We start from the raw sequence: 230,686 nt of genomic DNA, 5'->3' as shown, positions 1-230,686 counted from the left end.
TCCACACCCCACGAGGCCGCCCCCATGCCCCTGCCCGCCCCCTTCAACGCCTTCCGCATCCACCAGGACGAGCACGGCCACCGCAGCGGCATCGAGGCGATCGGCCTGGATCAGCTCAACCCGGGCGAGGTGGTGATCCGCGCGCAGTGGTCGTCGGTGAACTACAAGGATGCCCTGGCCGGCACCGGCAAGGGCCGCATCCTGCGCCGCTTCCCGCTGGTGGGGGGCATCGACGTCGCCGGCACGGTGGTGGCCTCCACCGACCCGGCCTACCGCGAGGGCGATGCGGTGCTGGCCACCGGCTGCGGGCTCAGCGAGACCCGGGACGGCGGCTACAGCCAGTACGTGCGGCTGGCCGCGAGCGCGGTGATCGCCCAGCCGGCCGGGCTGACCCCGCGCGAGGCGATGGTGCTGGGCACCGCCGGCTTCACCGCCGCGCTGGCGCTGCTGCGCATGACCGACAACCGGCTGACCCCCTCGCATGGCCCGCTGGCGGTCACCGGGGCCACCGGCGGGGTCGGCTCGTTGGCGGTGGACATCTTCAGCCTCGCCGGCTTCGAGGTGCATGCCATCAGCGGCAAGGCCGACCAGGCCGACTACCTTCACGGGCTGGGCGCCAGCCAGGTGTTGCCGCGCGAGGCGCTGGCCACGGGCAAACCGATGGAATCGGCGCGCTTCGGCGGCGGCCTGGACAATGCCGGTGGCCCCATGCTGGCCAGCCTGCTGGCGCAGACGGTGCCTTACGGCAGCGTGGTCAGCGCCGGTCTGGCGGCCAGCCCGGCGCTGGACATGACGGTGATGCCCTTCATCATCCGCGGCGTGTCACTCCTGGGGGTGTCGTCGGCGGCTGCACCGCGCGCGCTGCGCGAACAGGTGTGGGAAAAACTCGCCGGCGATTGGAAGCCGCGCCACCTGGAGGCCATCTGTACGCGCGAAGTGGGCCTGGACGGATTGGCCGACGTGTTCGACGCGATGCTTGCGGGCGGCGCAGTGGGTCGCACGGTGGTGCGGATCGACTGAGCGTTGCAGGGGGGCGACGGACGGCATGCCGGACGCTTCCCGGCCATGCGCGCGCGGCACTACACTGCGGGCATAACCTGGGGAACAACATGGCACGCATTCTGATCGTCGACGATTCACCGTCGCAGCTGCTGGGGATACAGCGCATCGTCGAAAAGCTCGGGCACGAGATCCTGACCGCCACCGATGGCGCGGCCGGGGTGGAAGCGGCCCGGGCGCAACTACCCGATCTGGTGCTGATGGATGTGGTGATGCCCAACCTCAACGGTTTCCAGGCCACCCGCACGCTGGCCCGCGATGCGAGCACCAAGCACATTCCGGTGATCCTGGTGACCACCAAGGACCAGGACACCGACCGCATGTGGGGCATGCGCCAGGGGGCCAAGGCCTACATCACCAAGCCGTTCTCCGAGGACGAACTGTCTGAAGTGCTGGAGCGGGTCTTCAGCAACCAGGAACCGCCGACGGCGTGATGCCGACGGCCGGCCCGGTAGGTACCGACCGTTGGTCGGTACGCACTGACGGTCGGTAACAACGGTCGGTACGCCGATGCATCGGCGCACCGCCGGCATCACACCTTTTCGCCGAACGCCTTGGCCAGCGCCTTGTAGGCCTTCTTCTGGGCTTCTTCGGTCGGGGCCGGCGCCACGATCTCCAGCTCCACGATCTGGTCGCCGTCCGGGTTGCCCGGCAGGCCGCGACCGCGCAGGCGCAGCTTGCGCCCGGCATCGGATTCGGCCGGCACCTTCAATTCCACCGACCCGCCCAGGGTGGGCACGCTGATGCTGGTACCCAGCGCGGCCTGCCACGGCGTCACCTGCAGGGTGTACAGGATGTTGCGGCCGTCCACCTCGAACTGCGGGTGCTCGGCATATTCCACTTCCAGCAGCAGGTTGCCGCCGCCGGTACCCTGCCCGGTCAGCCGGATCACCTGGCCCGGGCGGATGCCCTTGGGCACGCGCACGTCCAGCTGCTTGCCGTTGACGTTGATGCGCAGGCTGTCGCCGGTATGGGCCGCTTCCAGCGGCACCGACAACTTGGCGCGGGTGTCGCGGGTGGGCTGCGGCCCCTGGCTGGCGCCGCCGAAGCCACTGGCACGGCCACCGCCACCGCCGCGCTGGCGCGCGAACAGGCTTTCGAAGAAGTCGCTGAAGCCGCCGCCGCCGGCGCCGCCCCCAAACACTTCCTCGTAATCGAAGCCCTGGCCGCCGCCGTAGTTCGGCGGTGCATGGAACTCCTCGCCCGGCCGGTAGCCCTGGGCCTTGAGCTGGTCGTAGGCGGCACGCTTCTGCGGGTCGCGCAGGGCTTCATAGGCCTCGTTCACGGCCTTGAACTTGTCTTCCGCGCCGGCCTCTTTGCTGACGTCGGGGTGGTACTTGCGTGCCAACCGGCGGTAGGCCGTCTTGATCTCGGCATCGCCCGCGGTCGGTTCCACCCCGAGCGTGGCGTAGTAATCCTTGAATTCCATCGATACACCTCGAATAAGTTCGGTCGCCCGCGCCGGCGGGCACCGTCCCGTCAATTCTAGCCGCTGGCAGCGCCGCTGCCGTGACGCGCGGGCTTGATCCGGCGCAATGCGTCGCGCATGGGCGGCGGCTACGCTGGCCCCGGCAGCGCTGCCCTGCCGTTGAAATGGGTGTCCACGCGATTTTTTCAACGTTTTGACGCCACCCTCCCACCCCGCTTACTACGCTGTCCGTGTCCAAGGAGTCCGCATGACCATCCACGTTGGCGACCGCATTCCCGAAGTCACCCTCAAACGCATCCGCGAGGGCATGGAGACCATCGACACCCATGCCCTGTTCGACGGACGCCGGGCGGTGTTGTTCGCCGTGCCCGGTGCGTTCACGCCGACCTGTTCGGCCCGCCACCTGCCCGGCTATGTGGAGCACTTCGCCGATTTCCGCCACCGCGGCATCGACGTGTTCTGCATGGCGGTCAACGACCCGTTCGTGATGAAGGCCTGGGGCGAAAGCCAGCACGTGCCCGACGGCCTGCAGCTGCTGTCCGACGGCAACGGCGAGTTCACCCGCGCGCTCGGGCTGGAGATGGATGCCAGCAGTTCGGGCATGGGCCTGCGGTCGCGCCGCTTCGCGCTCTACGTCGAAGACGGCGTGGTGCGCCAGACCTTCATCGAGGAACCCGGCCAGTTCGAGGTGTCCTCGGCAACGTACGTGCTGGAGCACCTGCCCAGCTGATCCCCCGCAACAAAGGAACCCGGCCAGCCATGTCAACGCCAGCCAAGCAATCCAGCCCCGCCCCCGCCACCCGCAGCACCGGCCCGGACGGCATCAGCGATACCGCCACCCTGCGTGCCCGCGCGCGCAAGGACATCGAGGACGGCGCGATCACGCCGACCTACAGCGCCGACCGCGAGGCGGTGATCAAGCTGCTCAACGATGCACTGGCCACCGAGTACGTGTGCGTGCTCCGCTACTACCGCCACTACTTCATGGCCAAGGGCATGCTCGCCGACGCGGTCAAGGGTGAGTTCCTGGAGCACGCCCAGCAGGAGCAGGCACACGCCGGCAAGCTGGCCGAGCGCATCGTGCAGCTGGGCGGCGAACCGGATCTCAACCCGGACACCCTGACCGCGCGTTCGCATGCCGAATACAAGGAAGGCAAGGACCTGCGCGACATGGTCCGCGAGAACCTCATCGCCGAGCGCATCGCCATCGACAGCTATCGCGAAATGATCAATTTCGTCGGCGACAAGGACACCACCACCAAGCGCATCCTCGAAGAGATCCTGGCCCAGGAAGAGGAACACGCCGACGAGTTCGCCGACCTGCTGGACGGCTGGATCGGGGAATAACCCCACACGCACCCGGAACAGGGCGTGCCGGCCGCTGGCCGGCTCTTCCGCTGTACTCCTGCTGGAACTGCTGCTGCCCCGGCCCCTGCTCGCGGATGATCAAACCGGTAGGGTCGCGCCCCAGCCGACTGCCGATACGCTCTCAACATGCGGTGGTGGCATGACCTGTGGCGAGGACGGTGCTGGTGCGCTTTTCCGACACAGGTCATGCCCTACCGGATGCGGAAGATGCATCGGCAGTCGGCTGGGGCGCGACCCTACCGGTGATATTGCCGCGTGCCGTTGGGATGGGTGGGCATTCCGTTGAATGGGTGTGGGTGACGTCGGGATGCCTGCGCGTGGTGTTGCCATGGCGGGACGTGCCACCGCGGGTTGCTATCGCAGGATGCGGAACCGGACCTGCGTCCACGCGCCATCGGAGGCCAGCGCGGTAAGGGTGTGCTCGCCGGTTTCGTCAAAATCGCGCTGGAACAGGCGCGCGCCCTCGGTGCGTGCGATCCAGCGTCCGTCCAGCAACCAGTCGATGCTGTTGTCGTTGCCCAGCGCGCGCAGCTGCAGGCGTACGCCATGCTCTGCATTGGGCGCGCGGGCCAGTGTGGCGCGGTCGTTGAGGCCTTCGATGTGCAGGCTGCCGCCGCTTTCGCGGCCATCGTCGCTGCAGTCCGGCGACAACGCCGGCAGCTGCGACGCATGCCGCTGTGCCAAGGGCAACCACGGGGACAACAGGGCCGGCCAGCGTGCGATCTCGCGCACCTCGGTCTCGTGCGGCAGGCGGCAATCCGGCGACACCCGCAGGCCGCTGCGCGCGTCCACGTTGAACCGTTGGCGCCCCGGCTGCCACAGCCGCGCGTCGCGCTCGGCGAAGGTGGGCGGCACCACGCCGTCCAGCACGAACGCATCCAGGCGGCGTTGGCACAACGCGTCCTCGGTGCGCTCGGCCAGCTCCCCGGTCGGCCAGCAGATCGCCTCGCGGGTCACGTTGGGCGGCATCGGCGCGCCACTGGCGTCGCCGGCCTGGCGCGGCAGGCTGTCCACCACCTCGAACATCAGCGGCAACGCGGTGACCGCGCCGTACTGCCCGGGCAACGGCGTGCCATCGGGCCGCCCCACCCACACCCCCACGGTGTAGTGGCGGGTACTGCCGATCGCCCAGGCATCGCGGTAGCCGTAGCTGGTGCCGGTCTTCCACGCCACCCGCGGGCGCCCGGTGACATCGAAGGTGCCGCTGCCGTACCCGGGCCGCGGGTTGGACTCGAGCACTTCGCGGGTGATCCACGCCGCACCCGGCGACATCAGGCGGCGTTCGATCACCGGATCGGCCGCGGTGTAGCGCACACGGCCGGCGATGCCGTTGCGGTTGAAGCCGGCAAATGCCCCAACCAGATCTTCCAGGCGCGCACCGGTGCCGCCGAGGATCAGCGACAGGTTGGGCGCGCTGCCATGCGGGAAGCGCAGCGTGATGCCGGCGTGCGACAGCCGCGCGGCGAAGCGCGCCGAGCCGACCCGGTCCAGCAGGTCCACCGCCGGCACGTTGAGCGACAGCCGCAGTGCCGTGGCCGAACTGACCGGTCCGTTGAACGCCGCGTCGAAATTGCCCGGGCGGTAACCACCGAACGCCTGCGGTGCGTCCACCATCAGGCTTTCCGAATGGATGAGCCCATCATCCAGCGCCATGCCGTACAGGAACGGCTTGAGCGTGGAACCCGGCGAGCGCCAGGCCTGCACCATGTCCACGTGGCCCAGCCGCTGCTTGTCGCCGAAAGCCACCGAACCGACATAGGCGCGGGCCTCCAGGGTGCGGTTGTCGACCACCAGCAACGCCGCCGACGTACGTTCGGGCAGCTGCGAGAAGTACGACGACACCCGTTCTTCCAGCGTGCGCTGCAGGCCGATGTCCAACGTGCTTTCGATCCGCGCCGCGCGCGGTTGCGCCGACCGCAGCCGTTGCGCCAGCAGCGCGGCATGCAGCGGCGGCTGCAGCGCGCGGGTGACCACCGGCTCGATGCGGGCATCGTCCACGTCGTCACGGCTCCACACGCCCAGCGCGACCATGCGCTCGAGCACCTTGTCGCGCGCACGCTGCGCCGCTTCGGGGTGGCGGTCCGGGCGCAGTCGGCTGGGCGCCTGCGGCAACACCGCCAGCAATGCGGCTTCGGCCTGCGACAGCCGCGCAGCCGGCTTGCCCAGATAGGCCCAGCTGGCCGCCTCCACGCCTTCGATGGTGCCGCCATACGGTGCGCGTTCCAGGTACAGCGCCAGGATCTGCGCCTTGCTCAGGTGCACTTCCAGCTGCACCGCGCGCAGCATCTGCTTGGCCTTGCCCCAGGGCGTGCGCGTATGCGGGTCGAGGATGCGCGCCACCTGCATGGTCAGGGTGGAACCACCGGACACGATCCGCCCCTGCAGCAGCCATTGCTTGCCGGCGCGCAGCAACCCCCACGGGTTGATTCCGGGGTGCCGCCAGAACCAGCGGTCTTCGTAATTGAGCAGGGCCTGCAGGTACAGCGGCGACACGCTGTCGATGGACGCCGGGTACCGCCACACACCGTCGGCATCGGCGAACGCGCGCAGCGGCGTGCCGTCGCGGGCGACCACCAAGGTGCTGGTGTCGCGCAGCTTCGGCAGCGGCGGCGGGAAGGACAGGTCCAGCACCAGCAGCAGGCTGAGCACGGCCACGGTGCCCCAGCGCAGCGTGGGCAACAGCCACTGCCGCGCCCGTAGTGCCAGGCGCTTGAAGGGGAATGACGTCATCGGCTGAACGACAGCGTGGTGCGGGCCATCGCGGCAGCGATGGCCCGCACCCGGCTCACGGTTGGACCACGGTCAACGTGGTCGGGTAGCTGCGGCCCACCCCACGCAGGTCGGGGCGGTACATGTCTTCCACCAGCGGCGGCGGCACCGTGTAGGTGCCCGGGGTGACCGCGCGCACCAGGTAGAACACCTTGGCGGTGCTGCCCCGCGACAGCTTCACTGCGGCCACATAGCGGTCGTCGCGGAACTCCTCGTGGCGCAGCGTGGCGGCATCGCCGCGGTCGTTGACGTTGAGCCCGTCCACCACCACGTCGGCCCACTGCTTGGCATCGCCCAGGTTGAAGTTCTCGATCTCAAGACCAGCGGGCAACAGGTCGGTGAGCAGCGCGTCGGGCATGTCCACGTTCGGGGTGATGCTGACCCGCACGATCAACGCCTCGCCTTCCTTCAACGCGCGCGGCGTCCACGGCTTGCCGTCGGTGGTGTACCAGGTGCGTTCCACGCCCAGGTGGCGGCTGTCCGGCTCCGGTGCGGTGCGCGGAATGCCGGCCACGTCCAGGCTGGCGAACATCGGCGGCTCCCCCTGCGGGGTGAAGCGCACGCCCTTGGCCAGCGCGGCGTAGTCGAAGCTGCGCCCGAACAGGCGACGCGCGGCGATGGCCTCCACCTCACCGCCCACAGCCAGTTCGCCGGACACCAGCTTCTTCTGGTTGGCCGACAGGGCCTTGCCCAGGCGCGCGATGGCGACCTGTTCCTGCGTGCTCAACCACAACCCGCTGCTGCTGCGGCGTGCATCCAGGGCCCGGCCCAGGTCGACCGCACGGGCGTCATAGCCCGGCTTGGACAGCTTGCGCTCGTGCAGCAGCGCGATCATCAGTGCGTCATCGCGCACCGCGCTGCCGTAGTCACCGAAGTACTGCGGGCGCTCGCTGCTCGGCTTGGCAAAGCCGGCGGCAATGGCCGCATCGCCACGCTTGTGGTCGCCCTGCAGCGACAACGCGATACCCAGGTGGACCAGCGGCAGGCCGGTCAGCGCCTTGCTGCGTTCGTTGTCATACAGCGCGCGCAGCGTACCCAGCGGCGCGCGGTTGACTCGCGCCAGCACGTAACCGGAGTACGCCTGGTTGGCGAACTTGAGGTTCTCGCGGCGGTCTTCACCGTAGAACTGGTTGCCACCGGACAGCAGGTCTTCGCTCAGGCGGTTGAGCGCCTTCTGCAGCACGCTGTCGGGCACCGCGAAACCTCCGTCCTTGGCATCCAGCAGGAACTCGGCGATGTACGGGGTGAGCCATGGGTTCACATAGCCGTCGTCGCCCCACATCGAGAAGTTGCCGTTGGCCACCTGCATCGAGGCCAGCCGGCCGAACGCGCCTTCCATGCGCTCACGGCGGGTCTTGGCATCCAGGCCGTCGGCACCGAGCATGGCCGAGGTCGCCTCGTCCAGCATCAGCGCCGCGTAGCCCTTGCTGGTGGTCTGCTCGGCGCAGCCATAGGGATACTTCAGTGCGTCGTTGAGCGCGCTGGCAAACGGAATCGGCGGCAGCGCGCTGACCAGCATGCGGGCGGTCACCGAATCGCTCATCAGGCCATCGGCCAGGCCGCTGCCCATCTCCACCGCACCCAGCGGGTCCAGCGTGCGGGTCTGCGAGCGCAGGATCTGCGGCCAGGCGGCGCGCACCGGCAGGTCGTAGCGGCGGTCCACCTTGAAGCCGTTGCCGTCCACCCGCACCCGCACCTTGGCCACCGTGTAGCCCTCGCGCGCGGTCAGCGGGAAGCTCAGGGTGGTCTTGGCGTCGGCCTTGAGCTGCAGCGTGCGGGTCGGTTCACCCAGGGCGAGCGGACCGATGCCGTCGACCTGCACCTTGAACTCGCCCGGCGTGCCGGTGAAGTTCTGCACGTCCAGGGTGACCGTGCTGCGGTCGCCCGGCGCCATCACCCGCGGCATGCTGGCTTCGGCCAGGATCGGCGCGCGCACCACCGTTTCCACATCGCGCTTGCCGTACTGGTCATCGGAATACACCACCGCCGACACCCGCAGGGTGCCGTTGAAGTCCGGCACCTTCAGCGCGATCCGGGCGATGCCCTTGGCATCGAGCTTCACCGGGCCGGAGAACAGGTCCACGGTCTGCACGCGCGCGGTGGGACGCTTGGCCTGGGGCATCGCCGCCAGCGCCATGTCGCCGCCGAACTTGAGCTTGCCGCTGCTGCCGTCAAAGCTCTCGATCACGCGGCTGTAGATGTCATAGGCATCCACGTCCAGGCGGCGCTGCGCGAAGAAGTGGCCGGCCGCGTCGGGCACCGGGAAGCGGGTGATGTTGAGGATGCCCACGTCCACCGCCGACACGGTCACGTGCGCGACCTTGCCCGCCAGCTGCGGCGCGCTCACCGTCACCGGCAGGGTCTGCTCGGGGCGCATCTGCTTGGGCGCCGACAGGCCGACCGCGATCTGGCGCGCCTTGCGGTCCATCGGCACGTGCACCACGCCCACCGCACGGGCCGGGGTGATCTTGCTCGGCGCACTGCCGCCACGGAACACCAGCGCGGTGATGTAGACGTCGTGGCGCTCCCACTCGGCGGTGACCGGGATGTCGAAGGTGCTGCCCGGCTTGGCGTCGATCTCCTGCACGTACAGCATCTTGTCGCTTTCCACCATCAGGATGCCCTTGCCGGCATGCGGCGGGGTAACGGTGACGCGGACCTTGTCGCCGGCCTTGTAGCCGGTCTTGTCCAGGCCCAGCTTGATCTTGTCCGGGCGTGCATCCAAGCCGCGGTTGTCGTCGTTCCAGCTCCAGCCGGCGCGGAACGGATAGCGGCTGGTCAGCCCGGTGGTCGGATCGAACACCTCCAGGCGGTACTCGCCCCACTCCACCGGCAGGTCGACCGTGGTGGCCGCGGTGCCGGCGTCGACGGTGCGGGTGTCCTTGTTCTCGAAGCGGCGGGTGAAGTCGTAATCCCAGCGGTTGTCGTTGAAGGTCCAGTGGTAGTCGCGCAGCTCGCGCACCAGGGTGATCTTCAGGCCCTTGGCCGGCTGCGGCTTGCCTGCGGCGTCCACACGCATCACTTCGAAGCGCGCGGCGCTGTTGGCATCGGCGCCGTCATCGGGATTGAACAGCGGACGCACGCCGACCAGCGCCGGCGCCGGCCACATCACCCGCTTCAGCGTGCGGGTGACGGTGCGCCCGCCGGTTTCGTACACGCTGCCGGACACCACCACCGCGATCGGGGCGGTCGGCTTGACCTCATCGGGCAGCGCCACGTCCTGGCGCAGCTTGCCGTCGGCCGGGAATTCGGTGTCGATGATGTCGCGTGCCTCACGCGGCAGTGCAAGGGTGGGGTCACCGAAGAAGTAGCCCGGCAACGCCTCCACCGGGGACTGCTCGGCCGCCACGGCCAGGCGCGCGGTGAAGCGGTTGCCGTCGGCGGGCGCGCCGTACAGGTAGGCCGCATCCGCGATCAGCTTGAGCGGCTCACCCGGCTTGAGGGTCTTCTGGGCACTGTCCAGGTCCAGCTTCATGCGCTCGGGCAGGAACTCCTCGATGCGCAAGGTCATGCCCTGGATGGCTTCCTTGCTGGCCGGGTTGGTGCGGAACTCCACCTGCCAGCGCCCGGTCGGGGCTTCGGCCGGAATGGTCTGTTCGAAGCTGAAATAGCCCTGCTCGCCCGGCTGCAGGCGGGTTTCGCGGAAGGTCTTGCCGTCCGGCTGCTTCAGGCGCAGGAAGACCGGCTGCGGCTTGGTGGGCTTGCCATCGTTGTCGCGCAGCAGCGCGGAGATGCGCACCGTTTCACCGGGGCGGTACAGGTCGCGGCCGGACCAGGCGAACACGTCGAACCAGGCGTTGTCGCGCCCGGCCACCGCGAACTCACTCAGGTCCAGCGCCGGCTGGTTGAACGGCAGCATCGAGGTGTCCGCACCGCTGCTGGCGATCAGCACGTGGCTGGCATCGAGCGTGTAGTTGAGCAGTGCATTGCCGTTGCCGTCGGTGCTGCCCTTGAGCACCACCTCGCCCTTGCCGTCGAGGATGCGCAGCTCGATCTTCTTCAGCGCCGCGCCGCTCTGCAGCGAGGCGGTATGCACGAACAGCTTGTCCTTGTAGGCGCGGGTGTGCAGCCCGATATCGCTGACGGTGAAGAAGGCGGTGTCGAACTCGCTTTCGAACGAGCCGCTGCGCTTCATCACCGCGAAGTACAGGCCGGGCTCCTGCAGCTGCTTGATCTCCTGGGTGGGCAGGTAGGTCAGCACGCGCTCGTTCTGCTTGCCGCCCAGTACGAACCGGTTGACGTACACCGGCTCGGCCAGCTTGGACATCGGCACGCGGTCGTCATAGTCGCTGTCCAGGTCCCAGCTGCCGCGACGCCCGCCGCGCTGGTACTGGCTGAAGAAGGTGGGCAGCTGGTTCTCGCGCACGCGCAGGAACTCCACGTCCACTTCCTGCACGTTCACCGACACCACCGGCAGGCCACGGCTGTCCTTGGCCGGCAGCACGCTGCCCTGCGAAGCGAAGCCGGCCACCGGCTTGAGCTCGCCGGTGAACACCTTCTGGCGCAGCTCCTTGCCGATCCGGCTGCCATCGGCGGCCAGCAGGTCGGGCGAGACGATCAGGTTGTATTCCTTGGCCGCCTCGACGAACGGGTAGCGCAGGGTCAGGCCGTCATCGGACAGGGTCCAGCTGCTGTCCTCGGTGCCCACCTTCTCGGCGAAGCGGACCAGCGCGTCGAAGTCCTGGGTGCCCACCAGCGGGCGCGAGAATTCCAGCGCCAGCGACACGCCGTCGCCCTTCTGGTCGGGGTAGGCCCGCACCAGGGTGAACTCGCTGACCTTCTCGGCCTTGGCCGCGATCGGTGCGCCGGACGGGGTGGGCAGCTGCCCGCTGTTGTTGCGGTTGCAACCCCCGATGCCCAGGGCCAGGCTGGCGACCAGCGCCAGGCCCGCGATTCCCTTCCAGCTCCACTGCCCGACCCGACTGCGGCTAGCCATGATGACGCTCCTTGATCAAGGCGGCCAGTATAGAGGTGACCCGCCTCGAGCGGAGGCGGGCGACGGTGGGGTTTGGGTGGGATCCGGGGCAGCCGACCAACGGTCGGCTCTACCGGGGATGGGGTGTGCCGACCGCGCATCGGGTGTGGCCCGCTGGGGATGTGGCAGCCGACCGACGGTCGGCGCTACCCGGCTACGTAGAGGTTTACGTAGTCGTGTACGGTCATCGCTTCCAGCACCACCGGGTCCAGTGAGGCATCGAGGATGCGGCGCTGCTGCTGGGTCGGGTAGGTGGCGGTGAGGTGGGCGCGGAACTTGTCCTCCAGCAGGGGGATGCCCTCGGCGCGGCGGCGGGCGTGGCCCAGCGGGTACTCCACCTCGGCCTCCAGGGTGCTGCCGTCGGTGAACGCCACCGCCAGCGCGTTGGCGATGCTGCGCTTGTCCGGGTCCAGGTAGTCGGCGGTGTAGCGCGGCTCCTCGACGCAGGTGATCTTCGCGCGCAGCGCATCGATGCGCGGGTCGGCGGCCACGTCGTCCTCGTAGTCCTCGGCCACCAGCCGGCCGAAGATCAGCGCGATGGCGACCATGTACTGCACGCAGTGGTCGCGGTCGGCCGGGTTATGCAGCGGGCCGGGCTTGTCGATGATGCGCAGGCAGGCCTGCTGGGTGCGCAGGGTGATGTGGGCGATGTCCTCGCTGCGCTTGCCGGCCGCGCGCATGCGCGCATGCAGCTGCATCGCCGCCTCCACGGCGGTCTGCCCGTGGAATTCGGCCGGGTAGCTGATCTTGAACAGCACGTTTTCCATCACGTAGCTGCCATACGGGCGCTGGAAGCGGAACGGCTGCCCGCCAAAGCTGACGTCGTAGAACCCCCAGGTGGGTGCGGTCAACGCACTCGGGTACCCCATCTCGCCCGCCGCGGCCATCAGTGCCAGCCGCACCGCGCGGCTGGTGGCATCGCCGGCCGCCCAGCTCTTGCGCGAGCCGGTATTGGGGGCGTGCCGGTAGGTGCGCAGCGACTGCCCGTCCACCCAGGCCAGCGACACCGCGTTGAGCATGCGCTCGCGGTCGAGCCCGAGCAGGTGCGCGACCACGGCGGTGGAGGCCACCTTGACCAGCACCACGTGGTCCAGCCCGACCCGGTTGAATGCGTTTTCCAACGCCAGGCAGCCCTGGATCTCATGCGCCTTGACCATCGCCACGAGCACGTCGCGCATGGTCAACGGCGGCCGCCGCAGTGCTTCGGCGTTGCGGCTGAGCCAGTCGGCCGTGGCCAGGATGCCGCCGAGGTTGTCGGACGGATGGCCCCATTCGGCGGCCAGCCAGGTGTCGTTGAAGTCCAGCCAGCGCACCATCGCGCCGATGTTGAAGGCCGCCTGCACCGGGTCCAGTTCGAAGCGCGTGCCCGGCACGCGCGCGCCGTTGACCACCCGGGTGCCAGGCACCAGCGGTCCGAGCAGCTTGCTGCAGGCGGGAAACGCCAGGGCCGCCAGGCCGCAGCCAAGCGTGTCGATCAGGCAATGGCGCGCGGTGCTGAAGGCCAGCGGCGACTCCACCCGGAAGTCGCGCACGTAGTCCACGATGTCGGTCATGACCGCATCCCATGGCGGTCGCTGGTTGCTGCTGTGGTCGTGACCGGACATCGTGATCTCCTGTTGAACCTACAAGGTGTCGGCGGGTACCCGCACCGCGCCTTCCATCAGCACGCGTGCACTGCGGCTCATGATGGCCTTGGTGACCGTCCACTGCCCGTCAACGAACGCCGCCTGTGCGCCCACCCGCAGCGTGCCGGACGGATGCCCGAAGGTGACCGCCTCACGCTCGCCGCCACCGGCGGCCCGGTTGACCAGCGTGCCGGGGATCGCAGCGGCGGTGCCGATCGCAACCGCCGCCGTGCCCATCATCGCGTGGTGCAGCTTGCCCATCGACAGCGCGCGCGCGTGCAGGTCGATGTCCCCCGCGGCGATCTGCTTGCCGCTGGAAGACACGTAGTCCTGCGCCGGGGCGACGAACGCCACCTTGGGCGTGTGCTGGCGGGTGGCGGCCTGGTCGATGCTGTCGATCAGGCCCATGCGCACCGCGCCGTGCGCACGGATCGCCTCGAAGCGGGCCAGTGCGGCCTTGTCCTCGTTGATCGCCGGCTGCAGTTCGGTACCGGTGTACCCCAGGTCGGCCGCGTTGAGGAAGATGGTGGGAATGCCGGCGGTGATCATCGTCACCTGGAAGCTGCCCACGCCGGGCACGTCCAGGGTGTCGACCAGGTTGCCGGTCGGGAACATCGACCCGCCCTCGCCGTCGCCGTCATCGGACGGGTCGAGGAACTCCAGCTGGATCTCGGCCGCCGGGAAGGTCACCCCGTCCAGCTCGAAATCGCCGATCTCCTGCACCTGGCCATCCACGACCGGCACGTGGGCCAGGATGGTCTTGCCGATATTGGCCTGCCAGATCCGCACGGTGCAGATGCCGTTGTGCGGGATGCGCGCCGGGTCGATGAAGCCGTTGCTGATCGCAAACGGGCCTACCGCGGTGCTGAGGTTGCCGCAGTTGCCGCTCCAATCCACGAACGCGGTATCGATGGCGACCTGGCCATACAGATAGTCCACGTCATGATCGGGCACCGACGCGGCGGCGATGATCACGCACTTGCTGGTGCTGGAGGTGGCACCGCCCATGCCGTCGGTGTGCTTGCCATACGGGTCGGGCGAGCCGATCACGCGCATCAGCAGCGCATCGCGGGCCGGGCCCGGCACCTGCGCCGCCACCGGCAGGTCGGTCAGCCGGAAGAACACACCCTTGCTGGTACCTCCACGCAGGTAGGTGGCCGGAATGCGGAGCTGGGGGAGGAAGGTCATAACGGATGCCTTGGAAGTCTCGGAAAAATCAGCGCTGGGCGACCAGCGCGGGAAGAGGATGACGTTTGTGCGCGGCCAGGGCGCTGCGCTGCTCCCAGCGGAACAGCCACAGGATGACCAGCTTGGTGCTGCCGCTGACCACGGCCAGCAGCAACAGCGGCCAGCCCAGGCGCAGCCCCATCGCGAAGGCGAAGACGACCGTGGAAACATCCATCAGCAGGATCAGCTGGCTCATCCGCAGCGATACCGCACCGGTGCGGCCGGAGCGCCAGATCAGCAGGATCTGGTGCGCATACCCCTGCGCCAGCAACGCGGTGATGGCCACGATCATCGCCGAGGCCAGTACCCGCCCTTCGTCGACGTGGCGCTGCCCCCAAACCAGCCCGGCCAGCGCACACAGCAGTGCCAGGCAGGCCAGCGCCAGCCCGGTGGTGGCCGCGCGGCTGCGACGGTCCGTCCAGATCTCGCGCAGGATCAGCAGCACCAGCACCGAAGCGAGCAGGCGCGGCCAGACAATGAAGTGGTTGAACGGCTGGATGGTGTAGCCGTAGACGAAGAACGACAGATAGGCCAGGAAACTGACCGTGAACTGGTTGAGCGACAGGATGTCGGTGGCGCCACCGTTGGCCGCGCCCGCGCTACGGCGCCGCCAGACCTTGCGCAGCTGCGCCCACACGCCGACCAGGCTGAGCAGGATGAACGCGGTGTTGATGATGCCCGCCACGGTGTAGAACATGTCGCCGACCGTCCTGTCTGGTATCGCTTGCCAGCGCATCGGTGGCCCCATGCCACCGACGCTGCGGGCGCGCACACCGGGTGCGCGCCCGTGTTGCCCTCACGCCACCTGCGACGCTTCCAGGAAGTCCTGGGCGAAGCGCTGCAGCACGCCACCGGCCTCGTAGATGGACACCTCCTCGGCAGTGTCCAGGCGGCAGGTGACCGGCACCTTCAGCTGTTCACCGTTGTGGCGGTGGATCACCAGGGTCAGCTCGGCACGCGGCACGCGTTCGCCGATCACATCGAAGGTTTCGGTGCCGTCGATGCCCAGCGTCTTGCGGTTCACGCCGTCCTTGAACTCCAGCGGCAGCACGCCCATGCCGATCAGGTTGGTGCGGTGGATGCGTTCGAAGCCTTCGGCGGCAATCGCCTCCACGCCGGCCAGGCGCACGCCCTTGGCGGCCCAGTCGCGCGAACTGCCCTGGCCGTAGTCGGCACCGGCAATGATGATCAGCGGCTGCTTGCGCGCCATGTAGGTTTCAATGGCTTCCCACATGCGCGTGACCTGCCCGTCCGGCTCCACGCGCGCCAGCGAGCCCTGCGTCACCTGGCCATCGACCACGGCCATTTCGTTGATCAGCTTCGGGTTGGCGAAGGTGGCGCGCTGCGCGGTGAGGTGGTCGCCGCGGTGGGTGGCGTAGGAATTGAAGTCCTCTTCCGGCAGGCCCATCTTGGCCAGGTATTCGCCGGCGGCGCTGCTGGCCATGATCGCGTTGGACGGCGACAGGTGGTCGGTGGTGATGTTGTCGCCGAGCACGGCAAGCGGACGCATGCCACTGAGCGAGCGCGCACCGGCCAGAGCGCCTTCCCAGTACGGCGGGCGGCGGATGTAGGTGCTCTGCTCGCGCCACGCATACAGCGGGCTGATCGGCGCGCCGTGCTCCACCTTGAAGGTGAACATCGGGTCGTAGACCTGGCGGAACTGCTCCGGCTTGACGCAGGCCTTGACCACCGCATCGATCTCGGCATCGCTGGGCCACAGGTCCTTCAGCGTGATCGGGTTGCCATCGGCGTCGTGGCCCAGGGCGTCCTTCTCGATATCGAACCGCACGGTACCGGCGATCGCGTAGGCCACCACCAGCGGCGGCGAGGCCAGGAACGCCTGCTTGGCGTACGGATGGATGCGCCCGTCGAAGTTGCGGTTGCCCGACAACACCGCCGTGGCGTACAGGTCGCGGTCGATCACTTCCTGCTGGATCTTCGGGTCCAGCGCGCCGCTCATGCCGTTGCAGGTGGTGCAGGCGAAGGCCACGATGCCAAAGCCCATCTGTTCCAGGTCGCCCAGCAGGCCGGCCTCTTCCAGGTACAGCTGCACGGCCTTGGAACCGGGTGCCAGCGAGCTCTTCACCCACGGCTTGCGGGCCAGCCCGGCGCGGTTGGCGTTGCGCGCCAGCAGGGCGGCGGAGATGACGTTGCGCGGGTTGCTGGTGTTGGTGCAGCTGGTGATGGCGGCGATGATCACCGCGCCATCGGGCATCAGCCCCTGCTCCTGCTCCAGCTTGCCCGAGGCCAGCTTGGCTTCATCGGCGATGCCGCGTGCGGCCAGCTCGCTGGTGGCCACGCGCTTGTGCGGGTTGGACGGGCCGGCCATGTTGCGTACCACGCTGGACAGGTCGAACTGCAGCACACGCTCGTACTGCACGTTGGCCAGGTCGTCCGACCACAGCCCGGTGGCCTTGGCGTAGGTTTCCACCAGCTGCACCTGGGCTTCCTCGCGGCCGGTCAGGCGCAGGTAGTCCAGGGTCTGCTGGTCAATGGAGAACATCGCGGCGGTGGCGCCGAACTCCGGGGTCATGTTGGAAATGGTGGCGCGGTCGCCGATGGTCAGCGCGGTGGCGCCTTCCCCGAAGAACTCGATCCACGCCCCCACCACGCGCTCCTTGCGCAGGTATTCGGTCAGCGCCAGCACGATGTCGGTGCAGGTGATGCCCGGCTGCGGGCGACCGGTGAGTTCCACGCCGATGATGTCGGGCAGGCGCATCCACGAGGCGCGGCCGAGCATCACGCTCTCGGCTTCCAGGCCGCCCACGCCGATCGCGATCACGCCCAGCGCGTCCACGTGCGGGGTGTGGCTGTCGGTACCCACGCAGGTATCGGGGAAGGCCACGCCGTCGCACACCTGCACCACCGGGGACATCTTCTCCAGGTTGATCTGGTGCATGATCCCGTTGCCCGGTGGAATCACGTCGACGTTCTTGAACGCCTTCTTGGTCCAGTTGATGAAGTGGAACCGGTCTTCGTTGCGACGGTCCTCGATGGCGCGGTTCTTCTCGAACGCAGCCTTGTCGAAGCCGGGGAATTCCACGGCCAGCGAGTGATCGACGATCAGCTGGGTCGGCACCACCGGGTTGATCTGGGCCGGGTCGCCACCGGCATCGGCGATGGCATCCCGCAGGCCGGCCAGGTCCACCAGCGCGGTCTGGCCCAGGATGTCATGGCACACCACGCGCGCGGGGAACCACGGGAAGTCCAGGTCCTGGCGGCGCTCGATCAGCTGCCGCAACGACGCGTCCAGGGTGGCCGGGTCGCAGCGGCGCACCAGGTTTTCAGCCAGCACGCGCGAGGTGTACGGCAGCGTGGCATAGGCACCTGGCTGGATCGCATCGACCGCGGCCCGGGTATCGAAATAGTCCAGCGCGGTGCCGGGGAGGTTCTTGCGGTACTGAGTATTCATGGCTGGCGATAGCTGCTTGTTGGCGGGCCGGGGCGTCGTGACACCGGCGAAGAAGGAGTAGCGACGCCGCAACGGAGTAGACCGGCATCACGCCGGCCTGCTCCGCAAGGCACCCGCGAACGGGTGCGGTACGTCTGTCTTACCTGCGCTGGTCGATCGGCACGAAGGCCTGGTCTTCCGGGCCGGTGTAGTTGGCGCTGGGGCGGATGATCTTGCCGTCGATGCGCTGCTCGATGATGTGCGCGCTCCAGCCGGAGGTGCGTGCGATGACGAACAGCGGGGTGAACATCGCCGTGGGCACGCCCATCATGTGGTAGCTGACCGCGCTGAACCAGTCCAGGTTCGGGAACATCTTCTTGATGTCCCACATCACCGTTTCCAGGCGCTCGGCGATGTCGAACATCTTCACGTTCTGCTGCTCGGCCGACAGGTCGCGCGCCACTTCCTTGATGATGTTGTTGCGCGGATCGCTCACGGTGTACACCGGATGGCCGAAGCCGATCACCACTTCCTTGCGCTCGACGCGGGCCTTGATGTCGGCCTCGGCGTCGTCCGGGCTGTCGTAGCGCTTCTGCACTTCGAAGGCCACTTCATTGGCGCCGCCGTGCTTGGGACCCCGCAGCGCGCCGATGCCGCCGGTGATGCAGCTGTACATGTCGCTGCCGGTGCCGGCGATGACGCGGCAGGCAAAGGTGGACGCATTGAATTCATGCTCGGCGTACAGGATCAGCGAGGTGTGCATCGCCTTCACCCACGAGTCCTGCGGCTTCTCGCCGTGCAGCAGGTGCAGGAAGTGGCCGCCGATGGAGTCATCGTCGGTTTCCACGTCGATGGCGCGGCCGTTATGGCTCCAGTGGTACCAGTACAGCAGCATCGAGCCCAGGCAGGCCATCAGCTTGTCGGCGATGTCGCGCGCGCCCGGATGATTGTGGTCATCCTTTTCCGGCGACACGCAGCCCAGCACGGACACGCCGGTACGCATCACGTCCATCGGGTGCGCCGACGGCGGCAGTTCTTCCAGCGCGGCCTTGACCGCGGCCGGGATGCCGCGCAGCGATTTCAGCTTGGACTTGTAGGCCACCAGCTCGGCGCGGGTGGGCAGCTTGCCATGCACCAGCAGGTGGGCGATTTCCTCGAACTCGCTGGTGTTGGCCAGGTCCAGGATGTCGTAGCCCCGGTAGTGCAGGTCGTTGCCGCTGCGGCCCACCGTGCACAGCGCGGTGTTGCCCGCAGCGGTGCCGGACAGGGCGACGGATTTCTTCGGCTTGAAGCCGGGCGCGGTGGTTGCTTCGCTCATGATCCCTCCAGAAAACAAGTGGTGCGACGTTACTTCTTGGCGGCGAACAGCGCATCGAGCTGCTGCTCGAAGGCGTGGTAGCCGATACGGTCGTACAGCTCTTCGCGCGTCTGCATCGCATCGACCACATTACGCTGGTGGCCGTCGCGGCGGATGGTCTCATATACGTTCTCGGCGGCCTTGTTGGCGGCGCGGAACGCGGACAGCGGGAACAGCTGGATGGCAACGCCGGCCGAGGCCAGTTCGTCGCGGGTGAACAGCGGGGTCTTGCCGAACTCGGTGATGTTGGCCAACACCGGCACCTTCACCGCGTCGACGAAGCGGCGGTAGGTGGCCAGGTCGTAGGCGGCCTCGGCGAAGATGCCGTCAGCGCCGGCCTCGACGCAGGCAATGGCACGTTCGATGGCCGCATCCACGCCGTCCACCTGGATGGCATCGGTGCGCGCGATCAGGAAGAAGTCCGGGTCGGTCTTGGCGTCGGCGGCCGCCTTCACCCGATCGACCATCTCGCCCTGGGTGACGATTTCCTTGCCCGGGCGGTGACCGCAGCGCTTGGCGCCGACCTGGTCTTCGATATGGCAGGCGGCGGCGCCGGCCTTGATCAGCGACTTCACGGTGCGCGCGATGTTGAACGCGCTGGGGCCGAAGCCGGTGTCGATGTCCACCATCAGCGGCAGGTCGCACACATCGGTGATGCGGCGCACGTCGATCAGCACGTCTTCCAGGGTGTTGATGCCCAGGTCCGGCAGGCCCAGCGAACCGGCCGCGACGCCGCCGCCGGACAGGTAGATGGCGCGGTAGCCGGCGCGCTGCGCCAGCAGGGCGTGGTTGGCGTTGATCGCGCCGATCACCTGCAGGGGCGATTCGGCAGCCAGTGCGGCGCGGAAACGGGCGCCAGCGGAAGAAACAGGGGTGCTCATCGGGCAGCATTCCAGGGTGGTTGACGGGAGTGAAGGCGCAAGGGCCGTGCCAAGTGCCAAGTGTCTGATTTGATTGAGACAGGGCGGTAACAGGCACGTTTCACCGTGCAACATTGAAACACCTGTAACATGGATGGAACTGAAACATTGAAACGCCGCCATGTCGATCAGCCTGCCCCGCCACCGTTCCCGCCTGCCCGACCCGGACGCCGGCAGCCTGCCAGTGATCTGGACCGTCAGCGTGTCGCGCCTGACCGGGCTGCTGGGCGATGTGATCCCCGAGTTCGACCGCCGCGCGCGGATCGTGCCGATCAACCTCGGCTTCGAGGAAGCGGTGGACGTGATCGGCCAACGCCTGCGCCGCGAGCACTGCGACGTGGTCATCGCCGGCGGCTCCAACGCGGCCTACCTGCGCAGCCGGCTGGAGGTGCCGCTGGTGCCGATCCAGGCCAACGGCTTCGACCTGATGGAGGCGCTGGCGCGGGCGCGCCGGATCGCGCCCCGGATCGGCCTGGTCACCCACGCCACCGACGTGCCCACCTTCGGCAGCTTCCAGCACAGCTTCGGGCTGGACATCGAGCACCGCCGCTTCGTGACCCGTGAAGACGCACGCGACTGCATCGCCGACCTGCGCGCCAACGGCATCGAAGTGATCGTCGGCACCGGCATGGCCATCGACCATGCCGAACAGGTGGGCCTGCCCGGGGTGCTGTTGTACTCGGCCGATTCGGTGCGCCAGGCGTTCGAGCACGCACTGGAACTCACCCAGACGCTGGCGCGGGTGGGCGCCCCCTCGCCGCGGCGTCGTCCGCCGGCCCGTCGCCGCGATGCCGACCACGCGCTGCTCGGCGACAGCGCCGCGATGCAGCAGGTCCGCGACCGCATCGCGCTGTATGCCCCGCACGACAGCACGGTACTGGTGACCGGCGCGACCGGCACCGGCAAGGAACTGGTCGCCCGGCAACTGCACGGCAGCAGTGGCCGGCGCGGGCGGTTTGTCGCGCTCAACTGCGGGGCCATCAGTGAATCGCTGCTGGAAGCGGAGCTGTTCGGCTACACCGAAGGCGCCTTCACCGGCGCGCGGCGCGGCGGCCGTGTCGGCCTGGTCGAGGCGGCCGACGGCGGCACCCTGTTCCTGGACGAGATCGGCGAGTTGCCGCTGCCGTTACAGACACGGCTGCTGCGGGTACTGGAGGAGCGCGAAGTGTTGCGCGTGGGTGCCACCGAACCTACCCCGGTGGACGTGCGCGTGGTTGCGGCCACGCTGCAGACGCTGGAATCGCTGGTGGATGCGCAGCGCTTCCGCCGCGACCTTTACTACCGCCTGGCTGCGTTGCGGATCGCGTTGCCGACCCTGCACGAACGCCGCGACGACGTGCCGCTGCTGCTGGAACACTTCTTCACCCTGCTGGCCGGTACGCCGTCACCGCTCGCCGCCGCGGCGCTGCAGCGGCTGTGCGATTACGCGTGGCCAGGCAACGTGCGCGAGCTGCGCAACATGGTCGACCGGCTGCGCATCCATTGGCCACATGGGCGGGGCGAGCTGTCGCTTGCGCAGATGCAGGCCTGGCTGCCGGAGCTGTCATCGGTCCCCACCGCGCCGCTCGCCTTGGCCGGCGCAGTGCCGGGTGGCGTGGCCCAGCGCGCGGCCGCGCGCCCCGGCAACGACACGCTGCAGCAGCTGCTCGACGACCACGGCGGTAACCGTGAGCAGGTCGCCCAGCGTCTGGGCGTGTCGCGTACCACGCTGTGGCGCTGGCTGCGCAGCACCACCGGCTAAGAACGCGGCTTACGCCACGCCGCGCAGGTTCACCGTGGGCCGCTGCGCTGCCGAGCCATCCCAGTCCACCGCCAGCCCCGCCGCACTGAAGGCATCCACGATCGTGCGCCCCACCTGTTCCATGGCGGCGCTGGCGCCCTCCGGCCCGGCCCAGAAGCCCAGGCTGAGATCGCTGCTGCGCTTGGCGCGGTTGAGATCCTGGCGGGTGTAGAAGCACAGACCCACCAGGCCGGCGTCCATACCGCCGCGTTCGATGAACTGCTGGGCGGTGTCGGCGAAGCCATCGTCCTGGGTCAGGCCAATGTCCTGCGCGGTGACGATGCCCTCGGCCTCAAGGCCGGCGAACACCGCCGTGATCTTCGCGTGGGCGGCGCGCCAGTCGGCGGCCCGCATCTTCTGCGGCGGCCGGGGCTCGGCCTGCACCGGAATGGGAAAGCCGGTCACCGCAGACAGCAGCGCCTGTACCTCCGGCATCATCGCGTTGACGACGATATGGTTGCCGCCGCCGTCGCGCACCGCCGGGTTCGCACCGGCGTCGAGCAGCATCTGCACCGGCGCGCACGCCAGCGCAAATTCAGCGGCCAGGTACAGCGCGGTCCGCCCACCGCCGCCAAGGTGTTCCAGCGGGCTTCCTGCATCGATGAGCAGGCGCAGTACCTGCAGGTGCTGGTCGGCCGGGGTGTCATGGGTCGCGCGTGCCGCACATTCCAGCGCAGTGAAGCCATGGGCGTTTTCTGCGCTGACGTCGGCGCCCGCCGCAAGGCCGGCCTGCACTGCCGCCACGTCGGCCGCAAGGGCGGCCGCGCAGAGATCGATGGCCGGCGAAGAAGCGGGTGCGATGGTCATGCGGCAGATCCGTGTGTGGGTGGATGTCTCCGCAAGTATGCAGGAGCCCGCATCGCGGGCGCTGCGCGCCACCGTTCATGCCATGGGCGAAGCGCCGCGTCCCGTCCACAGCGCATAACGCCCCGCGCCCAGCACGCACACCCACGCCAGGGCGACGCCCAGTGGCACCTCCGGCAGATACAGGAACCAGCTCAACCAATCCAGGGGTCCCAGGCCCGCCGGGATACGTCCGATACCGTCGGTGAAGGCCGCTACCGCGCAGATCATCATCAGCGCCGCGGCCGACAGGCGCGGCAGCACGCCAAGCACCAGGGTGGTGCCGAGCACCCATTCCACCATCGCCACTGCAGGGGCACTGGCCGCCGGCCACGGGATACCCGCCTCGGCGAGTGTGGCCAGCATGCGATCCCTGCCGTCATCGGTGAACAGCTTGTTCCATCCCGATACGGCAAACATCGTGCCCGCGACGATGCGCGACAGCAGCAACAACAGCGAGGCGGGGATTCGAGTCTCGACAGGCATGGCAGAAATGGGCATGACAGCGCGGTTCCAGGGCAGACAGTGTCGTCCGCCCCGATCCTAACCGGCGGTTTCCCACCCCCGCGTGCCGCGCGCAGTTTTCGATGGACGCGCCCTTACGGGAACAGCAACCGCTTGTTCCACTGCCCGTCGTGATCGACCTCGTAGCACCAGCGCTCGTGCAGCCGGAACTGCGCGCCGTACCAGAACTCGATCCGCTGCGGCACCACGCGCAGCCCGCTCCAGCCTTCCGGTCGCGGCACCTCGCGGTCGGCGAAGCTGGCTTCGGTGGTGGCTACCCGCGCGTCGAACTCCTCGCGCGATGCCAGCGTTTTGGATTGCAGCGAGGCCCATGCGCCGATCTGGCTCATGCGCGGGCGCGAGGCGAAGTAGGCGTCGGCTTCGGCATCGTCCACCTGCTCGACACGGCCTTCGATCCGCACCTGGATGCCCGCCTCGCGCAGGCTGCGCCACAGGAACAGCAGGGCCGCGCGCGGGTTGCTGCGCAACTCGCGGCCCTTGTGGCTGTCCAGATGGGTATAGAACACGAACCCACGCGCGTCGAAGGCCTTCAGCAGCACGGTGCGTGCCGACGGCTGGCCGCTGGTGTCGGCTGTCGCCACGGTCATCGCATTGGGTTCGATTTCCGCGCTGTGCTTGGCCTCCTCGAACAGCGCGGCAAAGGTGGACAACGCTTCGGTATACAGATCGGTCATGGTTGGTTTCTTGCCATTCGATTTGGGTTTATTGTCACCGCATGCCTGCTACCGCGTACATGCCCCGCAACAAAGGATTTCCCGATGCACTGGTCGCCCAGGCACTGGAGGATGCGCTGGCAGCTGGCACGGAGGTGCCAGTATTGGCGATCAGCGGGCTGCAGGGCAGCGGCAAATCGACGCTGGCAGCCCAGGTGGTGGCGCTGGCCGAACAGCGCGGGCTGCGCGCAGCGGCCCTGTCCATCGACGATTTCTACCTGACCCGCAGTCAACGCCAACGCCTGGCCCGCCAAGTCCATCCGCTGTTGCTTACCCGCGGCCCGCCGGGCACGCACGACCTGCCACTGGCGCATGCCACGCTGGACGCCATCGCGGCACGCCAGCCGGTGGCATTGCCACGGTTCGACAAGCTGGCCGACGAACGCGTGGCGCAGGCCGAATGGCCGCGCGTGAGCGGCCCGCTGGACCTGCTGGTGTTCGAAGGCTGGTTCCTGGGCACGCCTGCCCAGCCCGAAGCCGACCTGCAGCCGCCCTTGAACGCGTTGGAGCGCGACGCCGACGCCGACGGACGCTGGCGGCAGTGGTGCAACCAGGCGTTGGCCGCGCACTACCCCGCGCTGTGGCAGCGCTGCGACCGCCTCTGGTTCCTGCAGCCGCCGGACTTCGCGGTGGTGCCGCGCTGGCGCTGGCAACAGGAACAGAACCTGCAGGCTGCCCAGCCGGAACGCAGCAGCATGAGCCGCGCCCAGCTGGAGCGGTTCGTGCAGTACTACGAACGGGTCAGCCGCCAGGCGTTGCGCACCCTGCCGGGGCTGGCCGACCGGGTCATCGCGCTGGACGAGCAGCGGCAGGTCGTCACGGCGCCCGTGTAGGCGGCGCCGATCCCGGTCAAATCGACCGGGCGGCCACCGTTTTTCTCAGCCCACCACGAAGGTCACCCGCAGGTTGACCCGCCATTCGGTGATGTTGCCCTCCCCGTCGGTGACCACCTTGGTTTCGTTGATCCATGCGCCCTGGATGCCCTTGACCGTTTCGGACACCTTCTTCAGCCCGCTGCGCACCGCGTCTTCGACGCTGGTCTTGGAGGACGCATTGATCTCGATGATTTTGGCCACTGACATGGGCACGCTCCGGCTGCCTGCGGGACATTCCGCAGCCCCCACCATGGGGGCCGGCGCGTAAAGGCCACGGCACGGAAATGTTAGGATCGGGGGTAATGAACCCTGCTCCGAACCTGATCCTGATTGGCCCGATGGGCGCCGGCAAAACCTGCATCGGGCGCCGCCTGGCCGAGCGCTTCACGCTGGACTTCGTGGACGCCGACCAGGCCATCGTGGACGCCGCCGGGGCCAGCATCCCGGCGATCTTCGAGCACTCCGGCGAGGCCGGCTTCCGCCAGTACGAACGCCAGGCGCTGCAGACCCTGCTGCGCGGGCGCAACCAGCTGGTCTCCACCGGCGGCGGCGCCGTGCTGGACCCCGACAACCGCGCCATCATCGCCGAACGCGGTTTCGTGGTGTACCTGCGGGTCAGCGTGGCCGGGCAGCTGGAACGGCTGGCCCGCGACCGCACCCGGCCGCTGCTGCAGCGCCCGGACCGCGAGCAGGTGCTGCACGAGATGGCGGCGCTGCGCGACCCGCTGTACCGCGCGTTGGCCGACCTGGCCCTGGATACCGACCTCTACACCCCCGCCGAGGCCACCGCGCAGCTCGTACTGCGGTTGGCCGCCCAATGGCAGCGACAGGACCCACCCGCATGACCCCCGCCCCCCGTACCGTCGCCGTTGGCGGCGACACGCCCTACACCATCCATATCGGCCCCGGCCTGCTGGGCCAGGGTGACCTGCTTGCCCGCCACGTGCGCGGCCGTCACGTGCTGCTGCTCAGCGATTCCTCGGTGGCCCCGCTGTACCTCGCCGGCGTGAAAGCAGCGCTGCTGGCCGCACGCCCGGACCTGCGGGTCGGCGAGCTGGTGCTGCCGGCCGGTGAAGCGTCCAAGACTCTGGCCAACTTCGGCGCGGCCATCACCGCCTTGGCCGCGCTTGGCGCAACCCGCGATGCCTGCGTGCTGGCCCTGGGTGGCGGCGTTGCCGGCGACCTGGCCGGCTTCGCGGCCGCCTGCTGGATGCGCGGCGTCGACTGCGTGCAGCTGCCCACCTCGCTGCTGGCGATGGTCGACTCCTCGGTGGGCGGCAAAACGGCCGTGGACATCCCCGAAGGCAAGAACCTGGTCGGCGCGTTCCACCCGCCGCGCGCGGTGATCGCCGACACGGCCGCGCTGCGCACCCTGCCGCCGCGCGAACTGCGCGCCGGGCTGGCCGAGGTGATCAAGTACGGCGCCATCCGCGACCCGCTGTTCTTCCAGTGGCTGCAGGCCGAACACGCCGCGCTGCTGGCCGGCGACGATACCGCGCTGGCCCAGGCGATCGCGCGCAGCTGCGAGCACAAGGCCGAGATCGTGGCCCGCGACCCGCATGAAAAGGGCGAACGCGCCTTGCTCAATCTCGGCCATACCTTCGGCCATGCAATCGAAACCGAACAGGGCTATGGCGCGCCCGGCAACGACAACCTCAACCACGGCGAAGCGGTCGCGGTGGGCATGGTGCTGGCGGCGCGCCTGTCGGCCCAGCTGGGCATGAGCAGCGAGGCCGACACCGCGCAGCTGCGCGACCTGCTGCTGCGCTACGAACTGCCGGTGGAGATTCCCGCCGGGCTGGCCCCCGAGGCGCTGCTGGCGCGCATGCGCCTGGACAAGAAGAACATCGCCGGGCGCCTGCGCCTGGTGCTGTGGCGGGGCATCGGCCGCGCCGAAGTGGTGGCCGACGTCGACGAAGCCGACGTACTGCGCGTGCTGGCCGCCCGCTGACCTGCGACCGTTGGCCGCAGGTGGGGTGGGCCACCACGGCCTGCCCCGGCGTTCACGGCTACAATCGCGGCCATGCGCGTCTTCCTGCAGCACCACCCCGGCGGCACTGAACCGGCCCGCTACCTTCAGCTGACCCTGCAGCCGGACCTGTTCGGCAGTTGGGAACTGCTGCACGAATCGGGCGTGGTTGGCGGTCGCGCGCGGTTGCGGTGTGAGGTGTTCGCGGAGGCCGAGCCGGCCCAGCGCGCCTTCGAGAAGACGCGCGACATCCACCTGCAACGTGGCTACCAGATCACCTACACCAGCGGCACCGCGCCGCGCTGAGCGCCGGCCCAACCCCGCTCTTTCATCCCGGCCCCGTGCCACCAGAGTCCAAGGAAGCGTTACGTGACCAGCCCCTCCCGCCATGATCGCCTGCTGCGCGCCCTGCGCCGCGAACCGGTGGACTGCACCCCCGTCTGGCTGATGCGCCAGGCCGGCCGCTACCTGCCCGAGTACCGCGCCACCCGCGCCAAGGCCGGCAGCTTCCTGGCCATGGCCAAGAACCCCGACATCGCCTGCGAAGTGACCCTGCAGCCGCTGCGTCGCTTCGACCTGGATGCGGCGATCCTGTTCTCGGACATCCTCACCATTCCCGACGCGATGGGCCTGGAGCTGTACTTCGTCGATGGCGAAGGCCCCAAGTTCCGTCACCCGGTACGCGACACCGCCGCCATCGCCAAGCTGGCCGTGCCGGACATGGAAACCGAACTGCGCTACGTCATGGACGCGGTCCGCGTGATCCGCCGCGAACTGGACGGCAGCGTGCCGCTGATCGGCTTCTCCGGCAGCCCGTGGACCCTGGCCTGCTACATGGTTGAAGGCGGCGGCAGCAAGGACTTCGCCCGCATCAAGGCCATGGCCCTGAACGAACCGGCCGCCCTGCACCAGCTGCTGTCGGTGGTCACCGACGCGGTCATCGCCTACCTGGCCGCCCAGCGCGCCGCCGGCGCGCAGGTACTGCAGGTCTTTGACACCTGGGGCGGCGTGCTCAGCCCCGGCATGTACCGCGAATTCTCGCTGCGCTACCTGACCCGCATCGCCCAGGAACTCGAACGCGGCCAAGGCGACCAGCGCACCCCGCTGATCCTGTTCGGCAAGGGCACCGGCCTGCACCTGGGCGCACTGGCCGACACCGGCGCCGACGCCCTCGGCGTGGACTGGACCCTCGATCTGTCCGACGCACTCGCCCGCACCGGCGGCCGCGTCGCCCTGCAGGGCAACCTGGATCCCGCCACCCTGTACGGCAACCCCGCAGCCATCGAACGCGCCGCCGCCCGCGTGCTCGACAGCTACGCCGACGGCAACGGCGGCTCCCGCGAAGGCCACGTGTTCAACCTGGGGCACGGCATGTCCCCCGACATGAACCCCGAACACGTGGGCGTGCTGGTCGAGGCCGTGCACCGGTTGAGCAAGCGCTGATCCATCCGCGCGGAGGGCAGCCGACCAACGGTCGGCTCTACCCCCCAAACACCCCGTCGCCGGTCACACCCAACCACATCCGAACCGGCGGTCACGCCCAACCACACCGCAACCGGTAGAGCCACCCCATGGGTGGCTACACGTAAGGCCGGAAAGAACTGCAGCCACGCGAACCCGTGCATCGATTGACGTAAGCGTTGATCGATCGGCGTGGAGGGCAGCCGACCAACGGTCGGCTCTACCCCCAAACACCGGCGGTCACACCAACCACATCGCAACCGACGGTCACACCAACCATCCCGCAACCGGTAGGGCCACCCGGTATGTGGTTACGCAGCACCGGCAACAACAGCAGTCCCGCATGGCGTGGCTCTACCGCTGTCGCCATGCACACCGACAAAGTGTCGGGGGCTGGCGTGGGTGGGTTGGCGGGACCGTTGGGCGCCATGGATGGCGCCCACGAGCCCCCATGGATGGGTTTACGGCGTGTCCCGCCAACCCACCCACGCCAGCCCAGCCAGGTCGCCACCACACCAAGCGCTCCGGCTCCGGCTCCGGCTCCGGCTTCGGCTTCGGCTCGAGCTCTGGCTCTGGCTCCAGCTTCTGAAAAACTTTGCCAATCCAGTCCACAACCACATCTTGACCACACCCTGATCCCACATCGGCGATCATGTGCGCCTCGTTGATGAAGGCCCCCACGATGACGACCAGCAGCTACGCCTCGATCCGGCCCCTGTTGTGGCTCGTATCGCTGGCAATCTTCATGCAGATGCTGGATTCCACCATCGTCAACACCGCCCTCCCCGCCATGGCCCGCAGCCTCGGCGAAAGCCCCCTGCAGATGCAGTCGGTCGTCTTCAGCTACGCCCTCGCCGTCGCCACCTTCATCCCCGCCTCCGGCTGGATCGCCGACCGCTTCGGCACCCGGCGCACCTTCCTCGTCGCCATCATCCTGTTCACCCTCGGCTCGCTCGCCTGCGCCCTGGCCCAAACCCTCCACCAACTCGTCGGCGCCCGCGTCCTGCAGGGCATCGGCGGCGCCATGCTGCTCCCCGTCGGCCGCCTCGCCGTCATGCGTTCCGTCTCGCGCGAAGAATTCCTCCGCGCCATGAGCTTCATCGCCATCCCCGCCCTCATCGGCCCCCTCATCGGCCCCACCCTCGGCGGCTGGCTGGTCGAAGTGGCCTCCTGGCACTGGGTCTTCCTGATCAACCTGCCCATCGGCGTCATCGGCTACATCGCCGCCACGAAAGTCATGCCCGACCACTACGCCGAACACCGCACCCGCTTCGACATCGCCGGCTACCTCATGCTCGCCTTCGGCATGATCGTCCTGTCGCTCGCACTCGACGGCATCTCCGGCATGGCCACCCCGCACGCCCTGGTCATGCTCATGACCGTCGCCGGCCTGGCCGCCCTCGTCGGCTACTGGCTGCACGCCGCCAATTCCACCGCCCCGCTGTTCTCGCTCGCCCTCTTCCACGTGCCCAGCTACCGCATCGGCATCCTCGGCAACCTGTTCTCGCGCATCGGCAGCAGCGCCATGCCGCTGCTGATCCCCCTGCTGCTGCAGGTAGGCATGGGCATGAGCCCGATGAATGCCGGCCTGCTCATGATCCCCGTCGCCGCCGCCGGCATGCTGGCCAAGCGCTACGCGGTCAAACTGGTCGAGCGCTTCGGCTATCGCCGCGTGCTGATGGTCAACACCGTACTGGTCGGCCTGGCCATGGCCAGTTTCATCTTCATGACCCCCGGCCAGCCGCTGTGGGTACGCGTCATCCAGCTGGCGCTGTTCGGCGCCGTCAATTCCCTGCAGTTCACCGTCATGAACACTGTCACCCTGCGCGACCTCGACCGCGACTTCGCCAGTGCCGGCAACAGCCTGCTCTCCATGGTGATGATGCTCGCCACCGGCTTCGGCGCCGCCGCCGCCGGCAGCCTGCTGGCCGCCTTCGCGCACCTGGACCAGCTGCATGGCGCCACTGCCGCCCTGCACGCCACGTTCGTCTGCGTCGGCGCCATCACCCTGACCTCCACGCTCATCTTCTGGCAGCTGCCCGACACCCGCCCATCGCCGCGCGATGTGGAGGAGGTCGCCGAATAGGCGACCTCCGGGTAGCATCGGACCGTTGGTCCGATGACCTTTAAAAAACGCGTTTACCCACCGCGCCCGTTGGTCCGATGAAAGGCCAGCGCACCAACGGTGCGCTGCTACCCTGGTTCGTCCGATGACCCACCAGCGCACCAACGGTGCGCCGCTACCCTGGTTCGTCCGATGACCCCCCAGCGCAGCCACGGTGCGCTGCTACCCGCGCGGTTGCCGCAGCGCCCGCGCGATCGCCTCCACCAGCAGGTCGCCGGTCACCGGCTTGCGCAGGAAGCCGCTGAAACCGGCCTCGTGCACCTGCTGCTCGATCCCCGGGTCGGTACGCGCCGTCACCGCGATCATCGGCATCTCGTAGCCCTGGTTGTGCAGGTGCCCGGCCAACTCGATGCCGCCCAGACCCGGCAGGTCCAGGTCCAGCAGCGCCACGTCGAACGGCGTCCCGCTGACCTCGCGCAACGCAGCCAGCGCATGTTCGGCATGCACCATGTCATGCCCGCGCGCGCCCAGCAGACCGGTGATCACACTGGCCACCGTTGCATCGTCCTCCACCAGCAGAATGCGCAGCGGCGGCAGGCGCAGGCTCTCACTGCCCGGCTCGCCGCCAGCCGGCAGCGCGGCGATGTGCAGCGGCAACGGCAGGCTCACGCTGAAGCGCGTGCCCACGCCCAGCTGGCTCTCCACCCCGATCTGGCCCTGCATCGCCAACGCCAGCTCCCGGCAGATCGCCAGGCCCAGCCCGCTGCCGCCGTACTGCGCCGCCGTGCGCGCCCCGTCGGCCTGCTCGAAACGCCGGAACAGGCGCTGCTGCTGGTCGGCGCTGATGCCCGGCCCGGTGTCGGATACCTCGAAATGCAGGCCACGCTCGGACGACAGCGTGGTTGCCTTCAGCCGCACCTCGCCATGCGTGGTGAACTTCACCGCATTGCCCAGCAGGTTGAGCAGGATCTGCCGCACCCGCACCGCATCGCCCACGCTGGCCAGGCCCGGTGGCAACTGGTTGTCCACCACGAAACGCACGTGCTTCTGCTCGGCAAGCGCGGCCATCAGCGTGCAGACATCGCTCACCACGTTGTGGACGTCGAACGGCTGCGACTGCAGCTGCAGCCGCCCGGACTCGATGCGGGCCAGGTCCAGCGCATCGTTCACCAGATGCAGTAGATGCTCGCCGGCATGCCGGATGGACGCGGTCCAACTGCGCTGCTGCGGGTCCAGCGACGACCCCAGCAGCAGCTCGCTCATGCCCAGCACACCGGTCATCGGCGTGCGCACCTCATGCCCCAGGTTGGCCAGGAAGCGGGTCTTGGCCGCTGACGCCTGCTCGGCCAGTTCCTGCTTCTGCAAGGCCAGCTGGTAGGCATGCCGACGCTGCAACCGGCGCCGGTACAACCACGCAATGAGGCTCATCAACAGCAGCGTCATCGAGGTCAGTACCAGCAGCCCGGACATGCTCCGCCACCACGGCGGCATCACCCGGAATTCCAGCGACTGCACCCGCGACCACACCTGGTCGGCCGAACGCGCCTGCACCTCCAGCCGGTAGCGGCCCGGTGGCAACCGCGAGAACACGCGCTCGCCGGCCGGCCCCACTTCCACCCAGTCCGGGTCGTAGCCGGCCAGCCGGTAGCGGTAGCTGTTGGACGACGAATCGGCGAACGACAACAGACGCGCCACGATGCGCAGATCGCGGTCGGCGTCAGCGACCTCCAGCGGGGTCAGGTGGGTCAGGTCGGCGACGCGGTCGCCGCGACGCACCTCGACCCGTTCGATCACCAGCGGCGCACGCCGGTTGGACGGCCGCACTTGGCGCGGGTCGAACACCACCACGCCGGCCGGCGTGCCGCCAACGATGCGGCCACTGGCGGTGCGGCTCAGCGTGCTGCGACGGAACTCCTGGCTGGGCAGGCCATCGTGCACGCCATACAGGCGCACGTTGCCCATCTGCGGGTCGACCCGGATCAGGCCACGTGCGCTGGCCGCCCACACCACGCCCTGCGCATCGACCACCAGCCCGGTTGCCGACACTTCCGGATAGCCCGCGCCACCGCCGACGACCGCCTGCAGCAACAGCCGTCCATCCTGCCACCGGTACTGGCTCAACCGCCCTTCTTCGGACAGCCACACGCTGTCATCGTCGGCGCGCGCCAGCGCGTGGATCGCCGCCGCTGGACCACCCGGCACGGGTTCAAACCGTGAACGGCCCGGCATCCACTGCAGCAGGCCCTGGTTGGTGGCCACCCACAGCGTATCGTCCGGTCCGCACAGCAGGTCCAGGGCCAGTTGCCCGGCCGCGAGCCCGGCATGCCCGGCCGGCACCCGGTGCAGCACGCGACCGTCCAGGTCGCGCTGCTGCAACCCGGTCGACGCAGCGCTCCACAGGCGTTGGCCGTCGCAGACCGCCAACGATTCCAGCTGGCCCTCCATCGCCGCATCAACGGCAGCATCGTGCCCCCAGCGGCGGATCGATGCATCCTTGGGGTCATAGCGCAGCAAGGCCGACGCCGAGCCGATCCAGACCTGGCCGCGGGGATCTTCCTGTACCGATTGCAGCCACTGCGTCCCGTCCACACCCCTCCGATGCTGCGTCACACGGCCGCTGACCGGATCAAACTTGTCCAGCGCCCCGTGCGTTCCCACCGCCCATACCCCGCCATCGGCGGCGGCGGACGTGCCCAGCACGTAACCATTGCGCAGCGACCCCGGATCGTCCTCCAGGCGCGACAGCACCGAGAACTGCCACCAGCGCGGCAACAGGTGCCACAACCCGCCGTTGATGCTGGCCAGCCAGATCCCGCCTTCGCGGTCTTCATAGGCGCCGGTCCAGTTCGGGCGTACCTGGCCACGCGCCACCGCGCTGTACAGCGGCACCTGCTGGAACTGGTTGTCGTAGGCGCGCCCCAGCCCGGACCGGGTATCGAGCCAGTAGCCGCCCTGCTCGTCGCGCAGCATCATGCCCAGCACCTGGTCGCCGGCCGCCACCTTCCACGGTGCCGGTTCGAAGCGCCCGTCCGGCCGCCGCACCAACACGCCGGTATTGGTGCCGATCCAGAGGCTGCCATCGATCTCGGCGGTCAAGCCGTTGATCACCTGCGCCGGCACATCGCGGGTGGATACCCGTTCGAAATCCGTGCCGGTCCAACGTGCCAGGCCGGCCTGCGTGCCCACCCACAGGCTGCCATCGCGGGTGGTGGCCAGCTGGGTCACCGACGCGGCGGGCAGGCTGCGCGGATTGCCGCGCTCGGGCATGAAACGGGTGACCTTGCCGTCACGGTCCAGGCGGTGCAGGCCGCCTTCGTAAGTCCCGAACCACACGGTGCCATCGGCGGTGGAGGTGATCGACCAGATGGTGTTGCTGCCGATCTGCGGGTGGCTGGCGCGGTCGAAGAAGCGCAGCTCGCGGCGGTCGGCCGACATCATCGCCAGGCCGGCATTCTCGGTGCCGATCCACAGCTGGTTGCGGGCATCCACATGCACGCTCCACACGTGGTTGTCGCGCAGGCCATCCTCGGCGCGCCAGACCCGGTAGTTGCGCCCGTCGTAGCGGGCCAGGCCGTCGTTGGTGGCGATCCACAGGTAGCCGTAGCCATCTTCGGCCATGCGGTTGACCGTGTTGGACGGCAGTCCATCGAACACGGTCAGCTGGCGTGGCGTTGGCGGCACGGGCTGGGCCTGGCCGAAGGTCGGCCACAGCCATGCAATCCCGATCAGGAGCAGCCAACGCAATGACACCACTGGTGGATCTCCCCCATCGTCCATGGATGCACCCCAGAGGCTACGGGCGCGCGTTGCTGCCGGCGCGCCGATCCTGGGCCAGTCCGCATGGTAAACGGTTCGCTACGCGGCGACGATCCGCTCAGGCCTGCCGCGCCGCACGCACCGCCGCCAGCAACTGCTCGCCGCTGGCCGGCTTGTGCAGCCATCCTGCCGCGCCGGCCGCCGCCGACCGTCGGGCAAGGTCGGGGTCACGGCGCGCGGTCAGGACCACAACCGGCACCGCGCATCCCTGTGCGGCCAGCATGTCCAGCAGTTGCCACCCGTCCACGCCGGGCAGGTCCAGGTCCAGCAGCACCACATCGAATGGCGCCACCGCCAGTTCGCCCAACGCGGCCAGGGCATGCGCGGCGGTCACCACCTGCGCGCCGCCTGCCGCCAGCAGGCCGGCGTGCACGTCGGCCACCAGAGGCTCGTCTTCGACCAGCAGAACCCGCTCACCGTGGCGTATCGCCGCCGTGTCCGCGGCCACCCCGGACGGGGCCGGTATGCAGGTGGCGCATTCCGCGCCCGTCACCATCGGCAGGCTCAGCAGCACGCGCCCACCCGACCCGCCCCCGGCGCTGACCAGCCGCACGCATCCACCCAAGGCGTGCGCGCCGGCCTGTGCGGACTCCAACGCGTCGCTGGACAACGTCCCTGACGGCAGCGGCGCTGCTGACGTGGCGACCGCGTCGATATCCACCAGCAGGCCGCTGCGGCCTGGCAGCCAGCTGGCACGGAACGACATCCTGCACGCGCCCAGCGTCTGCACCATCACATCCACTACCCGTTGCAGCACCTGCTGCACGCGCGCCGGGTCGGTATGCACGGGCGCCGCGCCGGGCAGGTCCACGCACGCCGCCAGGCTGCTGCCACGCGCGCACAGGTCCAGCTGCGCGGACTGCCGCCAGCGCTGCAGCAGCGTCGCCAGATCAACGTCGCTGCACTGCAGTGGCAACCGGCCGGCATCCATGCGGGCGTCATCCAGTGCCTGGTTCACGATCGCCAGCAACTGCCGACCGCCCCGATCGATCCGTTGCAGTCGCTGCCGTTGCTGCGCGTCCAGCGGCGAGGCCAGCAGCAGCTCGGTCATCCCCAGTACGCCGGTCAATGGCGTGCGTACTTCGTGCCCGAACGTGGCCAGGTAATGCGCCTTGGCCTGCGCCGACTGCTGCGCCCACGCGTGCCGCTGCTCCGCGGCGCGGCGCGCGCGCGAACGCGCCAGACTCCGCCCGCCCAGCCAGACCAACAGCCCCAGCATCGCGACCACGCTGGCGGCATGCACAACCGACGGCTGCCGGTGCGGCCAGCCATCGGGCTGCACGTTGAGCACCAGGGTTTGCGCGGCCGACCAACGGCCCTCGCCGCTGCGCTCCTGGTAATCCAGCGCATGCCGACCCGGCGCCAGCGTCGGAAACTCCACCGTCCCACGGCTGCGGGTTCGGCGCCAACCACGTGTGCCATCGCGCAGCCGGAAGCGATACTGCTGGCCGGGGTCGAGCTGGGCCGACAGCACCCTGGCGGTGATCTGGATCTCACGATCCCCTTCATGCAGCTGCAGCGACGCCGCCGGGGGCAGCGTGAGCAGGCGCTGGTCGCGACGCAGCTGCACCCGCTCGATCACCAGCGCCGATGGCGTGGCCGGGCGCGCCAGCAGGGCGGGATCGAACGCGATCGCGCCGTCGGCATCAATGGCCAGCATCTGCCGACCCTGCGCCTGCAGGCGGGCCTTCAGCAGGGCGGGTGGGATGCCGTCGTCGCGCGTGTAGATGTGCACCTCACGCCAAGGGGCTGCAACCCGCAACAGGCCATGGTGGGACACCCCCCACAGCACGCCGTCGGCGTCGGTGGCCAGTGCATGCACCGCCTGTTCCGGCATGCCATCGCGGTCGTCCAGGCGCAGGTTGCGCAGCAGGCGTCCCTGCTGCCACTGGTAACGTTGCAGGGCGCCGGTGCTGGCCACCCACAAGTGCCCATCGGCGGCAACGTGCAATGCACTGATCGCTGCGGGTGCACCGGCGACCGGGTGCAGTTGCGCGCCGTTCCAACGCATCAGCCCATCGCGGCTGCCCAGCCACACGCCACCGTCGCCGGCGCAGTGCAGCGACACCGGCCCGCGCAGCGGTGCCTGCCCAGCCCCCTGAAGCGGCCAGCGCACCTGGCGGCGCCGCGCCGGTCCACGGCCCTCCAGCATGCCGTTGTGGATGCGCCAATAGCGTGCGTTGTCGCAGGCCAGTTCCTCACTTACCCGGGCCGATTCGGGCAAAAATCCGTCCAGCCCCAACCGACGCGCGGGCGCCTGCTGCCGCGTGAACCGGGACCAGCGCGGCAGCAGGCGCCACATGCCCAGGTGGCGTCCCAGCAGCCAGACGCCCCCATCCCGATCCTCGAAGACCGCCCGCAGGCTGGGCGGTGCGCCGCGCCCGGCCGCGGCGAGCGACACCGGCGTTGCAGCCGCGCCGTCCACTGGCTGGCGCCAGATCCGGTCGGCTTCGGCCAGCCAGTGCGCCCCGTCGGAACCGATGCCCAACAACCGGCGCGGTGCAGGCACCGGTGCGGCCTGCAACGTGCTGCACGCGGTGCCATGCCACTGGCCCACCGCCGTGCTGGCCCACACCACGCCTGCGGTGTCCTGGTGCAGTCCGGTGACCGACGCCTGGGCCAGGCGGGGATCGGGCGGCCGATGGAAGCGCCCGGCCTGCCAACAGGCCAACCCGTGCGATGTGCCTATCCACAGCACGCCACGGTCATCGGCCAACAAGTACCCGACATCGCCCGCCGGCACCCCGTCATCGCGCAGGGTCGGCAGGAACTGGCGGATGCGCTGCTGCGGGTCCAGTCGGAACAGTCCGGCGCCACGGCTACCGAACCACACCCCGCCTTCTGCGTCGGGCAGCACCGCGCTGATCGGCACCCCGGCCAAGGCCGGGTGGGTGTCGCCACCAAACCCGTCGATCCGGCTGCGATCGGCCGACATCCGCATCAGCGTGCCATAGCCGGTGCCCATCCAGAGCTGGTCCTGGGCGTCTACGGCCAGACTGAGCAGCGCGTTGTCGGCCAATCCCTGCTCGCGGCGCCAGAGGCGGAACTGGCGTCCATCGAAACGCGCGAGCCCATCGTCGGTGGCGAACCACAGGTACCCCTGCCGATCCTGGACAACCTGGTGCACGGCATTGGAAGGCAGGCCATCGGCGGTAGTGAAACGAGCGGCCTCGGGCAAGCGCGCCGCCGCGGCCGATGCGAACAATGCCAGCAGCAACAGGGCCATGCACCGGCATGCCAACCGGCACGTCATCGTCCTGCCCGGCACTGCAGCAGGGCCGCACGCAGGGCGGCATCGCCCAGGGGCAGCCGGACGAACGCAGCGTAGCCGGCCGCCATCGCATCGCGTTCTGCATCGGCGTCGGCACGCGCGGTGAACGCCAGTCGCGGCACCCCGGGCCAGCGCCGCGCCAGCCACGCGCCGGCCAACACATCGCCGATCCGCAGATCCGGATCGGTTGCCAGCAGCTGCCACGGTGCGTCCGGTACGCCGGGCACGGCCCTCGCATCATCACACCCCACGGCCACCCGACACCCCTGCGCGCGCAAGAGCGCCGCAACGACCTCGGCGATGTCCGGATCCGGCAACACCAACAGGACCGACATGCCAACCAGCACCGCCTCACCGGTCACCGCGTCCGTGGCAGGCGCGATTGTCGGGGGTGATGTGGTTGCCAGCGGCACCTGCACCTCGAACCGGGTGCCGAGCCCCGGCCGGCTGTCGACCGTGATATCGCCCCCCATCGCCTGGGCCAGTTCGCGGCTGATCGCCAACCCCAGGCCACTGCCGCCGTGGCGCGCCATCGTCGCGGCCCCATCGGCCTGTTCGAAGCGCTGGAACAACCGCTGCACCTGGGCTGCGGTCATGCCCGGTCCCGTGTCGGCCACCACCAGCTGCAGGCCCTGCCCTCCCGCACCCGGTTGCACCGATACCTCGACGCTTCCCTGCGCGGTGAACTTCAGCGCATTGCCGACCAGGTTGAGCAGTATCTGACGCAACCGCCGCGGGTCGCCCAGCAGCCATCGCTGCGGATCCAGGTGGCTGCTCCAGTGCAGCCGCACGCCCTTTGCATCGGCCACCGGCGCCATCAGCGCGTGCAGGTCGTGCAGCAGGGCGACCGGCGAAAACGCCACGTGGTCCAGCTGCAGGCGCCCGGCTTCGATGCTGGCCAGGTCCAGGGCGTCGTCCACCAGTTGCACCAGGTGCAGGCCTGCGCGGCGCAGGCTGTCGGCGCGTGCCTGCTGTGGCGGCGAGAGCGGTCCTTGCAGCAGCAGTTCGCTCCAGCCGGCGATGATCGTCATCGGGATGCGGATGCGCCTGCCAAGACGCCCCAGGAACCGCGTGCGGCGCGCCGACGCCTGCTCGGCCAGGCAGCGCTGCACGCGCGCCTCGCGCAGGGCGGCCCGCTGCCGCAACACGCATGTGACCAGCCGGCCCAGCAGGACCACCACCAGGGTCACCAACATCAGTACTACACCCTTGCCTGCGGCGGTCTCCCACCACCCCGGCGCGACCTGCAGCAGCCGTTCGGAAGGCGCCGACCACGTCCCTTCGCCATGCCGTGCCTGTATCTCCACGCGGTGCTCGCCCGGCGGTAGGCGCGCGAAAGTGCGCAGCGCAACCGGCCCGGTCTCCACCCAGTCCGGGTCGTGCCCGTCCAGTCGGAACCGATGCTGGATGCGATCGGCATCGCCCGCGCCCAGCAGATTGACCGCGATCTGAATGTTGCGGTCGCTGCTGGCCAATGCCACGTTCGCCGCATCGGCGCGCACGGTCACCGGGGTGCCATTGCGCTCGACGCGCACCGCGTTGACCACCAATACCGGCGGCGGGCCACGCTCGACCACGGCCGCCGGGTCGATCAGCAGCAGTCCGCCCTCGCGCACGGCGGCGGCCAGCGCCCCGGTGCCAAGCCGTACCAGCCGGTGCGCAAGAATCTCCTGCACCGGCAGGCCCTCGGCGCTGCCCAGCACGCGCACCCCACCGCGCGCCGGGTCCAGCCGCACCATGCCGCGCGCGGCACCGGCCCACACCACGCCCTGGCCATCCACCACCAGTGCCTCGGCGCGCAGCAGCGGGTAGCCCTGCGCGCCATCGAACCGGCGCAGCCGCTGCAGCGCGCGTCCATCCCAGCGATGCTGTTCCAGTGCATCCTGGCGGCTGAGCCAGAGGCTTCCATCGTCGGCCTCGGCAATGGCCGCCACTGCAGCGCCCGTGCGTTCGGCGGCCACGAAGCGGCCACGGGGCGCATCCCAGGTCTTGAGCCCGTCGCGGTCGGTCGCCCACAGCACACCGTCGCGCGCGCACAGCAGCTGCCGTCGCGACATTGCCCCGCTCAGGCCCAAGTCGCCCGGTGGCTGCGCCAGTTGTCGCTGGCCATGCGGCGACCATTGCTGGATCTGCCCGCTTCCGGCCAACCACACCGTGCCATCCGGGCAGACCTGCAGATGCAGCGCACCGTCGGCCGATGGCCAGTCCAGCGGCCACCGGCGTACCTCGCCCCGTGCAGGGTCGTAGCGGGTCAACTGCCCGGCACTGGCGATCCAGAGCCGCTGCTGCCGATCCTCGGCCATCCCCACCGGCTGCACGCTGAGCCCGGCGTGGGGAAGGTCAAGATGATCGCTGCTTGCACCGGTGCGCAGGTCCAGGCGTTGCAGCCGCCCCTGGCTGCCGGCCACCCACAGCCGACCATCCGCCGCCCCGGCCAGGGCCAGCGCGTAGTGGCTGCGAATACCCGGAAGCCCCTCGCCCGCCATGGGCAATGCGGTGAACTCACGCCACCGCGCCGGCAGCCGCCACACGCCATGCGTCCTGCTCAGGAACCAGATGTCGCCGTGCCGGTCCTGCACCGCCGCGTCCATCTCCACCGCGCGCGTTGACGGCCCCTGCAACGGCCGGAGGGGAACGCGCTGGGTGTGCGTTCCGCGCGACAGGTACAGGCCCGTGTCGCGCTGCGTCCACAAGGCGCCATCGGTACTGCGCAGCAGCGGTCGCCCGGTCCCCGGCGTGGTGCCGGACGTCCGGCCCTTGGCTTCCCGCCACGTGCGCACCCCGTTGCTGGCATGGATGCCGCCCTGGGGATCGGGCCACACGGCCTGTATCGGACCGTCGGCACCCGGGGGGGTACCGGCCCGCTGCAGGCGGCCGTCGGCGAAGCGACGCAGTCCCTGCGACGTTCCCACCCACAGACGCCCGGCGTGGTCGATGGCCAGGGCGGTGACGGTATCCGCCGCGGCATCCACCACCTGCCAGCGCGCATCCAGCGCCGGCAGCATGTAGAGACGATGATCCGACCCGATCACCCATAGCGTGCTGCCACCGCCGCCCGCAATGGCGTGGATGGTGCCGCTACGCACGGCCCACGGCATCTGTGTACCGGCGCGCTCGAAGCGGCGACGGTCACCTCCCAGCATCAACAGCCCCTGCGAGACGGTGCCAACCCATACCCTGTCGGCGGCATCGACATGCAGCGCGCGCAAGGTGGTGTCGTGCAACCCGTGTTCGTCCCCCCACACCCGCGACCGCCGCCCGTCGAAGCGCAGCAGTCCCTCGCTGCTGGCCATCCACAGATAGCCGGTGGCATCTTCGGCCATGGCGTGGATGCCGGTGGTGGGCAGGCCATCGATGACCCCCAGCTGCCGGGGCCATGGCAGATCGAGCACGGCCGCCAGCAGGGCCCATGGCCAGCACCCGAGCACCAGTGCTATCAGCCAGCGGCTGCCGATGCGCCGCCTTGTCCTGCTCAAACGCACCTGTCAATCGAACGGCAACCAAGTCATCGCGGGAACGATAGAGCGGCGACAGCAGGAACACAGCCCCCGCCTCGGCGCGGGATCACATTCTGGAGAATTCCAGATTGGATCGAATGCCGACTATCGACTGATGCGATGAATCACGAGCAGCGCTCAGCTCTCTCGCTGACGCAGTGCACGCGCCTTGGCAATGGCATCGATGAGCAGGTCACCGGTCACCGGCTTGCGCAGGAAGCCGTCGAAACCGCCCTCCAGCACCTGCTGTTCGGCGTAGGCATCCGACCGTGCCGTGACGGCGATCAGCGGCAACTCATAGCCCATGGCACGGAGCTGGCCCGCGATGGCGATGCCGTCCAGCGCCGGCAGGTCCAGATCAAGCAGCCCCGCATCGAAGCGGCCCGCAGCCACTTCCGACAACGCGGCCAATCCGTGCAGCACGTGCACCACCTCGTGGCCACGCGCCTGCAGCAGGCCGGCAATCACATCGGCCACGGTCGGGTCGTCTTCCACCAGCAGCAGTCGCAAGGGCGGCAACTGGATCCGCGCGGCGTCCGACGCGTGGCTGGCGACGTTGCCCTGCTGCTGCGTCCACGGCAGCGGCAGCTGCACGCTGAACCGTGCGCCATGGCCAAGCCGGCTGTCGATGTCGATACGCCCGCCCATCGCCACCGCCAGTTCCTGGCAGATCGCCAGGCCCAGCCCGCTTCCGCCATAGCGCGATGCGGTACGCGGGCCATCGGCCTGTTCGAAGCGATGGAACAGGCGCTGCTGCTGATCGGTGTTGATGCCCGGCCCGGTGTCGGCGACCTCGAAAATGATGCCCATGCCGCCATCGATCAGCTCGGCGCCCAGGCTTACGTGCCCGCGCTCGGTGAATTTGATCGCATTGCCCAGCAGGTTCATCAGGATCTGCCGCACGCGCATTTCGTCGCCACTGACCAGGATCGGGCCGGGCAGATTGAAACTGCGCTCGAACGCCAGGCCACGGTGGTGCGCCATCGGCTCCATCAGCGCCTGCACCTGGGCCAGCATCGACATCAGGTCGAACGGACGGATGTCCAGTTCCAGGCGACCGGCTTCGATACGGGCCAGGTCCAGCGCATCGTTGACCAGCCGCAGCAGGTGCGTGCCGGCATGCTGGATCGAGGCCGCATAGCCACGCTGCAGTTCATCCAGCGGCGTGGCCAGCAGCAGTTCGCTCATGCCCAGCACGCCGGTCATCGGCGTGCGCACTTCGTGGCCCAGCGTGGCCAGGAACTGGCTCTTGGCCTGCGATGCCTGCTCCGCGATCTGCTGCTTGTGCACGGTCAGCTGCCATTGCTGGCGACGGCGCAGGCGCACGCGTGCCACGTACACCACCACGGCCACCAGCAGCAGCCACAGCAGCAGATAGCCCAGAATCGCCCAGCTGCTGCGCCACCAGGGCGGCAGCACTTCCACGCTCAGCGTACGCGAGGGCGTCCACTGCCCCTGCGGCGTGGCCGCCTGCACGTCGATGGCATAGTGGCCGGAGGGCAGGCGCGACAGCAGGCGTTCGCCATCGGCTGCCTGCATCACCCAGTTCTGGTCGTAGCCGGACACGCGGTAGCGATAGCGGTTGCCCTGCGGATTGGCGAAGGACAACAGCCGTGCGGTGATGATCAGGTCGCGGTCCTGCGGCCCCAGCACGATCGGCGCATCCGGTGGCAGCGACTGCTGGCCTTCGGCGTCGTCGCGGCGTACCTGCACGTTGTCGATCACCAGCTGCGAGGGCGGCAGCGGCACATCGGCGGCATCCGGGTCGAAGCCGACCAGCCCCGTCGCGGTCACTGCCAGCATCCGCCCGTTGGCCGCACGCACCGGCGGCCGGCCACTGAATTCCACGTCGGGCAGCCCGTCGCGCTCACCGTAGACGCGCAACCGGCGCTGCGCGCCATCCCAGCGCACCAGCCCGCGCGGCGTGGTGGCCCAGACCTGGCCCTGACGGCCGGTGACCACCCCGCCCATCGATACCGCCGGCAAACCCTGCGCAGCACCCACGCGCTCGCGCAGGGTCATGCTCAGGCCGTCCCAGCTGTACCGCTCCAGCGCGCCGTTGCGCGCCAGCCAGACGTCGCCGGGACTGGTCCAGGTGATGTCGTAGATGCTGCCCCGGGAGATGCCCGGGACCTGCTCGAAGCGGTCCTCGTTCCAGCGCAGCAGGCCCATGTCGCCCATGATCCAGAGCTGCCCGCGCGGGTCGAACAGCATCTGCTCGACCGGGTTCTCGGTCAGCCCGCGGCCTTCTTCAATGCGGATGGTGTCCAGCAGGTTGCCCTGCGCATCGCGTCGCTGGATGCCCAGGCTCATGACCGACAGCCACAGCTCACCGTTGGGTGCCTGGCGGATCAGATCGATGCGCTGACGTACATCCGAACCGCCGCCGATCTTCCACTCGCGCAGCTGGCCGGTACGTGGCTGGTACAGGCCCAGCCGCCCGCCCCGACCGATCCACAGCGCGCCATCGGCGCGCGGCAGCACCGACCAGATGGCGCCCACGCCCACCTGCGTATCGTCGGCGATCTGGCGCAGCGTGCCCTGCGCGTCCAGCTGGTAGATGCCGTGCGCACCGCCGATGTAGAAATCATTGCCGGCCGCGGCGGCGCTCAGCAGGTAGACACTGTCCAGCGGCTTCCCATCCAGCTGGTACCAGGTGGAAAAGCGCTTCCATCCCGGTGGCAGGTAGGCCAGCCCCTGGGTCAGCATGGCCACCCACAGTCCGCCTTCGTGGTCCTGCAACATGTCCAGCACGCCACTGCGCGCGGTCAGGAAGCCGCTACCGGCGTCGCCGGCCAGCAGGTGCACGCCGGCCGCGTCGCCGCGGTACAGGCCATCGGCCGTTCCCAGCCAATAGCCGCCGTTGCGGTCATGGATGACGGTGGCCGCCCGCACATCGGCGCTGAGCGTCCACGGCGCCTTGCGCACGCTGCCATCGGCATCAATGCGGAACAGGCCGCCTTCGGTGCCGGCCCACACGGTGCCATCGGGTTCGCGGGTCAGGCGGAACACGCTCTTGCCGCCCAGCAATGCCGGTGCGATGCGATGGAAGCGCTGTCCGTCCCAGCGGGCCACGCCACTACCGGTGCCCACCCACACATGCCCCTTCGGGTCGGCCAGCATCGTGTAAATGGTGTCATCGGGCAGGCTGGTGGGATCGTTGGGATCGGCGTGGTACTGCACCAGGCTGCCGTCTTCGCCCCGCCGGCAGATGCCGTGCCGGTTGGTGCCGATCCACAGCGACTTGGCCGCATAGGCCAGCGACCAGAACTGGCCATCGCAGCGGGCATTGAGGTCGGTGAAATGCTGGAACGCCGCACGCCCGGGGGCCAACATGCTCAGGCCGACGCCGTTCACCCCCACCCACACGCGGTCCATGGGGTCCACCAGCAGGGTTTCCACCTCGTTGCCGGGAATCGAGCCGGGGTCGGCCGGGTCGTGCCGCCAGACCCGCAGGCCCACGCCATCCACGCGTGCCAGGCCGTCGTCGGTGGCTGCCCATATGTAGCCCTGGCGATCCTGTGCCAGCGCCAACACCATGCGCGACGGCATGCCGTCGGCAGCGCCGAGGCGACGCATGCGCGGCGTTTCTGCCGATGATCCAGCCGTTGTTTCTGCGGCCCATGCCGCCGCCGGCACCAGGCACAGTGCCAGTACCAGCAGCACGATGCCCGCGCAGCAGCCACGCGTTCCCATCGCCATCCAGATCTCCCTGTAGCCGCTGATTGTCCCACAGCCCCTGCGCCCGCGCGCGGGCGTCAACTGCCGCCGGGCCGCCCGAACCGGAAAGTTGCACCACGATCTGTTGCAGCCATGACACTGCTGCCGATAACGGTGCAGTGCGTATGATCGGCCCTGACCTTCCCGGAGCCCGGCCATGATCCAGCGCCTGACCCTTGCCCTGCTGCTGTGCACTGCCCCCTGGGCAGCGCATGCCGCGCCCGATACCTACCGCCTGGATCCGGTCCACACCCGCGTGCTGTTCGCGGTGGAACACGCCGGCTTCTCCCACGCGCTGGGCACGGTGTCCGGCAGCGAAGGCGTGCTGGTGTTCGATCCGCAGGACTGGCGGACCGCCACCCTCAGTGTGAGCGTTCCGATCCAGCGGCTGGACCTGGGCGATGAAAAATGGAACACGGCTACCCTGGCGCGCAACCTGCTGGATGCCGAGCGCTTCCCGCAGGCCCGGTTCGTCTCGACCCGGGTCGAGCCCATCGACGATACCCACGCCAACGTAACCGGCCAGCTGACCCTGCACGGCGTCACCGCCGAGGTCACCCTGGCGGTCACCCTCAACGCCCTCAAGCGTCACCCGCTGCCCCCGTTCCGCCGCACCGCGGGTTTCTCCGCCACCGCCACGCTCAGCCGCAGCGCGTTCGGCGTATCTGGCTGGCCGTCGATGATCGGCGACGCGGTGGACCTGCGGATCGAAGCGGAAGCCGTTCGCGACAGAAACGCCGCCGATCCGGCCGATACGCCGCCGGTCGATGCCACGGGAACTCCCGTGCCGCGCGACGACTCCCAGGTTCCATCCCCACCGCCGGTCGAGGAGACCACGCCATGACTGCCAAGAACACCGCGACCCGCTGGGGCGGCGTCAGCCAGACCCTGCACTGGGTGATCGCCCTGCTGATCCTGGCCATGGGCATCCTGGGCCTGACCATGGGCGAGTTCCCCAAGACGCCCAAGTACTTCTGGATCTACACGCTGCACAAGTCGGTGGGCATCACTGTGCTGGCGCTGGTGGTGGCCCGGCTGGGCTGGCGCCTGTACGCCGGCGCCCCGACCCCGGTGCCCGGCACGCCGACCTGGCAGGAACGCATCGCCTCGGCCACGCATTGGCTGCTGTACGTGCTGATGTTCGCCCTTCCGCTGTCGGGTTGGCTGTACGACTCGGCCAGCGGGCTGCGCCCGTTCCGCTGGTTCGGGCTGGTCAACGTGCCCAAGCTCAGCGGTCCGGATGAACGCACCACGCAGCTGTCCCATGCCATCCACGAATGGGGCTTCTGGCTGCTTATCGCGGTGGTGCTGGCCCACGCCGGCGCCGCGCTTTACCACCATTTTTACCAACGCGATGCCACCCTTGCGCGCATGCTGCCGCAGCGCTGGCTTGCCTCCCCCCAGAAGGACTGACCATGAACATCAAGCTCTCCACTCCCGCGGCCGTGGCCGCTGCCCTGGCCGGGCTGATGGCCACCGCGCCGGTGCTGGCCGCCGATTACGTGCAGGCGCCGGGTTCGGTGCTGGTGTTTGCCACCAAGTACGACGGTGAAGTGTTCACCGGCAGCTTCCCCGGTTTCGACACCAAGCTCAGCTTCGACCCGGCCAAGCTGGACGGATCGAAGCTGGAAGTGACCATCCCGCTGGCCGGCGCCAAGAGCGGCAACAACGACCGCGATTCCACGCTGCAGGGCGCGGACTTCTTCAACGTCGGCAAGTTCGCCCAGGCCAAGTACAGCGCCAGCAAGTTCCGCGCCTTGGGCAACAACCAGTACGCCGCCGACGGCACCCTGGAACTGCGCGGCGTCAGCAAGCCGGTCACCCTCACCTTCACCTGGACCCCGGGCGCGCAGCCGGTGCTGAGCGGCAAGGCCACGGTCAAGCGCCTGGACTTCGGCGTGGGCGGCGGCGACTGGGCCGACACCAAGACCATCCCGAACGAAACCGCGATCAGCACCAAGGTCGTACTGAAAGCAAAGTAACCCGCCCGGGTGCCGGCCGGCTCGCCCAGACCGGGTAGAGCCGACCGTTGGTCGGCTACCGCAGCAACCATGACACCCGAGGTAGAGCCGACCGTTGGTCGGCTACCGCAGCAACAACGACACCCCGGGGGTAGAGCCGACCGTTGGTCGGCTGCCGTAGTCCGCGCAGCCGACCAACGGTCGGCTCTACCGGATCCAGGCTTCCACCGCCGCCACATCAAACGGCCAGTCCAGTTCCCGTCCCCGCGCATCGCGCAGCACCGGCACGCGCAGGCCGTAACGGGCCTCCAGGGCCGCATCGTCGTCAACGAACACACTGTCCAGCCCAGGCACCCGGGCCTGGGCCAGGACCGCCAGGGCCTGGTCGCACAGATGGCAGTCATCACGCTGGAACAAGGTAAACACCGGCCCACCCGCCTTCGGAAATGTTGCGCCGCACTCAAGGCTGGCGCCTGCGACAGCATAGAATAGTGCTCCATCCGATACCCGCAGTTTGGCAATCATGGCTGTCAGCACGTTCGACGTTTTCAAGATCGGCATTGGCCCGAGCTCCTCGCACACCGTGGGACCGATGAAGGCCGCCGAACGCTTCGTGCACCGCTGGTTGCTGGACCCGGGCCGCCTGCAGGACGTGGTGCGCATCCGCGCCGACGTGTACGGCTCGCTGGCCCTGACCGGGCGCGGGCACGGCACCGACAAGGCGGTCCTGCTCGGGCTGGAAGGCCAGCGCCCGAACCTGATCGACCCGGACATCATCCCCGAGACCCTCGAACGCATCCGCAGCAGCAAGCGGATCCAGCTGATGGGCACCCACGAGATCGCCTTCGACGAGAAGCGCGACCTGGGCCTGAACAAGCGCCAGAAGCTGCCGTATCACACCAACGGCATGCGCTTTACCGCCTATGACGCCGACGAACAGGTCATCGCCACGCGCGATTACTACTCGGTCGGGGGCGGCTTCGTGGTCAACCAGGACGATGCCGCCGACGACCGCATCGTGCCCGATGAAACCCCGCTGCCCTACCCGTTCAAGAGCGGCGACGAACTGCTGGCGCAGACCGCGCGCAGCGGGCTGAGCATTGCCCAGATGATGTTCGAGAACGAGAAGTGCTGGCGCAGCGAAGACGAGATCCGCGAGCAGCTGCGCGAGATCTGGGGCGCGATGCAGGCCTGCGTGGCCCGTGGCATCCGCCAGGAAGGCACCCTGCCCGGCGGCCTGCACGTGTCCCGTCGCGCCCCGGCGCTGTACCGCGAGCTGTCGTCCAAGCCCGAAGCGGGCATGCGCGATCCGCTGACCACCCTGGACTGGGTGAATCTGTACGCGCTGGCGGTCAATGAAGAAAACGCCGCCGGTGGCCGCGTAGTCACCGCGCCGACCAACGGTGCGGCCGGCGTGCTGCCGGCGGTGCTGCATTACTTCGACCGTTTCTGCCCCGGCGCCAACGAACAACGCATCTTCGACTTCCTGCTGACCTCGGCGGCCATCGGCATCCTGTACAAGGAAAACGCCTCGATCTCCGGCGCCGAAGTGGGCTGCCAGGGCGAGGTGGGCGTGGCCTGCTCAATGGCGGCCGGCGGCCTGGTCGCCGCGCTCGGCGGCAACCCCAGCCAGATCGAGAACGCCGCCGAAATCGGCATGGAGCACAACCTCGGCCTGACCTGCGACCCGATCGGCGGGCTGGTGCAGATTCCCTGCATCGAGCGCAACGCGATGGGCGCGGTGAAGGCGATCAACGCCAGCCGCATGGCCATGCGCGGCGACGGCAAGCACAAGGTCTCGCTGGACAAGGTGATCAAGACCATGCGCGACACCGGCCGCGACATGCAGGACAAGTACAAGGAAACCAGCCGCGGCGGGCTGGCGGTCAACGTCATCGAGTGCTGATCGACCGCCCCCGGCGGTAGAGCCGACCGTTGGTCGGCTGCTCGCATGCGCATGATCGGCCCGCCTGCACGGCCGCTCCGGTACAGTCGGCACTCCCCTGTTCCGGAGACCGCCATGCGCATCCTGGCTGCCGCCCTGCTTGCCTGCCTGCCGCTGACCACGCTTGCCGCCGACACCTACGGCCCCCGCCTGGAGGGCTTCGACTACCCGTGGCCGGTCAAGACCTTCGACCTGGAATCGCAGCGGCAGCCGCTGCAGATGGCCTACCTGGATGTCCCCCCGGCCGGCACGGGTGTGGCGGGCACGGTGGTGCTGCTGCACGGCAAGAACTTCTGCGCGGCCACCTGGAAAGACACCATCACCGCGCTCAGCGCGGCCGGCTACCGGGTGATCGCGCCGGACCAGATCGGGTTCTGCAAATCCAGCAAGCCCGAGCGCTACCAGTACTCGTTCGGCCAACTGGCTGCCAACACGCATGCGCTGCTCGCCCACCTCGGCCTGGATGCGGCCCAGGTCGACCTGGTCGGCCATTCGATGGGCGGCATGCTGGCCGCGCGCTATGCGCTGATGTACCCGCAGCAGCTGCGCCGGCTGGCGCTGGTCAACCCGATCGGACTGGAAGACTGGAAAGCCAAGGGCGTGCCCTGGCGCAGCGTGGATGCATGGTATGCAGGCGAACTGAAGACCAGCTTCGAGAGCATCAAGAAGTACCAGCTGGACGTGTACTACAACGGCGACTGGACGCCGGCGTACGCGCAGTGGGCGCGCATGCAGTCAGGCATGTACGACGGCCCCGGAAAACAGGCGGTTGCCTGGAGCCAGGCTCTGACCTCGGACATGGTGTTCAACCAGCCGGTGGTCTACGAGCTGCCGGACATCCGCGTCCCCACCACGCTTTTCATCGGGCAGAAAGACCGCACCGCGATCGGCCGCGACCTGGCGCCGCCCGCCCTCAAGGCCACCCTCGGCGACTATCCCGCATTGGGCAAAGCCGCAGCAGCCGCCATCCCCGGTGCCACCTTGGTGACCTTCGACGACCTGGGCCATTCGCCTCAGGTGCAGGCGCCTGCACGGTTCAACACCGCGTTGCTGAAGGCGCTGTCCACCGCCCCCTGACCACCGGCGTAGAGATGCGCCAGCAATAGCACGCCCCGCTTCACCGCTGCACCCGCACCGGTAGAGCCGACCGTTGGTCGGCTGCCGCTCGCGCGATGCATGACGTCAAGAGCAGCCGACCAACGGTCGGCTCTACGAGCGGAGTGCGCCAGCGTTGCAATATCCCGTGTCACCGATGCGCCCGCACCGGTAGAGCCGACCGTTGGTCGGCTGCCGTTCGCGCGATGCTGAGATCAGGAGCAGCCGACCAACGGTCGGCTCTACGAGAAGAGAGGCGCCAGCAACAACATGCCCCGCTTCACCGCTGCACCCGAACCGGTAGAGCCGACCGTTGGTCGGCTGCCGTTCGCGCGAGGCATCAGATCAAGAGCAACCCACCAACGGTAGGCGTTACCGCCGCACGATCGCCAGTACGTCATCCAGCAACGCCGCCGCAGTGACGTCCGCGCCTGCACCCGGCCCCTGGATCAGCAGCGGCTGGGTGGGATAGCGATCGCTGTGGATGGCCACGCGGTTGTCGGTCTGGCCGCCACCGGCCAGCGGGTGGCCCAGCGGCAGGATGCGCAGGCCCACCGTTGCACCGTCATGGTCGAAGCCGCCCACGAACCGCAGGCAGCCGCCCTGCTCCTGCGCCTGCTGCCAGAACGCCTGCAGCGGTGCATCCAGCAACGACAACTGTGCCAACGCGGCGTCAGTCGGCAGCGCGGCGAGCGCGGCCGGGACCAGCGAGGTCACCGCCACCTGCTCACCGCGCAGTGCGATGCCACTGGCCCGCGCCAGGATCAGCAGCTTGCGGCGCACGTCCTCACCGGACAGGTCCACGCGCGGATCCGGCTCGGTATACCCGGCGCTGGCCGCCTCGCGCACCCATTCTGAAAATGCGCGCTGGCCGACGTAGTGATGGAACAGCCAGGCCAACGAACCGGACAGCACGCCTTCCACGCGGTGGATGCGGTCGCCGCCGGCCACCAGCGCGCGCAGGCTGCTGAGCAGGGGCAGCCCGGCACCGACCGTGGCGCTGTCGCCGTACTGCGCACCGCCGCCCAGCCGCCCTTCGGTGATCGCCTGCGCCCGCGCCAGCTGCGCACCCTGGCCCAGCTTGTTGGCGGTCACCACGTGCACGCCACGCGCCAGCCATTGTTCGTGCCAGTTGGCCACGTCGTCGCTGGCCGTGGCATCCACTACCACATCGCCACGTTGCAGGCCTTCCGCTTCCGCCCACGGTTGCAGCGCCGGCGCGCCGCGCACGGCCAGGTTGGCCTGCTGCAGTTCGTGGTCGGGTGCCTGCGCACAGGCACGGGCGGTACGCGAATTGGCCAGCCACGAGAACGCCGGCAAGGCCACGCCGCGCGCCTGCAGTGACTGGTAGCGCTGCACGAACGCAGTGCCCACGGTGCCGGTACCCAGCAGCGCCAGGCGGCGTGCGGGCGCGGCCACCAGGGACAGAACCGCGCTCATGCATCCACCTGTTTGCGCACCACGGCCTGCGCGTGCAGGTCGATCACCGCCTGCGCGCGCTCCAGCCCGGCCTGCAGGTCGGCCACCAGGTCTTCCGGCGACTCGATGCCCACCGACAGGCGCAGCAGGCCCTCGCTGATGCCGGCATGCGCGCGCGCTTCGGGCGTCATGGCCGCGTGGGTCATGGTGGCCGGGTGCGCCACCAGGCTTTCGACACCGCCCAGCGATTCGGCCAGGGTGAAACAGCGCAGGCCATCCACGAACGCGCGCACCGCCGCGTGCGGATCATCGCCCGGGCAGGAGGCCAGTTCGAAGGACAGCATCGCGCCGAAGCCGTCCTGCTGGCGGGCGGCAATGGCATGGCCGGGGTGGTCGGCCAGACCCGGGTAGTAGACCTTGGCCACCGCATCGCTGGCGGCCAGCAGGTTGACCACCTCGGTGGTGTTTTCCTGGTGCGCGCGCAGGCGTGCACCCAGCGTGCGCAGGCCACGCAGGGTCAGGAACGCGTCGAACGGGGAGCCGGTCAGGCCCAGCGCGTTGGCCCACCACACCAGCTGCTCGTGCACGGCCGGATCGCGCGCGATCACCGCGCCGCCGACCACGTCGCTGTGGCCGTTGATGTACTTGGTGGTGGAATGCAGCACCAGATCCGCGCCGAAGGCGATCGGCCGCTGCAGCGCCGGCGACAGGAACGTGTTGTCCACCACCACCTTGGCCCCGGCCTTGTGCGCGGCATCGATGACGAAGCGCAGGTCGGTGATGCGCAGCAGCGGGTTGGACGGGGTTTCCACCAGCACCAGCGTGGGCGACTGCGCCAGCGCATCGGCCAGCGAGCGCGGGTCGGTGAGGTCGGCGGTGATCAGGCCGAAGTGGCCTTTCTTCGCCAGTGCGTTGAACAGGCGCCAGCTGCCGCCGTAGGCATCGTGCGGCACCACCAGCGTGTCACCGGGCTGCAGCAGCGCGTTGAGTACCAGGTTGATCGCGCCCATGCCGGTGGAGGTGATCACGCCGCCCGCGCCGCCTTCCAGCTCGGCCAACGCTTCGCCCAGCAGGTCGCGGGTCGGGTTGCCGCTGCGGGTGTAGTCGTACTGGCGCTTGTTGCCAAAGCCATCGAAGCTGAAGTTCGACGACAGCACGATCGGCGGGGTCACCGCGCCGTGGGCGGTATCGCGGTCGATGCCGGCACGCACGGCGGCGGTGACGCGGCTACAGGACGGCGGGGTGCCAGTGGACAGACTCATGCGGTTTCTCCCGGGGAATGGATGGCGTTGGCGAGGATCGCGTCGATGCGATCGGTTTCTTTCAGGAAGGCGTCGTGGCCGTAGGGCGAGCGCAGCACGCGCAGGCTGCCGCGCGGGCCCAGTCCCTCGACCAGGCCGACGCAGTCGGCCAGCGGCACCAGGCGGTCGCCTTCCACGGCCACCACCACGGTGGGGACCTGGATGGCGGTGGGATCGACGCGGTGCAGGTCGATCGATTCGGACAGGCGCAGGTAGGCGTCCACCGGGGTGCGCGCCACGTACTGCGCGCCGGCGGCGTCCAGATAGTCCTCGGCAGCCACGCGCACGCGGCCATTGACCAGCTCCGGGGCGGTGTCGAAGCGGTCGCCGAACTCCTCCGGGGTACGGTAGCTGAGCATGGCGAACTGGCGGGCCAGCGCCAGCCCGTGGCTTTCGGCGCACTGCAGCTGGCCCAATGCGACCGCGCGGCGCTGCAGCGCGCGCCAGGCGGCGGCATAGGGATGCGGGCGGTGCGCGCCGCTGACCGCCACCAGCTTGCGCAGCCGCTGCCGATGGCGCACCGCGAACTGCTGGCCGACCAGCGCACCGTAGGAGTAACCGACCAGGCAGTGCAGCTGGCCGATGCCGAGCTGGTCGAGCAGCAACGCCAGCGCATCGGCCTGGTCGGCGGTATCGATCGGCAGGTCCAGCGCACCGTCGGCGCCGATGAAATCGAAGGCGAGAATGCGCAGGGCGGTGGGATCCAGGCTGCGCCCGGGCGCGACCAGGCCCTCGGCCCAACCCTTCTCGGGGAAGTCGGCATTGGCCGCCACGTGGCGGTGCGCGGAGATGCCGCCGGCCAGTACCACCACCGGCGCATCGCTGCGGCCCACCAGCTCATAGCGCAGGCGCACCGGCCGCGGCCCGCCATGGCGCATCGACAGCACCGCGGCGATATCGCCGCGCACGGCGTGCAAGCTGGTATCGAGCGGGACGCTGATCGGTGCGAAGGCGTCGGTGGCAACAGCGGCGGCAGTAGCGAAACCCATGGCGGTATCCAGAGAAGGAGTCGGCCATCGAGCTTTCGCGGAGCTCGCGTTCGAGGTGCACGCACGGCGCACGGTTCGAACCATCTTTCGGAAGACCACAACGGTCTCCGCAGGATTTGGCACCTACGCAGGTCGCTTGCGCGCCTGCGGGCTGCCCCGGCTTCAAAGGGCCTGTCCCTCTGCCGGTCTCGATGGTGAGGCTACGATGCCAGCCCTTTCCGGAGATGTCAATCCTTTCATCCGGATGAAGCGATATAGCTTTTTCTCATCAGCGGTCGATCGGCGGGGCGGGCTACCAGCGGTAGCGCACCCCCCAGCTCGCCCGAGTGCTGCCGGTAACCGTGGCCGCCACGCTCCAGCACCAGCAGGCCGGTCCCGCTCCAGCCCGAGGCCAAGGCCAGTTCGGCGCCCAGTTGCACCTGGTAACGGTCCTGCGGCTGGACCGAGGCAAACCGCGCTGAATACGCAATCAGATCAATGATCGCCCGGCCTGACGCTCCAGATACCCGGCCAGTGCCTGGAATCGCCGCCGCGTTTCATATTCGAATATCCGGATCGCCACGCCATTCAACAAAAACCCAAGCCAGGCAGGCCTCAGCCGCAGGTTGAAGGAGTACACCAACTGCGACGTGCCGCTGTCCAGATCACGGTGACGCATTGTCGCGCCCCAGAATTCAAATGGGCCGCTGGGCTCAACCAGTATGGCCGCAGCGAGCTCCGAGCGACGATAGTTGATAAAGCGCGTGCGCATCGACAGGTGCTTTTTCCAACCGCGCCCCTGGTTGTAGCTGACAGCGCCGATATATGGATGCGTGCCCCCGGTTTCGATCTGCGCGCACGACAGCAACGTATCCCATTCCAGGCGAACCTGATGGTTGTGGAAAGCCTCGAACGTATCGACCGCCGACGCAGGCATGGTCAGGACAATTCGTCTTCGTGCATTCATGTCGACTCCCCATCGTATTTTCCCACCCGCCTGCCACGTGCCATCCAATGCAGGGCGTCACATGGTATTCCGCCACACCCCGCTCCGCATTACCCAGCCCCGCGCAGGTCGGTTGAGCACCGGCCGTGCATGGTCCGCCCATCCGCCGGCCTGTCGCATCTGCCCCGCAAATGAGACTGAAGAGCGGCCAGGCGTCCACGTTCCGCCGCGGAAGTGGAGTGCCGGGGTGACCCTGCCGTGCCGGAACCGAAATCCTCAACAAGTTGCATGGCCCACCCGGGACGCCGCAGCCACACTGGCTGTACCCCATCCGGCACCTGACATGCACCCCGGCACCTTCCCCCGGTACCTTCCCCCGTCGCTGGACGAGGCTGCGCCGAGCAGCTGATACGCGGCAATATCCAGCGGCTTCAAATTGCGGGCGCTGACCACCATGAACGCATCTGATCTGCACACCCTTGGCGGGGCACCCAACCCTGATCGCGACAGTGGGTCAGCGCATCCGGAGCGTCGCGTCCTGCTGTTGGTCGCATTGGCATGCACTCTCCTCGGTGCCTGCAAACAGCCGGATGACCATGACAACGATCCATCCAGCCGCGTTGGTGGCAGCCTGACCTCGATGGACTATGAGCCTACCGATACCTTCGTGCGCCCGGTCTATGTCAATGGGCGTGGCGGCGACAGCGCCGGGGCTGGCGGCAGCACCGTGCTCAGCGCGATAAGTCTGCCGCAACGCTGGCACCCAGGGTTGACCGTGCATGTCAAATGGCGGCGCTGTGCGCGTGGCACTTACTACATCCCCGGCATACCTCAGGACGAAGGCTGTCGCTGGATTGAAAAGGACGTCCCCGTTCATCCTTACACGCATGTGGGCCACACTTGGCTGCACATCTTCGCCGACGACCACGTGCTGGTGGTTCCGGCCATGCTGGCCCCGAACCATCCTGAATATCCCGGCGCAGGATTCCCTCACAAAAACTTCAACGAAGAAATTGGAATTGGCCGCGATGAATGAACTCGCTCGGCTACCTGACGGCGCTCCCAACACGCATGTTCAACGAACCTGCCAATGCAAGCGCGGGCCTGCAACACGTGCCGCGCTGGTTCGCGGCCAGCCGGGGGCACAGCAATGGGGCGCGCCGCGTTCTGGCGTGCGGCAACGGGCAATGAAGCGCGGCACCCGCTCTGCACCTTCCTCCGCATTGCCGCCCGGCGCGCAATTTCAGGAATGACCATGAAAAGACAACCTGCCCTGCCCCTGCTGCTCATCGCGGCCGTGCTGACTGCCTGCGCACAAACCGAATTGACAGACCCGTCAGTGCCCGATATCTGGAGAACCTGGCCAACCGCACCCGAACCGCCGCAACCGCTGTTGAACACGGTATGGAAGCTGCGCGATCTGCCGGCCAGCGACGCGCATCCGGCCATCACCCTCTCGCCCGAATCCCACGCCGGCTTCATCATCCTGGAAGCCGATGGCCAGCACCTCACCGGTTACGCCGGCTGCCAGCCGATGACCGCGCTGTACCACCAACAGGGCGCGCGGCTGAAGATCGACGGCCTGGCCCGCATCGGCTCGCGCTGCCACAAGGAGAAGTTCAACAACGTGGGGGACCGCTTCGCCGCCGCCCTGAGCAATGCCACTGGCTACCGGCTGGCGAGCGACGATGCGCTGCTCCATATCCTCAACGGCGATCAGGTCACCGCCACCCTGATCTATCGCACGCCACCCAAGGGTCACTGGTGATCCTCCCGCCTCGGCACGGGTCGCCACGCAAAACAGCCGATCACTTTTTCGGTGCAGTAGACACGCTGCCAAACGGAGCGCAGGCAGCCCATCGATGGCTACCCGATTGCATAGGGTCTTCGCACAGCACTCGCACCTCGACAATGGAGCAATTTGAATGCGTCTGAAACCCATTGGACTACTGGGCCTGTTGCTCCTGGTGAGCCTGACGACAGCGGCTTGCAGACCAGGTTCCAAAATGAGCTCGGTGGGTGTGGTCGGCTATAACCATACCGATACCACGATCGTCCAGTTTGTCCTGGATGGGGGTGGAGGGGATGGTTTCATTCGCGCCCACCGGGGCGGTGGTAATACCAGTTGCTGTACGTCAATCCCACGCAGGTGGCACCCTGGCTACGAGGTCGCGATTGAGTGGACCAACGATCTGGAAAACTTCAAGCAAAAGGTTATAGCTGTTCCAGAATATGACGCGAAGGCTTCACGGATGGCAGTCCACTTTTTGCGCAACGGCGACGTGAAAATATTTGTGACATCACTTTCTCTTGGGCATCCGGATTATCCCTTAACTGGCCCGGAAGCAGGTTTGAACGAAGGTGAGGATCCCATCAGGGATGAGTGGCGATATCAGAAGAAGAAGCCATGAGCGGGACCATTGCCACTGGCATGTAACCGATGAAGATGGCCGCAGGGCGTTGAAGGAAGCTACGGTTCGATTCAGGGATTTTCCTCATCAGCCGCCAAGATTTTCCGGCCGGCAGCACATCCTGCGCTACCAGCGGTAGCGCAGCCCCAACTGGCCCGAGAGCTGCCGGAAGCCGTCGCGACCGCGCTACAGCGGATGCGACATTCGCCGGCAATTCGCAACTAATTGCATACCTTGCACTCGGCCAGGCTGTCACGCAACGCCGCCGCTAACGCACCCCATGCCCTCCCCTTCTCTTGCCCGCCCCCTCTTTCCACAACAGCGCCTCCGCGCATGGCCAGCCGCACTGCTCGCCGCCGCACTCCCGCTGGTGGCGACCTCCGCGCCATTGCCCTTGGCAGACCGGCCTCCGGCCCCCGGCAAGGACACCCACCACGCGCTGTGCCATGCCAATTACTGCGTGCTGGTTGACGGCACCGGCAATCGGCTGGGCGCCTACCAAACGAAGGCCATCTCCACGTTCACCAACGGACTGGCGGTATTCGACGACTACGACGGTGTCGGCAAAGGCATCATCGATGCCACGGGCAAGGTGGTTGTGCACGGGCAGTTCTACTCACTGAAAGTGCATGGCAACGGGCTGATCCAAGCCCGTGCCAGCGAGTACGGCGGCGACCTGTCCTACTACGACCGCACCGGGAAGCGGGTACGCCACTTCGAGGCCGGCGGCACGGGCCGACGCCACCACGCGCGCAGTTGGGCAGGCGCGCCCACCGTGGAACAGTGCAACAACGATGTTTGCACGACGTCGGTACTGGGTGCCGATGGCCGCACGCTGGCAGAATTTGCTTCGCTTAAGGAACTCGACGGCCATGACTTCGCCGCAGCCTCGCGGGATGGTCGTACCTTCGGCCTGATCGACACGCAACTGGCCTGGAAAGGGCGCGGCGATTACGCCGATATCCGGGCTGCCGGCAAGGTATTGCTGGCCGAGCGCGACGGCGGCCGAACGGTCCTGGACGCGCAAGGCCGCGAGCTGCTGCCGCTGGCCGATTACCAGGAAATGGGACGCCTGGACACGGGTATGTACATCGCGACCCTGCCCAACTCCCAAACCTGCCTGTACTTCACTGCAAAGGGGGAAGCGTTGTCGCCGAAGCGCGATGACTGTGTGCAGGGCGGTGGTGCTGCACTGGGCTATTACATCTTCGCAAACCAGCAGGGTTCCTATGTCGCGACGCTCGAAGGCGAGGCAATGTCGCCGATGATGGGCCCTGTGCTGATGCCGTTGAACCGGCGCGCCGTCCTCCAGGTGGACCACGAATGGCGTGCTGGCACGGCCACCCCGCAGGGCAAGCCACTGCTTCCGTGCAGCTACAAGGGCTTGAAGGCGTTTGTCGAGAACGGAACCACGACCGTCCTCCGAGACGATCTATTGGTCGCCCATGTCGAAGAAGGAGTCGGCCTGCTGGACCTGCGCGGCGACTGGCGAATTGCCCCGCGTTACGAGGAGATCGTCCCGCTCAGCACCACCTTGGTGGCGGCACGGGCCGATGACGAGCAGTGGCAGATACTGGACATCACTGGAACCGCCATCGACGCAGCATCCTCGACGTTACCCGCGCGCGTTCCATTGCCCGATGGCAGCAGCGGTTTCGTCGTTCAATCGGGCGAGTTCCATGGCTTGCTCGGCGAAGACGGTCGTTGGCGGGTGCCGCCTCGTTACGCGGAAGTGGCTTCCGTGGGAGGCGCCGTGCTGGTCTACCGACAAGCACCGGCGGCGGGCGAGGCGACGGCCCGGTTCTACGATCTGGCCAGCCACTCTGAACAGCCTGAGCCGCTGCTGGTGTCCGCGTCGGAACGGGCCGATGGCTTGATCGAAGGGATTGGCGTGGATGGCCTGATGCATCTGTTGACCGCCGAAGGGCGGATCCTGGCCAGCCTGCCCTCCGAACGGCCCACCTCCGCCACCGGGCCCTACGCTCCCCCCCTCACCTGCTCCTCCCTCCGAGCACCCGTGACACCCGTGCCCTCCCCCAACCCTCCACATCTGCCGGTCAATCAGCGTGCGCAGCAGGTCAAACGCGAATTCCAGGCCGAGCTGCGCACGGCACGACGCATCGTCATATTGATCGCGATGACCTTCATCCTGCCCGGGACTGTCGCAGGCCTGTATCTGCTGCTTACCGCCGCCAAACCGGTCCGCGCACCGGAGCTGGTCGCGCTCGCCGCTCCGGGAGTGCTGCTGGCCCTGATCGGCCTGCCGTTTGCCATCCCCCACCTGCTACGACTGCGGGCCGCCGAACGGCGGCGGCCGGCACGATCCATGACCCGGTGTGCCGCGCATCCACAGCGTCGGGTGGACAACCGGCTGGAAGCCACCGGTCTGGAGGCCGTCGCCGCAACCGGGACGCGTGACATCCTGCTGTTGACCGCCGAGGGCAGCCGCCAGGTTGAGCTGGACGTACCACGGTGGGCCCAGGATGCGCGGATCGATCTGTACGTGCCGGTGGTAACGGGGATGCCAGCCATGGCGACGCTGGTGGACGAACACTGGCTGGCGGCGCTGCGCTACCCGGAGATACCGGAAGTTGAAGTGCAGGAAGGCCCGATGACGGACGCGGATTGGGCGGAACTGCGCGGTTCTGCAGAGGCCGCAGTCCGAGGTATCTGCCTTATATTCGGCGCTAGTCTCGTGGTGCTCGTGGCGGTGCTGTTGTTGCTGGGCCTTCCCCTGCACCAACTGCCGTGGATGCTGGGCATCGTCGGCGGAAGCATGGTCGGATTGGGTCTACTGGCATTGCTGAGCAATCCGCAACTGCGTGCGCTCCGTTGGCGGCGTAGTCCCAACCTGTGCAAGCGCAGCTACCGCGGCATCGCCACGGAGGTGCTGCTGACCTCGCGGCGAATGGCATCACATCGCCGTTCGGAAACCCATGTCCGGGCGTGGGTGCGCTTCGGAGGCGGCAACCATCGTCAAGGTGACCAGTGGCACTGGGTGGGCAACTGGACCGACGGCAATGGCGCCGAGGCCGACCTGCTGCTGGACTGCGTTACCGTCGGTGAGCCGATGACTGTCACGTATCTCTACAAGAATGGGCGCAGGAAAATCAGATTGCAGCCACAGTAGGTGGCGGTGCGACGCATCACCGCGCAACGTCGCCCCACCATGTGGTGCGACGGGGAGAATAAGCGAAAAACTGACTCGACAGCTGCCCGAAGCGCTTCTTGAACATCGCGGCGAAGGTGCTAGGACTGGCATAGCCCAGCGAGCGCGCACAGGCGCTGGATGGTAGCGCCCGGCCCCGGCCTGCACCAACAGAACGACGGCGGCGCCTTTAGTGAGCGGGAAGACGAAACGCCGACGCCCGATGTTTCAAGGGCTCGCAGTGTCGGCATTAATCGTAGCCAACGTCGGGGCTGGGATCCACGACGCAGGCGACCATGACAGGGCCGCGCACGACACGCCCCTCCCCTTCATCGTCGCGCTCCATCACGGCGTCCACGTGCAGGGATATGTTCTGCATCCCGGCGTCTCCCTCAGCGGGTTCAAACTCCTTCGACCAGACCTCATCGGGCTCCCCAGGTTCGTGGGTGAGCCCCAGCTGGTGCGCGACCCTGGCCGGGGAGGTGCCATCGAGGTAAGCGACAGCACCGGTCATTGCACCGGCTGATTGAAAGGCGACGTGTCGCGTGCGGTGCCCGGCAACAGTGATCGATGTGGAAAGTTCGAGTTCAATGACATACGGCCCCACATCCCCTTTGCGAATGGTCCACACAGGCCCGGCACCGGGCATTGTCGGCGCATCTCCCGTAGCCATGGTGGCGATCAAGGCTGTCAATACACGCGTATAGACACCTGCGTCGCCCCTGCATTCGATCAGCGTCGCCAGGTCGTCAAGCACGGCATGCTGCGCCGGGAGACGCGCGCCACCTGCCCCGTCCAGCGAGGTGCAGCCCGTCGCCAGCGCGATGATCGCCACCACCGCAATGCGACGTGCATCCGCCCAGCAAAGGTGGCGCTGTGCTGCAGAACCTGCAGCGGATGCGGCGTGGTCAGTTGCCATTGGCATCTGCCTCGGGCTCACCTGCGAACTCCTCCACGTACTCGCAGCCGCGAAGTGCGCCGCCGCTGGCATGACCGCGTACAAACGGCGTCCGTGTTTCCCACCACCCGTCCTCCGCTAGGTGCGGGTCGAATTCACCGAGGAACATCGCCACACCGTGCTCGTCTTCGACCTCGTTCATGCCGAGCCGCCCGGCAAGGGTAGCCGGCACGTCACTTGGGTGAACCGCCGCCAGGTGGCCATTGGATTCGACGATGCGCGCCACCGCGCGGCCATCCACCCGGAAGCCTGCAGGCGCATCCCAGTACCCATTGCCATCGGCATCGCGCGCCGGCCGCCAGCCCTGTACCGGCGTCGCACCGGCCTGGGCCCGGTTCAGCGCGCCGCGTGCCTCCCTCGCCTCGGCGAAGCCCGCGCGACACACCAGCACGCGCTGGAGGACACTGCCTAGGTCCTTGTCCACCGCTACGCGCGCGGGCGACGACACGTCGTCAGCGACTGCGTCCCAGCGATTCGAGACGCGCACCTCGCAACCAGCCAGGACGCCACCAGGATCCCTGGCAACCCAGGCAGCCTCCAGCGACATACGCTCCACGTAACCGCTCCCCCGCCCTTCCATTGCGATCGTGCGGGCGACGATTCCCGGGCGTTCCACGTCCGGCGCCAACGCATGCGCCGCAGCGAACGCCGGCAGCGTCACCCCCTCCAGCACGGCCGCGTAGACGTTTCCCTGCAGGGCCACACGCGTCGTCGCATGCCCGAACACGGTAATGGGGGCCGACAGGCGATAGTCGGACTGGAATGCACTCCCCGAGTCGGCTTTCGTCCACGCCGGCATCCCGCCCGGGCCGAAGCCAGCGGGCGACCCCTGCGGGCCCAGTGCACGTACGAACGTGCCCATGCGCTCGTGCACGTCGGCATCTGCACGGCATTCGATGACGGCCACCAGGTCCGCGGCGAGCGCAGGTCCGGGCTCGGCTTCAGGCAGGTTGGCCAGGGCATTCGGCACGACCGTCAGCCACGGTAGGAGTAGAGCAGTGGCAAGGACGGAACGTACGGAGACGTGGGATTGCATCAGTACTCCAAGTGCAGCGTCCGGACGTGATTCCCTCAGGACAGAAGCACGCATGGTAGCGAGCACAGACGACGCACCAGAATACAAAAGGTTGCAAAACCTCTTGGCGACGGGTGCAACCTTTGTCGCATGTGACCCCGTGCTCCCCGTGGCAGACTGGCTTGCGTGCGCAGACCGTCGCACAGACCGCCTCCACCACGAATTTCAGAATTGTTGCATTCAAGTCGCCGCTGCTCGGCGCTAGGATTCGGCTTTCCTGCCGGACATCCGGTCTTCATAGAAGCGAGCCAGTGCCTTATGTCGCACGCCCCCCTTCCCGCTTCCGCGACTTCCGCAGCCGCCCCGTCCCGCCGCCATAAAATGACCGATTTCATTGCCTGGTGTAGTGCCTGCACCCTGCTCCCGCTCATCACCGAACTGCTGTTTTCTGTCACCGACGGCACCGCTGGCTACTACTATCTATCAGCATTTGCATTGGTCGTCGGTTACATCGCACTGACACTCGCGGCCATCATCACGGGCATCATACGCAAGACACTTCTAGCATCCCTGGTGGGTGTCTTGATCAGCTATCCCATCGCGGTGGTGATCCTGCTCATCGTGATGAGCCTGCACGCCTGGGGTACATGATGAAATGCGCTGACGTAACGTTGTCCTCCCGCCGAATCCACCAACGTGATCGCTATCTGGGCTACGCGCAGGACGGCTGGCGGCTCCCGCATGAATGACAGAGTCGCAGGGCCTCCGCCGTTACCACCCATCGCAACGTCACCGCAGCAGAGCGGCGGCGTCCCCCGGGCATGCCCAGGGTGCAGCTACCGCTGGGCACTCAACGCATTTCTGCTGGCCGCTGTCGCCAGTGGCCTGGCGCAGTTGCTGGCACACATCGCCCCGGACTCGGTGGCGGTGGCGCTCTACTTGCCCGTCATCATGACAGGCGCCGTCGTGCACGTCGTCATGTTGGTGGCCACGGCGTATCGCAGCCATGGCAGCCTTGGCAGCGTGGTTCTGTGGGGGCTGGCGGCGACGCTATGCCCCCCGTTCGGATCGATCCTTGCGCTGTTGCTGCTGCGGCCTCGCTGTCCCCACACGTGCTCAAACGCACAGGACGTTCCCCGCTGAACGACGCCATCCCCGACCGCATCATCGACGCAGATGCTCTCTCGCAAGCCATATCCACCCGCTAGACCAGCCACCGCGATATTTGAATTATGACCAACAGTTCAAGCTCGTCCCCGATGGCCCTGCCTGCCCCACGCCGCCGCGGTGGAATGGTTGATTTCTTTGCGTGGTGCAGCGCGTGCCCTCTGCTGATGATCATCGTCGCGCTGGCGTTCTCCGACCCGGGCCGAGGCATTGGCTACGCCTACTTGGCGTTGGCTACATTGGCAGGAGGCTACGTCGTTCTGCTAGTGGCGGCCCTGATCACGGGCATCACACGCAACACGCTCGGCGCCTCGCTTTCCGGTGTACTCGTGAGTCTCCCTGTCGCCGTGGTGGGCTACCGGATCGTGCTGTACGTATACACCCTCCTATCCGACTGGGCTGCGTGATGACGTGCAGTGGCGGAAGGTCTGCCTACAGCCCTGCCTCCCTGTGCACGCTGACCATCTGGGCCGGCGTCGGAATGGCCGCGTACGCCACGGTGGAGGTACTGACAATGGCTGACTTCATGTTCCACAACTATTGGGCATGGTGGACCGCCGCTGCAGCGGCAACGGTACTGCCTGTCACCGCGCTGGTCGCTGGTCACTTGTGTGGCACTCGAGGCGCCAGTATTGGCGGGCTCGCCTGCGGCGTGGCGTTGGCCGGAGCCACCGAGCTTGTACTCCTGCTTGTACTCACTCTCGCATGAGCGACCGACAACCTCCGCCGCTGCCGCCCCTGGCACCACCACAACAGCAGGCCCGGGCATGCCCGGGCTGCAGCTATCAATGGGCACTCAACGCGTACTTGCTGGCAGCCGCCGCCATCGGCCCGGCGCTGCTGATCTGGCAGCTCTACCCGTCCTCAATCGCGGTAGCGCTGCACCTGCCCGTCATCGTGGCAGGCGGCGCGGTGCACCTCGTCGCGTTGCTCGTCACGGCACATCGCAGCCATCGCAACGCACTTGCCTGGGGTTTGCTGGCCTTGGTGTGCCCTCCGCTCGGATCGATGCTTGCGCTGTTGCTGTTGCGGCCACGGGGCCACTGTTAACCCCGATCGCCGCTGCCGTCCTGAATCTTCCTTCAGGAATGGTCGTAGGTTGGGCGATGCAATCGACGATGCACGCCGACCTGGTGCTGCGAGCCTTGATGATGGCCGTATGGCGACGGAAGCCGCCCGCCGAGCTGCTAGTGCATTCCGGTCAAGGCACGCAGTTCACTGGACACGACTGGCAAGATTTCCTGAAAGCGCATGGACTCGTCAGTAGCATGAGCCGGCGACATACCTGTCACGACAACGCGGTCGCCGAGAGCTTCTTCCAACTTCTCAAACGCGAGCACATCAAGCGCCGGATCTACGTGGCTCGCGAGGAAGCAAAGTCCGACGTCTTCAACTACATCGAGACGTTCTACAACACCAGACGACAGCACGGGCACAACAACGGGCTATCTCCGGTAGAGCTCGAAAAGCAGCAATCAAAATGAGGCTTCGGTGTGTCTACAGAGAAGCCGGGGCGATTCAGTCCGGGCGCACCGACGGATCTGGGCCCGACTATCAACTGCAATCTATTGACCGGTTCGCAGGAGGCGCTGTCCTCGCCTTATCGAGCGGCCGTAGTAGCGCGGAAGGACTGGTCCAATTCGGCAGGAGTGTGAGATGGAGTCGTATCCCGTTTTGGAGGGGCAGTAGGCCATAGCCGTAGCGCGGACCTTTTCACATATGCAACTTGTGGCATGGCGCTTCGTTCCACCCTTTCCTAGGATGCAGGCACGCTTTGCGTGCGTCGGTCCACATACCGATGTGCCGCAGCGCATTCCTCCTCCTTTGGATTTACCTCTCAGATGAGTTCGATGTTTCTAGCGCTGAAGCGCTATGCCGATTTCCGGGGCCGTTCCGGCCGTAAGGAATATTGGATGTTCTACCTGATGCTGTGCTTGGTCGCGGCAAATGGATATGCGGCAATGTATGTCGGCTACGCCATTCAGAGCGAAATTCTGCTGGTACTGTACGCGACGCTGTTGACGGCACTCGGACTAGCGGTCCTTGTTCCGTCCATTGCGGTGACCGTTCGTCGTCTGCACGACAGCGACATTTCCGGGTGGTTTTGCCTCTTGGTGGTGATTCCGTACATCGGTGGATTGATCCTGCTGGCGCTTACCCTGATGCCCGGAACGACCGGCCCGAACCGCTACGGCGCTGAGCCCGCGTCGTTGTAGTTCCGCCAGTACCAGACAGCACCGTGACACGGGGCTCCTCCTTATCCATCCGCCTTAACGACAGCTGCAATGTGCTCAGCACTCGCACCGCGACAATGGAGTAATTTGAATGCGCCTGAAACCCATTGGACTACTGGGCCTTTTGCTCCTGGTGAGCCTGACGGCAGTGGCTTGCAGGCCAGGTTCAAAAATGAGTTCTGTGGGTGTGGTCGGCTATAACCATACCGATACCACGATCGTCCAGTTTGTTCTGGATGGGGGTGGAGGGGATGGTTTCATTGACGCCCACCGGGGCGGTGGCAAGACCAGTTGCTGTACGTCAATCCCCGGCAGGTGGCATCCTGGTTATGAGGTCGCAATTGAGTGGACCAACGATCTGGAAAACTTCAAGCAAAAGGTAGTGGCTGTTCCAGAATATGATGCGGAAGCTTCTCAAATGGCAGTCCATTTCTTGCGAAATGGCGACGTGAAAATTTTCGTTACATCGCTTTCTCTGGGGCATCCGGATTACCCTTTAACAGGCCCGGAAGCAGGTTTGAACGAAGGTGAGGATCCCATCAGGGATGAGTGGCGAAATCAGAAGAAGAAGCCATGAGCGGGACCATTGCCACTGCATATAACCGACGCCCGAAGATGGCCGTAGGGCGTTGAAGGAAGCTACGGTTCGATCCAGGGATTTCCCTCATCAGCCGCCAAGATTTTCCGGCCGGCAGCACATCCGGTGCTACCAGCGGTAGCGCAGCCCCAGCTCGCCCGAGTGCTGCCGGTAGCCGTGGCCGCCACGCTCCAACACCAGCAGGCCGGTCCCGCTCCAGCCCGAGGCCAGGGCCAGTTCGGCGCCCAGTTGCACCTGGTAACGGTCCTGCGGCTGGGCCGAGGCAAACCGCGCCTGGTCCAGCGCCAGCGTGGTGGGGCGGCTGTCGCGGACGGCGCTGACGCCGATGAACGGCTGCACCCGGACCGGGCCGGCCGTGTCCCGCCAGGCCAGCCGAACACCGGCTTGCCCGCGCCATACGCCCTGGTCCCATCCGGCCACCACGGTGCCGTTCGCTTCGCGGTGGTCGCCGCCACGCAGTTGGGTATAGGTGGCCTGCACACGCGGTTCCACCACCAGCGCGGCGACCGGCGAGATGGGCAGGTGCCAGCGGTAGCCGCCCTCCACCGACCCGGCCCAGCTGCGGGTGTCGTACCGCTCCGGCGCGATGGCCTGGCCATCGACCCGGTTGCGATAGCGCCCCGCCTGCAGCCACCCGCTGGCGAACGCACCACCGGGCTGCGCTGTCGCCTGTACCCAGCTGGCATAGACACCGACCGCGGCGCCCTGCACCCGCCCGCGGGCGTTGTAGCCGGTGAGCCGCGATGCCGCCTGCACCGTCGCCACGCCGTGGGCGGCCATCACCCCGACGGCCGCGCGCCCGTCATCGGAGGCCAGCAGATCCACGCCGGCGCGCAGCACCGCGGACTCCTGCGCGGTGGACAGTTGGCCGACTTCGCCCGGCAGCCTGCGCTGGCGGCCGTCGGCGCGTACCCACGCGCCGCGGTCCGGCACAGCGCCGGCCGGCCCCATCGCCATGCCGGCCTGCCCGTGCAGCGCGTACTGGAACAGGTCGATCGCCGCGCTGGTGTTGGCCAGGTAGGCGGCCAGTTCCGGGCGATAGATCGGCGTCGGCGGGCGGCACTCCGGCAGGTCCGGAGTGGCCGTGCACGGGTCCGGTGGCAGCGGGCAGCCCGGCAAGGACGCGTTGGCGGTGCAAGGATCCGGCGGCGGGGTGCAGCCGGGCCCATTCGGATCGGCGGTGCACGGATCCGGCGGCGGCACGTACACCGAACGCAGGTACCAGTGACCGTCGGCAACGGTCGGCCGGCCCTGGAACAGGAAATACTCGTACGCCCCGGCCACCGCGCGCCCGGCCAGGGTGAAGCCGCCGGTGGATGCGCCGTCCACCTGCACCAGGCGGATGCCCTCCACGGTCAACCCGCCGGCGCCGCCGGCATTGTCGACCTGGAGACCGAACTGGCCGCGGACATCGCCCCGCACATGCAGCAGGTCGCCGGGCGAACCATCGGCGCCGAGCCGGGCACGCAGTGCGAACGTGCCGCCACCACCGTCCAGGTCGCCGTCCACCCGCAGGGTGTGGAAACCCGCGGCGGCGGGATCGGAAAGAGCCACCGTGGCGTTGTCCACGCGCAGTGCCTGCACGTCCGAACCGGCGGTGAGCTGCCAGCGGCTGCCGCCGGCGATGGACAGCCCGGTGACGGTGGCGCTGGTCGCGCCGGTCCAGACCGCCCCGCTGTCCAGGGCCACCGTGGTCGCTGCGGCGAAGCTGCCCGATGGCGTCCCGGGAACGAAGCCGATATCCCCGCTGGCCTGCGTCGCACCGCGCATCGACAAGGTGGTGGGCGCGGCACTGGCCTGGTCGAACAGATGCCCGTTGCCGCCACTCACCTGCGCCCCTGCCGACAGCTCGACCACGCCGCCGTCGCTGCGCAGCGCCCCGTACTGCACGCTGTCCAGGCGACCACCGGCCATCTCGAACCGGCCGGCAATGTCGGCGCCCCAGCTGTCGGCACCGGACGCGCGCAGCTGGGTATCGGTCAACTGGAACGAACCGGCGGCATCGGTCAGGCGCAGCGTCGAGGCCGCATCGCCGGTGGAGGTCAATCGTGTGCCGGTGAACGTGGCGCTGTCGGCACCGGCGATCACCGCCGAGGCCACGCTGTCGATGCTGCCGCCGGTGACGGTCAGGGCAGTCGCGCCGTTGAGCTGGATGCCGGCGGAGCGGGCACCGAAGGTGGTGATCGCCACGCCGTCCAGGCCGATGGTGGCCGGAACCCCACCGAATACCTGCGACTGGATCCCCGCCGCATCGTCGCCACCGGTGGCTATCGTCCCGCCGCTGACCGCAAGCGTCCCGCCGCTGCGCACCAGCACGGCCGCGGCGTTACTGCCGGAGGTGGACAACGTGGTGCCGGCCATCTGCACCGTCACGCCCTGGCTCATCGCCAGGGCATTGGCAAAGTTCCCGATAGTGCGCACCACGCTGTCCTGCAGTTCGGTCGACACACCCGCAGCGCTGATGCCGATGCTTCCCGGTTCGCTGGTCAGCACGGTTGTCCGAACCAGCGTTAGTGCGCCCGAATTCAGCACCCCAAAGTTCGCACCGGCATGAATGATCGTGCTGTCGGTCAAGGTGCCGGTACTGTTGGTGCCGATAAGGACACCGAACCCCCGCTTCTGCATTTCGATGCGTGTGCCCGCAATGCGCACTTCTCCGCCCGAGGCCGCTTCCACCCCGACACCGGACTCGCCCGTCACCACGATCTCGCTGTTGTCCAACGTGACCAAACTGCCTGCGCCGAATGCCACCACGCCGCGCCCGGTGCCTCCTTCCGCCGTGGCGGTCAGCACCGAATCACGCCCGCTGATCGAGCCGCCATTGCCGGAGGCGCGGAACACCTCCCCGGTCGAGGAGGTATAGGTGCCCGGCGGTACATCCAGGTGGACGCCGTTGGCGACCTGCGGGTTGTCGGCCGCCGTGGCCGGCAGCGCACCGCACAGCAGCAGCGCGGCCACCAGGGGCCGCACACGCAGCCGCGGCGTGGCAGTGTTGATCATGGACGGGCCCTCCTCGCGGCCCCGGGCATCCACGTGAACCCATGCGGCAGCCTCATTCAGCGTCAGTGAGGTAACGGCGAATATCGCCGCACGTGCCCGGCGGCCCCCATGGCAGGCGTGCTTTCCTCAACGAGCGCGCTTGCGTACAGTCGCGCCCACCTGTCCCGGATCCCGCCCATGCGCCGTGCCCTGCTGGCCACCCTGCTGCTGTGCCCCCTGGCGATCCCGGCCGTGGCGGCGCCGAACGGGGCCGGCTGGCGCAGCGGCTGGGGCATCGCCCAGCCGCCAGCGGCCACGCCGCAGGGCGCCGACAGCGGCCCGATCGCCTCGGTCGCGCTGGAGGGCGCCGACCGCCGCTGGCAGGCGCGGGTGGACAACCACCTGGCCGGCCCGGTGCAGGTCGGCCTGCGCCAGCCCCCCGGCGCAGCCCCCCTGCCCGGCTTGCCGCTGCGCAGCGTGCTGCCCGGCGCGTCCAGCGTGGTGGTGACCCGCCTGCAGCTGCCCGACGGCGTGCCGCGGCTGGACCTGCTGCTGGACGCGGTGCCCGGCGACCCGGCCGCGCAGGCCCAGGACGTGGCCTACCGGCTGCCCTTCGACGCCGCCCACCTCCAGGTCAGCCAGGCCCCGCAGGGCCGCTTCAGCCATACCGATGCCGAGAACCGCGATGCCATCGACTTCGCCCTCCCCGAGGGCACCCCGGTGCTGGCCGCGCGGGCCGGCCGGGTGATGCAGGTGCAGGGCAACTTCGTTGACCACGGCCTGGATCCGCAGCGCGATCGCGACCGGGCCAACTTCATCCGGATCCTGCACGAGGACGGCAGCATGGCGGTCTACGCCCACCTGCAGGCCAATGGCGTGCTGGTGCGCAGCGGCCAGCGGGTGGAAGCCGGCCAGCGCATCGGGGTGTCGGGCAACACCGGCTACAGCACCGCCCCGCACCTTCACTTCGTGGTCCAGGCCAACAGCGGCATGCAACTGCGCTCGGTGCCGGTGCGTATCGTGACCCCGCAGGGCGAGCTGCACTTCGCCCGCGAGGCCGCCGCCGGCGGCGACGCCGGGCAACCCTGACCCCGGCCGCCCCCTACCCCCGCTATACTGGGCGGCTTATCTCCATGAAAAGCGCCCCGGGCGGGCGCGTCACGCCATGTCCGAAGTCGCTACCGAAGCTGCGCGCCGCCGTACCTTCGCCATCATTTCCCATCCTGACGCCGGCAAGACCACGCTGACCGAAAAGCTGCTGCTGTTCGGCGGTGCGATCCAGATGGCCGGCTCGGTGAAGGGCCGCAAGGCCGCCCGCCACGCCACGTCCGACTGGATGGCGCTGGAAAAGGAGCGCGGGATCTCGGTCACCTCCTCGGTGATGCAGTTCCCGTATGAAGGCAAGATCGTCAACCTGCTCGACACCCCCGGCCACGCCGACTTCGGCGAGGACACCTACCGGGTGCTGACCGCGGTGGATTCGGCGCTGATGGTGATCGACGTGGCCAAGGGCGTGGAAGAGCGCACCATCAAGCTGATGGAAGTGTGCCGCCTGCGCGACACCCCGATCATGACCTTCATCAACAAGCTCGACCGCGAAGGCAAGGAGCCGATCGACCTGCTCGATGAAGTGGAAAGCGTGCTCGGCATCCAGTGCGCGCCGGTGACCTGGCCGATCGGCATGGGCCAGCGCCTGAAGGGCGTGGTGCACCTGATCAGCGGTGAAGTGCACCTGTACGAGCAGGGCCGCAACTTCACCCGCCAGGATTCGACCATCTTCCCGTCGATCGATTCGCCGGGCCTGGCCGAGAAGATCGGCGAGCGCATGCTGGCCGACCTGCGCGACGAACTGGAACTGGTGCAGGGCGCCAGCCATCCGTTCGACCTGGAGGCTTACCTGGCCGGCAAGCAGACCCCGGTATTCTTCGGCTCGGGCGTGAACAACTTCGGCGTGCAGCCGCTGCTGGACTTCTTCGTCGAGCACGCGCCGTCGCCGCAGCCGCGCGCCACCACCGGCCGGGTGATCGCCCCGCAGGAAAACAAGCTGACCGGCTTCGTGTTCAAGATCCAGGCCAACATGGACCCGCAGCACCGCGACCGCGTGGCGTTCATGCGGGTGTGCTCGGGCCGTTTCGTGGCGGGCATGAAGACCTTCCATGTGCGCACCGGCAAGGAAATGAAGCTGGCCAACGCGCTGACCTTCATGGCCAGCGACCGCGAGATCGCCGCCGAGGCGTGGCCGGGTGATGTGATCGGTATCCACAACCACGGCACGATCTCCATCGGTGACACCTTCACCGAAGGCGAAGCGGTCAGCTTCACCGGCATCCCGAACTTCGCCCCGGAACTGTTCCGCCGCGCACGCCTGCGCGATCCGCTCAAGCTCAAGCAGCTGCAGAAGGGCCTGGCGCAGCTGTCCGAAGAGGGCGCCACCCAGTTCTTCCGACCGCTGATGAGCAACGACCTGATCCTGGGCGCGGTGGGTGTGCTGCAGTTCGACGTGGCGGCCTACCGCCTGAAGGACGAGTACGGCGTGGAAGCCACCTTCGAGCCGGTCAGCGTGACCACGGCGCGCTGGGTGACCTGCAGCAATGAAAAGAAGCTGGAGGAGTTCCGCGAGAAGAACGCGGGCAACCTGAGCATCGATGCCGCCGGCCAGCTGGTGTACCTGGCACCGACGCGGGTCAACCTGCAGTTGGCGCAGGAACGCGCACCGGACGTGCGGTTCGCGGCCACGCGCGAGGCGGCACACAGCATTTCGGTGTCCTGAGACAGCGGCTGAACAGGCACGCGTGCATGCGCGTGCCAACGCGGCGATGATAGGGGGGAGCGGGTCCCCCTCCCCGCACCGTCGATGGCCATGACTACAGTTGCTTCTGTTCGTGAAGAAATCGCCAGCGCCTTGACCCACGGGCTGGGCGCGGTTGCCGCGCTCGCCGCCAGTGCGGTGCTGATCACCCTTGCCGCCATCCATGGCGACGGCTGGCAGTTGGCCAGCGCGATCGTGTTCGGGGTGGCACTGTTGCTGCTGTACACGGCATCGACGCTTTACCACGCGATCCAGCACCCGGTGGCGAAGGGGCGGCTGAAGGTCTTCGACCATTGTGCGATCTATGTGTTGATCGCCGGTACGTACACGCCGTTCACGCTGATCGGCCTGCGCGGCGGTCCGTGGGGCTGGGGGATGTTCACGGCGATCTGGGCGCTGGCGCTGGCCGGGGTGATCTTCAAGCTGTTCTTTACGGGCCGCTTCAAGCTGCTGTCGACGATCATCTACATCGCGATGGGCTGGATGGTGATGGTGGCGATCAAGCCGATGTGGGCGTCGATCGACGGCTGGACGCTGGGCTGGCTGCTGGCCGGCGGGCTGTCCTATACGTTGGGCACGTACTTCTACCACCGCGAGTCGATCCGCTATTCGCACGCGATCTGGCATCTGTTCGTGATCGGCGGCAGCGTCTGCCATTTCGTCGCGGTTACTGCGCAGATTCTTTGAGGTTGTTGATTTTTTTCGGCAACTTTTTAACGTCAAGGTCAACTTCAACTTCAACTGCTGGAGCCGGTTGGCCGGTGCTGTCGGTCGGGTCGGGGCGGGTGGGTTGGCGGGACACGCCGTGAATCCATCCCTGGAGGCTCGTGGGCGCCATCCATGGCGCCCAACGGTCCCGCCAACCCACCCGCCCCGACCCCTGACAGTTTTTCGGGCCTCTTGGTGAAAGCGGTGGAGCGGAGCTGAGCTATTGCCGCTTTTGTGGGAGGGGTAAGGGCATGCCGACCGGAGGTCGGCACTGAGCGAGTGCAGGAGCGACGGCAAGGCAACAGCCAGCGCCTCTCCTCCAGCAAAACCCTCAGCCAAAGGCCGTTGAAGTTGCAGTTGCAGTTGCTGTGGCTGTTGCTCTTGCTGTTGCTCCAAAGCTTCTAAAAAAACCGCACCCTGACACCATCCTTACCAATGCTTCGCACCCCCTGCACGATGAACAGGGAAGGATGGAGCATGTGAACACTGTCGACTCCCCTGCCCCATCCCCCGTGTCGCGCCGTTGGCGCTGGCGTCGTCCCGGCAAACGTGGACAGCGTTGGCTGGCCATCCTCGTCTTCCTCTTCGCCGCCATCCTCCTGCTCATCGCGCTGTGGGACTGGAACTGGTTCAAAGGCCCCGTCGAACGCGCCGTCCAAGCCAAGACCGGGCGCGAGTTCCATATCAACGGGGATCTCGACGTCGACCTTGGCCGCACCACCACCATTCGCGCCGACCGCCTCACCTTCGCCAACGCCACCTGGGCGAAGACCCCGCAGATGGCCAGCGCCGACCGCGCGGAAATCGCCATCCGCGTCTGGCCCCTGCTGCGCGGCCAGGTTCATATCCCCGAAGTCCGCCTCACCCGCCCGGACCTGCTGCTCGAAACCGGGCCCGGCAAGGACACGCCCGGCAACTGGGATTTCCTGGGGCCCTCCACCGGCAACCCGCCGCAGTTGCAGCGCCTGCTCATCGATGATGGGCGCCTGAAGTTTCTCGATGCCGCCGGGCGCACCGACGTGCTGGTCGCCCTCAACAGCGGCAAACCGCGCAGCGCAGACAGCGCCCCGCCCCTGCTGGTCAGTGGCAAGGGCCGCTGGAAAGGCAACCCGTTCTCCCTGGACGGCAGCACCGAATCGCCGTTGGAACTGACCAACAGCGACCACCCGTTCCGCATCCACCTGGACGGGCGCGCCGGTGGTACCCATGCCATCGCCAGCGGCACCCTGACCAACCCCTTCGCGCTGCGCACCTTCGATCTTGAACTGATGCTCAGTGGCCAGGACATGGAAGACCTGTTCCCGCTGATCGGCGTGGCCATGCCCTCCACGCCGCCGTACCGCTTGAAGGGCCGGCTCAAGCGCAACAACGATATCTGGCGCTACGAGAATTTCACCGGTACCGCCGGCGACAGCGACCTGGGCGGCACCGCGCAGATCGACGTCGGTGGCGAACGGCCGTTCCTGAAGGCCGACCTAGTCTCCAAGCGCCTGGACTTCGATGATCTGGCCGGCTTCATCGGGGCGCCCCCGAAGACCGGCGCCGGCGAGACCGCCAACGCCGAACAGAAGGCCAAGGCCGCCGCGCTCGCCGCACGCGCCAAGGTGCTGCCGGACACTCCGTACAACCTCACCAAGCTGCGCGCCATGGACGCCGACGTGCGCTGGAAGGCGCAGCGGATCAATTCGCCGGTGCTGCCGCTGGACGACATGGACGCGCACCTCAAGCTGGAGGCCGGCCTGCTGCGCCTGGAGCCGCTGAATTTCGGCGTGGCCGGCGGCGACATCCGCAGCACCATCCGCATGGATGCCCGCAAGGACACCATCGCCACACAGTTGCAGGCCAGCCTGCGCAAGATCCAGCTCGGCAAGCTGATGCCTGATTCCAAACTGGCCGAGCAGGCCTCCGGCGGCATCAGCGGCGACCTCACCTTGGCCGGCACGGGCAACTCGGTTGCGGCCATGCTGGGCAGTTCGGACGGCAACGTCGCCCTCGGGATCGGCCGCGGGCATGTCGGTAACCTGGTGATGGAGTTGGCGGGGCTGGACGTGGCCGAGTCGCTGAAATTCCTGTTCACCGGCGACAAACAGATTCCGCTGCGCTGCGCCTTCGGTGACTTCGGCGTGGCCAACGGGGTGATGACCTCGCGCGCGCTTGCCTTCGATACCACCGACACGCTGATCGTGGGCGAGGGCACCGTGGACCTCAAGCAGGAACAGCTGGACCTGCTGCTGCGCCCGCGGCCGAAGGACATCAGCATCCTCGCCCTGCGCTCGCCGCTGCGTATCGGCGGCAGCTTCAAGGACCCGTCGTTCCGCCCGGACTTCAAGGCACTCGGCATCCGCGGTGCGATCGCCCTGACCCTGGGCAGCATCGCCCCGCCCGCCGCGCTGCTGGCCACCATCGAAACCGGTCCGGGCAAGGATTCGAACTGCGGGGGTCGTTACGCGAAGTGAGTGCGGCCAAGTCAGCGTACCGACCAACGGTCGGTACCTACCGGGAGCGGTATGCGTGTATCGCGCGATCGGACTAAGCACAAGGTAGGTGTCGACCGTTGGTCGACACGCTCCGCCCCTCTTCCAACCGCGCGCTCAAGAACTGTCCAGAGCCCGTGGGCAGGCCGGTGCAGGACCGTTGGGCGGCATGGATGCCGCCCACGAGCCCCCACGGATGGGTTCACGGCGTGTCCTGCACCGGCCTGCCCATGGGCTCAGCCACGTGCCAGCAACGCGCCAACCGCGCTTACTTACCCCGCGACGATGTACTGCTGCAGCTGGTCCAGCTTCTGGGCCTGCTCGTCGATCACCGATTTCACCAGGTCACCGATCGAGATCACGCCCACCACGCTGCCGCCGTCCACCACCGGCAGATGCCGGATCCGGTAGTCGGTCACCAGTTGCAGGCAATGCTCCACCTGCTCGGACAGCGCCACCGTCACCACCTTGGCAGTCATGATGTCACTCACCCGCGTGGTCCGCGACGACCGCTCATGCAGCACGATCTTGCGCGCGTAATCGCGCTCGGACAGGATGCCAACCAGTTGCCGGCCCTCCATCACCAGCACGGCGCCGATGCCTTTTTCGGCCATCAGCCGGATCGCGTCGATCACCGCCGATTCCGGGCCTACCGCGAAAACCTCAGGGGACTTGCCGTCCAACAGCTGTCGTACCGTGGTCATCTCGTTGCTCTCCACCGATGGAATGCACGGCCGAGTCTGCCACGATCGGGGGCTGCCAGGTGTCAACCAGGTACAACGGCCGCTGCTTGGATTCTTCGTACAGGCGCCCCAGGTATTCCCCGATCAGGCCCAGCGCGATCAGCTGCACCCCGCCCAGGAACAGGATCGCCGCCATCATGGTCGGCCACCCCGCCACGCGGTCGCCGTACATCGCCGCCTTGGCCACCACCCATACGGCGAACACGAACGCCACGCTGGCCGTGAACAGCCCCAGGTAGGTGGTCACCCGCAGCGGCGCCGTGGAGAAACCGGTGATGCCCTCCAGCGCGAAATTCCACAGCTTCCACAGCCCGAATTTGCTGTCGCCCACCATCCGCGCGTGCCGGTGGTAGGGCAGCGCCTTGCGCCGGAAACCGACCCAGCCGAACAGCCCCTTCATGAACCGGTGGCGCTCGCGCAGCTGCCCCAGCGCCTGCAGCGCGCGCGGCGAAAGCAGGCGGAAATCGCCGGTGTCGGCCGGGATCGGCGTCTTGGACAGTCGCCCGATCACCCGGTAGAAAGCGGCGGCCGCGCTGCGCTTGAGCCAGCTTTCACCGTCGCGCGCCAACCGCGTGCCGTACACGTTGTCATAGCCCTGCTGCCACAGCGCGACGAACTCGGGAATCAGCTCCGGCGGGTCCTGGCCATCGGCGTCGAGGATGATCACCGCGCCGTCGTCGACAAAATCCAGCCCCGCCGTCAGCGCCGCTTCCTTGCCGAAGTTGCGCGACAGCCGCAGCACGCCCACGTCGGGATCGGCCGCGGCCAGCGCCTCCATCACCGACCAGGTGGCATCGCTGCTGCCGTCATCGATGTACAGCACCCGCCCCTCGATATCGTCCAGCCCGTCCAGCACCGCGCGCAGGCGCGGATGCAGCAGCGGCAGGGCCAGTGCTTCATTGTGGGCGGCGATGACAACGGTCAGGCGTTGGGCAGTCATGCCGGGATTGTAGGCGGGGCGCGTCACGATCATGAATCGTCAGTCGTCGGCCAGGTACGCAGTGCCGCCCAGCTGCCGGGCCTGGCGCTGGATCCAGGCCGCGCGGCGCTGCACGAACGGCCCCGGCTTGGCCGCGTTGTAGCGCCGTGGCGCCGGCAGCACGGCCGCCAGGCGGGCGCTTTCGGCCGGACTCAGCCGCGCCGCGTCCTTGCCCCAGTACTGCCGTGCGGCCGCCTGGGCGCCGTAAATGCCGTCGCCGAACTCGGCGATGTTGGCGTACATCTCCAGGATCCGCGACTTCGGCCACAGCGCCTCGATCAGCACCGTGTACCAGACCTCCAGGCCCTTTCGCACCCAACTGCGGCCCTGCCACAGGAACAGGTTCTTGGCCACCTGCTGGCTGATCGTGCTGGCCCCGCGCAGGCGGCCACCCTTGGCGTTGTGGTCGCGCGCCTTTTCGATGGCCTGCAGGTCGAAGCCGTTGTGCACGGGGAAGCGCTGGTCCTCGGCGGCCACCAGCGAAATGGGCAGGCTGGGCGCCATCTGGTCCAGGTCGCGCCACTGGTAGTGCAGCCGGTAGCCCCACTCGCCCTGGCCCAGTGCCTCGCCGTACCGCCACAGCATCACCGTGGACACCGGCGGGTCGATGAAACGCAGCACCAGTACCTGCAGCACGCTGAACGCGGCAAACAGCACCGGCAGCCACAGCAGTCGTTTCCAGTGCCAGCGTCGCGGGCGCGGTGGTTCCAGGCCCGGTTCGGCCTTGAGGTTGCTGCGCTCTGCCCCCATTAGTGGTGCATCCTTTGCTTGCACGGTTGTCGGCGCATTATCCGGCAACTGCATCCCACTTCGCGCGCCCATAGAACCGATGACCGCCCAATCCGACACCCTTGTCCGTTTCCTGCTCCCCGATGCCGGCGTCCGCGGCGTGCATGTCCACCTCGATGCGAGCTGGGCTGAAATCCTGTCGCACGCGGTCTACCCGCCGGCCGCTGCCGAGCTGCTGGGCGAAGCCGCCGTCGCCTCGGCCCTGTTCACCGGCCACACCAAGGTCGATGGCCGCCTGTCGATCCAGCTGCGCAGCAACACCGCCATGCGCACGCTGTTCGCCGAATGCACGGCCGCCGGCACCCTGCGCGGCATCGTGCAGCTGGCCGACGGCGGCGACGCCCCGCGTGACCTGACCACCCTGGGCGATGACGCGCTGCTGGCCATCACCATCGAAAACCCGGGCCTGGACCCGCGCGAACCGCAGCGCTACCAGAGCCTGGTCGGGCTGACCGCCGCCGGCCTGGACGAGGCATTCGAAGACTACTTCCGGCAGTCCGAGCAGTTGCCCACGCGCCTGCTGCTGGCCGCCGACGGCACCCGGGCCGCCGGCCTGCTGCTGCAGAAGCTGCCCGGCGACGAAGGCGACAACGACGGCTGGTCACGCGCCAGCGCCTTGTTCGAGACCCTGGGCAAGCAGGAACTGCTGGACGTGGCGGGCAATGACCTGCTGCACCGCCTGTTCCATGAAGAGAGGCCGGAACTGCTCGGCGAGCGGGGGCTGCGCTTCGCATGCTCGTGCTCGCGCGAGCGGGTGGAAGGCATGCTGCAGTCGCTGGGCGAGGAAGAAGCCCGCGCGGCCGCCGAACCGACCGGTGCGGTGGAAGTGCGTTGCGAATTCTGCGGACAGGAGTATCACTTTCCGTTGACGGAGTTCGCCATACTGTTCAGCGACACCGGTGTTTCCTCACCGGCACCTGAACGGCTTCAGTAATTGCCGCACGAGTTTTGTTCTGGGGAGAACCAAGACTTGTTAAGAATTCATAAACGCCCTAGGATCAGTGTCCCGCTTCGGCGGGAACTTGTGCTCACCGCTGCTGTCTGAGAGTTCCCATGCGCTCCCTTCTGCGTCTACCGCTGGCCCTTGTGATCGCCCTCGCCGCGATGACGGGCGCGCATGCGCAAAACAAGCCGCGGCAGGACAGCACGGTGATTCCGGTGTGGAACAAGGGCAGCGGCAAGGTCGAGGCCCTGTTGTACCTGGAACCCACCGGCGAACAGGCCGTGGGCGCCCGCTGGCACTTCGGCCGCAGTTCGCTCGACGCCGCCTTCGGGTTGTCCTCGGGCGATTCGCTGGGCCTGCTGTGCAACAGCAGCCGCGGCACCAGCATCAGCGGCCTGGCTAGTCATTGCATGCTGGCCAGCCTGGGCGATGACGACGAGAACACCGCGTTGAGTCGCCGTGTCAGCGGTACCGCTGCGTTCAACCGCCCCGGCGGTCGCCTGGGCATCACCGCCGGCACCGGCCGTGACACCCTGCCGGCGTGGTTGGCCGGCCCGAACAAATCCCCGGCGTTGCGCGCCGAGCAGAACGACCTGACCGTGTTCGGCCAGAAGAACATCGGTCGCGAAGGCTTCGTCTCGATCGGTGGCACCTACGCCAAGGCGCGCCTGGTGCCGCTGTCCGACGCCTCCCCGGCCATCGTGGACCGCTGGGACAGCAAGAGCCTGACCATCGGCGCCGGCTACGGCAACTTCAGCGGCAACATCATCGGCCGCGTGGTCGATGTGCCCGGTCAGCCCGGCAAGTGGGAAGGCCTCGGGGTCGGCTTGACCTGGCGCACCCCCTGGAGCGGCCAGCTCACCGTGGGTGCCGAGAACGTGATTACCCGCGGCAAGAATCCGTTCGCGCCGCGTAACGAGAGCACCGACGAAGGCACCGTGCCGTACGTCCGTTACGAACAGGATCTGTGATCGGCGGGCGCCGAGCGGCGCCGTCGAAGTAGTCAAAAACACGCGCCTCATGGCGCGTTTTTTTATGCCTGCACTCCTATCCTCAAACGGCATCGCCCCTGCGAGCCGGTGCCAGGGCGTGCCCGGCGTATCGCCGATGTCGCATTTGGCGTGCCGCTGCGACGTGTCGATACGTGCTGATACATGCCGTTACAAATCAACCGCAACTATTTTCATCACAAATGCTTAACCAATGAGACCCAAAAGGCGTGTTTCTGCGGAAAATCATTGATCCACAACGACTTTGCCGAATTTAACCTAGTTCACACCTTCCATTAACGTGGCTTTAATTCTCTCCGGTCGGCAGTTACTATCGAGTCAGCCTCGTGGTGATTGGCGCTCATTTGGTGCCGCTGCAGGCAAACACCCCAGTGAATACCCAAGATTCCCTTGGAGAGAGAGAGCAATGAATTTCAAATCCAACAAACTGCGTGACGCGGTAATCGTCGCGTTGGTCGCGACGGGTGCCACGGGCGCCGTGCAGGCCCAGGATGTTCCGGCCTCCGGCCCGACCAACCTGGATCGCATCCAGGTCACCGGCTCGCGCATCCGCTCGGTTGATCTGGAAACCCAGCAGCCCGTCCTCACCCTGACCCGCGAAGCCATCCAGCAGACCGGTCGCACCAACGTCGCCGAAGTGCTGCAGCAGATCGCCAGCAACGGCGCGGCGATCAACACCCAGTTCAACAACGGCGGTGATGGCTCGGCCGGCGTCGACCTGCGCAACCTGGGCGCCTCGCGCACGCTGGTGCTGGTCAACGGTCGTCGCTGGGTGCAGGCCCTGGACGGCACCGTCGATCTGAACACCATCCCGACCGCGATCGTGGAGCGCATTGAAGTCCTCAAGGACGGCGCCTCCTCCATCTACGGTTCGGACGCCATCGCCGGTGTGGTCAACATCATCACCCGCGACAATTTCAATGGTGGCGAAGCGCACGTCTACTACGGCCAGTTCAGCAAGGGCGACGGCCAGCGCCAGGCGCTCGACCTGACCCTGGGCAGCAGCAACGAGCGCGGCAGCCTGGTGTTCGGTGCCAGCTACGTGAAGGAAAAGGCCGTGATGGCCGGCGCACGCAAGATCTCGCGTGATCCGGTGTACGGCCTGGGTGCCTCGCAGTACAGCAGCCAGACCTCCTCGGGCGGTATCTGGGACCTGACCATCGACGGCGTCGGCACCGATGACTACGACGCATGGTCCGATCTGGCTGGCAGCGACGACGAAGCCACCGCCGACCGCGCGGGCCTCTCGCGCTTCGTGGTGAACCCGGATGCGGCAGGTAACAACCTCGCCAACTACCATCCCTTCAGCAGCGCCGACTCGTACAACTACGCGGCCGACAACTACCTGCGTACCCCGCAGGAGCGCAAGTCGATCTTCATCCAGGGCCGTTACGACCTGACCGACTCCATCGCCATCCGCACCGATGCGCTGTACAACCAGCGTCTGTCGGCACAGCAGCTGGCCGGCTTCCCGCTCAGCGCGGGCAGCTACCTGGGCGGTGACCAGGGCCTGTCGGCTGACAGCTACTACAACCCGACCAAGAACACCGGCAACCCGCGCGAACTCAACTGGAACCGCCGCCTGGTCGAACAGGACCGCTTCTACGAACAGGACGTCAAGACGTTCCATTGGTACGGTGGCCTGGAAGGCTCGTTCCAGTTCGCAGACCGGTTCTTCAGCTGGGATGCGGGCATGAGCTACAACGTGTCCGACCAGATCGACACCCAGGTTGGCGACGTCAACATGGGCAACCTGTACACCGCCACCGGCGCGTCCTTCCTGGACACCGACGGCGTGGTCAAGTGCGGTGCGCCGGGTGCCGTGATTGCCGGCTGCGTGCCCTTCAATCCGTTCAGCAGCGCGGGCAACATGCCGCAGGACCAGCTGGACTACATCCTGTTCAACGCCAAGGACAAGTACCAGAACAAGTCCAAGGCCTTCACCGCCAACCTGTCCGGCGACATCGTCGAACTGCCGGGCGGCATGATGGGCTTCGCGGCCGGTGTGGAAAAGCGCAAGGAATCGGGCTACGACATGCCGGACGCCTTCGTCTCGGCCGGCCTGAGCTCGGGCAATGGCCGCCAGCCGACCTCCGGTAGCTACGACCTGACCGATGTCTACCTCGAACTGGCCGTGCCGCTGCTGAAGGACCTGCCGGGTGCCAAGCTGCTGGAAATCAGCGCCGCCACCCGCCGCTCGGACTACAGCAACTTCGGTGACACGCTCAACAGCAAGTTCGGCTTCAAGTGGAAGCCGATCGAAGACCTGATGGTCCGTGGTAACTGGGCCGAAGGCTTCCGTGCTCCGTCGATCTCCAACCTGTTCGGTGGTTCGGGCCAGTCTTACGACAGCTACGGCGATCCGTGCTCGAGCGACAGCCCGTACATCGGCGGTGCAGCCGTGGCACAGCGTTGCGCAGCCGCCGGCATTCCGACCAGCTACGTGCAGCGTGAAGGCTATGGCTCCCAGACTTCCTGGCCGTTTGATTGGAAGTCCAACCAGGAGCTGAGCCCGGAAACCTCGACCTCCAAGAGCCTGGGCATCGTGTACAGCCCGAGCTTCGTCAGCGGTTTCGACGTCTCGCTGGACTGGTGGAAGATCAACATCAAGGACGTGATCAGCCGCCCGACCGCCGACTACATGCTGGACCAGTGCTATGTGGAAGGCAGCGCTGGCTGGTGTGACGTGCTGGCCAACTCCGGCCTGACCCGCAACGCGCTGGGCCAGATCACCTACATGGCCCGCTACCTGCAGAACCTGGGTGAGCTGGAAGTTGAAGGCTACGATCTGACCCTGCGCTACTCGATCCCGGATACGAACTTCGGCTCGTTCTCGTTCGTGTGGGACAGCGTCTACATGGCCAACTACCGCCAGAAGGCCACGCCGGAATCGGAGTGGGATCCGTCTGAAGTGGGCACCTATACCCGCGACACCCCGGTCTGGCGCATCCGCTCGAACCTGACCGCCAACTGGAACTACGGTGACTTCGGTGCGAGCTGGACGGTGCGTTACTTCTCCGGCCTGACCGAAAACTGCAAGTTCCCGGGCACCGCATCGCTGTGCAGCGATCCGGACCACATCGGCCTGGAAGGTCGTGCAGACCCGCAGAACAAGCTGGCTGCCACCACCTACCACGACCTGCAGCTGCGCTACACCGTGCCGTGGAATGGCACGATCTCGGTGGGTCTGAACAACGTATTCGCCAAGGAACCGCCGGTGGCCACCCAGGCCTTCGCCAACTCCTTCGACTACCAGTACGACACCCCCGGGCGTTACATGTACATGGAGTACCGTCAGCGCTTCTGATCGCAGTTGACCGCGATCTGACGGTGTAAACCAACGGCCCCGAAAGGGGCCGTTGTCTTTTGCGCAGCATCGGCACTCTTGATGCGCGCCCACGAAAAAGGCCGCGTTTCCGCGGCCTTTTCTTCGTCGCAACGCAGGCACCTGCGTCAGCCGAGCGGGATCAACGTCTCGATCACATGCTCCACGTAGGCCTCGAAATCCTCGCGAGCCTGCTTGGGCTGCTGCAGCTGCAGCGACAGCTGCAGGAAGCCCACGTACGCCGCATACGCCAGGCGCGCGCGGTGCTGCGCATCGGTACGGCTCAGCCCGGCCTGGCGGAACGAGGCCACCAGGTACTCCAGCCGGCGGTGCGAGACGCGGTCGATGACCGGGCGCACCATCGGGTGGTCCAACGCCTTGAGCAGCTCGCTGTAGATGATGTGCGGCTGCACTTCATGGGCCACCACCTGGAACAGCTGGCGCAGGCGCGCACGCGGGTCCGGCACGTCTTCCAGGCTGCCGAACACCTGCTCCTGCTCGAACAGTTCCCAGCGTTCCAGCGCGGCCTGCAGCAGCGCATCACGCGACGGGAAGTGCCAGTAGAAGCTGCCTTTGGTGACCCCCAAGCGACGCGCCAGCGGCTCCACCGCCACGGCACCGACACCTTGTTCTGCAATCAGGTCCAGGGCAGCCTGGGCCCAGTCTTCCGCGCTCAGGCGGCTGTTGCGGCCGGCACGTGGCTCGCCGGCGGAAGCTTCAGGTTCATTCATGGCGTTGATTTAACCATACGCCGGGGTCCGTGTCCGCCAAAATGGCACGCCGTGACCCGCGCCAACGCCCGCACCGTGGCGCACTTGGCGCCCTTCCGGCGGTCCGCGGCAGGCCTCCATACCCCAAAGTATTGACATGCCCACGGGCAGGTCCATACTAGCGAGTATGGTCATTCCTTCTTCTACCCTGCCCCGCGTTGACGATGAGCGACTGACCGGCGCGCACGATGCCGTGCTGGCCGCCACCCGCACCTCGCCCGGGCGCCGCGGCACCGTGCTGTTCGCCCATGGCTTCGGCCAGACCCGGCATGCCTGGACGTCCACCGCACAATCCCTCGCCGCCGCCGGTTACCAGACCCTGGCCTACGATGCGCGCGGCCATGGCGACTCGGACTGGAACCCGGCCGACCTGCCCTACCACGGCGAACAGTTCGCCGATGACCTGATCGTGCTGGCCGGCGAACAGCCGCAGCCGCCGATCCTGGTTGCCGCCTCGATGGGCGGGCTGTTCGGGCTGCTCGCCGAATCGCGCTGGCCGGGCCTGTTCTCGGCCATGGTGCTGGTGGACATCACCCCGCGCTGGGACACCGCCGGGGTGGAACGCATCCTGATGTTCATGACCGCCCATCCGGACGGCTTCGCCTCGCTGGCGCAGGCCGCCGATGTGATCTCGGCCTACATGCCGCATCGGCCGCGCAAGTCCGACGATTCGCTGCGCGCCCTGCTGCGCGAGGATGGTCATGGCCGCTGGCGCTGGCATTGGGACCCGCGCCTGGTGGCCGAACTGGCGCGCGACAGCGAACAGCACCAGGACGCGCTTGCCGAGGCGGCGCGCCAGGTCAAATGCCCGTTGCTGCTGGTCAGCGGCGGGCGCAGCACGCTGGTCACCCCGCAGACGGTGGCCGAATTCCTCGCGTTGGTGCCGCATGCGCGCCATGTGCAGTTGCCGGAGGCCACCCATATGGTCGCCGGTGATGACAACAACGCCTTTACCGCTACTGTGTTGGACTATCTGGACGTGTTGCCCTCGGCCTCCGCCGTTGCACAGTCCGCCACTACCGAGCACGTCACCGGAGCACGCTCATGAGCATTGTCGTTCCCTTCCTGGCCATCCTGCTGGCGGGCGCCATCGTCGCCTACCACCGGATGCGGCTGATCACCTGGACGATCGTCAGCCTGGTGCTGCTGGCCGCCTGCTGGTTCATCCCGTACATCAACCAGACCGCCACCATCGTTGCTGCGGCCATCGTGGCGGTCATCGCCGTGCCGCTGCTGCTGCCCTTCATCCGCAAGCCGCTGCTGACCGCGCCGATGATGAAGGTGTTCCGCAAGGTGCTGCCGCCGCTGTCGCAGACCGAGCGCATCGCGCTGGAAACCGGCTCGGTCGGCTTTGAAGGCGAGCTGTTCACCGGCGACCCGGACTGGAACATCCTGCTGAACTATCCCAAGCCGCAGCTCACCGCCGAGGAACAGGCCTTCCTGGATGGCCCGGTCGAAGAGCTGTGCAAAATGGTCAACGACTGGGAAATCACCCACGTCTACGCCGACCTGCCGCCGGAACTGTGGAGCTTCATCAAGAAGAACAAGTTCTTCGGCATGATCATTCCGAAGGAATACGGCGGTCTGGGCTTCAGCGCGCTGGCTCACCACAAGGTGATCCAGAAGCTGGCCTCGGTGTCGAGCGTGGTCAGCTCCACCGTCGGCGTGCCCAACTCGCTCGGCCCGGGCGAACTGCTCAACCATTACGGCACCCAGGCGCAAAAGGACCAGTACCTGCCGCGCCTGGCCGATGGCCGCGAAGTGCCCTGCTTCGGCCTGACCGGCCCGTTCGCCGGCTCGGACGCCACCTCGATTCCCGATTACGGCATCGTCTGCAAGGGCGAGTGGAACGGCGAGCAGGTGCTCGGCGTCAAGCTCACCTTCGACAAGCGCTACATCACCCTGGCTCCGGTGGCCACGCTGATCGGCCTGGCCTTCCGCATGTACGATCCGGACGGCCTGATCGGCACCACCCGCGACATCGGCATCACCCTGGCGCTGCTGCCGCGTGACACCGCCGGCGTGGAAATCGGCCGCCGCCACTTCCCGCTCAACTCGACCTTCCAGAACGGCCCGATCCGCGGCAAGGATGTCTTCATCCCGCTGACCCAGCTGATCGGCGGCGCCGAGAAGGCCGGCAAGGGCTGGAACATGCTCAACGAGTGCCTGGCCGTGGGCCGCTCGATCACCCTGCCGTCCACCGCCAGTGGCGGTGCCAAGGCCGGCGCGGTGGTGACCGGTGCCTACGCGCGCATCCGCAAGCAGTTCGGCCTGTCGGTCGGCCGCTTCGAGGGCGTGGAAGAAGCACTGGCGCGCATCGGCGGCAAGGCCTATGCGATCAGCGCGCTGTGCCAGGCCACGGCTGCTGCGGTGGACCGCGGCGACGTGCCGTCGGTGCCGTCGGCGATTGCCAAGTACCACTGCACCACCATGAGCCGTGAAGTGATCTCGGACATGATGGATGTGATCGGCGGCAAGGGCATCATCCTGGGGCCGCGCAACTTCGCCGGCCGCAGCTGGCAGGCCGCGCCGATCGCCATCACGGTGGAAGGTGCCAACATCATGACCCGCAGCCTGCTGATCTTCGGCCAGGGTGCGATCCTCTGCCACCCGTGGGTGCTGAAGGAAATGAAGGCCGCGCAGGATCCGGACACCCGTGCCGGCCTGCAGGAGTTCGACCGCAGCCTGTTCGGCCACATCCGCTTCGGCATCTCCAACGCCGTGCGTTCGTTCTGGTTCGGCCTGACCGGCGCGCGCTTCGGTGCCGCCCCGGGCGATGCCTACACCCGCCGCTATTTCCGCAAGCTGGACCGTTACTCGGCGAACCTGGCGCTGATGGCCGACATCTCGATGATGACCCTCGGCGGCAAGCTGAAGTTCAAGGAATCGCTGTCCGGCCGCCTGGGCGATGTGCTGAGCCACATCTACATGACCAGCGCCATGCTCAAGCGCTACCACGACGAAGGCGCGCCGGTGGCCGACCAGCCGCTGCTGGCCTGGGCCTTCCATGACAGCGTGCACACGATCGAAACGTCGCTGTCGGCGGCGTTGCGCAACTTCCCGATCCGTCCGATCGGCTGGCTGATGTGGCTGCTGATCTTCCCGTTCGGCCGCCGTGCCGAGGCCCCGGGCGACCGCCTGGGCCACCGCGTGGCCGCGCTGCTGATGGCACCCAACGAAGCCCGCGACCGTCTGGCCAGTGGCGTGTTCCTGACCCCGTGCGAGAACAACCCGGGCGGCCGCATCAACAGCTACCTGTCCAAGGCGATCATGGCCGAGCCGGTCGAGCGCAAGTTCATCAAGGCGGTCAAGACCAAGGGCATCGAAGCCCTGGACTTCACCACCCAGCTGGATGAAGCGGTTGCCGAAGGCGTGATTACCCAGGACGAACGCACCCTGCTCGAAGAGCTGCGCGCGCTCACCCTGGAAACCATCACCGTGGACGATTTCGATCCGCACGAACTGCGCTCGGCCGGTTACTACGACCGCGAGCGCAAGGACGCACAGTCGCAGGAAGCGGCGTGATCGACGCAGCAACGTAACCCACAACGGCGGACTTCGGTCCGCCGTTTTTTTGAGAGGCGTCCATGTCCGTTCCCCTGTTGAATCTGTATCGCCGCATGCAGCGCTGGCCTGCCGGCAGCTGGCTGTTTTCCCGCGCGGTGTGTTTCAAGGCGCCCTACTTCGCCAGCATCGCCCCGCGCATCACCCTGCTCGAGCCCGGCCGTTGCGAAGGGCGCATCGCGCACCGGCGCAAGGTCACCAACCATATCGGCACCGTGCACGCGATCGCGCTGTGCAATCTGGCCGAGCTCACCGCGGGGCTGATGGTCGCTGCCTCGCTGCCCAAGGGCATGCGCTGGATCCCCAAGGGCATGGAGGTGCAGTACCTGGCCAAGGCAACGGGCACACAGCATGCCGTGGCCACGCCGGAGCAGCCGATCGTGGCCGCCGAGGCCGGCTATGCGCTGCCAGTGAATGTGCAGGTGTGTGACGACGCCGGCACGGCCGTGTTCCAGGCGCGGATCGCCATGTGGGTGTCACCGGTCAAGCGCTGATTGGTGCCGCGCAGCCACCCATGGGGTGGCTCTACCGCAGGGGTCAGGCGGGGACCATCCACCACGCGGCCACGGCCAGGATCGCCGGCACGGCCTGGATGAAGAAGATGCGCTTGTTGACGCTGTAGGCGCCGTAGCAGCCGGCCACGATCACGCAGCCCAGCATGAAGTTGACCAGCATCGGCAGGTGGTCGAACAGCCCCCAGAACAGCCCGGCGGCGAGGAAGCCGTTGTAGAGCCCCTGGTTGGCGGCCAGCACGCGGGTGGTTTCGGCCTTTTCCGGCGTGTTGCGGAAGGTCTTCAACCCCAACGGCTTGGTCCACAGGAACATTTCCAGCACGAGGAAATACACGTGCAGCAGGGCGACCAGCAGGGTCAGGGTCAGTGCGGTCCAGTACATGGGCAGGCCTTGAAGAGGGTCGATGAAGCTTACTCCGGGCGCTCGCCCGGCAGCTTCTTTTCTTCGTGCAGCAGGCCGATGGCCGCGGCCGTCATGCAGCCAGCAACCACCACGCCCCCGGCGAACACCGCGTGCGACCCGAACAGCGACAGCCCCTTGTGCACCCAGGCGAAGGTCAGGTCGGCCCCGCGGTAGACCACCGTGTCGATCGCCGCGCCGGCCTTGTAGCGCCACTGGCGGTCCACCCGGGTGTAGATCGTTTCGCGCGCGGGCTTGGCCAGCGAGAACTCGCTGGCGCGGGTCATCACCTGCACGATCGCCACCATCAGCGCCAACGGCCAGGCGGCCAGCAGCAGGAAGCCGAAGATGATCGCCACGCCGGGAATCAGCAGGGCCGGCGCGATGCCGTGGCGCGACAGCAGCCACCGGGTCAGGCCCAGCTGCAGTACCAGGGTCAGCGCGTTCACGGCCAGGTCGATCTGCGAATAGAACGCGGTCCGCGCCGCCTCGTCCGGATAGAACTGGCGGGCGATCGCGGCCTGCTCGTTGTACAGCAGCGTGCCCACCCCCACCCCGAACAGCACCAGCACCGCCAGCCAGCGCAGCAGCGGCTCACGCGCGATCAGCTTCAGGCCATCGAGCACGCTGCCGCCCATCGGCGTTTCACCGGAGGCCAGCTGCTGCTCCTGCTCGCGCGCCACCGCCCACAACCGCAGCCGCCAGATGCACACCAGGCAGGCGCTCAGGAAGCCGGCCGAGACCAGCATCAGATTGGCGATCCCGACCCGCTGCACCAGCGCCGCGGTGATGATCGGCCCCAGGAACGCGCCGAGGGTGCCGGCCGCCCCGATGTAGCCGTACACCGCGCGCGCCTGGGCGTTGGAGAACACGTCGGCCATGAAGCTCCAGAACACCGCCACCGCAAACAGGTTGAACACCGCGGCCCAGAAGAAGAACGCCATGCCGCGCCCCGGCACGCCGCTGTCGAACATCAGGTAGAAGCCCAGCAGGCAGACGATGAAGAAGCCATACACCGCCGGCAGGAACACCCGCCGCGCGTAGCGGCTGACCACCGCGCCATACAGCGGCTGCAGCACCAGCATGATCAGGAACACACCGGTGAACAGGAACTGCAGCACGAAGTCCTGCATCGCGATGCCGTGTGCGCTGAACCAGTCGATCAGCACGGGCGGGAACACCGCCTGCGCGTCGGCCGAGGCGGCCATCGCCTCACGCACCGGGCGCAGCACGTAGTAGCCGCTGAGCAGGCAGAAGAAGTACACGCACGCCCAGATCAGCGGCGGCGACTGCCGCAGCGCCCCGCGCAGCCCCGGCCGCACCGGGGCCGTTGCTGCAGCACTCATCGCACCCACTCCCGGTTCGGGCGGCGTGACAACGGCGGCATCGTGGAAACTCCGGGCAGGAAAGCGCGCAAGGTAAACGATGCACCGCAACATCGCCAGTAGCAGCGCCCCTCATCCGCGCAACGCTGCGTAGCCATGGTCGCGTTGCCCCGCCACGGGCCGCGCTGCCCTATGCTCGGGGCTACCTATCGAAGGGGCCGCCAGCCGTGGGGACGGACACGTACGACTACATCATCGTCGGCGCAGGGTCGGCCGGCTGCGTGCTGGCCAACCGGCTCAGCGCCGACCCGCGTTGCCGCGTGCTGCTGCTGGAAGCCGGTCCGCGCGACCGCAACCCGTTCATCCACATGCCGGCCGGATTGGCGCGGCTGGTCAACAACCGCCGCATCAACTGGAACCTGGACACCGACGCTGAGCCGGCCCTGGCAGGCCGCCGGCTGTGGTGGCCGCGTGGCAAGGTGCTGGGCGGTTCCAGTGCGATCAACGCGATGTGCTATGTGCGCGGCGTACCCGCCGACTACGACGGCTGGGCCGCCGACGGCGCCGAGGGCTGGGGGTGGGCGCAGGTGCTGCCGTGGTTCCTGTACAGCGAAGCCAACAGCCGCGGCGGCAGCACCCTGCACGGCGACGCCGGCCCGTTGTCGGTCGCCGACCTGCGCCACCACAACCCGCTCTCCGACGCGTTCCTCGACGCTGGCGTGCAGGCCGGGCATGCGCGCAACGACGACTTCAACGGCGCCGGGCAGCTCGGGGTGGGCCTGTACCAGGTCACCCAGCGCGATGGCGCGCGGTGCTCCAGCGCGACCGCCTACCTGCACCCGGCCCGTGCCCGGCGCAACCTCACCGTGCTCACCGGCGCGCATGCCACCGCGCTGGGCTTCGATGGCGACACCGCCACGGGGGTGTATTTCCGCCACGGTCGCCGGCATCGGCATGCCGCGGCCAGCGCCGAGGTGATCCTCAGCGCCGGTGCGGTGCACTCGCCGCAGCTGCTGATGCTGTCGGGCATCGGCGCGGCCGCCCCGCTGCGCGCGCAGGGCATCGACGTGCGTGCCGACCTGCCGGGCGTGGGTGCGAACCTGCAGGACCACCTGGACATCTGCACGCTGGTGCATACCCATCCGGGCGTGAGCTACGACCGCAGCAACCAGGCGCGGATCGCCTTCGACTACTTCCTGCGTGGCCGCCGCGGCGCCGGCACCAGCAACATCGCCGAAGCCGGTGGCTTCGCCCGCTCACCGCTGGCCGGCGATGCACGCGCCGACGTGCAGTTCCACTTCGTGCCGGCGATGCTGGACAACCACGGCCGCCACCGCCTGGCGGGCGACGGCTACACGCTGCATGCGTGTGCCCTGCACCCGCGCAGCCGGGGCCGGATCAGTCTGCGCGATGCCAACCCCGCCTCGCCGCCGCGGATCCAGGCCAACTACCTCAGTGACGCCGAGGGGGCGGATCTGGCGATGATGAAGGCATGCGTGCGGATGTCGGCCGAGATCCTGCGCCAGCCGGCGTTCGACCGCTGGCGCGGGGCGCCGATCTTCCCGCCGCGCCAGGACCTGGACGAGGCGGCGCTGGAGGCCTTCATCCGCGCCAAGGCCGAGACCATCTACCACCCGGTGGGCACCTGCGCGATGGGCACCCATGCCGACGCCGTGGTCGACCCGCAACTGCGCGTGCGCGGCGTGCGCGGTCTTCGCGTGGTGGACGCGTCGGTGATGCCCCGCCTGGTCAGCGGCAATACCAACGCACCCACCATCATGCTGGCCGAACGCGCCGCGCAGTGGATCATCAAGGCGTCCGGGGCAAGCTGAACAGGGCTGCGCCGCCGGCGCTGGCAGGGCGCACGCAACGGATGCAAAAACCGCGCCTTTTCAACCAGATACGCATTCATCTTCGCTTGGTTTGTGCAATCAGGAAAAGCAGCGCTAGAATCACGCACAGCAGTTGCGCACGGGTCCAGAACGATGAATCAGAACAGCAGGCGTCGCCCGATCCGTTCGGCGGCCACCGGGTTGCTGGGCATGTTGATGCCCATCGCCATGTCGTCTACTGCACAGACGCCCAGTGCTGCGCCGGGCGCCTTCCCGGTCAACATCGAAAACACCGCGACGATCGCGCACACCCAGCCGGCCGCCTATCGCACCACGTCCGCGAATGTGCAGGTGCTGCCGCCGGCACAGGGCTTCAACGTGGCCGCGATCGAAGCCATGGCCCAGCAGCTGACCTACGGCGAGCGCGTGCCCGGCATGGCCGTGGCCATCGTCCAGGGCGGCCGCGTGCTCAGCGCGCGCGGCTACGGCGTCACCGACGTCAACAACCCGCAGATGGTCGATGCGCACACCGTGTTCCGCCTGGCATCGCTGTCCAAGGCCTTCGCCGGCACCATGGCCGGCCTGCTGGTCAACGACGGCACGCTGCGCTGGGACAGCAAGGTCACCGACTACGTGCCCGGCTTCCAGCTGAGCTCGCCGGAGGCCACCGAACGCCTGACCGTGGCCGACCTGCTCAGCCACCGCGTGGGCCTGCCGTACAACGCGTACGACCGCGACGTGGAAGCCAACGCCGAGTACTACACGCTCACCCACAAACTGGCTTCGACCTCGCTCAAGTGCCTGCCGGGTGACTGCTATGCCTACCAGAACGTGGCCTTCAGCCTGATCGGCGACGTGGTCTACGCCGCCTCCGGCAGCTTCTACGAGCAGTCGGTGGAACGCCGCCTGTTCAAGCCGCTGGGCATGGACGACGCCAGCCTGGGCCTGGCCGGCATCCAGGCCAGTTCGCGCTGGGCGCGCCCGCACGTGCGCAGCCGCAACGGCTGGGTGTCGCTGAACCCCAAGCCCACCTACTACCGTCTGGCGCCTGCAGCCGGCGTCAACGCCAGCGCCAGCGATATGGCGCAGTGGCTGCTGGCCCACACCGGCCACCGTCCCGACGTGCTGCCTGCGCCGCTGCTGGCCACGCTGCACTCGACCCTGATCAACACCCCCGGCGAGATGCGCTCGGGCTGGCGCCGCGAGCGCCTGCACTCGGCCGGGTATGCACTGGGCTGGCGCAACTTCGACTACGCCGGGCATGAGGTGATTTTCCACGCCGGTGCCGTGCAGGGCTATCGCGGCCTGGTCGCGCTGGTGCCCGAACGCGACCTGGGCATCGCCATCATGTGGAACGGCGAAAGCAGCCTGCCCAGCGGCCTGCTGCCGACCGTGCTGGACCAGGCCATGGGCCTGCCCACCCAACGCTGGCTGGATGTGGACACCGACTTCGGCAGCGACAACCTGATGGTGGAAGACGGCGCCCCGGCGACCAAGCGCAAGGGCGTGTCGTCCAACCGCGCGGTGGCGTCGCCACGCTGATCGCGGCGCGGGATGGATCGAAAAGGCGGCCGGTTGGCCGCCTTTTTTTTGGCTTGGGGTGCGGTGGGGAGCGTACCGACCAACGGTCGGTACCTACCGGGATGGGGGCCGTACCGACCAACGGCGCGGCCGACGGAAATCGGGGATGCGTCCAGATGCGGTAGAGCCGACCGTTGGTCGGCTGCCTTGCAATCGCCGCAAAGCCAGCCGACCAACGGTCGGCTCTACCGGACACCGCGCGCTGTGATCCGCATACCGAATGCCCATAAAAAAACCCCCTCCCCGCTGGGCTGCCAGGGAAGGGGTTTCAGTTACGGCATCGGGAACTGCGTTAGATCAGCGGTGCCGGGGTTGCCGGCAGGGCGACCGGAGCGGCCTTCTTCTTGCGAACGGCCGGCTTGCGCTTTGCAACCTTCTTCACCGCTTTCTTGGCGGACGCCTTCTTGGCCGGAGCCTTGCGCGCGGTCGCCTTCTTCGCGGTGGCCTTCTTGGCTACCTTGCGTACGGCCTTCTTTGCGGTTTTCTTTGCAGCCTTCTTGGTCGCCTTCTTGGCCGTGGCCTTCTTGGCTACCTTGCGAACGGCTTTCTTGGCGGTCTTCTTGGCGGCGGCCTTCTTGGCGACCTTGCGGACTGCCTTCTTCGCCGTCTTCTTCACTGCCTTTTTCGCGGTCTTCTTGGCGGCGGCCTTCTTGGCAACCTTGCGGACTGCCTTCTTTGCCGTCTTCTTCACTGCCTTGCGGGCGGTCGCCTTCTTCGCTGCCTTCTTCACCGTCTTCTTGGCAGCCGCCTTCTTGGCTACCTTCTTCACGGCCTTCTTGGCGGCGGCTTTCTTGGCTACCTTCTTGACGGCCTTTTTGGCGGCCGGCTTTTTCTTCGCAGCTTTCTTGGTTGCCATGGGATGGCTCCTCGTCAGTGATCTATGGAGTGGAAACGCCCAGGTAAAGCAAACCCGCAGTGCGACATCGCGGGGACCGCCGTCGCGTCAAGCGCGTCGTGACGGATACGGGGATACCCACCGCAGGTGGCCGGGCGGGTATCGAATGGGAAGGGGCCTTGCGGTTCGCTGAGGGAAGCGAAGCCATCTCCACCGTCTTCTGACGCGAGGTGGATGTCCAGGTTGTGCTTCGCGACTGGATGTCGATTCTGCTCACTCTGTTCGCAGCAAGGTCTGCTGTGGCGAAACCTAATCACGCTTTTTTTCACTGTCAACAACCCCGGCGAAAAATTTTCACACCGAACGCCCCCGCAACCGGTTGCCGGCACCCTCGCCGAACACCGCCAGCGGCGTGCAATGCTGCCGCGCGCGCAGCGACCGGACACGCAACACACGCACTACGCGAAAAGAAAACCGCTTAAAAGAAGCACTTTCGTATTTTCGGTGCGCACGCACCGCGTGTATCCGGGCAACCGTGCACGCGCACCCGGTGGCGCCCCGGACGCTACCCACACCGCACCCAAACGGAGGCGAAAACTTTTCACATCTTCGATCGCTTTTTGCCACCGGATTTACGCAAATGCGCAAACTTTCAGGCGGTCGCTGCCACCCCGATCGCACCGGTTCGACGTGCCGCGACCGCCGCGCGCGACCCGGATGTGCACCGCGCACGCGCTCGGCGAGGACACCCGGCGCACACGCCGACACCCCGACGCGTGCTCATGACCGGACACCGATGCGTACCCCACCGATGCGCATAAGCCGGCGACGGCGTCGCGATGGACGACCACATCGCCGGGGTTTTCGTCACACACGGATAACGATGACGCCGACGGCCACCGCGCAGGCAAAAAAAAACGGCCGCACCAGGCGGCCGTTCTTCGCGATCAGGCGACGATCAGTGCTCGTCGTCTTCCAGCAGCTCGGCATACTCGTCCGGGCCCAGCAGATCGTTCAACTCGTCGTTGGCCGAGAACTCGACCACGTAGATCCAGCCTTCGCCGTAGGCATCTTCGTTGATGGTTTCCGGCTTGTCCGACAGCGCTTCGTTGACTTCGACAACGGTGCCGGTGACCGGGCTGTACACGTCCGAGGCGGCCTTCACCGACTCGACCACGGCGGCCTGCTGGCCCGCCTTCACTTCGTCGCCCACCGCCGGCAGTTCGACGTACACCAGGTCGCCAAGCAGGCCCTGGGCGTGGTCGGAAATACCGACGGTGACGCGGCCATTGCCTTCGACACGTGCCCACTCATGGGACTTGAGGAATTTGAGGTCGCCGGGGATCTCGCTCATGGGACTGCTCCGAGGAATTTCAGGGGTCAAGAAACGGGGGTAGTGTAACCACCGGCGCCGACCACTGACAGGTCGGCGCCGGGAAAAATCAGGCGTCGGCGAGCACGCCCGGCTGGGCCTGGCCTTCGCGCACGAACGGGAACTTCACCACGCGCACCGGCACCTGCTTGCCGCGGATGTCCACGTGCACCTGGCCCAGTTCGCCAGCCGGCACCCGCGCGAACGCGATGCCCTTGCCCAGCGTCGGGGAGAACGTGCCGGACAGGATCTCGCCCTGGCCGCTGGCGGTGAGCACCGGCTGGCCGTGGCGCAACACGCCCTTCTCGTCCATCACCAGGCCGATCAGCTGGCGCGCGTCGCCCGCCGCCTTCTGCGCTTCCAGCACGTCACGGCCGATGAACGGGCGGCCCTCGTCCAGCGCCACGGTCCAGGCCAGCGCGGCTTCGTACGGGGTGATGTCTTCGTCCATGTCCTGGCCGTACAGGTTCATGCCGGCTTCCAGGCGCAGCGTGTCGCGCGCGCCCAGCCCGGCCGGACGCACGCCTGCGGCGGCCAGCGCATTCCAGAACGCCACCACGTCGGCCTGCGGCAGCAGGATCTCGAAACCGTCTTCACCGGTGTAGCCGGTACGCGCCACGAACAGCGGCGTGCCACTGGCAGCGGTAGCCTCCAGCGCGGCGAAGCGGCCCAGCTTCTCCAGCGCGGCACGGTCGCCGTCGGCGGCCAGGCCGATCACCCGCTCACGCGCGGTCGGGCCCTGCACGGCGATGATCGCCAGGTCGTCGCGCTCGGTGACGTCCACGTTGAACGCGGCAGCCTGCTCGCGGATCCAGGCCAGGTCCTTTTCGCGGGTGGAGGCGTTGACCACCATGCGGAAGAAGTCGTCGGCCAGGTAGTACACGATCAGGTCGTCGATGACCCCGCCGCGCGGGTTGAGCATGCACGAATACAGCGCCTTGCCGGTGGCCTTCAGCTTGTCCACCGAATTGGCCAGCAGCGTGCGCAGGAACGGCTTGACCTGGTCACCGCGCAGGTCGACCACGGTCATGTGGCTGACGTCGAACATGCCGGCATCGGCGCGCACCAGGTGGTGCTCATCCAGCTGCGAGCCGTAATGGATGGGCATGTCCCAGCCACCGAAATCGACCATCTTTGCGCCGAGTGCGCGGTGGGTGTCGTTGAGAAGCGTCTTCTGGGTCATGACCATTTTTCCGGGGGAATGAAGGCAAGACCGGCATTATCCCAGAACCGTCTTCACAACGCCTGCGGCGTTGCGTCAGACCGGCTGCACCTGCAGTGTCATGCCCTCCACCGCCACCACCCGCACGCGGGTGCCCGCCGGCAGATCCGGCCCGGCCACCACCCAGAACGCGTCGTCGATCTTGGCCCGGCCCTTGCCCGCCACGATGTCCTGGTCGATCACCACCACCCGCCCCACCAGCTGCTCCGCGCGGCGGTTCAACAGCGGCGTGTCGCTCTGCCGGTCGCGGCCCCGTCCCCAGTGCCGGTAGCACTGGATGGACACCACCGACAGCAGCACGAAGGCCACCACCTGCCACAGCAGGGGAATGTCGCTGAACACTGCCACCAGCACGAAGACCGCCGCCGCACCGATGCCGATCCACAGCATGAAGGCACCCGGCGCCAGCGCCTCGGCGGCGAACAACACCAGCGCCAGCGCGCCCCACCCGACAACTTCCCAGCGCATCTCAGCCTCCTGCCCGCGGCGGAACGGCGCGCGGGGTTCGCTTGTCTTCCTGTTTGGCAAAGGCCTCGCGCGCCAGTTCGGCAACGCCGGCGATCGAGCCGATGACCCCGCTGGCCTCCATCGGCATCAGCACCAGCTTCTGGTTGGGCGAGGTGGCCAGCTCCTTGAACGCTTCCACATACTTCTGCGCGATGAAGTAATTGATCGCCTGCACATCGCCCTGGGCGATGGCTTCGGACACCATCCGGGTCGCGTTGGCCTCGGCTTCGGCCGACCGCTCGCGTGCTTCGGCATCGCGGAACGCGGCCTCCTTGCGTCCTTCAGCCTCCAGCACGGCGGCCTGCTTCTCGCCTTCGGCGCGCAGGATCTCCGACTGCCGCGACCCTTCGGCCTCCAGGATCTGCGCACGCTTCTCGCGCTCGGCCTTCATCTGCCGCGCCATGGCGTCGAGCAGGTCGCGCGGCGGCTGGATGTCGCGGATCTCGATCCGGTTGACCTTCACTCCCCACGGGTTGGTCGCGTGATCGACCACGTTCAGCAGCTTGGCGTTGATCACCTCGCGCTGGCTGAGCGATTCATCCAGGTCCATCGAGCCGATCACGGTGCGGATGTTGGTCTGCACCAGCGCGATCATCGCCACCTCCAGCACCGACACCTCATAGGCCGCCTTGGAGGCGTCCAGCACCTGGAAGAACACCACGCCGTCCACGCGCACCGCCGCGTTGTCCTTGGTGATCACCTCCTGGCCGGGGACGTCCAGCACCTGCTCCATCATGTTCACCTTGCGCCCTACCCCGTACACGATGGGGATCAGGAAGTGCAGGCCGGGCGACATGGTGTGGGTGTAGCGCCCGAAGCGCTCCACCGTCCATTCATACCCCTGCGGCACCATCCGCACCGCCTTGAACAGGATGACCACGGCCACGAAAGCCAGGACCAGCGAAAACAGTACGGTTGGAAACATCGAAGTACTCCTTTACCCCGGGCGTGGCCCGGGCATGGCGACGCTGACGCTACAGCCGGATCCGGCCACGGAGGATGTCCCAGAACATCACCCAGTCGCCGGCGAAGGAATAAAACGGATGCTGGAAGGTGGCGGGCCGGTTCTTCTCGAAGAAAAAATGGCCGACCCAGGCGAATCCATAGCCACAGCCAAGCGCGGCCAGCAGCCAGCCGGGGTGGCCGCGCACGATCGCAACGGCCACCAGCAGCAGCACGCCGCAGCTGCCGATGAAATGCAGCCGGCGCGACACCGGATGGCGGTGTTCGTCCAGATAGAACGGATAAAAGGCACGGAAGCTGGCGAAGCGGGACATGGCACGCCCTGCAGGACCGGATGACCGCAGCATAGCGCGTTACCCGGGCAGTGCCGGCCGCTGGCCGGCTCTGCACAGACGTCGAGGAGCCGGCCAGCGGCCGGTGCTGCCGCGTGCGTGGGTGGTTTCCGTGGAGCCGGCCAGCGGCCGGCACTACCGCGTGCGTGGGTGGTTTCCGGGGAGCCGGCCAGCGGCCGGCACTACCGCGTGCGTGGGTGGTTTCCGTGGAGCCGGCCAGCGGCCGGCGCTACCGCGTGCCTGGGTGGTTTCCGGGGAGCCGGCCAGCGGCCGGCACTACCGCGTGCGTGGATGTTTCCGTGGTGACCGCCGGCGATCGGTGGCACCGGTTTACGCGGTGCGCGGGGCGAACATGATGACCATCATGCCGGCCAGGCACAGCCCGACCCCGAGCAGGTCCCAGCGGCTGGGACGGATACCGTCCACCAGCCACAGCCACATCAACGCGGTGCCGATGTAGACCCCGCCGTAGGCCGCATAGACCCGCCCGCTGGCCGCCGGATGCAGGGTCAACAGCCACGCGAACAGGGCCAGGCTGGCCGCCGCCGGCAGCAGCAGCCAGGCGCTGCCGTCCTTGCGCAGCCACAGCCACGGCAGGTAGCAGCCGACGATTTCAGCCACGGCGGTGAGGATGAACAGCAGCAGCGTTTTCACGGGGTGGCTTCGTCGGCCTTGGCCTGCTGCCACAGCTGTTCCTGCGCGTCCAGGTCCAGCGCAGCCATCGACTGGCCGGCGGCCGCGGCCTGCGCTTCCATCGCCCGGAAGCGGCGTTCGAACTTGTGGTTGGCCTGGCGCAGCGCCGCGCCCACGTCCACCTTGGCGTGGCGGGCCAGGTTGGCGCAGACGAACAGCAGGTCGCCCAGTTCTTCCTGCAGGCGGGCGTGGTTGTCCTCCACCGCGCCATGCGCGAACTCGGCGGCCACCTCGTCCAGTTCCTCGCGCACCTTGTCGATCACCGGTGCCGGGCCGGGCCAGTCGAACCCGACCCGCGCCGCGCGCGCCTGCAGCTTCATCGCCCGCTGCCACTCCGGCAGGCCGCGCGAAATGCCGGCCAGTGCGGAGGTGTCGGCATGGCCCTTGGCGGCACGCTCGGCACGCTTGATCGCTTCCCAGTTCGCGTTCACGTCGTCGGCGCCGTCGACCTGCACCTGCGCGAACACGTGCGGGTGGCGGCGCTGCATCTTGTCGCTGATCGAACGGGCCACGTCGGCAAAGCCGAACGCACCCTGCTCACTGGCCATCTGCGCATGGAACACAACCTGCAGCAGCAGATCGCCCAGCTCGTCCTGCAGGTCGACCAGATCACCGCGGTCGATCGCGTCGGCTACTTCGTAGGCTTCCTCGATGGTGTACGGCGCGATGCTGGAAAAATCCTGCTGCAGGTCCCAGGGGCAGCCGCCCTGCGGGTCGCGCAGCCGCGCCATGATGCCCAGCAGGCGGTCCAGTTCAGCGGTGGCGGTCATGCAGTGCTCCTTCGGCAGCGGGTCAGGCCGGCAGCCACGCGCGCCACGGCAGGCGGGTGTCGCCGAGGGCGATGAAATCGCCGTTCAACAGGCTTTCGCGGCGGTTGTAGCGGAACGGTTTACCGGTGGCCGCCGACAGCACCGCGCCCCCGGCGGCGTGCAGCACGCACTGGCCGGCGGCGGTGTCCCATTCGGAGGTGGGGCCCAGCCGCGGGTACACGTCCAGCGTGCCTTCGGCGATCCGGCAGAATTTGAGCGAAGAGCCCTGCGCGACCACCTCGATCTCCCCCATGCGCGCCAGCAGGGCCTCGGTCTGCGCGCTGCGGTGCGAGCGGCTGGCCGCTACTTTCAGCGGCGGCGTGGCCGGTGCGCGTGCGCGCAGCACGGTGTCGTGCATGCCCAGGCGGCGGTAGGCCAGCTCCCCGCGCATGGCGTGCCAGGCAATGCCGCTGACCGGGGCCAGCACCACGCCGAAGGCCGGCGCGCCCTGGTAGATCAGGGCGATGTTGACGCTGAATTCGTCGTTGCGCTTGACGAACTCGCGGGTGCCATCCAGCGGGTCCACCAGCCAGTAGGCGCCCCAGTGCTGGCGCACCTCCCACGGCACCTGGGCCGACTCTTCGGACAGGATCGGCAGGTCCGGGGTGAGCTGCTGCAGACCGCGTTCGATCACCGCGTTGGCGGCCAGGTCGGCGGCGGTGACCGGGCTGTGGTCGGATTTGATCGTCACATCGAACGGCGTGGCATACACCGCCATGATGGCGGCGGCGGCGTCCTGGGCGATGGCGATGACGGTTTCGCGCAGATCGGTGGTGAGCTTGATCATTCCCCGCGTTCCAGCCACTGCCGGGCGATGAACAACGCCGCCAGTGATCGGCCCTCGGAAAAATCCTCACGCAGCATCAGCTGGTCCAGCTCGGCCAGCTTCCAGGGCACCACTTCCAGTTCCTCGGGCTCGTCGCCGACCAGGCGCTCGGGATACAGGTCGCGTGCCACCACCAGCCACGACTGGTGGCTCATGTAGGTGGGGGCCAGGGTCATCGCGCGCAGCACGTCCAGGCGCCGGGCGCCGTAACCGGCCTCTTCCTTCAATTCACGGTCGGCGGCCTGTTCGGGGCTTTCGCCGGCATCGATGCGGCCCTTGACCAGGCCAAGCTCGTAGCGGTGCATGCCGGCGGCGTATTCACGTACCAGCAGCACCGTCTCGTCGTCCAGCATCGGCACCACCACCACCGCGCCGTGGCCATGGCTGACCAGCCGCTCGAAGCGGCGGCGCTCGCCATTGGAGAATTCCAGGTCAAGGTGCTGCCGCTGGAACGGCCCGCTCTGCTCGTCCGTGATCTTGTGGATGATGGGCAGGCGACGGCTCATGCGAGCATCTCTAGAATGGGAGCTGGTGAAAACGTCTTCATGAGCCTGAAATGCTAGCAGACCCAGCCCCCTTAACGCTGGCCGATCGGTGGCGGCAACGCGACCTGGCCGTGCTGTGGCATCCGTGCACGCAGATGCGCGAGCACCCCGACACCCTGCCGCTGGTGCCGATCGCGCGGGGCGAAGGCCCGTGGCTGATCGATCACGACGGCAAACGCTACCTGGACGCGGTCAGCAGCTGGTGGACCAATCTGTTCGGCCATGCGCACCCGCGGATCGGTGCGGCCATCGCCCAGCAGGCCACCCAGCTGGAACAGGTGATGCTGGCCGGCTTCAGCCATGAGCCGGCGGTGGCGCTGGCCGAGCGCCTGCTGGCGATTGCCCCGCGCCAGGCCGGGCGCGACCCGCTGGCCAAGGTGTTCTACGCCGACAACGGCTCGGCCGGGGTCGAGGTAGCCTTGAAGATGGCCTTCCACTACTTCCGCAACCGGGGCGAGCACCACCGCACCCGCTTCGTGGCGCTGGAGAACGGCTACCACGGCGAAACCCTGGGCGCGCTGTCGGTGGGCGACATCCCGCTGTACCGGCGAGTGTATGCGCCGCTGCTGACCGAGGCGCTGTTTGCCCCCTCGCCGGACGCCTACCTGGCCGAGGACGGGCAGACCGCCGCGCAGCGCGCGCACCAGGCGGCCGATGCGCTGGCCACCCTGTTCGACCAGCACCCCGGCGAGATCTGCGCGGTGATCCTGGAGCCGCGCCTGCAGTGCGCCGGCGGCATGCGCATGCACGACCCGGTGTACCTGCAGCGTGCGCGCGAACTGTGCGACGCCAACGGCGCGTTCCTGATCGCCGACGAGATCGCCACCGGCTTCGGGCGCACCGGCACGATGTTCGCCTGCGAACAGGCCGGGGTGATGCCCGACCTGCTGTGCCTGTCCAAGGGCCTGACCGGCGGCTTCCTGCCGCTGTCGGCGGTGCTGGCCACCCAGGCGTTGTATGACGCGTTCCTGGACGATTCGCGCGAGCGCGCGTTCCTGCACTCGCACAGTTACACCGGCAATCCGCTGGCCTGCGCCGCGGCGCTGGCCACGCTGGACATCTTCGCCGGCGAGGACGTGATCGCACGCAACCGCAGCACCGCCGAGGTGATGCGCACGCTGGCCGCCCCGTTCACCGACCACCCGCACGTGGCCGACGTACGCCAGGCCGGGATGGTGGTGGCCTTCGAACTGACCCGCAACGGCGACAAGCGCACCCCGTTCCCCGCCGGGGCACGGGTGGGCCTGCATGCCTACACCGCCGCGCTCAAGCGCGGCGTGGTGCTGCGCCCGCTAGGCAACGTGCTGTACTGGATGCCGCCGTACTGCGTGGACGACGACCACCTGGACCTGTTGGCCCAGACCACCCTGGCCGCGATCGAGGAGGCTGTTGCATGCGCGTGACCCGGTGCCATGTCGAGAATCCGCTGGCGGTGGGCCAGACCCTGTCGCTGCCCGAGGAAGCGGCCAATCACCTGGTCCGGGTGATGCGCCTGCGCGAGGGCGACGGCTGCGTGCTGTTCAACGGCGACGGCCACGATTACAGCGCCACCCTGGTGGTGGTGGGCAAGCGCGATGCCCAGGTGCGCATCGACGCCGCGCTGGCGGTGGCCAACGAATCGCCGCTGCACATCACCCTGCTGCAGGGCATCGCCCGCGGCGAGAAGATGGACCTGATCCTGCAGAAGGCCACCGAACTGGGGGTCAACGCGATCGTGCCGGTCAACGCCGAACGTACCGAAGTGAAACTGGATGCGGCGCGCGCGGAAAAGCGGCTGGCGCACTGGAACAGCGTGGTGGTATCGGCCTGTGGCCAGTCCGGGCGTGCGCGGGTGCCCAGCGTAGCGGCGCCGCAGGCGCTGCTGGACGCCGCACGGCAGGTGCCGGCCGAGGCGCTCAAACTCACCCTGGATCCGCTGGGCGAGCATCGCCTGTCGACCCTGCAGCCGGCACCAGGTGGCGTGGTGATCGCCATCGGTCCGGAGGGCGGCTGGTCGCCACGGGATCGGCAGGCGTTGGCCGAGGCGGGCTTCCAGGGGCTGCAGCTGGGTCCGCGCATCCTGCGCACCGAAACGGCCGGGCTGGCCGCCATCGCGGCGGTACAGGCACGGCTGGGCGACCTGGGCTGACCGATCACATTGCGGTGGGTGCCGACCGTTGGTCGGTGCACAAATGGCCGATGCGTGATGTGCCAGCGCACGCCGAGCCAGCGGGTGGAACAGCCCCCTTGAGTCAAGGGGGCGCGCCGCCAGGCGCGGGGATCTGGAGAATTGTTTGCGGGGGGCCCGCGATCTGCGCCGCAGATCGTGGGAGGTTTCGCGAATGCGAACCTACCCCGCGACGGGGTAGGCCTCGTCCAGCGCGGCTTCCAGCGCGTCCAGGTCGGGCAGCAGCGCGCTCTGTTCGCCCAGCAGCACGCGCATGTGCACGCCCTGCGGCAGGGTTTCCTCGGAGGCGTCGGCGAGCAGGCCGTCACGCGGCACCGAGATCAGCTGCGGGAAGGTCTGGGTAAGCAGCGCGAAGTACGGGCGCTTCGCGTTGCCGCCCAGCGCCTTGAGCACCACCACCTTGTTGTTGCTGGTGACCAGTTCGTCGCCCAGCCCGGACAGCCGCGCGAACGACAGCAGCGGCACGTCCCAACCGTGCCAGGCAATCTGGCCGACCAGCCAGGCCGGCGCATCCGGCACGCCCTGCACGGCCACCTTGGACATCATCTCGGCCACGGTGGCATTGGGCAGCAGCACGCGTTCGTGCCCGGCCTGGATCAATACCCCGCGGATTTCGTCGTTGCTGGCGTAACTCATGGCGTGATTCCTGAAAAGGGTACGGCGCGGCGATTACTCGCTCACACCCCAACGTTCGACGATGCTCTGGGCCAACTGCGGCGGCTCGCCCGCGTCCATCCCGGCGGCCACCGCGGCGTTTGCCGCGGCCGGGTCGTAGCAGCCTTCGCCGACCTGTGCGCCCACCCAGGCGCCGGCGGCGGCCAGGGCCAGCACGTCGTCGACCTGGGCCGTGTCGGCGCCACTGAGCAGCACCACGGCGCTGTGCGCCGGCGGCAGCGTGGCCACCTGGACGCCCTGTGCATCACCGTGGAAATACAGGCCGCGCTGGCGTTCGGCCAGGCCGATGTCGTCAGGCAGGATGTAGGCGTTGCCGGCCTGGACCGGCTGGTCGGCTTCGGCCAGCAGCACCGGCAACGCGGACACGCGCGCCATCTGCTTGACCAGGTTGCCGTAGCGGCCGCCATCCAGGCGCATGTGCACCAGCACCGGCGTGGCCAGCCCCGCCGGCAACGTGGCCAGCAGGCGGCGCAGCGCGTCCGGGCCGCCGATACCGGCCAGCACCAGCACGGCACCTGCGGCGGCGCCGTCGTTGGGGCGCTCGGCCTCCAGTTCGACCAGCGACAGCCGTTCGATATCGAACGCAGACAGCGGCGGCGGTGCCGCGTCGGTGCCGGCCGACGCGCTTGCAGGCGCGGCAGCGGCGCTGTCGGCACTGTCATCCACCAGCGACCAGCTGCTGTGGTCGCCCAGCGGCACGCGGGCAACGGCCGGCGGCGCCGACGGTGGCACCGGCGGCGGCACGGATGGTGCAGCGGCCGGCGAAGGCGGCTGCAGGGCGGCCAGCGCTTCTTCCAGCGACATCGGTTCGCTCAACGCATCCGGGGCCTGGTACAGGCCATCGGCCGGAACGTCCGCGGCGGCGTCGAAGGCCTCGCGGACGTGGAAGTCCAGCGGGGCATCGGCATGCAGTTCGGCCGGCGTGGTGGGCATGCCGGGCTCGGGCTGGAGCAGGCTGTCCTGTTCCGAACCCGGCGGCAAGACGTCGTGGTGGCCGTGCAGCTTGGCCACCAGGTGCCGTGCCCAGCGCTGCGCTTCCCAGCCTTCACGGCGGGCGGCCAGTTCGGCTTCGTCGAAGATCAGGGTCAGCGACGGCGAACCGAGCACCGGGTCCAGGCGCTCCAACGCGTCTTCGATCGCCGGTTCCAGCGCGATCAGCACCGCGCCCGGCGCCGCATCGCGCAGCACCTGCACGTCCAGCGTGTTGGGATCCTCTTCCAGCACCAGGGTGGCGCCGGCCTGGGCCAACGCGTCGCGCAGGCGCTCGCGGGCCTGCCCCGGACGCGCCAGCAACGCTACCGACAACAGCAAAGGCAGGTCATTCGCGGACACGGGCGATCCCCAGCAGGTCGTACACGTTTCGCATCAGATCCAGTTCCTGGTAAGGCTTGCCCAGGTAACGCTGGACGCCGATTTCGAAGGCGCGCTGACGGTGCTTGTCGCCACTGCGCGAGGTGATCATCACGATCGGCACATCCTTGTAGCGCGGATCGGCGCGCATCGCCGTGGCCAGTTCATAGCCATCCATGCGCGGCATTTCGATATCCAGCAGCATCAGGTCGGGGACCCGCTCCTCCAGACGCTCCAGTGCTTCCACACCATCGCGGGCCACCGCCACTTCGAAGTTGTGGCGCTCCAGGATGCGGCCGGTGACCTTGCGCATGGTCAGCGAATCGTCGACCACCATCACCAGCGGTGCCTGGCGGTCGCTGACCTGGCTGGTCACGGCGATCGGCTTGTGCGGGTTGGCCTGGAAGCGGCGGACCAGCGGTGCGACGTCGAGGATGACCACCACGCGGCCATCGCCGGTGATGGTGGCGCCGTAGATACCCGGCACCGACGCGATCTGCAGGCCCACCGGCTTGACCACGATTTCGCGGTTGCCCAGCACCTGGTCGATCGCCACGGCCGCGCGCAGTTCACCGGCACGCACCAGCAGCAGCGGCACCTGCGCCTGGCCCTCGGCACGCGCCGGGCCTTGGCCCACCAGCGTACCCAGGTCGTGCAGGGCGAAGGCTTCGCCACCGTAGTGGTAGTCGCCGTCGATGGTTTCGAAGCGCTCGCGCGAGATCCGGCCGATACCGCTGACCGAGGCCACCGGCACTGCGTAGGTGGTCTCGCCGATCTGCACGAACACCGCCTGGGTGACTGCCAGCGTCTGCGGCAGGCGCAGGGTGAAGGTGACGCCCTGGCCGCGCACGGAGTGGATGTCCACCGAGCCGCCCAGCTGCCGCACTTCGTTGTGCACCACGTCCATGCCCACGCCACGGCCGGCCAGCTGGCTGACCTGGTCGGCGGTGCTGAACCCGGGCGAGAAGATCATCGCGTCCAGTTCGGCCTCGCCGAGCACGGCATCGGCCTGCACCAGGCCACGCTGTTCGGCGCGGCGACGGATCGCCTCGCGGTCCAGCCCGGCGCCGTCGTCGGCCACTTCCAGCACGATTTCCGAGCCTTCGCGGCGCAGACGGATGGCGATCTCGCCCTCTTCCGGCTTGCCGGCAGCGCGGCGCTGTTCCGGCGTCTCCAACCCATGGGCAACCGAGTTGCGCAGCATGTGTTCCAGCGGCGCGACCATGCGATCCAGGACGTTGCGGTCCAGTTCGCCGTGGGTGCCTTCCAGGATCACGTGAACCTGCTTGCCGGTGTCCTGGCCGGCCTGGCGGACCACGCGACGCAGGCGCGGCACCAGGCCGTCGAACGGCACCATGCGCGCACGCATCAGGCCGTCCTGCAGTTCCGAGCTGACCCGCGACTGCTGTTGCAGCAGCACGTCGTACTGGCGCGACAGGTCGTCCAGCACGCCCTGCAGGCCGCCCAAGTCGGCGGCGGACTCGTTCAGCGCGCGGCTGAGCTGCTGCAGCGTGGAGAAGCGGTCCAGTTCGAGCGGATCGAACTTGTGGTCGGCCTGGTCCTGTTCGCGCTGGTAGCGGGCAACGATCTGCGCTTCGGTTTCCAGGTCCAGGCGGCGCAGCTGGTCGCGCAGACGCGCGTTGGTGCGGTCCAGTTCGCCCATGGCGCCGCGGAAGGCACCGAGCTGCTGTTCCAGGCGCGAGCGGTAGATCGCCACTTCACCGGCGTGGTTGACCAGGCGGTCGAGCAGGTCGGCACGCACGCGCACCTGTTCCTGCTGCGGACGGGCCAGGGCATCGTCGTCGCTGCTGGTTTCCAGCGGCACCGGTGCCGAGAGCGGCGCCGCGGCGACGGCCGTATCGACCTCGACCGGTGCGCTGTCCTGCACGGTGTCGGCACGGGTATCCACGGCCACGTCCACCCGGCCCAGCGTGCGCTGTTCGAAGGCATGGATCAGGTCGTCGGGCATCGACACGCTGCGGTGCTGCCCGGTCCGGGTCAGCAGCTGGTGCAGGCGATCGAAGCCGCGTTCAAGCAGGTGCACGTCGCTGCGGTCGATGTCGGTGCGGTTGGCCGCAACGGCTTCCAGCAGCGATTCGATGCCATGGCCCAGGTCGCCGATCGGGTTGATCCCGGCCATGCGTGCGCCACCCTTGAGGGTGTGCAGGTCACGCTGCAGGCCGGCAATGACATCGCGGTCGTTGGGCGCGGCGCGCAGTTCGCTGATCAGGCCATCGCAATGGTCGAGCAGGTCCTTGCCTTCTTCCACGAAGATGTCGACCAGCTCCTGGTCGAGCACGCTGAAGTCCAGCGCGTCGGCGCTGTCTTCATCGTCGGCGTCATCGGCGTCGGTATCGAGCACGGTGTCGGTGGCAACGGTTGCCTCGGCCGGGCTGGCCGGGTCCTCGTGCGTGGACAGCGCGGCCAGGGCGGCAACCGATGCGCCGGCGGCGGCCACGGGCGCATCTTCCAGTTCGAAGAACGGCGTCGGCGTGGTGGTGTCGGTGTCGGTGTCGGTCACATCCTCGGCGAAGGCGTCGGCCTCGTCGCGCTGTGCCTGCGCGTCGTGGACGGCATCCAGGCCCAGCACGCTGTCGGCCGCGTCGTCGGCCTGCGGCGCGTCGATCACGGTCAGCCCGTCGTCCAGTGCCTGCTGTTCGTCGACCAGTTCGCCGAACGCCGGCGTCGGCGGCAGGGCCTCGTCCAGTGCGTCGCGCGTGTCCTGATCGTCTGCATCCAGCGCCTGTTCCGGTGCGGCGGGTGCCGCGTCGTCGGTTGCGTCGAGCGGCGCGTCCAACGAGGTGTTGGCGTCTGCGTCTACGGTCGCTTCGGCTTCGACTTCGACTTCGACTTCGGCCACAGGGTCCGGCGTCTCAGCGCCAGCAACTACCGGCGCGTCATCGAGGACCACGTCTTCGATCGAGGTGTCGTCTGCGGCGGCGTCCGTAGCGGCGGCAACGTCGCCGCTCGCCTCGGCCACCGGCGGCGTCACATCGGCGTCGAGGAAGCGCGACAGGTCGTCGGCGCCGGTCAGTTCGACCGCCTCCAGACCGTCGTGCGCGCCCTGCCCGTCCGCTGCGGCATCGTGCGGTACCGCATCGAACGCTGCGGCTGCGGCTTCGGCAACGCCTACGTCTGCACGGCCTGCGTCAGGCTGTGCGTCGTCCAGCATGATCTCGTTGCCCGCGGTGGGCGCGGCATTCACCGGAAGATCGGCATCGAAGTACGCCGACAGGTCATCGCTGCCGGTCAGTTCGTCCACCACCAGCGCATCGGCGTCCAGCGTGTCACCGGTTTCCGTCTCAACCGCAGCGGTCTCAACCGCGATCGGCTCGACCACGGTCAGGGCGTCGGCATCGATCTCGGCCAGCTGCAGGTCGGCATCGGCGCTGTCGTCCAGGCCCGCGTAACCGCCCTGCGCGTCTGCCTGGGGCAGCGTGGCCAGGGCGTCGTCGTCGTTCGCGGCGACGTCGTCGCCGGTCCGCGGAGCGGCTGCATCGAGGGACGCGACGGCGTCCACGGCGTCCGGATCCACGGCCTGCGGCTCGGCAGCGCCCGGCTCGACGGCATCGCCGTCCAGCGCGTCCTGCTCGAAGGCCAGGTCGTCTTCTTCATCGTCGGCCACCAGGGCCGGCCAGCGCGCTTCGGGCAGCGTATCGGCCAGCGCCTGCAGGCGCGCGGCAAGCGCGGCCTGCACCGGAATACGCGGCGCGTCGGCCTGCAGGGCCGTCATCGTGGCGGTGATCGCCTCGGCGGTGGCCGACAGCGCGTCCACGCCATCGGCGTCCGGGGTGGTATCGGCCGCCAGCGAGCGCTTGATGAAGCTCTCGGCGCCCCCGGTGACGGCGGTGATTTCAGGCACGTCGGTCATCGCGAACGCACCGTTCATGGTGTGCACCGCGCGCAGCAGGGTGTCGGTGACCGGCTGCGGAGCCACGCTGGCCTCGCGCAACCAGGCCTGCAAGGTGGCCTGATGGGTATCCACCTCGGCTTCGAGGATCTCGCGCAGCACTTCGTCGATGTTGGCCGGGGTACCGGCGGCTTCGACGACGTCGACGACGGCGGTGGCTTCGGTGGCGTCCGCCACCTCCACCGGCGCGGCCACGACGGGCGCGGCCCGCTGCAGCGGCACATGGAAGGTTTCTTCGCCGGCCGCCACGCGATCGGCAATGGCCTGCATGGCCTGCAGGTCGGCCGTCACGCGGCCTTCGCCGCGCAGCGCTGCGTTGAGCTGCGGCAGCACGTCATACGCCTGGGTGACCATGGCCACCACGGCCGGGGTAGCCGGCCGGGTACCGTCGAGCACGCGGTTGAGCATGCCTTCGATTTTCCAGCTGAACTCGCCCAGGGTACGCGCGCCGACGAGTCGGCCGCTGCCCTTGAGCGTGTGGAAAACGCGGCGGATCGGACGCAGACGGTCCAGGTTGTCCGGCGCGGCGCGCCAGACCGGCAGCAGGTTGCCGAGGTTGACCAGTTCCTCGTCGAACTCTTCGATGAAGACCTCGCGGATGTCCTGGTCGATGTTCTCGCCATCGTCTTCGAACCCGGCTTCGATGCTGTCGGTGTCACTGACCGCATTGGCCGGCGATACCGCGGCCAGGGCATCCGGGGTGATCGCAGGCGCGGTGCTGAACTGCGCGGCGGCCGCATCCAGCTCGGCCAGGAAGCGCGCGGACTCGTCGTCCAGCTCGATCGTGCCGATCACTGCGGCATGCACGCCGGTGCTGCTGTGGGTCACGACCGGGGTCGGATCCGGCGCAACAACGTCGTCAAGGCGGGTGTGGTCGTCGGTGTCGGTCAGTGCTGTCGCATCGACGGATGCGTCTGCGACGGCGCTGTCGTCTGCGACCAGGGCCGGCGCGATAGCCTCGACCGGTGCAGCAATGATCGCGTCGATGGGCTCAACGGCATCGGCGTCGGTCGCCTGCAGGAACGAGGGCAACTGGGCCACGTCCAGGTCGGGCGCGGTATCGGCAACCGGCGCCACGGCGGGCGCGACGGTATCGTCGATCTGCAGCGACAGCACGTCGCCGGCATTGTGCAGCGGCGCATCGAAGGTGAATTCGATCGGCTCGTCGCTGAACTCCAGCGCGTCATGCTCGGCGGCAACGGGGTCGAACCCACCGCTGAAGGACACCTCTTCCTGCACGTGCGCGTCGGCCTGCGCGGACACCGTCTCGGTGGCGTCCAGCGTATCCAGGGCGACATGCATCGGCGGCAGCGCGTCCCAGCGCACCGCGGGGTTGTCCTCGGCAATCACCGGGTCGAAACGGGCGAAGCTCGGTTCGGTGTGGTCGGCGGCCGCATCGGCCTCGGCGGACAGCGTCCACTGCGGGGCCTCCGGCGCGGGCGCGGTCGATGCGTCGAACACCAGCGACGCACCTGCTGCCGCGGTGGCGGCCAGGGCGGTGTCAGGCAGCGGGTCGAAGGTGAGGTCCGGGAACGACGGCGGCACGCTGCCCGGCGGCGGTGCGCTCGGGGTGACGGCCACGGCGATCGGCTCGACCGACGGCGCATCCCACTGCGTCAACTCGATCGGCTCGGCGGCCACCGGCAGGGCCTCTGCGGTGGTATCCGGCTGGACGGCATTGACGTCCGGCAACGGCCAGTAACGCAGCGTTTCCAGGCTGGTGCGGGTGATATCGAGGATCTCCTCGCGGCCCGGGCGGCGTTCGCGCAGGGCTTCGAGGTAGTACTCCAGGCTGGCCATGGCATCGGCCAGCGTATCCAGCTGGCGCCCGCTCGGCACGCGCTGGCGGCCGATCAGTTCCACCGTGATGTACTGGCGCACACCCTGCAGGTAGTCGGCCGGCGTGGCCAGGTCGAGCATGCGCAACGCACCGGACACCTCGCCCAGCAGGCGCGGCACTTCCGTCAGCTGCTGGTGGTTCCAGTTGGTTTCGATGAAGGCGACGAAGTGCTCGCGCGCGGCGGCGAAATTGGCGATGGCTTCATGCGCCAGCACCTCCACCGTGCGCCGGTTTTCCACGGCGCTCGGATCGTCCTCGCCACTGCCGCCGGCGCCCAGATGGGCGACCTGGTCGTCCAGCGAGGCATCCACGTACAGCAGCGCACCGGCGATATCCAGCAGCAGGCTTTCGTCGATCTGCTGTTCGCCCTGTACCACGCCGCGCAGCGCATCGCGCTGTTGCACGACCACGCCGCGGGCCACGCCCAGGCCCATCATGCCCAGGGTGTCGGCAACCGCACCCAGTTCGTTGACCTGGGTCTGCAGCTGTACCGGATCGCCACCGGTGCGCAGGTGCAGGTCCAGTGCGTCCTTGATCCGCAGCAGCTCTTCCTTGACCGCATTGCCCACGGTATCGAGCAGCTCGCGGTTGCGCCCGCTCAGGCTGCCACGGGCGTGGTCGAGTTCGGCCTCGGTGGCGGTCACGCTGTCCGGGGCAAATGCGAACAGCACGCTCTCGTTGATACCCGGCGCGGCGCGTGCCGAGCGGATGTCGTTGAGCAGCGGCAGCAGCACGATGGGAATGTCGCGGTGACCGTTCTGCAGGCGCTCCAGGTAGTCGGGCAACAGCACGCTGCCGCGCATCAGGGTGGCGCAGGCTTCGTCACGGTCGGGCACCTCGCCGGCGCCGATGGCGTTGGCCAGCTGCTCCAGTTCTTCGGCCACCATCGCCGGGGCATACAACTCCACCATGCGCAGGGTGCCCTGCACCTGGTGCAGGTAGCCGGCGCAGAAGCGCATGCGGCCGGCATCGGAGGGGTCTTCGGCGTAGTACTCCACCTCGTTGCGCACCTGGCGCAGGGTTTCGTCCAGTTCCGGCTTGACCCAGCCCAGGGCGGCGTGGCTCATGGCATCGCGCAGCGTGCTCATGCCAGGTCTCCCGGCAGGGGCGCGCGCGTGTCGTGCTGTGGTTTATCGCGATGCATCATCTGCTGATTCCTTCCCTCTCCGCCCTGCCCGCGGCTCACGCCGGCAGCTTGAAGTCGGCAACCGAGCGGCGCAGGTCGGCCGCCAGCTGTGCCAAATGACCGATCGACTCGGCGGTCTGTCCCGCACCCTGCGAGGTCTGGCCGGTAATCTGACGGATCACGCCCATGGTGCGGGTGATGTCCGAGGCGGCCGACGACTGCTGCTGGGCGGCGATCGAGATGTTCTTGATGAGGTTGTTGAGCGCGTTGGACACGCGTTCGATTTCAGTCAGTGCGGTACCGGCGTCTTCGGCCAGGCGCGCACCGGACACCACTTCGGCGGTGGTCTGCTCCATCGAGCTGACCGCTTCGTTGGTATCGGCCTGAATGGCCTGGACCAGGCCTTCAATGCGTCGGGTCGCACCGGAGGTGCGTTCTGCCAGGCGCTGCACTTCGTCGGCCACCACGGCGAAACCACGGCCGGCCTCACCGGCCGAGGCCGCCTGCACCGCGGCGTTCAACGCCAGGATGTTGGTCTGCTCGGAAATGTCGTTGATCAGTTCCACGATCGAGCCGATTTCCTGCGACGATTCGCCCAGGCGCTTGATGCGCTTGGAGGTTTCCTGGATCTGGTCGCGGATCTGGTCCATGCCCTGGATGGTCTCGCGGACCACGCCGGCGCCTTCGGCGGCGATCACCACCGAGCGCTGTGCCACGTCGGCCGACTCGGCCGAGTTGCGCGACACCTGTTCGATGCTCGAGGCGATTTCGCCGATGCGGTCCGATGCCGAGGTGATCTGGTTGGCCTGGTGGCCGGCCGCTTCGGCCAGCTGCATGGCCGTGGCCTGGGTTTCCTGGGTGGACAGCGCGACCTTGGCCGAGGTGTCGTTGATGGTGGTCACCAGGTGGCGCAGTTCGTCCACGGCGTAGTTGATGGCGTCTGCGATCGCGCCGGTCATGTCCTCGGTCACCGAGGCCTTCACCGTCAGGTCGCCTTCACCCAGCGAGCTGATTTCGTCCAGCAGCCGCATGATGGCCTGCTGGTTGCGGCTGTTGAATTCCACCTGGGTCTGGTAACGCAGGTCCTGCTCGCGCGACCGGCTGCGCACGGTGCTGCTGACGAAGCCGATGATGGCGATCAGCGACAGCGCACCGGAAATCACACCCAGCCAGAAGTTCGGGAACAGGCGCGTGTCGCGCACCGAACCGAACGAGGAGAAGGCTTCAAACAGCTTCTTGCTGTCGTCCAGCATGCGGGTGGCACCACCGGTCAGCGCGGCTGCCGAGGACTGCGCCGAGAACAGCTGGCGCGAACTGGCCAGGATCGCGTCGGCGTCCTTCTTCATGGTGTCCCACTGCTTCTGGGACTGCTCCAGCGCAGCCAGCGCGCCGGCATTGCGCACCGGGGTGATGCCCAGTTCTTCGTTGCCGTTGCGCAGGGCGTCCAGCACCTGGGTGAACACCACCGAGTCGCGGGCGAGCGCGTCGCCCGCCGCGGCGGCATTGGCACCGCCGGCGCGCATTTCGGTGACCCGGCGGGCCATCGAGCCCACCACCACCACCTGCTGCAGCGCGTTGTACACCTGCGAGGCCGGCGCACCGCCAGCGGACATCGCGCGCACCACTTCGTTCAGCTGTGCCTGCAGTGCCGGCACGCCGTTGACGAAGTTGTTGGCGTTGCCGGCCAAGGCCAGCACCGCCGGCTCACTGGCCACCAGCTGGGCGGCGCTCTTGCCGAGCGGCTCCCAGGTCTGGCTGAGCTGGGTGAGCGGGCCGGACACGTTGGCCTCGGACCCGTAGCGGCCCTGCAGGCTGCTCACCGTGCTCTCGATGCGGGTCTTGGTGTCCTTGAAGGCGGTGAACGCCTGGGCGTTGCCCGAGACCGCTTCACGGCCCTGGTTGGCCAGCTGCTGGGACAACACCTGCAGATCGGCCGCGCCGGTACTGGCGCCGGCCAGGCGACTGCCCTGCCAGGTGGCGACGCCGGTGTTGACGCCGAACACGATCATCGACAGGGCCAGCAGGCCGAGCCAGAAATTGGTTCCCACCGACCCGAGCTTGCCGGCCTTGGCGGATTCCGAAGTAGTACTCATCGTTCAACCTCGATCATCAAATACGGTGAGACAGGCGGCAGCAATCAGGCTGCGGCCTGCCTGAATTCGGGAGTGCGCGACAGCAGCGACAGTGAGAACACGCCCCAATCGTGGCCATCGCCGTGGAAGGCACGGTCGATGAAGTGGGCGTAGCGGCCGCTGGCGAGATCGCCAATGGCGATGTCCTGGCCCTGGTCGAAGCTGCGCTGGCCAAACAGTTCATCGATGGTGAGCGCGACGTCGCCGCCGGCCTGGCGCATGATCAACACGCGCTGGCCTTCCTGGTGCACGGTGCGCTCGCCTTCCAGGAAGTACTTCAGGTCCACCACCGGGAACAGGTTGCCGCGCAGGTTGCCCACGCCCAGCAGCCACGGCTGTGCGCCGGGCACCGGGGTGATCGGCGGCATCGGCACGATTTCAACCACTTCGCGGAAATCCGACACCAGGTGGCGCTTGCCCACGCGGTAACCGACGCCACGCCACAGGTCCTGCGCGAACTGACGTTCGGGCAGCTGCACGGCATGGGCCAGGCTGCGCCGTTCGTAGGCTTCGAGGATGTCGAAAGGAGAACGCATCAGACCACCAACTGGTTGATCCGCGCGATCAGTTCCTCCTCGCGCGGCGGCTTGACGATGTAGTCGGCCGCCCCCTGGCGCAGCCCCCACGCCTTGTCGGTCTCCATCGCCTTGGTGCTGACGATGACGACCGGAATATGTTTGATGGCCGCATCACGCGCCATCGCACGGGTGGCCTGGAAGCCACTCATGCCCGGCAGGACGACGTCCATCAGCACCAGCTGCGGCGCATGCTCGCGCACGAGCACCAGCCCGTCCTCGGCGTTGTCCGCTTCCAGTACTTCGTGCCCGGCCTTGGTCAACCACTGCGTGAACACCGCACGGTCGGTCGGTGAATCCTCGATCAGAACGATTCGAGCCATTGTGCCTTTCCCCCTGGTCAGGCGTTGACGTATGTGCGGATGGCACCCAGCAGTTCTTCACGCGTGAATGGCTTGGTCAGGTACTGCTCCGAGCCGACGATGCGCCCGCGCGCCTTGTCGAACAGGCCGTCCTTGGAGGACAGCATGATCACCGGGGTCGACTTGAACAGCTGGTTGCCCTTGATCAGCGCACAGGTCTGATAGCCATCCAGCCGCGGCATCATGATGTCCACGAAGATGATCTGCGGCTGTTGGTCGGCGATCTTGGCCAACGCCTCGAAACCATCGGTCGCGGTCACCACCTCGCAGCCTTCGCGCTTGAGCAGTGTTTCGGCGGTCCTGCGAATGGTCTTCGAATCATCGATGACCATGACCCTAAGCCCTGCGAGTTCCCCACCCGCAGCCATGTTTTCAGTCATTACCTTTCCCCGGGCGCGCGACGCTTCTGCTTGGTCCGGCGTCGCTGCGAAAGCGTATCTATATCGCACTTCCCGCGCAGGCTACAAGCGCGGCCACTTCAGCCAAGCCGCAGACGGGTCGGACCGGGCCGGATCGGCCCGTTTTGCGCAAACCCCGGGGCCGGGCGGACGCAGCGTTGCACCCCGCCGGGCAGGCAACCGGCCCCGGTTGCGGCTACCATCATCGCCCTGCCCGCCAGGTTGCGACCATGCCGTTGAACGTCATCGTGGTGATGGACCCCATCGCCCACATCAAGATTGCCAAGGACACCACCTTCGCGATGCTGCTGGAAGCCCAGCGCCGCGGCCATGCCCTGCACTACGTCAGCCCCGGCGGGCTGGCCCTGCGCGACGGCCAGGCGGTCGCCCGCACCGCGCCGCTGCAGGTGCGCGAGGACAAGGCCGACTGGTTCACCCTGGGCGAATTCAGCCAGACCGTGTTCGGCCCCGGCCAGGTCGTGCTGATGCGCAAGGACCCGCCCGTGGATGCCGAATTCATCTACGACACCCATGTGCTCAGCGTGGCCCAGCAGGCCGGCGCCCTGGTGGTCAACGACCCCCAGGGACTGCGCGATTTCAACGAGAAGCTGGCCGCGCTGCTGTTCCCGCAGTGCTGCCCGCCGACCCTGGTCAGCCGCCGCAACGCCGACCTGAAAGCCTTCGTGCTCGAACACGGCCAGGCCGTGCTCAAGCCGCTGGACGGCATGGGCGGGCGCTCGATCTTCCGCAGCGGCACCGGCGACCCCAACCTCAACGTGATCCTGGAAACCCTGACCGACGGCGAGCGCACGCTGGCCCTGGCGCAGAAGTTCATCCCGGACATCACCGCCGGCGACAAGCGCATCCTGCTGGTCGACGGCGAGCCGGTGGACTACTGCCTGGCGCGGATCCCGCAGGGCGACGAATTCCGCGGCAACCTGGCCGCCGGTGGCCGCGGTGAAGGCCGCCCGCTGAGCGACCGCGACCGCTGGATCGCCGCCCAGGTCGGGCCGGAAATGAAGCGCCGCGGCATGCGCTTTGTCGGCCTGGACGTGATCGGCGATTACCTGACCGAAGTCAACGTCACCAGCCCCACCTGCGTACGCGAGCTGGATGCCCAGTTCGGGCTGAACATCGCCGGCACGCTGTTCGACGCCATCGAGGCCAGCCTGCCGCGATGAGTGCGACGGTTGCACCGCTGACGCCGCTGCAGGCGCGCGAATCGCAGCGCCTGGGCGCGACCCTGGCGCTGTCGCTGCTGGTGCATGCGCTGCTGATCCTGGGGGTGGGCTTTGCGGTGACCGACAAGGCCGCGCTGGTGCCCACCCTGGAGGTGATCTTCAGCCAGACCCAGACCGCGCTGACGCCCAAGCAGGCCGATTTCCTGGCCCAGGCCAACCAGCAGGGCGGCGGCGACCACGACAAGGCCCAGCGCCCGCGCGACAACCAGGCCGGGATCGTGCCGCAGCCGCAGGCCGGGCTGTCGCCGGTGCCGCAGCAGCGCCAGGACGCGGCCAACCCACCCCCGCCGCAGACGCGGGTGGTGTCCAGCCGCAACAGCACCGAGCAGGTGGCCAGCGCGCAGCCGCAGCCGTTGCCCGAGCACCCGCAGCCGGAGGCCCCGCTGAATGCGCGCGAGCAGCGCGACGCGGAAATGGCCCGGCTGGCCGCCGAGGTGCACCTGCGCTCGGCGCAGTACGCCAAGCGCCCGAACCGCAAGTTCGTGTCGGCCAGCACCAAGGAATACGCCTACGCCAACTACCTGCGGGCGTGGGTGGACCGCGCCGAGCGCGTGGGCAACCTCAATTACCCCGACGAAGCCCGCCAGCGCCGCCTGGGTGGGCAGGTGGTGATCACCGTCGGCGTGCGCCGCGACGGCAGCGTGGAAAGTGCGCGGATCCTGCGCAGCAGCGGCACCCCGTTGCTGGATGAGGCTGCCCTGCGCGTGGTCCGCCTGGCCCAGCCGTTCCCGCCGTTGCCCAAGACCGACGACGGCGTGGAGATCCTGCAGGTGACCCGGACCTGGGCGTTCCTGCCCGGCGGTACGTTGCGCGACGATCGGTAAGGTTGGGGGCAGCCGACCAACGGTCGGCTCTACCGGGCGGCCTTGGCGGCGCGGGCGGCCTGCTGTTCCACGAGCGTCAGCGCCACGTTGTTGCGCAGGTAGGCCGGTTCGACACGTTCCGGGGCCACGCCTTCGCCGCGCGCGAACGCCGGCACTGCCAGCGTCAGCAGGTCCGATGCACGCGGCAGCGCCTGCGCATCGACGCCGTCGAGCTGATCGGCCAGGCGCGTGGCCAGCAGACCGTCGGCAGCGCCGAAGCCGGTGCCCACGCCGAACCAGCGGCTGCCCTCGGGCAGGACCACCGCCTCGGGCGCACACACGATCTCTTCGCCCTGCAGCTGCCACTGGCCGTCCACGCGCACCTGGCGCGCCGCGTACACCTCGCCCATGCGGGCGTCGATGCTGCTGAGCACCTGGTCGGCGCCGGCCGGCGCACGCAGCGCCAGTACCTGCAGCGTGGACACCGGCAGCAGCGGGCGGTCCAGCGCCAAGGCGATGCCCTGCGCGATGGCAATGGCCAGGCGCACGCCCGTGAACGCGCCGGGGCCGCGCCCGAGCGCGATGGCATCCAGCTGCGAACGCGCGATGCCGGCTTCGGCCAGCAGTTCCTCGGCCCACGGCAGGCTCAGCTCGGCGTGGCGGCGCGGGGCGATCTCGAACCGCTCACGCACCTGCCCATCCACATACAGGGCGACGGAACAGGCTTCGGTGGCGGTTTCAAAGGCGAGCAGTTTCATGGCGGTCAGAACAGGGAAGTGGGGAAGTCATCGGGTGCCGCGGGTGACACAGGGGCTGCAGCGGGCGCCGCCGCTGCAGCGGGTGGCGCGAGCAGCGCGTCAGGCGGCCATTGTGGCGCAAAGAAGCCGCGCACATCGTCCAGCGCGCGGGTGCGCCGGAACGGTGGCAGCGAATCCAGGAAGATCCGCCCGTAGCTGCGGCTGAGCAGCCGCGGGTCGCACAGCACCAGCACGCCGCGGTCGGTCTCGCTGCGGATCAGCCGCCCGACGCCCTGCTTGAGTGCGATCACCGCCTGCGGCAGCTGCTCATCGCGGAACGGATTGCCGCCGTCGCGCCGGATCGCGTCCAGCCGCGCCTCGAACACCGGATCATCCGGTGCGGCGAACGGCAGCTTGTCGATCACCACCACGCTCAGCGCATCGCCCACCACATCCACGCCTTCGCGGAAACTGGCCGAGCCCAGCAGCACGCCGTTGCCCGATTCGCGGAAACGCTGCAACAGGGTCGCGCGCGGCGCCTCGCCCTGCACGAACAGGGGCCACGGTGCATCACGCAGCGCTTCGGCCGCTTCACGCAGCGCGCGGTGCGAGGCAAACAGCAGGAACGCCCTGCCCTGCGATGCCTCCAGCACCGGGGTGAGTGCCCGGATCAGGGCGGTGCCGAACCCGCGCGCCGCCGGGTCCGGCAGGTCGGTGGGCAGGTAGCACAGCGCCTGCGTTGCCCAGTCGAACGGGCTGGGTTGCAGCAGGGTGACCGGATCGTCCAGCCCCAGCCGCTGCGAAATATGCGCAAACCCACCGTCCACGGTCAGCGTGGCCGAGGTGAATACCCAGGCCGCCATCGAGCGCTGCCGATGCTCGCGCAGCGGCCCGGACACGTCCATCGGGGTGCGCTGGCAGCGGAAGCCGCGCGGGGTCAGTTCGTACCACAGCACGTCCGCCGGGGCCGCGGCCAGTTCCGGGTCGGCGTCGAAATCGAGCATCGGGGCGTCTTCGCCGAGCCAGCGCGACAACCGCGCCACCGCTTCCAGCGCCCGCGCGTGGCAGGCGTCCAGGCCCGGCGACGCCTCGCGCACGCCGACCAGCGCGTCGCGCAGCGACACCAGGGCCGACATCGCCGCATCGAAGCCATCGCGCACCTGCGGCACCGCCAGCGCGCGCCATTGGGTGCCGCGCGGTGGCAGCCCGTCCATGGCGGTGCGCAGGTCGCGCAGGGTCTGTTCCAGCGCGGCAGCGGGTACCTGCAGCGCGGCCTGCGCACCGGCCACGCTGCGGCTTTCGGCCAGGCAGTCGCGCGCCAGTTCCTGCCACGGCCGCATGCCGAACCCTTCGCCGAAGAAGTTGGCGGCCAGTTCCGGCAGCTGGTGCGCCTCGTCGATCACGAAGGCCTGCGCGCCCGGCAGGATCTCGCCGAAGCCCTCCTGCTTGAGCGCCAGGTCGGCCAGCAGCAGGTGATGGTTGACCACCACCACGTCGGCCGCCTGTGCACGCTGGCGCGCCTGCACCACGAAACAGTCGTCCCAGAACGGGCACTCGTTGCCCAGGCAGTTGTCGACGGTGGAGGTGACCATCGGGTACAGCGGCGAGTCTTCCGGCAGCGCTTCCAGCTCGGCCATGTCGCCGAAGCGGCTGCGCCCGGACCAGGCCAGGATGCGCTGGAACTGCGCCACCTGCTCAGGCGAACTGAAGCGGGGTTCGCCGCGGGCCTGCTGCAGGCGGTAGCGGCACAGATAGTTCGCACGGCCCTTGAGCAGCGCGCTGCTGTGGCCCACCCCGAGCGCCGCGCGCACCCGCGGCAGGTCGCGGTGGTACAGCTGGTCCTGCAGCGCGCGGGTGCCGGTGGAAATGATGATCTTCAGCCCCGACAACAGCGCCGGCACCAGGTAGGCATAGGTCTTGCCGGTACCGGTGCCGGCCTCGGCCAGCAGCACGTCGCGCTGGTCGAAGGCTTCGGCGATGGCAGCGGTCAGGCGCAGCTGCGCCGGGCGAGCAACGAAGGCATCCAACTGGCTGGCAAGCGTCCCGCCCTCGCTGAGGGCTTCGCTGCTGGCATGGGCAAGGCGTGACATGCGCCCATGATAAAGGCTGCCACCCGCCCCATGGATCGGGCGCACGCACGGAACGTAAACCCCGTATGGACTGCGCGCGCGTGCGGAACGCAAACCCCATGTGGACTGCGCGCGCGGAACGTAACCCCCGCATGGACTGCGCGCGCGGAACGCCCCCCGTAGAGCGGGGCTCTGCCCCGCTGCACCGGATTCAGGGCAGCGGGGCAGAGCCCCGCTCTACGGGGGGATGGCATTGCGCGCAGCGGGGCAGAGCCCCGCTCTACGGGGGTTGCCTGCGGTCAGTACCGCTTGATGCCCGGCACCGTGCAGCCTTCCAGCTGGGCGTGCGCGGAGGCGGCGTTTTCCTTCTGGCCCCGCGCCAGGCGCGACTGTTCGATGGTGGCCCAGTGACGACGGCACAACGGGCCGGTCTTCGAGCCCAGGTCGACCGCCTTGCGCGCCAGCGATTCGGCACGCGGCCAGTCGCCCTGCAGCAAGGCGATTTCGGCGCGTTCCTGCAGGATCGACGGATCGCCTTCGGAGATCAGCAGCGCCTGGTTCAACGCTTCGGCGGCGGCCGGCAGGTCGTTGGCCTGGCGGCGCACCTGCGCGGTCATGCGCAGGTCTTCGATCTCGGCGTCGCGCAGTGGCTGCACGGCCAGTTCCTTGTCATCGGCCCCCACGGCCACCGCCTCCACGGCCGCCATGCGCTGGGCCGGGGTGGTGGTGTCCACGGGCGCCTTCACCGGCGGTGCCGGGGTGACGCACGCGGTGAGTGCCAGGCCCAGGCTGAGCAGGCAGGCGGAACGGATCAGGGTTCGGGTAGTCATGCGGGCCGGCCTCGCTCCGGAATCATCGCGCGGGGGGAGTGGTGGCAGGTGCCGGCGCCGGCTCTGCGGCGGGCTCCGGCTTCTTGCCCATGCCGAACCAGCTGCGCCAGCCACCGCCTTCGGTGCTGCCTTCGCCGCCCTCTTCCTCAGGCAGGGCGGCCGGCGGCGGAGCACACGGCGCATACGCCGGTGCGTAGCCCACCACGAACGGGAAGCGCCGGGCGCCCGGGCAACTCTCATCGGTGCTGGACGTGCCGCTGGCTTCCACGTACTGCCAGTCCAGGCCCTTGCTGCTGACCTTCAACGGCGCGCTCGGCAGGCGCTGGAAAATGCTCGACCACACGCGCATCGAACCGGTGGCGCCATACAGCCCGGCCTGCTCGTTCTGGTCGTTACCCATCCAGATCACAGCCAGGTGGTCGCCGGTGTAGCCGGCATACCAGCTGTCGCGGCCATCGTTGGTGGTGCCGGTCTTGCCGGCCGGCTGCAGGCGGCCCAGGCCGTCGGCATTCAAGCGTTGCGCGGTGCCGCTGGCCACCACCTGCTGCAGGCCGATGCTGATCAGGTTGGCGGCGATCGAGTCACCTTCCTGGGCCGGTGCGGGCGACTTGTCGTAGCGCTTCATCAGCTTGCCCTGCGGGTCCAGCACGCCACGCACAGCATGCAGCGGCTGGATCTCACCGCCGGAGGCGAGGAACTGATACAGCTGGGCCATCGCATACGGGCTCTGGTCGGTGGAGCCGAGGATGACCGCCGGATTGGGGTCGGCCTTGATCCCGGCCAGCACGTGGATCAGCTGGGTCACGCGCTCCGGGCCGACCTGCATGCCTACCCGGACCGTGGCCTGGTTGTAGGAATGGGCCAGCGCGTCGATCAGGCGCACGGTGCCGTGGCTGCGGTTGTCAGCGTTGCCGGGCGACCAGTTGCGGCCACGCGACAGCTGCACCGTCACCGGCGAATCGTCCACCCAGCTGGCCAGCGAATAGCGATCCGGCTGGGCCAGTGCCAGCAGGTACACGAACGGCTTGAGCAGCGAGCCAACCGGGCGCTGCGCCTCGATGGCACGGTTGAAGCCGGGCTCGGCGAAATCGCGGCTGCCCACCACGGCCAGCACGTCGCCGTTGTGCACGTCGGTCAGCACCATGCCGGCCTGCAGCTCGGGGCGCTTCTTGCTTTCCAGCGACTTGATCGTCTTGGTGACCGCACCTTCGGCGTAGGCCTGGGCCGACGGCGCCATGCCGGTCATCACGCTCAGCCCGGCGCCCTGCAGCACCGATTCGGGGTAGTCGTGGCCCAGCTGGCGGCGCACCAGGTCCACGTAGGCCGGGAACCGGTTGGCGGCGATCAGGCCCGGGGTCTTGGGCACGCCCAGCGGCGCCTTCAGCGCACGCTGGTATTCGGCGTCGTCGATCAGCTGGCTTTCGTGCAGCTTGCCCAGCACGAAATTGCGGCGGTCCAGCGCGCGCTCGGGATTGCGGCGCGGGTCGTAGTAGGACGGACCTTTCACCAGGCCAATCAGCAACGCGACATGTTCGGTGTTGAGCGAGGACAGGTCGCGGCCAAACCAGAACTCGGCACCGGACGACATGCCGTGGATGGCCTGGCTGCCACGCTGGCCCAGGTACACCTGGTTGAGATAGGCCTCCAAGATGGTGCGCTTGTCGTAGCGCGCTTCCATGATCAGCGCGTACAGCACTTCATTGAACTTGCGGGTGACGGTCTGTTCCTTGCCGATGCCCAGCAGGCCGCTGCGGGCCAGCTGCTGGGTCAGCGTGGACGCGCCCTGGCGGCTCTGGCCACCGGAACGCACGGTCACCCAGATCGCGCGGGCGATGCCGCTCAGGTCGATGCCGTGGTGGCGGTTGAAATCCTTGTCTTCCACCGCCTGCAGGCCGGTGACCAGCAGTTCGGGGGTTTCCTCGATCCGCACCAGCCGGCGTTCTTCCTGCTTCTGTCCGTACAGGGTGGCGATACGCGCCGGATCCAGACGCGCGGCCTTGAGTGCCTTGCGGCTGTCGGCATCGCGCAGCGAAGCGATCTGCCCGCCGGACAGGCTCAGCTCGACGCGGCGCGGCGCCACCGGGCCATCGACGTCGCTGTACCCACGGCTGGCAATGACGAAGCGGCCCCCTTCCTGCTGGTAGGTGGCGGCCGATTTTCCGGTGCCGTCATCGCGGTAGGCCGCGGCGGCCAGCTCGGTCTTGAGCGTGGAGGCATCCATCGCCACGCCCGGCGCCAAGGCCAGGGGGCGGGCATACACCCGGGTCGGGATCTGCCAGCGCAGCTCACCGAAACGTTGGGTGACCTGCTTGTTCAGATAGACCGTATAGGGAATCAGGAAGCCCAGGGACAGCGCGACTGCGGCCATCCCCCAGGTGATCAGCCGACGCCGCCACAGCGGGCCGCGGCTGTCGGTGTCGTCTTCGAACTCGTCGGTGTCGTCGGTATCGTAGCGTCGGGGCACGGGCATCGGGAAGCAGTGGGCTCGGCGCAGTCTAACGCAGCACACCAGCGCCGGCGGTATCGCGGCGGCACCCGTTCGGGCGCACTACAGCAAGCGTTATGGCGTTGGCATGGGACCGCCGCGGCCACGCAGGGCATCCCACAGCCCCCGGCACATGAACCGCAGGCGAATCCAGCGCGGCGCAATGAACAGGCTGTTGCCGAGGAACTTGAGCACCAGCCGCGGCACGTCCTGGGCCACCCACACCCGCGGGGTACTGGGGCGGGCGTACAGCCGCACCCGGTTGCGCATGATGTAGTACAGCCGGAATGGCTTGTGCACGACCACCCCATGCGGCTTGAACCGCGACGCCCGCAGGTGCTCACCCAGACGGTGGCGCATCTGCGCGTCGCACACGCCATGCAGCTCCATCCCGACGGCCTTGGCCCGGAAGCACCAGTCCATGTCGACGTTGTCGATGAACAGCGATTCGTCCATTCCGCCAACGCGGTCGAGCGCGGCCAGCGGCATCAACGAGCCGGACGTGATCAGGAAATCGCACGACACGGTCTGCCCGGGACCGCCGTAGTCCTTGTCGTTGAACGGAAAGCCCATGCGCACGAACGGGGCGGACTTGCCGCTGCGCGCATCCACGAACTGGGGGCCGACCGCGGCCACCGGCGCGTGCGCCGACAGCGCGGCCAGGGCCTGCGCAAGGATCTCCACCATGCCCGCATGGAGCACGCTGTCCTGGTCCATCAACAGCACATGGCCGACGCCCAGGGCGCGCGCGCGCTCGATGCCGCGGTTCAGCGCAGCGGCCAGCCCCACGTTGCATGCCGAGGTGACCACGGTGACCGCCTCCACCCCAGCCAGCGCGGCAGCGACATCGATGCCGGGGCTGCCGTTGTCGAATACCACCACATGTCCCACCTGCGTCTGCACGCTGGCCACGACCTGCGCCAGCAGCGCCGGCTCCGGCGCATAGGTGACGATTACCGCGCAGATGTCTGCAGCGGGAATGGCCGCCTGCCCGCGGGTCGGGTGGTTCTGATGTGTCGCAGCGGGATCTTGAAGGGTCATACCGGGGGAAAAGGCGGGCGAAACAGCGCCCGCACTATAGCCGACCCACTCCGCGCTGGCTGTGCGCTGCGTTCAGCGTTCCAGCGTGGCTGCGTCGCGCAGCCGCGCCTGCAGCGGTTCGATCTCGCTGGCCGGCACGCCCAACGCCTGCGCCTGCTGCAACGCCTCGCGGGCGTAGCGCGCGTCCCCTGCCCCCAGCCGCTCGCTGCCAATGGCCAACCAGCGCCGCCCCAACCGCCGTCGCGCCTCGCCCAGTTCGTTGTCGCGTGCGGCCAATGCCTGCCAGGCCTGCAGGCAATCACCCGCCGCGCGCACCCGGTTGCGCCGCAGTTCGTCGTCAAAACACGTCACCAGCACCGGCAACAGCTGATGCGCGGCCGCCAGCACGGCCGGGTCGGTCGGCGCCAGCGCCTGCGCGGCGCGCAAGGCATCGAATGCGCTGCGGCCCGGCGGCAGCAGCCAGTCGCCGCGCGCCTGCGCCTGTTCGAAACGCGCCAGCAGCACGCGCAATTCGCCCTTGGTGCGGGTCGACGGCGGAACGCGCAACGCCTGCTGGGCATGCCGGGCCTGCTCGATGGCAGTGCGCGCGGCGGCCAGCGACGGGGCCTGCGGGTCGATCGCCATCGCTTTATCCAGGGCCTGGCTGGCCTGCGCAAAGCGGAAATCACCCGCCAGGCGCGTGGCGTGGCGGGCCTGGCGGTCGGCCAGTTCGCGCAGCCCGGCCTGGGCACGGGCATGCCCGGGCGCCGCTGCCGCTACCGCGCGGTAGCCCGCCCAGGCCGCGTCCGCACGGCCGCGTGCCAGATCGCGGTCGGCACGGCCGAGGGCCTGTTCCAGCGCCGCATTGAACTGCGCCTCGGTCTGCGGCAGGTCCACATGCCCGGGGTCGTAGCGGCGGGCGCTGCCGAGCAGGGTCGCGGCCATGGCCAGGTCACCGCTGCTGCAGGCACTGCGCGCCTGCAGCAGCAGGTCGGACAACGCATCTTCGCGTCCCTCCAGCGCACGCAGCTGGTTGGGTGCCACCGCCAGCACCTGCTGGAACAACGGCAGCGCACTGTCCGGGCCGTCATCCAGGCGCTGCGCCTGCAGCGCCGCCTCGGCGCGCCCCAGCAGCACCGCAATGCCGGCGTGGGCACTGCCGCGTTGCTGCAGCTGGTGTGCCAGTTGATCGGCATCGCGCTGTGGCACCTGCAGTTCGCGCGCCAGCGCCAGCGCACGCCGTGCGGCGTCCAGGTCGCCCGCGTCCAGCGCATCGCGGGCCTGCTGCAGCGCCGCCTGCGCCGTGCGCGCCAGGCCGGCGCGGGCCTGGCTGCGGTCCCCGTCCAGCGCCAGTGCGGCCTGGTACCACTCCCGCGCGCCGCTGCCGTCGGCTGCGCTCAGGCGGCCGGCGGCCAGCGCGCGATCGCCCTGGTCCAGCAACTGTTCGATCTGGGGTTCGTTCCAGAACCAGTTGGCCAAGGGCCGCCGCAGCAGCACCAGTGCCACGAACAACAGCACGGCCACCAGCAGCGCCCAGCGCCACACGCGGCGTGCATGCCGCGCCTGCAGCCACCACCAGCGTCCTTCGCGGCGCACCCGGCGCAGCGCGGGGTGGACGGCGTCCTCGCGGTCGGAATGACGGCTCATCCGCTGAGCCTAGCGGCTGTCACGTGATGTCAGCCTAGACGCCGGGCATCGCTGACACCGGGCAGCGCATCCAGCTTGCCCAGCAGCGTGGAGAGCTGGCCGTAGTCGCTGACCTTCAGGCGCAGGCGCAGATGCGCGCGCCCGCTGTTGCGCACGTTGTCGCTGTGGATATCCAGCACGTAGGCATCTTCCTGCGCGATCAGGTTGGTGATGTCCTTGAGCAGCCAGCGGCGGTCCACCGCGTCGACCACCACGTCCACCTCATAGCCACCGCCGGCCTGGCCCCACTCCACCGGCAGGATCCGCTGCGGGCTGGCCGCCGACAACCGCGCCAGCGCGGCGCAGTCGGTGCGGTGCACGGTCACGCCGCGGGTGCGGGTGAGGTAGCCGACGATCGGTTCGCCGGCCACCGGCTGGCAGCAGCGCGCCAGCTGCACCAGCAGGTTGCCCACGCCCTGCACCGTGAATTTGGACTTGCCCAGGCTGTCGCGGCGCGCGGTCGGGCGCGGCAACGCCGGGGCAGCAGGCTGGCTGGCGGCGCGCTCGGCTTCCAGCAGCGCACGGCTGACCTGGTTGGGGCCGGTGTCGCCCAGCGCCACCTGGATGTACAGGTCGTCCACGCTGTCGGCATGGAATTTCTTCGCCGCCACGGCGAGGTCGGCATGTTGCAGGCCAAGCCGCTTCAGTTCGCGGTCGAGCAGGTCGCGACCGGCCTGCACATTGCGGGCGCGATCGAGCTTGTGGAACCAGCCGCGCACCTTTTCGCGCGAACGGTTGCTGGCCAGGAAGCCGTTGGACGCCAGCAGCCAGTCGCGGCGTGGATCGGCTTCCTTGGAGGTCAGGATTTCCACGCGGTCGCCGCTGCGCAGCCGGTAGGTCAGCGGCACGATGCGGCCGTTGACCTTGGCCCCGCGGCAACGGTGCCCGACCATGGTGTGCACGTGGTACGCGAAATCCAGCGGGGTGGCGCCCTGCGGCAGATCCATCACCTCGCCCTTGGGGCTGAGCGCGTACACCCGGTCTTCGGTGAGCTCGGCATCCAGGGCACCGGCCAGTTCACCGGCGGGGCTGTCCTGGGCGTGTTCCAGCAGCTGCCGCATCCAGGTGATCTTGCGGTCGAACGCCTTCTCCGCGCCCTTGCTGCCTTCCTTGTAGCGCCAGTGCGCGGCCACGCCGAGTTCGGCCTGGGCATGCATGTCGTGGCTGCGGATCTGCACTTCGATGGTGCGCCCGTCCGGACCGATCACCGCCGTATGCAGCGAGCGGTAGTCATTGGCCTTGGGCCGGGCGATGTAATCGTCAAACTCGCTCGGCACCGGCGCCCACAGCGAATGCACCACGCCCAGCGCGGCGTAGCAGGCGGCCACGTCCTGCACCATCACGCGCACCGCGCGGATGTCGTAGAGCTGCTCGAAGGCGAGCTTCTTCTTCTGCATCTTCCGCCAGATGCTGTAGATGTGCTTCGGGCGGCCACTGACCTCCGCGTTGATGCCCTGGGCGAGCAGTTCGCGCGACAGCACCTTCTTGACCGTCTCGACGTAGCGCTCGCGCGCCAGCCGGGTCTCGTCCACTTCGCGCGCGATGCGGCGGTAGGTGTCCGGTTCCAGGTGGCGGAAGGCCAGGTCTTCCAGTTCCCACTTGAGCTGCCAGATGCCCAACCGGTTGGCCAACGGGGCATGGATGTCACGGGTCAGCTGCGCAAGTGCCCGGCGCTCTTCTTCGGGCAGGCGGTCGGCGCCGCGCATGCGCGCCAGTTGCCGCGCCAGCAGGATCGGCACCACCCGCAGGTCCTGGATGATCGACAACAGCAGCCGGCGAAGGCCTTCGCTGTTGCGCCCGGCATCGCGCCCGGCGTGCAGCGCCCAGACCTGGTCGGCCGCATCCTGGCCGTCCAGCAGGCCAGCCACCGCCGGCTTCAGCGTCCCCAGCGGCAGCGTGTCCAGCCCGGCGCGCAACCCGGGCAGGTCGAACAGCAGCGTGGCCAGCAGCGCGCTTTCATCGGCCGACAGCAGCGCCAGCGCATCCAGCGTATCGGCCAGCACCGACCAGCTGGAGTGCATCTGCGCGTCGGCATCGGGCAGCTGCCAGCGCTGCAGCAGCGCCTCGCGCAGGGCGGGCGGCAGCGACGCCGCCGAGGGTCGGTTCAACAAGGCATCCAGGCCGGGGACAGAAGCGCGGTTCACAGCATCGTGCAGGCAAGACAGAGACCCCTACACTAGCGCCGAGGCCGGTCGCGGACAATCAAAACCACCGCATCGGCCGGCATGTCGTCATGCCGGGCCCGCGCCAACACCACCCCGCTGGCCCTACACTGCGGCAAACCCAAGGAGATCTGCCATGCGCTTTTCGCGTCTTCGCCTGCTGGCCAGTGCGGCCGTCCTGTTGAGCCTGGCCAACCCGGCGCTTGCCCAGCGCGTGGTCGACGGTGACCTGCAGCAGCAGATGTCGCCGGCCGAGTTCAAGGCCGCCGGCCTGGACAAGCTCAGCCCGGCCGAACTGACCGCGCTCAACGGCTGGCTGCAGGGCAAGGTGGCGGCGGTGGCCGCCGATACGCGCGAGCAGGTGCGTGAGCAGGTCCGCGAACAGGCGCGTGAGGAAGGCCGCCAGGAAGTCATCGTCAAGAACCGCGGCTTCTTCGACTTCGGCAGCAACGAGCCGATCACCAGCACCCTGCAGGGCGAGTTCCGCGGCTTTGGCAAGGCGCGCAAGTTCGTTCTGGCCAATGGCCAGGAATGGGAGCAGGAAGACGACACCGTGCTCTCCGGCGTGCGCAAGACCAATCCGGCGGTGTCCATCAGCCCCGGCGTCATGGGCGTCTGGTACCTGCGCGTGGACGGTGTGAACACCCGCGCCAAGGTCCACCGCACCAAGTAGGCGAGGCGTCGACCCGGGCGCGGGGCGTTCTCAGAGCTGGCGCAATGCGTCCATCCGCTGCGCCAGCTTCTTGGCCGAAATGCCGGTCTTGGCCCCCAGTTCCTGCGCGAACAACGACACCCGCAGTTCCTCCAGGTCCCAACGCAGCGCCTGCCACTGCGGGCGTTGGCGCAGACCGCGGCGCTCGGCCTCGTCCAATGCGTCGATGAACGGCCGCAGTTCCAGCATGCGTGCCTGGTCACGCGGTGGGTCGCGCTTGGCCCGTTCGCTGCGCAGGATCATCGCGCGCAGGTAGCGCGGATACTGGGCCAGTGCATCGGCCGGGGTATCCCGCAGGAACCCGGGGTGGACCAACCCGGCCAGCTGCTGCTCCAGGTCGTCCAGGTTGCCGCGCGCCCAGCCCATCAGCGTGGACTGCAGCGACGGCTTGAGCTCGGCCACGTGGGCCAGAATGTTCTCGGCCAGCTTCAGCCGCGCCATCGCCTCGGCGAACAACCCCTTGCCGGCCGCATCGCGGCGCTGTGCAAAGGCGGCCGGGTCGCGGATATCGCCCAGGCCGTCGGCCAGCACCGCGTTCAAGGCGGCATCCACCAGGTCGCCACGCAGGCGCTCCTGTGATTCGATCGCGGCGTACAGCAGCCCGGTCTTGGGCGGCACGGGCAGCTGCTTGCGTGCCTGCTTGGCCTTGTCGGCCAGGGCAATGTCGAACAGGCGACGGACCCCGTGTGGGTGCTGCTCGGCCGCTTCGTTGCGGTCGGCGAAGATCCGCAGCGCCGCACTCTCGCCGGTATCCACCAGCGCCGGGTAAGCGGGGACGCCGGCTTCGCCGGGCACCTGCACCGGGATCGGCGTGGCCGGGAAATCGCGCAGGCCTTCCACCGCCAGCGCGCGCCCGGCGCGGGCGGCAAACGCTTCGCCGGCCTGCCCGCCGAAGCGAGCGCGCAGTGCATCCAGGTCGCGGGCACTGGCCAGCAGCTTGCCCTGCGCGTCGAACAACCGCAGGTTCATGTGCAGGTGGGTGTCCAGCGCAGCCAGGTCGAAATCGGTGGCCGCCACCTGGGCACCGGTCGCCCGCGACAGGAACCGCGCCAGCTCGCCGCGGATGTCGTCGGCACTCGGGTCGGGGAACGCTTCGGCAAAGGCACGCCCGAAATCCGGCGCCGGCACGTAGTTGCGACGCATTGCCTTGGGCAGGCTGCGGATCAACGCCGATGCCTTGTCGGCGACGAAGCCCGGGGCCAGCCACGACAGGCGCGCGGCATCGAGCGCGTTGAGCAGGTGCAGCGGCACGTCCAGGCTGACGCCATCGTCGTCGCTGCCTGGCTCGAAGCGGTAATGCAGCGCCAGACGTGCGTCGCCCAGCGGCAGGTACTTGGGATAGCGCTCGGCATCGCTGCCTTCGCCGGGCAACAGGTCGGCCAGCGACCAGGCCAGGCCATGGCGTTTCTCCGGGGTCAGGCCCTTCCACCAGGTATCCAGCGCGGTGGCCGAGTGGATCTCCGACGGCACCCGGTCCAGGTACCAGCGCGCCTGCCAGGCTTCGTCGGCGACGATACCGGCGCGGCGCAGCTTGGCCTCCTCCTCGCGCGCCTGTTCGAGCACGGTGAGGTTGTCGGCGATGACGCTGGCGCGGGTGTTGATCTCGCCGGTCACCAAACCCTGGCGGACGAAGATGTCGTGCGCCTCGCCGGGGGCGATGCGACCGTAGTGCACCGGCTTCTTCGGTGCCAGCACCAGCCCGAACAGGCTGATCTGCTCCGACGCCAGCACCTGGCCCTGCGCACGCGACCAATGCGGGTCGAAGTGTTTGCGCAGCAGCAGGTGCGGCAACTCGGCGATCACCCAGTCCGGTTCGATCGCTGCGTTGGTGAGGCCCCAGATCTTCTGCGTGTCCAGCAGCGTCGCGGTGAGCAGCCACGGGGGCGGCCGCTTGGCCAGCACCGAGCCGGGGAACGGCAGGAAGCGGCGCTGGCGCGGCGCAAGGAAATCGCCCTTGTCGCTGCGATGGCCGATCTGCGTGGGCAGCCCGGCAATCAGCGCACGGTGCAGGGTCTGATAGGCCGCGGCACGCACCTTCTCGCTGAAGGCACTGCGCGCCTCGCGGCCCTCCACGACCGGCGCAGTGGCTGGCGCCGGGGCGGCCGGCTCGCTCTTGCCCTCGCGGGCCAGGCGCGCGGCGCGGTGCTGCTGGCCGCGCGTCACCTTGGCCTTGGCTTCGTCATCGCGCGCCGGGGCCGGCGCCGACGAACCGGCCAGCAACGGGTCCAGCGCACTGGCGGCCGGTTCTTCGGTCCAGCCCAGTTCCTCGCACAGCACGCGCAGCTGGCGATGCAGCTCGCGCCATTCGCGCATGCGCAGGAAGCCCAGGAAATGCCGCTCGCACCAGCCCCGCAGCTTGGACTGGGTGAGGTCCTCGTGGGCCTGCCGGTAGCCATCCCACAGGCGCAGCACGCCCACGAATTCCGACCGCCCATCGGCGAACAGCGCGTGCGCGGCATCGGCCGCGCCACGGGCTTCCGGCGGGCGCTCGCGCGGGTCCTGGATGCCCAGGAACGAGGCGATCACCAGCATCGGCCGCAGGCAGCCCTGGGCCTGCGCGGCCACCAGCATCCGCGCCAGCTTGACGTCCACTGGCAACCGCGCCATCTGCCGCCCGACCGGCGTCAGCCGGCGCTGGTCGTCCACCGCGCCCAGCTCGCCCAGCTGCTGCCAGCCGTCGGCGATGGCGCGCTCATCGGGCGCCTCCAGGAACGGGAAATCCTCGATCCGGCCCAGGCCCAGCTGCAGCATCCGCAGGATTACCCCGGACAGGCTGGAGCGGCGGATTTCCGGATCGGTGAATGCATCGCGCGACTGGAAATCGGCTTCCGAGTACAGCCGGTAACAGATGCCTTCGGACACGCGCCCGCAACGGCCCTTGCGCTGGTTGGCGCTGGCCTGCGACACCGGTTCGATATGCAGCCGGTCCAGTTTCTGGCGCGGGCTGTAGCGCTTGACCCGGGCCAGGCCGGGATCGACCACGTAGCGGATACGCGGCACCGTCAGCGAGGTTTCGGCCACGTTGGTGGCCAGCACGATGCGGCGCTTGCTGCCGGGGTTGAAGACTTCGTCCTGGTCCTTCACCGACAGCCGCGCATACAGCGGCAGCACCTCGGTTTCGCGGTACTTGCGCCGTTCCAGCGCCTGGTGCGCGTCGCGGATCTCGCGTTCGCCGGGGAAGAACATCAGGATGTCGCCGCGCGGATCAATGCGGGTGATCTCGTCCACCGCGGCCACGATGGCCTCGTTGACGGTGCGCTCGCCATCGCGCCCGCCCTCCTTGTCACCCCCGCCCTCGCCTTCCAGCGGGCGGTAGCGCACCTCCACCGGGAAGGTACGGCCTTCGACGCTGATCACCGGCGCATCGTTGAAATGCTCGGCGAAGCGCGAGGTGTCGATGGTCGCCGAGGTGACGATCAGCTTCAGGTCGGGGCGCTTGTGCAGCAGCTGCTTGAGATAGCCCAGCAGGAAGTCGATGTTGAGACTGCGCTCGTGCGCCTCGTCGACAATGAGGGTGTCGTACTGGGACAGATAGCGGTCGCTGCTGATTTCAGCCAGCAGGATGCCGTCGGTCATGAACTTGATGCGGGTGTCGTCGCCGACGCGATCGGTGAAGCGCACCTGGTAGCCCACCACCGTGCCCAGTTCGGATTTCAGCTCCTGCGCGACGCGGGTGGCCACCGCACGTGCGGCAATCCGTCGCGGCTGGGTGCAGCCGATCATGCCGGCCACGCCGCGACCGGCGGCCAGGCACAGCTTGGGCAGCTGGGTGGTCTTGCCCGAGCCGGTTTCACCGGCGATCACCACGACCTGGTGGTCGCGGATCAGGGCGGTGATGCGCTCGGCTTCACGCGCAATGGGCAGGCTGTCGTCCAGACTGATCGACGGCTGGTGCCGGGCGCGGCTTTCGCGCCGCTGCACCGATGTCTGCAGGGCCTGTTCGAACGCGGCGGCCACGCCTGCATCGTTGGGCTTGGACTGGCAGCGCGAGAGCAGGCCGAGCAGGCGACCACGGTCACGGCTCATGCCAGCGTCGATCGCGGCGCGCTGTTGGCGCAGGCGGGAAGCAGATTGTTTGTCGATAGTGCTCATCAATCGAATCGGTTAGAACTTTGATTACTACTGAAAGGTTAGTCTGATCTATTGTGAAGGCCATCCATTCCACAAGGAGAATCCCCCCATGGCGAAGACCAAGACACCGGTGAAGAAGACCCAGACCGGTAAGCAGAAGCTGGCGTCGGCCGCCCCTTCGGCCCCGAATATCGATATCGGGATCAAGGAAGGCGATCGCAAGAAGATTGCCGATGGGCTGGCATCGTTCCAGGCCGATGCGTTCACGCTCTACCTGAAGACGCACAACTTCCATTGGAATGTCACCGGGTCGATGTTCAACTCGCTGCACACCATGTTCGAGACCCAGTACACCGAGCAGTGGGCAGCCCTGGACGACGTCGCTGAACGTATCCGCGCATTGGGCTTCAATGCCCCGGGCTCCTACCGCGAGTTCGCGGCCCTGACCTCGATCGCCGAGGAACCGGGCCTGACCGACAGTGCGGACTGGCGTGAGATGGTACGCCAGTTGGTGGCCGCCAACGAGGCGGTGTGCCGGACGGCGCGCAAGGTGCTGGACGTGGCCGACGACGCCGACGACGCACCCACCGAAGATCTGATGACCCAGCGCCTGCAGACGCACGAGAAGTACGCCTGGATGTTGCGGTCGTTGCTGCAGTAAGTCTCGCTGGCGCTTCTGTTATCTGCGCGCGGCGAGGGTTCCACCCCCTTGCCGGGACACGCCGTAAATCCATCCTTGGAGGCTCGTGGGCGCCATCCATGGCGCCCAACGGTCCCGGCAAGGGGCTGGAACCCTCGCCCAGATGGATTTGTGCATCCGGCGGTTGGGAAGAGATAGAAGCATGCAGAACAGGCGCCCGGTGGCGCCTGTTCTGCGTTTTGGGCCCCTTTTCCAGCGATTGGCGAAAGAAATCCGGCTCTGGCTTCTGCTCTGCCTTTGCCTTTGCCTCTGCCTTTTGCCTTTGCCTTTGCCTTTGCCTCTGCCTTTTGCCTTTGCCTCTGCCTTTTGCCCTTGCCTCTGCCTTTGCCTTTGTCTCTGCCTTTGCCTTTGCCTCTGCCTTTTGCCCTTGCCTCTGCCTCTGCCTTTGCCTTTGCCATTGGCTCAGCCTCTGCCCTCGGCTCCGCCTTTGCCTTCAGCTCTACCCCCATGCGCACCCGAAAACTGTCGGGGCGTGGGGTGGGTGGGTTGGCGGGACCGTTGGGCGCCATGGATGGCGCCCACGAGCCTCCAGGGATGGATTTACGGCGTGTCCCGCCAACCCACCCACCCCACGCCAACCATCAGCAAGAAAACCATGGGCTTCGGCTCCGGCTCCGGCTCCGGCTCCGGCTCTGGCTTGAGAAGGCCGCAGGGCAAGCCCCTACCCACTGATCCGCTGTTGGAGGACACGGCCGGCCCGCGTGGCGGGGTAAACTAGTGCGATGCCTTCCAGCCCCGCGCACGACCTGCTCAGCCGCATTTTTGGTTACGACGATTTCCGCGGTCCGCAGCAGGCGATCGTTGAACATGTCGCTGCCGGCAATGACGCCCTCGTATTGATGCCCACCGGCGGCGGCAAGTCGCTGTGCTACCAGGTGCCTTCCCTCCTCCGCGAGGGTACCGGCATCGTCATCTCCCCGCTCATCGCCCTCATGCAGGACCAGGTCGAAGCCCTGCGCCAGCTCGGTGTGCGCGCCGAATTCCTCAATTCCACCCTAGACGGCGACACCGCCGCCCGGGTCGAACGCGACCTGCTCGCCGGCGAGCTCGACATGCTCTATGTCGCCCCCGAGCGCCTGCTCACTGGCCGCTTCCTGTCCCTGCTCTCGCGCAGCCGCATCGCCCTGTTCGCCATCGACGAAGCCCACTGCGTCTCCCAGTGGGGCCACGACTTCCGGCCCGAATACCGCCAGCTTACCGTCCTGCATGAACGCTGGCCCGACGTCCCGCGCATCGCCCTCACCGCCACCGCCGACCCGCCCACCCAGCGCGAAATCGCCGAACGCCTCGACCTCACCGGCGCCCAGCACTTCGTCAGCTCCTTCGACCGCCCCAACATCCGCTACACCGTCGTCCAGAAAGACAACGCCAAGCGCCAGCTGCTCGACTTCCTCAAAGTCCACCGCCAGGAAGCCGGCATCGTCTACTGCATGTCGCGGCGCAAGGTCGAGGAAACCGCCGAATTCCTGTGCAAGGAAGGCCTCAACGCCCTGCCCTACCACGCCGGCCTGCCCGCTGAAGTGCGTGCCGCCAACCAGCGCCGCTTCCTGCGCGAGGATGGCATCGTCATGTGCGCCACCATCGCCTTCGGCATGGGCATCGACAAACCCGACGTCCGCTTCGTCGCCCACACCGACCTGCCCAAGTCCATGGAAGGGTATTACCAGGAAACCGGCCGTGCCGGCCGCGACGGCGAACCCGCCGAAGCCTGGCTCTGCTACGGCCTGGGCGACGTGGTGCTGCTCAAGCAGATGATCGAACAGTCCGAGGCCGGCGAAGAACGCAAAAGCCTCGAACGCAACAAACTCGACCACCTGCTCGGCTACTGCGAATCCATGCAGTGCCGGCGCCAGGTGCTGCTGGCCGGGTTCGGCGAAACCTACCCCCAGCCCTGCGGCAACTGCGACAACTGCCTGGTACCCCCCGACGCCTGGGATGCCAGCGTGGCCGCCCAGAAAGCGCTCAGCTGCGTCTACCGCAGCGGCCAGCGCTTCGGCGTGGGCCACCTGATCGACATCCTGCGCGGCGGCGAGAACGACAAGATCCGCCAGTTCGGCCACAGCGAACTGAGCACCTACGGCATCGGCAAGGACCTCGACGCCCGCACCTGGCGCAGCGTGTTCCGCCAGCTGGTGGCCGCCAGCCTGCTCGAAGTGGACACCGAGGCCTACGGCGGCCTGCGCCTCACCGACGGCAGCCGCGAGGTCCTCAAGGGCCAGCGCAAGGTCATGATGCGCCGCGAAAGCCCCAAGACCCGCGAGCGCGACCGCAGCGGCCAGCGTACCGGCCTGTCCGTGCTGCCCGAAGACCTGGTCCTGTTCAACGCGCTGCGCAGCCTGCGCGCCGAACTGGCCAAGGAACAGAACGTACCGGCCTTTGTGATCTTCCACGACAGCACCCTGCGCAACATCGCCGAACAGCGCCCTACCAGCATCGACGCGCTTGGCAAGGTCGGCGGCATCGGCGGCACCAAGCTCGCCCGCTACGGCGAGCGCCTGGTCGAGATCGTCCGCGAGGAAGGCTGATGCCCACCTGCGCCCCCACGGATACGCCTCCAGAGTTGAACGCCGCGTTCAGCCACAGGTGCGCACGCCCCGGTTTGGCGCTAGGGTGGCGCCCATGACCCCCGGTGGCCTGCTCCTGCGCGTGGTATTGATGCTCAGCCTGTTGCTCAACGGGCTGAACGCCGCCATGGCCGGCCCGATGACCTTGGCCATGGCGCATGCCACCAGCGCCGAGCCCGCAGCGCCCTGCCACGGCGATGCTCCGGCCCCTGCCATGCCCGCCCATCACGACCACGCCGCTGCCGACACCGCCGGCACGCAGGCGCCGCACGATGGCGACCACTGCAAGATCAAGGACTGCCTGCGCAGCTGTGCGCAGCAGCCCAGCCTGACCGTGTCCGTCGCGTGGCTGCCCAGCCCGCCGCCGCCCGCGCTGGCGCCCCTGGGCCACACCCGCGCGGCATTGCCGATGCCGCCCCTGGACCGCATCACCCGCCCTCCGATCGGCTGAGCCTGCGCTCACTGCGAGCGCCTGTGCGAAGCGATGCCGTGCGCCCCCGTGCGTACGCCTCTTGACGGCACCTGCGTGCCTTTCGAATCCGATGCGGAGTTGCAATGTCCTTTTCCCCTCCCCCCGGCCCGGGCGCACCGCCCATGCCGTCGCGCCGCCTGTTCGTGCAGGGCGCTGCCGCCGGTGGCGTGGTCGCCGGCCTGGTGGCCAGCGGCCTGCCCGCCCGCGCCTTCGCTGCCGCCGGCCCGGTCGTGGCCACCGCCCCGCAGGTGCTCAGCGGACCCGACGTCCAGTTGAGCATCGGCGAATCGCTGGCCAACTTCACCGGCCGCACCCGCCCGGCGATCACCGTCAACGGCAGCCTGCCCGCCCCGATCCTGCGCTGGCGCGAAGGCGACACCGTCAGCGTGCGCGTGGCCAACAGCCTGCAGGCCCACCCCACCTCGATCCATTGGCACGGCATCCTGCTGCCAGCCAACATGGACGGCGTGCCGGGCCTGAGCTTCAACGGCATCGCCCCGGGCGAGGCCTACCAGTACCGCTTCACCCTCAAACAGTCCGGCACCTACTGGTACCACAGCCACTCGATGTTCCAGGAGCAGGCCGGCCTGTACGGTGCGCTGATCATCGATCCGCTGCAGCCGGCCCCGTACCGCTTCGACCGCGAGCACGTGATCATGCTGTCGGACTGGACCGACATGGACCCGGGCGCCCTGTTCCGGCGCATGAAAAAGCTGGCCGAGTTCGACAACTACTACAAGCGCACCCTGCCCGATTTCCTGCGCGACGTGCGCCGTGACGGCTGGGGCGCAGCCACCGCCGACCGCGGCATGTGGGGCCGGATGCGGATGACCCCCACCGACATCTCCGACATCAACGCGCACACCTACACCTACCTGCTCAACGGCACCGCGCCCGCCGGCAACTGGACCGGGCTGTTCCGCAGCGGGGAGAAGGTGCTGCTGCGCTTCATCAACGGCGGCTCGATGACCTACTTCGACGTGCGCATCCCCGGCTTGAAGATGACCGTGGTGGCCGCCGATGGGCAGTACATCCATCCGGTCAGCATTGATGAGTTCCGCATCGCGCCGGCTGAAACCTTCGACGTGATCGTGGAGCCCACCGGCCAGGACGCGTTCACCATTTTCTGCCAGGACATGGGCCGGACCGGCTTCGCTGCCGGCACCCTGGCGGTGCGGCACGGCCTGCAGGCGCCCATTCCCGCCCGCGATCCGCGACCACTGTTGACCATGGGCGACATGGGCCACGACATGGGCAGCATGGGCCATGACATGGCCGGCATGGGCCACGACATGAAGGGCATGGAAGGCGGCTGCGGTGCCAGCATGGGGCATGCCGCACACGGCGGCAGCGACAAGGCCCCGCGCCACCCGGCCAGCGAGAAAGGCAACCCGCTGATCGACATGCAGAGCATGGCCACCGAGCCCAAGCTGGATGACCCGGGCATCGGCCTGCGCGACAACGGCCGCAACGTGCTGACCTACGGCGCGATGCGCAGCCTGTTCGACGACCCGGACGGCCGCGAACCCAGCCGCGAGGTCGAGCTGCACCTGACCGGCCACATGGAGAAATTCAGCTGGTCGTTCGACGGCATCCCGTTCGCCAGCGCCGAACCGCTGCGCCTGAACTACGGCGAGCGCATGCGCATCGTGCTGGTCAACGACACCATGATGCAGCACCCGATTCACCTGCATGGGGTATGGAGCGATCTGGAAAATGCCGATGGCCAGTTCCACCTGCGCAAGCACACCATCGACATGCCCCCGGGTACCCGCCGCACCTACCGCGTGCGCGCCGACGCGCTGGGCCGCTGGGCCTACCACTGCCACCTGCTGTACCACATGGAAGCGGGCATGATGCGCGAAGTGAGGATCGAAGAATGAGCCGCTTCCCCACGCCAACCCGCCGCCTGCTCACCGCCGCGCTGCTGATCGCGCTGACCACCCCGGCCTGGGCGCAGTCGCATGCGCACGGCACCCCCGCTGCACCCGCGGCCACCAAGGAAATGCCGGTGGATCCGCCGGTCGACCACGGCAGCATGGATCACAGCCAGATGGACCATTCGAAAATGGACCACGGCAGCATGGACCACAGCCAGATGGACCATTCAAAAATGGACCACGGCAGCATGGACCACGCCGCGCACAAGACGACCGCGCCAAGCGAACCGCGGGAGCCGATTCCCGCCGTCACCGCCGCCGACCGCCTCGCCGCGTTCCCGCCCATCGAACATGGTGCGATGGAACACCCGCCGACGATCCACAGCATGCTGCTGGTCAACCGCCTGGAGCAGTGGGATGGCCAGCACGGCAACGGCCAGGCGTGGGAAGCCAGCGGCTGGATCGGCGGCAACATCCACCGGGTGTGGGTGCGCAGCGAAGGCGAGCGCAGCGGCGGGCGTACGGAAGCAGCCGATGTCGAAGTGCTGTACGGACGCAGCGTGTCACCGTGGTGGGATGTGCTGGTGGGCGTCAAGCAGGACCTCGGCCCCGGCGATTCGCGCACGTGGGCGGCGCTGGGCATCCAGGGCCTGGCACCGTACAAGTTCGAGACCTCGGCCACCGCCTATGTGGGCGAAGGGGGTCAGGTGATGGCCAGCGCCGAGATCGAGTACGAACTGCTGTTGACCAACCGCCTGATCCTGCAGCCGTTGCTGGAGGCCACGCTCGCGGCCAAGGACGATCCGCGCCATGGCACCGGCAGCGGCTTGAACAAAGTGGAAGCCGGGCTGCGCCTGCGCTACGAGGTCAACCGGCGTTTCGCGCCGTACATCGGCATCAGCCACGAACGCCTGTTCGGCGATACCGCCGATTACCACCAGGCCGTCGGCGAGCGCGCGCGTGATACCCGCTGGGTGGCCGGCGTGCGCGTCTGGTTCTGAGGCCGGCACCGGCGTAAAAAAGTCCCGGGCGCGGCATGCGCCCGGGACAACACAACAGGGATGGTGCAAGCCGGATCCGACGGGCCCGAACGGGGCGTCACAGGACGCGCGCGTACAGCGGCGCGCCCTGCCCGACACCCGGGTGCCGTGCTCAGCGGCGCTCCCGGATAGTGATGTGATGCGCCGGGGCCAGGGTTCCGCCATCCTCGCCCGGTTTTTGTCCGGGGCACCCCGGATGGCGTACGCTGCCACCCCCTTCCGTGCACCCCCTGCCATGTCCCTGCAAATCCGTCGCGCCACCCCGGCCGATGCACAGGCTGCGTCGGCGATCGCCGTCGCCACCTACACCGAAACCTTCGGCGATTCCTACCCGCCGCAGGACCTGCACGCGTTCCTGGAAGAGCACTACAGCCCGGTACCGCAGCGGCGCGAACTGGAGGATCCCCGCAGTGCGGTATGGCTGCTGGAAGAGGACGGGCGCGCGGTGGGCTACCTGGCCGCCGGTGCGAATACCCTGGCGCACGCCGATGCCGTCGACGGTGACGTCGAACTCAAACGTTTGTATGTGCTGGCCAGCCACCAGTCCGGTGGCCACGGTGCACGCCTGATGGAGGCGTTCCTGCAGTGGCTGGATCACCCGGCACGCCGCACCCTGTGGGTGGGCGTGTGGTCGGAGAACTTCGGCGCGCAGCGCTTCTATGCGCGCTACGGCTGCGTCCAGGTCGGCACCTACTACTTTGTGGTGGGCGACAGCCGCGACCTGGAATTCATCCTGCGCCGGCCCTGATCAGACAGGGCCGGCACCCGGCTCAGAAATCGAACAGGTCCGACAGGAAGCCTTCTTTCTTCTTCTTGCGGTAGCCGTGCTGGTCGCCGTACTGCTGCTGGCCCAGGTGGCGGGTATCGCGATGCTGCACGGCCTGCGGCGGCGGTGGCGGCGTGGCGGCCCGTACCGGGGCGGCCGCATCGGTCGAGCGCTCGATGATCTTGTCCAGTTCGCCGCGGTCCAGCCACACGCCGCGGCACTGCGGGCAGTAGTCGATCTCGATGCCCTGGCGCTCGGACATCACCAGCGCCTGGGTCTTGCATACGGGGCATTGCATCGTCGCGGCTCCATGGTTCAAACCCCGACTCTACCCTGCCGCGCCTGAGCGCCGCGCAACGTGCGCATGACCGGGGTCCCCCCAGACCTATGCCCCACGACTCACTGAACATGGCCTGGAACGTCATGCAGGTCAGCGAAACCACGGCGATCGGCTGGCAGGGCAACAGCCTGCGGCTGTCCGCCGCGCTGCTGGCGGCACTGGTCCTGCTGGCACTGCGGCGCTGGCGACAGCGCGCGGAATGCCGCCGCGCCTGACGTGCACGATCCCCTCACCCGGTGCCGCCGCATACTTGCGCGCCATTCCGAACCACTGCCAGGGAACATTGCGTCATGTTGCTGTCCAAGCGCCACGTTGCACCGCGCGTGCTGTTGATCGAAGACACCGAAGAAACCCGCGAACTCAGCCGCATGGTGCTGGAAAGCCAGGCCTGTGATGTCGCCGCCGTCAGTTCGGCAGAAGCCGCGCTCGGCCTGCTGCAGGCCGGCGAACGGTTCGACCTGGTCTTCACCGATGTGTGCTTGGGCGGGGTGAGCGGCATCGAAGCGGCGCACCGCATCAAGCAGTACCAGCCCAGCCTGCCGGTGCTGGTGACCTCGGGACTGGAACCGTCCGACGTCCTGCCGCAGCTGCGCCCGGGCATCCACTTCCTGCCCAAGCCGTACTCGATGAGCGAACTGCTGGACGCCATCCGCGCCTGCTTCCAGCAGCAGGACGTCGGCCAGGCCGCCTGATCGGCGGTCTTCATCCGGTTTTCATCGGCAACTGTCATCGTCCGGCTCGACAGCCCGCTGTCGCGCCCGCCCGGGCCAGCGGTGCACAGCTTCCCTGCCACCGGAACCGACACCATGCAGATCCGCCTGTTGCTGACCGCTCCGCTGTTGTTTGCCGCGTCGATGGCCGACGCGCGCGCCGATGATGTGGTGACCTGCGAAAGCCGCAACAACCGCTACCAGTCGTGCACGCTGCCCCGCGCCGGCTACGTCAGCCTGGAGCGCACCTTGTCCGGGGCCGAGTGCCGTCAAGGCCGAAGCTGGGATTACGACCGCCGCCAGGTGTGGGTGGATGACGGGTGCCGCGCCACCTTCCGCGTACACGACGGCGGTTCGCACGACGGCGACGACCATGGCGACAACCACGATGCCAAAGTGGCCGCCGGTGTGCTGATCGGCGCGGCCATCCTTGGCGCGCTGGTGCACAACGCCAACAAGCAGGACGAGCGCTACGACGACGACTCCTACCAGGGGCCGCGCCACAGCTCCTATGTGCCGGGCTGGATGGTGGGCGAGTTCGAAGGCTACAACCCCATCTACGGCGCCGACATCCGCATGCGCATCGACAGCGACGGGCGCATGTCTGCCCAGGCCCGCGGGCAGAACCTGAGCGGGTGGGTCAACGGCGGCCAGCTCAACGTGGGCAGCAGCGTGTTCGACATCAACCAGAGCCGGGACGGCTTTGTCACCACCGAAGTGGGCGACCGCCAGAACGAAGTGCGCTACCGCCGGGTGCGGTAGCGCACCGGGTTCAACCGCCGGCCTTGCAGCTCAGCGTGGTGCCGTAGAAGTCCAGCGTTGCCTCGCCCTGGTGTTCCCAGAACTCCACGCCTTCGCGGGTGTAGCGGCTGCCGCTTGCGGCCTGGGCCGGAAACACGATGGCCTGGTCCTTGCCCAGGCTGACCACCGCGGCCTGCGGGTCCAGTTCGTTGTAGAACACCACGCTGACCGGCTTGCTGGCGTCATCGCACTGGTAGTGCACCGGCGTGGGCGCGGGCACGCCGCCATTGCCGATGTTCAGTTCAACGATGCGGGTCTGGTAGGACTCGATCAGGCACCGGTGCCGGTCGACCGCCTGCCAGCAGGCGTCACGGCCTTTGACCCAGCCCCGTTGCTCGGCGGCGATATCCAGTTCATCCGGGCTGGTCTGCACGCGCTTGTAGAGCGCGGCCAGCTGACGGTCGAGCGCGGCCAGGCGGGCGTCACCGCAGACCAGTTTCTCCGACTCGGACTGCGCCTTGGCGCAATCAAACGACGGCGGCTGTAACGTGGCATCGGTCGCGGCGGCCGGCGCGCTTGGTGTCGGCGCAGGCGTAGCGGCGGCGGGCGGTTGCGCCGGCGCGGCGGTATCGGACGGGGCCGGTTTGGAACAGGCCGCGAGCGCAAGCGCCCCCACACCCAGCAGGACGAATCGGTTCATGGCACCTCCAACAACAGTCAGCAAAAGACGCGCTATTGTGCGCCCGCCGCCGCGTGTTGGGTGTGCACAAACAGATCGATCGTGGACATGAACGCGACACCGCGCATGAACGCCAGGCAATGCTCACAGCCACCCTGACCCTACCCTCATGCGAGTGCGACCGCTGCGTAACAGCACCCGGTCCAGTGTGGATCGCACGACATCACGTCGTCCTGGAGTACCGCAATGTCCACCATGCAGAACAACGAAAACAACGTCCAGAAAAATGCCGCCGCGCAGACCGACCAGCAGAAGGAGCAGGAGCGCAAGGACACGTTGGCCAAGCAGCAGAAGCAGCAACAGGACAACAAAGACGCCCCGAAGAACCCGCAGCAGAAGTAACCGCGGCGCACATAGTGGGGCTGCGCGCTGCGCGCAGCCTCATGCTGCCGGTGGCGCTTCCCGGCCCCTTCTGGTGAGCAGCGCTACACCTGGCGCGCGCGAAGACCGTTCAGCCGACCATGCAGTTGCTGCCAGTCGTGCTGCGCATGACGCTCCATCTCTTCCAGCACCTGCCGTGCATCACCCGGCAATGTTTGGTCGTGCAACGCAGCCTGCAGGACGCGGATCAGCCGGGCCCGTGACGCCTGCCCCTGGCTGACGTACTGGATGCCGGCATCCCCCAGCACCGTCCCCAACCAGCCGAAGCCTGCGCGCACGCCACCGAGCACGGTGCCATGCCGTGCGGGGCGCCCGCCGGCCTGACGCACGTGCCTGCCAAGCGTATCGATGATGGCCGCGCTTGAGCCGGCCATGCGCATCATCACCGCGCACAGCGGAGCATCCTCGCCCTGCGTCCGGGCCACAGCACGGGCATGCAGGGCGTGGCCGTCGTGCGCCACCGCGATGATGCGGTTGAGCAGGCGGATGTAGTGTTGGCGGCTCACGGTGTGCGTCGACATCACACGGCTCCGCTGGAGTACGGCCCCAGCTTTTCCATCGCCTCCAACCTGCGCCCGGCAGTGGAACGGCAATGTGAGGCCAATGTTATGCCGCGCCCCTGCGCGCTTTCGCCACCGGGCCGGGTTGGCTAGGATCGGGGTTCGCAGGCGCAGGCAGCGCCTTGGCAGGGAGCACGGCGATGTCGGCAGGACACACACCGAAGGCAGGGGCGCTGATGGCCATGGCGCTGTCGATGGCGTTTGCCAGCCACGCCGCCCCCGGCATTGATCGCGATGCCTGGCGCGGCGATCTGGCGGTACTGAAGCAGACCTTGCAGGACGACTATGCGCACCTGGCGTGGGTGGCCTCCGCGCAGAGCGGCGTGGACCTGCCCGCGCTCGAACGCGATGCGCAGCAGGCCATCGCCACCGCCGACAGCGATGCGCAGGCGGAACAGGCACTGCGCACGTTTCTGGCCGGGTTTCACGATGGCCACCTGAAACTGCTGGATCGGCAGGCAGCCGGCGCGTCCGCACCCGCCCCTGCCGCGGTGGACCCGCGCACGCTGGATGCGTCCACCGGTTGCGCGGCGCTGGGCGTGCTGGACGAAGGCCGGCACGACTACAGCGTGCCGCTGCAGGCCCTGCCCGGCTACCACGCCACAGCCGGTGGGGCTGACCCGGCGCTGCGCAGCGGCGTGATCGCGCTGGCCGATGGCCACCGCCTGGGTCTGCTGCGCCTGCACGAATTCGATGCGCTGCGTTACCCCGGCCTGTGCCACCGCCTGTGGGGTCAACTGCGGCATGCCGACGCGGTGAACGACATGCGGGCCACGTTGAATGATGCGTGGGTGGCCGAGATCGCCGCCACGCTGCGGCGCTTCCAGCAGCAGGGCGTGGATGCGGTGCTGGTGGATGTGGGCACCAACCCGGGCGGCGACGACAGCGGCGACACGCTCACGCGCCTGTTCAGTGGCGCGCCGGTGCAGTCGGCGCCACTGTGGGTCAGCCAGTCGGCGGCCGGCCGCGACTACCTGCAGGAGCAGTACGAGCGCATCGACGATGCCCTGCGCCACCATCATCCCGACGCCACTGCGCGCCCGCTGCTGGTCCAGCAGCGCGACCGCTTCGCCGCGTCCCTGCGCGCCACGCAGGCGTCGCCCTGCGACATGACGTGGGTGTGGCAGTCGCCGCGCGACTGGCAGGCGCTGCCCTGTCGGCACCTGGTCGCCGCCGGCAGTTCGGGCGGTCCCCTTGCCACCCCGGCAGTGGACGCGATCCCCGATTTCCTGATTGCCCACCGCCTGGACTGGGCGCAGGACCTGCGCCGGCACTGGGCCGCCTGGCAGGGGCCGGTGTATGTGCTTACCGATGCGAAGACCGCCTCTTCGGCAGAAATGTTCGCCGCACGTCTGCAGGACAACAGCATCGCACGCGTGGTCGGTAGCACCACCGGCGGCTATGGCTGCGGCTTCATGAGCCCGCCGCCACCGCGCACCTTGCCGCACGCGCAGCTGCGCATGCGCATTCCGAACTGCGTGCGCCTGCGCGCCGATGGCAGCGACGAAGTGGCCGGCATTTCGCCGGACCTGCCCATCGACATGCGCGCCAATGAATCGGCCCGCGCCCGCGCGCAGCGGGTGCTGGATGCGGTGGGCGTGGACCTGGCCCGGCACTGACCCGCGGCGGTCAGTCCACCGTGCAGTCTGCGTCGCGCATCGGATGCGGCAGCACTTCGATGGAGTGCTCGGCCAACTGCGCCAGCACCGCTTCCGGCCCGCGCTGGCTGCGCCAGCCCAGGCCGATGCTGGCCGCAGTGGCGTCGTGGATGCGGTCGATCACCGGCAGCGCCCAGCCGCGGCGGTCGTACTCGGCCAGCCACTGCGCGCAGCGCCGCGCCAGCACCGCGCGCGGGTCACTGACCAGCCGTTCGCAGTCTTCCGGGCCAAACGGCGTGGCGCCGCTGGCGATATAGCGCTGGAACATCGGCCCGGTGTTACGCAGGGCCGCCGCATGCGCATCGGCCACATCGCGCACGTCGATGCCACGGTGCAGGCGATACAGCAGCATGCGCTGGGCGGTTTCAGGGAAGCACCGCGACATCCGGATCACCCGCACCTGGAACGCGGGGCTGGCGGCCTCCTCCAGCCAGTGCTCGGCCGCCAGTTTTGACCGGTGGTAGACCGTGCGCGGTTGCGGCGGGGTGCGCTCGTCGATCCACGTGCAGCGGCCGGGCACGATCGCATGGCCGTACAGCGCGGTGGTGCTGGTGAACACGAAGCGCGACACCCCGGCATCGCGGGCCAGCATCGCCAGGGTGCGGGTGCCTTCGACATTGATGCGATGGAATTCGGTGTCGGGCATCAGCCCCACGTGCGGGGCGTGCAGCGCTGCGCAGTGGATCACGGCATCCACGCCCACCAGCGCCGTGCGCAGCGTGCGCATATCGGTGATATCGGCCACGTGCCGGGTGGTGTTGAAGGGGCTGCGGTCAACCCCGACCACCTCGTGCCGTGCGGACAGCGCGCCGAAGATCGCGCGCCCCACCCGGCCTGAACTTCCTGTCAGGAGAATCTTCACTGTGTGGCACTTGGTCAGCGCCCGGGAGCTACCGGGATGATTTGATTGTAGCCAGAGTCGGCGCCCGGGCGTCCACGGCTGCGGCCGGCCAGGCGTCGGAATCGTTGCAACCTGCGCGTGCTCAGCGCCCGGCCTGGCCTACCGGCTGTGCAGTGGACCCGCAGGTGTCCCAACGCAGCGCGCCGTCCTTTCCCTGCTGGACCGCATTGATCTTCGGTACTCCGCCTGCGTCAACTACGCAGAAGTAGCCGTTGAACCAGCGCGACTGGGGCGTCCCGCGCTGTGCCGGTGCACTGCCCCACATTTCCACCTGGTACCGCTTGCCAGGCTGCAGGCGCGGCGGTGGCGACGTACCACCGTCGCCGTAACGCAGGCATTGATCCGGGGCGAGCGTGGGTTCGGCCTGGCCATCCCGCAGAAAATCACGTTCCCAGATCGCCGCGCCGCCCGAGCCGACCTCCATCACCGACACCCCAGTTATCTTCGCAGGCGCATCGCCCGTGCGGATTGCCGGCACGCCAAAACAGGGCACGCCCTGCTGTTCCTTGACCAGCGCCTGCTGATACCGGCCGGCGGGCGAGGCGCAGCTTGCCAGGCCCGGCACCAGCACACCGATCAACAGCAGGGAAACATGCAAACGGCTCATTGCGTCGTCCTGGGCAGGTTGTTTTTGTCACTGCGCGCGGCAAGGAAGGGCTGCAGGGTGCGCTCGAGCTGCGCACCGATATCGGGCACGGTACGGTAACGCACATTATTCATGCGTGACTGGGAACCGCGGAAGGCCACCAGAAAATAGTCGGCCAGCATGTCGCCCTGCGCTTCCATGTTGTAGTCGGGGAACAAGCGGATCTCATCCAGCACGTAGTCGTAACTCATGTTGGGACGCGGCGCGCGGACCAGTTTGACGTTGTAACCGAGCTGGTATTGCCAGACATGCGTCATTTCATGGATGAAGAACTGCTGGAAGCTGACGCTGTCGGTCGAATAGTCGTCCTTGTAGATACCCTTGGGGAAATACATCTCCCCGTTGGGTGTCACCGCGGTGTCCTTGTTCTGGAACCCGAAGAACATCCAGTAGCCATGGTTGTGGACCTTCACCTGGGCGTAGTCGACCGCATCGCCAAAGACCAGGCGGGCCATGTCGATCTCTCCCGGCGTCAGGCCGCGCTCGTGGCCGGGTGCGGTGACCGGGGCTATCGAGGTGCCCAGCGCCTCCGATGTGGTCACCACGCCGTCGACGTCGAAAACCTCCACGTCTTCGCTGCCATCCGGCGCCACGCGCGCGCAGCAACCGACCGGCTGTGCGGGTGCGCGCAGTTCCGCGCGTACGATGGTCTGGCTCTGCTCTGTCGAGACGCGCGTGGTTTCTCCTTGGGCATCGGTGGTTCCAGACACCGTGCGGCCATCGGCCAAGTGCAGGGTATACGGCACCTCGGCCAACGGCGTGCCTCCCTTGCCGACGAAGCGGATTGCCTGATCGAACGTCGCCGCCGAGGCCAACACCGCTTTCAGGACACCTGCTGCGCCAGCCGCCGCACTGCCCGCCCCGGCGGCGGCAGCGGTGCCTGCGCCAGCGGCGGCGGCGCTTCCCGCGGCCGCACCACTTTCAGCGAAGACGTTGGCCTGCTGGCCAGACAGTACGCGACACCCACAGGCCAACGCGCAACCGTGCAAGGCCACGGGCTGTCCATCTACCAGGATCGTGATGTCCCCATCGACGATAGGGAAAATACCCTTGTGCAGCTTCGGGCAAGTGGCCTTGTCGCCTATCCGCGCAACGCCCATTCCCATGATGTCGGTTTCGTTCGATGCCGTGATGACCTGCCCGCCACTGCTGGTGGGGTCTCCCATCACAATCCAGTTCCGTGCCATGGCGCCATCCTTGGATTCGTCAGAGTAAATGGAGCGAATAATCATCTACTGCTTTATCACGCCGATTGAACACCAAACCGCGCGCTTGATCACAAAACCGACTATACATAATCCCCGTGGAAGACGAAGGATGGTCCGGCCGTGGCGGTAAACGGGCTCCGGCCACCCCCACGAAAGCGTGCCGTGCGGCCCTCAGCGACACGCCATGGATACGCGTTGCCCGCCGATGCGGCAGGGGGCAGACGGCGGGTGCCCTCCGTGCGCGCGCGTGTTCGGCTACCCTCCGTACGCTGCAACTTTTTCCTGATGGAGATCCCATGCTGCTGGATGCGTACCTGCGCGATTACTTTGTCGACACATCCACCTGCGCAGCGCTGGCAGGCATCACCGTGCAGCGTCTGGATGCGCTGATTGCGGCCGAGGCCATTCCCGCGCCGACGTACCGCTGCAACGCGGGGACGATCCACTCCGCCGCGTTCGGATCGATCGACACCGATTCGCGGGTATCCGGTGCGTTTTTCCGCCCCGAGTGCACCCGCTGGGTCCGCATCGCCGCAGACGCCGCCGCAGGCGAGGAGCGCGCGGCAGTGGTCTCGACGTTGGCGGCCGAACTGGCGGCGCATCTGCGCACCTGCGGCGACGACGCGCACCGGGTGGACGCAAAGGTAGCGGCGCTGCTTCCCCACTTCTTCAACGGCACATTCGGCCTGTGCGTCGCCGATCCGTCCAGTGGCAGGGGCATTGTGCGAAAAGAGGTGCTGCAGGAAACCCTGGTTGCGTTGACCGGCAACGGAAGCGACCCCGCGCCGCACGGCATCACCGCTGGCGAGCTGCTGACGTTGATCGATGATTACGCCGACTCCGCCATGCCCTTCTCGCCTGCCGAGTACGCGCGCAGCAGCAGGAAGCGGCTGGTGGAAGACCTGCGTCCACGCGTGCTCAGCGCCCATCAGGCCACCCAGGAAGGCGCGGCATAGAGTTGCGGGCGCGCGACGTGCTCCCAGCGGGATGCATCACAGCAGCAAGGAGATGGAGATGTCAGCGGAGTTCGTGCTGTCGTTTGAAGATAGGGGGTGGTATGCGTCCCATCGTGACGAGGTGAAGCAGCAGATCACCCAGCTTGAGACGTTTTCCCGCTGTGTTGGCGCGCACGAGTTCCGGCTGGCAGGCACCGAGCCGAGGGACGCGGATGCGTGGTGCTACGACGTACGCGTGTTCCTGGAAGAGGAACGTGTGTTTCTTGAGATCAGCGCTCACCCGACCATCATCGAAGCGGATCTTGCGCGGCTGTTTGCCTGGGTCCGCGCCTGCACCGGGATGTCGGTGGACGATGAGGATGGCGAGCCATCTGGCTGGTAGCGGGGATGAGCTGCGCTGCGGTAGCGGCAAGGTGCTACGTTCGCTGCTGCGCGATTGCCGGCGGCACAAATGTCTGGAGACGAACGTCGCGGTGAACAGCGCCATCCGTCAGGGCACCATGGGCGCTGCTGCCACGGTTAAGTGCTGGGTGTTCAAGGCATGAGTGCACTACTTGCTGCGCGTGTTCCAGCGTGTCCTTGCACTTTCGCAGGCTGCCTTCGCGGAAACGATAAAGGCAGCATCGTCGGCAGCTTCCTCATGGCAAGCGACTATGTACATAGCGATCTCCTCTTCGTCTCGCAGGTGATCAGCAACATCGAAGTCATGCAGCAGTGGTGCGCCCGGCTTCGCGCCGGGCATCACCTCTTTGCCGCCATAGGACGCTTCGCGACCGCCGCGCGCTTTGCTACTGGTGCACGCTTTGCCATGGCCTCGCGCTTTGCGACCGCCGCACGCTTAGCATCCGGCGCACGCTTAGCAACCGGCGCATGCTTGGCTACCGTCGCTGGCAGCTTGCCCTTGCGCGCCACTACCCAATCTTTCAGCACCGCGTCGATTTTGGTCTGCCAGCCGGCACCGGTTTCGCGGAACACATCCAATACATCCGGCGAAAGCCGGATAGTGATGCGCTCCTTCGTTTCCGCCGCCTTGGGCCGGCCACGCAGCTTCCCCTGCAACCCAGCAGGCAACCCAGTGAACGCTACAGCATGGGCCGTGTCGCGGTGGGTCCATTCCGGGTTGTCGTTGTCAGGCGCGTCGCTGTTCTTGTTCTTGTTCATAGCTTTTGACCTCTCGTTTGTTTGCCTTGCGGAAGCTGATGACTCTGATGCCCTTGGGGGTTTCGGTGAAGACGAGCGCGTGTACCCGCTCGGCTACCAGCCCCAGCCCCCGGTAGCGCACCTCGCCGTACTCCTTTCGGTCATCAACGACGAACAAGGCGGTCTGGAAATCGAACGCATGCACCAGCTCAAAAGACAGGCCGCGCTCTTCAACGTTGCGGGCGCTCCTGGCGGCGTCGTAGGTGATTTCCATGGCATTTATTGTATGCACACTAATTCCACGGCGCAACCCCGGCGGCACCCCGTCCCACCCACGCCCCGTGCCCCATGCCCAACCTGCTGCTGGATGAGCATGGGCAGCCACTGAGCAAGGGCCAGCTGCGGGGTCGCTTCGATGCAGCGCGTGAGCGCGCTGGCGTGCCAAATACTGCACTACAGTTCCGCGACCTGCGCGCACCGATAAGGCCGACACGTCGTCGGATATCCGCCAGGCACAACCGCAGCTGGTCCATTCGTCGGTGGTGATGACGGAGACCTAAAGACGCAAGAGCAAGGGCGAACGCGTGACCCCGACTAAGTGATTCTGCGGAAAAAACCGCGATTGCGGAAAAACAAAAAGGGCTTCAGATTGCTCTGAAACCCTTTGTTCGCAATGGTGGGCCGTGATGGATTCGAACCATCGACCAAAAGATTAAAAGTCTTCTGCTCTACCAACTGAGCTAACGGCCCATTGCATGCCCCGGCATCGCTGGCGGGGGTGCGCATTCTAACCTACTTTGGCGCTCTGGCGTAGTCGGCCCGCACTCAGGCGTAACGGGTCGGGTCGGCCACGCCGGCATCGGTGAAGCCCTGCGCGCGCAGGCGGCAGGCATCGCAATGGCCGCAGGCCGCGCCGGTGTCGTCGGCGTTGTAGCAGGACACGGTCAGGCCGAAGTCCACGCCCAGGCGCACGCCTTCACGCACGATGTCGGCCTTGCTCAGGAACTGCAGCGGCGCGTGCACCTGGATGCCCGCGCCTTCGACGCCGGCCTTGGTGGCCAGGTTGGCCAGGGCCTGGAAGGCAGCGATGAACTCGGGGCGGCAATCGGGGTAGCCGGAGTAGTCCACGGCGTTGACGCCGCAGAAGATGTCGCTGGCGCCCAGCACTTCGGCCCAGCCCAGTGCGACCGACAGCATGATGGTGTTGCGCGCCGGCACGTAGGTGACCGGAATGCCCTCCCCGCCCGCCTCGGGTACGTCGATGTCATCGGTCAGGGCCGAGCCGCCGATGCTGCGCAGGTCCACGTTGACGGTCTTGTGCGCCACCACGCCCAGCGCCTGGGCAACCGCAGCGGCCGCATCCAGTTCAGAGGTGTGACGCTGGCCATAGCGCACGCTGAGCGCATGCACGGCGAAGCCCTGCTCCTGGGCGATGGCGATGACGGCGGCGGAGTCCATGCCGCCGGACAGGAGGACGACTGCTTTTTTCATGAGGGGGTGTTTCCGGTGGGTTGCGGGAGCCAGCACGCTGTCCCGCGCCGGGATGAAAAATGGAAAATGAGGCGTGGCGAGCGGTCGTCAGGCAGGCGTGGACCGCGGCCGCTTGGTAGCCGAACTCAGCGGCCGGGTTCGTCGTTCCAGAGCAGCTTGTGCAGCTGCATCTGGAAGCGCACCGGCAGGCGGTCTTCGACGATCCAGTCGGCCAGCTGGCGCGGGCTCACCTGGTCCTTGCTGGGCGAAAACAGCACCATGCTGCGTTCGTTGAGGCGGTGCTCGGCGACCATGCCGCGCGCCCACTCGTAGTCCTCGCGGCTGCACAGCACGAACTTGATCTGGTCGCGGCGGGTCAGCAACGGCAGGTTCTCCAGCCGGTTGCGGGCCAGTTCGCCGGAGCCGGGGGTCTTCAGGTCCACCACGCGCGATACGCGCGGGTCGACCGCGCTGACGTCCAGCGCGCCGGAGGTTTCCAGCGACACGTCCAGGCCTGCGTCGCACAGCTTCTCCAGCAGCACCAGGCAACGCTTCTGCGCCAGCGGCTCGCCGCCGGTCACGCAGACGTGGTGCACGCCCTGGGCCAGCACCTCGGCCACGATCGCATCGATGTCCCACCAGGTGCCGCCATGGAAGGCGTAGGCGGTGTCGCAATAGGTGCAGCGCAGCGGGCAGCCGGTCAGGCGCACGAACACGGTCGGCCAGCCGGCGGTATCGGCTTCACCCTGCAGCGAGGTGAAGATCTCGGTGATCTTCAGGCGCGGGAGGGGTGACTGCACGATCTCGCTGGGGAGCGCGGCGGCGGCGGACAGGGAAACGGTCATGGCGGTGATTCTTGGGAATGCGGCATCGGAAACGACAACAGCCGGACGTGCCCGGCGGTTCATGCAGCCGGGCAGAGCCCGGCTCTACGAGGGATCATTATAGCGGGGCGGCCTTGGCGGTGCCCGGACGGCGGTTCAGCGGATCTGCTGGCCCAGCCGGATCGACTGCAGGCGGTCCTGCGCGGTACGCGCGGCATCGCTGCCGGGATAGGTGGACACCACCTGTTCCAGGGTGGCCTGGGCCTGGTCGACCTTGCCTTCGCCATACTGCGAGAGGCCGATCTTGAGCAGGCCGCCCGACGCCTTGTCGTGGGTCGGGTAGCGCGAGATGAGGTCGCGGAACTGCGCCTCAGCCAGCGGGAAATTTCGGGTGGCGTAGTAACTCTCGCCCAGCCAGTACAGCGCATTGGGGGCGTAGACGCCGTTGGGGTACAACTCAAGGAAGCTCAGGAACAGCTGCGCCGAGTCGTCGTACTTGCCGGCCTTGAGCGAATTGAAGGCGACGTTGTAGGCAGTACGCTCGTCACCATTGGCAGCCAGGCTGCCGGCATCGCCATGCACGGAGGGCGGCCGCTCGGAAGCGGCCGTTGCCGGTTTCGGTGCTGCAGCGGCGGGCGCAGGTGCGCTCGCAGCGGGTGCGGCAGGCAGCAGCGGGGCGCCACCTTCCAGTCGGTTCAAGCGGCTGTCCAGGTCCAGGTACTGGTCCTTGGCGGTCTGCTTGAGCTGCTCGTTGTCATGCTGCAACTGCTCCACCTGCGACTGCAGGGCCTGCACCTGGGTGCGAAGCTGGGTGAGCTGGTTGAGCATGTCCATGTTGGACTGGTTGTTCTGGGCCTGCTGCTCAAGCGCGCCAACGCGGTCGGCCAGGCTCTGGCGCTGCGCATTGGCCGGTGCGGCAGCCACAAGGGCTGCCGCAACGATCATCGATAGAAATCGAAAGCGCATCTATTACTGAGCCGTGTACACGATCTCGACGCGACGGTTCTGCGACCAGCAGGACTCGCCCGACTCGGTGCAGACCGGACGCTCTTCGCCGTAGGACACGACGGTCAGCTGCGAAGCCGAGCCACCGTTGGCCTGCAGAGCGGAGTTGACGCCGTTGCCACGACGCTCGCCCAGGGCCTGGTTGTACGCGCGCGAACCGCGCTCGTCGGTGTGGCCCTGCAGGGTGATGCGCGAGGACGGACGGTCACGCAGGTACTTGGCGTGGCAGGCCATGATGGCCTGGAATTCCGGCTTCACTTCTTCCTTGTCGAGGTCGAAGTACACCACGCGCTGGCGCAGGCAGGAATCGGTGTCCAGGTCGCCCGGGCCGTACAGGCCGGAGGTCGACGGGCCGCTCGGGGTGGTGGTCGAGGAGCCGGTGTCAACCGGGGCTGCCGGCTGTTCCTTCACCTTCTTGGAGCAACCGGCCAGGGCGGCCACGGACAACAGGGAGACAAGCAGAACGCGGGTGGTCTTGTTCATGGCGATACCTTTGAGGCTCCTAAAGCCGGATGTGGGATGAATACGGTGGAAATCTTAACACTCTGTTAGCGCTTTGTACGGTAAGGCGACCAAGAAGGCTCACGGACGTCACCGTCGGCCAACACCAGCCGCTGGCGCACGCGCGCATCGGCCGAGACGGCGTACAACACGCCGCGCCCACCCTCACGGGCGGCGTACAGCACCATGCTCGCGTTGGGCGCAAAGCTCGGCGACTCATCCAGCGACCCCGGGGACAGCGTGCTCCAGCGCGCCGAACCCAGGCTGCTGTCCATCATCGCGATCTTGTAGGTATTGCCGCTGCCCTGGGCCACCACCAGCTTCTTGCCGTCGAAGGACAGGCTGGGCGTGGCGTTGTAGTTGCCCTGGAAGGTCACGCGCGAGGCGCTGCCGCCACTGGAGGGCACCTGGTAGATCTGCGGGCGGCCGCCACGGTCGGAGGTGAAGTAGACGTTGGAGCCGTCTGCGCTCCAGGTCGGCTCGGTGTCGATGGCGAAGTGGTTGGTCAGCTGGGTCAGCTGCTTGCTGCCCAGGTCCATCACGTAGATCTCCGGGTTGCCGCTGCGCGACAGCGACAGGGCCAGGCGGCGGCCGTCCGGGGAGAACGACGGGGCGCTGTTGATGCCGCGGAAGCTGGTAACCAGTTCGCGGGCGCCGGTGGAGATGTTCTGGATGTAGATGGCGGAATTGCCCCGCTCGAAGCTGACGTAGGCCAGGCGGTTGCCATCCGGGCTCCACGACGGCGACAGCAGCGGCTCGGCGGAGCGCACGATGGTCTGCGGGTTGAAGCCGTCCGAATCGGCCACCATCAGCGCATAGCGCATGGCATCGCCCTTGCCGCTGGCGGTGACATAGGCGATACGGGTCCAGAAGGCGCCGCGGACGCCGGTGATCTTTTCGTAGATGGCGTCGGCCATCTGGTGGGCAACGTCGCGCATGGCATTGCCACGGGCGGTCATCGCCAGGCCCAGCAGGCGCTCGCCCTTGGGCACGTCATACAGTTCGTATTCGACCCGGTAGGCGCCGGCACCGGCGTCCATGACCCGGCCCACCACGATGTAGTTCTGCTTCAGCGCGCGCCAGGTGGCGAACTGGATCTCGCTCCCCCGGGTCGGCTTTTCCACGATCTGCGCTTCCGGCAGGGTGCGGAACTGGCCCGAACGCTCCAGGTCGGCGCGTACCACGGCGGCGACGTCGGTCTGCGGTGCACCCGCCGACCCCTGGTAGGGCATCGGGACCACGGTGATCGGGGTTGCGGACGCATTGCCGCCGATGATGTCGATATCCAGCCCCTTCTGCTGCGCCAGGGCAGCAAAGGGCAACAACAGGGCCGCAACAACGGCAAGCCAACGAGGCATTTTCTTCATGGACCACTCAAGGGAAGGAAAACCGGAACGAGGGATAGCAGGACGGCGGTGAACCGTTTCGCAATCATGAACCAAAGGGACGTGAAAGCAGAGTCACCGCGGTACAAAACTCACATTGCATTAACGATTGGCATCCCTGCCAGTGCCCCTGCAGGATCAGGGCGAGGTAAAACCGATGTTGAGGCTGCGGTCGAACACGGCCTCGAAACCTTTATAAGGCAGCGGCTGGGCGCGCAATACCGCGCGTTCCAGCGCCGCCTTGCCGGCCGCATCGAACTGGCAGGCCGCATCCAGCTTGACGCTGACGATCGTTCCGCCCGGCAGTTGGGTGATGGCCACCCGGCAGTGCTGGCCCGATGCCATCGACGCCGGGGGCAACCAGGACGCGATGATCCGGTCCCGGATCGCCACCGCATAGGCGGTGCGCAGGCTGACCTGGCCCGGCACCGGCGCGGCATGGGCCAGCGCCGGCAGCAGCAGGGGCAGCAACAGGGCCATGGCCATCCGGGGAAGCATCGTCATCATGCGGCGCTCTGCGCAGGCAGGGCCCAAGGCCAACGGCCCGGGCTCAGTCCTGCGCGGTGAAGGTGAAGTTGATGGTGCGCTGGAAGACCGTCTCGAAGCCGCGGTACGGCAGCGGCTGGGCATTGAGCACGGCGGCCTCGATCGAGCGGCGGCCGGCCTCGTCGAACGGGCAGTCCGGGCTGACCTTGGCGCTGTTCACGGTGCCACCGGGCAGCTGCTGGATGACGATCTTGCAGCGCTGGCCGAACGGCACGTTGTCCGGGCGGGTCCACGAGGCCAGCACCTTCTGCTGGATCGCGGCGGCGTACTTGGCCTGCAGGTCGTCGCTGGTGCCGCCCGCGCCGGCCGCCGGCTTGGCGACGCCGGTCGCGCCGGTGGTGGCCGCGGTGCCGCTGGCCGCGCGCGCCGCTGCGACCTGGCGCAGCTTCTGCTCGGCCAGCTTGGCTTCCTTCTCGGCCTGCTCGCGCTTGCGCCGGATCTCGGCGATTTTCTGCTGGCGCTCGGCTTCGGCCTTGGTGTCGTTGGCCTTCTGCTGCTGGTCGGCCAGCTTCTTCTTCTCGGCCTCTTCCTGCTGCTTGGCCAGGCGCAGCTTCTGCTCGGCCTGCTCCTGGCGCTGGCGCTCGGTCAGGTCGATCTGTTCCTGGCGGCGCTTGGCTTCCTGCTCCTGCTTGGCCTTTTCGGCCGAGATCGCCAGCGCGTTGACCGCGTCCTGGTCGATTTTGTCGGGCTGGGCCACGCGTTCCTGCGCCTGTTGCTGCTGCGGGGTGGGCGCGTCCTGCGGGCGCGGCTCCTCGATCGGCTGCGGCGGCGGCACGGTGTCTTCGGGAATGGGCTCGGGCTGGGCGACCGGTTCGGGCAGGTCGGGCAGCTTTTCCGAGGCACGCAGCGCCTGGCGCGCGGCGGCCGCCTCAGACGCGGACAACTGCAGGCTGGCCTCGATTGCCGGGTCGCCGGCGGCGGCTTCGGTGGTGCGTTGCGGCGACCACAGCCAGGCGCCGATGAACACCAGCGCGAGCAGCAGGTGCACGCCAAGCGCCAGCGCGATCGGCAGACCCCACTTTTCTTCCGGCTGGCGCTGCGGTGGCAGGGCTTCAGCGTGCATCGGTCGCCAGGCCCACCTTTTCCACGTTGGCGCGCTTGATCACGTCCATCGCCGCGACCACCTTTTCATAGGCCACGGCCTTGTCGGCGGCCACGATCACGCGCAGGTTCTTGTCCTGCGCGGCCAACGCGCCCAGCTGCGCCTGCAGCTGGCCGGGGTCCATCGGGGCCGGCTCCTTGGCATCGGGCAGCTTCAGGCTGAGCTGGCCGTCCAGGCGCACCGACACGATCACCGGGTCCTGCTTGCTTTCCAGGGCCTTGGCCTGGGAGCTGGGCAGGTCGACTTCAAAGCTCAGCGTCAGCAGCGGCGCGGTGACCATGAAGATGATCAGCAGCACCAGCATGACGTCGATGTACGGCACGACGTTGATTTCGGATTTGAGCTTGCGGCGCTTGCGGCGGCCGATGGCAGCAGTCATGGCAGGGTCCTTGGTGCGGGGCGCTTACTCGTCGCCGGCGCTCTGGCGCTGCAGGATCGAGCTGAACTCTTCTGCGAAGGTTTCAAAACGGACCGACATGCGCTCCACGCGGGTGGTGAAGCGGTTGTAGGCCCACACCGCCGGGATGGCCACGAACAGGCCGATGGCGGTGGCGAACAGGGCTTCGGAGATGCCCGGGGCCACCGAGGCGATACCGGCCTGCTCACCGCTGTTGATCATGTCGTGCATGGTCACCATGATGCCGAACACGGTGCCGACCAGGCCCACGTACGGGGCGGTCGAACCGATGTTGGCCAGCAGCTCCAGGCTGCGCTCCATCTGGTCCACTTCGCGGGTGTAGGTGGTGCGCATGGCGCGCTGGGCACCTTCCAGCTGCGCGCGACCGTCCAGCCGGCGCTTGTCGCGCAGGCGGGTGAACTCGCGGAAGCCGGCTTCGAAGATCGCTTCCAGGCCGCCCACCTTGCGGTTGCGGTCGGTGGCCGAGCTGTACAGCTTGCCCAGGTCGGCGCCGGACCAGAAGCGGCTTTCGAACTCGTCGGCTTCGCGGTTGGCGGCGTTGAACACGCGCGCCTTGCGGAAGATGATCACCCAGCTGATGAACGACCCGGCCAGCAGCAGCAGCACGATGATCTTCACCGGCAGGCTGGCCTTGACCATCAGGTCCAGGTAATTGATGCCACCGCCATGCGCGGCCTGCGCAACCGTCTGCGCCGCAGCACTGGTCACTTCCTGCGGCAGCGCCTCGGTCACCGTGGCCTGCAGGGCCAGGAGCATTGCGATCATCCGTTGTTCCTCACTGTGCGGATACTTGAAGTTCGTAGGGTTTCAACGCGGCAAGGAGGACATCGTCCATGCCACGCGGTTTGAAAGTGGAGGCATCCAATGCCGCGATCCTGACCTGGGCGGTCAGCAGCGTTTCATCGCCGCGACACACGCACTGGTCGAACACCATGCTGGCGCGCTTGCACTGCACCAGCGTGGCGGTCACCTCCAGCGCATCGTCCAGCCGCGCCGGCTTGAGGAAGTCCATGGTCATCGCGCGGACCGCGAATACCAGGCCATGGTCGGTGCGCGTGCGCTCCTGGCCAAAGCCCAATGCCCGCATCCATTCGGTCCGTGCCCGCTCCATGAAGGCCACGTAGCGTGCGTGGTAGACCACGCCGCCAGCGTCGGTATCTTCCCAGTAAATGCGTGTCGGCCAACTGAACCGGGGCTCAATTTCCATCAATGGCCTCGGCAAACAGATCGGCCGGCGGGTTTTTCGGCTTCAGCCCCATGTGCCGGTAGGCCTTGTGGGTGCACATGCGGCCGCGCGCGGTGCGGATCAGGAAGCCCTGCTGGATCAGGTAGGGCTCGACCACGTCTTCCAGCGTGCCGCGCTCTTCGGACAGGGCCGCGGCCAGCGACTCGATGCCCACCGGACCGCCGTCGAAGTAGTCGACCATGGTCCGCAGCATGCGGCGGTCCAGCTCGTCGAAGCCTTCCGGGTCCACCTTGAGCATCTGCATGGCTGCCTGCGCCACGTCCTGGTCGATATGGCCGGCGGCCTTGACCTGGGCGTAATCGCGCACGCGGCGCAGCAGGCGGTTCGCGATACGCGGGGTGCCGCGCGAGCGCCGCGCGATTTCGGCCGCGCCTTCGGCGGTGCAGTCGATGTTGAGGATGGCGGCCGAGCGACGGACGATCTTGGTCAGCTCTTCCGGGGTGTAGAACTCCAGCCGGTGCACGATGCCGAAGCGGTCGCGCAGCGGCGCGGTCAGCAGCCCGGCACGGGTGGTGGCCCCGATCAGGGTGAACGGCGGCAGGTCGATCTTGATCGAGCGGGCGGCGGGGCCCTCGCCGATCATGATGTCGATCTGGAAATCTTCCATCGCCGGGTACAGCACTTCCTCGACCACGGGCGAGAGGCGGTGGATTTCGTCGATGAACAGCACGTCGTGCGGCTGCAGGTTGGTCAGCAGCGCGGCCAGGTCGCCGGCCTTTTCGATCACCGGGCCGGAGGTGACCCGCAGGGCCACGCCCAGCTCATTGGCGATCACGTGGCTCAGGGTGGTCTTGCCCAGCCCGGGCGGGCCGAAGATCAGCACGTGGTCGAGCGCGTCGCCACGTGCCTTGGTCGCCTCGATATAGATCGACAGCTGCTCGCGCACCGGCGCCTGGCCCAGGTAGTCGGCCATGCGCTTGGGGCGGATGCTGGCGTCGGTGCCCTCGTCTTCACGGGTGGCACCGGCACCGATGATGCGGTCGTCTGTCATGCGGCAATTATGCGGCAAAAGGGCCGCGATCCGCGCCCCGGTAGTGCCGGCCGCTGGCCGGCTCCACGCGATCCACGCTCCCGGTAGTGCCGGCCGCTGGCCGGCTCCACGCGATGCAGGGGTCATGGGGAGCCGGCCAGCGGCCGGCACTACCGGGAACGCGTCGGAGGGGCACGCCGAAGGCGCGGGGATCAGGTGGAATGCGCCCGGGTCCCAAGGTTTGCGAAGCAAACCTTGGGCCGCAGGTGGCGATCTGACGCAGTCAGATCTCCACCTGCGCCCCAAGCTCCACGAGCCGGTTGCCCGGAATCCGGAAGAACCCGGTTGCCGGGGCGGCATTGCGGTGCATGAGCGCGAACAGCTTGTCGCGCCAGATCGGCATGCCCCGGTTGGCGGTGGCCACGATGGTCTCGCGGCTGGCGAAGAAGGTGGTGTCCATCGGGTCGAAATAGATCCCGCCGTGGTCGCACGAGCGCATCAGCGCCAGCGGCACGTCCGGGGTTTCCATGAAGCCGAAGCGCACGTAGATGCGGTAGAACTCATCGCCCACCGACTCGATCTTCAGGCGCTGGCCCTCCGGGGCGTATGGCACCGGCAGGGTCACCACGTGCAGGAACACGTTGCGCTCGTGCAGCACCTTGTTGTGCTTGAGGTTGTGCATCAGCGCATGCGGGGCCACGGTGGGGTCGGCGGTGAGGAACACCGCGGTGCCTGGCACCCGTACCGGCGGGGCCAGCATCAGCCCGGGCAGGAAGGTGTCGATGCGGATGCCGTCCTTGCGGATCTCATCGCGGAGCAGCTCGCGGCCGCGCCGCCAGGTGCGCATCATGGTGAACAGCACGATGCCCAGCACTACCGGGAACCAGGCGCCCTGCAGCAGCTTGGCGCCGTTGGCGATCACAAAGCCCAGGTCGATGATGAAGAACACCACGCACAGCGGGATGATCCAGTAGCGCGAGGTCGGCCACAGCGCGCGGGCCACCAGGGCCAGCAACAGGGTATCGATCAGCATGGTCGCCGACACCGAGATGCCGTAGGCCACGGCCAGGTTGGACGAACTGCGGAAGGCCAGCACCAGCCCGATCACCATCACAGCGATGCCCCAGTTGATGCCCGGGATGTAGATCTGGCCGATGGTGTCGTGGGAGGTGTGGGTGATGCGCATGCGCGGGATGTAGCCCAGCTGCATGGCCTGGCGCGAGACCGAGAAGGCGCCGGTGATCACCGACTGCGAGGCGATCACCGCGGCCATGGTGGCCAGGATGATCATCGGGTACAGCGCCCAGTCGGGCACGGCCTCGAAGAACGGGTTCTTCACCGCCTCGGGGTTGTTGAGGACCAGCGCGCCCTGCCCCAGGTAGTTCAGCACCAGGCACGGCAGCACGAAGAAGTACCAGGCATGGCGGATCGGCTTCGCCCCGAAGTGGCCCATGTCGGCGTACAGCGCCTCGCCACCGGTGACCGCCAGGACCACCGCGCCCAGGATGAAGATGCCGTGCCAGCCGTGCTCCATGAAGAAACGGAGCGCCCACATGGGGTTGAAGGCCTTGAGCACTTCCGGCGCATCGACGATGTTCCAGATGCCGATCGCCGCCAGCGAAATGAACCAGATCGAGGTGATCGGCCCGAACAGCTTGCCGATCTTCTCGGTGCCAAAGCGCTGCACCGCAAACACCGCCAGCAGCACCACCACGGTGATCGGCACGATGAACGCATGCAGCCCGGGCGCGGCGACCTCCAGGCCTTCGACCGCACCCAGCACCGAGATGGCCGGGGTGATCACCCCGTCGCCGAAGAACAACGAGGCCCCGAAGATGCCCAGGATGCCCACCACGTAGGCCGAGCGCGAGCCATGCCGCAGGGTGCGCTGGGTCAGCGCCATCAGCGCCATGATGCCGCCCTCGCCCTCGTTGTCGGCGCGCATGATGATGGTGACGTACTTGAGCGTGACCACGATGTTCAGCGCCCAGAACGCCAGCGACAGCACGCCCAGGACGGTGTCGTGGTCGCTGTTGAGGCCGTAATGCGGCGAGAACGCTTCCTTCAACGTGTACAGCGGGCTGGTGCCGATGTCGCCGAACACCACGCCGATGGCGCCGATCATCAGGGCCATGCCGCCGGCCGCCGGCGCGTGGCCGTGCGCGGCGTGGCCGTTGTCGTGCTGGGTGGAAGAGGTGGACATGGTGCTCCGGGCGGACGCGGTCGGTATCAGGAAGAAGGCAGCGCGCGGGTCAGCGCAGCGCGGCCTGCAGGGCCTTGCGGATGACGGTGGCGACATCGTCGCCCTCGGCGTTGGCATCGCGCGCCATGCGCGCCGCCTCGGCCGGCTTGTAGCCCAGCTGCTGCAGGGCCACGGTGGCCTCGGAGACCGGGTCGGTGGCCGGCGCGGCACCGGCCAGGGGCGCACCGCCCCCGCCGAAGTTGGCCGCGCGGTCGCGCAGCTCCAGCACCATGCGCTCGGCGGTCTTCTTGCCGATGCCGGGAATGCGGGTCAGCGCAGTGATGTCACCGGCCTGCAACATGCGCGCGAACTCGTCCACGCTCACCCCCGACAGCACCGCCAGCGCGATCTTGGCGCCGATCCCGCTGACCTTCTGCACGTCGCGGAACAGGCGGCGCTCGCCCTCGCGCAGGAAGCCATACAGCGACACGCTGTCTTCCTTCTGCGCGTAGTGGGTGAACAGGGTGACCTCGCGGCCCAGCTCGGGCAGGTCGTAGAAGGTGCTCATCGGCGCCTCCAGCTCGTAACCGACGCCATTGACGTCGATGAGCAGCCACGGCGGCGCCTTGTAGGCCACGATCCCGCGCAGACGACCAATCATGCAGCTTTCCTCATTTGCGGCTCCAGGCCATGCGGGCGTTGACGCCCAGGCGTTGCGCCGTTGCCCGTACGTGGGCGTGGGTGATGGCCACGGCCAACGCATCGGCGGCGTCGGCCTGCAGCTTGGTTTTCAGGTTGAGCATGAGCCCGACCATGTGTTGGACCTGTTGTTTTTCCGCGCCACCGCGGCCGACCACGGCCAGCTTGATTTCGGTGGCCGCGTACTCGCTGACCGGCAGGTCGCGCATGACCACGGCCGAGATGGCCGCGCCGCGGGCCTGGCCCAGCTTCAGGGCCGAGTCGGGGTTGCGCGCCATGAACACTTTTTCGATCGCCACTTCGTCGGGGCGGTATTCCTCGACCAGGGCATTCAGGCCCAGCACCAGCAGCTTCATGCGCTGCGGGAAATCGTCGGCGCCCAGCAACACCAGCGGCAGGTGGTGCACGTGCACGACCTTGCCGGTGGCATCCACGTCAATGATGCCCACCCCGGTGCGTTGCGAACCGGGGTCGATGCCGAGGATGCGGGTCATGCGGCACGCACGCGGCCGGGCAGGACCCGGAACGGAGCAGTGCGGCGGCGATGGCAGGGAACGGCGGGAGTCATCATGGTCCGCATTGTCCGCCCACCGGTCGCCAAAGGCGACCGGCAGCGCGTCCGGTCAGGCGTAGGCGTCCGCGCCGAGGTCGGCGTTGGAGAACACGTCCTGCACGTCGTCCAGGTCTTCCAGCATGTCCAGCAGCTTCTTGACCTGCAGGGCGGTGTCGCCTTCGACCTTGATGTCGTTGTCGGCGCGGAAGGTCAGTTCGGCGTGGTCCGGGGTCAGCTTGGCCGCTTCCATGGCGTCCTTGACCGCGTGGTAGCTGTCGGCGGCGGTCAACACGTCGATCGCGCCGTCTTCCGGGTACACCACGATGTCGTCCGCGCCGGCCTCGATGGCCGCCTCGGTGATGGTCTCTTCATCGGCGCCGGCGGCGAAATGCAGCACGCCCACGCGCTTGAACATGAAGGCCACCGAGCCTTCGGTGCCCATGTTGCCGCCGCACTTGCTGAACGCGTGGCGGACATCGGCCACGGTGCGCACGCGGTTGTCGGTCAGGCAGTCCACGATCACGGCCACGCCACCGGGGGCATAGCCCTCGTAGCGGATCTCTTCGTATTCCACGCCTTCCAGTTCGCCGGTGGCCTTCTTGATGGCGCGCTCGATCACGTCCTTGGACATGTTCGAGGCCAGGCCCTTGTCCATGGCAACCCGCAGGCGCGGGTTGTTGTTGGGGTCCCCTCCACCGCCGCGCGCGGCAACGCCGATCTCGCGGATGATCTTGGTGAAAATCTTGCCGCGCTTCGCGTCAGACGCGTTTTTGCGGTTCTCGATCGAGGGACCTCTACCCATGGGTATTACCGTGCTTGCATGAGGAACAGGGCGCGGATTCTACCTGATCGCCCGCCGCGACCGTGTTAGTCGTGGCCGGGGGGCCGCCCGGGCTCAGGCGGCGTGGGCGGCGCGGTCGGGCCGGAAGCGGCCATCGCGCAGGAACGCGGCGGTCTGGCGCGCGGCCTCGGGGGAAAACACCAGCCCGCTGTGGCTCGCCGGGACCACGCAATGGTCGGCCAGGCCCGGCAGGTGGGTCTCATCCAGCGCCACGGTGCCGTCGGAGGCCTCGCCGATGGCGCCCAGCAGGCTGCCCAGGCCATGCGGGACCGAGCCGGCAATCAATCCCACCTGCGCCCTGCCCTCCCAAGCCGGCAGGCCGTCGAGCAGCAGGTCGCTGCTGCGGCCGAGCGCCAGCGACCAGCCATGCTCGGCCAGCGACCGGGCGGTGCCGCTGCCGCGCAACGGCGAACCCAGGCAGACCACCCGCGACACCGGCAGGTCCGGCTGCTGGCGCAATGCCTCCAGCGCCACCAGCCCGCCCAGGCTGTGCCCGACCAGCGACACCGGGCCGCTGTCCTTGAGACGTTCCAGCAGTTGCGGCACCGCCACGTCGGGACCGCCGAAGACGCTGGAATAGCCGAAGGTGTCCACGCTGAAGCCACGCGCGCGCAGCCGCCAGGCCAACGGGCCAACCCACGCGCGGGCATTCCAGATGCCGTGAAGCAGTAAAACAGGGGGATTCATGCACTCAGCCTAGCCGGTTGGCTTGGGACCTGCGGGAGAAAACACGGCCATTAGACGAATAGACCGTGCAACGGCGGGTGAAGCCGTTGCGGTCCAGTGCGATGGAGGGGGAAATGGGCCGGGCGCTCAGCGCGCCGGGCCGGCCGGTCGGCGCAGGATGAATTCCAGGTCGCGCACGCTGCCGACCGGGAATTCGTAGCTACCCACCTTGTTGAAGCCGTAGCGGGCATAAAAACGCTGCGCGCCGAAGTTCTCCGACCACACGCCCAACCATAGGGTGTGCGGGCCGTCGCGTTCGAGCCAGTCCAGCGCCGTTTCCAGCAACCGGCTGCCCCAGCCGCAGCTCTGTTCGTCCTTGATCAGGTACAGGCGCTTGAGTTCGCGATCGCCCGGCTGCACGTCCGGGTGCGGCAGGCCACAGGGGCCGGCCGCGGCATGGCCAACCGCCACGCCGTCCCGTTCCAGCAGCCACACCGCGTAGTCCGGGTGGGCCAGGATGGTGTGCTGGCGGTCGACCGCATAGGCCTCGTCGAGGAAGTTCTGCAGGTCCTGCGCAGGATAGAGATGGCCGAAGGTTTCCACGAAGGTACGCGTGGCCAGCACCGACAGGGTCGGTGCATCGTCAACGGTGGCGCGGCGGATGGTGTACATGGCGGGCGTCCGGGCAGGCCTCAGGCCTGCGCTCCGTGGGGGGCGTCTTCTTCCTCGTCGCCCTCCTCTTCGTCCTCGTCCTCGTACTCTTCCTCGTCCTCTTCGCCTTCTTCTTCCTCTCCCTCGTCGTCTTCCTCGTCGAGGTCGTCTTCGTCTTCTTCGTAGTCTTCCACGCCGAAGTCCTCGCCATCCCAGCGACCTTCGCCGTCATGCACGAAGGTCAGGGCCATCGCGGCGGGACTGGTACCCACGCGCACCAGCCAGCCACCGAACACGCGGGCGCGTTCGGTTACCAGGGCGGCGTCGGCGCCTTCATTGCCCAGCTTTTCCCATTCCAACGAAAACGCGAATTCGCTCATTGCAGGATCTCCGGGGTTTGGTGGGGCTTGCCGGGCAGAGCCCGGCACTACGTTGGCGGGGTCAGGCCTTGCGCGGGCGAACCTGGATGTGCACTTCGGCCAGCTGCTCGTCCGGGATCGGCGACGGGGCGCCGGTCATCAGGCACTGCGCGCCGGTGGTCTTCGGGAACGGAATGACGTCGCGGATCGACTCGGTGCCGGCCATCAGCGCGGCGATGCGGTCGATGCCGAAGGCGATGCCACCGTGCGGCGGCGCGCCGAAGCGCAGCGCATCGAGCAGGAAGCCGAACTTGGCCTCGGCCTCTTCGGCACCGATGCCCAGCAGGTCGAACACCGTGCTCTGCATGTCCGAGCGGTGGATACGGATCGAACCGCCGCCGATCTCGTTGCCGTTGAGCACCATGTCATAGCCGCGCGACACGGCGGTCTTGGCGTTGGCGCGCAGGTCGGCGATGTCGTCCACCGCCGGAGCGGTGAAGGGGTGATGCAGGGCGACGTAGCGCTGGGCTTCGTCGTCGTACTCGAACATCGGGAAGTCGGTGACCCACAGCGGCGCCCACCCGGCAGCGACCAGGTTGAAGTCCTTGCCGGCCTTCAGGCGCAGCGCGCCCATGAAGTCGGACACCTTGTTGTAGCCACCGGCGCCGAAGAACACGATGTCGCCGTTACCGGCGCCGACGTGGGCCACCAGCGCGGCGAAGGCCTCTTCGCTGAAGAACTTGGCGATCGGCGAGCTGACTTCGCCGGTGTCGCCGATCTTGATGTAGGCCAGGCCCTTGGCGCCGTACTTGGCGGCATGCGCGGCGTACTCGTCGATCTGCTTGCGGCTCAGCGTGGCACCGCCGGGGATGCGCAGCGCGGCCACGCGGCCGTCGGCATCATTGGCGGCGGCGGTGAACACCGGGAACTCACTGGTCTTGACCAGTTCGGCCACGTCCACCAGCTCCAGCGCGATGCGCAGGTCCGGCTTGTCCGACCCGAAGCGACGCATCGCCTCGGCCCAGGTCAGGCGCGGGAAGCTGGCGGCCAGTTCCACGTCCACCACTTCCTTGAAGATGGCGCGGATCATGTCTTCGACGAAGTCCTGCACGTCGCGCTCGCGCACGAAGGCGAACTCCATGTCCAGCTGGGTGAATTCCAGCTGGCGGTCGGCGCGCAGGGCCTCGTCGCGGAAGCAGCGCGCGATCTGGTAGTAGCGGTCGAAGCCGGCCACCATCAGGATCTGCTTGAACAGCTGCGGGCTCTGCGGCAGGGCGTAGAACTCGCCCGGGTGCATGCGCGCGGGCACCAGGAAGTCGCGGGCGCCTTCCGGGGTGGCCTTGGTCAGGATCGGGGTTTCGATGTCCTGGAAGCCGGTGGCGTCCAGGTGACGGCGCAGCGCCTGCACCAGCTTGATGCGGGTACGCTGCATGCGCTGCATTTCCGGGCGGCGCAGATCCAGGTAACGGTACTTCAGGCGGGTTTCCTCGCCCGGGTTCTCGTGGGCGTGGAACGGCAGCGGCTCGGCCTTGTTGAGGATGGTGATGGCCGTGGCGATCACTTCCACCTTGCCGGTGCGGATTTTGTCGTTGACCGCATGACGCGCGCGCACCACGCCTTCCACCTGCAACACGTCCTCGTAGCCCAGGCTGGCGGCCACGGCGAACACGGCCGCGTTGTCGACTTCCACCGTCACCTGCACGATGCCTTCATGATCGCGCAGATCGATGAAGCACACGCCGCCCTGGTTGCGGGCAACGTCGGTCCAGCCGGCGAGGGTAACGGTTTGGCCAATCAGGGTCTCATCGACCAGGCCACAGAAGTGGGTACGCATGGGGGTAAAGCTCCGCAGGAGAATGCCGGCACCAGGTTGCGCCGGACAGCCCTTTATTCTGCGGCGTAGCCTGCGCCGGGGCAAATGGGCCGTGGCCCGCCCCCCGCCCCGCCCGCCCCTGCGGCCCCGCCCGGCGGGCATCACGCGCCGTGAACCCGGCCCGTTCCTATAGTCCGCGCACCAACGACCGCAAGGGGATGTCGCCATGAACCGTCGCCTCACCGTTGTCTGCCTGGCCCTGGCGCTGGGCTGTAGCGCCCCGGCCGCCCAGGCCCAGATGAGCACCCGCGCCTACGCCCCCGAGAACCTGTCGCAGCTGTCCTCCAGCGACCGCTCGCGGGTGATCACCCAGGAATATGCCGATCAGTCCAATGGCCGCCGCATTCCCGACGACCAGCTGCGCTTCTACCTGGCCCAGGTCAATTCGGGCTGGGGCTTCTCGCGGATCAAGCAGGACATCGCCACCTCGTTGCGCGGCAGCGGCGGCGGTGGGGGCTGGAACGGTGGCGGCGGGGGCAACAACGGCGGCACCGTGCGCTGCGAGAGCCAGAACAACCGCGAGCGGGTCTGCAACACCGGCTGGCGCAGTGCCCAGCTGTCGCGGCAGATCTCCGGCTCGGCCTGCCAGGAAGGGCGCACCTGGGGCTCGCGCAACGGCACCGTGTGGGTCACCGGCGGCTGCCGCGCCGAGTTCGTCGAAGGGCGCGGCAACGGCGGCAACTGGGGCGGTGGCGGCGGCAGCACCGGCGGCACCATCCGCTGTGAAAGCCAGGACAACCGCGAGCGCAGCTGCAACACCGGCTGGCGCAACGCCACCCTGGTCCGGCAGATCTCGGGCTCGGCCTGCGTGGAAGGCCAGACCTGGGGCGTGCGCAATGGCGCGGTATGGGTCAACCGCGGCTGCCGTGGCGAGTTCGCCGAGGCCCGCGGCGGCTGGGGCGGCGGTAACGGCGGGGGCAACAGCAATTACAGCGTGACCTGCAGCAGCAACAGCAACCGCCAGCAGACCTGCGCCTGGGACGCCCGCCAGGGCCGCCCGGTGCTGCAGCAGCAGCTGTCCGGCAGCGCCTGCGTGGAAGGCCGCAGTTGGGGCTATACCAACAGCAGCCTGTGGGTCAGCAACGGCTGCCGCGCCCGGTTCGGGGTGCGGTAGACGCATCAACGGGTAGTGCCGGCCGCTGGCCGGCAACCTCGTGAACCCGTGGCAGGGCCGCAAACCGCAGCGGGGCAGAGCCCCGCTCTACGCGGCGGCGAACGGGCGCCCCCCGCACGAAACGGTAGTGCCGGCCGCTGGCCGGCAACCCCATCAATCCGTGGCAGGTGCGCAAACCGCAGCGGGGCAGAGCCCCGCTCTACGGGGTGCTGCCCCACGGCGCGGGCGGCAGCGCCACTGGCTTGCTCAGGTCGAACTCGACCTGGAAGCGGCGACCGCCCGGGCGGGTGAGTTCGTAGATGAAGCGCTGGTCCGGCTCGATGTCCATCGCCCAGGTGTTGTGCACGGACGGCAGCATGTCGGCTTTGCGGAACATCGCCACCGAATCGGCATCCACCGGGAAGCTCTGGCGCTGCGCGGTACCCGGTGGCTTGCTGTCACCGCCGTACATGGTCACCGCATCGGGGCTGCCGTCCTGGTGGCGGTGATCGTGCTTCAGGCGCAGGCCGGTCTCGGTGCGGCTGATCACCCAGGTGCGCGAATGATCGTCGCCGACATGGAACGGAATGCGTAGCCCGTGTGCGGGATCGTCGCACCCGCGCACGTGCATCACCAGCCGCTTGCCCTCGAAGGGGTCGGGTGCATCGGTGCGCGGTTCGTTGGCGATCACCTTGCCTTCGTACGCCTTGCCGCAATGGGCGGCGACCGCGGCAAGGAATGCATCGGCCGGTGCATTGGCTACGTCGTGAGCCACGCTGTCCTGCCGCCCACCGCAGGCGGCGAGCAACAACGCAATGGCGAGCGGTGCAACAACGTTGGGAACATTCATCGCCCTACCCTAGCCTGCATGCACAGGCAGTGCAAACGCGCGGGCGTGGCTGCAACCAGGGCTTCATCGTGGCTGTGTTACGGTAGATCAGGTGTTGTTTACTGCCTTCCCACCCAGGCCGCGCGCATGCTGCGGCTGACCGCCCTGCTCACCGGCGTCGCGCTGCTGCTCACCGGCAGCGGGCTTCTGGGCACCCTGCTGGCGGTGCGCGGCGGCCAGGCCGGCTTCGGTGCCGGCACGCTGGGGCTGGTGATGTCCGGGTATTTCGCCGGCTTCTTCATCGGTACCTTTTTCGCGCCTTCGCTGATCGGCCGCATCGGGCATATCCGTGCGTTCGCGTTCTTCGCCGCCCTCGCGGCGATTGCCGTGCTGCTGCATCCCCTCTGGCTGCATCCCGTCGCCTGGGGCGTGCTGCGCATTGCCACCGGCATCGCGCTGGTGGGGCTGTATACGGTGATCGAGAGCTGGCTCAACGCCGAGCCCGATCCGGCCCGGCGCAGCCGCGCGTTCTCGCTGTACATGGTGGTCAATCTTTCTGCGCTGGCGCTGGGCCAGGTGCTGCTGATGCTGGGCGATGCCAGCGCGATGGCGATGTTCATGCTGACCGCGATCCTGATCTGCGCGGCGGTGTTGCCGGTGACTGCCACCCGGCTGCGTCAACCGGACGTGCCGGTCGTATCGCGGCTCACCCTGGGCCGGCTGTATGCGATGGCGCCGGTGGCCACCGTGGCGGCGGGCCTGTCCGGGCTGGCGATGGGTGCCTTCTGGGGCCTGCTGCCGGTGTATGCCGGTGCGGTGGGCCTGGATGGCAATGGCGTGGCGCTGTTCATGCTCACCGCGATCCTGGGCGGTGCGTTGCTGCAGTGGCCGCTGGGCCATATCAGCAACGGCCACGATCGCCGCAGCGGGCTGGTGGCGCTGAGCCTGGCCGCCGCCGGCATCGCGGTGGTGGCGTCGCTGCCGATGATCCAGTTGCAGACGCACCTGCTGTTTGGGCTGTTCTTCTGCTACGGCGGGCTGGCCTTCGCGCTGTATCCGTTCGCGGTGGCGCACATGCTGGACTACCTGCCGCGCCAGCACCTGCTGTCGGGTTGTTCCAGCCTGCTGCTGGTGCACGGCGTGGGCGCGGCCTTGGGCCCGGCGCTGGCCGGCGCGGCCATGCAGCGCTTCGGTCCCGCCGCGCTGCCGCTGTATTTCGCCGTGGTGCTGATGGTGCTGGCGCTGTTCACCGGCGCGCGCCTGCTGCGGTTCCAGCGGGTGCGCACGCATCCGGTCGGGTTCCGGCTGATGCTGCGTACCACGCCGTCGGCATTGGAGCTGATGCCCGAGACCGACCTTGAGGCGCCGCCCGACACCCCCTATTCCCCTCATTCCGATAAGGAAGCCCATTGACTGTATCGACACCCTCTCTCTCCACTCCGACCCGTACACCGCCGGCCACGCCGGCCCCGCAGCTGATTCTGGCCACCGACCTGGATGGCACTTTCCTTGCCGGCGATGCCGCCGCGCGCCACCGGTTGTACCGGCTGGTTGACCAACACCCCGGCATCGCCCTGATCTTCATCACCGGCCGCGGCCTGGAAGCGGTGATGCCGCTGCTCTCCGACCCGGCGATCCCGCGCCCGGACTACGTGGTCTGCGATGTCGGCGCGACCGTGGTGGATGGCCACACGCTGCAGCCCCTGCAGCCGCTGCAGTCGATGATCGATGCGCACTGGCCCGGCGAACACGTGGTGGCCGCGGCGATGCGCCCGTTCACCGCGCTGCAGCGCCAGGACGTGCCGCAGGAACGACGCTGCTCGTATTTCTGCGATCCCCAGACGCTGGCGCCGCTGCGCGCGCAGATCCAGGCCGCCGCCCAGGCGCTGGGCTGCGACGTGCTGTATTCGGCTGACCGCTACCTGGACATCCTGCCGCCGGACACCGACAAGGGCCGCACCCTGGCCGCGCTTGCGCGCCTGCTGGACCTGCCGCGCGAGCGCATCCTGGTGGCTGGCGACACCCTCAATGACCTGTCGATGTACACCGCCGGCTTCCGCGGCGTGTGCGTGGGCGATTCCGAGCCGGCGCTGACCGAGGCGACCGCCACGCTGGCCACCACCTTCCACGCGCAGGCGCCGGGGTGTGGCGGCATCCTGGAGGCGATCGAGCACTTCGCGCTGCTCGCCGACGATGACCGCTACCTGTACCCGCCCAAGCAGGCCCGCGCCGCCGGCGCTGACCTGGTGATGGTCTACCACCGCCTGCCCTTCGACGAAGTGATGGAGAACGGCGTGCTGGTGCAGCGCCCGCCGCGCTCGCCCAACGGCATCATTCCCTCGCTGCTGAGCTTCTTCGAAGGCGGCCAGAAAGGCTCCTGGGTGGCATGGGGCATCGACGATCCCAAACGCGGCCCGTTCCAGACCCACCTGGCGGTGGACGCCGAGCGCTACCCCACCCTCACCGCCGCGCGGGTGCCGTTGAGCCGGCAGGAAGTGGACATCTTCTACAAGCGCTTCTCCAAGGAAGCGTTCTGGCCGATGCTGCATGTGTTCTGGGAACGCGCGAAGTTCCGCGAGGACGACTGGCAGGTGTTCCTGAAGGTCAACCGCAAGTTCGCCGAGGCCACTGCCGCCGAAGCCGCGCACGGGGCCACGGTGTGGATCCACGACTACAACCTGTGGATGGTGCCGGCCACGCTGCGCGAACTGCGCCCGGACCTGAAAATCGCCTTCTTCCACCACACCTACTTCCCGTCGGCGGATGTGTTCAACGTGGTGCCGTGGCGCCGCGAGATCATCGGCAGCCTGCTGTCGTGCGACTACATCGGCTTCCATATTCCGCGCCAGGTGGAGAACTTCGTGGACGTGGTACGCGGCGCCGTGCCGGCCGAGCGCCTGGCATGGGAAAGCTGCGCCCCGCGCTTCCTCACCTATGGCTGCGCGGTGGGGCTGGACACCATGACCACGCGCCTGCGCGTGGGCGACCGTGAAATCGCGCTGGGCGCGCACCCGGTGGGCACCGACCTGCGCCGCATCCATAACGTGCTGGCGCGCAGCGATGTGCGCAATGACATCTTCAAGCTGCGCCGCGAGATCGGGGCACGCAAGCTGGTGCTGTCGGTGGAGCGGCTGGACTACACCAAGGGCACGCTGGCCAAGCTGGAGGCCTTCGAACGCCTGCTGGAACAGCATCCCGAACGCCAGGGCAAGGTGACCTTGTTGATGGTGTGCGTGCCGGCCGCACGCGAAATGACCGTGTACCGCACGCTGCAGAACCAGATCGAACAGGCGGTGGGACGCATCAACGGCCGCTTCTCACGACTGGACTGGACGCCGGTGCGGTTCTTCGCACAGGCCCTGCCGTTTGAGGAGGTGGTGGCGCACTACGCAGCGGCGCAGGTGATGTGGATCACGCCGTTGCGCGATGGCCTGAATCTGGTGGCCAAGGAGTTCGTGGCCACCCACGGCATCGAAGGCAGCAGCGGCGTACTGGTGCTCAGCGAGTTCGCCGGTGCGGCAGCGGAGTTGAAGGGCGCGGTGCTGACCAACCCGCACGATCCGGCCGACCTGACCGCCGGCCTGCTGCAGGCGTTGTCGATGCCCGAGGAAGAAGCCACCGGGCGCATGCGGCAGCTGTTCGGCAGCGTGGAGTATTACGACGTGGATCGTTGGGGGCGCGAGTTCCTGGAGGCGGTGCGCGGTTGAGGGGTAGAGCCGGGCTCTGCCCGGCTGCCATTGAATCCGGCATTGCGTGCAGCCGACCAACGGTCGGCTCTACCGGGGGATGTGCTGTTCGGCGATGACGGCTACCTGGCGCAGTACGTCGTTGCGGCCGGCATCATCGAGGCGGGCGCCTTGCAGGTAGCTGGTGAGCACCCACGGTGCGCCGCCGGCCAGTGGCCAGAGGATGGCGATGTCGTTGGTGGTGTCTTCGCCATTGCTGCCGGTCTTGTCGCCTACCCGCCATGCCTTGGACAAGCCGGCGCGCAGGCGCGCATCACCGGTTTCGTTGTCGATCAGCCAGTCGGCCAGTTGCTGGCGCGAGGCCGGCTGCAGCCGCTCGCCCAGCACCAGCCGCTGCAGGCTGGCGGCCATCGCGGCGGGGCTGGTGGTATCGCGCGGGTCGCCGGGGGCGAACAGGTTCACGTCCGGCTCGTAACGGTCGTTGCGGGTCACGTCATCACCGCTGGCGCGCAGAAACGCGGTCACGCCGGCCGGGCCGCCCACCACACGCAGGAGCAGGTTGGCGGCCGGGTTGTCGCTGGTGACCATGGTGGCGCGGCACAGGTCGCGCACGGTGACGTCCTTCCCCACGTGGCGGGCGGTCAGCGGTGCATGCGACAGCAGGTCCTGCGTGGTCATGGCCAGGCGCCGGTCCAGCGAGAGTTTTCCCTGGTCTGCCAACCGCAGCACGGTCGCGCACAGCGCGAACTTGAACGTGCTGCACATCGGGAACCGCTCGTCCTGGCGGTGGCCGATACGCTGGCCGTTGCCGGTATCCAGCAGCGTGACGCCGAGGCGGCCGCCACTGGCCGCTTCAAGCGCGGCGAAGTTGCGGGCGGTGGACCGGGGCGCTGCCGCCACGGCGGGGGTCTTCGCAAACGTACTGGCGGCCAGCGCCGAGAGGGCGGCAGCGCCGGTCCATTGCAGGAAATGACGTCGAGCGAGCATGCGGATCCTCCGTGGCAAAGGCAGAGTATTGCCAGTGCCTCACCCGGCCCACCAGCAACCATTTTCAGCGGAAGACATAACGTGACCTAATGCGTGTCGATTGCGACAAAGGATGACGCCACGGGAAAACCGCCTCTGCATTCACTCCACGCGGCATACGCGCCGCAGGAATGCGATGATCCCATCACTCCAGCTCACGGCTCCCCTGCATGCTCCGCCCCCAGTTGCCGCTCAATGCCCTGCGCGCCTTCGAGGCCGCCGCCCGCCACCAGAACTTCACCCGGGCCGCGCTGGAGCTGTGTGTCAGCCAGGCCGCGCTCAGCCACCAGATCCGGGCGCTGGAAGACCGGCTCGGGGTGTCGCTGTTCAATCGCCTGCCGCGCGGGGTGGCGCTTACCGATGAAGGCGCGCGGCTGTACCCGGTGCTCAACGAGGCCTTCGACCGCATCGCGGTGAGCCTGGACCGGTTCGTCGGGGGACACTTCCGCGACGTGCTCGGGGTCGGCGTGGTGGGCACGTTCGCCACCGGCTGGCTGCTGCCGCGGCTGGCCGATTTTTCCGCGCGCCATGCCGATATCGACCTGCGCGTGCAGACCCACAACAACCGCATCGACCTGGCCGGCGAAGGCCTGGACCTGGCGATCCGGTTTGGCGATGGCGACTGGCAGGGCCAGGTGAGCACGCCGGTGCTGGACGCTCCGTTCGCGCCGCTGTGCGCGCCGGCCCTGGCGCGTACGTTGCGCGACCCGCGCGACCTGGCCAACGTGGCGTTGCTGCGGTCGTACCGCAGTGACGAATGGCCGCGCTGGCTGCAGGCAGCCGGCGTGGCCGAGCTGGAAGCACGCGGCCCGGTGTTCGATTCGTCGCTGACGTTGGCCAGTGCAGCAGCGTCCGGTGCGGGCGTGGCGCTGCTGCCGTTGAAGATGTTCGAGCAGGACCTGGCGCAGGGGCGATTGGTCCAGCCGTTCGCGCGGACCCTGGATCTTGGGCGATATTGGCTGACGCGCCTGCGCTCACGCGCCGAAAGCGATGCGGCGCGGCGGTTCCGGGAATGGCTGGAGGCGCAGGACGGCGCGGCGTGAATCCCGCGTAGAGCCGGGCCCTGCCCGGCTTGCCTGACGGAAAGGCGCACCCACCGGCGTCCCGTTTTTGCGCGTCCCGGTGAAGCAGCCGGGCAGAGCCCGGCTCTACGCGGCTTGCCCGATGCAGGCACCCGCCGGCACCGCTTGCCCGGTAGATGCCGACCGTTGGTCGGCATGCCGTTTACGCGTCCAGCAGTTCCATCCAGGTCTGCTCGGCCTTGCTGAGCAGCGTGGCGGTGGCCTCGCGGTCGCGGCCGAGCACGGCCATGCGGGTGCTGTCGGCGTAGTTGGACGGATCAGCCAGCTGCCGGTCCAGATCCGCCAGCAAGGCTTCCAGTTCGCCCACTTTGGCTTCGGCCGCAGCCAGCTTGTGCGGATTGACCGGCTTCTTCGGCGGCAGCGGCGGGGTCGGCGGCACCGGTTCCGGCGCGGCGGCGGCCATCTTCTGCTTGGTGCCCTGCGCGGCGGGACGGGAGCGCAGCCACGCCGCGTAGGCATCCAGGTCGCCGTCGAACGGCTCCACCACACCATCGGCCACACGCCAGAAGGTATCGCAGACCAGGCCGATCAGATGGCGGTCATGCGACACCATCACGATCGCGCCCTCGAAGTCGGCCAGCGCCTCGGCCAGCGCTTCGCGCATTTCCAGGTCAAGGTGGTTGGTCGGTTCGTCGAGCAGCAGCACGTTGGGCTGCTGGAAGGCGATCAGTGCCAGGGCCAGGCGCGCACGCTCGCCACCGGAGAACCCATCCACCGGCTCGAAGGCACGGTCACCGGCGAAATTCCACTTGCCGAGGAAGTCGCGGAACACCTGGTTCGGCGCATCGCGGTCCAGGTCGCGGAAGTGCTCCATCGGCGACTGGCCTTCGTGCAGCGACTCCACCGTGTGCTGGGCGAAGTAGCCGATGCGCAGGTCCGGGTGCGCGGCGCGCTCGCCGGTCAGCGGGGCGAGCTCGCCCACCAGGGTCTTCACCAGCGTGGTCTTGCCCGCGCCGTTGGGACCCAGCAGGCCGATGCGCTGGCCGGCTTCCAGGCCGAACCCCACGTTGTGCAGGATCACCGAATCGGCGCCGTAGCCGGCGTCGACGTGGTTGAGGCGGATCAGCGAGAACGGCAGCTTGGCCGGCGGCGAGAACTCGATGCGGAACTCGCGCTCGGCGCGCACCGCCTCGGTGCCGGCCAGCTTGGCCAGGCGCTTCATGCGGCTCTGCGCCTGGGCGGCCTTGCTGGCCTGCGCCTTGAAGCGGTCGATGAAGCTCTGCAGGTGGGCGCGCTCGGCTTGTTCCTTGTCGTGCGCGATCTGCTGCTGGCGCAGCTGCTCGGCGCGCTGGCGCTCGAAATCGGTGTAGCCGCCCGGGTACAGCTTGGCGCCACCACCATGCAGGTGCAGGGTGTGGGTGGCCACGTTGTCCAGGAACTCGCGGTCATGCGAGATCAGCAGCAGCGTGCCCGGGTACTTCAGCAGCCACTGTTCCAGCCAGAACACCGCGTCCAGATCCAGATGGTTGGTCGGCTCATCGAGCAGCAGCAAGTCGCTGGGCATCATCAGCGCGCGGGCCAGGTTCAGGCGCACGCGCCAGCCGCCGGAGAACGAGGACACCGCCCGCGAGTGGGTCTCGGCCGGGAAGCCCAGGCCATGCAGCAGCTTGCCGGCACGGGCTTCCGCGTCGTATGCGCCGATCTCGGCCATCTTCTGGTGCGCGGTGGCCACCGCCTCCCAGTCTTCGCGCGCGGCGGCATCGGCCTCTTCGCGCATGACCGCGGCCACCTCGGTGTCGCCCTCCAGCACGAACTGCAGCGCCGGGTCCGGCAGCGACGGGGTTTCCTGGGCCACGCTGGCGATGCGGACCTTGCCGGGCAGGTCGACATCGCCCTTGTCGGCCTCCAGCTCGCCCTTCACGGCGGCAAACAGGCTGGACTTGCCGGCACCGTTGCGGCCGACCACGCCAACGCGGTACCCCGCGTGCAGGGTCAGGTCGACATTGGACAACAGCAGCCGCTCGCCACGGCGCAAGGCGAAGTTACGGAGGGAAATCATCTTGGGGGGTCCATATAACGGAATGGAATGTGCTGGTGAGCACCCTTCCTGCGACGTAATTCTAACGTTAACGAATACTTGACGCGCCCCGGGATGCGCAGCAGGCCTCGTTCCTCTCTCCCACGACCCTGCCTGCGCTTCCCCGGGACCCTGATGTCGGGCCCGCCATTTCACGTAAATGGTTGCTTCTGCAACGTTTTTTGTAGATATGGCGGTTATTTGACAAGCGATGAATATCCCGTTAATTCCTTTATTGCGCACCGCAACACCCGCCTTCGCCGACCCGCTTCCTTCCGTCGAGATGTCGTTCCGGTGCCGCATCGTCCCTACCGGAGCCACGCCCTGATGAACCGCAAGACCAGTACGCTCGCCGCCGCCGTAGCTGTCGTGCTCGGTGTCTCCAGCTTCGCCGCCAGCGCCCAGGACACCCCTGCGCGCACCGCCGCCAACACGCTGGACACCATCATCGTCACCGGCACCCGGGTCGCCGACCGCACCGTGGCCGAGTCGCAGTCGCCGATCGACATCATCACCCCCGAGGCACTGCAGTCCACCGGCACCACCGAGCTGGCCACCGCGCTGTCGCGGGCCCTGCCCTCGCTGAACTTCCCGCGCCCGGCCCTCACCGACGGCACCAGCGGCATCCGCCCGGCGCAGCTGCGCGGGCTGTCGCCGGATCAGGTGCTGGTGCTGGTCAACGGCAAGCGCCGGCATACCTCGGCGCAGATCAACGTCAATGGCAGCATCGGCCGGGGCTCCTCGGCCGTGGACATCAACGCGATCCCGATCTCGGCGATCGAACGGGTGGAAGTGCTGCGCGATGGCGCCTCGGCCCAGTACGGCTCGGACGCGATCGCCGGCGTGGTCAACATCGTGCTGAAGGGCTCGTCCGCCGGGGGCAGCCTGGCCGTGGACGCGGGCCAGTACTCGGCCGGTGACGGCAACAAGTACCAGCTCTCCGGCGATGCCGGGATCGGCTTCGCCGACGGCCGCGGCAGCGTGCACGTGGCCGGACAGATCCTGCAGCAGGACGAGAGCAACCGTGCCGGCCCCTACCAGGGCACCACGCCGAACACCGGCAACTTCCCTGACATCGGCCAGACCACCTTCGTGGTCGGCGATCCGCGGGTGGACGCCACCGCCGCCTCGGTCAACGCCAGCTTCCAGTTCAGCGACCACGTGTCGGCCTACGCCACGGCGATGGCCAGCAACCGCGACATCACCTCGTTCGCGTTCTACCGCTCGCGCACCAACAGCGGCCAGGGCCCGTTGCTGGCGCAGACCTACCCGGACGGCTTCGTGCCGCAGATCAACCAGTACTCCAAGGACCGCTCGCTGGTGGCCGGGGTCAAGGGCAACACCGACAGCGGCTGGACCTGGGATGTGAGCGCCAACCACGGCGAGAACACCATCGATTTCCATACCCGCAACAGCATCAACTACAGCCTCGGCCTGCCCAGCCCGCGCTCGTTCTACGACGGTGCGCTGAAGTACACCCAGGACATCTTCAACGCCGACCTGACCAAGTCGCTGGACTGGGGCCTGGCCTACCCGGTCACGCTGTCCTTCGGCGGTGAGTACCGCCGCGAGAACTGGGAGCAGTCGGCCGGTGAAGCCAACGCGTACTTCGGCAGCGGCGCGCAGGGCTTCGGCGGCTTCACCCCGCTCAACGCGGTGGACGCCGACCGCCACAACTACGCGGTGTATGCCGGGCTGGAAGCCGACCTCACCGACAAGTTCTCGGCGGGCGTGACCGGCCGCTACGAGGACTACTCGGACTTCGGCGACAAGTTCTCCGGCAAGCTGTCGGCACGCTATGCGTTCACCGACAAGATCGCGCTGCGCGCCACCGCCTCGTCCGGCTTCCGCGCTCCGTCGCTGGCCCAGCAGAGCTACCAGGCGGTCACCAGCACGATCATCAACGGTGCCTTCGTCGAGCGCGGCACCTTCCCCACCACCAGTGCCGCCGCCCAGGCGCTGGGTGCCAGCCCGCTGAAGGCCGAAAGCTCCACCTCCTACAGCGTGGGCCTGGTGCTGCAGCCGATCGATCGCCTGTACCTGACGGTGGATGCGTACCAGATCGACATCGACGACCGCATCGTGCTGTCAACCAACATCACCACCAATGCCGCCGCCAATTCGCTGCTGGCCGGGTTGGGGCTGCCCGGTGTTACCGCGTTCTCGTACTTCACCAACGGCGTGGATACCCGCACCCGCGGCATCGATGCGGTGTCCAGCTACTCGATCCCGTTCAGCGCCAGCACGCTGGAACTGACCGCGGCCTACAGCTACAACGACACCGAGGTGAAGCAGTTCATCGCCTCGCCGCCGGTGTTCGGCACGCTGGGCATCACCCAGCCGCTGATCGGCCGCGACGAGATTGGCCGCATCGAAGACAGCTACCCGCGCAACAAGACCATCCTGAGCGGTACCTGGCGCAGCGACCATTGGGACCTGAACCTGGCGGCCACGCGCTACGGCAGCTTCACCGTGCGCAACTCGGCCACCGCGCTGCGTGACCAGACCTACGACGGTTCGTGGGTGCTGGATGCCTCGGTGAGCTACAAGCCCAGCGAGAACTGGGCCCTCACCCTGGGCGCGGACAACCTGCTGGACGAGTACCCCGACCGCACCGTGGACCTGCAGAACTCCACCTGGGGCATGCTGCCGTACAGCAACTACTCGCCGTACGGGTTCAATGGCGCCTACGTGTACGGCCGCATTACGTACAAGTGGTAACAGGGGAGTGCCGGCCGCCGGCCGGCAACCCCATGAAACCGCAGGCGTCGCGTGGTTGCCGGCCAGCGGCCGGCACTACCCGCCCCATGCCCCGGTCCGCCGGGGCATGTGCGTTTTTCGGGCGATTCCGCGCATTCATGCCTGTCATGCGCGTCTGTCCCGGACAGCACATCACCTGACCACGGGGACATAGCAGCATTGCGGTCGCTGATGTTTGCTCGATACCACCGCATCGGTGAAAATCGGGACATCCCCTATTTCTGCGAGCCCCGATGCACCATGACACCGACCTGATCAACATCGTTGCCGTTGGCCTTGGGCTCGCCTTCATCTTCGGCGCGCTGGCCAACAAGCTGCGTTTGTCTCCCCTGGTCGGTTATCTGGTTGCGGGCATCTGCGTAGGACCGTTCACCCCCGGCTTCGTCGCCGACCAGGCACTGGCCAACCAGCTGGCCGAGATCGGCGTGATGCTGCTGATGTTCGGGGTGGGCCTGCATTTCTCGCTGAAAGACCTGATGGCGGTCAAGGCGATCGCCATTCCCGGCGCGATCGGGCAGATCCTGGTGGCCACCCTGCTCGGCTGGGGGTTGGCGGCCCTGATGGGCTGGCCGGTCATCCATGGCGTGGTGTTCGGCTTCGCGTTGGCCACCGCCAGTACCGTGGTGCTGCTGCGCGCGATGGAAGAACGCCGCCTGCTGGAAACCCAGCGCGGCAAGATCGCGGTGGGCTGGCTGATCGTCGAGGACCTGGCCTGCGTCCTGGCACTGGTGATGATGCCGGTCCTGGCCGGTGTGTTCGGGCCGGACTCGGCCAGTGAAACCCACACCCTCGGCAGCGTGCTGGCCAGCATCGGCTGGACGTTCGTGCAGCTGGGGCTGTTCGTGGCGGTGATGCTGGTGGTCGGCCGCCGGGTGATTCCGTGGATCCTGGAGCGCATCGCCGGCACCGGCTCGCGCGAGCTGTTCACCCTGGCGGTGCTGGCCATCGCGCTGGGCGTGGCGTTCGGCTCGGCGATGCTGTTCGGCGTGTCCTTCGCGCTGGGCGCGTTCTTCGCCGGCATGCTGCTCAACGAATCGGAGTTGAGCCACAAGGCCGCCAACGACTCGCTGCCGCTGCGCGATGCGTTCGCGGTGCTGTTCTTCGTCTCGGTGGGCATGTTGTTCAACCCGGCCATCCTGATCGAACACCCGTGGCAGGTGCTGGCCACCGCGGCGATCATCATGTTCGGCAAGTCCGCCGCCGCGTTCGTGATCGTGCGCGCGTTCGGCCACCCGACCGGCACCGCGCTGACCATCTCGGCCAGCCTGGCGCAGATCGGTGAGTTCGCCTTCATCATCGCCGGGCTCGGCGTGACCCTGAAGATCCTGCCGCCCACCGGCCAGGCGCTGGTGCTGGCCGGCGCGCTGATCTCGATCATGCTCAACCCGGTGGTGTTCGGCCTGCTCGACCGCTGGTTGCTCAAGCACCAGGAGACCACGCCGACCGCAGTTGAAATCGATTTGCCGCCGGGCCCGTCGCTGGACCTGCACGACCATGCCATCGTGATCGGCTACGGCCGCGTGGGCAGTGCGCTGGCCCAGGTGCTGCGTGACCGCGGCGTGCCGGTGCTGGTGATCGACGACAACAAGGAACACGTGGCCGAAGCCCACGCGGCCGGCCTGCCCGGCATCCGCGGCAGCGCCGCCTCGGACAAGGTGCTGGCCGAAGCCCACCCCGAGCGCGCGAAGATCGCGGTGCTGGCGATCCCGCAGCCGCTGGAAGCCGGTGAAACCCTGGCCAAGCTGCGCGCCCTCAACCCGGGCCTGACCCTGCTGGCCCGCGCGCACAGCGACGCCGAAGTGAAGCACCTGCTGGAGCACGGCGCCGACGGCACGGTGATGGCCGAGCGCGAACTGGCCTATTCGCTGGCCGAGATGGTCATGGCCACCCCGCCGTACCGCACCATGGGCAAGCACAGCATCCCGGTGGTGTAACGCCCTGCCATGCGGGATGCCGGCTGGGGTTTGGCATCGCGTGCAGCCACCCATGGGGTGGCTCTACCCCCGGCGCGCCGATACACCAGACACCGCCACATCGATGCGCCACGTACCACCGCACCGATGCGCCACGTACCACCGCACCGATGCGCCACGTACCACCGCACCGATGCGCCACGTACCGCCGCACCGATGCGCCACGCATCACCCCGTCAACGCCCCCCGGTAGAGCCACCCCATGGGTGGCTGCTTTTCATTCCGGCCGCGCGTACCGGCCTTGTGTCTGGTCAGCGCACCGGCACGCAGATGTCCGCGCGCAGGATCGCCTCGGGCACGTCTTCGGGATCGTCCAGGTAGTGGTAGTACAGCGGCGCGTCGCGCAGTGCGCGCCCGCTGTCGGGCAGCCACTGGCGCAGCAGGGCGTCGGTGGCCGCTTCCAACCCGGCGTAGCTGCCCACATGGCGCAGCACGGCGTATTCACCACCGCCCAGGGTCAGCGCGCGCAACGGCGCGGGGATATCGGCCAAGGCGCGGCCAAAGCCCATGCCGCACTCGAACTCGCACGCATCGGCCGGCACATCGCGATGGTCGTTCAGCGCGATGCCCACCAGCGCCTGCAGGTGCTCGGCCAAGCCCTGTTCCGCGGCCCAGGCATACACCTGCCCGAACGCCTGGTCGAGGTCGTCGAAGGCGCCGCGCGTGCGCAATACCACCACGTCGAACGGCTCCAGCGCGGTCACCTGCACCTGCAGCGGGGGCGTGTCGTCGTTGCCGTCACCGGCCGGCAGCGACAGCCGTTGCTGCCAGTGCGCGCGCAGCGCCGCATCCTCGCGCAGCGCGCTGGGCGTGGCATCCACGGCCTGTCGGCAGGCCCGGGCCAATGCCTGCGGGCTTTCAAAGCCCACCTCCAGCGCCACCTCGGTCACCCGGCTGTCGGCGTGGGCCAGCAACTGCAGCGCGCGCAGCAGGCGAAGACGGGCCACGGTGCGCCCCGGGGTTTCGCCGGTCAGCGCACGGTACAGGCGATGAAAATGGAACGGCGACTGGTGCGCAATGGCGGCCAGCGCATCCAGATCGGGCAAGGGCTGGCCGCTACGCAGGCACTGCTGCAGGTGGGCGATCACACGGTCGATGCCGTGGCGCTGGCGTAGCTGGGCAATGCGGCTCATGACGGGCTCCGTGTCGGGGTGACGTCCAGCATGCGTCGGTGCCCGCCACGGCGCGTGGCCGATCTTGCGCAGTTTCAGGACCCGTCATCATCGGTGCCGAGCGTTGGTCGACACGCGCAACCAGTCTAGCCCGCGCCGCCGCCCCCGCGTGGCCAGCACGCGCCCCGGTCCGACAACGCACCTTCGGGGACGTCAAAAACCCCACGGCGGCCGGCCCGCACCGGCCGCCGTGGGCCCCACCTCTACGCCTTCGCCAACGCCTGCTGCAGGTCGGCCAGCAGGTCGTCGATATGTTCGATGCCGATCGACAGCCGCACGGTGTCCTCGCTGACCCCGGCCTTTTCCAGTTCGGCCGCATCCAGCTGCCGGTGGGTGGTCGAGGCCGGATGGGTCGCCAGCGACTTCGCATCGCCCAGGTTCACGAGCCGGGTGAACAACTGCAACGCATCCAGGAAGCGCGCGCCGGCGGCGCGGCCGCCGGGCAGGCCGAAGGTGAGCACGCCCGAGCCGTGGCCGCGCAGGTACTTCTGCACCAGCGCATGCTCGGGGTGGTCCGGCAGCGCGGCATAGTTCACCCAGTCCACCTTGGCGTGGTCGCGCAGGAACGTGGCCACCGCCAGTGCATTGGCGTTGATCCGGTCCAGGCGCAGCGCCAGGGTCTCGATGCCCTGCAGGATCAGGAAGGAGTTGAATGGCGAGATCGCCGCGCCGGTGTTGCGCAGGGGCACCACGCGTGCGCGGCCGATGTACGCGGCCGGACCCAGCGCCTCGGTGTAGACCACGCCGTGGTAGCTCACGTCCGGCTCGTTGAGCCGGCGGAAGCGCTGCTTGTGCTCGGCCCATGGGAAGCGGCCCGAATCGACGATGGCGCCGCCCAGGCTGGTGCCGTGGCCGCCGAGATACTTGGTCAGCGAGTGCACCACGATGTCCGCGCCGAAGTCGAACGAGCGCTGCAGATAAGGGGTGGCCACGGTGTTGTCCACGATCACCGGTACGCCGTGCGCGTGGGCGATCTTCGCCACCGCTTCGATATCGGTGATGTTGCCGCGCGGGTTGCCGATCGATTCGACGAAGACGGCCTTGGTGCGATCGTCGATCAGGGCCGCGAACGCCTCGGGGTCGTTGTAGTCGGCAAACCGGGTCTGGATGCCGAACTGCGGCAGGGTATGCGCGAACAGGTTGTAGGTGCCGCCATACAGCGCACTGGAGGAGACGATGTTGTCGCCGGCTTCGGCGATGGTCTGGATCGCGTAGGTGATGGCCGCCTGCCCGGAGGCCAGCGCCAGCGCGCCGATACCGCCTTCGAGCGCGGCGATGCGCTGCTCCAGCACGTCGGTGGTGGGATTCATGATGCGGGTGTAGATGTTGCCCGGCACCTTCAGGTCGAACAGGTCCGCACCGTGCTGGGTGTCATCGAAGGCATAGGCCACGGTCTGGTAGATCGGCACCGCCACCGCGCGCGTCGTCGGGTCGGGTTTGTAGCCGCCGTGCACGGCGATGGTTTCCGCTTTCCATTCGGGACTGCCGTGCTCAGACATCGCGCCTCCTCCGGTTGAATGCCGACGATACCGAACAAAAAACCCCCGCCGGAGCGGGGGTTGATGGTCATGCAGCATGGCCTGAGCACGAACGGTTATCAGCAGGCCAAGGACGGGCCTCAGCCCTTGTTGAAGACCAGCTTGCCCTCGGCCGCATCGACCTGGATCACCTCGCCACTGGCGAACTCGCCGGACAGGATCTTCTGCGCCAGCGGGTTTTCCAGCTGCGACTGGATCGCGCGCTTGAGCGGCCGCGCCCCGTAGACCGGATCGAAGCCGACGTTGCCCAGCAGCTGGAAGGCGTCGTCGCTGACCTCGATGCGCAGCCCGCGTTCGCTCAGGCGCTTCTCCAGGCCCTGCATCTGGATGCGGGCGATCTGCTTGATCTGCACCTTGTCCAGCGGATGGAACACCACGATGTCGTCCAGCCGGTTGATGAACTCCGGGCGGAAGTGCGCCTGCACCACGCCCATCACCGCGGCCTTCATCTGCGTGTAGGCCTCCGGCGTGTCGTCGCCACTCATGTCCTGGATCTGGTGCGAGCCCAGGTTGGAGGTCATCACGATGACCGTATTGCGGAAGTCCACCGTGCGGCCTTGGCCGTCGGTGAGGCGGCCGTCGTCAAGCACCTGCAACAGGATGTTGAACACATCCGGGTGCGCCTTCTCCACCTCATCCAGCAGGATCAGCGAATACGGACGGCGACGCACGGCCTCGGTGAGGTAGCCGCCTTCTTCGTAGCCCACATACCCCGGCGGTGCACCGATCAGGCGCGCAACGCTGTGCTTCTCCATGAACTCGCTCATGTCGATGCGGATCATCGCGTCGGTGCTGTCGAACAGGAACTCGGCCAGCGCCTTGCACAGCTCGGTCTTGCCCACGCCGGTCGGCCCGAGGAACAGGAACGAACCGCTGGGGCGATCCGGATCGGACAAGCCGGCACGCGAACGCCGCACCGCGTCGGACACGACCTTGATCGCCTCCTCCTGGCCCACTACGCGCTCATGCAGCATCTGCTCCATGCGCAGCAGCTTGTCGCGCTCGCCTTCCAGCATCCGGTTGACCGGAATGCCGGTCCAGCGCGACACCACTTCGGCGATTTCCTCGGCGGTGACCCGGTCCTGCACCAGCTTGAACTCGGTGGTCTCCACTTCCTGCGCCGCGGCCAGCTGCTTTTCCAGCTGCGGCAACTGGCCGTACTGGATCTCGCTCATGCGGCCGAAATCCTGGCGGCGCTGGGCAGACTCCAGTTCCAGCTTGGCGTGCTCGATCTGCTCCTTGATCTTCGTGGCCCCCTGCAGCGTGGCCTTCTCCGACTTCCAGATTTCATTGAGGTCGGAGAACTCGCGCTCCAGCGCGTCGATGTCACTTTCCAGGTCGGCCAGACGCTGGCGCGAGGCCTCGTCCTTTTCCTTCTTGAGCATTTCGCGCTGGATCTTCAGCTGGATCAGGCGCCGCTCCAGGCGGTCCAGCTCTTCGGGCTTGGAATCGATCTCCATGCGGATGCGCGAGGCGGCCTCGTCCATCAGGTCGATGGCCTTGTCGGGCAGCTGGCGGTCGGCGATGTAGCGGTGCGACAGCGTGGCGGCCGCCACGATCGCCGGGTCGGTGATTTCCACGCCATGGTGCACGGCGTACTTTTCCTTCAGCCCGCGCAGGATGGCGATGGTGTCTTCCACGCTGGGCTCGCCCACCAGCACCTTCTGGAAGCGGCGCTCCAGCGCGGCGTCCTTCTCGATGTACTTGCGGTACTCGTCCAGCGTGGTGGCGCCCACGCAATGCAGCTCACCGCGCGCAAGCGCCGGCTTGAGCATGTTGCCGGCATCCATCGCGCCATCGGCCTTGCCCGCACCGACCATGGTGTGCAGCTCGTCGATGAACAGGATCACCTGCCCTTCGCTCTTGGCCAGGTCGTTGAGCACGCCCTTGAGGCGTTCTTCGAATTCACCGCGGAACTTGGCACCGGCAATCAGCGCGCCCATGTCCAGCGACAGCACGCGCTTGCCGCGCAGGCCTTCGGGCACTTCGTCGTTGATGATGCGCTGGGCCAGGCCTTCCACGATCGCGGTCTTGCCCACGCCGGGTTCGCCGATCAGCACCGGGTTGTTCTTGGTCCGGCGCTGCAGCACCTGGATGGTGCGGCGGATTTCCTCGTCGCGCCCGATCACCGGGTCCAGCTTGCCGCTCTCGGCACGCGCGGTCAGGTCGATGGTGTACTTTTCCAGCGCCTGGCGCTGGTCTTCGGCATTCTCCGACTGCACGCTTTCGCCACCGCGGATCTTGTCGATCGCCGCGTCAATGCGGGTCTTGTCGGCACCGGCGGCGCGCAGCGCCATGCCCAGCGTGCCGCCGTCGTCCAGCGCCGCCAGCACGAACCACTCGCTGGCGATGAAGGCATCGCCGTGCTGCTGGGCCAGCTTGTCGGTGTTGTTGAGCAACCGGTTGAGGTCATTGCCGATCGACAGGTTGCCTTCCTGCCCGGACACCTTGGGCAGCGCATCCATCGCCTCGTTGAGGCGCTCGCGCAGCACCGGCACGTTGACCCCGGCCTGGGACAGCAGCGGGCGCGTGCTGCCGCCCTGCTGGTCCAGCAGCGCGGTGAAGACGTGCACCGGTTCGATGATGTTGTGGTCGCGGCCCACGGCCAGCGACTGGGCGTCTGCCAGCGCCTGCTGGAAACGCGAGGTGAGCTTGTCCATCCGCATGGGGAATTCCTCTTTCATGTCATGGCCAGCGTGGCTGGCAGATGTAACGGATATGCGGTTGTCGCGCAGTGATTCAAGACAATCCGCGCTGGCAATACAGCCTCCGTATTGCCATACTTGCGAATCATTCTCATTCTTATCCAGTGACCGGCATTGCCGTGCCTGGCCTTCCGGGCGATTCCCATGCACCCACAACGCGAGATCGTCGGCGCCCTGTACCGGGACCATCGCCGCTGGCTGCAGGGCTGGCTGGGCGGTCGCGTGGGCTGCCGGGAAACCGCCGCCGATCTCACCCAGGACACCTTCGCGCGTCTGCTGCAGGACCGCGACCTGTCGGCCCTGCGCGAGCCGCGCGCCTTCCTGACCACGGTGGCGCGCGGGCTGGCGGCCAACTGGTTCCGGCGGCAGGCGCTGGAGCGGGCGTATCTGGAGCAGCTGGCATCCCTGCCCGACGCATGGGTCCCATCGCTGGAGGACCAGGCGCTGGTGCGCGAAGCGCTGCAACAGATCGACGCGATGCTCGACGCCCTGCCCGCCGCGGCCCGCCAGGTGTTCCTGCTGGCCCAGTTCGAGGGCCTGCGCTACGAGGCCATCGCGCAGCGCCTGCAGCTGTCGCTGAGTACCGTGAAGCGGCACATGAAGCGGGCGTTGGTGGGATGCCTTGCGCATGCCGGCTGATCCGGCCGCGGCCGACCCGGCTCTACCGGCGGCCGTGCTGGAGCAGGCCGCCGAGTGGCTGCTACGGCTGCACGACGACGACAGCACCCGCACCCGCGCTGCCTGCGCGCAGTGGTGCGCAGAGCACCCCGACCATGCGCGCGCGTGGCAGCGTGCGCAGCGGTTGCAGGCGCTGGTGGCGCAGGTGCCCTCCGGTTGGGCGCTGCCGGTGCTGGGCCGTTCGCGCGGCGGCGCCGGCGGCCGCCGTGCGGCGATCAAGCGCATCGGCCTGTGGCTGACCCTGGTTCCGGCCGGCTGGGCCGGCTGGCAGCTGGCCGTTCCCGGCGCACCCGGGCAGCGCGAACGTACCGCGGTCGGCCAGCGGCGTCTGCGGATCCTTCCCGATGGCAGCACCGTGCACCTGGACACCGACACCCAGTTGCAGGTGCAGTTCGATCCGCTGCAGCGCCAACTGCAACTGGTACGCGGCCAGATCCTGGTGGAAACCGCGCCGGATCGGCAGTCGCCCGCGCGCCCCTTCCAGGTGGTCACCGCGCACGGGCAGATACGCGCCCTGGGCACGCGCTTCAACGTCCGACACGATGACCAGCGCACCCAGCTGTCCCTGTATGCGGGCAGCCTCGAAATCCGCGCAGGTGGCAGCGACGCGTGGCGACTGCACGTCGGTGAGCAGGCCTGGTTCGATGCCGCCGGCGGGCATGCCGTCGCCGCACTGGATGACAGCGCCAGCGCGTGGGTCGAGGGCATGCTGGTGGTCGACGCCCGGCCGTTGGGAGAGGTGGTGGCCGAACTCGCCCGCCACCGCCGCGGCGTGCTGCGCTGCGACCCGCAGGTAGCGCTGCTGCCGGTGTCCGGCGCCTTTCCACTGGACGACAGCGACCGCAGCCTGGCCCTGCTGGAGGCAACGTACCCCGTGCGCGTGCAGCGCAGCCCGGGCGGCTGGTGGGTGCTGGTGGCGGCACGCTGACACTTTTTTCGATCTCACGGGGCAACACAGAGAACCCCTGCATTCCAGACCCCCACCATGACCCGATCTTCCCGCCTGCTGACCCTGAGCGCCCTGTCGCTGGCCGTGCTGTCCACGCCCATGCTGCACGCCGCTGCCGCCGATGCGCCGTCCACCTCCCCCGCCCTGCAACGCGTGGTGCCCCTGGGCCGGGCGCTGTCCACCTTCGCCAGCCAGCACGGCGTCGCACTTGCGTTCGATCCGGCGCTGACCGCCGGGCGGCGCGCGCCCTCCGTGCCGGCCAACCTGCCGCTGGAAGACGGCCTGGCGGCATTGCTGGCCGGCACCGGACTACGCGCCGTGCGGCGCGACGATGGCAGCTACACCCTGGAACAGCCCGCCCAGACCAGCCGAGGCGGCACCATGCCCGCGCTGAGGGTGGGCAGCACGGGCGCGTCCCTGTTCGGCGAAGGCATGACGCTCGGCCAGGATTACGTGCAGGCCCAACCGGCCGGCAATGGCGACATCACCAGCCTGTTGAAGATCAACCCGGCGGTGCAGTTCGACAACGCGCAGCTGGGCAGTTTCAATCCGGGTGAGATCAGCCCCGCCGAGATCAGCATCAACGGTGCCAAGTTCTACCAGAACGCGTTCCTGGTGGATGGCGTGAGCTTCAACAACGACATCGACCCGGCCGCCGACGCTTCGCCCTACCGGCTGGACAGCGTCCCCGGCGGCGCGCAGGCCCTGGCGCTGGACACCCACCTGCTGGAGGACATCACGGTGCTCGACAGCAACATCTCGGCGGCCTATGGCGGCTTCAATGGCGGCGTGGTCGATGCGACTACGCGCCGCCCGAGCCGCACGCTGTCCGGCAGCGTGTCCACCCAGATGGCCCGTTCGGAATGGACGCGCTACCACCTCAACGGTGACATCGCCGACAGCTACAACAAGGCCTCCAGCTACAACGATGGCCAGCCGGAGTTCAAGAAGGAAATCACCCGCGCCACCCTGGAAGGCTACGTCACCGACACCGTCGGCCTGCTGGCCAGCGTGACCCGCAAGCGCTCCACCATTCCCAGCTATTTCTATTCCTCGCACCTGGTCGATACCTACGGCGCGCAGAAGGAAACCCAGCGTCGCGCCAGCGACAACGTCTTCGTCAAGGCCGTCTGGGAGGCCAGCGACCAGCTCGACCTGGACGCGAGCGTGACCTACGCGCCCAGTGAAAATCACTACTTCCGCTCCAACAGCGCCGACGGCGCGTTGGACATCGACAGCGGCGGTCTGCAGGCGCAGGTAAAGGCAAACTGGCAGGCCAACTGGGGCAGCCTGCAGCACCAGCTGAGCTGGAGCGACACCGAGCAGTCGCGGCAGGCCGACGCCAACGACTTCTATACCTGGCTGCACTCGGCCTCCAAACCGTGGGGCACCACGGCGTCGTCGACGCAGGGCGAGTACGGCAGCATCGAGCAGCAGAGTTCGCGGCTGCAGTACAAGGTGGATGCCAACGCCGATGCGTTTCAATGGCTGGGCATGACCCATCGGCTGTCGGCCGGCCTGCAGGTGGCGCACGAGCGCGTGTCCTTCGAGCGCCTGGAGGACGCAAGCTCCTATGTGGTGCCGGTACGCACCGACACCTGCACCAACCGCGCCGGTGTCACCGACACCGCCACCTGCTCGCTGGGCCTCACCGACACCGGCGCGGCCCGCACCACCGGGTGGCCGGGCCAGTACTTCAGCCAGCGCACCCGCTTTGCCGCCGGTCGCATCGGCTTCAACGTGGACAGCGGCGCCGCCTATCTGGAAGACGACATCCAGATCGGCGCGCTGCAACTGCGTCCGGGCCTGCGTGTCGACGCGGACAGCTACATGGACCAGACCACCGTAGCCCCGCGCCTGGCCGCCGCCTACCAGTTGCACGATGCCGGCAACACCCGCCTGCTGGCCGGCGCCAACCGCTATTACGGTCGCAACGCGGCTACCTGGCAGCTGCGCGATGGCGTCAACCGCCTGCGCTACAACAGCGAGCGGCGCAGCAGCCTTGACGCCGAATGGACGCAGGGCACCCAGGCCACCAACCAGGTGCGCTTCAACGAACTGAAGGTGGCCTACGACGACGAATGGATGCTGGGTGCGCAGCAGCAGTGGGGCGGTTTCGACGTGCTGTTCAAGTACGTCAACCGCACCGGGCGCGACCAGGTGATCCAGGTGCCCGCCGTGACCTCGGCGCGCCGGCCGACGACCCCACCCTGTCCAACAGCTACACCACCTGGACCAACGACGGCCGCAGCCGCACCGACATCTACAGCCTGGTGATCAAACCGCTGCGCGCCCTGCGCTGGGGCAACACCTACACCACCGGCATGCTCGCCCTGGACTGGACCGACAGCCGCGCCTCCGCCCCGGATTACGAGAATGAAGACGGGCGCATGTACTACCTCGACCCGATCATCCGCTACCAGGGTGACTTCATGCGCTACCGCGACCGCCCGGCGGACAACTTCAACCGCCCGTGGACCGCGCGCCTGACCACGATGACGCGCATTCCCGCCGCCCACCTGACGGTGAGCAACTTCCTGCGCTACCGCGCCGCCTTCAGCGCCGTGGCCGACACCAACCTCAACACCGTGTACGAAGGCCAGTCGGTGGACATCTGGGAGGAACGCAGCTTCAGCCCCGCCCTCACCTGGGACCTGCGCCTGGCCTGGGAACTGCCGGTGGGTACGCGTGGCACGGTCTTCAGCAACGTGGATGTGTTCAACCTGCTCGATGCCAGCAACGTGAACGGCGTATCCAACGGCCCGGTGTCGGTGCCGTACTACGAGATGGGCCGTTCGTTCTGGGTTGAGGTGGGTTACCGGTTCTGAGTGCGACAACCGCCCGATCGAGCGTCCTGCACCGCTGGCTGCGCCGTCTGGCAGCCAGCGCTCTGTTGCTGTGCGTGCTGCCGGCGGGCGCCCAGCGCGACAGACTGCAGGCGCCGCCGGCCAGCTGCGGGCCGACGCTGCCAGACACGCCGATGCCCAGCGCCGTGTGCCTGCGCTATCGCTACACCCAACCCGCCGCGCAGTGGCCGGCGCCGCACATCGACCCCGGCGTGGCCTGGCAGGAACTGGCCCCGCTCGGGCCACCACCGCAACCGCGCGACAATCCGTCCACGCCGGCCAAAGTCGCCCTGGGCCAGCGCCTGTTCAACGACCCACGTCTGTCGCGCTCGGGCCAGATCGCCTGCGCGAGCTGCCACGAACGCGACCTCGGTTTCGCTGATGGTCGGCGCGTGTCGTTCGGCCACGACCGCCAGCCCGGCCGCCGCAATGCCCCCAGCGTGGCGATGGCCGCTTACGCGCACACGCTGTTCTGGGACGGTCGCACAGCCACGCTGGAAGACCAAGCGCTGGAGCCGATCGCCGACCCGAAGGAAATGGCCTTCCATGCCGAGGATGCGGCTACGCGCGTGCGCGCCGATGCCGACTACCGCACGGCGTTTGCCGCGGTGTTCGGCGACGACCGCGTGGATACCCGCCAGCTGGCCCAGGCCATCGCCGCGTTCGAGCGCAGCCTGGCCCCCTCCCGCAACCGTTTCGACCGCTTTCTCGGTGGCCAGTCCAGCGCCCTGGACGATGCGCAGCTGCGCGGACTGCACCTGTTCCGCACCCGCGCCGGCTGCATGAACTGCCACAGCGGTCCCGCGTTGACCGACAACGGCTTCCACAACCTGGGCCTGCATTTCCACGGTCGCGCGCGCCAGGACCTGGGCCGCTATGAGGTGACCGGACACCCGGCCGACAGCGGCCGCTTCCGCACGCCCTCGTTGCGCGGCGTGGCCAACACCGCGCCTTACATGCACAACGGTCTGTTGCCGCGACTGGACGGCGTGCTGGCGTTCTACAACGTGGGCGGTGGCAAGCCGCGCGCGCCGGCAGGGGCTGCTGCCGACGCGTCGCCCTTCCCGCAACCGGACCCGCTGCTGCGCCCGCGCGGACTCAGCCGCCAGGAGCTGCAGGACCTGGAAGCGTTCCTGCGCGCCCTGTAGCGCGTGCGATCAGCCGCGGCTGATGGCCGCGCGGATCGCCCGCAGCTGCTGCTTTACTGCGTGCGCCTGCGCGGCATCCATGCGCAGCAGCAGCTTCTGCCCCACCGAGCGTGACTGCAACGCAGGATCGACAAAGCGATAGCGGCCGCGCTCATCGCGCGTCACCGCCAACGGACGCGGCGGCTCCGGTGTCTGCAGCAGATGGTCGATCACCGCCACCAACCGGTCATTGAAGTAGGCGTTGGGCTGGCCCAGTTCGGCATACGCCTGCTGCAGCAACGGGTAGACGCGCACATAGGCCTTACCCGCTGCGCCCGCATCCAATGCAGTAAACGCCTTCACGTAGGGGGCGTAGCGCTCGGCATTGGCCTTGGCGATGTACACGGTGCCATCCATCGTCTCGACCTGCAGGCTGCCGGGCAGCGCACGCACCGCCATCGCGGGCGTTGGCACGCTGGGCTTGTCGAGGTTGTCGATATGGGTGACCACGCGCTGGACCAGATGATCGCGTAGCAGCAGTGCCAGTGCGCCGTCGCCATTGAACAGCGCGCTCAGTGTCTCGAATACCGGGCCGTCGCTGTCGGCCAACGTGGGCAGTGCCGGATCAGCCGCATCACGGGGATCGACCGGATGCTGGATGGGAGCCGGCGCCGGCGCCGCAGGTGATGCAGGAACGGGCGGTATCTTCGTAGCCGCGCCCTGTTGTACTGCCGGCGCCTGCACCGGCACCTGTATGTCATCAACAAGACCGCGCAGGGTGTCGCTGAACAAGCACGTTCCCGCACCGCCGATGACCACCATACCCAACACCCACGGCCAGATCGCCTTTCCGCTCTTCTGCATGTTGCCGTACCTCGCGCTTCACGTGCCTGGACACCGTATGACCCCCGCCATCGGACGGGGTTCCCCGCGCACCTGCATGACCGCAGCGCGCGCGTTGTCACCGCATCATCCCGCAGGCGCGATGAACCGCTGCCACGTGAACCACCACACGCTCACGCCCGCTTTGCATGGGCACGCCGATGCTGTGCACTGTTCTTGTGGAGCACCGTGATGCATTACGAGCTTTACTACTGGACCGGCATCCAGGGCCGTGGCGAGTTCATCCGGCTTGCGCTGGAAGATGCCGGCGCGGCTTACACCGACATGGCGCGCGTGCATGGCGACGCGGTGATGCAGCCGTTCCTGCAGGGCAAGGAAGACGGCCTGCGCCCGTTCGCCCCGCCCTTTTTGAAGAGTGGCAGGCAGGTAGTGGCCCAGGTGGGCGCGATCCTCGACTACCTTGCGCCGGAGCTCGGCCTGGTGCCGGAGGCCGCCTCACGCCGGCAGCAGGCCCTGCAGCTGCAGCTGACCATCGCCGACCTGGTCGCCGAAGTGCACGACACCCACCACCCGATCTCCGCATCGACGTACTACGAAGACCAGAAGCGCGAAGCCAAGGCACGCGCCGAGGCAATGCGTGCCGAGCGGCTGCCGAAATTCCTGGGCTACTTCGAAGGCGTGCTGAAGGACAACGGCGAGCGCCATCCGCTGCGCGAGCATTCCTACGTGGACCTGTCGCTGTTCCAGCTGCTGAGCGGGCTGGACTACATGTTCCCGCGGCGCATGCAGGCGCTGTGGCCCACCGTGCCGTTGCTGCGCGCGCTCAAGGACCGGGTGGAACGGCGACCGAACATCGCCGCCTACCTGGCATCCGACCGCCGGCTGGCGTTCAACACCAACGGCATCTTCCGCCATTACCCGGAACTGGACGGCGACCGGTAATCACGACCGTTGGCCGTGATTACCCTGCTGCGATTCCGCACCGACCAACGGTCGGTGCCTACCGGGTAGTGATCGGTAGATCACGACCGTTGGTCGTGATCCACGCGCGGCTGCTTCTGCAGCGACAGCAGCGCCAGCAACCCGGCCAGTGCCACGTAGGCCCCGGCGAACTGCCACATGATGAGCTTCGGCAACCCCTCCAGCTGCCAGGGCAGGTAGATGCCGCCGCGCGGGTCCACCGAGTGGATCAGCCCGAACAGGGTCAACGCCGCCGCCACCAGCAGGAACCCGGACGAGCGCAGCAACCTGCCGTCGATCATCGCCACCACCGCGGCAATCCACAGCATCGAGGTGATGATGAAGCCGTTGCCCAGGGTGAAGATCACCGCCAGTTCCGGCAGGCCGTGCCCGTCCAGCGTGGTGGTCATCGCCGCCAGCTGCTCCGGCGCGATCCAGCCCGGTGCCTTGATCGCCAGCAGATAGGCCACCGAAGGCAGGAAGCCCAGCACCATCGCCCCGGCATGTTCGCGCGGGGTGGCCTGGAAGGCCTGGGTGGTGATGTCGATGGCCACGTACACGATGATCGGCGCCAGCACCGCCAGCGGCAGCCACTGCACCAGCCCGGAGATCACCCCGAGGATGCCGCCGATACCGACGAACAGGCCGGTCAGCAGCGTGTAGCCGCTGCGCGCGCCCATGTGCTTGTAGGCCGGCTGGCCGATGTAGGGGGTGGTCTGCGCCACGCCACCGCACAGCCCGGCCACCAGCGTGGCCACCGCTTCCACCAGCAGGATGTCGCGGGTGCGGTAATCGTCGCCGGCCGCGCGCGCGCTCTCGGACACATTGATGCCACCCACCACCATCAGCAGGCCGAACGGCAGCAGCAGCGGCAGGTAGGTCATGGCCGTGGGCAGGCCGTCGATGAAGCCCAGCGTGGGCCACGGCAGCACCACCTGCGGCGGCGTCCAGGCCGGTACGTGGAAGCCCGGCGCACCCAGCCCGGCCAGCCCCAGCCCGTAGTACAGGGCGGTGCCGAACACGAAAGCGACCAGCACGCCCGGCGCGCGGACCGGCAGCTTGCGCTTGGCGATCAGCACGTACAGCAGCAGGCCCAGGGTGACGAAGCCGACGACCGGCGAGCGCAGGGTTTCCAGCAGCGGCAGGAAGCCCATCAGCACGATGGCGATGCCGGCGATGGAGCCCAGCAGCGAGGCGCGCGGCAGCGCGCGGGTGACCGCTTCGCCGAAGAAGGACAGGATCACCTTCAGCACGCCCATGATCACCAGCGAGGCCATGCCCAGCTGCCAGGTGGCAATCGCCGCGTCGTGCGGCGCCAGGCCCTGCGCCTTGAAGGCGATGAAGGCCGGACCCAGCACCAGCAGCGCCATGCCGATGCTGGTGGGCGCGTCCAGGCCGAGCGGCATCGCGGTGACATCGTCACGGCCGGTACGCGTGGCCAGCCGCCGCGCCATCCACGTATAGAGCACGTTGCCGACCAGCACGCCAAAGGCGGTGCCGGGGAACATGCGGCCGAACACCACGTCGGCCGGGAACTGGAAGATGCCGACCAGCGCCATCGCGATGAAGCCCAGGATCGACAGGTTGTCGACCACCAAGCCAAAGAAACCATTGAAATCGCCGGCAACGAACCAGCGGAGGGGTCCGGAGCGGACGGGAGCGGGGGCGGACATGCGCGGCACTGCCGTGGGGAGGGGGTAGCCGATGGTAGGGCCTCACCGCCGCCAGTAACAGGCGCATGGGTGGAACGCCGGGGGTGTACGCGTCAGCGCATACGCGCTGCCGCCCCGTGATCCAAGCGGCCATTGCATCCGGTAGTGCCGGCCGCTGGCCGGCTCCTCAGATGCATCCGGCGGTATCGGGAGCCGGCCAGCGGCCGGCACTACCTTGGTGGGTCCGACGGTATCGGGAGCCGGCCAGCGGCCGGCACTACCGGGGTGGGTCCGACGGTGTCGGCAGCCAGCCAGCGCCGTTCCGACCAACGGTCGGCACCTACCCGGTAGGTCACCACCGTTGGTGGTGACGCCCGCCACCCCGGTAGGTCACCACCGTTGGTGGTGACCCTCCACGGGCTCAGGGCTTGTTGAGGAAATTGTTCGCCAGCAGATCACGCACGTCCCCCACCCGCCCGCTCAGCAACGCCTTGGCCGCATACAGCGCGGTGCCGGCCACCTGCTTGGCTTCCACCTGGGGCGGCATTACCAGCTCGGTCGGGCTGGTGTGCACGTCCAGCAGCGCCGGGCCCGGATGGGCCAGGAAATCCTTCACCGCCTGCTCCAGGTCTTCCGAGCGGGTCACGGTGCGCCCGTAGAAACCGATCACCTCGGCCAGGCGGCCGAAATCGGGGTTCTTCAGGTCGGTGTAGTTGTCCAGCAGGCCTTCCACCTTCTGCTCCAGCTCCACGAAGTTCAGCGAGCTGTTGTTGTAGACCACCACCTTGATCGGCAGGTCTTCCTGCACGGCGGTGAGCAGGTCGCCCAGCAGCATCGCAATGCCGCCATCGCCCGACAGCGAGATCACCTGCCGACCCGGATACGCCTTCTGCAGGCCCAGCGCCTGCGGCATCGCATTGGCCATCGTGCCGTGCAGCAGGCTGGTCAGGGTGCGGCGGCGGCCATTGGTGCGGATATGGCGCAGGATCCACACCATCGGCGAGCCACCGTCGGCGGTGAACAGCGCATCGTCGTTGGCGTGGCGGTTGATCAACGCGGTGAGGTGCTGCGGATGGATCAGTTCGCCCTCGCCCGGCTGCTCTTCCTTCTCGCGCGTGGCCAGCGCCTTTTCGCGGTGTTCGATGCACTCGTCCAGGAAGCTGCGGTCCTGGCGCGGGGGCAGCATCGGCAGCAGGGCGTCCAGGGTCGGGCCAATGTCGCCCACCACGCCCAGGGTGACCGGGTGGCGGCGCCCAAGGTGGCTGCCATCGCGGTCGACCTGGATCAGCGTGGCCTTGTCCGGGTAGTACTGGCCCCAGGCGAAATCGGCGCCGAGCAACAGCAGCGTGTCGCAGGCCATCAGCGTGTGGTAGCCCGATTCGATCCCGAAGATGCCGGTCATGCCCATGTTGTAGGGGTTGTCATGCTCGACAAAATCCTTGGCCCGCGAGGTGTGTGCGATCGGCGCCTGCAGCCGCTCGCCCAGCGCCACCAGCGCGTCGTGCGCATGCTCGCAGCCGGCCCCGGCGTAGATGCCCACGCGCTTGCCGTCGCCGATCAAGGCCGCGATGCGCTGCAGCTCGTCATCGCTGGGGCGCAGCACCGGCTGGGTGTGGTGCACCGAGAACGGCACGTCGTGCTTGACCATCGCTTCGCTGATGTCGGCCGGCAGGATCACCACGGCCACGCCGCGCCGGCTGATGGCCGCCTGGCAGGCCAGCGCCACCACGCGGCGCGCCTGTTCGGGGCTGTGCACCTGCTCGCAGAACACGCTGCAGCTGGCATACACCGCCTTGAAATCGACCTCCTGCGGAAACTCCATGCCCAGCTCGGCGGTGACCACCTGGCTGGCAATCAGCACCATCGGCGCGCGGTTGCGGTTGGTCTCGAATACACCATTGATGAAGTGCAGCCCGCCCGGCCCGCACGAACCGGCGCAGGCGGTGAGCTGTCCGCTGATCAGCGATTCGGCGCCGGCGGCGAACGCGGCCACTTCCTCATGGCGCATGTGCACCCACTCGATATCGCTGTGGTGGATGGCATCGGTGACGTAGTTGAGGGTATCGCCGACGATGCCGTAACAATGACGGACACCGGCAGCCTGCAGGGTTTCAACCACGATCTCGGCAACGCGCTTGCTCATGGGGGAACAGCCTTGGACGGGGGACCCCCAGCCTAGCCAGCCGCAGGTGATCTTCCTGTAGGCAGGTGGCGTGAAATGCCTATACATTGGCTGGCCCGTTCACTGGCCTTGAGGCTCATGCAGATTGCGCTGCGCTGCGCCACCACGCAGCAGTTCCTGTCCTTCCATGAGCAGCAGTGGCTGCACGGCATCGACCCGGCGGCGCATCCGTGGCTGGCGCAGCTGCTGCGTGCACCCCGCGGCGGTGTCGCGCCCGATGACCTGCCGGCCGCGATGGACGCGCTTCTGGCCTGCTTGGCCGACCAGGATCCCGCCGATACGGTGGTCCGCCGCAGCGGACTGCGGCTGTTGTTGTGGCTGGCCACCGGCCAGCGCCAAGGCCAGCCGGTGAGCTGGCAGCACCAATGAGCCCAGGAGGCACGCATGGCATTTGACCTGTACCTGGACGACGCCGGGCCGCGCATGCGGCATGCGTGGATCGACACCCACGAAGAGGCCATTCTCAGCCCCGACAACAGCCGCTACCCGCAGCTGAGCCGGCTACAGCAGGAGTTCTACGGCGCGCCGCGTATTTCGCCGGGGCAGGCCGCCGCGCTGGTGCAGGAAGTGATCGACCGGTTGCTGGAGCATCCCGATGGCGCGGAGGGGCCGTTGGCCGAGGTGGGCCTGCGCCTGATCCTGCTGTTCGACCAGGCGCAGCGCCACGGCCTGCATATCCAGTGCGAGGGCGACTGAGCGCGGCTCAAGGGTTCGCGTTGACCCAGCCGAGAATGTCGCCCCGGGTCGGGTTGGCGTAGCGCACCTTCACCCAGCCGTCCTTCTCATCCATCAGTTCCACCCGGTCCTCGCGCACCAGATAGCGGCGGGTGGCGGTGTCGCCGGGACGGGCGTACAGCGGCAGCCGCGCCGGCACCACCTGGCCGCTGAAGGCCAGCAATCGCCGGTCACTACGCGGTGCCACCAGCCCGTCGGAGATCGCTGTTTCCAGCACCTTGCCGGTAGGGTCATACGTGGTCCAGACCGCCATCGGGCCACTGTCGGCGGTCTGCTTGACGAAGATCGTCGCCTCCAGCGCATCGCCCAGCATCAGGGCGCGCTCGGCGCGGTACAGATACAGCCGCCCGTCGTGGTAGCGGTACAGGTCCACGTACCCCATCGCGCCGCTGCGGCAGCTGCTGCTCAAGGTGCGGTTGCCGGTGTCCACATCCAGCCCCATCAGGCCGCCGCAACGCGCACGTTGATGCGAGGCCGGTTCCAGCGCCACCAGCTTCTCCCGTCCAGGATCGTAGCGATACACCGCCACCGCTTCGTTGACCATACCCACGGGTCCACTGACGACCAACTCGGGGTGACCATCGAAATCGACATCCTCGGCCCTCAGACGCGGTGCGGAATCTTCGTTCACAATGTCGAGCCGAGGGATTACCTCGCGTTTTCCCGAAGAAATGAACAGCACGGCAATACTCCGATCGGGCTGTATCTGCACGGTGGCAGCCTGACCAGGTGCGAAGGTGATGCGCAGCGCGGTATCGGGCTCCGCACCATGCGCAGCCACCGGCACGCACGCCGCCAGCATCAGGCCACACAGCTGCGCATAGCGCAGCCAACCATTCCAGTTCATACCCAGCTCCTGCCGCGCCACGCTGGCGCTCGGGATCAGAACGATACTTCAACCGCCTGCTGCGCCCACAGCACCGACTGATGGCCGGTGGCCTGCTTCCACGCCAGGCGGATCGCCTCGATGTCGGCACGGCGCTGCGGTGTGTTCTCGTGCAGCACCACCAGCACCTTGGTGCGCAGGCGGTTGGGTTCGGCCGCGCCGCGGAACAGCCACTGGCCGTAGGCATCGAACACGGTCAGGCCGTCCGGGAAGCGCGGGGTGACGTGTTTGTCCAGGAACGCGCGCCACTGCGCCTCGGTGATGGCATCGGTCTGCTTGCGCTCGGAGGCGCCGCTTTCCTCGCCCACGCCGAAATAGAGCTCGCTGCGCACCCAACCGGCGGCGGCGTCGGGGCGCGCGGCATCGCCCTGCAGGGTGGCCGTGGCGGTGGCGGGCGTCGGCACAACCGGCTTGGCAGCGGGTGCGGCGGTGGCACAACCGCTGGCGGCCAGCACGAGGGCGAACAGTAGGGCATGGGACTTCATCAAAACACTCCAGAAACAGGCTTGCAGAGGGGAGGAAGCGTGCAGGACATCCGGTTCCCGTGCAGATCACCAACGGCTATCTGCTGATGCCCTTTGCGATGGGACTTGCATCCCATGGGGTCATCACGCCAAGATAATATATCGCTTCATCCGGATGGATTGGTAGTGCCGACGACCTGTCGGCAACCCCAGTCCCCCTGCCCCACCCCTTCCTCCTCCCCCCGTCGTCCTGCTGGAGTCCGCATGTCCCGTCCGTCCGCGTCGCGCCTTGGCCTTGCCATCGCGCTCGTCCTCTCCTCCCCCCTGCTCGCCCAGGACGTACATGCGCAGGACGCGCCCGGCTCGGCCACCACGCTGGACACCGTCATTGTCACCGGCACCCGCGCGGTGGACCGCACCGTGCTGGAGTCCACCTCGCCGGTGGACGTGCTCACCGCCGAGGACATCCGCAAGGCCGGTGTGGTCAATGGTGAACTGGGTAGCGCGCTGCAGGCGCTGCTGCCCTCGTTCAACTTCCCGCGCCAGTCCAACTCCGGCGGCGCCGACCACATCCGCGCCGCGCAGCTGCGCGGCCTGTCGCCGGACCAGGTACTGGTGCTGGTGAACGGCAAGCGCCGCCACAGCAGCGCGCTGGTCAACACCGACAGCAAGATCGGCAAGGGCACCACGCCAGTGGACTTCAACGCCATTCCGATCAGCGCGATCAAGCGCATCGAAGTGCTGCGCGACGGCGCCGGCGCGCTGTACGGCTCCGACGCGGTGGCCGGGGTCATCAACGTGATCCTCGACGACGCCCCGGAAGGCGGCGCGTTCGAGGCCAGCTTCGGTGCCAACCACACCGACCTCAAGCCCATCGACCGCACCATCACCGACGGCCAGACCAGCTACGCCAGCGCCAAGGTCGGCACCCGGCTGGGCGATGAGGGCGGCTTCCTGCGCGTGGGCCTGGAGCTGAAGAACCACGAAGGCACCAACCGCGCCGGCTTCGACCAGATCCCGCCGTGGGACCAGAGCGCCACCAACCTGGCCCTGCAGGGCCAGCGCAACTACGTGCTGGGCGACGGCAAGACCAAGGATCTGAACGCCTGGATCAATACCGAGCTGCCGTTCGGTGAGACCTCCAAGTTCTACTTCTTCAGCACCTTCAACCAGCGCGACAGCGAAGGCGCCAACTACTTCCGCTACCCCGACAGCGACGCCAACTGGGCGCAGGTGTACCCGAACGGCTACCGGCCGATTTCCGAGGGTGAAAACCGCGACGTGCAGGCCGTGGCCGGCGCCAAGGGCCAGTGGGGCGAGTGGAACTACGACGCCAGCCTGGACTACGGCACCAACAGCTTCACCTACCGCCTGCGCAACTCGCTCAATGCCTCGCTGGGCCCCACCAGCCCAACCCGCTTCAAGACCGGCGATTACCGCAACGAGCTGACCGTGGCCAACCTCGACCTGGGTCGGGTGTTCAGCCAGGGCGAGAACATCACCCACAGCCTTGGCCTGGGCGTGGAGGCGCGGCGCGACCACTACCAGACCCGCCCGGGCGACCCGAGCAGCTATGCCGCCGGCCCGTTCACCGACCGCCCGACCGGCTCGCAGGCCGGCGGCGGCCTGACCCCGCAGGACGCCACCACGCTGTCGCGCGACGTGGCCAGCGCCTACGTCAGCCTGTCCAGCCAGTTCGGCGAGCACTTCTCCAGCGACCTGGCCGCGCGTTACGAGCACAGCGACGACTTCGGCGGCGAGCTCACCGGCAAGCTCGGCCTGCGTTACGAGTTCGCCCCGGCGTTCGCGCTGCGTGGTGCGATCTCCAACAACTTCCGCGCCCCGTCGCTGGCGCAGATCGGCTACGAATCCACCTCCACCGGCTACAACGCGGCCGGGCAGCTGGTGCAGGGCCGGGTGCTGTCGGTGAACAACCCGATCGCGCGCGGCCTGGGCGCCACCGCGCTGAAGCCGGAGAAGTCGCTCAATACCAGCCTGGGCTTCACCAGCCGCATCGGCGACCACTTCGATGTGTCGCTGGATTTCTTCCAGATCGATATCGACGACCGCATCGCGCTGTCGGAGAGCATCACCGGCGATGCACTCACCGACTACGTGCAGCAGCAGTTCGGCGTGGCCGGCCTGCAGAGCGCCAGCTTCTTCGTCAACGCCGCCGACACCCGCACCCGCGGTGCCGAGCTGGTGAGCAACTGGCGGCAGTCGCTGGGCAACGGTGAGCTGGTGCTGACCGGCACCTATGCGTACACCAAGACCACGCTGAAGAACGTGCTGGCCACGCCGGCCAGCCTGCTCGCGCTGGACCCGGACTACGTGCTGTTCGGCGTGGAGGAAACCAACACCCTCACCGACGCCACCCCGCGCACCCGCGGTTCGGTGGCGGCCAGCTGGAGCAACGACCGCTGGTCGCTGAGCAGCCGGGTCAACCGTTATGGCAGCGTCACCCGCGTGTTCAACTTCGGCGACGGCTTCATTCCGCGCCAGACCTACGGCGCCGAGTGGCAGCTGGATGCGGAAGTGGAGTTCAAGATCACCCCGCAGTGGAGCGTGGCGGTGGGCGGGCAGAACCTGACCGACAACTACTCGGACCTGTCCAACGACGATATCTACTACTACGGCAACCTGCCGTATGACGTGTTGTCGCCGGTGGGCAGCAATGGTGCGTATTACTACGGGCGGGTGCGGTATACGTTCTGACCGGGGGTGCAGCCGACCAACGGTCGGCTCTACCGGATTGTGCAGCCGACCAACGGTCGGCTCTACCGGGCGGTGAACGGAAACAGGTAGAGCCGACCGTTGGTCGGCTGCTCTGATCCCCGCCGCCGCACCTGCGCCGTGGGGGGAATGCGCGGCGCGCACCGCGCGTGAAAACAACGCGCCGCACCATGCCATGACCTGACGATCACACCCACGCTGGCATGTTGGCGGGCATGGCCAACGACCTCCCCCCACGTCCGCCGCCGCCGTTGCTGGACGATGCCTGCGCGTTGTTCCTCGACGTGGATGGCACCCTGATTGAATTCGAACGCGACCCCGAAGCGGTCACGCTGCTGCCGGAAGTGCGTGATGCGATCGGGCGCATCAGTGATCGCCTGGAAGGCGCGGTCGCGCTGATCAGCGGCCGTCCGCTCGGCCAGCTCGACGATCTGTTCGCCCCCCTGCACCTGCCTGCCGCCGGCCTGCACGGCCACGAGCTGCGCAGTGCCAATGGCCGCCTCGACAGTCCCACGGACACCACCGACACCAGTGAATGGCTGCACGCCGTGCACCAGCAGGCCATGCGTTTCGCGCACGGCCATCCCGGCGTGCTGGTCGAAGACAAGGGCCGCAGCTTGGCCCTGCACTGGCGTGGCGCGCCGCACGCAGCCAGCGACGTACGCGCGTTCGCCGAGCGGCACATCCGCGGCAATGCCGGCTACCGCCTGCAACCTGGCGACCACGTCGTGGAGTTTGTTCCCGAAGGCAGCGACAAGGGCCGCGCCCTGCAGCAACTGATGCAGCACCCGCCGTTCCGTGGCCGCCTGCCGGTATTCCTGGGCGATGACCTCACCGACGAGTTCGGCTTCGATGCGGCCAATGCGCAACACGGCTGGAGCGTCCTGGTGGGCGCGCGCAGCCCCAGCGCCGCCGTATTCGCGCTGCCGCACATCCGCAGCGTGCATGCCTGGCTGCAGGAAAACGCCTACTGATCCTTTCCCGCCCACGCCACACCGCGCGTGGGCGCTCCATCCAACGTGCCGCTGGCCTTGCGTGCAGCGGCCTGCCTTGAGCGAGATTGCAGTGCCCATGAAACAACCTGATCTGAATCTTGGCGTGGTCGGCAATGGTAGCTTCGGCGCCCTGATCGACCAGCAGGCGCGCGTGGTGTGGAGTTGCCTGCCTACCTTCGATGGCGACCCCACCTTCTGCGCCCTGCTCAGCCCCAACCAGAACGAAGGCGGCGATTTCGCGATCGAGCTCGAAGACCTGGTCGGCACCGAGCAGAGCTACCTCACCAACACCGCGATCCTGCGCACCGTGCTGCACGACAAGCACGGCGGCGCGCTGGAAATCATCGATTTCGCGCCGCGCTGGCGTCAGAACGACCGCTTCTACCGCCCGGTCAGCCTGATCCGACAGGTGCGCCCGCTGGCCGGCAATCCACGCATCATCGTGCGCGCCCGCCCGCTGGCCGACTGGGGCGCACGCGTGCCGGCCTCCACGTGGGGCAGCAACCACATCCGCTGGGAGCTGCCCGACCACGTGCTGCGCCTCACCACCGACGTGCCGCTGCGGTTCGTGCGCGACGGCCTGCCGTTCGTGCTCAGCCACCCGGTGCACCTGGTGCTGGGCGTGGACGAATCGTTGAACCGCTCGCTCAGCGGGTACGTGCAGGAGTCCTTCCAGCGCACCCGCGACTACTGGCGCGAATGGGTGCGCTACCTGTCCATTCCGCTGGAATGGCAGGACGCGGTGATCCGCAGCGCAATCACCCTCAAGCTGTGCCAGTACGAAGACAGCGGCGCGATCATCGCCGCGATGACCACCTCCATTCCCGAAGCGCCCGGCAGCATCCGCAACTGGGACTACCGCTACTGCTGGCTGCGCGATGCCGCCTTCGTGGTGCGCACGCTCAACCGGCTCGGTGCCACCCGCACCATGGAACAGTTCCTGGGCTACATCTTCAACCTGGCCACCACCGATGGCAGCCTGCAGCCGCTGTATGGCATCGGCTTCGAGGCCAAGCTGGAGGAAACCGAAGTGGCCTCGCTGGACGGCTACCGCGGCATGGGCCCGGTGCGGCGCGGCAACCTGGCCTGGGTACAGCGCCAGCACGACGTGTACGGCAGCGTGGTGCTGGCTTCCACGCAGCTGTTCTTCGACCAGCGCCTGCAGGATCCCGGTGACGCGCACACCTTCGCGCGACTGGAGCCACTGGGCGAGCAGGCCTTCGCCCTGCACGACGTGCCCGATGCGGGGCTGTGGGAATTCCGCGGCCGCACCGAAGTGCACACCTATACCAGTGCGATGTGCTGGGCCGCGTGCGACCGGCTGTGCAAGATCGCCATCCGCCTGAAGCTGGACGACCGCGCGGACTACTGGCGCGACCGTGCCAACACCATCCACGCGCGCATCCTGCATGAAGCGTGGAGCGACGACCTCGGCCATTTCACCGACACCTTCGGTGGTCACCGCCTGGATGCCTCGTTGCTGTTGCTGGCCGACATCGGCTTCATCGAAGCGCACGACGCGCGCTTCATCGCCACCGTCGAGGCGATCGGCCGCGACCTCAAGCACGGCAATGCGCTGTACCGCTACGTCGCACCGGATGACTTTGGCGAGCCGGAAACCAGCTTCACCATCTGCACCTTCTGGTACATCGACGCGCTGGCGGCAATCGGCCGCATGGACGAAGCGCGCGACATGTTCGAGACCCTGCTGGAACGCCGCAACCACTTGGGCCTGCTCTCCGAAGATCTGGCGTTCGACAACGGGGAGGCCTGGGGCAACTTCCCGCAGACCTATTCGCACGTAGGCCTGATCACCGCAGCGATGCGTCTGTCGCGCAGCTGGCAGGAAGCATCATGAGCCGGCTGGTTGTTGTCTCCAACCGCGTCGCGGCACCCGGCGTGGCCGCGCCCGGCGGGCTTGCAGTAGGGCTGCTGGCCGCGCTGAAGGAACGCGGTGGCCTGTGGTTCGGCTGGAGCGGCAAGTCGGTGCGCGACGCCAGCGGTGCGCTGCATGAGCAGACCGAGGGCGACATCCGCTACGTCACCATGGACCTCAACAAGCCCGACGTGGACGGCTACTACAACGGCTTTGCCAACCGCACGCTGTGGCCGCTGCTGCACTTCCGCCTGGACCTGGTGGACTACGACCGCGCCACCCGCGAAACCTACCGGCGAGTCAATGCACTGTTCGCCGAAAAGCTGGCGCCGCTGCTGCGCGAAGACGACATCGTGTGGATCCACGACTACCACCTGATTCCGCTGGCCTCGCTGCTGCGCGAGCGTGGCATCGGGTGCCGCATCGGGTTCTTCCTGCACGTGCCGATGCCCTCGGCCGACCTGCTGCAGGCCATGCCCGACCACCTGCGGCTGTTTTCCAGCCTCTACGCCTACGACCTGGTGGGCTTCCAGACCCAGCGCGACACCGACCGTTTCCAGTCCTACGTGCGCCTGTTCGGGGGCGGCCGGGTGTTGTCCGATGGCGAACTGGAAGCGCCCGGTGGCCGACGCTTCCGTGCCGCCGCCTTCCCGATCGGCATCGATACCGGCCACATCGAGCGCCAGGCCAAGGCCGGCGCCAACAAGCCGGCCGTGCGCGACCTGCGCAACAGCCTGCGCGACCGCCAGCTGGCCATCGGCGTGGACCGGCTGGACTATTCCAAGGGCCTGCCGGAGCGCTTCCAGGGTTTCGAGCGGTATCTGGAACGCCACCCGGACCAGCGCGGCAGCCTCACCTACCTGCAGATCGCGCCGGTATCGCGCGGTGATGTCACCGAGTACCGCCAGCTGCGCGGCCAGCTGGAACAGATCGCCGGGCACATCAACGGTGGCCATGCGGCACCGGACTGGACCCCGCTGCGCTACGTCAACCAGAACTTCACCCATGCCACCCTGACCGGCTTTTACCGTGCGGCGTCCGTGGGCCTGGTCACCCCGCTGCGCGATGGCATGAACCTGGTCGCCAAGGAATACGTGGCCTCGCAGGACCCGGAGAACCCCGGCGTGCTGGTGCTGTCGCTGCTGGCCGGCGCAGCCGATGAACTCAAGCAGGCGCTACTGGTGAACCCGCACGACCTGGACGGCGTGGCCGATGCAATCGCCACCGCCGCCACCATGCCCCTGCGCAAGCGCACCGAGCGTTGGCAGGCCATGATGGAGCATCTGCGCACTTACGACATCAACCACTGGCGGCAGACCTACCTGCAGGCGCTGGAGGGCTGAGGGCGGACCCAGTGCAATGCGGGCCCCTCAGGGGTAGAGCCGACCGTTGGTCGGCTGCCCTCCCTCCCAGCGCCGCGATACCTGATGGATGCACGCGCCGCGCCTTGCGCGGTGCAGCCGACCAATGGTCGGCTCTACCGGGGTGTTCGTATCGTCACCCGGCGCAATGTTGATTCCTTACTCGTAGAGCCGACCGTTGGTCGGCTGCCCTTCCTCCCGGCGCCGCGATACCCGATGCATGCACCGCGCATTGCGCGGTGCAGCCGACCAACGGTCGGCTCTACCGGGTTGTTCGCCGGCCGACCATCGGCACCCACCGGATTGTTCGTGCCGGCCGGCCATCGACACCCACCAACTTATTCGTATCGACCAACGGGCACCGCGCAACAGATGACGCTTTCCGCACGAATTGATTGCAGATGAAACAAGTCGTCCAGCGCGCGGCCATCGTCCCGCCGGATGTCGCAATCAACGCGCCTCACGACGCAATCGTCGGCTGCACAACGCCTTGCGGCAATAGACCTCGTTTATCGCGATCCCGCTACGGCACGCAGAGACGAAAGCACGCGCGAAATTTCATTTCGCATTGACGGTCCCTGACCAAAGTGACGCCCCCAAGAGCCCATCCATATCGCATGGGCCGGTTCGTGCACCGTCGCGTGCACGGTTCATTCAAGGGGATGGATTGCATGTCAGCGCTCGACCGTTTCATCAATGATGCCGCCGCACGACTGGAGCTGGGCTACCGCGCCCGCAGCGTAGTGAACGTGCTGGCCGGCTGGATCGCGTCGCACCCGCTGGGCCTGGACGGCCTGGCGCAACAGTTCGAGCAGGCCGGGCTGGGCGCCCAGTTCCGTAGCTGGCAGCGACCGACCGAACCCTCCCGCCCCGTGCTGGCAAGCGAACTGGAGCACGCCGTCCGCACCCATGCGCTGGTCACGATGGCACGCCGGGCCGGCTTTCCGCCCGGCACGTTCCGGGTAATCGCCTGCGAGCTGCTGCCCGGCCTGGTCGCGCTGGCCAGCGCGTCCGGCCCTGTGCGCGCCGCTGCACTCGGTCCTGCGGGCCTGCATCGCCCACGGGGACTCACGCCCGCCCCGGCGCGCACGGTGCAGGGCCTGGCCCTGCGCGGCATGCTGTGGATGCTGGCCGGCGTCGTGCTGATCGGGTTCACCACCTGGCTGCACCTGAAGATCCGCGCGCCACACTGGGTGGCCCCGGTCATCACCGAACAACGCGATGCGCGGCTGTCGATGCACCAGTACGGCGACCGCCTCCTGGTGCAGGGGCGCCTGCCCAGCGAGGCCGCCCGCCGCCAGGTCTGGAATGCGCTCACCGCCCTGTATGGGCGCGACAACGTGCGCGGCGGGATCGAGCTGGATCCTGCCACCCGCCCTCCACGCTGGCTGGACCGGCTTTCCGCCCGCATTGCGCAGCTGGAAGGCGACGGATTGTTGCTGGACTTCAACGGCGATGCATTGCGGGTGGATACCTCGGCGATGGTCGCCGAGCAGCGCCTGGAGGTATCCCGGCTGCTCCGCCACCACTTCGCCGACCTGCAGACCACCGGGTTGTGGGGACCGGGACTGGCCGCGCTGGCCACCCTGCCTGCGCATGCCGAGGCCACCACGGTGGTGGAGGCGTTGAACCGGACCACCCTGAAGTTCCGTGCAGGCTCGGCGGCGCTGACCGGCGACAGTGCCGACACCGTGGATGCCGTGGCGGCCGCACTGACGCTGCTGCCGGCGAGCACGCGCATCGAAGTGGCCGCGCACACCGACAGCACCGGCCACGCCGACGCCAGCCTGCTGCTGAGCCAACAGCGCGCCGCGGCGGTGGTGCAGGCACTGCAGGAACGCGGCGTACCGGCCTCGATGCTGGTCGCCACCGGCCTCGGGCAGCAGTACCCGGTCGCCGACAACCGCGACGATGCAGGACGCGCACGCAATCGACGGATCACCTACACGGTGCGTGCGCCGGAGCGCGACGCAGGGACCGCTGTTGCCGTGGCCTGGCAGGACCGGTGAAACCGGCTCAGTCGAGGAATCGCCCGGCCTGTCCGGGCGCCGGCAGGTAACAGCTGTCATGCCGACCGAACCAGCGGTAGCGGTTGCGCGCCAGCGCGCGGTAGGCGCGATCGCGCCAGCCCGAAGGCAACAGCCGCAGCACGGCCGTCAGCCGCCAGGCACCGCCAAGCCCGGCCAACACCCGTAGGATCGCGTCGGTATCGGTCCAGGCCTGGCCGTTCTCCAGCAACAGGAACGACAGCGGATCGTCCGGGTCGAGCCCGTGCTGCTGCAGCAGCGCACGGCCGTGGCTGCCCTGCATCGCCGCGAACCGGTAGCGCCCCTGCCGGTCGAAGCGCAGCAGGAACCGCACCCAGCGGCTGCACAGCGCGCAGACCCCGTCGAACACGATCACCGCGTGGTCGGCACTGCGGTTGACGTCGGCGGGGGTGCGGTCCATGGGCTCAGCGCGCCATCCAGGCCAGGGTCGCCATGCGCCCGGTACGGCGGTCGCGCCGGTGCGAGTAGAACCGCTGCGGGTCATCGATGCTGCACAGCTGGCCGCCGCTGATCTGCGCCGGGTCGACCCCCACGCTGTGCAGGCGGCGCCGGGCCAGCGCGTACAGGTCCACCTTCCAATGCCCCGGGCGGGTGGCCACGAACGCCGCTTCGGCGCCCGCGTCGCGTTCGACGAAGGCGGCAAATACGTCCTCGCCCACCTCGTAATGGGCCGGGCCGGCGGCCGGCCCCAGCCACGCCTGCAGCTGGGCCGCCGGGGTGCGCATGGCGGCCACGGTGGCTTCCAGCATGCCGTCGGCCAGGCCGCGCCACCCGGCATGGGCCGCGCCGATCTCGCTGCCATCGCGGGCGGCCAGCACCACCGGCAGGCAGTCGGCGGTCAGGATCGCCAGCACCACGCCGGGCACCGAGGTGACCGCCGCATCGGCGGTCGGCTCGGTCTCCACGCCCTGCGCGGTGGGCGCAGCGTTGAACCGCAGCACCGTGGTGCCGTGCACCTGGCGCAGCCAGTGCGGCGCCGACGGCAGGGCCAGGCCGACCTGCAGCAGGTCACGGTTGCGCTGCACCTGGGCCGGGTCGTCGCCCTCGGCGGCATAGCGGTTGCCCATGTTGAACTGATCGAACGGCGGCACCGACCCACCCGCGCCGTAGCGCAGGGTGGTACCCGCCTGTACCCCGGCAGGCGCAGGCCAGTCGGCCGCCAGCAGCGGAACCGGCGTTGGCATCAGCGACGCCCGCGTTCCAGCTCGGCGAAGCGCTTGCTGTCTTCGCGCAGCGCCTGCAGCAGGGCCAGCATGTCCGCCGGCGGCGGCGCGCTGTTGGTGATGGTCTCACCGGTGATGGGGTGCACGAACTCCAGCGTTTCGGCGTGCAGCGCCTGGCGCTTGAAGCCGCGCAGCTGCGCAACCAGTTCATCGCTGGCACCCTTGGGCAGCTTCAGCGCGCCGCCGTACAGCTGGTCGCCGATGATCGGGTGGCGCAGGTGCGCCATGTGCACGCGGATCTGGTGGGTGCGGCCGGTTTCCAGGCGGCATTCCAGCGCGGTGTGCGCACGGAAGCGCTCCCGCAGGCGGTAATGGGTGATCGCGTCCTTGCCGTCTTCACGCACGGCCATGCGCACGCGGTCGCGCGGATGGCGGTCGATGGCCGCATCGGCGGTGCCACCGGATACCAGCGCGCCCACCACGATGGCGAGGTATTGGCGGTGCACTTCGCGCGCCGACAGCTGCTCGACCAGCGCGGTCTGCGCCTGGATCGTGCGGGCAATCACCATCACCCCGCTGGTGTCCTTGTCCAGGCGGTGCACGATGCCCGCGCGCGGCAGTACCGACAGCGAGGGGTCGCGGAACAGCAGTGCGTTGACCAGCGTGCCGGTGGGGTTGCCCGCACCGGGGTGGACCACCAGCCCGACCGGCTTGTTGATGACGAACACGTGCTCGTCCTCGTACAGCACCTCCAGCGGGATGTCTTCCGGCTCGGCATGGGTCTGGGTGTCAAGCACGACATGCAGGCTGGCCACCTCGCCGCCCCGCACCGGGTCGCGCCCGCGCACGGTCTGGCCGTCCAGCAGGACGTCCCCGGACTTGATCCACTCGGTCAGCTTGGACCGGGAGAATTCAGGGAACAGCTCGGCCAGGACGGCGTCGAAGCGCCGTCCAGCGGCGGTATCGGGCACCACGGCCTGGCGGGGGGATTCGGATTCGGAAGCGTTATCGGACATGGGGAAAGCACCGCTGGGAGACAAATTTGGGGTCCCGTCGACCACTTTCAGTCGCAGGACAGGCCACTAGGCTATCATCGACCCTTCGTATTCCAGCCGCGTCCCGCCCTGACCCCATGATCCGACGCTCTTCTTTGCTGTCCGCGCCCGTCCGCACCGCCGCCCTGCTGCTGGTCCTGGCCCTCGTCGCCACTGGCTGCCACCGCGGCACCAAAGGTGACAATCCGGACGAAGGCCTGCCGGTCGAACAGATCTACGAGAAGAGCCACCGCCTGATGGAAGGCGGCAACTGGAGCGGGGCCGAAGCCAACTTCCGCCGCCTGATCGCCCAGTACCCGTATGGCCCGTACACCGAGCAGGCGATGATCGAAACCGCCTACGCCCAGTACAAGGCCGGCAAGCACGATGACGCGGTGTCCAGCGTGGACCGCTTCATCCGGACCTACCCGACCCACCGCAACATCGCCTACATGTACTACCTGCGCGGCCTGTCCAACGGCAACCGCAATACGGTGTTCCTGCGCCGGGTATGGGCGCTCGACCCGAGCCGCCGCGACCTGTCCACCCCGCACCAGGCCTACGCCGACTTCAATATCGTCGTCGACCGTTACCCCAACAGCCGTTACGCCGCCGACGCGCGCCAGCGCATGATCGAGCTGCGCGACGTGTTCGCCCAGCACGAGCTGGACAACGCCCTGTACTACCTGCGCCGCCAGGCCTGGGTATCGGCAGCGGGTCGTGCCAACTACCTGCTGGAAACCTACCCGCAGAGCGCCTTCCAGTACGACGCCGTGGCCACCCTGGGCGAGGCCTACACCCGCCTGGGCAACAAGACCCTGGCCGACGACGCCCGCCGCGTGCTGGAGCTGAACCAGCCCGAGCACCCCTGGCTGCAGGGCAACTGGCCGAAGTACCCGTGGATGGTGCGCAAGCTGAACCCCTTCGCCGGCGAGAAGTCCGCCAGCACCGGGCAGCGCAACGCCAAGATGGAACGCAAATAATAAAAAGGCCCCGAAAGGGGCCTTTTTTGTTTTGGGTGACCCGTCCTGAATTGAGTTGACACCTTTTCCCACAGGAAGAGGAATGTTCAATGGATTCAACACTCAGGCGCAGCCAGCGGGATTACTCGCTGGCCTTCAAATTGGCGGTGGTCGACCAGATCGAGCGTGGGGAGCTGACCTATCGTCAGGCCCAGGATCGATACGGCATCCAAGGCAGCAGTACCGTGCTGAAGTGGCTTCGCCGACATGGTCGGCAGGACTGGTCGGGTGGTGCATCATCTGCCCCCATGACCACTTCACCCAAAAGCGGGGCGGGCAAGCCGCTGACGCCGGAACAACAGATCAAGGCCTTGCAGGTGCAACTGCGGGAAGCCAACGAGAAAGCGCAGCTTTTCGAAGCCATCGTCGATGTCCTCAAAGAGGACTACGGGGTACGCATCGTAAAAAAGCCTTCCGGCAAGTCCTCACGCAAGGGCGCCTCCAAGGCCTAAGCGTGGCAAGGGCTTGCCGACATTTCGGCATTAGTCGGCAGGCGTACTACAAAGCCGGCCATCGCCAACAACAGCAGCTGGTCGAGGGCGCGCGGGCGATCGCCTTGGTGGGTGGCTATCGGGCCCGTCAGCCACGCATCGGCACCCGCAAGCTCCACGGTCTGATCAGGCCGGCACTGCAGGCATCGGGGATAGCGATGGGGCGGGACCGCCTGTTTGGTGTCCTTCGTGATGCCCGGCTCCTGGTGCCCATGCGGCGCGCATATCACAAGACAACCAACAGCCATCACCGCTTCCGGCGGCACCCCAACCTGCTCAAAGCTGGCGAGGGGCGCGTGGTACCCACCGGCTGCGAGCAGGTGTGGGTCGCCGACATCACCTACCTGCCAACGCAAGGGAAATTCGTCTATCTGAGCCTGATTACGGATGCTTGGTCACGCAAGATCGTTGGCTGGAGTGTGCACGACACGCTGCAGACCGAGCAGGTTGCCCAGGCGTTGCAGATGGCGCTGAAAGGACGAAAAACGCGTCAACAACTGGTCCACCACTCCGATCGAGGTATCCAATACTGCTCGGATTACTACCAGAAGATCCACGCCGCGCACGGCGTAACCTGCTCGATGACCGACGGCTACGACTGCTACCAGAATGCGTTGGCAGAACGGGTAAATGGGATCTTGAAAGGCGAATTCCTGCTGCATCGCCCTCGGGACCTGGCGCAGGCACGGCAGATGGTGGCCGAGTCGGTGGCGATCTATAACGCCGAGCGGCCGCACCTGTCCCTTAAAATGCAGACGCCCGATGCAGTGCATCGGGCGTCCTTGGCCGCCTGACGGCGGCCGATTCATCCGCCACAGGTGTCAACCTATGGCAGGACGGGTCAGGGACCATGCCGACCAACGGTCGGCACCTACCGGGAATGGCCGGTAGCGCCCGACCGTTGGTCGGGCCGATCGCCCGTCAGCCCTTGTACCCGTTGCTGATCGGGTACCGCCGCTCGCGCCCGAACGCGCGCCGCGACACCTTCGGCCCCGGCGCAGCCTGGTGGCGCTTCCATTCGCTGGTGCGCACCAGGCGCAGCACACGGTCCACCACCTCGGCGGCATACCCGGCGGCCACGATCTCCTCGCGCGACTGCTCCTGGTCCACGTAGCGGTACAGGATGCCGTCCAGCACGTCGTAGGCCGGCAGCGAGTCCTGGTCGGTCTGGTTGTCGCGCAGTTCGGCCGAGGGCGGGCGGCTGATCACCGCCGGCGGGATCACCGGCGCCCCACCCACGGTGTTGCGCCACTTGGACAGACCGAACACCTCGGTCTTGTACAGGTCCTTCAGCGGCGCGTAGCCACCGCACATGTCGCCGTAGATGGTGGCGTAGCCGACCGCATACTCGCTCTTGTTGCCGGTGGTCAGCAGCAGCCCGCCGAACTTGTTCGACAGCGCCATCAGGATCACCCCGCGGCTGCGGGACTGCAGGTTCTCCTCGGTCACATCGGCGGCCTGGCCCTCGAACATCGGCCCCAGCGCGGCCATCAGGCCTTCGAACACCGGCTCGATCGAAACGGCCTCCAGCTTCACGCCCAGCGCGCGGCACTGCTCGGCCGCCAGGTCGTTGGACATGCCGGCGGTATAGCGCGATGGCAGGCGCACCGCGGTGACGTTGTCCGCGCCCAGCGCATCGACCGCCATGGCCAGCACCAGGGCCGAATCGATGCCGCCGGACAGGCCCAGCCACACCTTCTTGAAGCCGTTCTTGCGGCAATAGTCCTGGATGCCGCGGGTGACCGCGCGCCAGGCCAGCGCATCCATGCTTTCATCGCCGTCGTCGATCCACTCACGCGGCATGAAGCGACGCGTGGCGGCGTCGTAGTCCACCACCAGCCACTGGTCGGTGAAGGCGGCGGCGGCCGGGTGCACGGTGCCGTCGCCATCGGCCACGACCGAGGCGCCATCGAACACCAGCGCGTCCTGGCCGCCCACCACGTTCAGGTAGGCAATGGCCGCCCCGCTCTCGCGCGTACGCTCGGCCAGCAGCGCATCGCGCTGGGCGTGCTTGCCACGCTCGTACGGCGAGGCATTGGGCACCACCACCAGCTGCGCGCCTTCGCGCACGGTATCGGCCAGCGGCTCGGCGAACCACAGGTCTTCGCAGACCAGCACGCCCACCGGCACGCCTTTCAGCTCGAACACGCAGCTGCCGCCGTCCGGGTCCACGTCGAAGTAACGGCGTTCGTCGAACACCGCGTAATTGGGCAGCTCGCGCTTGCGGTAGGTGTGCTCGACCTTGCCATCGCGCAGCACGCTGGCGGCGTTGTACACCACCGAGCCGGTGGCCTGCGGCCAGCCTACCACGGCGGCAATGCCGTGGGTGGCCGCGGCAATGCGCTTGAGTGCCTGCTCGCAGTCGTACAGGAAGCCCGGGCGCAGCAGCAGGTCTTCCGGCGGGTAGCCGCTGATGGCCAGTTCCGGAAACACCACCAGTTCGGCGCCGTACTCATCGCGCGCCTCGGCGATCATGGCGATGATGTTGTCGGTGTTCTGCGCCACGGCGCCTACCGGGAAATCAAACTGCGCCATCGCGATGCGGATCGAAGCCATGAAGGTCCAGCCTGTAGTTGCAATGCGCTCATTGTAGTGCCGGGCTCTGCCCGGCAACCATGCATGCGCTGATCGCATGATCGGGCGGCGGCCAGAACGCAGAAAGGCCGCCCGGAGGCGGCCTTTCTGTTTGGGGCAGCTGACCAACGGTCAGCTCTACCCACACGTCGGCCGCAGGTGCGGCCGGCGGTTTATTTCACCAGCTTGGCGATGGCAGCGCCCAGGTCGCCCGGCGAACGGACGGTGACAACACCGGCCGCTTCCATGGCGGCGAACTTGCCTTCTGCCGTGCCCTTGCCACCCGAGGCGATCGCACCGGCGTGGCCCATGCGCTTGCCGGCCGGAGCCGACGCACCGGCGATGAAACCGACAACCGGCTTCTTCACGTGGTTCTTGATGTACTCGGCACCGGCTTCTTCAGCGTCACCGCCGATTTCGCCGACCATGATGATGCCCAGGGTCTGCGGATCTTCGTTGAACAGCTTCAGGCAGTCGACGAAGTTCAGGCCGTTGATCGGGTCACCGCCGATGCCGATGCAGGTGGACTGGCCCAGGCCGACTTCGGTGGTCTGCTTGACCGCTTCATAGGTCAGGGTGCCCGAGCGCGACACGATGCCGATCTTGCCCGGCATGTGGATGTGGCCCGGCATGATGCCGATCTTGCACTCGCCCGGGGTGATGACACCGGGGCAGTTCGGACCGACCAGCACGGTGTCCGGATGGGCACGGGTCAGCACGTTCTTGACGCGCAGCATGTCCAGCACCGGAATGCCTTCGGTGATGCACACGATGACCTTGATGCCGGCAGCCGCAGCTTCCAGGATCGCGTCAGCCGCGTACGGCGGCGGCACGTAGATGACCGACGCGTTGGCGCCGGTGCTCTGCACGGCGTCGGCAACGGTGTTGAAGACCGGCAGGTCGATGTGGGTGGTGCCGCCCTTGCCGGGGGTCACGCCGCCAACAACCTGGGTGCCGTACTCGATCATCTGAGTGGCGTGGAAGGTACCCTGCTGGCCGGTGAAGCCCTGCACGATCACCTTGGTGTTCTTATTGATCAAAACTGACATTGGATTTCCTTCGGTGTCGGATCAGGCGGCGGCTTTGACAGCAGCGACGACCTTCTTGGCACCGTCGTTGATGTTGTCGGCCGGGATGATGGCCATGCCGCTGTCACGCAGCAGCTGCTTGCCTTCTTCCACGTTGGTGCCTTCCAGGCGCACCACGACCGGAACCTTGACGCCCACTTCCTTGACCGCGGCGATGATGCCTTCGGCAATCATGTCGCAACGGACGATGCCGCCGAAGATGTTGACGAAGATGCCTTCGACCTTGTCCGAGGACAGGATCAGCTTGAACGCTTCGATGACGCGCTGCTTGTTCGCACCGCCGCCCACGTCCAGGAAGTTCGCCGGCTCGCCGCCGTTGAGCTTGATGACGTCCATGGTGGCCATGGCCAGGCCGGCGCCGTTGACCATGCAGCCGATGTTGCCGTCCATGGTGACGTAGTTGATGTCCAGCTCCGAAGCGGTCACTTCGGTTTCGTCTTCCTGGGTCTTGTCGCGCATGGCAACGAGAGCCTTCTGACGGAACGCGGCGTTGTCGTCGCTGTCGAACTTGCCGTCCAGCGCGTACAGGTTGCCGTCGTCCAGGATGGCCAGCGGGTTGATTTCAACCAGGGCCAGGTCCTTTTCGTTGAACAGGCGGTACAGGTTCACCATGATGCTGGCGAACTGGCCGGCCTGCTTGGCGGTCAGGCCCAGCTTGAAGCCGAAATCACGGCCGTGGTAACCCTGCACGCCTTCAACGAAGTCGACGTTGAGCGAGTGGATCAGCTCGGGGGTTTCAGCGGCAACCTGCTCGATCTCCACGCCGCCTTCCGAAGAAGCGATGTACGTGATGGTCTTGGTGCCACGGTCAACCAGCACCGACAGGTACAGTTCCTTGACGATCTCGCCGGCGGTGGTCACCAGCACCAGGTTGACCGGCAGTTCAACGCCGGCGGTCTGGTAGGTGGCCATCTTGGTGCCGAGCATCTTGGCCGCAGCGGCCTTCACATCGTCGGTGGTCTTGCAGAACTTGACGCCGCCTGCCTTGCCGCGACCGCCAGCATGGATCTGCGCCTTGACCATCCAGGGGCCCTGGCCCAGCGACTGGGCAGCTTCGACTGCTTCGTCCGGGGTAGCGGCGACCTTGCCGGCCGGGACCGGGATGCCGTACTCGGCAAGCAGTTGTTTTGACTGGTATTCGTGGAAATTCATGCGTCACCGTGGGAATAGGAACGACCGCACGCATCTCCAAGGCTCCCTCACGGGGCACCGGCACGGACCGCGGCGGGCCCACTATTGTGGACGAGCCGGCGCGCAGGCGCAAAGACACGCGAGCCGGCGCCGGAGCCCGGGCAGTTTTCCACCTTCATTCAGACAGTTGCGGCACGCCTGCCGGGCCGCGCCCGGGTCGGAGGCGGCCCGATTGCGCGGCAACGGGCGATTGGCGGGCCCCATCCGGGGGTGGCGTGCCTATACTGATCCCTCTACGGGCCGGCCCAGGCCGTTGAAACGCCGTCGAGCCTGGCTCGGCGTTACCAGGGCAGCCAGAAGGGGAGTTCCGGCGTGTCACCCAGTGCTTCATTGATCGACCGCATCGAATCGATACCGAAGCGGGAGCTGTACTTTTTCGCGCTGTATCGCCTGCTGATCACCGCCGTGATCGCCGCGCTGCTGTTCAGCCCGCTCAATACCCTGATTGGCGAGGCCGACCACCCGCGCTTGGCGTTCTGGGTCAGCGGCATCTATCTGGGGTTGGCGCTGCTGATCCTGCTGGTGGGCAGGAGCGAGCGCTGGCTGCATCGCATCGTCGTGGCCGGCGTAGGGGTGGACATCATCGCCGCCACCCTGCTCGCCCATGCGCTGCCCGGCGCCAGCGCCGGCATCTCGATGACGCTGCTGTTCAACATCGCCGCGGCCGCCACCCTGCTGCCGCTCAGCCTGGGCATGGGCCTGGCGGTCGCCGCCAGCGTCGCCACCGCCGGCGAGTACGTCTGGAAGCTGCTGGAAGGCGGTGCCCCCACCCGCACCCTGGCCGAACTGGCCATGTTCATCACCAGCTACCTGGCCCTGGCATTCGTCAGCTACCAGGTGGGCAACCGCGCGCGCCGCAACCAGCAACTGGCCAACCAGCGCGGTGACGAAGTGGCCAACCTGTTCGAGATCAACGAGCTGATCATCCGCCGCATGCGCACCGGCGTGCTGGTGGTGGATGGCGCCAACCGCATCACCCTGGCCAACGAAGCGGCCTCCACCCTGATCGGTGACGCCGACGGCAACGGCGGCAGCGGACGGCTCGAACTGGGCAGCGCCGCACCGGACCTGAGCCGCCGCCTGCTGCGCTGGCGCAACGGCTGGACCAACGAAGAAACGCCGCTGCAGCTGTCCCCGGACCAGCCCGAAGTACAGCCGCGTTTCGCCCGCCTGCTGGCCGGCAGCGACCTCACCCTGGTCTTCCTGGACGACTCCACCGTGGTCTCGCGCCGCGCCGAATCGCTGACGCTGTCGGCGATGGGGCGCTTCTCGGCCAGCCTGGCGCACGAGATCCGCAACCCGCTGGCGGCGATCAACTACGCCGCCCAGCTGCTGGAAGAATCCACCGCCATCGGCGACACCGACCGCCGCCTGCTGCAGATCATCCACCAGCAGTGCCAGCGCACCAACGGCATCGTCGAAAGCGTGCTCGGCCTGGCCCGGCGCGAACGCGCCAACCCGGAAAACCTGGACCTGGCTGCATTCGTGCGCCGCTTCGTGCTGGAGTACAAACAGGGCATCACCCTGGAGACGGACAGCATCGAGCCGATCATCACCGAAACCTCGGTGCACGCCCTGGTCGACCCGCGCCACCTGCACCAGATCCTCACCGTGCTGGTCCACAACGCCCTCAAGTACGGCCGCATCGGCCAGGAACCGGCACGGGTGCGGCTGCGCGTGGCCCGCCAGGAGCGCGCCGCCGTCATCGACGTGATGGACCGCGGCCCGGGCATCCCCGAAACAGTGGCCAGCCAGCTGTTCCGCCCGTTCTTCACCACCTCCGAGCACGGCACCGGGCTGGGCCTTTATATCGCCCGCGAGCTGTGCAAGGCCAACCAGGCCAACCTGGAATACGTATCGGTGCCGGCCGGTGGCGCCTGTTTCCGGCTGGTCCTGGCCGGCCCGCACACGATGCTGCCGCAATGAACCGTTCACGGCAGGCGGCCCCCTCGCGGGTTGCCGCATGCGTCAAACATTTGTCGGATCCAACCGCCCTCGGCTATCTTTCCCCCATATGAACGACACCCGCAGCGCCCTCGTCGTCGACGACGAACGTGACATCCGCGAACTGCTGGTACTGACCCTGGGCCGCATGGGCCTGCGCATCAGCACCGCCGCCAACCTCGCCGAAGCCCGCGAGTTGCTCGCCAGCAACCCGTACGATCTGTGCATCACCGACATGCGCCTGCCCGACGGCAACGGCATCGAGCTGGTCACCGAGATCGCCCAGCACTACCCGCGCACGCCGGTGGCGATGATCACCGCGTTCGGCAGCATGGACCTGGCCGTGGAGGCCTTGAAGGCCGGCGCCTTCGACTTCGTCAGCAAGCCGGTGGACATCTCCGTGCTGCGCGGGCTGGTCAAGCACGCGCTGGAGCTCAACAACACCGAGCGCGCCGTACCCGCCGCGCCGCCCTCGGAACAGGCCGCCCGCCTGCTGGGGGATTCGCCGGCGATGAACGTGCTGCGCACCACGATCACCAAGGTCGCGCGCAGCCAGGCCCCGGTCTACATCCTGGGCGAATCGGGCGTGGGCAAGGAACTGGTGGCCCGCACCATCCACGCACAGAGCGCGCGCTCGGCCGGCCCGTTCGTTCCGGTCAATTGCGGCGCGATTCCGTCGGAGCTGATGGAAAGCGAGTTCTTCGGGCACAAGAAGGGCAGCTTCAGCGGTGCCCACGCCGACAAGCCCGGCCTGTTCCAGGCCGCGCATGGCGGCACCCTGTTCCTGGACGAAGTGGCCGAACTGCCGCTGCAGATGCAGGTCAAGCTGCTGCGCGCCATCCAGGAAAAGTCGATCCGCCCGGTCGGTGCCGCCACGGAAGTGCCGGTGGATGTGCGCATCCTGTCGGCCACGCACAAGGATCTGGGCGAACTGGTCGAGGACGGCCGCTTCCGCCACGACCTGTATTACCGCATCAACGTGATCGAACTGCGCGTGCCGCCGCTGCGCGAGCGCCGCAGCGACCTGCCGCAGCTGGCCGCCTCCATCCTGGCGCGGCTGGCCCGTACCCACGAGCGCCCCACCCCGCTGCTGGCGCCGTCGGCCATCGACGCGCTGGCGCAGTACCACTTCCCAGGCAACGTGCGCGAGCTGGAGAACATCCTGGAACGCGCCCTGGCCCTGGCCGAGTCGGACAGCATCGGCGCCAGTGACCTGCGCCTGCCGCAGCACGCCACGCCGCGCCACGGCGCCGGCCCGGCACCGGAGCACGAAGAAGCCGTGGTCGATCTGCCAGCCGGCAATGGCGCCCTGCCCTCCTACATCGAGCAGATGGAGCGCACCGCCATCCAGAAGGCGCTGGAAGAGAACCGCTGGAACAAGACGCGCACTGCGGCGCAGTTGGGCATCACCTTCCGTGCACTGCGCTACAAGCTGAAAAAGCTGGGCATGGATTGAGGCCAGGGACCACGGGTTCCCGCACATGAAAAGGCCCGCATCCGCGGGCCTTTTCCGTTCAACCACACCGACCAGTCAATCCTTGGTAACGCGGTTGATCTCAGCCAGGCTGGTCGTACCCGCCGCCGCCTTGACCAGCGCCGACTGCCGCAGGTCATTCACCCCGGCGCGCTGCGCGGCCTCGGCAATCTGGATGGCGTTGCCACCGGCCAGCACGATCACCGAGATTTCCTCACTCATCGGCATCACCTGGTAAATACCGGTACGGCCCTTGTAGCCCTCGGTGCACTCCTCGCACCCCACCGGCTCGAACAGGCGGATGCCTGCATCGATCTGTGCCTGGGTGAAGCCTTCGGCCAGCAACGCATGCGCCGGCAGCTCGATCGGCCGCTTGCAGTTGCTGCACAGCCGCCGGGCCAGACGCTGGGCGATCACCAGCGTGACCGAACTGGTGATGTTGAACGGTGCGATGCCCATGTTCATCAGGCGCGCGATGGTCTGCGGCGCATCGTTGGTATGCAGCGTGGACAGCACCATGTGGCCGGTCTGTGCGGCCTTGATCGCGATCTCGGCGGTTTCCAGGTCGCGGATTTCGCCGACCATGATGATGTCCGGATCCTGGCGCAGGAACGAACGCAGCGCCGCGGCGAAGGTCATGCCGCGCTTGTTGTTCTGCTGCACCTGGTTGACGCCGGGCAGGCGGATTTCCACCGGGTCTTCGGCGGTGGAAATGTTGCGCGTTTCATCGTTGAGGATGCCCAGCGCGGTGTACAGCGACACCGTTTTGCCCGAACCGGTCGGGCCGGTCACCAGCACCATGCCGTACGGCTTGTGGATGGCGTCCAGGAACAGCTGCTGCTGCGCCGGCTCGTAGCCCAGCTTGTCGATGCCCAGCTTGGCCGCGCTGCCATCCAGGATACGCAGCACGATCTTCTCGCCGAACAGCGTGGGCAGCGTGCTCACGCGGAAGTCGATCTGGCGGGTCTTGGACAGGTTGAGCTTGATGCGCCCATCCTGCGGCACGCGCTTTTCAGCGATGTCCAGCTGCGACATCACCTTCAGGCGCGCCGCGATGCGCTGGTTGAGCTTGACCGGGGCCTTGGCCACGTTCTTGAGCAGGCCATCGATGCGGAAGCGCACGCGATAGTCGTCTTCGTACGGCTCGAAATGGATGTCCGAGGCGCCCTTGCGGATCGCATCGATCAGCACCTTGTTGACAAACTTCACCACCGGGGTGTCGTCGCCCTTGGCGTCCACGCCGGAATCAGTGGAACCGCCCTCCTCGTCACCGGTCGACACATCCAGGTCGCCCATGCCGTCATCGTCGCCGCCCAGCGTCGAACCGAGCGTGTCGTGCTTGGACTGCCACTGTTCCAGCGTACGCTTGATCTGCTCCTCGTCGACCAGGATCGGCTCCACCACCAGGTTGGTGTGGAACTTGATCTCGTCCAGCGAATGGGTGGGGTCACTGGTACCAACGAACAGCTTGCCACCGCGCTTGAACAGCGGCAGCACGCGGTGCTTGCGGAGGAGCTCTTCGCTGACCAGGCTGATGGCGTTCTGGGTGCCGTCGAAGACGGAGACATCCAGAAGGGGCATGCCGAATTCGAGTGCGTTCGCGGCGGCGAGCTGGGCGGCCGTGACCAGCTTCTTCTCTGCAAACCACTGCGGGAGGGGCTGTTTGGCAGCACCCGCTTTGGCCATGGCGTCACGGGCCGCTGCCTCGTCCAGCGCTCCATCCTGGACCAGACGGCGAGCAATGCCGGTGATGCCGACTAGGTTGGCGGTGACGATGGCGTTCATATTCGACTCTCTCGACAACGTGGGTAGAGCAGCACAGGCCTGTGGCGGGCAGAGTACCTTCTGGTACCTACCCGCTACAACTTCCTATTTCCCACCCCCTCCCTCAGGGTGACGAGGCCATCTCGCTTACCAATCGAAGCGGTGGGCTTTTCCTGACCACTGGCAGCAACAATCCGTCATAGCGCTCACGCAAATCACGCGACAGCTCAGGCTGCTTCGTGGCCAGTGCTGCGAACTGCATCGCCCCAATCAGGTAGTAGCTAGCAGTTTCGTTACTAAAAATGAACTTCGCATCACCGCCTTCAAGCATCCGCTCGCCCGCTGCAAGCACCTTGTCATGCTGATCCTGAGATGCCGCACCAACAAGCGCCAGCGCATCCCTAACCAATCCCTGTTCCGGCTCACAGGCGAGCCAAGTAGGCTGCTTCCACAACTCGAGCTGCTGGTTCGCATCCAAGTAGGGCACCGTTTCGATGGCCAATGAGAAGATGATTTCTGCGCTCACCTTCGGATCCTCATCCAACGAACAGGTCCTTCCCCGGCTGCGAAGCAGCTCAGCCGCCAATCTATCACCCGGAATGACAAACCTCGTTTCGCCTCGGTTTCCAAGCATGATGGCGTGAAGCTCCCGTGCTGCCTGCTGCTTACGCACAACATGCAAAGGTAAACCTTCAAGCTTGGCGCTCAACGAGCGCGCAGGAACTGCCCCCATATGACGAGCAACGGGCCACGGCGCTGTGAGAAACGCACTGAAATCACCGACATTCGCCCTACGAAATCTGGAAACAGGCGCCTTTAGCTGAAGAATCGGGAAGTAGTCGGAATTCGCCCGTGCTCGATGCTGACTCACATAGGAAAGCAGGGCCGATCGATCCATGACAAAGCTATCTTGCAGGTCGCGCAGACCACCAACACCCACACGTTTGAGATCGGCACTCAACAGCGGGTCAGCAAAAGCGGCTGCATTTAGCGCAGGCACCTTGCCTTTCGGCGATGCCACAAGTATCAGATCGCTCTCGTTTGCAAGGTACGCATTCACATCACTGAAACTAGCGAGCATGCCTGTAAGGACGGAGCTGACCAGTTCCGGATCAATTTCGTAAAGCTGCAGCCACTGGACAAAGAGCCCATCGTCATTGAGCTGGCGCGGCACGAAACCATAAAATTCCTTACTAAACAGCGACGCCGTACCACCCATCCACGGATTGGATGGCTCAGAGATAATTAGGTCGTACCGCTCCGAGGAAGACGAGAAGTATGATTTTGCGTCATCAATGACGATATGCGAGCGAGGATCGCTAAACGCGCGCTCTACGCGCGCTCCAAAATGGCGAGCACCTTCAACCATTGCCGGCTCAATCTCGACCGTATCCACCTGAGCGACTCGTGGACTGCCGAGCAGAGTATGGGTGGTCAAGCCAGAGCCAAACCCGATGATTCCAACACGTTCAAACCTGGGTTTCATGGACATGGGAACCGCGGCGAGCATCACCATGGTCGATTCATCGGCGGTCGGAACCTCCGTGATACCAGCAGCCATGCCAGCATCAACCTTTCCGTTGGTTGCGATGGAACGCATCGCGCCCCCCAAACCATCCTCGTTTGGCGTTTCGTAAACAGCAACGGACGCCGTCTTCCCATCTCGTAGATATAGAATCCTTGAACCTTCTGCAAGACTGGCTTGGCCATGCCTATACACTGACGAAGTCAACATCAGGGGATCGAAATGCACAAACGCGATAGCGCCGAACATCCCTGCCAGAGACAGTGCGAGTGCCTTACCCAAGGAGGTCAAACGCCCTTCAGAATTGGGACTATAGCGATGCAGCAGGAAAAGACCTAGCGTCAGGTCAATAGCTGCGCCAGTTGCAAGCGCCATCTTCAAACCGATGAGCGGAAGCAGGACATGCACTGCGAGCAGGACACCTGCGATGGCCCCGAGCGTATTGAACGCGTACACCTGACCAATCGCTTTCTCGCCGTCGCCCCGTCGCAGCAATGCGAGGGTCAGCAATGGCAAAACCATACCGGCGAAGAACGCCGCAGGGAACATTACCAAGAGCGAAATGACGCCACTTGCAACATTATAGAGTCCGTATCCCTCAGCACTACGGACAATGACCCGCATCAACCAACCCACCCACTCAAATGAGTTGGCATAAACGAACATGGACGTCAGTGCAGCAAGCCCCATCCAAATCTGCACCCACCCCGCCGTTGCCAGCGGAGATGCCAGCTTATCGGCACGGGATCGAAGCCATAGGCCACCGAACGCAATACCTGCAATAAACGACGCCAACATCAGCTCGAAAGCATGGATGGTGGTACCCAATGCAAGCGACAGCATCCGTACCCAAGTAATTTCGTAAACAAACGATGACGCGCCCGTCAGGGCCGCCACGGCTAGTACAAATGGTAGGTCGCCACTCCTCTGCACACTTGCATTCTTCAACAGAGGCGCTGGCTGGCGCTCCACCTTGCTAAGCGGATACACCGCAATTGCGATCAAGATATTGAGCAGGCCTGCTGAGAGAATCGTTCCTGGCAACCCCACCCAGGGCAACAGTAGATATGTGGAAGCAAGGGCGCCGAGAGCAGCGCCGATACTGTTCGAGAAATACAATCCAGAAAGAACACGCCCCTCGATATTGGGAATGATCCTCATAAACCCCGCACTCATCAGCGGAAAGGTTGCCCCAAGCAGGACACACTGAGGCAGGACCAGGAACGTTGCCAGGCCCCAGCGCACTCCATTTACGCCGCCACTTCCCACGCTCGAAAAGACACTGTCGTACGCCCACTGTGTGACAGATTGGAAGAGCGGATCGAATCCCAGCCCCAGCAAACCGATTACCAGCTCAATTACAGCATATGCCAGCAACGGTCGCTTCAGGCGATCGCTGCGCCGGCTCACCAGCCATGCCCCGCCCGCCATCCCACCCATGAACAAGAGCAGGACTAGGGACTGGGCATAAGAAGAATGACCAAGAAACAAGCCAAGATATTGCGTCCAGATCGACTGATATATCAGACCGGAAAATCCGGACAACACAAATACCCACAACAGCAGCGTGCCGCTGCGCCTGTTTGAAGAGTCCACTTTACACCCCAATAATGCTTAACCAGATAACATGAATGCAGCAGCATCCCCCAAGGTCACTACGGCACTACGACAGACTAATCCCCACAGGGCCAGCTTCAACGTCGCGAATTGGACAGGCACTTAACAGGTTCAGGCCCGACACCTGGATCGGCGCGAACCAAGCACAGTCCACGCAGCGCATCAGGTTCCTGTACAACTGGATGGTAGATAGCGTTGCGCCAAGCTGGAGGTACAATGCCAAAAAATGTTTCCCGAAGGCGACTGACCCGCCACGAGAGGTGCTCCTGCGGCGCCAAGAGGCGTCAGTACGACGGATCCACCGCCAGCTTTCGGTGTAGTCATTATGGTAATAACACCGGAAGACGAATCAACGGCTGTCGATGCAACGTTGCCGGACTTGTCCACCCCTGATGTCAAAGCCGCACCCAAACTGAGATCTGTAGCGTTACTCGATGCATTCGTCACGACAGTGGCCTTTAACCCACTGGCAAGCACCAATGCCTCCGAGACTCTGGCCCTCACGACGTAGTCTTGATACGACGGAACCGCGATGGCGGCAAGTATGGCCACAATCGCAATAACAATCATAATCTCAACGAGCGTAAAACCTCTATTGACTTGCGCGCTCACGTTACATCCCCCTGATGTGTTGTTGCGCCAGATCTAAACTATTCACCGGCGCCAAGAAAAAAGCCCTCGAAATTCCGAGGGCTTCGTTCAACACCGGGCGAACAGCTTGCGCTGCAATTAGACGCCGGTGCAGCTGCTCGGCAGATACTTCTGCTTCAGGGTCGACGTGCAGACCCACACAATGGTGCCTTCCGGCGGCGTGCCAGCCTTAAGAGCGGCGCCGCCAGCGTTCGGGGTCAGCACGACGTTGCCGCCGCCAGCCTTGGAGGTGGTCGCAACAGTGATGGCACCGGTACCCGAAGCGATGGCGGTGGTGTCAACGTTGGGCGAACCATCGGTCTTACTGGTCAGCGTTGCGCCCTTCCCAAGATCACCTTCGCCCTGAGCGGCGTTGTCGGCAACGACCACCTTCAGACCATCAGCCAGCACCATGGCCTCGGAAACGCGCGACTTGACGACATAGTCCTGGTAAGCCGGCAGTGCAATGGCGGCCAGGATGGCGATGATCGCGACAACGATCATCAGTTCGATAAGGGTAAAGCCCTGCTGCTTCTTCATGAGTACATCCCCAAGAGGTAGATAGTAAGTGGACACAGGGCCGAAGCCTGACCGGCTTGCCGGTTGAGCAAGGCCATCGCCCGTGCGGTTGGATCCAAGCAGGTTGCGTGCCAACTTCTCAGCAATGCTCCCCAGCATTCCCCGGCGCAATGATGGCAGCAATCTTCAGGATTGGAACCCCCCACACAGAAATCTGCGACCAATCCGTCAGTGTGACGTGTTGCGTCACCTTGTGACCCGGCAGGTCCCTCGGTTTGAGTCACGATTTCGTTCGGCAGGGGATGCCACCCACGCCCGGAACCGGCTACCATGCGCCGAGATAGCCCGCCTGGGGATGGTGTGGCTGGGGAGCCCTGTATGTCCGTTAGCCGTAGTGCAATCAAAAAAGAGCCCGTGGCGCGAAGCACCACGGAGCTGCAGCCGTTTGTCTGGGAGGGGACCGACAAGCGCGGGATCAAGATGAAGGGCGAGCAGCCCGCCAAAAATGCCAACCTGCTGCGCGCGGAACTGCGACGCATGGGCATTATGCCAAATGTGGTCAGGCCCAAGCCAAAACCGCTTTTCGGGGCCGCGGGCAAGGCGGTGGGTGCAAAAGATATCTCATTCTTCAGTCGCCAGATGGCGACGATGATGAAGTCTGGCGTGCCGATCGTCAGTGCTCTGGAGATCATCGGTAGCGGACACAAGAATCCCCGCATGAAGAAGTTGGTGGGGACTATCCGAACGGACATCGAAGGCGGTTCGTCTTTGTATGAAGCCATCAGCAGGCATCCTGTCCAGTTCGACGAGCTCTACCGCAACCTAGTGCGAGCCGGTGAGGGCGCGGGCGTTCTAGAGACCGTGCTTGATACGGTCGCTACATACAAAGAGAACATCGAAGCACTTAAGGGCAAGATCAAGAAGGCGTTGTTCTACCCGGCAATGGTGGTAGTGGTCGCACTTGTCGTCAGTGCCATTCTCCTCTTGTTCGTTGTCCCACAGTTCGAAGAGGTGTTCAAAGGCTTCGGTGCGGAGCTTCCTGTTTTCACCCAGATGATCGTAGCCATGTCACGCTTCATGCTCTCGTACTGGTGGCTCCTTCTGATCATTTCCGTTGGCTCCGTGGTCGGCCTGCTTTTCGCCTACAAGCGATCACCATCCATGCAGCACACCTTGGACCGGCTGATTTTGAAAGTTCCGGTGATCGGTCAGATCATGAACAATAGTTCAATTGCCCGCTTTGCCCGCACCACTGCAGTGACCTTCAAGGCCGGTGTACCACTGGTAGAGGCGCTCGGGATCGTAGCGGGCGCTACCGGCAACAAGGTCTACGAAGAGGCCGTGCTGCGCATGCGCGACGACGTGTCTGTCGGTTACCCCGTCAACATGGCCATGAAGCAGGTCAACCTGTTCCCGCACATGGTGGTGCAGATGACCGCCATCGGTGAAGAGGCCGGCGCTCTGGATGCGATGCTGTTCAAGGTGGCCGAGTACTATGAGCAGGAGGTCAACAATGCCGTTGACGCACTCAGCAGCCTGTTGGAACCGATGATCATGGTGTTCATTGGTACCATTGTTGGTGGCATGGTGATCGGCATGTACCTGCCCATCTTCAAACTCGGCGCCGTCATCGGCTAAGGTAACAATGGCATTTCTCGACCAGCATCCCGGTCTCGGCTACCCCGCCGCGGCCGGACTGGGGCTGCTGATCGGCAGCTTCCTCAACGTAGTCATCCTGCGCCTGCCCAAGCGGCTGGAGTGGCAGTGGAAGCGCGACGCCCGCGAAGTGCTGGAAGAGCCGGACATCTACGAGCCGCCGCCGCCGGGGATCGTGGTGGAGCCATCGCACTGCCCGCACTGCAAGCACAAGCTTTCTTGGTACGAGAACATCCCGCTGTTCAGCTGGCTGGCCCTGCGTGGCAAGTGCCGCCATTGCCACGCCCCCATCTCGATCCAGTACCCACTGGTGGAGCTGGTGACCGCGCTGCTGGTGCTGGCCAGCGTGTGGCAGTTCGGCTTTGGCTGGCAGGGCTTCGGCGCGATCGTGCTGAGCTGCTTCCTGGTGGCCCTGTCCGGGATCGACCTGCGCACCCAGCTGCTGCCGGACCAGTTGACCCTGCCCCTGATGTGGCTGGGCCTGATCGCGGCCAGCGACAATCTCTATATGCCGGCCAAACCGGCCCTGCTGGGCGCCCTGGCCGGCTACCTGTCGCTGTGGTCGGTGTGGTGGCTGTTCAAGCAGATCACCGGCAAGGAAGGCATGGGCCACGGCGATTTCAAGCTGCTGGCCGCGCTGGGGGCCTGGTGCGGCTTGAAGGGCATCCTGCCGATCATCATGTTGTCCTCGATCGTCGGCGCCATCATCGGCTCGATCTGGATCTACTCGCGCGGCCGCGACCGTGCCACGCCCATCCCGTTCGGGCCGTATCTGGCCGTCGCCGGCTGGATCGTCTTCATGTGGGGCGAGCAGATCATCAACGCCTACATGGGCTACGCTGGCCTGCGCTGAGGGCCGGCCGATGAGCAGCTACATCATCGGCCTGACCGGCGGCATCGCCGCCGGCAAGAGCGAGCTCAGCCGCCGCTTCGAGGCGTTGGGCATCACCGTGGCCGACGCCGACGTGGCGGCCCGCGACGTGGTCGCCCCCGGCAGCGAAGGCCTGGCCCGGATCACCGCACACTTTGGACCCGACATCCTGCTGGCCGATGGCCAGCTGGACCG

General features: G+C 67.6%; 187 protein-coding genes, 1 tRNA gene, 1 pseudogene and 1 riboswitch (1 of these 190 only partly in view). Of the genes and pseudogenes, 83 read left to right on the top strand and 106 right to left on the bottom strand.

Translation table 11 applies throughout. From position 1 onward, the window contains the following. The first annotated feature begins 24 nt into the window (after window positions 1-24). Window positions 25-1,020: a YhdH/YhfP family quinone oxidoreductase gene (locus DX03_RS05240; RefSeq protein ID WP_038686930.1), complete on the top strand. Its 996-nt coding sequence runs from the start codon at window positions 25-27 to the stop codon at window positions 1,018-1,020. A gap of 89 nt (window positions 1,021-1,109) precedes the next feature. After that, entirely contained in the window at window positions 1,110-1,493 is a 384-nt protein-coding gene (gene pilH / locus DX03_RS05235; protein ID WP_038686928.1) for a twitching motility response regulator PilH, read from the top strand. Window positions 1,494-1,591: 98 nt separating this feature from the next. Here pilH and DX03_RS05230 read toward each other — a convergent pair whose 3' ends face one another. Next, window positions 1,592-2,488 carry a DnaJ C-terminal domain-containing protein gene (locus DX03_RS05230; protein WP_038686926.1) on the bottom strand — a complete coding sequence of 299 codons (897 nt, stop codon included), beginning with the start codon at window positions 2,486-2,488 and terminating at the stop codon, window positions 1,592-1,594. Between the two features lie 247 nt (window positions 2,489-2,735). Between DX03_RS05230 and DX03_RS05225 the strand changes: the two genes are divergently transcribed. After that, complete coding sequence (locus tag DX03_RS05225) at window positions 2,736-3,218, top strand: peroxiredoxin (protein WP_038686925.1); 483 nt, start codon at window positions 2,736-2,738, stop codon at window positions 3,216-3,218. A 29-nt stretch (window positions 3,219-3,247) separates the two neighbouring features. Next, window positions 3,248-3,835 (top strand): ferritin-like domain-containing protein, encoded by a 588-nt coding sequence (locus DX03_RS05220; protein ID WP_038686923.1) that lies wholly within the window; start codon window positions 3,248-3,250, stop codon window positions 3,833-3,835. A 375-nt stretch (window positions 3,836-4,210) separates the two neighbouring features. Here the strand turns inward: DX03_RS05220 and pbpC are convergent, their stop codons facing one another. The 8 genes from pbpC to prpB form a co-directional block, all read right to left on the bottom strand. Next, window positions 4,211-6,586, bottom strand: coding sequence for a penicillin-binding protein 1C (pbpC, locus tag DX03_RS05215; RefSeq protein ID WP_038686921.1), 2,376 nt, complete (start codon window positions 6,584-6,586; stop codon window positions 4,211-4,213). A gap of 55 nt (window positions 6,587-6,641) precedes the next feature. Beyond that, window positions 6,642-11,519, bottom strand: a complete 4,878-nt coding sequence (locus tag DX03_RS05210; protein ID WP_425598309.1) for an alpha-2-macroglobulin family protein — start codon at window positions 11,517-11,519, stop codon at window positions 6,642-6,644. A 227-nt stretch (window positions 11,520-11,746) separates the two neighbouring features. Continuing rightward, the gene (locus DX03_RS05205; RefSeq protein WP_038686917.1) at window positions 11,747-13,204 is read right to left on the bottom strand and encodes a bifunctional 2-methylcitrate dehydratase/aconitate hydratase; all 1,458 of its coding nucleotides are present in this window, start codon (window positions 13,202-13,204) and stop codon (window positions 11,747-11,749) included. Window positions 13,205-13,222: 18 nt separating this feature from the next. After that, the gene (gene prpF / locus DX03_RS05200) at window positions 13,223-14,413 is read right to left on the bottom strand and encodes a 2-methylaconitate cis-trans isomerase PrpF (RefSeq protein WP_038686915.1); all 1,191 of its coding nucleotides are present in this window, start codon (window positions 14,411-14,413) and stop codon (window positions 13,223-13,225) included. A gap of 28 nt (window positions 14,414-14,441) precedes the next feature. After that, window positions 14,442-15,149: a hypothetical protein gene (locus DX03_RS05195; RefSeq protein ID WP_038686913.1), complete on the bottom strand. Its 708-nt coding sequence runs from the start codon at window positions 15,147-15,149 to the stop codon at window positions 14,442-14,444. Window positions 15,150-15,248: 99 nt separating this feature from the next. Next, a complete protein-coding gene (gene acnD / locus DX03_RS05190) occupies window positions 15,249-17,864 on the bottom strand; it encodes a Fe/S-dependent 2-methylisocitrate dehydratase AcnD (protein WP_038686911.1) in 2,616 nt (871 codons plus the stop codon). 139 nt (window positions 17,865-18,003) lie between these two features. Then, on the bottom strand, window positions 18,004-19,161 hold the full coding sequence (prpC, locus tag DX03_RS05185; protein WP_038686909.1) for a bifunctional 2-methylcitrate synthase/citrate synthase: 1,158 nt from the start codon (window positions 19,159-19,161) through the stop codon (window positions 18,004-18,006). A 29-nt stretch (window positions 19,162-19,190) separates the two neighbouring features. Next, window positions 19,191-20,081 (bottom strand): methylisocitrate lyase, encoded by an 891-nt coding sequence (prpB, locus tag DX03_RS05180; protein WP_038686907.1) that lies wholly within the window; start codon window positions 20,079-20,081, stop codon window positions 19,191-19,193. A gap of 160 nt (window positions 20,082-20,241) precedes the next feature. Between prpB and prpR the strand changes: the two genes are divergently transcribed. After that, window positions 20,242-21,861: a propionate catabolism operon regulatory protein PrpR gene (prpR, locus tag DX03_RS05175; protein WP_102100608.1), complete on the top strand. Its 1,620-nt coding sequence runs from the start codon at window positions 20,242-20,244 to the stop codon at window positions 21,859-21,861. Between the two features lie 9 nt (window positions 21,862-21,870). Here the strand turns inward: prpR and DX03_RS05170 are convergent, their stop codons facing one another. From DX03_RS05170 to pdxH, 3 genes are all read right to left on the bottom strand, one after another. Beyond that, window positions 21,871-22,707, bottom strand: a complete 837-nt coding sequence (locus DX03_RS05170) for an ankyrin repeat domain-containing protein (protein WP_038686905.1) — start codon at window positions 22,705-22,707, stop codon at window positions 21,871-21,873. A 75-nt stretch (window positions 22,708-22,782) separates the two neighbouring features. Further along, complete coding sequence (locus DX03_RS05165; protein WP_038686902.1) at window positions 22,783-23,244, bottom strand: DoxX family protein; 462 nt, start codon at window positions 23,242-23,244, stop codon at window positions 22,783-22,785. A gap of 98 nt (window positions 23,245-23,342) precedes the next feature. After that, window positions 23,343-23,942 (bottom strand): pyridoxamine 5'-phosphate oxidase, encoded by a 600-nt coding sequence (gene pdxH, locus DX03_RS05160; RefSeq protein ID WP_038686900.1) that lies wholly within the window; start codon window positions 23,940-23,942, stop codon window positions 23,343-23,345. Window positions 23,943-23,983: 41 nt separating this feature from the next. Here pdxH and DX03_RS05155 point away from each other — a divergent pair, with 41 nt between their 5' ends. Further along, the gene (locus DX03_RS05155) at window positions 23,984-24,814 is read left to right on the top strand and encodes a kinase (protein ID WP_038686898.1); all 831 of its coding nucleotides are present in this window, start codon (window positions 23,984-23,986) and stop codon (window positions 24,812-24,814) included. 45 nt (window positions 24,815-24,859) lie between these two features. On the opposite strand, the gene DX03_RS05150 is transcribed toward DX03_RS05155, so the two are convergent. Next, window positions 24,860-25,063 carry a dodecin family protein gene (locus tag DX03_RS05150; RefSeq protein ID WP_038686896.1) on the bottom strand — a complete coding sequence of 68 codons (204 nt, stop codon included), beginning with the start codon at window positions 25,061-25,063 and terminating at the stop codon, window positions 24,860-24,862. A 95-nt stretch (window positions 25,064-25,158) separates the two neighbouring features. Here DX03_RS05150 and DX03_RS05145 point away from each other — a divergent pair, with 95 nt between their 5' ends. From DX03_RS05145 to mdtD, 5 genes are all read left to right on the top strand, one after another. Beyond that, complete coding sequence (locus DX03_RS05145) at window positions 25,159-25,701, top strand: shikimate kinase (RefSeq protein ID WP_038686895.1); 543 nt, start codon at window positions 25,159-25,161, stop codon at window positions 25,699-25,701. Then, a complete protein-coding gene (aroB, locus tag DX03_RS05140; RefSeq protein WP_038686893.1) occupies window positions 25,698-26,807 on the top strand; it encodes a 3-dehydroquinate synthase in 1,110 nt (369 codons plus the stop codon). The genes DX03_RS05145 and aroB overlap by 4 nt, the downstream gene beginning before the upstream one ends. A 72-nt stretch (window positions 26,808-26,879) precedes the next feature. Beyond that, window positions 26,880-27,131: a WGR domain-containing protein gene (locus DX03_RS05135; RefSeq protein WP_038686891.1), complete on the top strand. Its 252-nt coding sequence runs from the start codon at window positions 26,880-26,882 to the stop codon at window positions 27,129-27,131. A 63-nt stretch (window positions 27,132-27,194) separates the two neighbouring features. Continuing rightward, window positions 27,195-28,268 carry a uroporphyrinogen decarboxylase gene (hemE, locus tag DX03_RS05130; protein WP_038686889.1) on the top strand — a complete coding sequence of 358 codons (1,074 nt, stop codon included), beginning with the start codon at window positions 27,195-27,197 and terminating at the stop codon, window positions 28,266-28,268. A gap of 700 nt (window positions 28,269-28,968) precedes the next feature. Beyond that, window positions 28,969-30,372 carry a multidrug transporter subunit MdtD gene (gene mdtD / locus DX03_RS05125; protein WP_081797312.1) on the top strand — a complete coding sequence of 468 codons (1,404 nt, stop codon included), beginning with the start codon at window positions 28,969-28,971 and terminating at the stop codon, window positions 30,370-30,372. Between the two features lie 201 nt (window positions 30,373-30,573). On the opposite strand, the gene DX03_RS05120 is transcribed toward mdtD, so the two are convergent. The 4 genes from DX03_RS05120 to DX03_RS05105 all read right to left on the bottom strand — a co-directional run bounded on the left by DX03_RS05120 (window position 30,574) and on the right by DX03_RS05105 (window position 44,637). After that, a complete protein-coding gene (locus tag DX03_RS05120; RefSeq protein WP_244880183.1) occupies window positions 30,574-34,104 on the bottom strand; it encodes a hybrid sensor histidine kinase/response regulator in 3,531 nt (1,176 codons plus the stop codon). Window positions 34,105-34,225: 121 nt separating this feature from the next. Beyond that, a complete protein-coding gene (locus DX03_RS05115; RefSeq protein WP_038686887.1) occupies window positions 34,226-37,393 on the bottom strand; it encodes a hybrid sensor histidine kinase/response regulator in 3,168 nt (1,055 codons plus the stop codon). Between the two features lie 23 nt (window positions 37,394-37,416). Beyond that, window positions 37,417-40,914, bottom strand: coding sequence for an ATP-binding protein (locus DX03_RS05110; protein ID WP_185753468.1), 3,498 nt, complete (start codon window positions 40,912-40,914; stop codon window positions 37,417-37,419). Window positions 40,915-41,073: 159 nt separating this feature from the next. Next, on the bottom strand, window positions 41,074-44,637 hold the full coding sequence (locus DX03_RS05105; protein ID WP_038686884.1) for a hybrid sensor histidine kinase/response regulator: 3,564 nt from the start codon (window positions 44,635-44,637) through the stop codon (window positions 41,074-41,076). Between the two features lie 175 nt (window positions 44,638-44,812). Here DX03_RS05105 and DX03_RS05100 point away from each other — a divergent pair, with 175 nt between their 5' ends. The 3 genes from DX03_RS05100 to DX03_RS05090 are packed head-to-tail and all read left to right on the top strand — an operon-like array spanning window position 44,813 to window position 46,637. Then, entirely contained in the window at window positions 44,813-45,499 is a 687-nt protein-coding gene (locus DX03_RS05100; RefSeq protein WP_038686882.1) for a YceI family protein, read from the top strand. After that, window positions 45,496-46,068, top strand: a complete 573-nt coding sequence (locus tag DX03_RS05095; protein WP_038686880.1) for a cytochrome b — start codon at window positions 45,496-45,498, stop codon at window positions 46,066-46,068. The genes DX03_RS05100 and DX03_RS05095 overlap by 4 nt, the downstream gene beginning before the upstream one ends. 2 nt (window positions 46,069-46,070) lie before the next feature. Further along, window positions 46,071-46,637 (top strand): YceI family protein, encoded by a 567-nt coding sequence (locus tag DX03_RS05090; RefSeq protein ID WP_038686878.1) that lies wholly within the window; start codon window positions 46,071-46,073, stop codon window positions 46,635-46,637. Between the two features lie 186 nt (window positions 46,638-46,823). Here DX03_RS05090 and DX03_RS05085 read toward each other — a convergent pair whose 3' ends face one another. Next, on the bottom strand, window positions 46,824-47,042 hold the full coding sequence (locus DX03_RS05085) for a glutaredoxin family protein (protein WP_038686876.1): 219 nt from the start codon (window positions 47,040-47,042) through the stop codon (window positions 46,824-46,826). Between the two features lie 97 nt (window positions 47,043-47,139). Between DX03_RS05085 and DX03_RS05080 the strand changes: the two genes are divergently transcribed. Continuing rightward, on the top strand, window positions 47,140-48,522 hold the full coding sequence (locus DX03_RS05080) for an L-serine ammonia-lyase (RefSeq protein ID WP_038686874.1): 1,383 nt from the start codon (window positions 47,140-47,142) through the stop codon (window positions 48,520-48,522). 114 nt (window positions 48,523-48,636) lie between these two features. After that, window positions 48,637-49,638 (top strand): alpha/beta fold hydrolase, encoded by a 1,002-nt coding sequence (locus DX03_RS05075; protein ID WP_038686873.1) that lies wholly within the window; start codon window positions 48,637-48,639, stop codon window positions 49,636-49,638. A gap of 390 nt (window positions 49,639-50,028) precedes the next feature. On the opposite strand, the gene DX03_RS05070 is transcribed toward DX03_RS05075, so the two are convergent. The 4 genes from DX03_RS05070 to DX03_RS05055 all read right to left on the bottom strand — a co-directional run bounded on the left by DX03_RS05070 (window position 50,029) and on the right by DX03_RS05055 (window position 54,311). Further along, window positions 50,029-51,096: a homoserine dehydrogenase family protein gene (locus DX03_RS05070; RefSeq protein WP_038686871.1), complete on the bottom strand. Its 1,068-nt coding sequence runs from the start codon at window positions 51,094-51,096 to the stop codon at window positions 50,029-50,031. Then, window positions 51,093-52,337, bottom strand: a complete 1,245-nt coding sequence (locus DX03_RS05065) for an O-succinylhomoserine (thiol)-lyase (RefSeq protein WP_038686869.1) — start codon at window positions 52,335-52,337, stop codon at window positions 51,093-51,095. Before DX03_RS05065 ends, DX03_RS05070 begins: the two co-directional genes overlap by 4 nt. Next, window positions 52,334-53,365 carry a homoserine O-succinyltransferase MetX gene (gene metX, locus DX03_RS05060; RefSeq protein WP_038686867.1) on the bottom strand — a complete coding sequence of 344 codons (1,032 nt, stop codon included), beginning with the start codon at window positions 53,363-53,365 and terminating at the stop codon, window positions 52,334-52,336. Before metX ends, DX03_RS05065 begins: the two co-directional genes overlap by 4 nt. 77 nt (window positions 53,366-53,442) lie before the next feature. Further along, a riboswitch (SAM riboswitch) is annotated at window positions 53,443-53,563 on the bottom strand. A 271-nt stretch (window positions 53,564-53,834) separates the two neighbouring features. After that, on the bottom strand, window positions 53,835-54,311 hold the full coding sequence (locus DX03_RS05055) for a hypothetical protein (protein ID WP_038686865.1): 477 nt from the start codon (window positions 54,309-54,311) through the stop codon (window positions 53,835-53,837). A 433-nt stretch (window positions 54,312-54,744) separates the two neighbouring features. On the opposite strand from DX03_RS05055, the gene DX03_RS20600 reads away from it, so the two are divergent. The 4 genes from DX03_RS20600 to DX03_RS05040 all read left to right on the top strand — a co-directional run bounded on the left by DX03_RS20600 (window position 54,745) and on the right by DX03_RS05040 (window position 59,831). Next, a complete protein-coding gene (locus DX03_RS20600) occupies window positions 54,745-55,326 on the top strand; it encodes a DUF3304 domain-containing protein (RefSeq protein ID WP_102100665.1) in 582 nt (193 codons plus the stop codon). A 114-nt stretch (window positions 55,327-55,440) separates the two neighbouring features. Continuing rightward, window positions 55,441-56,058: an META domain-containing protein gene (locus DX03_RS20595; RefSeq protein WP_185753467.1), complete on the top strand. Its 618-nt coding sequence runs from the start codon at window positions 55,441-55,443 to the stop codon at window positions 56,056-56,058. 157 nt (window positions 56,059-56,215) lie between these two features. Then, window positions 56,216-56,701 (top strand): DUF3304 domain-containing protein, encoded by a 486-nt coding sequence (locus DX03_RS20590; protein WP_081797154.1) that lies wholly within the window; start codon window positions 56,216-56,218, stop codon window positions 56,699-56,701. A 280-nt stretch (window positions 56,702-56,981) separates the two neighbouring features. Beyond that, window positions 56,982-59,831 (top strand): hypothetical protein, encoded by a 2,850-nt coding sequence (locus tag DX03_RS05040; protein WP_185753466.1) that lies wholly within the window; start codon window positions 56,982-56,984, stop codon window positions 59,829-59,831. Between the two features lie 268 nt (window positions 59,832-60,099). Here the strand turns inward: DX03_RS05040 and DX03_RS05035 are convergent, their stop codons facing one another. Continuing rightward, window positions 60,100-60,768 (bottom strand): hypothetical protein, encoded by a 669-nt coding sequence (locus DX03_RS05035; protein ID WP_185753465.1) that lies wholly within the window; start codon window positions 60,766-60,768, stop codon window positions 60,100-60,102. Next, on the bottom strand, window positions 60,758-61,843 hold the full coding sequence (locus tag DX03_RS05030) for a hypothetical protein (protein ID WP_038686858.1): 1,086 nt from the start codon (window positions 61,841-61,843) through the stop codon (window positions 60,758-60,760). Before DX03_RS05030 ends, DX03_RS05035 begins: the two co-directional genes overlap by 11 nt. A gap of 360 nt (window positions 61,844-62,203) precedes the next feature. Between DX03_RS05030 and DX03_RS05025 the strand changes: the two genes are divergently transcribed. The 6 genes and pseudogenes from DX03_RS05025 to DX03_RS20580 all read left to right on the top strand — a co-directional run bounded on the left by DX03_RS05025 (window position 62,204) and on the right by DX03_RS20580 (window position 65,800). Beyond that, the gene (locus DX03_RS05025; RefSeq protein WP_038686856.1) at window positions 62,204-62,473 is read left to right on the top strand and encodes a hypothetical protein; all 270 of its coding nucleotides are present in this window, start codon (window positions 62,204-62,206) and stop codon (window positions 62,471-62,473) included. Window positions 62,474-63,081: 608 nt separating this feature from the next. Beyond that, window positions 63,082-63,396: a hypothetical protein gene (locus DX03_RS05015; protein ID WP_185753464.1), complete on the top strand. Its 315-nt coding sequence runs from the start codon at window positions 63,082-63,084 to the stop codon at window positions 63,394-63,396. Between the two features lie 298 nt (window positions 63,397-63,694). Next, window positions 63,695-64,039 carry a hypothetical protein gene (locus DX03_RS21095; protein ID WP_185753328.1) on the top strand — a complete coding sequence of 115 codons (345 nt, stop codon included), beginning with the start codon at window positions 63,695-63,697 and terminating at the stop codon, window positions 64,037-64,039. 11 nt (window positions 64,040-64,050) lie between these two features. Continuing rightward, window positions 64,051-64,473, top strand: a pseudogene (locus DX03_RS20585) (DDE-type integrase/transposase/recombinase); the annotation flags it as partial. Window positions 64,474-64,830: 357 nt separating this feature from the next. Further along, window positions 64,831-65,205: a DUF805 domain-containing protein gene (locus DX03_RS05000; RefSeq protein WP_038686849.1), complete on the top strand. Its 375-nt coding sequence runs from the start codon at window positions 64,831-64,833 to the stop codon at window positions 65,203-65,205. 109 nt (window positions 65,206-65,314) lie between these two features. Continuing rightward, complete coding sequence (locus DX03_RS20580) at window positions 65,315-65,800, top strand: DUF3304 domain-containing protein (protein ID WP_081797152.1); 486 nt, start codon at window positions 65,315-65,317, stop codon at window positions 65,798-65,800. A gap of 129 nt (window positions 65,801-65,929) precedes the next feature. On the opposite strand, the gene DX03_RS04995 is transcribed toward DX03_RS20580, so the two are convergent. After that, a complete protein-coding gene (locus DX03_RS04995; protein WP_038686847.1) occupies window positions 65,930-68,821 on the bottom strand; it encodes an autotransporter outer membrane beta-barrel domain-containing protein in 2,892 nt (963 codons plus the stop codon). A gap of 177 nt (window positions 68,822-68,998) precedes the next feature. Here DX03_RS04995 and DX03_RS04990 point away from each other — a divergent pair, with 177 nt between their 5' ends. From DX03_RS04990 to trhA, 3 genes are all read left to right on the top strand, one after another. Then, entirely contained in the window at window positions 68,999-69,889 is an 891-nt protein-coding gene (locus DX03_RS04990; RefSeq protein ID WP_038686845.1) for a M23 family metallopeptidase, read from the top strand. A 76-nt stretch (window positions 69,890-69,965) separates the two neighbouring features. After that, complete coding sequence (locus DX03_RS04985; protein WP_038686843.1) at window positions 69,966-71,570, top strand: peptide chain release factor 3; 1,605 nt, start codon at window positions 69,966-69,968, stop codon at window positions 71,568-71,570. Window positions 71,571-71,654: 84 nt separating this feature from the next. Next, window positions 71,655-72,296: a PAQR family membrane homeostasis protein TrhA gene (gene trhA, locus DX03_RS04980; protein ID WP_038686842.1), complete on the top strand. Its 642-nt coding sequence runs from the start codon at window positions 71,655-71,657 to the stop codon at window positions 72,294-72,296. Here trhA and DX03_RS21470 read toward each other — a convergent pair. Beyond that, the gene (locus tag DX03_RS21470; RefSeq protein WP_280512938.1) at window positions 72,277-72,411 is read right to left on the bottom strand and encodes a hypothetical protein; all 135 of its coding nucleotides are present in this window, start codon (window positions 72,409-72,411) and stop codon (window positions 72,277-72,279) included. The genes trhA and DX03_RS21470 overlap by 20 nt on opposite strands. A 376-nt stretch (window positions 72,412-72,787) precedes the next feature. On the opposite strand from DX03_RS21470, the gene DX03_RS04975 reads away from it, so the two are divergent. Continuing rightward, a complete protein-coding gene (locus DX03_RS04975; RefSeq protein WP_081797151.1) occupies window positions 72,788-74,773 on the top strand; it encodes an AsmA family protein in 1,986 nt (661 codons plus the stop codon). 290 nt (window positions 74,774-75,063) lie between these two features. Here the strand turns inward: DX03_RS04975 and DX03_RS04970 are convergent, their stop codons facing one another. Genes DX03_RS04970 through mtgA form a run of 3 tightly spaced genes read right to left on the bottom strand, consistent with a single transcriptional unit; the run spans window position 75,064 to window position 77,263 of the window. After that, the gene (locus tag DX03_RS04970) at window positions 75,064-75,495 is read right to left on the bottom strand and encodes a CBS domain-containing protein (RefSeq protein ID WP_038686840.1); all 432 of its coding nucleotides are present in this window, start codon (window positions 75,493-75,495) and stop codon (window positions 75,064-75,066) included. Further along, window positions 75,455-76,474 carry a glycosyltransferase family 2 protein gene (locus DX03_RS04965; RefSeq protein WP_038691912.1) on the bottom strand — a complete coding sequence of 340 codons (1,020 nt, stop codon included), beginning with the start codon at window positions 76,472-76,474 and terminating at the stop codon, window positions 75,455-75,457. Before DX03_RS04965 ends, DX03_RS04970 begins: the two co-directional genes overlap by 41 nt. Window positions 76,475-76,513: 39 nt before the next feature. Continuing rightward, a complete protein-coding gene (mtgA, locus tag DX03_RS04960) occupies window positions 76,514-77,263 on the bottom strand; it encodes a monofunctional biosynthetic peptidoglycan transglycosylase (protein WP_038686838.1) in 750 nt (249 codons plus the stop codon). Window positions 77,264-77,342: 79 nt separating this feature from the next. On the opposite strand from mtgA, the gene hslO reads away from it, so the two are divergent. The 3 genes from hslO to DX03_RS04945 all read left to right on the top strand — a co-directional run bounded on the left by hslO (window position 77,343) and on the right by DX03_RS04945 (window position 82,562). Continuing rightward, window positions 77,343-78,236 (top strand): Hsp33 family molecular chaperone HslO, encoded by an 894-nt coding sequence (hslO, locus tag DX03_RS04955; RefSeq protein WP_038686836.1) that lies wholly within the window; start codon window positions 77,343-77,345, stop codon window positions 78,234-78,236. Between the two features lie 119 nt (window positions 78,237-78,355). Further along, a complete protein-coding gene (locus tag DX03_RS04950; protein ID WP_038686834.1) occupies window positions 78,356-79,216 on the top strand; it encodes an XOO1806 family protein in 861 nt (286 codons plus the stop codon). A 445-nt stretch (window positions 79,217-79,661) separates the two neighbouring features. Beyond that, window positions 79,662-82,562: a TonB-dependent receptor domain-containing protein gene (locus tag DX03_RS04945; RefSeq protein ID WP_038686832.1), complete on the top strand. Its 2,901-nt coding sequence runs from the start codon at window positions 79,662-79,664 to the stop codon at window positions 82,560-82,562. A gap of 146 nt (window positions 82,563-82,708) precedes the next feature. Here DX03_RS04945 and DX03_RS04940 read toward each other — a convergent pair whose 3' ends face one another. Then, window positions 82,709-83,311, bottom strand: a complete 603-nt coding sequence (locus DX03_RS04940; protein WP_038686830.1) for a TetR/AcrR family transcriptional regulator — start codon at window positions 83,309-83,311, stop codon at window positions 82,709-82,711. A 166-nt stretch (window positions 83,312-83,477) separates the two neighbouring features. On the opposite strand from DX03_RS04940, the gene DX03_RS04935 reads away from it, so the two are divergent. The 3 genes from DX03_RS04935 to DX03_RS04925 all read left to right on the top strand — a co-directional run bounded on the left by DX03_RS04935 (window position 83,478) and on the right by DX03_RS04925 (window position 87,408). Continuing rightward, window positions 83,478-84,398 (top strand): alpha/beta fold hydrolase, encoded by a 921-nt coding sequence (locus DX03_RS04935; RefSeq protein ID WP_038686828.1) that lies wholly within the window; start codon window positions 83,478-83,480, stop codon window positions 84,396-84,398. Further along, on the top strand, window positions 84,395-86,875 hold the full coding sequence (locus tag DX03_RS04930; RefSeq protein ID WP_038686826.1) for an acyl-CoA dehydrogenase: 2,481 nt from the start codon (window positions 84,395-84,397) through the stop codon (window positions 86,873-86,875). Before DX03_RS04935 ends, DX03_RS04930 begins: the two co-directional genes overlap by 4 nt. 62 nt (window positions 86,876-86,937) lie before the next feature. Next, window positions 86,938-87,408, top strand: a complete 471-nt coding sequence (locus tag DX03_RS04925) for a hotdog fold domain-containing protein (protein WP_038686824.1) — start codon at window positions 86,938-86,940, stop codon at window positions 87,406-87,408. Window positions 87,409-87,451: 43 nt separating this feature from the next. Here the strand turns inward: DX03_RS04925 and DX03_RS04920 are convergent, their stop codons facing one another. Together DX03_RS04920 and DX03_RS04915 are read right to left on the bottom strand one after the other, a co-directional pair. Continuing rightward, on the bottom strand, window positions 87,452-87,808 hold the full coding sequence (locus DX03_RS04920) for a DUF1304 domain-containing protein (RefSeq protein WP_038686823.1): 357 nt from the start codon (window positions 87,806-87,808) through the stop codon (window positions 87,452-87,454). A gap of 29 nt (window positions 87,809-87,837) precedes the next feature. Continuing rightward, window positions 87,838-89,172, bottom strand: a complete 1,335-nt coding sequence (locus tag DX03_RS04915) for an NTP/NDP exchange transporter (protein ID WP_038686821.1) — start codon at window positions 89,170-89,172, stop codon at window positions 87,838-87,840. Between the two features lie 206 nt (window positions 89,173-89,378). On the opposite strand from DX03_RS04915, the gene DX03_RS04910 reads away from it, so the two are divergent. Together DX03_RS04910 and DX03_RS04905 are read left to right on the top strand one after the other, a co-directional pair. Next, complete coding sequence (locus tag DX03_RS04910) at window positions 89,379-90,983, top strand: GMC family oxidoreductase (RefSeq protein ID WP_038686819.1); 1,605 nt, start codon at window positions 89,379-89,381, stop codon at window positions 90,981-90,983. Between the two features lie 153 nt (window positions 90,984-91,136). Continuing rightward, window positions 91,137-92,525, top strand: a complete 1,389-nt coding sequence (locus DX03_RS04905) for a serine hydrolase domain-containing protein (RefSeq protein ID WP_038686817.1) — start codon at window positions 91,137-91,139, stop codon at window positions 92,523-92,525. 331 nt (window positions 92,526-92,856) lie between these two features. Here the strand turns inward: DX03_RS04905 and DX03_RS04900 are convergent, their stop codons facing one another. From DX03_RS04900 to nudE, 10 genes are all read right to left on the bottom strand, one after another. Next, the gene (locus tag DX03_RS04900) at window positions 92,857-93,420 is read right to left on the bottom strand and encodes a hypothetical protein (protein ID WP_038686815.1); all 564 of its coding nucleotides are present in this window, start codon (window positions 93,418-93,420) and stop codon (window positions 92,857-92,859) included. A gap of 937 nt (window positions 93,421-94,357) precedes the next feature. Next, on the bottom strand, window positions 94,358-94,753 hold the full coding sequence (gene gcvH, locus DX03_RS04895; RefSeq protein ID WP_038686813.1) for a glycine cleavage system protein GcvH: 396 nt from the start codon (window positions 94,751-94,753) through the stop codon (window positions 94,358-94,360). Between the two features lie 88 nt (window positions 94,754-94,841). Next, window positions 94,842-95,954, bottom strand: a complete 1,113-nt coding sequence (gcvT, locus tag DX03_RS04890; RefSeq protein ID WP_038686811.1) for a glycine cleavage system aminomethyltransferase GcvT — start codon at window positions 95,952-95,954, stop codon at window positions 94,842-94,844. 75 nt (window positions 95,955-96,029) lie between these two features. Next, entirely contained in the window at window positions 96,030-96,461 is a 432-nt protein-coding gene (locus DX03_RS04885) for an NfeD family protein (protein WP_038686809.1), read from the bottom strand. Between the two features lies 1 nt (window position 96,462). Further along, on the bottom strand, window positions 96,463-97,425 hold the full coding sequence (locus tag DX03_RS04880; protein ID WP_038686807.1) for an SPFH domain-containing protein: 963 nt from the start codon (window positions 97,423-97,425) through the stop codon (window positions 96,463-96,465). A 49-nt stretch (window positions 97,426-97,474) separates the two neighbouring features. Continuing rightward, window positions 97,475-97,777, bottom strand: a complete 303-nt coding sequence (locus tag DX03_RS04875; RefSeq protein ID WP_038686805.1) for an Mpo1-like protein — start codon at window positions 97,775-97,777, stop codon at window positions 97,475-97,477. Window positions 97,778-98,125: 348 nt separating this feature from the next. Beyond that, window positions 98,126-98,449: a YnfA family protein gene (locus DX03_RS04870; protein ID WP_038686803.1), complete on the bottom strand. Its 324-nt coding sequence runs from the start codon at window positions 98,447-98,449 to the stop codon at window positions 98,126-98,128. Further along, entirely contained in the window at window positions 98,446-99,258 is an 813-nt protein-coding gene (gene mazG / locus DX03_RS04865; RefSeq protein ID WP_038686801.1) for a nucleoside triphosphate pyrophosphohydrolase, read from the bottom strand. The genes DX03_RS04870 and mazG overlap by 4 nt, the downstream gene beginning before the upstream one ends. Before the next feature lie 22 nt (window positions 99,259-99,280). Further along, window positions 99,281-100,084, bottom strand: a complete 804-nt coding sequence (gene cysQ, locus DX03_RS04860) for a 3'(2'),5'-bisphosphate nucleotidase CysQ (protein WP_038686800.1) — start codon at window positions 100,082-100,084, stop codon at window positions 99,281-99,283. Next, window positions 100,081-100,629 carry an ADP compounds hydrolase NudE gene (gene nudE, locus DX03_RS04855; RefSeq protein WP_038686798.1) on the bottom strand — a complete coding sequence of 183 codons (549 nt, stop codon included), beginning with the start codon at window positions 100,627-100,629 and terminating at the stop codon, window positions 100,081-100,083. The genes cysQ and nudE overlap by 4 nt, the downstream gene beginning before the upstream one ends. A 50-nt stretch (window positions 100,630-100,679) precedes the next feature. On the opposite strand from nudE, the gene bioA reads away from it, so the two are divergent. Both bioA and DX03_RS04845 read left to right on the top strand, forming a co-directional pair. After that, window positions 100,680-102,071 (top strand): adenosylmethionine--8-amino-7-oxononanoate transaminase, encoded by a 1,392-nt coding sequence (gene bioA / locus DX03_RS04850; protein WP_038686796.1) that lies wholly within the window; start codon window positions 100,680-100,682, stop codon window positions 102,069-102,071. Further along, window positions 102,062-102,796: a 16S rRNA (uracil(1498)-N(3))-methyltransferase gene (locus tag DX03_RS04845; RefSeq protein WP_038686794.1), complete on the top strand. Its 735-nt coding sequence runs from the start codon at window positions 102,062-102,064 to the stop codon at window positions 102,794-102,796. The genes bioA and DX03_RS04845 overlap by 10 nt, the downstream gene beginning before the upstream one ends. 201 nt (window positions 102,797-102,997) lie before the next feature. Here DX03_RS04845 and DX03_RS04840 read toward each other — a convergent pair whose 3' ends face one another. The 7 genes from DX03_RS04840 to pilG all read right to left on the bottom strand — a co-directional run bounded on the left by DX03_RS04840 (window position 102,998) and on the right by pilG (window position 115,185). Further along, window positions 102,998-103,471, bottom strand: a complete 474-nt coding sequence (locus DX03_RS04840; protein WP_038686792.1) for a chemotaxis protein CheW — start codon at window positions 103,469-103,471, stop codon at window positions 102,998-103,000. A 33-nt stretch (window positions 103,472-103,504) separates the two neighbouring features. Next, complete coding sequence (locus DX03_RS04835) at window positions 103,505-104,842, bottom strand: chemotaxis protein CheB (protein ID WP_038686790.1); 1,338 nt, start codon at window positions 104,840-104,842, stop codon at window positions 103,505-103,507. Beyond that, entirely contained in the window at window positions 104,829-111,698 is a 6,870-nt protein-coding gene (locus DX03_RS04830; RefSeq protein WP_038686789.1) for a hybrid sensor histidine kinase/response regulator, read from the bottom strand. The genes DX03_RS04835 and DX03_RS04830 overlap by 14 nt, the downstream gene beginning before the upstream one ends. Before the next feature lie 94 nt (window positions 111,699-111,792). Further along, the gene (locus DX03_RS04825) at window positions 111,793-113,829 is read right to left on the bottom strand and encodes a methyl-accepting chemotaxis protein (protein WP_038686787.1); all 2,037 of its coding nucleotides are present in this window, start codon (window positions 113,827-113,829) and stop codon (window positions 111,793-111,795) included. 44 nt (window positions 113,830-113,873) lie between these two features. After that, window positions 113,874-114,404 (bottom strand): chemotaxis protein CheW, encoded by a 531-nt coding sequence (locus DX03_RS04820; protein WP_038686785.1) that lies wholly within the window; start codon window positions 114,402-114,404, stop codon window positions 113,874-113,876. Beyond that, window positions 114,404-114,766 carry a response regulator transcription factor gene (locus DX03_RS04815; RefSeq protein ID WP_038686783.1) on the bottom strand — a complete coding sequence of 121 codons (363 nt, stop codon included), beginning with the start codon at window positions 114,764-114,766 and terminating at the stop codon, window positions 114,404-114,406. Before DX03_RS04815 ends, DX03_RS04820 begins: the two co-directional genes overlap by 1 nt. 17 nt (window positions 114,767-114,783) lie before the next feature. Next, entirely contained in the window at window positions 114,784-115,185 is a 402-nt protein-coding gene (gene pilG / locus DX03_RS04810) for a twitching motility response regulator PilG (protein WP_017356958.1), read from the bottom strand. A gap of 248 nt (window positions 115,186-115,433) precedes the next feature. Here pilG and gshB point away from each other — a divergent pair, with 248 nt between their 5' ends. Continuing rightward, window positions 115,434-116,384 carry a glutathione synthase gene (gene gshB, locus DX03_RS04805; protein WP_038686781.1) on the top strand — a complete coding sequence of 317 codons (951 nt, stop codon included), beginning with the start codon at window positions 115,434-115,436 and terminating at the stop codon, window positions 116,382-116,384. Then, the gene (locus tag DX03_RS04800; RefSeq protein WP_038686779.1) at window positions 116,381-117,268 is read left to right on the top strand and encodes a TonB family protein; all 888 of its coding nucleotides are present in this window, start codon (window positions 116,381-116,383) and stop codon (window positions 117,266-117,268) included. The genes gshB and DX03_RS04800 overlap by 4 nt, the downstream gene beginning before the upstream one ends. Window positions 117,269-117,297: 29 nt before the next feature. Here DX03_RS04800 and tsaB read toward each other — a convergent pair whose 3' ends face one another. The 7 genes from tsaB to DX03_RS04765 all read right to left on the bottom strand — a co-directional run bounded on the left by tsaB (window position 117,298) and on the right by DX03_RS04765 (window position 128,218). After that, window positions 117,298-118,005 (bottom strand): tRNA (adenosine(37)-N6)-threonylcarbamoyltransferase complex dimerization subunit type 1 TsaB, encoded by a 708-nt coding sequence (tsaB, locus tag DX03_RS04795; protein WP_038686777.1) that lies wholly within the window; start codon window positions 118,003-118,005, stop codon window positions 117,298-117,300. A gap of 5 nt (window positions 118,006-118,010) precedes the next feature. Next, window positions 118,011-120,074 (bottom strand): DNA repair helicase YoaA, encoded by a 2,064-nt coding sequence (gene yoaA, locus DX03_RS04790; RefSeq protein ID WP_038686775.1) that lies wholly within the window; start codon window positions 120,072-120,074, stop codon window positions 118,011-118,013. A 278-nt stretch (window positions 120,075-120,352) separates the two neighbouring features. Beyond that, on the bottom strand, window positions 120,353-120,883 hold the full coding sequence (locus DX03_RS04785) for a tetratricopeptide repeat protein (protein WP_038686773.1): 531 nt from the start codon (window positions 120,881-120,883) through the stop codon (window positions 120,353-120,355). 22 nt (window positions 120,884-120,905) lie between these two features. Continuing rightward, a complete protein-coding gene (gene mrcB, locus DX03_RS04780) occupies window positions 120,906-123,347 on the bottom strand; it encodes a penicillin-binding protein 1B (protein WP_038691910.1) in 2,442 nt (813 codons plus the stop codon). Between the two features lie 96 nt (window positions 123,348-123,443). Next, window positions 123,444-124,409, bottom strand: coding sequence for a glycosyltransferase family 2 protein (locus tag DX03_RS04775; protein ID WP_081797150.1), 966 nt, complete (start codon window positions 124,407-124,409; stop codon window positions 123,444-123,446). A gap of 72 nt (window positions 124,410-124,481) precedes the next feature. Beyond that, window positions 124,482-126,035: a hypothetical protein gene (locus DX03_RS04770; RefSeq protein WP_038686770.1), complete on the bottom strand. Its 1,554-nt coding sequence runs from the start codon at window positions 126,033-126,035 to the stop codon at window positions 124,482-124,484. A 29-nt stretch (window positions 126,036-126,064) separates the two neighbouring features. Further along, window positions 126,065-128,218, bottom strand: a complete 2,154-nt coding sequence (locus tag DX03_RS04765; protein WP_038686768.1) for a RelA/SpoT family protein — start codon at window positions 128,216-128,218, stop codon at window positions 126,065-126,067. 154 nt (window positions 128,219-128,372) lie between these two features. Here DX03_RS04765 and DX03_RS04760 point away from each other — a divergent pair, with 154 nt between their 5' ends. Next, window positions 128,373-128,909 (top strand): hypothetical protein, encoded by a 537-nt coding sequence (locus tag DX03_RS04760; RefSeq protein WP_038686766.1) that lies wholly within the window; start codon window positions 128,373-128,375, stop codon window positions 128,907-128,909. Window positions 128,910-128,939: 30 nt separating this feature from the next. On the opposite strand, the gene hrpA is transcribed toward DX03_RS04760, so the two are convergent. Beyond that, on the bottom strand, window positions 128,940-133,040 hold the full coding sequence (gene hrpA / locus DX03_RS04755; protein ID WP_038686764.1) for an ATP-dependent RNA helicase HrpA: 4,101 nt from the start codon (window positions 133,038-133,040) through the stop codon (window positions 128,940-128,942). A gap of 88 nt (window positions 133,041-133,128) precedes the next feature. Here hrpA and DX03_RS04750 point away from each other — a divergent pair, with 88 nt between their 5' ends. The 6 genes from DX03_RS04750 (at window position 133,129) to DX03_RS04725 (ending at window position 140,423) form a co-directional block, all read left to right on the top strand. Beyond that, on the top strand, window positions 133,129-133,680 hold the full coding sequence (locus DX03_RS04750) for a Dps family protein (RefSeq protein ID WP_038686762.1): 552 nt from the start codon (window positions 133,129-133,131) through the stop codon (window positions 133,678-133,680). A gap of 761 nt (window positions 133,681-134,441) precedes the next feature. Continuing rightward, window positions 134,442-136,244 (top strand): DNA helicase RecQ, encoded by a 1,803-nt coding sequence (recQ, locus tag DX03_RS04745; RefSeq protein WP_038686760.1) that lies wholly within the window; start codon window positions 134,442-134,444, stop codon window positions 136,242-136,244. Between the two features lie 94 nt (window positions 136,245-136,338). Continuing rightward, window positions 136,339-136,734, top strand: a complete 396-nt coding sequence (locus DX03_RS04740) for a CopL family metal-binding regulatory protein (RefSeq protein ID WP_038686758.1) — start codon at window positions 136,339-136,341, stop codon at window positions 136,732-136,734. A gap of 104 nt (window positions 136,735-136,838) precedes the next feature. Continuing rightward, window positions 136,839-138,638, top strand: a complete 1,800-nt coding sequence (locus tag DX03_RS04735; RefSeq protein WP_038686756.1) for a copper resistance system multicopper oxidase — start codon at window positions 136,839-136,841, stop codon at window positions 138,636-138,638. Continuing rightward, on the top strand, window positions 138,635-139,636 hold the full coding sequence (locus tag DX03_RS04730) for a copper resistance protein B (RefSeq protein WP_038686754.1): 1,002 nt from the start codon (window positions 138,635-138,637) through the stop codon (window positions 139,634-139,636). Before DX03_RS04735 ends, DX03_RS04730 begins: the two co-directional genes overlap by 4 nt. A gap of 274 nt (window positions 139,637-139,910) precedes the next feature. After that, a complete protein-coding gene (locus DX03_RS04725; RefSeq protein ID WP_038686753.1) occupies window positions 139,911-140,423 on the top strand; it encodes a GNAT family N-acetyltransferase in 513 nt (170 codons plus the stop codon). A 22-nt stretch (window positions 140,424-140,445) separates the two neighbouring features. Here the strand turns inward: DX03_RS04725 and DX03_RS04720 are convergent, their stop codons facing one another. Further along, complete coding sequence (locus DX03_RS04720; protein WP_038686751.1) at window positions 140,446-140,739, bottom strand: TFIIB-type zinc ribbon-containing protein; 294 nt, start codon at window positions 140,737-140,739, stop codon at window positions 140,446-140,448. A 110-nt stretch (window positions 140,740-140,849) separates the two neighbouring features. Here DX03_RS04720 and DX03_RS20865 point away from each other — a divergent pair, with 110 nt between their 5' ends. The 3 genes from DX03_RS20865 to DX03_RS04710 all read left to right on the top strand — a co-directional run bounded on the left by DX03_RS20865 (window position 140,850) and on the right by DX03_RS04710 (window position 142,253). Further along, window positions 140,850-140,996 carry a hypothetical protein gene (locus DX03_RS20865; RefSeq protein ID WP_185753462.1) on the top strand — a complete coding sequence of 49 codons (147 nt, stop codon included), beginning with the start codon at window positions 140,850-140,852 and terminating at the stop codon, window positions 140,994-140,996. A 75-nt stretch (window positions 140,997-141,071) separates the two neighbouring features. Beyond that, complete coding sequence (locus DX03_RS04715) at window positions 141,072-141,473, top strand: response regulator (protein WP_038686749.1); 402 nt, start codon at window positions 141,072-141,074, stop codon at window positions 141,471-141,473. A gap of 114 nt (window positions 141,474-141,587) precedes the next feature. Next, on the top strand, window positions 141,588-142,253 hold the full coding sequence (locus DX03_RS04710) for a DUF3011 domain-containing protein (RefSeq protein ID WP_038686748.1): 666 nt from the start codon (window positions 141,588-141,590) through the stop codon (window positions 142,251-142,253). Window positions 142,254-142,263: 10 nt separating this feature from the next. Here DX03_RS04710 and DX03_RS04705 read toward each other — a convergent pair whose 3' ends face one another. Further along, window positions 142,264-142,932, bottom strand: coding sequence for an MliC family protein (locus DX03_RS04705; RefSeq protein WP_038686746.1), 669 nt, complete (start codon window positions 142,930-142,932; stop codon window positions 142,264-142,266). Between the two features lie 225 nt (window positions 142,933-143,157). Between DX03_RS04705 and DX03_RS21090 the strand changes: the two genes are divergently transcribed. After that, on the top strand, window positions 143,158-143,313 hold the full coding sequence (locus tag DX03_RS21090; protein WP_185753461.1) for a hypothetical protein: 156 nt from the start codon (window positions 143,158-143,160) through the stop codon (window positions 143,311-143,313). Window positions 143,314-143,396: 83 nt separating this feature from the next. Here DX03_RS21090 and DX03_RS04700 read toward each other — a convergent pair whose 3' ends face one another. Continuing rightward, window positions 143,397-143,873 (bottom strand): ferritin family protein, encoded by a 477-nt coding sequence (locus DX03_RS04700; protein WP_038686744.1) that lies wholly within the window; start codon window positions 143,871-143,873, stop codon window positions 143,397-143,399. A 179-nt stretch (window positions 143,874-144,052) separates the two neighbouring features. Between DX03_RS04700 and DX03_RS04695 the strand changes: the two genes are divergently transcribed. Continuing rightward, window positions 144,053-145,531, top strand: a complete 1,479-nt coding sequence (locus DX03_RS04695) for a S41 family peptidase (RefSeq protein WP_081797149.1) — start codon at window positions 144,053-144,055, stop codon at window positions 145,529-145,531. Window positions 145,532-145,541: 10 nt separating this feature from the next. Here DX03_RS04695 and DX03_RS04690 read toward each other — a convergent pair whose 3' ends face one another. The 3 genes from DX03_RS04690 to DX03_RS20375 form a co-directional block, all read right to left on the bottom strand. Continuing rightward, complete coding sequence (locus DX03_RS04690) at window positions 145,542-146,432, bottom strand: NAD-dependent epimerase/dehydratase family protein (protein WP_038686739.1); 891 nt, start codon at window positions 146,430-146,432, stop codon at window positions 145,542-145,544. A gap of 121 nt (window positions 146,433-146,553) precedes the next feature. Continuing rightward, window positions 146,554-147,078 (bottom strand): hypothetical protein, encoded by a 525-nt coding sequence (locus DX03_RS04685; RefSeq protein WP_038686738.1) that lies wholly within the window; start codon window positions 147,076-147,078, stop codon window positions 146,554-146,556. Further along, a complete protein-coding gene (locus DX03_RS20375) occupies window positions 147,075-148,349 on the bottom strand; it encodes a PAAR domain-containing protein (protein ID WP_244880182.1) in 1,275 nt (424 codons plus the stop codon). Before DX03_RS20375 ends, DX03_RS04685 begins: the two co-directional genes overlap by 4 nt. A 272-nt stretch (window positions 148,350-148,621) precedes the next feature. Here DX03_RS20375 and DX03_RS04675 point away from each other — a divergent pair, with 272 nt between their 5' ends. From DX03_RS04675 to DX03_RS21085, 3 genes are read left to right on the top strand one after another with little or no spacing between them, the layout of a single operon-like run. Then, on the top strand, window positions 148,622-149,281 hold the full coding sequence (locus DX03_RS04675; protein ID WP_038686736.1) for a DUF6058 family natural product biosynthesis protein: 660 nt from the start codon (window positions 148,622-148,624) through the stop codon (window positions 149,279-149,281). Between the two features lie 58 nt (window positions 149,282-149,339). Then, entirely contained in the window at window positions 149,340-149,663 is a 324-nt protein-coding gene (locus DX03_RS04670; protein WP_038691904.1) for a hypothetical protein, read from the top strand. Then, entirely contained in the window at window positions 149,641-149,826 is a 186-nt protein-coding gene (locus tag DX03_RS21085) for a hypothetical protein (protein WP_185753327.1), read from the top strand. Before DX03_RS04670 ends, DX03_RS21085 begins: the two co-directional genes overlap by 23 nt. Before the next feature lie 196 nt (window positions 149,827-150,022). Here the strand turns inward: DX03_RS21085 and DX03_RS20570 are convergent, their stop codons facing one another. The 22 genes from DX03_RS20570 to aspS all read right to left on the bottom strand — a co-directional run bounded on the left by DX03_RS20570 (window position 150,023) and on the right by aspS (window position 167,673). Then, on the bottom strand, window positions 150,023-150,442 hold the full coding sequence (locus DX03_RS20570; protein WP_081797147.1) for a BrnA antitoxin family protein: 420 nt from the start codon (window positions 150,440-150,442) through the stop codon (window positions 150,023-150,025). After that, window positions 150,411-150,695 carry a BrnT family toxin gene (locus DX03_RS04665; protein ID WP_038686734.1) on the bottom strand — a complete coding sequence of 95 codons (285 nt, stop codon included), beginning with the start codon at window positions 150,693-150,695 and terminating at the stop codon, window positions 150,411-150,413. The genes DX03_RS20570 and DX03_RS04665 overlap by 32 nt, the downstream gene beginning before the upstream one ends. A gap of 400 nt (window positions 150,696-151,095) precedes the next feature. After that, window positions 151,096-151,171: transfer RNA gene (locus DX03_RS04660), tRNA-Lys, on the bottom strand. Window positions 151,172-151,246: 75 nt separating this feature from the next. After that, window positions 151,247-151,912: a 7-cyano-7-deazaguanine synthase QueC gene (queC, locus tag DX03_RS04655; protein WP_038686732.1), complete on the bottom strand. Its 666-nt coding sequence runs from the start codon at window positions 151,910-151,912 to the stop codon at window positions 151,247-151,249. A gap of 125 nt (window positions 151,913-152,037) precedes the next feature. Beyond that, entirely contained in the window at window positions 152,038-152,736 is a 699-nt protein-coding gene (gene queE, locus DX03_RS04650) for a 7-carboxy-7-deazaguanine synthase QueE (protein ID WP_038686731.1), read from the bottom strand. Between the two features lie 135 nt (window positions 152,737-152,871). Next, the gene (ybgF, locus tag DX03_RS04645) at window positions 152,872-153,681 is read right to left on the bottom strand and encodes a tol-pal system protein YbgF (protein ID WP_038686729.1); all 810 of its coding nucleotides are present in this window, start codon (window positions 153,679-153,681) and stop codon (window positions 152,872-152,874) included. A gap of 3 nt (window positions 153,682-153,684) precedes the next feature. Continuing rightward, a complete protein-coding gene (pal, locus tag DX03_RS04640) occupies window positions 153,685-154,203 on the bottom strand; it encodes a peptidoglycan-associated lipoprotein Pal (protein ID WP_038686727.1) in 519 nt (172 codons plus the stop codon). A 65-nt stretch (window positions 154,204-154,268) separates the two neighbouring features. Then, window positions 154,269-155,588, bottom strand: coding sequence for a Tol-Pal system beta propeller repeat protein TolB (gene tolB, locus DX03_RS04635; RefSeq protein WP_038686725.1), 1,320 nt, complete (start codon window positions 155,586-155,588; stop codon window positions 154,269-154,271). A gap of 156 nt (window positions 155,589-155,744) precedes the next feature. Beyond that, window positions 155,745-156,086 (bottom strand): TonB C-terminal domain-containing protein, encoded by a 342-nt coding sequence (locus DX03_RS04630; RefSeq protein WP_219335243.1) that lies wholly within the window; start codon window positions 156,084-156,086, stop codon window positions 155,745-155,747. 70 nt (window positions 156,087-156,156) lie between these two features. Next, window positions 156,157-157,215 carry a cell envelope integrity protein TolA gene (gene tolA / locus DX03_RS04625; protein ID WP_038686721.1) on the bottom strand — a complete coding sequence of 353 codons (1,059 nt, stop codon included), beginning with the start codon at window positions 157,213-157,215 and terminating at the stop codon, window positions 156,157-156,159. Continuing rightward, entirely contained in the window at window positions 157,205-157,633 is a 429-nt protein-coding gene (tolR, locus tag DX03_RS04620) for a protein TolR (RefSeq protein ID WP_038686719.1), read from the bottom strand. The genes tolA and tolR overlap by 11 nt, the downstream gene beginning before the upstream one ends. A 24-nt stretch (window positions 157,634-157,657) precedes the next feature. After that, a complete protein-coding gene (gene tolQ, locus DX03_RS04615) occupies window positions 157,658-158,437 on the bottom strand; it encodes a protein TolQ (protein WP_038686716.1) in 780 nt (259 codons plus the stop codon). Between the two features lie 10 nt (window positions 158,438-158,447). Next, a complete protein-coding gene (ybgC, locus tag DX03_RS04610) occupies window positions 158,448-158,879 on the bottom strand; it encodes a tol-pal system-associated acyl-CoA thioesterase (RefSeq protein ID WP_038686714.1) in 432 nt (143 codons plus the stop codon). Next, the gene (gene ruvB / locus DX03_RS04605; protein WP_038686712.1) at window positions 158,869-159,909 is read right to left on the bottom strand and encodes a Holliday junction branch migration DNA helicase RuvB; all 1,041 of its coding nucleotides are present in this window, start codon (window positions 159,907-159,909) and stop codon (window positions 158,869-158,871) included. The genes ybgC and ruvB overlap by 11 nt, the downstream gene beginning before the upstream one ends. A gap of 262 nt (window positions 159,910-160,171) precedes the next feature. Beyond that, complete coding sequence (locus DX03_RS04600; RefSeq protein WP_038686710.1) at window positions 160,172-162,091, bottom strand: potassium transporter Kup; 1,920 nt, start codon at window positions 162,089-162,091, stop codon at window positions 160,172-160,174. A gap of 49 nt (window positions 162,092-162,140) precedes the next feature. Then, a complete protein-coding gene (gene ruvA, locus DX03_RS04595; RefSeq protein WP_038686709.1) occupies window positions 162,141-162,731 on the bottom strand; it encodes a Holliday junction branch migration protein RuvA in 591 nt (196 codons plus the stop codon). 10 nt (window positions 162,732-162,741) lie between these two features. Continuing rightward, window positions 162,742-163,263, bottom strand: coding sequence for a crossover junction endodeoxyribonuclease RuvC (gene ruvC / locus DX03_RS04590; protein ID WP_038686707.1), 522 nt, complete (start codon window positions 163,261-163,263; stop codon window positions 162,742-162,744). Between the two features lie 129 nt (window positions 163,264-163,392). Further along, window positions 163,393-164,124 (bottom strand): YebC/PmpR family DNA-binding transcriptional regulator, encoded by a 732-nt coding sequence (locus DX03_RS04585; protein ID WP_038686704.1) that lies wholly within the window; start codon window positions 164,122-164,124, stop codon window positions 163,393-163,395. A gap of 93 nt (window positions 164,125-164,217) precedes the next feature. Further along, window positions 164,218-164,850, bottom strand: a complete 633-nt coding sequence (locus tag DX03_RS04580) for an esterase/lipase family protein (protein ID WP_038686702.1) — start codon at window positions 164,848-164,850, stop codon at window positions 164,218-164,220. Window positions 164,851-164,976: 126 nt separating this feature from the next. Next, window positions 164,977-165,501, bottom strand: coding sequence for a GNAT family N-acetyltransferase (locus DX03_RS04575; RefSeq protein WP_038686701.1), 525 nt, complete (start codon window positions 165,499-165,501; stop codon window positions 164,977-164,979). 20 nt (window positions 165,502-165,521) lie between these two features. Continuing rightward, entirely contained in the window at window positions 165,522-165,860 is a 339-nt protein-coding gene (locus tag DX03_RS04570; RefSeq protein ID WP_038686699.1) for a hypothetical protein, read from the bottom strand. A 61-nt stretch (window positions 165,861-165,921) separates the two neighbouring features. Beyond that, window positions 165,922-167,673, bottom strand: a complete 1,752-nt coding sequence (aspS, locus tag DX03_RS04565) for an aspartate--tRNA ligase (RefSeq protein WP_038686697.1) — start codon at window positions 167,671-167,673, stop codon at window positions 165,922-165,924. Window positions 167,674-167,878: 205 nt separating this feature from the next. Here aspS and DX03_RS04560 point away from each other — a divergent pair, with 205 nt between their 5' ends. After that, window positions 167,879-168,826: a DUF3011 domain-containing protein gene (locus DX03_RS04560; RefSeq protein ID WP_038686695.1), complete on the top strand. Its 948-nt coding sequence runs from the start codon at window positions 167,879-167,881 to the stop codon at window positions 168,824-168,826. Window positions 168,827-169,025: 199 nt separating this feature from the next. On the opposite strand, the gene DX03_RS04555 is transcribed toward DX03_RS04560, so the two are convergent. Beyond that, the gene (locus tag DX03_RS04555) at window positions 169,026-169,655 is read right to left on the bottom strand and encodes a hypothetical protein (protein ID WP_038686693.1); all 630 of its coding nucleotides are present in this window, start codon (window positions 169,653-169,655) and stop codon (window positions 169,026-169,028) included. 126 nt (window positions 169,656-169,781) lie between these two features. Between DX03_RS04555 and DX03_RS04550 the strand changes: the two genes are divergently transcribed. Then, complete coding sequence (locus tag DX03_RS04550) at window positions 169,782-171,047, top strand: MFS transporter (RefSeq protein ID WP_038686691.1); 1,266 nt, start codon at window positions 169,782-169,784, stop codon at window positions 171,045-171,047. After that, entirely contained in the window at window positions 171,044-173,341 is a 2,298-nt protein-coding gene (ggpS, locus tag DX03_RS04545) for a glucosylglycerol-phosphate synthase (protein WP_219335242.1), read from the top strand. Before DX03_RS04550 ends, ggpS begins: the two co-directional genes overlap by 4 nt. Window positions 173,342-173,410: 69 nt before the next feature. Here ggpS and blaL2 read toward each other — a convergent pair whose 3' ends face one another. Further along, window positions 173,411-174,307 (bottom strand): L2 family extended-spectrum class A beta-lactamase, encoded by an 897-nt coding sequence (gene blaL2 / locus DX03_RS04540; protein WP_038686689.1) that lies wholly within the window; start codon window positions 174,305-174,307, stop codon window positions 173,411-173,413. A gap of 209 nt (window positions 174,308-174,516) precedes the next feature. Between blaL2 and DX03_RS04535 the strand changes: the two genes are divergently transcribed. Further along, the gene (locus DX03_RS04535; protein WP_038686687.1) at window positions 174,517-175,389 is read left to right on the top strand and encodes a LysR family transcriptional regulator; all 873 of its coding nucleotides are present in this window, start codon (window positions 174,517-174,519) and stop codon (window positions 175,387-175,389) included. Between the two features lie 181 nt (window positions 175,390-175,570). Here DX03_RS04535 and DX03_RS04530 read toward each other — a convergent pair whose 3' ends face one another. Beyond that, complete coding sequence (locus DX03_RS04530) at window positions 175,571-177,427, bottom strand: ABC-F family ATP-binding cassette domain-containing protein (RefSeq protein ID WP_038686686.1); 1,857 nt, start codon at window positions 177,425-177,427, stop codon at window positions 175,571-175,573. 345 nt (window positions 177,428-177,772) lie between these two features. On the opposite strand from DX03_RS04530, the gene DX03_RS04525 reads away from it, so the two are divergent. Together DX03_RS04525 and ybaL are read left to right on the top strand one after the other, a co-directional pair. Beyond that, a complete protein-coding gene (locus tag DX03_RS04525; RefSeq protein WP_038686684.1) occupies window positions 177,773-180,166 on the top strand; it encodes a TonB-dependent receptor plug domain-containing protein in 2,394 nt (797 codons plus the stop codon). Window positions 180,167-180,438: 272 nt separating this feature from the next. Next, a complete protein-coding gene (gene ybaL, locus DX03_RS04520) occupies window positions 180,439-182,139 on the top strand; it encodes a YbaL family putative K(+) efflux transporter (RefSeq protein ID WP_038686682.1) in 1,701 nt (566 codons plus the stop codon). 290 nt (window positions 182,140-182,429) lie between these two features. Here the strand turns inward: ybaL and DX03_RS04515 are convergent, their stop codons facing one another. From DX03_RS04515 to clpB, 3 genes are all read right to left on the bottom strand, one after another. After that, window positions 182,430-183,311, bottom strand: coding sequence for an AraC family transcriptional regulator (locus DX03_RS04515; protein ID WP_102100604.1), 882 nt, complete (start codon window positions 183,309-183,311; stop codon window positions 182,430-182,432). Between the two features lie 242 nt (window positions 183,312-183,553). Further along, window positions 183,554-184,849: an O-acetylhomoserine aminocarboxypropyltransferase/cysteine synthase family protein gene (locus DX03_RS04510; RefSeq protein ID WP_038686677.1), complete on the bottom strand. Its 1,296-nt coding sequence runs from the start codon at window positions 184,847-184,849 to the stop codon at window positions 183,554-183,556. Between the two features lie 119 nt (window positions 184,850-184,968). Further along, window positions 184,969-187,554, bottom strand: coding sequence for an ATP-dependent chaperone ClpB (gene clpB / locus DX03_RS04505; RefSeq protein WP_038686675.1), 2,586 nt, complete (start codon window positions 187,552-187,554; stop codon window positions 184,969-184,971). Between the two features lie 183 nt (window positions 187,555-187,737). On the opposite strand from clpB, the gene DX03_RS04500 reads away from it, so the two are divergent. The 5 genes from DX03_RS04500 to DX03_RS04485 all read left to right on the top strand — a co-directional run bounded on the left by DX03_RS04500 (window position 187,738) and on the right by DX03_RS04485 (window position 193,214). Continuing rightward, entirely contained in the window at window positions 187,738-188,232 is a 495-nt protein-coding gene (locus DX03_RS04500; protein ID WP_038686673.1) for a sigma-70 family RNA polymerase sigma factor, read from the top strand. Continuing rightward, complete coding sequence (locus DX03_RS04495; protein ID WP_038686671.1) at window positions 188,222-189,199, top strand: FecR domain-containing protein; 978 nt, start codon at window positions 188,222-188,224, stop codon at window positions 189,197-189,199. The genes DX03_RS04500 and DX03_RS04495 overlap by 11 nt, the downstream gene beginning before the upstream one ends. A gap of 57 nt (window positions 189,200-189,256) precedes the next feature. Next, the gene (locus DX03_RS04490) at window positions 189,257-191,497 is read left to right on the top strand and encodes a TonB-dependent receptor (RefSeq protein ID WP_185753459.1); all 2,241 of its coding nucleotides are present in this window, start codon (window positions 189,257-189,259) and stop codon (window positions 191,495-191,497) included. Then, the gene (locus DX03_RS21080; protein WP_185753458.1) at window positions 191,494-192,048 is read left to right on the top strand and encodes a hypothetical protein; all 555 of its coding nucleotides are present in this window, start codon (window positions 191,494-191,496) and stop codon (window positions 192,046-192,048) included. Before DX03_RS04490 ends, DX03_RS21080 begins: the two co-directional genes overlap by 4 nt. Window positions 192,049-192,200: 152 nt before the next feature. Continuing rightward, on the top strand, window positions 192,201-193,214 hold the full coding sequence (locus tag DX03_RS04485) for a cytochrome-c peroxidase (RefSeq protein WP_081797310.1): 1,014 nt from the start codon (window positions 192,201-192,203) through the stop codon (window positions 193,212-193,214). A gap of 9 nt (window positions 193,215-193,223) precedes the next feature. Here DX03_RS04485 and DX03_RS04480 read toward each other — a convergent pair whose 3' ends face one another. Next, complete coding sequence (locus tag DX03_RS04480) at window positions 193,224-194,057, bottom strand: DUF3014 domain-containing protein (protein ID WP_038686669.1); 834 nt, start codon at window positions 194,055-194,057, stop codon at window positions 193,224-193,226. A 210-nt stretch (window positions 194,058-194,267) separates the two neighbouring features. On the opposite strand from DX03_RS04480, the gene DX03_RS04475 reads away from it, so the two are divergent. After that, window positions 194,268-194,978 carry a glutathione S-transferase gene (locus DX03_RS04475; RefSeq protein ID WP_038691898.1) on the top strand — a complete coding sequence of 237 codons (711 nt, stop codon included), beginning with the start codon at window positions 194,268-194,270 and terminating at the stop codon, window positions 194,976-194,978. 80 nt (window positions 194,979-195,058) lie between these two features. On the opposite strand, the gene DX03_RS04470 is transcribed toward DX03_RS04475, so the two are convergent. Further along, entirely contained in the window at window positions 195,059-196,669 is a 1,611-nt protein-coding gene (locus DX03_RS04470; protein ID WP_038686668.1) for a SulP family inorganic anion transporter, read from the bottom strand. Between the two features lie 400 nt (window positions 196,670-197,069). After that, window positions 197,070-198,791 carry a thiamine pyrophosphate-dependent enzyme gene (locus DX03_RS04465; protein WP_038686666.1) on the bottom strand — a complete coding sequence of 574 codons (1,722 nt, stop codon included), beginning with the start codon at window positions 198,789-198,791 and terminating at the stop codon, window positions 197,070-197,072. A 117-nt stretch (window positions 198,792-198,908) separates the two neighbouring features. On the opposite strand from DX03_RS04465, the gene DX03_RS04460 reads away from it, so the two are divergent. Beyond that, the gene (locus tag DX03_RS04460; protein ID WP_038686664.1) at window positions 198,909-199,199 is read left to right on the top strand and encodes a hypothetical protein; all 291 of its coding nucleotides are present in this window, start codon (window positions 198,909-198,911) and stop codon (window positions 199,197-199,199) included. Window positions 199,200-199,214: 15 nt separating this feature from the next. Continuing rightward, a complete protein-coding gene (locus tag DX03_RS04455; RefSeq protein WP_038686662.1) occupies window positions 199,215-199,526 on the top strand; it encodes a hypothetical protein in 312 nt (103 codons plus the stop codon). A 7-nt stretch (window positions 199,527-199,533) separates the two neighbouring features. Here the strand turns inward: DX03_RS04455 and DX03_RS04450 are convergent, their stop codons facing one another. After that, window positions 199,534-200,412, bottom strand: a complete 879-nt coding sequence (locus tag DX03_RS04450) for an XAC2610-related protein (protein ID WP_102100603.1) — start codon at window positions 200,410-200,412, stop codon at window positions 199,534-199,536. A gap of 35 nt (window positions 200,413-200,447) precedes the next feature. Next, entirely contained in the window at window positions 200,448-200,936 is a 489-nt protein-coding gene (locus DX03_RS04445; RefSeq protein WP_038686661.1) for a DUF3574 domain-containing protein, read from the bottom strand. 243 nt (window positions 200,937-201,179) lie between these two features. On the opposite strand from DX03_RS04445, the gene DX03_RS04440 reads away from it, so the two are divergent. From DX03_RS04440 to DX03_RS20370, 5 genes are all read left to right on the top strand, one after another. Beyond that, a complete protein-coding gene (locus DX03_RS04440) occupies window positions 201,180-203,630 on the top strand; it encodes a TonB-dependent receptor plug domain-containing protein (RefSeq protein ID WP_038686659.1) in 2,451 nt (816 codons plus the stop codon). A 233-nt stretch (window positions 203,631-203,863) separates the two neighbouring features. Then, the gene (gene otsB / locus DX03_RS04435) at window positions 203,864-204,622 is read left to right on the top strand and encodes a trehalose-phosphatase (protein WP_038691895.1); all 759 of its coding nucleotides are present in this window, start codon (window positions 203,864-203,866) and stop codon (window positions 204,620-204,622) included. 97 nt (window positions 204,623-204,719) lie between these two features. Next, window positions 204,720-206,501 (top strand): glycoside hydrolase family 15 protein, encoded by a 1,782-nt coding sequence (locus tag DX03_RS04430; RefSeq protein ID WP_038686657.1) that lies wholly within the window; start codon window positions 204,720-204,722, stop codon window positions 206,499-206,501. Continuing rightward, complete coding sequence (otsA, locus tag DX03_RS04425) at window positions 206,498-207,862, top strand: alpha,alpha-trehalose-phosphate synthase (UDP-forming) (RefSeq protein ID WP_038686655.1); 1,365 nt, start codon at window positions 206,498-206,500, stop codon at window positions 207,860-207,862. The genes DX03_RS04430 and otsA overlap by 4 nt, the downstream gene beginning before the upstream one ends. Window positions 207,863-208,551: 689 nt before the next feature. Continuing rightward, the gene (locus DX03_RS20370) at window positions 208,552-209,889 is read left to right on the top strand and encodes an OmpA family protein (RefSeq protein ID WP_051598744.1); all 1,338 of its coding nucleotides are present in this window, start codon (window positions 208,552-208,554) and stop codon (window positions 209,887-209,889) included. A gap of 7 nt (window positions 209,890-209,896) precedes the next feature. Here the strand turns inward: DX03_RS20370 and DX03_RS04415 are convergent, their stop codons facing one another. Genes DX03_RS04415 through rluD form a run of 3 tightly spaced genes read right to left on the bottom strand, consistent with a single transcriptional unit; the run spans window position 209,897 to window position 212,107 of the window. Then, complete coding sequence (locus tag DX03_RS04415; protein WP_038686653.1) at window positions 209,897-210,328, bottom strand: thiol-disulfide oxidoreductase DCC family protein; 432 nt, start codon at window positions 210,326-210,328, stop codon at window positions 209,897-209,899. Window positions 210,329-210,332: 4 nt separating this feature from the next. Continuing rightward, complete coding sequence (pgeF, locus tag DX03_RS04410; protein WP_038686651.1) at window positions 210,333-211,112, bottom strand: peptidoglycan editing factor PgeF; 780 nt, start codon at window positions 211,110-211,112, stop codon at window positions 210,333-210,335. Further along, the gene (gene rluD / locus DX03_RS04405) at window positions 211,112-212,107 is read right to left on the bottom strand and encodes a 23S rRNA pseudouridine(1911/1915/1917) synthase RluD (RefSeq protein ID WP_038686649.1); all 996 of its coding nucleotides are present in this window, start codon (window positions 212,105-212,107) and stop codon (window positions 211,112-211,114) included. Before rluD ends, pgeF begins: the two co-directional genes overlap by 1 nt. A 116-nt stretch (window positions 212,108-212,223) precedes the next feature. On the opposite strand from rluD, the gene DX03_RS04400 reads away from it, so the two are divergent. Both DX03_RS04400 and DX03_RS04390 read left to right on the top strand, forming a co-directional pair. Next, window positions 212,224-213,108, top strand: a complete 885-nt coding sequence (locus DX03_RS04400) for an outer membrane protein assembly factor BamD (protein WP_038686647.1) — start codon at window positions 212,224-212,226, stop codon at window positions 213,106-213,108. 89 nt (window positions 213,109-213,197) lie between these two features. Next, window positions 213,198-214,432 (top strand): IS3 family transposase gene (locus DX03_RS04390; RefSeq protein WP_244880181.1). Its coding sequence is split into 2 segments (ribosomal slippage): window positions 213,198-213,549 and window positions 213,549-214,432, totalling 1,236 coding nucleotides; the frame shifts between segments, so codons are not numbered across the junction. Between the two features lie 127 nt (window positions 214,433-214,559). On the opposite strand, the gene DX03_RS04385 is transcribed toward DX03_RS04390, so the two are convergent. The 3 genes from DX03_RS04385 to sucC form a co-directional block, all read right to left on the bottom strand. Continuing rightward, window positions 214,560-216,194: an NAD+ synthase gene (locus tag DX03_RS04385; protein WP_038686641.1), complete on the bottom strand. Its 1,635-nt coding sequence runs from the start codon at window positions 216,192-216,194 to the stop codon at window positions 214,560-214,562. A gap of 191 nt (window positions 216,195-216,385) precedes the next feature. Beyond that, window positions 216,386-217,261, bottom strand: a complete 876-nt coding sequence (sucD, locus tag DX03_RS04380) for a succinate--CoA ligase subunit alpha (RefSeq protein WP_038686639.1) — start codon at window positions 217,259-217,261, stop codon at window positions 216,386-216,388. Window positions 217,262-217,282: 21 nt separating this feature from the next. After that, a complete protein-coding gene (sucC, locus tag DX03_RS04375) occupies window positions 217,283-218,452 on the bottom strand; it encodes an ADP-forming succinate--CoA ligase subunit beta (protein ID WP_038686637.1) in 1,170 nt (389 codons plus the stop codon). Window positions 218,453-218,803: 351 nt separating this feature from the next. On the opposite strand from sucC, the gene DX03_RS04370 reads away from it, so the two are divergent. After that, window positions 218,804-220,417 (top strand): sensor histidine kinase, encoded by a 1,614-nt coding sequence (locus DX03_RS04370; protein WP_038686635.1) that lies wholly within the window; start codon window positions 218,804-218,806, stop codon window positions 220,415-220,417. Window positions 220,418-220,505: 88 nt separating this feature from the next. Next, complete coding sequence (locus DX03_RS04365; RefSeq protein ID WP_038686633.1) at window positions 220,506-221,891, top strand: sigma-54-dependent transcriptional regulator; 1,386 nt, start codon at window positions 220,506-220,508, stop codon at window positions 221,889-221,891. 75 nt (window positions 221,892-221,966) lie between these two features. Here the strand turns inward: DX03_RS04365 and pilB are convergent, their stop codons facing one another. From pilB to DX03_RS04345, 4 genes are all read right to left on the bottom strand, one after another. Next, a complete protein-coding gene (pilB, locus tag DX03_RS04360; protein WP_038686631.1) occupies window positions 221,967-223,694 on the bottom strand; it encodes a type IV-A pilus assembly ATPase PilB in 1,728 nt (575 codons plus the stop codon). A gap of 103 nt (window positions 223,695-223,797) precedes the next feature. Continuing rightward, on the bottom strand, window positions 223,798-226,794 hold the full coding sequence (locus DX03_RS04355) for a fused MFS/spermidine synthase (protein ID WP_051598743.1): 2,997 nt from the start codon (window positions 226,792-226,794) through the stop codon (window positions 223,798-223,800). 183 nt (window positions 226,795-226,977) lie between these two features. Beyond that, a complete protein-coding gene (locus DX03_RS21540) occupies window positions 226,978-227,385 on the bottom strand; it encodes a pilin (protein ID WP_038686629.1) in 408 nt (135 codons plus the stop codon). A 159-nt stretch (window positions 227,386-227,544) separates the two neighbouring features. Then, window positions 227,545-227,985: a pilin gene (locus DX03_RS04345; RefSeq protein ID WP_038686627.1), complete on the bottom strand. Its 441-nt coding sequence runs from the start codon at window positions 227,983-227,985 to the stop codon at window positions 227,545-227,547. Window positions 227,986-228,342: 357 nt separating this feature from the next. Between DX03_RS04345 and DX03_RS04340 the strand changes: the two genes are divergently transcribed. The 3 genes in view from DX03_RS04340 to coaE are tightly spaced (at most 10 nt apart) and all read left to right on the top strand, a layout consistent with a single transcriptional unit that may run on beyond the window. After that, window positions 228,343-229,602: a type II secretion system F family protein gene (locus DX03_RS04340; RefSeq protein ID WP_038686625.1), complete on the top strand. Its 1,260-nt coding sequence runs from the start codon at window positions 228,343-228,345 to the stop codon at window positions 229,600-229,602. Between the two features lie 7 nt (window positions 229,603-229,609). After that, a complete protein-coding gene (locus DX03_RS04335; protein WP_038686623.1) occupies window positions 229,610-230,473 on the top strand; it encodes a prepilin peptidase in 864 nt (287 codons plus the stop codon). A 10-nt stretch (window positions 230,474-230,483) separates the two neighbouring features. Continuing rightward, a protein-coding gene (gene coaE, locus DX03_RS04330; RefSeq protein WP_038686621.1) for a dephospho-CoA kinase crosses the window boundary here: on the top strand, window positions 230,484-230,686 show its 5' portion. The gene runs 415 nt beyond the window's last position; the window shows 203 of its 618 coding nt (coding positions 1-203); its start codon is at window positions 230,484-230,486; its stop codon lies beyond the right edge, outside the window.

The organism is Stenotrophomonas rhizophila (genome assembly GCF_000661955.1).
GTDB classification, from domain to species: domain Bacteria; phylum Pseudomonadota; class Gammaproteobacteria; order Xanthomonadales; family Xanthomonadaceae; genus Stenotrophomonas; species Stenotrophomonas rhizophila.
The sequence above is the reverse complement of the archived record's forward strand: the minus strand, read 5'-3'. Positions and strand labels throughout refer to the sequence as shown.

Coding starts and splice junctions, on each gene's coding strand:
- DX03_RS05240 (WP_038686930.1), top strand. CDS start 25: ATGCCCCTGCCCGCCCCCTTCAACGCCTTCCGCATCCACCAGGACGAG.
- pilH (WP_038686928.1), top strand. CDS start 1,110: ATGGCACGCATTCTGATCGTCGACGATTCACCGTCGCAGCTGCTGGGG.
- DX03_RS05230 (WP_038686926.1), bottom strand. CDS start 2,488: ATGGAATTCAAGGATTACTACGCCACGCTCGGGGTGGAACCGACCGCG.
- DX03_RS05225 (WP_038686925.1), top strand. CDS start 2,736: ATGACCATCCACGTTGGCGACCGCATTCCCGAAGTCACCCTCAAACGC.
- DX03_RS05220 (WP_038686923.1), top strand. CDS start 3,248: ATGTCAACGCCAGCCAAGCAATCCAGCCCCGCCCCCGCCACCCGCAGC.
- pbpC (WP_038686921.1), bottom strand. CDS start 6,586: ATGACGTCATTCCCCTTCAAGCGCCTGGCACTACGGGCGCGGCAGTGG.
- DX03_RS05205 (WP_038686917.1), bottom strand. CDS start 13,204: ATGTCCGGTCACGACCACAGCAGCAACCAGCGACCGCCATGGGATGCG.
- prpF (WP_038686915.1), bottom strand. CDS start 14,413: ATGACCTTCCTCCCCCAGCTCCGCATTCCGGCCACCTACCTGCGTGGA.
- DX03_RS05195 (WP_038686913.1), bottom strand. CDS start 15,149: ATGTTCTACACCGTGGCGGGCATCATCAACACCGCGTTCATCCTGCTC.
- acnD (WP_038686911.1), bottom strand. CDS start 17,864: ATGAATACTCAGTACCGCAAGAACCTCCCCGGCACCGCGCTGGACTAT.
- prpC (WP_038686909.1), bottom strand. CDS start 19,161: ATGAGCGAAGCAACCACCGCGCCCGGCTTCAAGCCGAAGAAATCCGTC.
- prpB (WP_038686907.1), bottom strand. CDS start 20,081: ATGAGCACCCCTGTTTCTTCCGCTGGCGCCCGTTTCCGCGCCGCACTG.
- prpR (WP_102100608.1), top strand. CDS start 20,242: ATGTCGATCAGCCTGCCCCGCCACCGTTCCCGCCTGCCCGACCCGGAC.
- DX03_RS05170 (WP_038686905.1), bottom strand. CDS start 22,707: ATGACCATCGCACCCGCTTCTTCGCCGGCCATCGATCTCTGCGCGGCC.
- DX03_RS05165 (WP_038686902.1), bottom strand. CDS start 23,244: ATGCCCATTTCTGCCATGCCTGTCGAGACTCGAATCCCCGCCTCGCTG.
- pdxH (WP_038686900.1), bottom strand. CDS start 23,942: ATGACCGATCTGTATACCGAAGCGTTGTCCACCTTTGCCGCGCTGTTC.
- DX03_RS05155 (WP_038686898.1), top strand. CDS start 23,984: ATGCCTGCTACCGCGTACATGCCCCGCAACAAAGGATTTCCCGATGCA.
- DX03_RS05150 (WP_038686896.1), bottom strand. CDS start 25,063: ATGTCAGTGGCCAAAATCATCGAGATCAATGCGTCCTCCAAGACCAGC.
- DX03_RS05145 (WP_038686895.1), top strand. CDS start 25,159: ATGAACCCTGCTCCGAACCTGATCCTGATTGGCCCGATGGGCGCCGGC.
- aroB (WP_038686893.1), top strand. CDS start 25,698: ATGACCCCCGCCCCCCGTACCGTCGCCGTTGGCGGCGACACGCCCTAC.
- DX03_RS05135 (WP_038686891.1), top strand. CDS start 26,880: ATGCGCGTCTTCCTGCAGCACCACCCCGGCGGCACTGAACCGGCCCGC.
- mdtD (WP_081797312.1), top strand. CDS start 28,969: ATGACGACCAGCAGCTACGCCTCGATCCGGCCCCTGTTGTGGCTCGTA.
- DX03_RS05115 (WP_038686887.1), bottom strand. CDS start 37,393: ATGGCCCTGTTGCTGCTGGCATTGTTCGCATCGGCCGCGGCGGCGCGC.
- DX03_RS05105 (WP_038686884.1), bottom strand. CDS start 44,637: ATGGCGATGGGAACGCGTGGCTGCTGCGCGGGCATCGTGCTGCTGGTA.
- DX03_RS05100 (WP_038686882.1), top strand. CDS start 44,813: ATGATCCAGCGCCTGACCCTTGCCCTGCTGCTGTGCACTGCCCCCTGG.
- DX03_RS05095 (WP_038686880.1), top strand. CDS start 45,496: ATGACTGCCAAGAACACCGCGACCCGCTGGGGCGGCGTCAGCCAGACC.
- DX03_RS05090 (WP_038686878.1), top strand. CDS start 46,071: ATGAACATCAAGCTCTCCACTCCCGCGGCCGTGGCCGCTGCCCTGGCC.
- DX03_RS05080 (WP_038686874.1), top strand. CDS start 47,140: ATGGCTGTCAGCACGTTCGACGTTTTCAAGATCGGCATTGGCCCGAGC.
- DX03_RS05075 (WP_038686873.1), top strand. CDS start 48,637: ATGCGCATCCTGGCTGCCGCCCTGCTTGCCTGCCTGCCGCTGACCACG.
- DX03_RS05070 (WP_038686871.1), bottom strand. CDS start 51,096: ATGAGCGCGGTTCTGTCCCTGGTGGCCGCGCCCGCACGCCGCCTGGCG.
- DX03_RS05065 (WP_038686869.1), bottom strand. CDS start 52,337: ATGAGTCTGTCCACTGGCACCCCGCCGTCCTGTAGCCGCGTCACCGCC.
- metX (WP_038686867.1), bottom strand. CDS start 53,365: ATGGGTTTCGCTACTGCCGCCGCTGTTGCCACCGACGCCTTCGCACCG.
- DX03_RS05055 (WP_038686865.1), bottom strand. CDS start 54,311: ATGAATGCACGAAGACGAATTGTCCTGACCATGCCTGCGTCGGCGGTC.
- DX03_RS20600 (WP_102100665.1), top strand. CDS start 54,745: ATGAACGCATCTGATCTGCACACCCTTGGCGGGGCACCCAACCCTGAT.
- DX03_RS20595 (WP_185753467.1), top strand. CDS start 55,441: ATGGGGCGCGCCGCGTTCTGGCGTGCGGCAACGGGCAATGAAGCGCGG.
- DX03_RS20590 (WP_081797154.1), top strand. CDS start 56,216: ATGCGTCTGAAACCCATTGGACTACTGGGCCTGTTGCTCCTGGTGAGC.
- DX03_RS05040 (WP_185753466.1), top strand. CDS start 56,982: ATGCCCTCCCCTTCTCTTGCCCGCCCCCTCTTTCCACAACAGCGCCTC.
- DX03_RS05035 (WP_185753465.1), bottom strand. CDS start 60,768: ATGGCAACTGACCACGCCGCATCCGCTGCAGGTTCTGCAGCACAGCGC.
- DX03_RS05030 (WP_038686858.1), bottom strand. CDS start 61,843: ATGCAATCCCACGTCTCCGTACGTTCCGTCCTTGCCACTGCTCTACTC.
- DX03_RS05025 (WP_038686856.1), top strand. CDS start 62,204: ATGACCGATTTCATTGCCTGGTGTAGTGCCTGCACCCTGCTCCCGCTC.
- DX03_RS05015 (WP_185753464.1), top strand. CDS start 63,082: ATGGCCCTGCCTGCCCCACGCCGCCGCGGTGGAATGGTTGATTTCTTT.
- DX03_RS21095 (WP_185753328.1), top strand. CDS start 63,695: ATGAGCGACCGACAACCTCCGCCGCTGCCGCCCCTGGCACCACCACAA.
- DX03_RS05000 (WP_038686849.1), top strand. CDS start 64,831: ATGAGTTCGATGTTTCTAGCGCTGAAGCGCTATGCCGATTTCCGGGGC.
- DX03_RS20580 (WP_081797152.1), top strand. CDS start 65,315: ATGCGCCTGAAACCCATTGGACTACTGGGCCTTTTGCTCCTGGTGAGC.
- DX03_RS04995 (WP_038686847.1), bottom strand. CDS start 68,821: ATGATCAACACTGCCACGCCGCGGCTGCGTGTGCGGCCCCTGGTGGCC.
- DX03_RS04990 (WP_038686845.1), top strand. CDS start 68,999: ATGCGCCGTGCCCTGCTGGCCACCCTGCTGCTGTGCCCCCTGGCGATC.
- DX03_RS04985 (WP_038686843.1), top strand. CDS start 69,966: ATGTCCGAAGTCGCTACCGAAGCTGCGCGCCGCCGTACCTTCGCCATC.
- trhA (WP_038686842.1), top strand. CDS start 71,655: ATGGCCATGACTACAGTTGCTTCTGTTCGTGAAGAAATCGCCAGCGCC.
- DX03_RS04975 (WP_081797151.1), top strand. CDS start 72,788: ATGGAGCATGTGAACACTGTCGACTCCCCTGCCCCATCCCCCGTGTCG.
- DX03_RS04970 (WP_038686840.1), bottom strand. CDS start 75,495: ATGACCACGGTACGACAGCTGTTGGACGGCAAGTCCCCTGAGGTTTTC.
- DX03_RS04965 (WP_038691912.1), bottom strand. CDS start 76,474: ATGACTGCCCAACGCCTGACCGTTGTCATCGCCGCCCACAATGAAGCA.
- mtgA (WP_038686838.1), bottom strand. CDS start 77,263: ATGGGGGCAGAGCGCAGCAACCTCAAGGCCGAACCGGGCCTGGAACCA.
- hslO (WP_038686836.1), top strand. CDS start 77,343: ATGACCGCCCAATCCGACACCCTTGTCCGTTTCCTGCTCCCCGATGCC.
- DX03_RS04950 (WP_038686834.1), top strand. CDS start 78,356: ATGCGCTCCCTTCTGCGTCTACCGCTGGCCCTTGTGATCGCCCTCGCC.
- DX03_RS04945 (WP_038686832.1), top strand. CDS start 79,662: ATGAATTTCAAATCCAACAAACTGCGTGACGCGGTAATCGTCGCGTTG.
- DX03_RS04940 (WP_038686830.1), bottom strand. CDS start 83,311: ATGAATGAACCTGAAGCTTCCGCCGGCGAGCCACGTGCCGGCCGCAAC.
- DX03_RS04935 (WP_038686828.1), top strand. CDS start 83,478: ATGGTCATTCCTTCTTCTACCCTGCCCCGCGTTGACGATGAGCGACTG.
- DX03_RS04930 (WP_038686826.1), top strand. CDS start 84,395: ATGAGCATTGTCGTTCCCTTCCTGGCCATCCTGCTGGCGGGCGCCATC.
- DX03_RS04925 (WP_038686824.1), top strand. CDS start 86,938: ATGTCCGTTCCCCTGTTGAATCTGTATCGCCGCATGCAGCGCTGGCCT.
- DX03_RS04920 (WP_038686823.1), bottom strand. CDS start 87,808: ATGTACTGGACCGCACTGACCCTGACCCTGCTGGTCGCCCTGCTGCAC.
- DX03_RS04915 (WP_038686821.1), bottom strand. CDS start 89,172: ATGAGTGCTGCAGCAACGGCCCCGGTGCGGCCGGGGCTGCGCGGGGCG.
- DX03_RS04905 (WP_038686817.1), top strand. CDS start 91,137: ATGAATCAGAACAGCAGGCGTCGCCCGATCCGTTCGGCGGCCACCGGG.
- DX03_RS04900 (WP_038686815.1), bottom strand. CDS start 93,420: ATGGCAACCAAGAAAGCTGCGAAGAAAAAGCCGGCCGCCAAAAAGGCC.
- gcvH (WP_038686813.1), bottom strand. CDS start 94,753: ATGAGCGAGATCCCCGGCGACCTCAAATTCCTCAAGTCCCATGAGTGG.
- gcvT (WP_038686811.1), bottom strand. CDS start 95,954: ATGACCCAGAAGACGCTTCTCAACGACACCCACCGCGCACTCGGCGCA.
- DX03_RS04885 (WP_038686809.1), bottom strand. CDS start 96,461: ATGCGCTGGGAAGTTGTCGGGTGGGGCGCGCTGGCGCTGGTGTTGTTC.
- DX03_RS04880 (WP_038686807.1), bottom strand. CDS start 97,425: ATGTTTCCAACCGTACTGTTTTCGCTGGTCCTGGCTTTCGTGGCCGTG.
- DX03_RS04875 (WP_038686805.1), bottom strand. CDS start 97,777: ATGTCCCGCTTCGCCAGCTTCCGTGCCTTTTATCCGTTCTATCTGGAC.
- mazG (WP_038686801.1), bottom strand. CDS start 99,258: ATGACCGCCACCGCTGAACTGGACCGCCTGCTGGGCATCATGGCGCGG.
- cysQ (WP_038686800.1), bottom strand. CDS start 100,084: ATGATCAAGCTCACCACCGATCTGCGCGAAACCGTCATCGCCATCGCC.
- nudE (WP_038686798.1), bottom strand. CDS start 100,629: ATGAGCCGTCGCCTGCCCATCATCCACAAGATCACGGACGAGCAGAGC.
- bioA (WP_038686796.1), top strand. CDS start 100,680: ATGCTAGCAGACCCAGCCCCCTTAACGCTGGCCGATCGGTGGCGGCAA.
- DX03_RS04845 (WP_038686794.1), top strand. CDS start 102,062: ATGCGCGTGACCCGGTGCCATGTCGAGAATCCGCTGGCGGTGGGCCAG.
- DX03_RS04840 (WP_038686792.1), bottom strand. CDS start 103,471: ATGAGTTACGCCAGCAACGACGAAATCCGCGGGGTATTGATCCAGGCC.
- DX03_RS04830 (WP_038686789.1), bottom strand. CDS start 111,698: ATGAGCACGCTGCGCGATGCCATGAGCCACGCCGCCCTGGGCTGGGTC.
- DX03_RS04825 (WP_038686787.1), bottom strand. CDS start 113,829: ATGAGTACTACTTCGGAATCCGCCAAGGCCGGCAAGCTCGGGTCGGTG.
- DX03_RS04820 (WP_038686785.1), bottom strand. CDS start 114,404: ATGCGTTCTCCTTTCGACATCCTCGAAGCCTACGAACGGCGCAGCCTG.
- DX03_RS04815 (WP_038686783.1), bottom strand. CDS start 114,766: ATGGCTCGAATCGTTCTGATCGAGGATTCACCGACCGACCGTGCGGTG.
- pilG (WP_017356958.1), bottom strand. CDS start 115,185: ATGACTGAAAACATGGCTGCGGGTGGGGAACTCGCAGGGCTTAGGGTC.
- gshB (WP_038686781.1), top strand. CDS start 115,434: ATGCCGTTGAACGTCATCGTGGTGATGGACCCCATCGCCCACATCAAG.
- DX03_RS04800 (WP_038686779.1), top strand. CDS start 116,381: ATGAGTGCGACGGTTGCACCGCTGACGCCGCTGCAGGCGCGCGAATCG.
- tsaB (WP_038686777.1), bottom strand. CDS start 118,005: ATGAAACTGCTCGCCTTTGAAACCGCCACCGAAGCCTGTTCCGTCGCC.
- yoaA (WP_038686775.1), bottom strand. CDS start 120,074: ATGTCACGCCTTGCCCATGCCAGCAGCGAAGCCCTCAGCGAGGGCGGG.
- DX03_RS04785 (WP_038686773.1), bottom strand. CDS start 120,883: ATGACTACCCGAACCCTGATCCGTTCCGCCTGCCTGCTCAGCCTGGGC.
- DX03_RS04775 (WP_081797150.1), bottom strand. CDS start 124,409: ATGACCCTTCAAGATCCCGCTGCGACACATCAGAACCACCCGACCCGC.
- DX03_RS04770 (WP_038686770.1), bottom strand. CDS start 126,035: ATGAGCCGTCATTCCGACCGCGAGGACGCCGTCCACCCCGCGCTGCGC.
- DX03_RS04760 (WP_038686766.1), top strand. CDS start 128,373: ATGCGCTTTTCGCGTCTTCGCCTGCTGGCCAGTGCGGCCGTCCTGTTG.
- hrpA (WP_038686764.1), bottom strand. CDS start 133,040: ATGAGCACTATCGACAAACAATCTGCTTCCCGCCTGCGCCAACAGCGC.
- DX03_RS04750 (WP_038686762.1), top strand. CDS start 133,129: ATGGCGAAGACCAAGACACCGGTGAAGAAGACCCAGACCGGTAAGCAG.
- recQ (WP_038686760.1), top strand. CDS start 134,442: ATGCCTTCCAGCCCCGCGCACGACCTGCTCAGCCGCATTTTTGGTTAC.
- DX03_RS04740 (WP_038686758.1), top strand. CDS start 136,339: ATGACCCCCGGTGGCCTGCTCCTGCGCGTGGTATTGATGCTCAGCCTG.
- DX03_RS04735 (WP_038686756.1), top strand. CDS start 136,839: ATGTCCTTTTCCCCTCCCCCCGGCCCGGGCGCACCGCCCATGCCGTCG.
- DX03_RS04730 (WP_038686754.1), top strand. CDS start 138,635: ATGAGCCGCTTCCCCACGCCAACCCGCCGCCTGCTCACCGCCGCGCTG.
- DX03_RS04725 (WP_038686753.1), top strand. CDS start 139,911: ATGTCCCTGCAAATCCGTCGCGCCACCCCGGCCGATGCACAGGCTGCG.
- DX03_RS04720 (WP_038686751.1), bottom strand. CDS start 140,739: ATGCAATGCCCCGTATGCAAGACCCAGGCGCTGGTGATGTCCGAGCGC.
- DX03_RS20865 (WP_185753462.1), top strand. CDS start 140,850: ATGGCCTGGAACGTCATGCAGGTCAGCGAAACCACGGCGATCGGCTGG.
- DX03_RS04715 (WP_038686749.1), top strand. CDS start 141,072: ATGTTGCTGTCCAAGCGCCACGTTGCACCGCGCGTGCTGTTGATCGAA.
- DX03_RS04710 (WP_038686748.1), top strand. CDS start 141,588: ATGCAGATCCGCCTGTTGCTGACCGCTCCGCTGTTGTTTGCCGCGTCG.
- DX03_RS04705 (WP_038686746.1), bottom strand. CDS start 142,932: ATGAACCGATTCGTCCTGCTGGGTGTGGGGGCGCTTGCGCTCGCGGCC.
- DX03_RS21090 (WP_185753461.1), top strand. CDS start 143,158: ATGTCCACCATGCAGAACAACGAAAACAACGTCCAGAAAAATGCCGCC.
- DX03_RS04700 (WP_038686744.1), bottom strand. CDS start 143,873: ATGTCGACGCACACCGTGAGCCGCCAACACTACATCCGCCTGCTCAAC.
- DX03_RS04695 (WP_081797149.1), top strand. CDS start 144,053: ATGTCGGCAGGACACACACCGAAGGCAGGGGCGCTGATGGCCATGGCG.
- DX03_RS04685 (WP_038686738.1), bottom strand. CDS start 147,078: ATGAGCCGTTTGCATGTTTCCCTGCTGTTGATCGGTGTGCTGGTGCCG.
- DX03_RS20375 (WP_244880182.1), bottom strand. CDS start 148,349: ATGATTATTCGCTCCATTTACTCTGACGAATCCAAGGATGGCGCCATG.
- DX03_RS04675 (WP_038686736.1), top strand. CDS start 148,622: ATGCTGCTGGATGCGTACCTGCGCGATTACTTTGTCGACACATCCACC.
- DX03_RS04670 (WP_038691904.1), top strand. CDS start 149,340: ATGTCAGCGGAGTTCGTGCTGTCGTTTGAAGATAGGGGGTGGTATGCG.
- DX03_RS21085 (WP_185753327.1), top strand. CDS start 149,641: ATGGCGAGCCATCTGGCTGGTAGCGGGGATGAGCTGCGCTGCGGTAGC.
- DX03_RS20570 (WP_081797147.1), bottom strand. CDS start 150,442: ATGAACAAGAACAAGAACAGCGACGCGCCTGACAACGACAACCCGGAA.
- DX03_RS04665 (WP_038686734.1), bottom strand. CDS start 150,695: ATGGAAATCACCTACGACGCCGCCAGGAGCGCCCGCAACGTTGAAGAG.
- queC (WP_038686732.1), bottom strand. CDS start 151,912: ATGAAAAAAGCAGTCGTCCTCCTGTCCGGCGGCATGGACTCCGCCGCC.
- queE (WP_038686731.1), bottom strand. CDS start 152,736: ATGACCGTTTCCCTGTCCGCCGCCGCCGCGCTCCCCAGCGAGATCGTG.
- ybgF (WP_038686729.1), bottom strand. CDS start 153,681: ATGCGCTTTCGATTTCTATCGATGATCGTTGCGGCAGCCCTTGTGGCT.
- pal (WP_038686727.1), bottom strand. CDS start 154,203: ATGAACAAGACCACCCGCGTTCTGCTTGTCTCCCTGTTGTCCGTGGCC.
- tolB (WP_038686725.1), bottom strand. CDS start 155,588: ATGAAGAAAATGCCTCGTTGGCTTGCCGTTGTTGCGGCCCTGTTGTTG.
- DX03_RS04630 (WP_219335243.1), bottom strand. CDS start 156,086: ATGGCCCTGTTGCTGCCCCTGCTGCTGCCGGCGCTGGCCCATGCCGCG.
- tolA (WP_038686721.1), bottom strand. CDS start 157,215: ATGCACGCTGAAGCCCTGCCACCGCAGCGCCAGCCGGAAGAAAAGTGG.
- tolR (WP_038686719.1), bottom strand. CDS start 157,633: ATGACTGCTGCCATCGGCCGCCGCAAGCGCCGCAAGCTCAAATCCGAA.
- tolQ (WP_038686716.1), bottom strand. CDS start 158,437: ATGATCGCAATGCTCCTGGCCCTGCAGGCCACGGTGACCGAGGCGCTG.
- ybgC (WP_038686714.1), bottom strand. CDS start 158,879: ATGGAAATTGAGCCCCGGTTCAGTTGGCCGACACGCATTTACTGGGAA.
- ruvB (WP_038686712.1), bottom strand. CDS start 159,909: ATGACAGACGACCGCATCATCGGTGCCGGTGCCACCCGTGAAGACGAG.
- DX03_RS04600 (WP_038686710.1), bottom strand. CDS start 162,091: ATGTCCACCTCTTCCACCCAGCACGACAACGGCCACGCCGCGCACGGC.
- ruvA (WP_038686709.1), bottom strand. CDS start 162,731: ATGATTGGTCGTCTGCGCGGGATCGTGGCCTACAAGGCGCCGCCGTGG.
- ruvC (WP_038686707.1), bottom strand. CDS start 163,263: ATGACCCGCATCCTCGGCATCGACCCCGGTTCGCAACGCACCGGGGTG.
- DX03_RS04585 (WP_038686704.1), bottom strand. CDS start 164,124: ATGGGTAGAGGTCCCTCGATCGAGAACCGCAAAAACGCGTCTGACGCG.
- DX03_RS04580 (WP_038686702.1), bottom strand. CDS start 164,850: ATGAATCCCCCTGTTTTACTGCTTCACGGCATCTGGAATGCCCGCGCG.
- DX03_RS04575 (WP_038686701.1), bottom strand. CDS start 165,501: ATGTACACCATCCGCCGCGCCACCGTTGACGATGCACCGACCCTGTCG.
- DX03_RS04570 (WP_038686699.1), bottom strand. CDS start 165,860: ATGAGCGAATTCGCGTTTTCGTTGGAATGGGAAAAGCTGGGCAATGAA.
- aspS (WP_038686697.1), bottom strand. CDS start 167,673: ATGCGTACCCACTTCTGTGGCCTGGTCGATGAGACCCTGATTGGCCAA.
- DX03_RS04560 (WP_038686695.1), top strand. CDS start 167,879: ATGAACCGTCGCCTCACCGTTGTCTGCCTGGCCCTGGCGCTGGGCTGT.
- DX03_RS04555 (WP_038686693.1), bottom strand. CDS start 169,655: ATGAATGTTCCCAACGTTGTTGCACCGCTCGCCATTGCGTTGTTGCTC.
- DX03_RS04550 (WP_038686691.1), top strand. CDS start 169,782: ATGCTGCGGCTGACCGCCCTGCTCACCGGCGTCGCGCTGCTGCTCACC.
- blaL2 (WP_038686689.1), bottom strand. CDS start 174,307: ATGCTCGCTCGACGTCATTTCCTGCAATGGACCGGCGCTGCCGCCCTC.
- DX03_RS04535 (WP_038686687.1), top strand. CDS start 174,517: ATGCTCCGCCCCCAGTTGCCGCTCAATGCCCTGCGCGCCTTCGAGGCC.
- DX03_RS04530 (WP_038686686.1), bottom strand. CDS start 177,427: ATGATTTCCCTCCGTAACTTCGCCTTGCGCCGTGGCGAGCGGCTGCTG.
- DX03_RS04525 (WP_038686684.1), top strand. CDS start 177,773: ATGAACCGCAAGACCAGTACGCTCGCCGCCGCCGTAGCTGTCGTGCTC.
- ybaL (WP_038686682.1), top strand. CDS start 180,439: ATGCACCATGACACCGACCTGATCAACATCGTTGCCGTTGGCCTTGGG.
- DX03_RS04515 (WP_102100604.1), bottom strand. CDS start 183,311: ATGAGCCGCATTGCCCAGCTACGCCAGCGCCACGGCATCGACCGTGTG.
- DX03_RS04510 (WP_038686677.1), bottom strand. CDS start 184,849: ATGTCTGAGCACGGCAGTCCCGAATGGAAAGCGGAAACCATCGCCGTG.
- clpB (WP_038686675.1), bottom strand. CDS start 187,554: ATGCGGATGGACAAGCTCACCTCGCGTTTCCAGCAGGCGCTGGCAGAC.
- DX03_RS04500 (WP_038686673.1), top strand. CDS start 187,738: ATGCACCCACAACGCGAGATCGTCGGCGCCCTGTACCGGGACCATCGC.
- DX03_RS04495 (WP_038686671.1), top strand. CDS start 188,222: ATGCCGGCTGATCCGGCCGCGGCCGACCCGGCTCTACCGGCGGCCGTG.
- DX03_RS04490 (WP_185753459.1), top strand. CDS start 189,257: ATGACCCGATCTTCCCGCCTGCTGACCCTGAGCGCCCTGTCGCTGGCC.
- DX03_RS04485 (WP_081797310.1), top strand. CDS start 192,201: ATGCCCAGCGCCGTGTGCCTGCGCTATCGCTACACCCAACCCGCCGCG.
- DX03_RS04480 (WP_038686669.1), bottom strand. CDS start 194,057: ATGCAGAAGAGCGGAAAGGCGATCTGGCCGTGGGTGTTGGGTATGGTG.
- DX03_RS04475 (WP_038691898.1), top strand. CDS start 194,268: ATGCATTACGAGCTTTACTACTGGACCGGCATCCAGGGCCGTGGCGAG.
- DX03_RS04470 (WP_038686668.1), bottom strand. CDS start 196,669: ATGTCCGCCCCCGCTCCCGTCCGCTCCGGACCCCTCCGCTGGTTCGTT.
- DX03_RS04465 (WP_038686666.1), bottom strand. CDS start 198,791: ATGAGCAAGCGCGTTGCCGAGATCGTGGTTGAAACCCTGCAGGCTGCC.
- DX03_RS04460 (WP_038686664.1), top strand. CDS start 198,909: ATGCAGATTGCGCTGCGCTGCGCCACCACGCAGCAGTTCCTGTCCTTC.
- DX03_RS04455 (WP_038686662.1), top strand. CDS start 199,215: ATGGCATTTGACCTGTACCTGGACGACGCCGGGCCGCGCATGCGGCAT.
- DX03_RS04450 (WP_102100603.1), bottom strand. CDS start 200,412: ATGAACTGGAATGGTTGGCTGCGCTATGCGCAGCTGTGTGGCCTGATG.
- DX03_RS04445 (WP_038686661.1), bottom strand. CDS start 200,936: ATGAAGTCCCATGCCCTACTGTTCGCCCTCGTGCTGGCCGCCAGCGGT.
- DX03_RS04440 (WP_038686659.1), top strand. CDS start 201,180: ATGTCCCGTCCGTCCGCGTCGCGCCTTGGCCTTGCCATCGCGCTCGTC.
- otsB (WP_038691895.1), top strand. CDS start 203,864: ATGGCCAACGACCTCCCCCCACGTCCGCCGCCGCCGTTGCTGGACGAT.
- DX03_RS04430 (WP_038686657.1), top strand. CDS start 204,720: ATGAAACAACCTGATCTGAATCTTGGCGTGGTCGGCAATGGTAGCTTC.
- otsA (WP_038686655.1), top strand. CDS start 206,498: ATGAGCCGGCTGGTTGTTGTCTCCAACCGCGTCGCGGCACCCGGCGTG.
- DX03_RS20370 (WP_051598744.1), top strand. CDS start 208,552: ATGTCAGCGCTCGACCGTTTCATCAATGATGCCGCCGCACGACTGGAG.
- DX03_RS04415 (WP_038686653.1), bottom strand. CDS start 210,328: ATGGACCGCACCCCCGCCGACGTCAACCGCAGTGCCGACCACGCGGTG.
- pgeF (WP_038686651.1), bottom strand. CDS start 211,112: ATGCCAACGCCGGTTCCGCTGCTGGCGGCCGACTGGCCTGCGCCTGCC.
- rluD (WP_038686649.1), bottom strand. CDS start 212,107: ATGTCCGATAACGCTTCCGAATCCGAATCCCCCCGCCAGGCCGTGGTG.
- DX03_RS04400 (WP_038686647.1), top strand. CDS start 212,224: ATGATCCGACGCTCTTCTTTGCTGTCCGCGCCCGTCCGCACCGCCGCC.
- DX03_RS04385 (WP_038686641.1), bottom strand. CDS start 216,194: ATGGCTTCGATCCGCATCGCGATGGCGCAGTTTGATTTCCCGGTAGGC.
- sucD (WP_038686639.1), bottom strand. CDS start 217,261: ATGTCAGTTTTGATCAATAAGAACACCAAGGTGATCGTGCAGGGCTTC.
- sucC (WP_038686637.1), bottom strand. CDS start 218,452: ATGAATTTCCACGAATACCAGTCAAAACAACTGCTTGCCGAGTACGGC.
- DX03_RS04365 (WP_038686633.1), top strand. CDS start 220,506: ATGAACGACACCCGCAGCGCCCTCGTCGTCGACGACGAACGTGACATC.
- pilB (WP_038686631.1), bottom strand. CDS start 223,694: ATGAACGCCATCGTCACCGCCAACCTAGTCGGCATCACCGGCATTGCT.
- DX03_RS21540 (WP_038686629.1), bottom strand. CDS start 227,385: ATGATTGTTATTGCGATTGTGGCCATACTTGCCGCCATCGCGGTTCCG.
- DX03_RS04345 (WP_038686627.1), bottom strand. CDS start 227,985: ATGAAGAAGCAGCAGGGCTTTACCCTTATCGAACTGATGATCGTTGTC.
- DX03_RS04340 (WP_038686625.1), top strand. CDS start 228,343: ATGTCCGTTAGCCGTAGTGCAATCAAAAAAGAGCCCGTGGCGCGAAGC.
- DX03_RS04335 (WP_038686623.1), top strand. CDS start 229,610: ATGGCATTTCTCGACCAGCATCCCGGTCTCGGCTACCCCGCCGCGGCC.